Genomic DNA, 230686 nt, shown 5'->3' with positions numbered 1-230686 from the left:
CCCAATTGAGAAGCATTAATTTTGGCTTAAACCTATCATTTTAATTTCGACCCAAAATGAAAAATAACATCATATACCTATTCATCTCTTTACTAATCCTGACAGGGTGTAATGAGGAAGAATTCTTTGAATTGCAAAGACCCGTACAGCCGCCGTGGTTGACTTTGGAGGATTTTGAAAAAGCACCCATCGGAGCCTATTACGGTCTGTCCGGAAACGGAGGATTCCGGTCCATTTTCGCTGCAGGTCCTGTTGCGGGTGAAGCCTATGCTGACGGAATTAATCTGGCACCGATTACCGATGGTTTCAATACCAACGGGGATGTAGAAGACATGTACGCCAGGAGATCTGAGTTTCAGATAACTTTATTTGATAATTCCATCTTCAACAGCGGGTATTTCGCCATTGGAGCTGCTAACGGGGCTTTGGACTTTATCAATGAAAATGATGGAAATCCCTACCCCCTCGCAAACCGGCAGGATGAAGTAGACCGCATCAAAGGTGAACTGTTGTTTATCCGTGCATATGCCTATTTCTGGCTTGCAAGGGCATATATGCCTGCATACCCCAACGATGCTCCAAGAATACCTCTGAGGATTTCCCAGGCTAAAAATTTGGAAGAAGCCATGTCTTCACCATTGGCATCTACCAATGACCTGTATGCTTTAATGGAAAGTGATCTGCGGGAGGCGGTGAGCCTATTGCCGGAAGCTTATGATCCAAGTCTTCATCCTGTCTCTTATGCTGACGGCAGAGCTACCAAATTCTCGGCTGCTGCTTTATTGGCAAAAGTTCTTTTTCAAAAAGGGGCTTTTCAAGAGGCTCTTGAACCATTAAATTTGGTATTGGACCAAAATAACGGTTTGTTTGACTTGTCAGAAGACCCTATCGAGGCCTTTAACAAAACAGGGGTAGACAGGGGCAGTGAAGTGCTTTGGTATTATGCATTGTGGGCTGGAGATGGTTTGGGGGGACCAAGTAACTGGAAACATCCGGGTAGATTTGAGTGGTACAGTGCCAGCAACAGATTTGCGGGTGGCCCGGCGAATAATCAGGGTCGGTTCATGCGTGCCAGCGACAGTTTCTTAACTGAAGTGGGATGGATGGATGAAAATGGCAATTTGACGGATGAAGCCAAAGGGGACAAGCGTTTCAATCAATTGTTCGTTTGGCTTACTCCTGCAGGCAGTGGCATTACAGAAGGAGAAAACATCTATCCTGAGCCAAACAACAACTTCAGAACCACAAGAAGTTTTGTATGGGGAGATAAATACTATCGTGGCGGGGACAGAAGAACCAATGCCGTCATCCTAAGACTTGCTGACATGTATTTGTTACGAGCGATTATCAGAGCACAATCCGGGGATACCAATGGGGCTACAGCTGATCTGAATGTGGTGAGAAACAGAGCCGGTCTGGATGATTATGCTGGCGGAGCAGCCGGTTTGGAGGAGGCCATTCACCTGGAAAGATTCAAAGAAATGGCATTTGAAGGCGACAGACTTTATTACCTTCAGGGGCTAAGGATGGATATTCCCGCCGGTGACAGGCAAGGAGCTTCCGTTCCCTACAACAGTGACTTTTATTCAGAAATACCGGATTACGAGAAAAACATCAATTTGGGATACGATTAGTTTGAAAGTTTAATCATCTGAAAAAAGTGTCAGACTTTGATTAAGGGAAGTTACCCAAACATCAAGGTCTGGCCTTTTCCTTTTTTAATTTTATCTTGGCATGCCATGTAAAACGATCACCCCGCCCAAATGATTATTAGACCCCTTGACCAATCTCAAAATTGGATCAGAAAGATAAAATGGTTCTCGAAAAGGATATTCATGCTGTTGTTGCTTTTTTCGGGGATCCAAGGTTGTCAAAATGATGGGGATAAAGTATCGATGCCGGATTCGTCCGCCACTTTTCCAACAAAAGAAGCTCCTCCCCTCTTTGAAAAGAAAAACCCCCAACAGACCAAGGTGACTTTTAAAAATCAGCTGGATGAAACCGCCTATCGAAATATTTTGATGTACCAATACTATTACAATGGTGGAGGTGTTTCCGTGGGTGACATCAACAATGACGGTTTGGCGGATATTTTCCTGACAGGCAATACAGTCAAAAACAGATTGTATTTGAACAAAGGCAATTTTCAGTTTGAAGACATTACTGACCAAGCAAACATCACCCCACCCTCAGGGCCAAGCTGGTGTACCGGAACTACCATGGTGGATATCAACAATGATGGTTTACTGGACATCTATGTCAGCCGCTCAGGAAACCTCGAGCCGGATAACAGAAGAAACCTGCTCTATATCAACAACGGAGATGGTACATTTACGGAAAATGCCAAGGCCTTTGGAATAGATGATCCCGGGTATTCTACACAAGCCATTTTCTTCGACTATGATAAAGACGGTGATCTGGACATGTTTTTGATCAACCATGGTTTGGAATACGATGGTCAGGCTCCCAAACATGCCTCCAATGTCAGGGATCCATATGTTGGAGATAAATTATACCGCAATGACAATGGTTTTTTTGTGGATGTAAGCCAGGAAGCAGGCATCTTGGGAACCAAAGAAGGCTATGGACTAGGGGTCAGTGTCGGAGATCTAAACAACAATGGATGGGAGGATATCTATGTGAGTAATGATTTTTTTGAGCATGATTACCTTTACCTCAACAATGGGGATGGAACATTTACTGAATCCATCAAATCACTTACCAGGCAATTGTCCTTTTTTGGTATGGGGGTGGATATTGCGGATTTTAATAACGATGGATGGCAGGACATCATGGTTTTGGATATGGCCATCGAGGACCATATCAGACAGAAAACCAATCTTGCAGGCATTTCTCGGTCCCAGTTTTGGCAGTTTGTAGACAAAGGCTACCATTACCAATACATGTTCAACAGCCTGCAGCTCAACAATGGCCTGACCCCTGATGGCACACTTAATTTCAGCAATATTGCCCGTCTATCAGGGGTCTACCAGACAGATTGGAGTTGGGCGGTATTGTTTGCTGATTTTGATAACAATGGCTGGAAGGACCTGCTGATCACCAATGGACTCAGGAAAGATGTGATGAACAATGATTTCATCTCCGGCTTAAACCAAGGAGAAGCAGCCATGAGCCCAACATTTACGGGAAAGGTTTCGGATGATCCCAGAAAATTGCTTCAAAGTATCCCTTCTGAAAAAATCAGCAATTATGCCTTTCGAAATCAGGGAAACCTACTCTTTGAAAACGTGACCCAAGGCTGGGGTTTAGATGAACCGTCCTTTTCAAATGGTGCTGCCTATGCTGACTTAGACAATGACGGTGACTTAGATTTAATCATCAACAACATCGATGACTTCGTGTCCATTTATGAGAATAAATCTGATCAGTCCAAGCAACGTTTTTTGAGGGTAAAACTACAAGGTAATGCTGAAAATCGATTTGGGTTCGGTACAAAAGTGACGCTGTACAAAAACGACAGCATTCAGGTTCAGCAACTTAATCCTACCCGTGGATTTCAGTCGTCAGTGGAGCCGATACTGCATTTTGGCGTTGGCAATTGGGATAGCATAGACAGCATAAGGGTAGAATGGTATGACCACAGCGTATATGTACTTCAGCATGTTCCCACCAATATGCAGATCAATGTGGATTACAGGTCTGCCTTACCGCAAGCCACAAAAAATTTTGATAAAGTGACAGAAGCACCGAAGCTTTTCCGGGAGCTTTCCCGAAAAGAAATCAAAGAAACCCTAAATCTGGAATTTATACATCAGGAAAGTCAGTATGATGATTTTTCTTTGGAGGAGCTACTTCCCCGCAGGTATTCCACAGAGGGTCCGGTGATGATCAGCGCAGATGTCAACGGCAATGGGTTGGACGACCTTTTTTTTGGAGGGAGCAAAAACCAAGCTGCTGAATTGTGGATTCAAAATGAGCAAGGCAAGTTTGAAAAAGCCCCTGCACAGCCTTGGGCTGCAGACAAAACCTGTGAGGACGTACATGCCCTATTTTTTGATGCCGACGGAGATGGGGATTTGGACTTATATGTGGTGAGCGGTAGCAATGAATTCGGCAAATCATCTGAATGGCTCCAGGACAGACTATATCTGAATGACGGAAAGGGCTCATTTCTTAAGTCCCAAAATCAGCTGCCGGATTTTCCTTACAACACCAGTAAAGTAGTTGCCGGTGATTTTGATGGAGACGGGGACTTGGATCTCTTTGTTGGTGGCGGGGTTGAGCCAGGTGCTTATCCCAATTCCCAAAGAAGCTATCTTTTGGAAAACCAAAACGGGAAATTTGTGGATGTTACGGAATCAAAAGCACCACATTTGATGCAACCTGGTATTGTCAATGATGCTGTCTGGATTGATTATGACCAAGACGGCACTTTAGATCTGGTGGTCGTGGGAGATTGGATGCCCATCTCTTTTTTTAAAAACAATGATGGAAAACTGACCGTTGACGAGGATTTCAATATACTTAAGGAAGGGAAATTCCTACAATCGAATGAATTTACTGCTGGCTGGTGGAATGCGCTGCTTCCCATGCTAAACGAAGAAACCGGGCGGGTTGATTTTATTATTGGAAACATGGGTTTGAATTACCGTTACAAACCCACAATTGACCATCCGTTGGAAATCTTTTCCGGCGATTTCGAAAACAGCGGTGCCCATAACATGATTTTGGGCTATTACTTTGATGGAAAGCTGTATCCCACCCATGGAAGAGAAGACATTTCCAGATCGATGCCATCCATCAAAAGGAAATTTACTGACTATAAATCCTATTCAAGGGCCACGATACAAGACCTTACAAATAATTTCCCATCCCCCTCTCAAAACCACCTAAAGGCTTACGCATTTGAAAGTATCATGCTGAAAAATATGGGCGATGGGAAATTCGAATGGGTTGATTTACCTATTGAAGCCCAAATCGCTTCTGTCCAGAAAATCTTGGGTGTGGATTTGACAGGCAATGGAAAAAAAGAAATTCTGGTGGCTGGGAATTTCTTTGGCTTCGAAACCAAAACACCCAGAGATGATGCAGGTGTAGGGTTGTTATTGATCAAAGATGAAACCAATGAATACAGACCTGTTCCGATGATGAAAAGTGGATTCCATGCTCCCCACAATGTAAGGGATATGACCACGATCAAAACAAAAAACGGGAACTATATTCTTGTTGCAAATAATGATCAGTCCATACAAGTATTCAAAGTAGAAAACCAAGCCAGACCATAATATGACCCAAAAAAGAAGAGATTTTCTGAAATATGCAGGATTAGGATTTGCCGGTTCCATGATACCTGCGGTGCCCTCATGGGCCAGGGGTCATGCGAAAAGTAAGCCAGATAAAACCAGACTATTTACCATCCCAGAACCTAATAATACCCAACGCGAGTGGATGGATCTGGAATTTGGGATGTTTGTCCATTTTGGTATCAACACCTACTATGACACCGAATGGAGTGATGGTACCCTTGATCCCATCAAATTCAATCCAAGCGAATTGGATACCGATCAATGGTGTCAAGTGGCGGTTGCCGCTGGCATGAAGTACATTGTCCTGATCACCAAACACCATGATGGATTTTGTCTTTGGCCTTCCAAGTATACGGACTACTCCGTCAAGTCAAGCCCATACAAAGGTGATTTGGTCAAGGAATTGGTGAATTCTGCGAGGAAGTATGGTTTGAAAGTGGGTTTATATTATTCCTTGTGGGACCGCCATGAGACTTCCCATGATACGGATGATTGGGCTTATGTGGAATTTATGAAAAATCAGATTGCGGAGCTACTGACTGATTATGGTCCTATCGTAGAGCTTTGGTTTGATGGTTTTTGGAAAAAACAGAAAAGTGGATGGACAAGCAAAAATGAAATTGAAGGTGAAAAAGTGGAGGAAGGTGGAATAACCTCCCGGGCTGAGGATTTTATCCATGCCTGGAGAATGGAAGGGGCTTACCGTTGGCAGATGGATCATTTATATCAGTTTATCAAAAACCTCCAACCTGACTGTTTGATCATGAACAATGCCACGACTGCTTATCCCGGAGTTCCGCTTCACCCTGTAGATATCAGAAGTGGAGAAAAATATACAGAACCGGTGTCAGACCAAAAAATCTGGACCTGGCAAGGCAGGGATATTTATCTACCCATGCAGATCGAAACAACCATGTCCACAAAAGGCAACAAACAATTCCCCAGTGGCAACTGGTTTTGGCACGAATGGGACCATAGCGTAGCCTCCAAATCCCAGATTCATAAATGGCTGGACACATCCCGTAAGATGCAAGCCAACCTCCTACTCAATGTAGGTCCTATGGATACCGGAAAGTTAAGACCCGAAGATGTGGCAGTTTTGAGCAGCTTACAGAAAAGCTAATTACCTCTCTGTAGACAACAGACTGGGATTCGGTTGTCACTGATTAAAGGCTGGGAAGTCGGAGTTTGTGGTCTGTTTTCTTTTCATGGTAAACTTTACCAAAATAAAAATGTAATTAACGTTTATACTGACCATGAAATCCGACCTATGGTAGACCTTGAAGGCTTTAATGCTCTTATTATTTAGGCTTTACCTTGATCATTACGCCAAAAAACATTTGCACAGAATTTAAATGCTTTTTAATAAATATTCTTCAAAACTATTTTAATCAAATTTTAATGAAGGTAAAAGGAGATAAATGCTGACATATAATTCATTATTTCCGTTTGGATACATCATTTAAAAATTAAATTTCCGATTGATTTCAAAGTTGGTGAGAGGGTGTATTATTTCCTTTATCCCCAATTATTTTGCTATTTACCGTCCATGGAAGGTAAGGGGTGATAATGCAAAAAAAATACTATCATTGGTTGTTTTTTAGGTGGATTCTCCACCAAATGTTGTGCTTCTTTGTAAGGTAATCAGGGTTTGATACAAATTATCAATAGGTTAACCGTCGATGTTCTGGTTTCAAATTGCATAAAAAAACACCTGGAGGTATTTAAACTAAAAAACATGTTGATTGAAGCGATCTCAGAAGATTCAGTGTTGGTGATGTCCCTTAAAGGAGCCGATGAAGATGCCTTTACGGAGATTTATGAAAAGTACCATAAACAATTGTATTATATTGCCTTATCCTATTTGAAAGATCCCTGTGCTGCCGAAGACACTGTTCAGGAAATATTCATGAAGTTGTGGTTTTTTAAGGGAAATCTGAAGGAAACCCTTTCCCTTAAATGTTTTCTATACACCTCTCTCCGCAACCTGAGTCTTAATACAATCAGAAACAACAATACCAAAATAGCCAAGTACCAACAGCTCTCGACGCGGTCGGAGAAGAGCAGAAACCTTGTCGAGGAAGCAGTGGTGATCAGTGAATACCAGGACATCGTCGAAAAAGGAATTCGGAAACTTTCTCCGGCCAAGCAAAAAATCTTTAGATTAAGAAGTATAGAGGGAATGAACAATAAGGAGGTATCGGAACAGCTGGGCCTCTCTATCAATACCGTCAAATTCCAGTTTTCAAATGCCTCCAAGTTTCTCAGGGATTACCTAAAACAAAATGCTGATTTATCCAATTGACTTTTATGGTATCAACCGATGAAAGAGGAAACAGATGTCAGGAAAATCAAGCTTAAAGCTATACCAAACCCAAAATGAAGCAATTCCGCTTAAACAGATTATTCAACCCCAAGTCAAACAAGTGTTTTGATGTGGCAGTGGATCATGGTTTTTTTAATGAAGGTCCATTTTTAAAGGGAATAGAAGATATTGAAAAAGCAGTAAATGTTTTGGTTGATGCCGCTCCAGATGCCATCCAATTGACCATAGGCCAAGCACATTACCTGCAAAACAAAGCGGGGCGTTTTAAGCCTTCCCTTGTTCTGCGAACAGATGTTGCCAACGTATATGGCAACAAATTACCTGATCACTTGTATAGCCGAATGATTACCCAGCCTGTAGAGCAAGCGCTACGGCTGGATGCTGCCTGTGTGGTGGTCAATTTATTCAGAATCCCTGATGAGGCAGAAATAACGGATCAATGCATCCAAAACATTTTGTCCATAAAACCAATTTGCGAGCAGTATGGCATGCCTTTGATGATTGAGCCACTCGTATTCCAATCCAATGAAAAAGCCGGCGGTTACATGGTAGATGGGGATGTAAAAAAGATTTTGCCTTTGGTTCGCCAAGCAGTGGAGTTGGGTGCTGATATCATCAAAGCAGATCCTACCAAACAAGTGGAAGATTACCATCAGGTGGTTTCCATTGCCGGGTCCATTCCTGTATTGGTTCGAGGAGGAGGAAGAGCTTCTGATGAAGAAATTTTGTCTAGGACAGAAGCATTGATTGGCCAGGGAGTAGCAGGCATTGTATATGGAAGAAACATTATTCAGCATCCCAATCCTGCAGCCATGACAAAAGCCCTGATGGCCATCGTACACGACGGGGCACAGGCCGGTGTTGAATTAAGCCACCTTACTCAATCCCATTAAAATGAATCGGGTCAAGGTAGGAATCATAGGCGGCGGATTAATGGGCAAAGAAGCAGCTAGCGCGTTCGGCCGTTGGTTTACATTGGAAGATCATCCAGTCATCCCGGAATTGGTAGCCGTCTGTGACTTGAATCCAAAGGTGCTCGAATGGTACAAAAAAATACCAACCGTCAAACTTCTAACAACAGAGGTTGAGGAGTTGCTTGATGAGGAAAGCATCGAGGTAGTGTATGTGGCGGTGCCCCACCACCTGCACGAATCATTGTATTCAAAGGTTTTGCAGGCTGGGAAGGATCTTTTGGCTGAAAAACCATTTGGAATCGATTTGGCTGCGGCCCGCGCTATCCTGCACACAGCGGATCAGCTGGGCCGATTTGTGCGTTGCAGCTCGGAATTCCCATTTATGCCTGGTGCACAAAGGGCATTTAAAGCAGCAATGGCTGCGGATTTTGGACAGATTATTCAGATTCGTTCCGGTTTTTTGCATTCATCAGACATGGACCCGGACAAACCCATCAATTGGAAAAGGCAGGTCAAATACTGTGGAGAGACCGGTGTGATGGGCGACTTAGGCATGCATGCTTTACACCTGCCCCTACGCTTGGGATTTTATCCCAAAAAAGTGTTTGCACAACTGCAAAACATCTATCACCAAAGACCTGATGGCAAAGGGGGAATGGCCAATTGCGACACCTGGGACAATGCCATGCTTTATACCGAAGTGGAAGTAAGAGGAACCTCAGTGCCAATGAACTTGGAAATGAAACGCCTAGCCCCTGGGGAAACCAATACCTGGTACATAGAAATAGATGGCACGGACAATGGTGTGCGCTTCAGTACCAAATCACCAAAAACCCTTTGGACATTTCACAGGGAAAAAGAACAAAGCTGGAAGCGGACGGATTTGGGATTCAATTCGGTTTTTCCAACCATTACCGGAGGCATATTTGAACCTGGCTTTCCGGATATCTTTCAACAGATGTTGGCAGCCTTCTTTATGGAAAGAGCCGGATTGTTGGGTGAGGGGTTCGGTTGTGTCACGCCCCTTGAGGCGGTGATGAGCCAGGAAATATTTGCGGCAGCAGGTATTTCCCATCAGCTCGGGAAATCAGTAGCAATGGAAAATCAAAAAATAAATGAAAAGATCTGAAGTCAACCAAGCTGTAAAACAAGCATCCGATTTTTTCAACGCCAACGGCTGGACCCTCCCCCCTGACCCTATTTGGGATGTGACGGATTTTGGATTGGGAAATTTTAAGCAATATGGACTGATCCTGATCAATTTAGCCAGTGAGGCAGAGTACAGTGAAAAATTGATTTATGCCACAAGAAAACAGCAAACTCCCGCCCATTGTCATAGGAAGAAGAAAGAAGACATCGCCTGCAGATTAGGGATCTTGGTTCTGAGATTATGGCCTGAAATCCCTTATTTGACCAATCAAAACCTACCTTTTGAGGTTCAGATCAATAATAAAATGGAATTTGTCTTTCCTGGCCAGGAAATCATCCTTAAGGCTGGAGAGCGGATCACTTTGATCCCCGGCATGTACCATGAATTCTATCCCGATTCAAAAGCCTGCATCTTGAGTGAAGTATCCACAGCCAATGATGATCTCAACGATAACTTTTTTGCCAATCCAAAAGTCGGCCGCTTTTCAGAAATAGAAGAGGATGAGCCAGCATGTTTTCAATTGATCAATGATTGATGGAAAACAGTGAACGGCATGGGTTGATTGCAGGAGGCAACTGGATTATGGATCAGATCAAGATCATTGATCAATATCCCCATCAGGATGGTTTGGCCAATATCGTGGATCAATCTTTGGGCAATGGAGGATCCCCTTACAACATCCTCAAAAACCTCAGTAAACTTGAAGCGGGATTTCCTTTATATGGGGTTGGATTAATAGGAGATGATATTCATGGCCAAGCCATCTTAAAGGATTGCCTCCAGCATGGAATAGACACTACTGATCTCAAAATTACCCAAGAAGCCCCGACTGCTTTCAGTGATGTGATGTCTGTCAAAAAAACGGGGAGAAGAACCTTTTTCCATTTCAGAGGGGCTAATGCCTATTTAACTGACGAAGACTTTCCTTTAAAACAGTCTACTGCCAAAATCCTTCATCTGGGTTACCTGCTCTTGCTTGACAAGTTGGACATTTCTGATGCGCAAGGCCGAACAAAAGCCTCTCATCTTTTTGAAAAGGCGCAATCATTAGGATTCAAAACTTCCTTAGACATCGTCAGCGAAAGCAGCGAGCGGTTTACTCAAGTGGTTCCCTCTACTTTGCCTTACACCAATTATTTGTTTTTAAACGAGTTTGAAGCAGGCAAAATAGTCGAAATGGACCTGGATGTGGCTGCCAGCCTATCATCAAGCACAGTTAATTTGGACCTGTGCAGATTCAAGGAAGCAAGCGACAGACTTTTTGCCATGGGCGTATTGGAATGGGTTTTTATCCATTGTCCTCATGGGGTCATGGCCTTTCATGCCAATGGAGACCATTACCTGCAGGGTAGTTTAATGCTTCCGGATAACCTGATAGTGAGCACTTCAGGAGCAGGAGATGCCTTCACTGCTGGCGTATTGCTGTTTCTCCATGATCAAAAACCCATTCAAGAATGTCTGAAAATGGGTATTTATACAGCAGCTGCTTCTTTGCTTAAACCGGGCTGTTCTGAAGGGGTTTTACCCAAGGATCAAACCATTGCCTGGGCCAAACAGTGGGCTTTCAGAGAAATCAAAGAAACTGCAAAGCTCACGGATTTCTAATCAAACTCTTTTCAAATTTTTTCATGTAGGGATACCTTACTCACTCCCCAATAAGTGCCTTTCCAGAAACTCACAAGTGGCCTGATGCACCTTGATAAGGTTGGAAAACTTCATCCAATGATGGGTATCATCCGGAATGACCAAGGATTCATAAGGAATGCCCTTTTCATCCAGCCTCCGGGCAAAATCACTGCTCTGTCTAAAATCAACATTGCGATCATCTGTGGCATGAATCAAGAGGACAGGAGATGTCCAACCATCAAGATAGGCCACCGGAGAGGAAAACCAGGCTACCTTTCTGGCTTCTTCAATATCTGGGGCCTGTTCATAAGCCCCGTCCACGCCCAACCTACCATCGAGGTTGTGGACGCCGTGGATGTCAACGCCAACTTTAAACAAATCCGAATCCCTTGCCAGAGCCATGGCAGTCAGATAGCCTCCATAAGACCCACCATAAACCCCAATTTTATCCGGATCCACCTGAGGAAGATCTGCCAAATACGCTCCTGCTGCTTTTACATCCAAGTACTCCTCCCCTCCTTTGGTCCATGTCCGCTCTGCCTTGTGAAAATCATGACCGTATCCAATCCCTAAACGATAATTGACCGATAAGACAACAAAACCTCTGCCGGCTAGGTATTGGTTGATTGCATAGGTATTGGCATAGTAATCCATGTAGCTCCATCCCAGAAGCATCTGCCGCTGAGGCCCTCCATGTATAAACAGTACAGCTGGCTTATTTGACATTTCAATGTCTTTTTCAAACACTTGACCATACACAGTAGTCCCATCAGCCGCCTTGAACTGAACAGCTGTGGGTACCACCAATTCACTGGATGGAAAATCCTCCGGCACATTTTTTTGCCCAATCAAAGTTTTGTTTTTGGTCATTATATCCATTACTGTTGGCAAAAGTGGTCTGGTAGCGGTGGCACTCAAATAGGCCACATGTCTTCCATCAAGCATGGGTGCGGGGATGGCTTCGATGCCCTTTCCATCGGTAATCAATTCCATATTCCCATCAGCAATATTTACTGTTCCGATATGTCTTCTGTCAAGGTCGGAAGGATCTTCCCCTGCATTGGCAGAGAAGTAAAGCTTTAGTCCATCTGGGCTAAGCCTAACATGTTCTACCATAAATTCGCCGGGTGTCAGCAGTCTTGAAGCACTACCTGATGCCTTCATTGCATAGAGGTGGGGCCAACCATCTTCATAGGACAAGTAAATGAGCTCATCCTCTGCTGCCCAATGAAGATTGAATCCCCCATCAGTAGTTGGAACAGATCCTCTTACCGTTTCCGGGGCTTTCCAACGCCGATTCGCTTGGCCGGTTTCAAGATCCGCGATCCAAATTTCCCAAGGACTGTGCCTTTGTTCCAAAATGGGTTTCGCCTCTCCTGTTCCACCTGGCAGTCTGACAAACACCACCCTTTTTCCATCTGGAGACCACCTTGGGCTGGTGTCCTTATGAAAGGAGGGTGACAGCCATTGAATCGGGCTTTGGCCATCCCTGAAAACTCCAACAAAGGCATGGTCAGACCTGTTGGCAACAAAAAGAAGCATGCTGCCATCTGAAGACCATTGTAAGCCATTGACATTTCCTTTGACTTGAAAAAGCTGCTCTGATTTTGCTTCATAGAGGGTCGTTTGCCAGACTTGTCCGTTTTTCAGATAAGCCACCTTTCCGGAACTTGATACAATGGGATAATCACCCTCAGCCAATTCAATGGCCTTACCACCATGCATGGAAATCTTCATGATGGATACTTTGGGCATTTGGGGTAAGTTTTGCGGATTAACCGGGGTATGGGCATTTCTTCCACCATGCTCTCCCCCCCTCACAAAAACCAACCATTCCCCATCGGCAGAGAATTGAAGACTGCTGATTTCCTGCCCATCATCCTCATCGAAATCAGTAAGTTTAAAAGGAGAAAAACCAGGGGCAGAAGCCAAGTAAATATTCCTTCTCCCCTCCTCCTGAAAAACCCATGCTATTTCTTGCTGTGTGGGAGAACTGACCAACTCAGAAGGAAACGGGAAACGGGAAATTTGTTCAATCGTGAAGGTTTGTCCATAAGTACAGGTACACAAATGGATAAGCCCCAATAGGAAGGGAAAAGAAATTAGCTTTTGCATAATGGAATTGACTTTCCCCAATGTAAAAAAAATCAGACAAATGGACATTGCAAAAAGAAATGTTTGGCTTTGGAATGATAGGAATGGTTGATTTTTTTTTGGTTTTTCTACTTACTAGCCAAAAATATCATATCTACGTTTAAATCAGTAGCCTGCTTTTGGATGAAGTCAGCTTACCAATGAAATTAGCCTTTGTCAATTAACTTGTTGATTTGAAGGAAACCGCGTAGGTTTTGTACGATTTCTTTTTCGTGATAAGCCCCGCATCCACTTTTGTTTCTTTAAGATTTGCGCTAAGACCTGATTTGTCTTAGATTGAAGCAAACAAGATGACATGAAATTAAAATTTACGCTCACTATCCTAATGCTATCCCTTTTTGTTTCTTGTAAAGAAGCCCAAGAAAAAGCAGATATGATTTTAATGAATGGCACCCTCTACACGGTGGACGAAGCAACACCTCAGGCCCAGGCTGTGGCTGTCAAGGACGGGTTGATTTTAGCTGTTGGATCTGATAAAGAAATGGAAGCTTATCAAGGCAACGCCACCGAAATGATTGATTTGAGAGGAAAAACCCTGACACCAGGCTGGATCGAATCCCATGGCCACCTAATGGGTGTTGGCTACAACAAACTGGAACTGGATCTGATGTATGTCAAAACCTACGAGGAATTGGTGGAAAAAGTGGCGGAAGCAGTAGAGAATGCTGAACCAGGAAGCTGGATTACAGGGAGAGGATGGCATCAGGACAAATGGATCCAACAGCCGGAACGCATGGTCAAAGGATTCCAAACCCACGATGCCCTCAGTGCCGTATCACCGGACAATCCCGTTTTTCTCCGCCATGCCAGCGGACATGCCACCATGGCCAATGCCAAAGCCATGGAAATGGCAGGAATCAACTTACTCAGCCCGGAATCGCAAAAGCAAACCGTGGAAGGAGGAGAAATCATCAGGGATGATTTGGGGAACCCTACGGGGGTTTTCACAGAAAGAGCTTCCTATCTCATTGCAAGGTTAGTACCTGAAGAATCACCGGAAAGGGCCGAACAGGCTCTTGAGCTGGCCATTCAGGAATCACTTGAAAAAGGAATCACAAGCTTCCATGATGCAGGCAGTGAGCAGGATGTGATCGATTTGCTGATGAAATTCAAATCCGAAGGAAAACTGGGCATCAGGCTGTATGTGATGCTTACCGGACGGCAACCGGAATTGATCGAGGAATGGTATGAAAAAGGCCCCATGATTGATCCTGACCACTTTGTCACAGTCCGTTCCATCAAGCTGAATTGTGATGGGGCACTGGGACCGAGAGGCGCATGGCTGTTAGAGGAATACCTGGACAGGCCGGGACATTTTGGTCATGAAACCCTTCCCATGGCTGTTGTCACGGAGGTTTCGGAAAAGGCTTTGCAACTTGGTTTTCAGGTCTGTTCCCACGCCATCGGAGACCGGGCCAATCAGGAGATTTTGGACCGGTATGAAGCTGCCTTTGCCAAATTCCCAGAGGTCAAGGACCACCGCTTCCGCATCGAGCATGCCCAACACCTGCACCCTGATGATATCGGACGTTTCGGAGAATTGGGTGTGATAGCGGCCATACAGGCCATTCACCTGAGTTCCGACCGCCCTTGGGCCATTGACCGATTGGGAGAAAAGCGGATTGTAGAAGGTGCTTATGTTTGGCAAAAACTGCTGAAGACAGGGGCGGTAGTCAGCAATGGCAGTGATGCACCTGTGGAGCCCTTAGACCCTATCCCCTCTTTCTATGCTTCAGTTACCCGGAAAACTCTGGAAGGAACTCCAGCGGATGGATATGAGCCTGGAGAAAAGATGACCCGTGAAGAAGCCTTGCATTCCTACACCCTTGCCGGGGCCTATGCAGAATTTGAAGAAAACTTTAAAGGATCCATCTCGGTGGGTAAAGCGGCTGATTTTACGGTATTTGACCGGGACATCATGCAAGTGCCCGAAGATGAGATCCTGGAATCCAAGGTCGTCATGACCATCGTGGAAGGAAAAGTAAGGTATAGTCTGGATTAAATCTTTCTTTTTATGAATATGAAGTCAAAGACAAACCATCATTGGCCTTCAAACCATTCCCATAAAATTGCTGAAATACGTCTTTGGAGGACAAAAGCTTCATTGTCATCCTCCCAGCGTTGGTCTTCATTCTGTTTGGTGGCGATGTAAAATACATAATCCCCTTTTGGCGCATTGACCATGACCAATTCCGACCTGGAAGCATTGACCATCCCTTGCTTGGAGGCAGTTTGAATGTAAGGAGGGATGGCCGAAAGGCCATATTCATCGTAATATATATTTGATAGCAACCTGTACATCCGTTCCGAAGCCGAAGAACTGATGGCTTCCCCCTTTCTTATTTTAATTAACAGTTGGGCCATTTCCCTAGGAGTGGTCTGTCCCCATCCCAACTTTTCCCAGTCCTTTTCTCTGCCTTCTGTCCTGGAGTTTACTCTTGTGTTTTCCAAACCCAACTCCTCCATCAATTGATTGATGCGGGCTCCACCTCCAGCCAGGGCCTGACACCAGAGCGAGGTGGTGTTGTCGCTGTACGTGATCATCAGTGACATCAACACACTCAATTCGGTCTCGGTAGAATCCTTGAAATGCTGCATCAGTCCCGAACCGCCGTATTTGATAGAATCCCTGTAGACAAGTTTTTGGTGATAGTCTAATTCTCCTCTTTCAATTTTATCCATGATCCCCACCAAGATCGGAACTTTGACGATGCTGGCTGTTGGGAAAAGTGTATCTGCCTGAATGGCTACCTCTTCTCCGCTTTCCAAATGAAGCACATACAATCCAGCGTGGCCATTAAATCCATCCAGCTCTTTCTCCAGAAGGTTTTCCAAATTTTGACCAATAACTGAATTCGATAGACAAAAAACCAACACAATCCAAAAGAATCGATACATATTATAAATGATTAAATTTGAGTACATTAAGACAATCTAGATAAATGATTGATATAAGCATTAACGGTCAGCATAATTGAATGAAAACCCTATGGATAAGTAATACCGCAACCGGCCATCTGAGGAATTAGAACCCAATCCGACAGTGACCGGACCCAGGAGGGTTTTGAGGGTAATGTCTGCCCCATATCCCAAAATCCCATCTGAATCAAAAAGACTTTCCAAAAGAGAGGAATTGTTGCTCCCCAAAGGCACATGATCTGCATAACCTACAAAATTGGTCCCTGCTCTAAGATAGACATTGTTGTGGGGAACAAACTGCAATTCAAAGCCGGCCCTGACAAAATTGGGAACGAAGAGTTCTCTATAATTTAAACCATATACGCGGGTATCATTGAATCTGACCCGCTGATAACCCCCAACAATAAAGTTGTTGAAGATGTAATTTTCTCCCTGAGTGGAAAAGGTCAGCCCGGCGTTGACCAAAGGGGCAATTTGAAACCGGTGGGCAAGGGTGAAGAATTTCGTGTATTTTAGATAAATCGAGAGATAGCCATTAGGTGTCACCCCGTCTATAAATCCCGGGATTTCTGACTCAGGTATGGTGATCAACTGTCCCTCATTTTCCCAAAATAAGGTATCTACATTGTTGTTGAGCCTTATCCCATAAGTATTGCCGAAATGATAAATAGGTTCAATGATGGATTCAGCTCCTTCAGTGGCATAATTTCTATCATTCAAAGAGTTGCGGTAGTATAGAAATCTAAAGGCATAAAAGTTCCGGTTGGCCCTTCGGATATCTTCCGGGAAATTGATTCCGAATTTTGACCTTGACCGATTGGTTTCATGAAACATTCCAAACACAAAGGTTTCCTTCAAGGACCGAATGGACATCAACTGAGCACTTAGCCTGCTCTCTCTGTTGAGAAATACATCATCTGGCCGACCTTCGGTAAAGGTAGGGGTACGCTGATTCAGGTAATTGTACCTGAGGTTCAGTGCAAATCTTTTTTCTCTGCCAAGGTATTTGTAGTGATCCACCCTGAATTTTGGATTTTGGGAGATATCAGTAATAAAAACAGTTCTTGAAGACCTACCTATCAAATCCCTGGCTGTCAGGTTTAAAAGGATCCCGGCAGAAAATAAGTCGTCATAGTGAAATGAGGCAAAAAGCAGATTCTTAGGTTTCTCATGCATGCTCAGTTGCAATCCGTAGGTTTGATCCTCGTTTAGTGCCAAGGAATAACCTACCCTATTAAATCCATTGATCCCAAAAACCCTGGAAATCCCTTCCTGCAGTTCTTCACGGGTAATGGTATCCCCTGCTGAAATTCCTAATTTTGACATGATTAAGTCATCGGAAAACAATTCGTTTCCTCTCAACTCAATTGCACTTAAGGTAAGTGGAGCAACCACCAGACCTATTCCTGGAGTGGCCTCATAAATCTGAAGGCTATCTGCCAAAGTCTGAAATTGCCAGGCATGCTGTTTACCTGCTTCATCTCCCAAATTCAAAATCTCATTAAACCTGCCAAAACTTGCTGTAGAATTGTTTTTTAGATCCGGTTTGATGTAAATGTCGCAATCAGCAATGTTTTGAATGAGTTTGCTGTAGGACTGCGTCATGGCAATCTGCATCAGAATCCCTGAAAAAGAACTGAGGTCTCTGGGATCCAAAAAATCCTCATCACCCACATTGACCCCAATGACAATTTCGGCACCCATTTCCTTCACCACATCCACCGGAAAATTGTTGACCACTCCCCCATCCACCACCCAGGTGGAATCCATGTCAAAGGGGGTAAAAAAAGTCGGAATCGCAATACTTGCCCTCATGGCGTCGTGCAGATAGCCCTCTTTGATGACAATCCCTTCACCATTTCTGATGTCTGTGGTAATGCAGCGAAAAGGAATGGGCAATTCATCAAAATTCCGGATGTTATTGGCAGGCCAGGTGTAAAAATGAAGCGTTTCTGATAGTTTTTGGCCTTCTATCAAACCAGAAGGAATACCGACTTTCCAGTTAACTACCGGCAGTTCTATCAGGTACCGGTTATAATATTCTTTTTCCTCAAATGAAATGTCATCAAAACCCACCCTGTTGGAAACAATGATTTCCCAGTCTATGCTGCGCACAATGGCCTCCAATTCGTCGGCACTATATCCCAATGCATAGAGTCCACCCACTACCGCCCCCATACTCGTTCCTACGATATAGTCAGGTCTTATGCCGGCTTTTTCCATGTAACGAAGGATGCCGATATGAGCCATACCCTTGGCCCCTCCTCCGCTTAGCACCAATCCTATTTTTGGCTTTTCAGAAGATTTTGGTTGTTGGGAAAAGGACTGGAATACAGGCAAAACACCACATATAACCCACAAAATTATCTTTAAAAAAAACCGCATTTTTTTAAATTTGACATCAAAACATGATTATGAATCAATTGTTTTTTATACTAAAAGATCCTTCTGCAAAATAGAATATTTTTAAAATAAATGAGGGAATTCCGGATATTAATTCTATTTGAGGTAAAATGGATTGCTATAGATAATTCCAATAATATATTTCCCTTATTTTACCAACTCATTATGGATAGGCTATTTTATAAAGAACTTTGCATGGGTTTTTTGGGTGCCTTGACATTCTAAACAAATAAAAATTGCTATGGAAAGGATTAAAGAGTTCAAAATCATCGGAATAAAAACTGAAACAACAAATGAAAATGGTAGATCTGCCGCAGATTTAGGCAGACTTTGGGAGCAATTCTATTCCGAAAACATTGCAAGTCAAATTCCAAACCTTGTAAGCCGGGACATCTACTCCATTTACACGGACTACGAAACTGATTATACAGGGAAATACACGACAATAATTGGAATGAAAGTTAATTCTCTTGAAGAAATTCCCGACGGTCTTATAGGACGTGAATTTCAGGGAGAAAACTATCGAAAATTTGTAGCAAAAGGACAGATGCCCAATGCAGTGGTGGATACTTGGAAAGAAATCTGGTCAGCAGACAAGGATTTAAATAGAAAATATACCGCAGATTTTGAAGTATATGGACAAAAATCCCAAAATGGAACAAACTCCGAAGTTGATATCTTCATAGCGGTTGAATAAAAAAATCGCTGCAAATCACCTTGCTACCTTGAAAAATCTTCATAGAAGGAATTCCAAAACTGAATCGAAATCTTAAAATTGCTTTTTTATCCTTTTTTCAAGGTTTCAATTGCATGGTTAGCAGCCCTTGCGGTTAAGGCCATATAGGTCAGGGATGGATTCTGTGTGGCGGTAGAAGTCATGCAAGCCCCATCTGTCACATACACGTTTTGGCAGGCATGCAATTGATTCCATTGGTTCAGAAGGGAAGTTTTGGGGTCATGGCCCATCCTTACTCCACCCATTTCATGGATATCTGAGCCCGGAGGTGATTGGGAATCTCTTGCAACAATGTGCGTAAATCCAGCTTTTTCAAACATCTCCGTCATCTGTTCCATGTAGTCCAAGACCATCTTGTCGTCGTTTTCTGTCCAATCACAGGACAATACCAATTGAGGCATGCCATACTTGTCCTTCAGTTCCGGATGTAACCGGACATGGTTGGATTCAATCGGGATGACTTCTCCCTGCATCCAGCCACTGACCCACCAAGGTCCCAAAGTTCTGTTCATCAGATTGGCTTTCAATTCTTCCCCAATACCCGTACGGCTAAACTGTATCATCCGATCAGCGGAACCAAAGCCTACGGCATAGCCTCTGAGAAAATCGGTTTCCTGTTTGTAAAGGTTTCGGAATCTCGGTATGTAACTGTGACTTGGATTTTTCCCTTTGCTCATCACGTCCGGAAAATCCTCACTCCTGCCCGATATTTGTCCCCGGTAATTGTGCCAGCTAATGAATTTACCCAAAACACCGCTGTCATTCCCCAATCCATTCGGAAAGCGCGAGGAAATGGAATTTAGTAGAATCAAGTTGGAGTTTAGGGCCGAGGCATTGACGAATATGATCTTGGCAAAGTATTCATAGACCTGTCGGTCCTCAGCATCAATGATACGTACTCCCGACGCTTTGTTAGTTTCTTCATCATAAATGATTGAATGGACCACAGAATGGGGCCTGAGGGTCATGTTTCCGGTTTTGGCAGCCCAAGGTAAGGTAGAGGCATTGGAACTAAAGTAGCCACCCAACGGGCAACCCCTGTTACACAGGCTTCGGTGCATGCACTTTTGACGACCTTGTTCGCGATGAATGTCTTGCTGCTCGGTAATATGGGCACATCTGCCGTGGACCAAATGCCTATCGGTATAATTATCCGCCAATACCTTTTTGAAATGCCTTTCTACACAACTTAAGTCAAAAGGCTTCAAAAACTCTCCGTCGGGCAACTGAGGTAACCCGTCCCTGTTGCCTGCCATACCGATAAATTTTTCTACATGGCTGTACCAAGGGGCGATGTCTTTGTACCTGATCGGCCAATCCACGGCATAGCCATCCCTCAGTGGCCCTTCGAAATCCAGGTCAGACCAGCGTTGGCTTTGCCGCGCCCATAGCAGGGATTTGCCTCCGACATGATAGCCACGGGTCCATTGAAAAGGCTTTTCCTGTACCGTTTCCTGTTCTCCTTCTTTCATCCAAAAATGGGCAGTGGATTCATGTATCCTTGCTCCTCTTCTACCGAAATCCTTTTGCTTATCAAGCGGTATCTTTCCCCCAAGCTCAAATTCCCAGGGGTTTTTGGTGGCAGTGGGGTAATCTTCGATGTGTTTGACATCCCGTCCTCTTTCCAATACCAAGGTTTTCAATCCTCCTTCACAAAGTGATTTGGCTGCCCATCCACCGGAAATTCCGGATCCTATGACAATGGCATCATAAGTCATGCTTTCTTTGGAAGAGATATTCAAGTTGGCCATGGGTTAAATTTTGAAAGGTTCAGTGGGAACAGGTACACAGCCGTCAAATCCGCCTGGCACCATTTGATAATTGGTGAAATTGGTCAAAAAGTATTCTGAATTGGTATATCCCAAGATGACCAATTCCTTGGAAAGGTCATAAAATGCCTTTTCGGTTTCTATTTCCTCATCATCCATTTGGGTCAAAATGGAGGCTCTCTCCGGGGCGGCCAATTGAAAAAAGGATGTTTGGTGATTTTCTATTGCCCTTGATTCCAGCAACATCAAACCAGCCACAAAACCCTCCTGCACCGATTCATCATAGCAATTGGCTAAAATCCTATCAAGGAATTGGGGCAACTGTAAATCCAAAGCTCCCAAGGTATCTGTTTTGGGGATAAAGGTATCGGTTAAGGATTCCAGGTTTTGTTTTTGAGTATTGGTCAAGGACAGCCTTTTGTAGCGTGATTCGATCTTTGCCTCCTCCTCCGGACTGCAACCGGGCAGGAGGACCATTCCCCATACTGATATGGCTATTGATTTAAGGGCAGTTCTTCTATCCATAAAGAAAACAAATAAATATTTTAGGCATATACCAACAATTTAGGATGGATGGTCAATTAATTGGATGGGTTTTCCGAAACTCTTTTATTTCACACTAAACATTGATCTGTAAGCTGCTATACCATTCAACCGAAAGTGAAATCGATTCAGAATTTTGAGTTTGAATCTTTGGGAAATGCAGACAGCTTAAGCCCAACCCACCTTTTGATCCATTCATTCGGGTCTCAGTTTGACTTGTAATCCTTTTAGGAAATTCCTCAAAATCTGATCCTTCAAAGGTCGGTACTGACTTTGTGTAGGCTTGCGGAAGAAAGCACTCAATTCATGTTTACTGATCTGTCTGTCCACGCTTTCCAGTACCTCCAACATGTCCTCATCTTTCATGTTCATGGCAATTTTAAGCTTTCTTAGAACGATGTTGTTGCTCATTGATTTTTCCGGTTTAGGCACTTCACCGTCCTTTTTTCCTCTTTTGTGAATGATGAGCCCATTGAGGAATGTAGCCAAATCTTTGTCATAGATGGGTTTAAAGTCAGGATCATCTTCCTGCTTGAGCCATTCGCTCACTTCAGCCCGGCTGACTGTTTGGCCCCCATGTGCAAACAGCTTGATCATCTGATCGTCGCCAAAATCAAAAGTATACCTTAAGCTTCGCAGGACATCATTGTTGGACATGGTGAAACGGGAGTTGTTGAATAAGTAAAGATGCCTGAAAGGTGCTTCTTTTCCAAACACTTCGTGGTCGGGATTGTTGAGAACGTCCATGAAATTCATTGACCCTGGAAGGGTCAAACATCTCAATAAGCGCGGGTCAAACCCAGGGATGAAAAAAATCCATATACTCCTTGACCCTGAAAGGGTCGAACTCACCACCATTGCCCCCCGAACCTTAAATGCCTATCCCTAAAATCAAGAATTCCAACAAAAATTGACTTTGAATCCATTTTTACCGAAATTACATTTTCACTTTTAAACCTCACTTTTATGAGTCCCTACACCCAGTTCATTTACCACATCACCTATTCGACAAAACATCGGGAACCAACAATTCTACACCATGAAAAAAAGAGGCTCTTCGCTTATATCCATAATTTACTTACAAACAAAAATTGCCATTTGTATCGAATAAATGGAGTAGAAGATCATATCCATATTTTGACTCATATCCACCCAACCATATCTGTTTCAAAATTAATCAAGGACATCAAATTAGCTTCTAGCGATTTTATTTCGCGAGAAGGAATTTTTCCTAAATTCAAGGGATGGCAGGATGGTTACGGTGCTTTTACAGAAACCATCAAAGCTAAAAATAGACTGATCAAATACATCAAAAACCAGGAAGAGCACCATAAAAAGGTGACATTTTTAGAGGAGTATAAAGCTTTGCTCGAAGAATATGAAATCAAATTTGATCCTAAATTTCTATTGTAAGTTCAACCCTGCCTTTTCCGGCAGGCAGGCCTTTCAGGGTTGATGCTGCCTATCATCATTCACTTTTATCCTAGGTTTCACCTAGGGCTAATGAAAAGTTTGACCCTTTCAGGGTCATTACGTCTGAATCTCATTTTTTGATCCCAGACCCTGGAAGGGTCAAACATCTCAATAGCCATGGGTGCAACCCAGGGATTAAAAAAAATCCATATGCTCCTTGACCCTGAAAGGGTCGAACTCACCTACCTTTGCCCCCCGAACCTGAAATGCCTGTCCCTAAAATGGAATTAATATGGATGATATTTCCTTTACCAATAGCATGAAAAATCAAGATATAGCATATTCTATTTTAGAATTGGCACTTGTTCCGCAAAGTGCTACGATCAAGCAGACCCTGAATAATTCTCTGGCATTGGCTAAAGAGGCTGAGGCCTTAAACTACAAGCGGTTTTGGTTTGCGGAGCATCATAACGCAGAACATATTGGCAGCAGTGCAACATCCATCCTCATTGGGTATGTGGCTGAAAACACCAAAACCATTAGGGTAGGGTCAGGTGGCGTGATGCTTCCCAATCACTCCCCTTTAATTGTCGCCGAACAGTTTGGGACTTTAGCGCATTTATATCCCAACAGAATAGATTTAGGGCTAGGAAGAGCTCCGGGTACAGATCAGCAAACCGCTCAGGCCATTAGGTCTGATTTTATGCAGGCCGCTCACGCGTTTCTTCAGGAATTAGATAAGATTCAGAAATACTTTTCTACAGAAAATAAGCATTCCAAAGTAAGGGCTACCATAGCAGAGGGCACAGGTGTACCACTTTATATTTTAGGTTCCAGTACGGATAGTGCGCATCTAGCGGCAAAAAAAGGTTTGCCTTATGCTTTTGCAAGTCATTTTGCGGCAACACATTTATTCCATGCATTAAAAATTTATCACGATGAATTTCAGCCTTCTGAATTTCTGAAAGAACCCTATACCCTTGCAGGGATAAATGTTTTTGTAGCGGATACCGATGAAGAAGCTGAAAAATTGTTCACCACCTTGATCAAGATGTTTTTTGGTGTTCTGACAGGAGAAAAGAAACCGCTACAGCCCCCGACAGAAATGAATCAGGAATTGAAGGAAATCATGAACCATCCTTCAATGCAACCATTCCTGAAATATTCTTTTGTGGGAAGCAAGCAAACGGTAAAAAAGCAAATAATGGAATTTGTTGCAAAAACCGGGGTGAATGAGCTAATCGCAGTATCTACCATGTATGCCCTCGAAGACCGAATTAAATCCACAAAATTATTTGCGGAAGTAATGATGGAAATAAATGAACAGGTCAGGGAAACCATTCGATAACATTTGAAGCAAAATCATTGATGCTGAATTCTCCCTTGGTGCTTAGCTCCAATTTGCTTTAAGGACAGTGTTACAGGTGAAAAAAAATAAATCAGAAACTTTGATCAAATTCCCTTGCGTGACCCCATCGATGCCATAAAGGTAAGGATGGAAGATTTGGGATTGAAAGCCAAAGACCATATCCCCACAATTGGAGATAAAGGAACCGTGTCAAAAGTATTCAAACAAAAAAATTCCACTTTCTTTGAAAATGATCCGAAACTTGTGCCAAATGCTTGGTATTCCAGCTGAAGTACTTTTTCAGGAAATTCAATGTGAAGTCGCCTATCTAAATCTAATGGTTCCGAAAGCAATATATTTAATATGACTTTGATTTTATTATGATCAAGTATGATTGACATGAACTTTCAGGTGCTCTGCAAATCCGGATGCTGACCTTAGTTCGATTTTGGCAAGGATGTTAATTTATAGAGCAGAGACAAGATTTTTTAATTCTAATTCAATCTTTTGTATTTTAGTTGAGCAGTATTGCCCCAATTCCCATTTGGAACCCAATCTGTGAAAGTTGTCCAGATCTTTGTCAAATATCCGTAAGCCTTAAGAAAATGCCCAACACCAAAATCTGCAAGAATTGTGGCCAAAAAAACGAAGGCAACTTTTGTCGCCATTGCGGACAAGTGGCGGACACCAGAAGATTGACGATGCGGCACATTTGGATTGATTTACAAAATGGGATTGTCAACTTTGATAAAGGAATATTTTATACCATTAAGCAACTCCTTACAAGACCTGGCCATAGCATCCGAGAGTATATAGAAGGAAAAAGGGTGCACCATTTTAAACCACTGTCCTTTGTGGTTGTTTTGGCGACCATTTATGGATTGCTTTACCATTTTTTAATCCCCACCTCATTCGATGTAAATACTGTCAACAGTTCAGACAATTTATTGGGTGTATATGAAAAAGTGATCAATTGGAGTGTAGACCATTTTGCCTATGCCACATTGATCTTGATCATAAGTAGTTCTGTTTCCTCTTTTCTGGTCTTTAGGAAACAAGGCTATAATTTGGCAGAGCATTTGGTGCTGAACACATATTACAGGGGTTTGGTAATGATGATTTCGCTACTTATTTTCCCGGTGCTATATGCATTGCACAGCGCGGGTAATGACAGTTTCAAAACATTTGTACCTGTTTTTCAGCTAATTGATTTTGTATTGTTGTATTGGTGCTATTCTCAATTCTTCGATAAACTCACTAAGATTCGATCCTTCTTGCTGACATTGTTATCTTTTGTATTGTTAAATGTTTTTAACATGATTCTAGCTTTAATTGCTGGGCTAGTTGCGAATTCGGTTTTTTAGGATCCTATCCATTCATTTTATACAGAATTAATTATTCCAACTTATTGCCTCAACTCAAATTCTAAATCCATCACAACAAAGAGTGGTTGAACAAAGGGACGCTCATTTTTAAAGATGAAGTAAACTTTATGAAAACCTGTAGAAAAATAATTTAAAAATGAGGTGATATTACTGTATCCCTAAAAGATTGATTCTAAATGTAATTTTAAAGCCGCAAAATCAACATTATTTGACTGATTGAAACTATAAATCAATTGCCTTGATCACTTTAGCCGGGATGCCACCCACTACGGTATTGTCAGGCACATCCCTGTTTACGACCGCTCCTGCTGCGACGATGGCATTTTCACCTACAGTCACTCCGGGCAGAATGGTGGCTCCTGCACCGATCCAGGCATTGCGCTTGATATGGACTTGTCCCAATATCAAGTGCCTTCTGATTTTGGGGTCTACAGGATGGTTTTCGCTGGTGATTTTCACCTGTGGACCTATCATCACATTGTCTTCGATGGTAATCCCGCCTAAGTCCAAAAAAGAACATCCATGGTTGATAAAAACGCATTTACCGATCCAGATAAACTTTCCAAAGTTGGTATGGAAAGGCGGAAACACGGTTGTGTAGGCATGCAAAGGCTCAGGCAGCACTTCGTTTAAAATTTCCCTGATTTTATTCAGGTCACCCGATTGATTGAGTTGGGTAATTTGAAAGATGGTTTTGGCTACTTGCTCATTGAATTTGGCATATTGAGGCTCATTGAGATTGATAGGGATGCCTGAAGGGAGGATTTTATAAGTAGAGTTATTTAGCAGAGTGGATTTCTTTTCCATAGTTGAATGAGTAAATATTTTAAAAGTTTAATAGCTTACAGATGTAGTTCTATCACTTTAGATGTCTTTTAATTTCCATTCTCTCATGAAGAATCCTTACAATTTCTATAACATCATCTTCTGCTCTTCGGTAAAAAATAAGGTGGGATTTAACTTTTACAACTCGATAATCTTTTCTTATCGTTTCCAAAGATTTTCCAATGAAATAATGTGCAGCTACAAATTCGATTTCCTGAATCAATTGGGAATAGTACCTGTCCGCTTGTTTTAGTGACCAGTTTTTTAGGGTGTACAACCAAATTTTATCCAAATCTTCAATAGCTTCTTTACTGATTCGAAAACCCGGACCGTTCATAGGTGCTTGTCATGAAGTCTTTTAAGGTGTTCTTTAGGTTCGAAATTTTCATCAAAGCCACTTGATTCCCCTGCTTCCAGGGCTTTGATCAATTCACTTTCTTTTCTTTCCTCTTGTTCCAGAAGCCTTAGTGCAGACCGGATTACCTCACTGGTTGAACTGTATCTTCCTGATTTTACCTCTTCATTGATGAAGGCTTCAAAATAAGGACCTAAAGAAATTGAAGTGTTTTTACCCATGATCTTTTACGTTTCCCCTAAGTTACCAAGAATTGGTAATGAGACAAAAAGACCTTTACAATTTTTACCCGTTATTAAATCCAAAAGGTAATCGGTTTTACTAAATTTAAACGGAGTATATACGGAGTTAATACCGACTATATACGGAGTTAATAGTATATTAATAGCTATCAATTTGTTATATTGCTTATCTTAAACATAAAAAAAAGTAGTTATGGCTAGGCAAGCGGGTGGATTACAATTGGAAGGGACCATTGGCAATATGATCTTCTACAAAATGAATGGCAAATACTATGTGCGCAGTAAAGGAGCACCAAGTAAAGCTAAGCTAAAAAAAGGGAAGGCCTTTGAGAACTCAAGAAGGGTCAGTGCTGAGTTTGGACATGCCTCAAAAATGGCGTCTAAAGTGGTGCATGCTGCAAAGCCATTGATGAATCCGGGAAATCACACTGGTTTGCACGGGAAGTTAACGGAGCAACTTCAACGGGTGTTACAAACAGACAGGCAAAGTGCATACGGCGATAGGAAAATCAGTTTAGGTGACTTATCCCTTTTGGAGGGGTTTGATTTTGAACAAACCAAACTTAAAAGTCATCTCATTGCCCTTCCAAAAATAAAATCATCTCAGCGAGATATAAAGGTAGATTTTTCAGGTATGAAGATTTTGGATCCTCGTTCGGTTCCGGAAGGTGCCAGTCATTTCCGATTGGATATGGTCTCAGTCATTTTTGACGAGCAAAAAATGTCCGGCCAAACTATGGACCTGAAGGGTCAGAACCAATTGCTTTCTGTCCCATTATCTGCATTGGGAACCATTGTTCTACCAAAGCCACATGCTGAAACTGATGACTCCGTCTTTTTGATTTTACTTGGGTTGGTTTTTTTACAGGAAGTCAACGGAGAAATGCACGAACTATCGGGTAAACGCAGTGTGGGTGTTATAGCTGCTTTCAGGCTATAAGCAGATGAGTTAGCTAAAAAATCCGCTGTTGTATCATTCCGTATATTCAAAGAAAAAAAATAGCTAATCCTGCTTCAATAAGCCTCTTTCAACATCTCCAATAACTTCTCCGTATCCAAAGGCGCAGGATTGCTATAGTGCATGTCCATCAAATAAGAAACAGCTTCTTCAAGGCTATCCTCCTTCATTCCCAAATCCCTTAATTTAAAATCCACTCCCATCTGCTGCTGCAAGTTCAAAATGGATGCATAAGGCTGCTCGTCCTGGAAGAGCAACTGAAAAGCAGACCGGATACTGGAATCCAGGTATGGCCACTGGTATTTGAGGACATAGGGCAGGATCAAGGTGTGGGTTTTGGCATGGTCCAAACCAAAATTCCCTCCCAAAACATGGGCGGTTTTGTGGTGGAGCCCCATACTGACTTCGCTGAGCACCTTCCCTCCTACATAAGCCCCAAACAACAATTTTCGATTGGTGGCCTCGTCCAACTTCCCTCTGGTTGAAAGTGCTTTCAACCCTTCAAGCAATTCCTTGATGCCCATTTCGGTCATCGATTCGATAAGGGGATTTTTCTCCACACTGTACAGCGCCTCGAGCAGATGGGCCAGGGCATTGAAAGCGCTGGGTACTGCCAAACCAAGGGGCAAACCCATTGAGAGCTCTGGGTCATAAAAAATCCTGTGTGGATGGACCCGGTCATCTCTTTTCACCACTTTTTTGCCCTGGTAGGAGATCCCATAGATATTGGTCATTTCTGATCCCGAATAGGTGGTGGGAACCGCCCAGAATTCCATTTTCCGCTCCAAAACCAAAGCCTTGGCCAAGCCAATGGCAGATCCTCCACCTACGGCAAGGATGAGGTCCGGCTTGTCCTTTTCAAAAAAATCCAAAGCCTCCTTTACCAAAGCATCAGGTACATGTTGGGCTACCTGATCAAAATGCACCAAAGTATCTACCTCTTGAAAGTTGCTGATTTCCTCAAGAATTGGGGCATTCCGCTTGCTGGCAATGACCCCAATGTTTCTAGATTTCCCTCCTTTCAGTTCTTCCTTCAAAGATGGGATCAAAGGCTTTCCGAAAATGACTTTCGCCCCGATACTTTTGTAGGTAAATGCTTCCATAATTTCTGCTCAAACTCTTTCCAAAACCACCGCATACCCCTGTCCTACCCCTACACACAGGGTTGCCAAGGCATAACGTCTATTTTTCAACTGTAATTCCAAAGCGGCTGTTTGAATAATCCGGGTACCTGACATGCCCAGCGGGTGCCCCAGGGCAATGGCCCCTCCATTGGGATTGATGCGCGGGTCCTCGTCATCCAAGCCCCAAGCCCTGATACAGGCCAGTGCCTGGGCAGCAAAAGCTTCATTTAGCTCAATTACATCCAATTGATCCCAACCAATGCCTGCTTTGGCCAGTGCCTGATTGGCTGCCTCCACCGGTCCTATGCCCATCAGCCGCGGCTCTACACCCACGACAGCTGTACTCAGGATTTTGGCCGAAGGTGTTAAGCCAAACTTTTTAACCGCATTTTCAGAAGCGACAAGCATCGCCGCAGCACCGTCATTCAAACCGGATGAATTCCCGGCCGTCACCGAGCCTCCCTTTTTAAAAGCGGGATTCAGAGCTGACAGTTTTTCGATAGTGGTGTCCTCTCTGATAAATTCATCTTCAGCAAATACAATGGCTTCACTTCGTTTCGATGGAATAATAATGGGTATGATTTCTTTGGCAAATCTTCCATTTTCTCTTGCCTTGGCTGCCTTCAACTGAGAGGCCAAGGCAAACTTATCCTGGTCCTCCCTACTTATCCCGAACTTTTCAACCAGGTTTTCGGCGGTAATTCCCATGGGATCTACGCCGTAGCTCTCCTCCATTTTGGAATTGACAAATCGCCATCCGAAACTGGAATCATACATGGTGGCATCATTTCCGAAAGCTGTGCTTGGCTTGGCCAATACATATGGCCCACGGGTCATGTGTTCAACACCTCCTGCGATAAAAAGATCTCCATCCCCTGCCTGTATGGCCCGCTTGGCATGTACCACCGCCGACATGCCGGAGGCACACAACCGGTTGATGGTTTCCCCGGGTACCGAGACAGGTAAGCCTGCCAACAAAGCAGCCATCCGGGCCACGTTTCGGTTGTCCTCTCCTGCCTGATTGTGACATCCCAAAATGACATCATCAATGGCCTCTTTCGGCAATTCCGGAAATTTATCCGTCAGTGCCTTGATCACGAAAGCCGCAAGGTCATCTGCCCGGACTAAAGAAAGGCCCCCCTTAAACTTCGCAATCGGGGTACGAACCCCTTCTATGACATAGGCTGTTTTCATGGCATGGTTTGGCTATGGGCCAGCTCGGTCCGGTTTTGAAGGCCTCGCAGGGCCTCAAGGTAAGCTTTGGGTGGGGCTTTGGTCGTTTTCAAATCCGGTGAGATCTTGAGATTCCATTGTGTATTGTCCCGGATTTCCTCCAAGGTCACCCCGGGATGGATGGAAGTCAGCATAAATTCTTTACTGATGGCGTGAGGTTCCAATATACCTAAATCCGTGATGATAACTTGAGGTCCTTCTCCTGAAATTCCGGATTTTCTCCTTTCATCCCCTCCTCTGAGGTACCCCACCGAGGTAATGAAATCCACCTGGTCTACAAAGGCCCTTTTGGTTTGTCTCATGATGACATAGGTCTTCTTGGCATTGGCAGCAATTTCTGGAGCCCCACCCGCACCGGGCAGACGTACTTTTGGATTTTTATAGGAGCCGATCACAGTCGAATTGATATTGCCATATTTGTCAATTTGGGCGCCACCCAAAAAACCAATGTCAACTTTTCCCGCCTGCAGCCAGTAACTGAAAATTTCAGGCACTGAAACCACAGAGGATGCCGTGGCTGCCAAGATATCGTCTCCGATGGAAAGTGGCAACACCTCTGGTTTGGTATCAATGGTTCCGGATTCATAAATTAAAACAATATCCGGCGCATGGGTAATCCTGGCCAAGTTACAGGCAGTGCTTGGCAATCCAATGCCCACAAAACACACCTCCCCATTGCCCAACATTTGAGAAGCCGTGATGATCATCATTTCGTCTTTGGTATAGTCCATAAGTTATGCATCCTGTGTTTTATTCATCACTTGGGTTTCGATCCATTCCTGAAACCTTGACATGTCTTTGGAAATGCCGTCCCATGATTTGTAGAACTGGTTGTTTCTTTGGGAATAACCCATGGCGTAAGATGGGTGCGCCCCGCCAGGAACTTTGGTAATACCCGCTACCAACCAATGCGGTATATAAATGCCCTGATACGTTTTGTCCAGTTCATCCACCACCTCTTCCACAGTCACCAAAACTTTTTTGGCTGCATAGGCAGCTTCTTTCTGAACTCCAGTAATACCCCAGATTTTGACATTTCCCTTTTTGTCGGCTTGTTGGGCATGGATGATGGTCACATCCGGGTTGATGGCTTTGATAGCAGCTAATTTTTCCCCTGTGAAGGGACAGTCCACCCATTTGATGTAGGCAGGATTTTCTTTGGCGAGGTCCGTTCCAGTATATCCTCTCAGGATGCCAAACGGAAGGCCAGATGCTCCTGCCTGATACGCACAGGCCATGGCTGCATGACTGTGTTCCTCCCACTCAAGAGGCTGGGGAATGCCTTTTTCTATGGCATCTCTCAAGCGATAAAGTGAACCAACGCCTGGATTCCCTCCCCATGAGAATACGATTTTTTTGACCAGCCCCACACCGATCAATTGATCATAGATCAAATCCGGCGTCATCCTGATCAAAGTCAGGTTTTGGATTCCCTGTCGGATGATTTCATGGCCTGCTGCAAAAGGAATCAAGTGAGTGAATCCTTCTAAAGCAAGGGTTTGGCCTTCATGGATATGACCGGCAATTAATTCCTGCAAGGATACGATTTTGGTCATTTTCTATTTTTGAGGTAACTGGGCAAGGAAATCTTTTCCAAAGGTGCGGTGATCTCGGCACGTCGGTGTTCAAACATAGGAGGAAGTAATAGTTGGTGCCCCAAAAGATCGGAGGGCTCATCTATGGCAAATCCTATGTCAGAGGTAGCAAATTCAAAAAGTGCACCTGATGGCGTTCTGTTGTAGATGGAATGAAAGTAATTTCGGTCTTTAAGCTCCGTCACATCCGTATACCCAAATCCTTCTATGTAGGCTTTAAGTTCGAGGTTATACTCATCCTTTTCAGTAGCAAAAGCAATGTGGTGAGGAATCCCTACACCAAATGTCCAAGAGCCCTGTTCCATATTGGGCACATGGTGAAGTTCAATGGTTTTTTGTGCACCTCCTCCTTTGATGTGGTAACGGTGAAAATCGCCATCTTGGCCAACCTTTTCGAAACGCAGGACCTCTGTCAGGTAAGCATTCATCTCAATGATGTCTCTGGATCGAATGGTTGCCCCAAAAATTCCCTTTACACCATTTGCTTTGGAAATTTCGTCGGTTTGCCAGGCATTTCTTTGGTCTTGGTCATCACCGACTACAGCCATACCTATACCGCTTCTGTCCTCAAAAGTGATCATTCTTTGGCCAAACCTTTCAATAATGCCGGAATTTTCCACTCCATGATTTTTAAGGTGCTTTGCCCAAAAATCCAGGGCATCATTGGCTACAGAAAATGAGGAGGTTTCGATCTGACCCGAGCCTTTTCTTCCGTAAACGCCAGCTTTCTTAAATGGAAAAGTGGTCCAAACCGAACCAACTTCCGCATCTGCATTGGCATAATACAAATGATAAATACTGGCTGCACCATCAAACAATACCGTTTGTTTGATCATACGCATGCCCAATACCTGGGTCACAAAATCTACGTCTTCTTGGGCTGAACCTACACTGACAGTCAGGTGATGGATGCCGTGGATGTATTCAGAAGGATGTTGCATGATTATTTTGGGTTTAAGGTTTCAAACTTATCTTTCTCAAATTAACCCCAGCTTTTTGTCCAATGTTGTCATTGTGCCAATTAAAAATCAACCCTCATCCATTTTATTAAACTACTTTAACGATATGCTACCTGCCAGCCAGTTTCCTTCGGATCATGCTGAGAAATTCCGGTGTGATACCCAAGTAAGAGGCGATGTATTTTTGAGGAAGGATAAGTTCGAGCTTTCCAAAATTTTGGGTGAAAGTCAGGTACTTTTCTTCAGCTGTGAAAGAGATGTTCCTGATGATCCGCTTTTGATGGCTGACCAGAGAATTTTGAAACAAGATTCTGAAGTACTTTTCGAAGTTGGGGAATTTAGCACACAGGCTCTCAAATTCCTTTTTCCCCAAAATATAAACTTCAGTATTAGCCATGGCCTTGATGGAATAAATGGATGCTTCTTCTTGCATAAAACTGTTGAGGTCTCCAGTCCACCAATTTTCAATCCCAAACTGTATGACATGGATGAAATCCTTTTCCCCTGTAAAATAGGTCATCAAGCAGCCGGATTTGATTAATATAAAGGGGCAACTTCCAGGTCCGCTCTCAAAAAGCATTTCATTTTTTTTAAATTTCTGATAATGTGCCAAATCAAAAAATGCATCCAATTCCTTTTGTTGAAAATCAACATAAGATCTAAAATTTTTGATGATGGAATCACTGTACATAAAGGAAATTAGGGCTTGGTTTCAAAAATACACATTTCAAAATTGAATACAGGATTAAGCGAAAGCAGGTCTTTTAGGCTAGCCGCTCAACTTGCAGTATTTGGGTCTATTCAGGCTTTTTCCTAAAGAGCTTTTTTTGGCAATGCGCTTTCTTGGCTTCCAGTCTTTTTTTGACCGCTGCTTTGCTTGGTTTGGTTGCTTTCCGGACTTTCCTAGGTTTAAAAGCCCGGGTCAGTTCCTCATAAAATTTCTTTATGGCCAATTCCTTGTTTTGTACTTGGGACCTATTCTGTTGGGCATGGATGTTAAGCACACCTGAGGAGGTGAGTTTCACCTTCCATTTTCTCAGCAACAAAGTCTTTTCAGCATCATCCAAAACCTGGGAGTTCGGAACATCAAAAGTCAAGGTAACTCTGGAATTGACCTTGTTGACATGCTGACCTCCCGGGCCACTGCTCTTGCTTGCTTTGAATTCCAGTTCAGGGTCAAACAAACGCATTTGTATTTTTTCTTGGATCATTCTTTCAATCAGAGTCATTATATTCAAATTAATGTTTTTGAACTAGGTTCAATAAATTTTGACGACTTACAAAAAACAGGGTACAAAGTAAACAAAACTTTTTATGAAAATTAATCTCGCTTTTTTTAATCAATTTCTCCTTAATTTTAGCCTAAGTAATGTGGCATTTATTCAATAATTCTCTTTCTTTACGGTATATTTTTTTCTAAATTTTAAAAAATGAATCACTGTGTTTAGCAATTTTAAACACCAAAACCAATACAATTATCATTGATGATGAAGAATTTCAAGCTCATTACCCTCCTAGCCTGTTTGCTGTTTTCCCTGCATGCTTTCGCTCAAGAGGAAGAAAGCATAGAAAGTCCGGGTTCTTTAAATGAAGGAACCATAGAAAGCCAATTTGATTATCTCAACAGGATCTCCAACAATTACCAGGACTACAAAGTGATCAAGCGGGTGAATATCGACAAGATCCGAAAAAACATCTCCGATTCCTTGAATGTTTTCCGGAATGAGATAATAGCCAAAAACACCCAAATCAAAGATCAAAAGGCTCAATTGGATCAGTTGAATGCCAACATTGACAACTTGGAACAAAACCTTCAGGAGACCATTGAGATCAAAGATAGCTTTTCCTTTATGGGGATGCACATCCACAAGTCCACCTATTCCAAATTGATGTGGATTCTGGTTTTCATCCTATTGGGTACCCTGCTGTTTTTCCTTTACCTTTATAACCGCAGCCATTCTGTGACTGCAGAGATCAAGAGGACCTTGGATGAAACCAAAGAGGAATTTGAACAACACCGGAAAAACACGCTGGAAAGAGAAAGAAAACTCAATCGGCAATTGGTAGATGAAATGAACAAAAGACTGGAACAAGGTTAATCTTTGCCAAATATGCTCAGGGAGGCACATGATTAAAATCATGTGCCTTTCTTTTTTTTAGTCCCAAAATAATCGGAGATTTAGGGTATATTTAATTCATGATAATCGAAAACAAACGCCTAAAAATGAGCCCTAACTATGCTTCTAAATTGGGTATTTAGACAAAGATTATTGTCTACTTTTCTTGCCTTGATCATCTTCTCCTGCGGCTCCAGCCAAGAAAAAACTTTTCCGACCAGGGAAACCATCACGGAATCCGTCTATGCCTCCGGCATCATCAAAAGTCGCGGTCAATACCAGGTCTTTGCCAACACCAGTGGCTTGATCGCCGAGGTATTTGTCATGGAAGGGGATACAGTATCTCCGGGGAGTCCGCTGATGGCTATCTTGAATGAACCTGCCCGAGTAAGCAGGGAGAGATCCCAACTTTCGGCAGCTTTTTCTCTTTTGCAAGCCAATAAAGAAAAATTGAGAGAGTTAGAAATCAATGTAGAATTGGCTGAAGCCAAAATGAGGAATGACTCCTTGCTTTATGAAAGACAGAAGAGGCTGCGGGAACAAGAAATTGGCTCTCAGCTGGAATTGGAACAAAGAGAACTCAATTTTAAAACCTCTAAAACCAACTTGGAGGCCGCTAAGATTCGATATGGTGAAACGCTACGAGAACTGAGGTTCAATGAGGCAAATGCCAAAAAAACGCTGGAATTAGATCAAAGTCTCGAATCTGACAACATCGTAAAAAGTAAGATCAAAGGCGTAGTCTATGCCTTACTGAAGGAAAAAGGAGAAATGGTGTCCACCCAAAACCCCATAGCCACCTTAGGCAGTGGATCAGATTTCTTCATGGAGCTTCAGGTGGATGAATTTGACATCACCCAGATCAAACAAGGCCAAAAGGTTTATATCAGTATGGACAGCTTTAAAGGGCTAGGTTTTGAAGGTATTGTTAGCAGAATCAATCCAATCATGGATGAAGGCAGTCGCTCTTTTTTGGTTGAAGCTGTTTTTGAAAAATCCCCTCCCATCTTGTATCCCAACCTTACCTTGGAGGCCAATATCCTCTTGGCAAGTAGAGATAGTACCCTTACCTTACCCCGCTCCTATTTGTGGAAAGAAAATCTGGTCATCTTGGCATCCGGGGACACCGTGCAGGTGGAAACAGGACTGAAAAACTATCAAAAAATTGAAATCCTTCAAGGATTAAAAGAGGACGATCAAGTCGTCAAACCAGGCGCATGAAATTCCAACTGATTTTCGATATTGCCAAAGCCCTTTTGATTGCCAGATGGAAGCAGACTTTGGTCGCCGCAGTCGGTGTCACCTTCAGCATCACCATGTTTGTAGCACTTTTGGGCTTTATGAATGGATTGAACAACCTGCTGGATGGCCTAATTCTCAACCGCAGTCCCCATGTGCGCTTTTTCAATGAGATTAAACCTAACCCTGACCAGCCCATCGAGGGATTTTATGGAGAAGGCATGAACATCATCCGTTCGATTAAGCCAAGTGGCGGACTTTTGAAAATCCACAATGGCGGTGCCATCCTGGAAAACCTGAAAAATGATCCACGGGTATTGGGCGTCGCTCCCAAAATTTCCCTACAGGTCTTTTACAATGTAGGCAACATAGACATCACGGGAGTCATCAATGGCATCGATGTACAGGCAGAAAGATCGCTCTTTGCCTTTGAGGATTATGTCACAGAAGGTAATGCCGAAGATCTGGAGAACATCTCCAACAGCATCATTTTGGGGAAAGGGGCGGCAGACCGCATGTTGGCCAATATTGGAGATGTCATTCAAGCCACCACTGCTTCAGGGGACAGATTTCGCCTAAGAGTGGTGGGCTATTACCAGTCCGGTCTCCAGGATTTGGACAATGTTCAGAGTTATGCTTCCATATCAACTGCCCAAAAAATGCTGGGAGAGCCTTCCAACTACATGACAGACATTCAGGTGAAATTAAATGACTTTGATCAGTCACCGGCATTTGCAAGGGAAATGGGGCCCATTTTCGGCACCCAAGCGGAAGACATTCAGATGGCCAATGCCCAGTTTGAAACGGGATCCGATATCCGGAATATGATCAGCTATGCGGTAGGCATTACCCTCTTGATCGTTTCAGGTTTTGGGATTTACAATATCCTGAACATGATGATCTATGAAAAAATGGACACCATAGCCATTTTGAAAGCCATTGGATTTTCAGGGCTAGATGTAAAGGGCATTTTTATGACAATCGCCATTGGCATTGGGATTTTTGGTGGCGGCATCGGTTTGTTTTTGGGTTATTTATTGTCCATGGGCATAGATCAGGTGCCTTTCGAAACCGAAGCCCTTCCTACTGTAAAAACCTTCCCCGTAAGCTATGATCCCAAATACTACATCATTGGTGGGGTATTCAGTTTGCTGACTACTTTTCTGGCAGGCTACCTTCCTGCAAGAAAAGCCAGTAGCATAGATCCGGTAGAAATCATCAGAGGAAAGTAACATGGAGAAAAAAACCGTTCTAGAGGCCAAATCCATCCATAAATACTTCTATAACCCAACCAAAGCTGAGGTTTTAAAAGGGCTGAGTTTTTCGATAAAAGCCGGTGAGTTTGTATCTGTGGTAGGCAAATCGGGTTGCGGCAAATCCACCCTGCTCTACATTTTATCCACCATGGATACAGATTACAAAGGAGAGCTTTGGATTGATGGGGAACCGATGCGCAAAAGCAGTCCTACTTACCTTTCCCGGATCAGAAATGAAAAAATCGGTTTTGTTTTTCAATTCCATTACCTGCTCAATGAATTTACAGCCTTGGAAAATGTCATGATCCCAGGTCTGAAATTAGGAAAGTATTCCAAGCAGGAACTGGAACACAAGGCCATGGAAAAACTACGGATTTTTGACATGGCAGACCATGCCACCAAAAAAGCCAACCAACTCTCAGGGGGACAAAAACAGAGGGTAGCTATCGCCCGGGCATTGATCAATGACCCCTTGATCATCATGGGAGATGAACCCTCTGGAAACCTGGACAAAAAAAACAGTGATATCGTATTTGGCATTTTCCAGGAACTGGCCAAAGAGTTCCATCAGACCCTTCTAATTGTAACACACGACCCGGATTTTGCTGCCGGTACCGACCGGACCATCACCATGGAAGATGGGAAGATTCTGGATGAATAAGTTTTTCCGTAATGGCTGATGTAAAAACAAAAACTCATTAAAGCAACTTGGTCTCCACCACAATCTCCTCATGCAGGGTCCGGTGAACCGGACAGCGGTTGGCAATTTCCACCAAGCGTTTCAACTGTTCATCATCCAGCTTTCCTTCTATTTTCAGCGCTCTGCTGAACCTGCTGACTTTGGCTTCTGGCTTTTCCACATCCTCACTGTCTTTTTTGTGAACTTTATCATGATCCAGGTATACGGTGACCTCTTTCAGGTCCCATTTTTTCCTTTCGGCATACATCTTCAAAGTCATGACCGTACAGGCTCCCAAAGCTGCCATCAACAGATCATAAGGTGTGGGTCCAAGGTTTTTACCTCCCAAATCAGTCGGCTCATCGGCCACCAAATGATGGTCAGGGGTTTTGATTTCTGAGGTATAATGTTTTCCTGAAAGTCTGACTTTGACCTGATGGCCTTTGGTATCATGGGATTCGGATGCTTTGGTCAGGTACCGGTCTGACCAGGAAGAGATCATTTGGCCCACATACTGACTGTCACTGACATCGTTCAGTAAATGATCCGCCTGATCCAGGGAAATAAAACTTTTGGGATGATAGGCTGCCTGATAAAGTTCTGCTGCATTGGAAATGTCCACGATTTCATCTTGGGGAGAGTGGAAAATCAAAATGGACTTGCGCATATCCTTCAACACCTGAAGCAGTTTCTGCTGCTCCAGGTCTTCCACAAATTCTTTTTTCAGATAAAAACTCTTACCTCCGATGTTGACCTTGGCACTCCCCTTTTCTTTGATGGTGTCCACCTGATCCTTAAAAAGTTTTGTGGCATGATCCGCCTTTGCAGGTGAACCAATGGTCACCACACCCAAAACACTTTCAATCTGATCAGCCGCCAATATTGAAGCAGCACCGCCCAAGGAGTGCCCTACCAACAATTCCGGAGCCTCAAAATGCTCCTCCAGGTATTTGGCGGCATCAATCAGGTCCTGAACATTGGAGGAAAAGTCAGTGTCTTCAAAATCCCCCTCACTGTTGCCCAGACCGGTAAAGTCAAAACTCAGTACTGCGATGCCTTCCCTGCACAGGGCATCACTGATGTTGGAAACCGCAGAAAAGTTTTTGGAGCAGGTAAAGCAGTGGGCAAAAATGGCATAAAACCTGGGGATTTCATCCAAGGGATGGTACAGTCGGGCAGACAATTGAAACCCATTTTTGTTTTCAAATGAGACTTTTTCTATTTTCATGATTGGTCAGTCTGGAGATTTTCTGTTCAAGTTAAAGCAAAAGCATTTCAGGATTTTGTCACCTAGGGGACATAGAGCCATTAAGTTGTGTGTTCAGCCACTGCCTTCTTTTTCTTTGGGGGAAATGTATCACCCAATAAGTATCCATAGGCCTTCCACTTTACACTTTTGTCCAAGGTGATTTTAAGGACACCTACCATAGGAATGAATAAAACCATCCCCGAAATCCCCCAAATCCCTCCTCCAATCAGGATGGCCAAAATGACCGCCAACATATTGATATTTACTTTTCCTCCTACAATTAAGGGGGTAATCAGGTTGTTTTCGATGAGTTGTATGCCCCAAAGTACCAAAAGGGTAACGATAGGGTAGATGATGCCATCAAAAGTAAGAAAGACATACAAAATCACGAGTAGGGAACTGATCAGAACACCGATGTAGGGAATCAGATTCATGACAGCAATAAAAATGGCAAAAAGAAGAAAATATTTGATTCCAAAAAAGTAAAAGAATAATCCGGCCATAAGAGCTACAATTCCGGTTACTTTGATCATGCCAATCAAATAAGCCTGAATCACCCCACCTGCATCCTTTACCCAGTCCATTACCGGATTGTCGCGTTTTCCGAATTTCCTGTAAAGAAATTCAGTGAAAAAGTCCCGGTAATACATGAAAAGAAAAGTAAACAAGGGAATAATTCCGGCGATGGTCAGCCATTTGGCAGTAGACAAAAAGGTGCGGTTAAGATTCTCGGAAGAAAAAAGTTCGGATGCTCCCCAGCCCTGTTCATTGGAACCCATATCAATCCCAAACTTCTTAGTCATGAATTCTGTGAGCTCATCCAAGGATTGGGCTAGTTTTGCGCTGATAAAGGGCACATCGGCAAGCAACCCGATCATTTGATTCAATAAAACATACAGCACCAAGACTGCGAAAAGAGAGACCAAAAAAATACTCAAAGCTATGGCCATGGGCCTCGGGATATTTTTGGTTTCAAGCCATTTGTTCATGGGCATAAGGGCAAAAGCTATGAAAACGGCCCAAGCAACAGGAATCAGAATAAAATCGGCAAACTTGAGGATGACCACTGACAATACCAGAATCAACATGATCAAGGCTGTTTTTTGAACAGGGTGCAAGGTGGGATGGTCCATGGCATAATAAATTCACTTTAAATTAAACATTTTTTATAAGAATCCATCTCCCAACCAAACCATCTGAAAACCTCTAAAAGATAAAAACCCTTCTTCAAAAAGATAAATCAATGTCTGATCAGCTAATAATGATAATTTTTAATTTGTAACATTTAATAAGTCATGATGGTATCAATTTTGTACCTTTACACAGACTTTCCTAAAAAAGAATGTTGAATGAAAGATTAGGAGTGCTTATCTCCTGGATTCGAACCAAGTATCACCATTCAAGTTTTCTATCCTTAATTGGATGAATACGGGGAAAATTACCACCATAAAGACAATCAACGAAAAAGAAAAACAGCATGGCCGTAATCGGAGAAATCATCAAAAAAGCGGTAGAAACTGCCGATAAAATATTTACCAATCCTGATCCTCAGAAAGCCCAAGAGGATGTTTTAAAAGATTTGTTGAAAAAGGCGGAAGACACTGCCTTTGGAAAATATTACCAATTTTCCAATTTGCTGAAAGCTGAGGACATGCGTTCCGCCTTTGCAAATAAAATCCCTTACCACAGTTATGATCAGTTGAGAACAGAATGGTGGCAACAGGTCATCGACGGCGGTGAAGATGTGACATGGCCTGGCAAGGTAGAGTTTTTTGCTGTGTCAAGCGGTACCACCAGTAAAAAGAAGCACATTCCTGTAACTGCTGAGATGCTCAAATCCATACGAAGGGCCGGCCTTCAACAAATCAAAGGGATTGCGGATTTTGATTTGCCTGCAGATTTTTTTGAAAAGGAAATTCTGATGTTTGGCAGCAGTACCAACCTGAAAGAGGTCAATGGCCATTTGGAAGGCGAAATCAGTGGAATAAGCGCCAGTCAGATCCCATTTTGGTTTGAGGGGTTTTATCGACCCGGGGCGGAAATCTCTTCCATAGATGACTGGGACGAAAGAGTAGAAGCCTTGGCCAAAGAAGCCCCAAACTGGGACATAGGTGGAATTTCCGGCATACCTTCTTGGATCGAACTGATGATCAAAAAGGTGATTGAATACCATAAAGTAAAGCACATCCATGAAATCTGGCCCAACTTCCAGGTGTATACCTCTGGAGGTGTGGCTTTTGAGCCTTATCGAAAAAGTTTTGAACGCATCACCGGTAAACCGATCACAGTCATCGATACTTATCTGGCTTCCGAAGGATATTTGGCCACTCAGCTTAGGAAGGACACGGATGCGATGGCACTGATCACAGACAACGGCATTTACTTTGAATTTGTACCCTTCCTACCTGAGAATATGGATGAAGACGGAAGCGTCAACCAAGAAGCAAAAGCGCTTAAAATAGAAGAAGTGGAAGAAGGAGTAGATTATGTCCTTATCATTTCGACCGTATCCGGAGCGTGGCGATACATGATCGGGGATACCATTGCTTTTACGGACAAAGAAAAGGCTGAGATCAAAATCACAGGAAGAACCAAACATTTTCTCAATGTGGTAGGTTCTCAGCTTTCTGTCATTCAGATGAATGAAGCCATGGAAATATTGGGTGAGAAATATGACTTTGGAGTCAAGGAATTTACCGTGGCAGCTATAGAAGAAGAAGGTGAATACCTGCACCGTTGGTACTTAGGATTAGACAAAGAGAGCGAATTGAATGAATCAGAAGTAACTGAATCTTTGGATCAGATTCTACAAGAAAACAACAAGAATTACAAAGTAGCCAGAAGCAAAGCCCTCAAGTCTGTACAAACCAAATTGATACCCGCCAGCCTCTTCCAACAATGGACGGAAGACACCAAGCAAAAAGGGGGGCAGGTAAAGGTGCCGAGGGTGATGAAGGCTGAGGCATTTAAAGAATGGGAAGATTACCTTGCTCAACATAGTTCTGAAAGATCCAGCGAATAATTGCTGGGTCTATTCCGACAACCGATTTTCCATCATTTCCATAATTTCTTCAGGCGGCAGGTAAAGCTTGCTCATCCTCTGTATGTAACTTTCCGGCATGCCGGCCTGATGCAATATGAAGTCTTTGGTATCCAAGATGTAGTCTCCCAATCCATGATTTACAGCATAGGTGTCTGCTGCCCTTTCTGCCGAGATGATAAATTGCTTGGAAGTCAAATACCCAATTCCAAATAAAATCAAAGACCAGGAGTTCATATTGAGGTAATCCATCACATGGCCCAGTTCATGACCAATCCATCCCACCAATACAGTTTCTGGCAATTCATGAATCACCATTTTTTTGCCTTTCAGAGAAAAACACCTGCTGATATTGATGATATAGCTCCTATTTTTTCTGGAACCTAACAGGCTGGTGAACCTGGGTTGGGCCTGCATGACCGATCTTCGGATGTTTTCCTTAAACACAAAATCGATTTGGACATCATGTAGCTGTGGATAAAATGACAGGGCTTTCAGGGTAACCTGTCTTATTTCGTCCGGAATGTTTTTATTCGGTATGTTCTCGTTAAACTGTTGCATGCCATATTTTAAAATGAACTAAAAGTAAAGAATTACGACTCAAATCAAGTCTTCGATCGTAACCTGTTGATTTCTAAAATTGACCCCCTCACCCTCTCCAAGACCCCAAAGGGCTTGGATCAAAGGCGAATTCTGTGAAACAAGCTGGTAATCCACCCCATCAAGATTAAGTTTGCCTACCGGTACCGAGACCCAAATCTTACCCATAGGCAATTTGAGCAAAACCCCTTCTTGAACTTTTTTCATGGCCTGCATGGGAACGGCATTGAGTTGCCTGAGCATCAGCTGATTATTGGCCTTTCTTTTCTCGAGGATATCCCGGCTTTGGTGGAGCATTTCCAATTGGGTCTCATACTTATCTCCGGCAGAACTTTTTTCTTCCCCTTCCACAGCCACTTCAATGGCATCCAATTCCTCTTCAATGGTTTGGTTTTGTTGGTGTAAAATTTCCTTCGCCTTGGCAAGCAAGGCTACTTTGGTCTGGGCTGTTAACGGTATCATAATGCAAAGAAAGGGGATTTTCGTCTCATATTCTTTATTTTAGAATGGATTGTTTTTTGGTCATTAATGACCATTCGAAGAGTTGCTACTTTTTTGAAATAAAGAAACTGAAAAATAATCCCTGGCATCCAAATGGTGACTTACAAAACTGAATCCTGCCTGCCGACCCAATCCTTCTATTTCCTTCAAACTGTATTTTTTAGAAACCTCCGTATGGATCAGCTCATTTTTTTTGAAAGGAATTTGGGTACCACTCTCAAAATGAACAGTCTGGTTTTTAAGACTTACCAGATAGCTAAAGGTAGTACCTGAGACAGGATCATAAAAAGGATAATGATCAAAACTGTCGAGATCAAAATCAGCTCCAAGCTCTCTATTGATTCTTTTTAGCAGGTTAAGATTAAAGGCCTTGGTGACTCCTTTAGAATCATTGTAAGCAGCAAGGATGGTTTTGGGGTTTTTACGAAGATCTACGCCCATCATAAAATAATCCCCAAAATGAAGGTTTTCATAAATAAGTCGCAAAAATTCAATCGCCGCCGCTTCTTTATAATTACCAATATTGGAACCCATAAACATCACCAGTTTGGTGTTGAGTTGATCCCCCATCACCTTCATGGTCTGAAAATAATCGCCAGTGTGGGGTTCGATTTCCATCTCAGGCAACCTTTCGGCCATATTTTGTTTGTTTATCCTAAGGATATTTTCTGAAATGTCCAAAGGCACATATTTGACTTCTTTACCCAATCGGATCAGGTTTTCAAGAAAAAAAACACTCTTACTACCATCTCCTGCCCCAAGCTCTAGGATATCTAGACTTTTACAAGAAAGGTCTTCAGCAATTGCAGCGGCTTTTTCCTTCAATATTTCCAACTCAGCCTCCGGAAGGTAATACTCCTTCAACTTCATGATTTCCTGAAACAACCTATCTCCCTCTTCATCATAAAAATATTTGGAAGATAGTTTTTTCTGAGGAGCCATTAGGCCTTCAGTGATTTCCTTTTCAAAAGGACTTATTTTGAGCTCTTTCATGATTTTTATTTTGCTAAACGTATGCCTGAAAAAAGCCACCTTGAAGGGGCCGCGAAAAAATTCCTGTAGGTTTTTCTGCTGTGCCCGAGAGGAGTGGCTTTGGATGCACCCCTCAGTACATTTTGATTGATCATAAACTTGCCGTTGTATTCCCCAAGTGCTCCAGGCGCCTTAGAGAAGTTGGGATAAGGTTGGTAGGCACTGTAGGTCCACTCCCATAACTGACCCCAATCAATATGATCCGCAGCCACCTCCCACTCAAACTCCGTGGGCAAGCGCATGCCTTTCCATTCAGCATAAGCCAGGGCTTCATAAAAACTCACGTGTTGCACAGGCAATTCAGGGGATACCTTTTCAAAACCTTTGAGTGTGTAGTTAAACCATTCTCCATCTTTCTGATGCCAATAAAGGGGTGCTTTTATGTCTTGCTCATTGATGAAATCCCATCCTTCCGACAGCCAGAGATTGAAATCCTCATAACCTCCATGCTGCATGAATTCTAGGTACTCGCCATTGGTCACCAACCTTTTGGCAATCTGATAGGCCGGTAAGAAAACAGTATGTCTGCCCAATTCATTGTCGAAATGGAAATCGTCCCCTGTCGCACCGATTTGGTAGTTGCCTTCCATGACTGGTTGAAATTCCAGCGATATGTCCTCTTTAAGGGTTTGGAATCCATCTCCGTAAATCGGGAAAGTAGGCTGGTTGCCTAAAATATATTTGATGTCATACACCAAGAGTTCTTGATGCTGCTGTTCATGGTTGATGCCCAGCTCAACCAATTTCAGAACTTCTTCACTTGGACCTGTTTTCAATAGCAAATGAAGCTGTTCTGTGACGTAGTGTCTGTATTCGTAGACTTCTTTGACAGGAGGGCGGCTCATCAGTCCCCTATTGGGCCTTAAAACCCTGTCTCCAGCATTGTTGTAGTAGCTGTTGAATAGATATGAAAAGTCATCATGGAAGTTAAGGTAGTTTTCTTTATGTGGACTTAGGATAAACTGCTCAAAAAACCAGGTGGTGTGGCCAAGGTGCCATTTCGGTGGTGATACGTCCACGATTGGCTGAGGTACATAATCCTCAGTTTCCAGTGGAGAGCAGATCTGTTCGGTTTGCGCTCTTGTCTCCAAAAATCTCGTAATAAGTTGGTTTCGATTGGTCATGTTTTAAGCGGATTTTGATACAATTTGAACATAAAAAAGCCCATCATTCCCAGAAAGAGAAAACTGAAAGGCAAAGCAATCAGAATCAGAAGCTGACTGACTGCTTCCAAGAGTACATCTTGTCCTATGAAAACAACAGACAAAGTAAAAAGGGTCAAAGTAAAACCCCAAAAAAGGCGGTAATTGCGGCCTGGTTCTTCATTACCCTGGTCACTGAACATCCCCAAAACAAAAATGGCTGAATCCACAGAGGTGATCAGAAAAGTAAAAATCAAGATCAAGGACATCACATTCAACCATCCACCAAAAGGCAATTGGGAAAAAAAGACAAACAATGATTGGTAAATGGAATCAAACTGCCCTTGGTAAGCATCTGTCTCCCCTATCAAGCCAAACGCATGGCTGCCAAAAACCGAAAACCAAAGAAAGGTACCCATAGCTGGAATGATCAGGGTAGCCAGAATAAATTCTCTTATGGTCCGTCCCTTTGAAATTCTTGCAATAAAAACCCCAGTAAATGGTGCCCATGCCAGCCAAAACGCCCAATAGAAATAGGTCCACTCCGTCAAAAATGTTTTAGAAACTTCCTGATTTCCTAAATTCAAACTCATTGAAACAAGGTACCTTAGGTAATTTCCAAAAGCCAAAAAGAAATTGAAGAAGGTTTCGTAGAAGTCGGAGATCAACAACACAAAAAGCATGAGCAATAAGGCAAGCCCGATATTGAAGTTAGATAGATTTCTGATCCCTTTGGTTACCCCTAAATAGGCGGAAAAAGTGGCTATGGAACAAATGACGATGACAATAGCAAGTGTATGATTGACGTTCAATTCCAATTGATCAAACAAAATTCCCAAGCCACCTGAAAGCTGTCTACTCCCTAAACCCACAGCGGCAACCACTCCGAATAGCGTGCTGATTAATATCAAGGTATCGATGGGAAGTTTATACTTGGTTTTTTGAAAACGCGGTTCCAATATGGCTGAACCAAGGATGGTTCGCTTATGAATATACAGGTTGTAGGCAATGATCAAACCGAAAAGTCCATAAAAGGCCCATGGAGTAAATCCCCAGTGAAAAAAAGTGTACTGCAAAGCATAAATGATATTGGAATGGCTTACTTGACTGGGAGGATTGATCAGGAAATAAACCGGTTCCTGAACTGCTCGCAACATTAATCCAGCTCCCATCCCGGTACTGTATAACATGGCCACCCAGGAAAACCATTTATATTCAGGGTCACTATTTCCCAGGCGCACTTTACCGGTTTTGGATACCGCCAAAACCAGCATCATCATGATCACCAAAAACCCAAAATAGAGGTAATATTGGCCAAAATAGCCAAGCGTGAATTCAGTCCATGCGCCAAGCTTTTCTCTGAAGAGTGCCGGAAAAGCAAAGGAAACAATCAAAAAAAGAAATCCAAACGTCCCGGAAAGATAAAGTAAAGGTTGATTGGTTTCCTTCAACTTGGTCAGCATCATTTATACAATTAGAGGTTTATTGCTGCGGTATGCCCATAAGAAAAACATGATGTTCATGGTCCTTCAATCTATCACCTTTTATTTTTCGACATTAACCCCTTTCCAAAAAGCCACATAGCCCTCTATGGCTTTGGCGGCGTCTTTCGTGTTTGGATAAAACCATGCTGCATCCTTATTGACCTCCCCTTCTACTTCCAGATTGTAATAAGAAGCTACACCCTTCCAAGAGCAGGTGGTATGGGTATCGGAAGGTTTGAAAAATTCATCTTTGATGCTTTCTTTTGGGAAATAATGGTTGCCCTCTATTTGTATGGTCTGGTTACTTTCTGCAATAATCTGATTGTTCCAAATGGCTTTCATAATGATAGAATAAAACGTGGAGAATTTAATTTGATGAATAAATATAAATCGAATTCAAGGGGGTTTGGTTTAAAATTCTTCTTTCAAATCTTTTGGTAGCTTCAATTCTGCCAGTAGGGTGGGGATCAGTTCAGACACCGTCGGATGAGGAAAAACACCATCTCTTATGGTCGTGTAGGGTACATCAGCATACATGATATTCAATAGGCTACTGATGATTTCGTCCCCTCCTACTCCCAAAACTGTAGCACCCAGGATTTTGTTGGTATTCTCATCAATGATGACCTGCATAAACCCCGCTGTTTCCCCTTTTTCCTTAGCTCTGGAAACCTTGTTCATCTCGATCTCTCCCACTTTGACTTTGAGCTGCTTGGTTTTAGCCTGCTTCAAATCGATTCCAGCCCTTCCCAAGGGTGGGTCAATATATAGGCAATAATTAGGAATACGTTCCGACACCTTACGCTTCCCTCCTTCAAATAAGTTGGCAGATACAATTTCAAAGTCATGGTAAGCAGTGTGGGTAAATGCCCCTTTCCCGTTGCAGTCCCCTAAAGCAAAGATCCCGGGTACGTTAGTTTCTAATTGGTCATTGACAATAATATAGCCTTTATCATCGGTCCTGATGCCCGCCTTTTCCAGTTGAAGGGTGTCTGTATTTGGCACCCGTCCTACGGCCAAAAGTAAATGCGAGCCATTTAATTCTGGTGGCCCTTCATCACAGGATATTTGAACGGTCACTTGATTTTCACTTGCTTTTTTACCCTTGATGCACTCCGCATTCAAAATAAATTCAATCCCTTCTTTTTCAAGTATTTTTTGAATGGTTTTAGAAACCTTGACATCTTCTTTTGAAATGATCTGCTCAGCTTTTTCAACAATGGTGACTTTGCTGCCAAAGCGCCTGAACATCTGACCAAATTCCAAGCCTATGTAACTTCCTCCCACAATGATCAAATGCTCCGGAATTTCTTCCAATTCCAGCATCTCTTTGTTTGTTAAGGCTCCAGATTCTCCAAAACTCTCCGGAATCAATGCACTAGCTCCCACATTGATGAAAATTAAGTCTGCCTTTAAGGTTTCCTTACCGACCTGAATGGATTTTTCAGTTAAAAATTGGGCTTCTCCGTGATATAATGTGATGTATGCATTGTCAGAAATACCATCAGAGATGCCGGATCTGGAACTTTGCACGATGTCATCTTTTCTTTTCTTGATTTTTTTTAGATCCGCTCGGATTCCTTCAGGAACAGAAATGCCCAATTCTTCTGCATGCTGCGTCACATGGATGCAACGTGCACTTGCCACATAGGTTTTGGTTGGAGTACAGCCTACATTGACACAGGTGCCTCCAAGCTGGCTTTTTTCTATTAAGGCAACCTTTTTTTTCAAACCGGCCATTTTAAAGGCCATGGGATTACCGGCCTGCCCTGAACCTATGATGATGGCATCAAATTTTTTCACTTCCAAATTTTGGATAAAATTTTAAAAAAACCAATATATTTTATTATTTTATCAATCTAACAATATTCAAAATTGATATTTATTAGATTATTTTATATTAATAAATTTACCTCCAGGGAATGAGATTATTTTGTAAAAAATTCCCTCATGATCCTTTCTGCTGCTTTGTTTTGGGGAGTAAAATCCGGTTCTCTTTCCCGAGGATCAGGATACCACTTCCAGAAATAAACTCCGGCCAACCAAGGCTTCGGCCATACACTTTCAAAAAATGCCCGGTAACACAAGGCTTGAATTTCTTCTGAAATTTCGGCGGTTTTCCTTTCATTGGGCCAAATCCAGGGTTCTTGGGCAGCATCTGATGTATTGCAATAGCCAATTTCAGTGAAAATGACAGGCTTCTGAAAACGCTGTTGGATTTTTTCTATGGAAGGAAGTTGCTTATTCCAGCCTTTTTTTAAATCAGACAAATTCGGTTTGTTCTTCTCAGAAAGCGGGAAATATGCTTGAATGCCAATAAAATCCAATTGATCCCAAAACCGGATATGCTCAAATTCGGTAAAGTTGGCGGCATAGACCAATTGCCCATCATATACTTCTCTCACTTTTTCAATAATCTTTCTCCAATTCTGCTCTCTATGGCTACTTTTCTCCAATTCGGTACCGATACATAGAACAGGTATTTCATTTTCTTGAGCGAATTGAGCATAATAAAGAATAAAGGACTCATAATTGGCAAACCAAGCATCCCATGATGCTTCCTCATTCATTTCTATTTCACCTGGCCAGGCCCCTCTAACCCATAAATGTGGTTTTAAAATGGATTCTATTCCTAAATCCCTCGCGGCTTGGGTAGTCTCTTCCAAGCCCAGTAAGCGCTCCCCCCACCACATTCTGTCACTGTGGACCTCCCATTTTATTTCAGGACTGTTTTTTTCAGTTTGCCATCCAAAAGGGGTTTGAGAAATAAAATTGGTTCCGGTTTCAGCCAATTTTTCCAACTCACCGCCTTGCAGAGGCTGGGGACTTCCAACCCAACAAACCCCTTTCTGCTTGGGGCCTCCTAACCAGGTCTCAGTTTGACCTCCGGTTGATGACCATGAAACGAAGCCAGCCCAAGACACCATACCCAATCCCAACAAGGTTAGCAAAGTAATTTGGAAGGGGCGTTTGATGTTAATCATCTGAATGGGAAAAAGGTCGTACGTACAATTTATCAAAAAATAATTGAAAAAGAGGTGATAAGCTGTTTTCAGTATAAGTCCTAATCAATTCTTTAAGACGCTTTAAAGCGTTCAATTTCAACCGAATTTCTAAATCCTCATCAGGAATAATTCAAAAATCCGGAAATTTTTACATTTACTTAAGCCATTTATGATCAAATACTTATGAATTAATTAAACAAAAACATTGAATCATGCTACTTTTTTATGCCAACCTAATATAATCTTCCCCGTAATTTCAAGTATTCTTCAATCAATCTTTTAACATTTACACCAAATTTATGAAAAAGCAGATTTTAGTATTGTTCAGTTTAAGTTTATTGCCTTTTTGCCTTATGGCTCAAGATAATGAAAGTGAAACTGTTTTTGATTATTCCAAAACCAAGCATGAATTTGCGGTGGACATGGTTCCGGTTTTTGGAGGTGACGTTCCTACTTCCATTTTTTACAGGAAAAACTATCAAAACCAAAATGGAAAGAACAGGGGGTTCAGGATGAACCTGATTTTCGGAAACAATACTACCGATTTGGGGGAATTGACCTTTGAAGAAGGACTTTACGATCGTGTGTCCAATCATGCTTATGGAATTACCTTAGGAAGAGAAACCCAAAAAGCCATCGGTTCCAATTTTGTGGCTTATGGGGGAACAGACGCGGGCTTTACTTATACCAGCAGAAGGTTCAGAAGGGCCGTTGATGTGGGGCCTGTGGTTCCGGCAGTGCTGAATTTCCATACCTTTTCGTACAATCTTACTCCATTCATGGGAATCAAATACCATTTCAATGACAGACTTTCTGTTTTTGCGGAATCCGGGTTTGAGTTTTTCTACAACCGATTTAGGGAGGTGGAGGTCTTGAGCAGTACCTCAGGAATTAAAAACGCAGAAATTGCAGATAACTTTGGCACCAGATTAATTCCTTTAAGGGCTTTAAGCATCGCTTATCATTTCTGATTGATAAAGCCCCGACATCACTGCCGGGGCTTTTGCTTAAACCCTAGAAAACGGTATATTAAATCATAACCTGATTTAGATCGAGGTTCGGTTAAATTGGTTTTAAAAGGATAAAAAAGCTTTTCCAGTCTCCTTACCCAAATACCACCTGGGCCAGCTTCATGGCCTCCGAAAATTCATTTTTATCCAAGTTTAGTTCATGACCCTTATTTTCCAGAACTGCAATGAGATGCTCGGTGGCCAGGTTGCCCACAAGATCATCTTTGGCCATGGGACAACCGCCGAATCCCTTGATGGCTCCATCAAAGCGCCTGCATCCTCCTTCTAAACCCGCCAATACTTTTTCCTTCATTGATTCTGGTGTGCTGTGGAAATGTGCTCCAAATTCGATTTCCGGAAAGCTTTCTATGTTGGTTTTAAAAATCGAACGGATACTTTCAGGTTCTGCTACGCCTATGGTATCTGAAAGTGAGATGATCTTAATGTCTAAATCTGATAGACGGCTTACAAAGGACGCCAAAATTTCCGGAGAAAAGTCCTCACCATAGGGATTGCCAAAACCCATACTAAGGTAAGTCACCAAGGTTTTTCCCTTAGTTTCACAAAGGTTCTGTATTTCCTCCACGGTTATCAAAGCCTCCGAAATGGATTTATTTGTATTTCTCTGTTGAAAGTTCTCAGAGACAGATAGTGGAAACCCAAGGTAATCAATCTGATCAAACTGAAGCGCATCTTCTGCACCTCGAGTGTTGGCTACAATGGCCAGGAGTTTGGATTTGGAATTGAATAGGTCCAGCAGGTCCAGCACTTCGGCGGTATCACGCATCTGCGGAATGGCCTTGGGGCTGACAAAGCTTCCAAAATCCACCGTATCAAACCCCACCTGCAGCAATTGGTTGATATAGGCCGCTTTGATGGCTGTATCAATAAATCCGGGCAAGCCCTGCATGGCATCTCTTGGGCATTCAATCAATTTGATCATTTGAATAATTGGATAGGACTGGAAAATTAAGAAAACTTTTGGAATAAAGGGAAAGCCCCAAATTCTACACCACTTTTCAAATAAGATCTCCTGTCTGGTGATTTGCTTTTACAAATACCTAATGATTCTAAATGAATATTTAATTAAATGGTTATCCGCTTCTTTGCCATTAACCCAATATTCTTCTTCAAACGGGTCGGAATTCCCTCGCTTTAGTCGGGCAGGCCCGCCGGAAGTCGGGCAGGCCCGCCGGAAGTCGGGCAGGGATGTATGGGAAATTGCAGTTTGGTGGCGAGAATTGTATTGAATTAACATTTTACTGGCATCAATGCGTACCTACATGCTAAATTATATTGCCTTTAAATTAACTCCTGTTCATTTTCCAAAAAATAACAATGAGCATGGTGCTGCATACCGATTTTGGGATAATAGTCCACGGCCTGGGGGGCTGAAATCAGAACCAACTTGGCCAAACCAGTAGCCAATTTGGTCTGTCGGATCAATTCTTTTCCTATACCCAGCCTTTGGTAAGCATCATGGACCGCCAAATCCGAAAGATAAGTGCAGTAAGTAAAATCAGATAAAGCCCTGGCAACTCCCACCAATTGTTCACCGTTCCTGGCAGTAATTATTAAGTCCGCCTGCTTGAGCATTTGTTCCAGCCTATCCGGTTCCCTGATCGGTCTCCTTGTTCCCAAAGAACAGGACATTAGGATATCCCGGAATGCATCTACACTTAAATTGGGTTCCTCTTGGTAAGTGATGTTCATAATGAATGGGCATTCAAAGGTTTAGCATACACAAGATAGCTTTTCCCAAAATTTTTCGAGACCAAATACTTACAATTTTTGAAAAGGAAGGCATTTATTTTCACCCTCAATCCTTTAAGGTACTTTTAGGCGAAGTCAATTAATGGTGATATTTTAATTATTTTTACCAAATGAAGGAATCAATCCTATCCCTAAGTCCTAGCCACTGGAAAGATTATGAACTGATCGATACCGGTGAATTTGAAAAACTGGAACGCTTTGGGCCATATATCATCAGCAGACCTGAACCACAGGCGATTTGGGATAAAAAATTGTCGGAAGGAGAATGGAAGTCGATGGCTCATGCTCATTTTGCCAAACAAAAAAACAATCCAGAAAAAGGAGAATGGCATGAATTGAAAAAAATGCCGCACAACTGGCAGATCAGTTACCAAAATCCCTTTGGACTGGAAATGAAACTGAATCTCGCCCTTACTTCCTTCAAACACATCGGGCTCTTCCCTGAGCAGGCGGTCAATTGGGATTACCTGAGTCAGACCATCCCGAAATTGCCCATTAAAGCACCCAAAGTACTCAATCTTTTTGCCTATACAGGAGCCGCTAGTGTAGCTGCTAGGGCTTCCGGTGCTGAAGTCACTCACTTGGATTCCGTCAAGCAAGTGGTCACATGGTCAAGACACAATATGGAGGCTTCCGGACTTGAGGGAATAAGATGGGTGGTGGATGATGCCATGAAATTTATCAAAAGGGAACAAAGAAGGGGAAATATTTATCAGGGAATCATTTTGGATCCACCTGCTTATGGACGTGGGCCAGACGGAGAAAAATGGGTGCTTGAGGAACAGATCAACGAAATGTTGAAAGTTTGCGCTTCTATACTTGATCCAGATAATCATTTTCTCATACTCAATCTTTATTCTCTCAGCTTCAGTTCCATCATTGCAGCGAATTTGATCCATTCCAATTTCGAGAAAGTCGAGCATGCGGAGCATGGAGAATTGTATTTATCCGATCAGTCAGAAACAAAACTTCCTTTAGGAATCTTCTTTAGATTCAGAAGCCATTGATTACCAACTCATGCAGTATGAATAACCGCCAACTTTTTCTTTCCTACCTTGCCCAAACCACCGATTTTCCTTTGATGATTGAAATAGAAAGGGCGGAAGGCATTTACCTCTATGGCCCAGAAGGAAAAAAATACATCGACTTGATTTCCGGCATCGGAGTGAGCAATGTGGGTCATAGGCATCCCAAAGTATTGGAGGCCATTCAAAAGCAGCTGGACAAGTACCTGCATCTGATGGTCTATGGAGAATATGTCCAATCACCCCAAACCTTGTTGGCGGAGGCCTTGGTCTCCTCCCTACCCCAAGGCCTGGACAATGTCTACCTGGTCAACAGTGGCAGCGAGGCAGTGGAAGGGGCTTTAAAGTTGGCGAAGCGTTTTACCAACCGAAGGGAGATCATTTCCTGCGTCAATGCCTACCATGGCAGTTCCCACGGGGCACTTTCTGTAGGAGGCAATGAGATATTCAAAAGAGCTTACCGACCCTTATTGCCTGGCATCAGTCATGTGGTGTATGGTAGTTTCCAACAACTGGAACAAATCACCGAAGATACGGCTGCGGTCATTGTAGAAACCATCCAAGGAGAGGCTGGGATCATGGTGGCTTGTCGGGAGTATTTTCAGGCACTAAGACAAAAGTGCGATCAAACCGGCACTTTGTTGATCTTAGATGAAATTCAGGCTGGTTTTGGCCGAACGGGAAAGTTTTGGGCCTTTGAGCATTTTGATATTCAGCCTGACATCCTGGTCTGTGCCAAGGGAATGGGAGGAGGAATGCCCATCGGGGCTTTTATTGCCTCCAAAGAGGTCATGGGAGTCTTTAAAGACAACCCACTATTGGGACATATTACCACTTTTGGTGGACATCCTGTCAGTGCCGCTGCCTCTTTGGCCACGCTAAATATCATCAAGGATCCTCAATTCCTGGAAATGGTTGAGGAAAAAGCCAATTTGTTTAAAACGCTTCTGGTTCATCCCAAAATCAAAGGAATCCGAAACAAAGGTTTAATGATGGCAGTACAATTTGATTCCTTTGAAGTATTGAAACCGGTAATCGATCAGGCTATCCACTTGGGGGTCGTAACGGATTGGTTTTTATTCTGTGATGATGCCATGCGGATAGCGCCTCCTTTGATCATTTCGGACACTGAAATTCGAGAAGCTTGCGCCATCATTTTGAAGGCATGTGATATATAGAAAAATATGAATGAAACTACTTCAATAACATCCAAAAGCAGGAACCGGATAGGGCAAATTTCGCTCATCTTTGCGGTGGTTGGGATGGTATTGTTGGAAATGCTGATCCATTTCGATGTTTTGGTAGGTCCTGGATGGAGGATTTTGGCTACTGGTTTTGAGGCGGCTACGATCGGGGGTATCGCAGATTGGTTTGCTGTAACTGCCCTGTACCGGGAAATCCCCATTCCCATCATCCGAAGGCATACGAACATCATTGTCAAAAACCGGGAGAAATTGACCGAAGGAATCGTGGATCTGGTCACGCAGAAATGGCTTTCTCCGGAAGTGATCCAAGAAAAGCTTGCCGATGTCCCCATTGCCGAAGGGTTTCTCAAAGTATTGAAAGAACCAAAAAACGAGGAAAAAGCACTGGAATTTATCCGGAGCCTACTTTTCCGGTTTGCCGACAATCTGGACAATCCACAATTTGCTGTTTTTCTTCAAAAAGTGATCAAAGGTCAGCTGGCAGATCTTGACATGGCCACACCGCTAGGTGAATGGATAGAGAAAACTGTAAAAGAAAAAGACCACCACCGGATTTTGGACATTTTTTTGGAGGAGGCAGAAAAACTGATCGATGAACCCAAAACTAAAAAAATACTGGTCTCCAAGCTTAGTGAGGCATTGGAAAATTACCAGAAACAGGGGGTTGCAAAGAAATTCACCATTTGGTTGGGCAAGGGAATTGGGGGAATAGACCTGCATAAGCTTTCAGAACAATTGCTTGACACCGCAAGGGTCATTGCCTTGGAGGCCAAAGAAATGCCTGACCACCCCATCAGGATTAAATTTGACCAGGCATTACTGGACTTCTCCCAGAATCTGAAGGAAGGCAAGGCTGATACCTTGGAGCTGGTAGAAAATCTTAAAAACAACTTTATCGAAAACCAGCAAAGCCAGCAGCTCATCAGCAGCATTTTGGGCAGGTTTAAAAACACTGTGGCAGAACAGCTTTCCGGAATAGACACTGCCTTTATGTCTATGGTGGCCAAGAATTTTAGAAAATTCCTTCATGACTTCGAAAATGACAAGGAAAACCAACAGAAAGTAGATCAATGGATGCGGGAAACCATCACGGAGATGATCCATAAATACCACCATGAAATTGGAAACATGGTGAGGACTAGTTTGGCCAAACTGGACAATGAAGGATTGGTAGGACAAATCAAAGACAAAGTCGGAGATGATCTGCAATACATCAGACTGAACGGTGCCGTTGTGGGTGGCTTGGTGGGGATTGGTATCGCCTTGCTTAAACTGCTTTTTCTATAAGGATTTATTTGTTTATTTCAATAAATTGAAATAACTTTTGTTTATAATCATTTTTTTAAGTAGAAAGTATTAGTAACCACCAATAAACTACTGGAATGATGAAAACAAATACAAGAATTTTATGCCTCGCTTTGTTGGTTTTAATCGTTTGGGGCTGCAAAACCAATAATCCAGCAGTACCGGGTTACACTGGAGACAACAGTGAAACTTCACTGGATTGGGATGGGTCTTACAGCGGGGTTTTGCCCTGTGCCGACTGTGAAGGCATTCAGACCATGCTCACATTGAATCAGGATAAGACCTATGAAATGAGTACCGAATACCTTGGGAAAAGTGATGAGAAATTCATCAATACCGGGAATTTTCAATGGGATGAATCAGGTAATATCATCGAACTGAGTGAAATGGATGAAGGTCCCAAATACTTTCAGGTAGGCGAAACCAACCTGTTTATGCTGGATCAGGATAAAAATAGGATGACCGGTGAATTATCAAGTCAATACAACTTAAAAAAACTGGATATGGAAGCGAAGAAGGCACTTACCGGAAAGAAATGGAAGCTTATGGAATTGATGGGAAAACCGATCGAACAAGCCGCAGATGAGAAAAATATGATTTTTTTGGCCTTTGACGAACAGGAAAACAGGGTTCATGGTTTCGCGGGATGCAATAATTTTTTTGGTGGATTTGAATGGAAGGGGGATACCCGAATCAAGTTTTCCAGATTGGCCAGCTCTCAAAAGTACTGTGAAGCTACTATGGAGATAGAGGATCAAATCATGAAATTATTGCCGACAGTGGACAACTACACCTTAAATGAAAACACCTTAAGTCTCAATAGGGCTAGAATGGCACCTTTGGCCAGATTTGAAGCGATGGAAGAAGGGGAAGAAGAGCAATAAGGTAAAAAATTTCAAGGTCGGTCTGGATTTTTGAAAAAGGTAAAAGGAGGTTCACCAAAATCGGTGAACCTCCTTTTTGATGTATTTCTCATACACCTCCATGACTTTTTTCATTTTGACAGGGTCTATGGCTGGTAAATTCGCAGCGCTTACGTTGGAAACCACCTGTTCGGTTCCGGATGCCCCGGGAATCACCGTACTGACCTCTGGAAACATCAATATCCACCTCAGCGCCAAAGCTGCAAGCGGCCCATTTCCTTTGAATACTTCCTTTAATTCTTCCACAGCCAAAATTCCAATTTCATATGGAACTCCGGAGAAAGTCTCCCCCTTATCGAAGGCGGCACCATCCCGGTTAAATGACCGGTGGTCTTTGGGATCGAATTGACTTTGTGCAGTCAATTTCCCAGTCAACAAACCACTTGCCAAAGGTACTCTTACAATGATCCCCACCTCGTTGGTATTTGCCATTTCAAAAAATGTCTCTGACGGCTTGGGTCTAAACATGTTGAAAATGATCTGCACTGATGCCACTTGTTCATAATTCATGGCCAAAATGGCTTCATCCACCTTTTCTACACTCACGCCCAGATGTTGGATTTTACCTTCATCCTTCAATCTGTCAAATAGCTCAAATATCTCATCTCTGGAATATACCTCTGTTGGAGGACAGTGCAATTGAATCAAATCCAGTCTTTCCAGTCCCATATTTTTCAGACTGGCCTCCACAAAACCCCTCAGTACCTCTGGTTTGTATCCTTCATTGATATGGGGATTGATTTGGCGGCCACATTTGGTAGCCACTTTGATATCTTCTTTTCTTTCTTTGATCACTTTGCCTACTGCTCTTTCACTCCTACCTGCATCGTAAACATCTGCGGTATCTATGAAATTGATCCCCTGATCCAAGGCCTCATGAATGATCTTATGGGCGGCATTCTCATCAAAGTCACCTCCCCATCCCCCTCCTACCTGCCAAGTCCCCAGTCCGATTTCGGAAATTTGAAATCCTGTCTTACCTAATTTTCTGTAGTTCATTTTGCTTCTTTATACCTAAATCGCAATATAATTTTTTATCTTTAAAACTTTGAAGCCTATTTAATAAAACCTATTTCTTATGAGCAACCGCAGAAAATTCATTCAAAACTTAACCGCCATCAGTGCCATGGCAATCATGCCCCAAATCACCAAAGCCGAAAACCAAAAAAACACCAAGATGATCCATCAAGTATATTTTTGGCTCAATGAGCCAGAGAAAAACACTGCTCCTTTTTTAAAGGCTGTAAAGACATTGGCCAAAATCAAAACCATCAAAAGTTCCTATATTGGCACACCCGCCCCAACAGAAAGAAGACCAGTGGTGGATCACAGTTTTCAGGTGGCATGTACCTTTTTCTTTGACAGCCTGGAGGACCAATTGGATTACCAATCGGATCCGGACCACTTGAAATTCATTGAAGAAAATTCAGACAAGTGGAACAAAGTGCAGGTCTATGATTTCACCATATAAAATCCTTCTTTGGCATTGATAAGGAAAGTCCATGATAGTTGATATTATGGATTTTTTTTATTTTATAGTTTACCTTGTACTTGTTCAAAATCCACAACAACTGAAGTCAATATTTATCTCATTTAACCCAAATGACCATGAAACCTTTTGAACGAAGAAACTTTCTAAAAAAAACAGCTGCACTTTCAGCCGGTGGGATGTTGGTAAACCCTCTGGCAGAAGCCTTAACCCTTTGGGAAAATGCAGACCGAAAAATGAAAATTGCTTTGGTAGGAACCGGTATCAGGGGGGTCAATATGTTTGGCAGGTCTGTGGCAAAAGAGTATCAGGACCATGTCGAGTTTGTCGGACTGAGTGATATCAATCCAGGTAGACTGACTTTTGCCAAAGGATATATAGGTGTCGATTGTCCTACATTTGTGGATTTTGACCAGATGATGGCGGAAACCAAACCGGACCTATTGATAGTGACCACCATGGACAGTACCCACCACCTATTTATCATCAAAGGACTGGAGGCCGGGGCCCATGTCATTTCCGAAAAGCCCATGACTACCGACGAAGTAAAATGTCAGGCCATCTTGGATGCGGAGAAAAAATCAGGTAAAAAAGTCATTGTCACGTTCAATTACAGGTATTCGCCTCATCGGCAAAAAATTTATGAGTTGCTGAGAGAGGATTCAATTGGGGAGATAACTTCCGTAGATTTCCATTGGTACCTCAACACTTCCCATGGGGCAGATTATTTCAGAAGATGGCATGGCTACAAAGAATTCGGCGGGACACTTTTGGTTCACAAATCTACCCATCATTTTGATTTGCTCAATTGGTGGCTGGACTCTGACCCTGAGGAAGTTTTTGCCTTTGGGGAATTGGAGTTCTATGGGAAAAACGGGAAATTACGGCATACCCATTGCCGACCCTGCCCACACAAAGGAACCTGTGATTTCTATTGGGATATAGAAAAGAGCAGCCATTTGGTGGATTTATATGTGAAAAATGAAAAACATGACGGATACCTCAGGGATGGTTGCGTGTTCAGGGAAGACATAGACATCTATGATAAAATGGCGGTCCAAATTAAATATGCCAATAAGGCGCAGGTCAGTTACTCTTTGACTACTTATTCACCCTATGAGGGATACCGGATTGCTTTCAATGGAACAAAAGGAAGGCTTGAAGCTTGGATCAAAGAGCAACAGCCCTGGCAGGAAGTCAATTATGATGAAATACGCTTGACCAAGAATTTCGGAAAGTCAGAAATCATTCAGGTTCCCCATGGTGGAGGAGGACATGGGGGTGGAGATGTAAGATTGAAAGACAAGCTTTTTAAAGATCCCGATATGGGTGATCCGTATCACCAATCTGCGGGAACGAGAGATGGGGCCATGTCTATACTGGTGGGAATCGCTGCCCGGAAGAGCATAGAAAACAATACACCTATAAGGATCGCAGATCTGACGGATTTGATCCCGCAAGAAATAAGGATAAAAGCATAAAAATGGACACAGTTTGCATGGGCTAAAGCAAACTGGGCCCGTTATTTTTTAGCTTGAAACTTTTTCTACCACCAGATTATGGTTGGTATATATGCAAACATCCGCTGCAATACCCAAGCTTTCCCTCACCATTTCCTCGGCAGATAGTTGTGGTGCAAATTTCTTTAAGGCACGCGCTGCAGATTGGGCAAACATGCTTCCTGAGCCAATGGTAGCTATTTCCATATCTGGCTCTATCACATCACCTGTACCTGAAATGATCAGAATGTCACTGGCATCCGCCACGATCATCATGGCCTCCAATTTGCTCAGCATCCGGTCGGTACGCCATTCCTTGGCCAATTCCACGGCTGCCCGCTTCATGTTGTTGCCATAAGCGCCCAGCTTTTCTTCAAATTTATCCAAAAGTGTAAAGGCATCCGCCGTTGACCCGGCAAATCCTGTCACAATTTTTCCACCTTGCAGTTTTCTGATTTTATTGACAGAGCTTTTTGCCACCGTATTTCCTAAAGTAGCCTGACCGTCAGCACCGATCACCACTTGACCTTGGTGCTTGATGGCGACTACGGTAGTTGATTTAATTTTTTTCATATTTTTAATTTCTTTAGACCTTACAAAAGCCGTACAAAACAAAAAGTCCTATTGAAACAGGACTTTTTGGCAGTATAATTAATGAATAAGTAATTTAACTGAAAATAGTTTCAGATAAAGAGTTAAATCAAAATCCTGACAGGGTCTTCCAAAAGACTCTTGAAAGTCAGTAAGAATGCAGAGCCTACCGCTCCGTCCACTACCCTGTGGTCACAGGATAAGGTAACCTTCATCAGGTTTCCAACCACCATTTGACCTTCTTTAACAATGACCGTCTCCTTGATTCCACCCACTGCCATGATACAGGCATCAGGCGGATTGATGATGGCAGTAAATTCATCTATTCCAAACATTCCCAAGTTGGAAATGGTAAAGGTATTTCCTTCCCAGTCTTTGGGCTGAAGTTCTTTGTTTTTGGCTTTACCTCCCAAGGACTTGGCTTCATTGGAAATCTGTGAAAGAGATTTGCTGTCAGCAAATCTGATCACAGGAACCAGAAGCCCTTCGTCTACGGCCACAGCCATACCAATATGTATGTGGTCGTTGTACCTTATTTTATCCCCTAACCAAGAACAGTTTACTTTTGGATGCTGCCTCAGCGCTGCGGCTGCGGCTTTGATAACCATGTCATTGAAGGATATCTTGACCGGCGCAATTTCATTCATGCTTTTTCTCGCTTCGATGGCCTTGTCCATGTTGATTTCCATGGTGAGGTAGAAATGAGGCGCATTGAATTTGCTTTCTGCAAGACGTTTCGCGATGGTTTTCCTCATTTGAGAAACCTTCTCCTCTTTGAAAGATTCCTGTCCAACAGCTACACTACTTGTTGCAGCAGCTGTGGTTTCTGCTTTTGGAGCCGCTTTGGATGGATCAAAATTCTCAATGTCTCTTTTGATGATCCTTCCCCCCTCACCGGAACCTTTGACCAACTGAATGTCTATTCCTTTGTCTTCCGCTAGTTTTTTCGCTAAAGGTGATGCTTTTAGTCTTCCATTATCACTGGAAGATACAGATTCAGTATTTGCTTTTTCAGGCGCTTTGGTATCTTGCTTTTCTGCTTTTGGTTCCTCTTTCGGTGTTTCCTTTTCCGAAGATTGCTCATCTCCTTTTCCGGAACCTTTACTTTTATGCGCTTCTATTAATTTTTTATAATCTGCATCTTTTTCTCCGATTACCGCAATTACCCCATCTATTTCCACAGAATCCCCTTCTTCTACTCCAATGTACAAAATGGTCCCGTCTTCATATGATTCAAGTTCCATGGTGGCCTTATCGGTTTCGACCTCTGCAAGGATATCCCCTGATTTCACCTCATCGCCCACTTTCTTCAACCAGGCAGAAATGGTGCCTTCCTGCATGGTATCACTCATTTTGGGCATGGTGATCAAGGTGGCTGCAATATCGGATGTATCTATTTTTTCAGATGTCTTTTCAGATTTTTCAGACTTGCTTTCTTCTTTTTCAGCTTTTTCTTCTGATTTGGCATTTGAAGGTTCCTTTTTCTCTTCTTTGGCATCATCTCCTCCGTTGCCGCTACTGATTTCTTTCAATAATTCCTCGATGTTTTCGTCCTTTTCTCCTATGATAGCAATGACGCCATTGACAGGCACTGAGTCTTTTTCTTCTACACCGATGTGAAGTAAAATGCCTTCTTCATAAGCTTCCAATTCCATGGTTGCTTTATCGGTTTCCACTTCGGCCAAGATATCGCCGGGCTTCACTTCATCTCCTATTTTTTTGATCCAAGAAGCGATGACTCCCTCTTCCATGGTATCGCTCATTTTGGGCATTCTTATTATTTCGGCCATATGTTTGTTCTTCCTCTACGATTTTTAAGCATTTCAAAAATAGTTCTTAAAAAATGTTTATTCAAATTTAATAATAGTATTTTGAGGAATAGAAATCTGAAAACGTTTACGCCTTTTCTAAAATGCCGTTAATTTCAAGCAGCAATTACTTAAGACCTGCCCATTTGTTCAATGGTCATCTACAGACCATCATCCCCGGAATCTTCAGAAAACCCATTCCATTACCCTTTGAAAGAGAAAGGATTAACACTCCTGATGGGGATTTTTTGGATCTGGACTGGTTGAGAAGTAACCAACCAAGGCTGGTCATCATCAGCCACGGTTTGGAAGGCAACAGCCAAAGGCCTTACATGACGGGAATGGCTGAGCAGTTTTTTCGAAACGGCTACGATGTATTGACTTGGAATTTTAGAGGATGTGGTGAAGAAATGAACCATACTGCCATCTTTTATCATTCAGGTGCCACTTATGATTTGCATCGGGTAGTCCAACACGCCGAAAGGTCTTATCAGGAAATCTTCTTGATCGGATTCAGCTTAGGGGGTAATCTAACACTGAAATACCTGGGAGAGGAAAGAAAAAGGTCGTTTAAAATCAAAAAAGCGGTTACAATTTCAGTCCCTTTACACCTTCATAGCTCATCCATCCAAATTTCCAAAGGAGAAAATATTCTCTACGCCATACGTTTTTTGTTAAGCTTAAAGGAAAAAATCCAAAAAAAAGCGAAGATTTTCCCGGAGGTGGTCCAACTTGAAAAACTGAAGAAAATCAAAACGCTGGAAGATTTTGATGAACACTATACTGGTCCACTTCATGGCTTTGATGGGGCCAAAGATTATTATGAAAAATGTTCTTCTTTGTATTTCCTACACGGGATACAGGTCCCTAGTCTCATTTTAAATGCACAGAATGACCCTTTTCTAAGTGAACAATGCTTCCCTACAGACTTGGCCCAAGAACTGAAGCAGGTTTATATGGAATTCCCTCATTATGGTGGCCATGTGGGTTTCAGTCCCAGAAATAAAAATGAAATCTATTGGTCAGAAAAAAGAGCATTTGAATTTGTGGAAAGGGATATTTAACTTACGCACACGGCTCCAATAAAAAATACTAAAATGTGCGGAAGATATTCACTCGCCAAAAGCAAGATCGAACTGGAAGAAAGATTTCAAGCTGAACACTTGGAAGATTTTAAACCCAGGTACAACATAGCCCCTACTCAATTGCTACCAGTCATCACTTCGGACAGTCCCAAGGGATTCTCTCATTTCTATTGGGGCATAACGCCGGAATTTGCCAGGAATAAGCCCGTTTCTTACAAATTCATCAATGCTAGAGCCGAAACAGTGGCAGAGAAAGCTTCTTTTAAATCGGCGTTTCGAAGTAGACGCTGTCTTGTTCCGGCGGACGGTTTTTTTGAATGGAAACAGTTGGGTAAAAAAACCAAAAGTCCCAACCGCTTTACGCTGATTGATGGTGGCCTATTTGCATTTGCCGGAATCTGGGAGGAATTTGAAAACCAAGAAGGCAAAATCAATCATACCTTTCTTATCCTAACCACCAGTCCAAATGCTTTGGTGGCTGAGGTGCATGACAGGATGCCTGTGATCTTGGCCAAGGAAGACGAAAAAAAATGGTTGGACAGATATACTTCTGAAACTGAGTTGCTGAACATGATGCAGACCTTTCCATCCGAATTGATGAATAGTTACCCTGTTTCTCCCTTGGTAAATCAAGTGGCCAATGACCACCCATCCGTAATAAGAAAAACCTCTCCCATGGATCAGTTTGGCAACTATACCCTATTTGGTTGACATGTCTGTTTTTACCCTTGATTTACATTTTCAAAATACATTAGGAGCAATTGCCAGCTATTTGGTGGAAACTGATATTGGGCCCGTACTGATTGAGTCAGGACCGGAAAGTACCTATCCCCAATTGGAAAGGGGGTTGAGAGAGAAAGGGTATTTTCCCGAGGACATCCAATATGTATTTTTGACCCATATCCATTTTGATCATGCCGGGGCTGCCTGGAAATTGGCAGAAAAGGGAGCCAAAATAGTGGTGCATCCATTGGGAGCCCCTCATTTGATGTCTCCTGAAAAACTCTGGAATTCTGCCGCTCAGATTTATGGAGATGAAATGGAAAACCTTTGGGGCAAAATGGAAGCCATTCCAAAAGCCAGTATCCAAATTCCTGAAGATGGAGAAATTGTAAATGTAGGCAACCATGCTTTTCAGGCCATTTTCACCCCAGGTCATGCCGCTCATCATATAGCTTGGAAATATAAATCAATCCTTTTTACAGGCGATGTTGCAGGTGTGAAAATCGGAAAGGGGCCAGTGGTTCCTCCTTGCCCTCCCCCCGATATCCATGTTGAAAATTGGGTTGAATCCATAGAAAAAATAAGAAAAATCAACCCTCAACGCCTCTATTTGACCCATTTCGGTATAGTGGATGACGTAGAAAACCATCTTTCTGAACTTGAACAAATGCTAATGGATTGGGCAGCCTGGATACGGATCCCATTCGAAGCAGATGAGGATCAAGCAACAGTGATTCCCCGATTTAAGGCTTATGCCAAGCAACAATTGATCGACAAAGCATGTGATGCAGACCAATTGAAGGTTTATGAATATGCGAATCCAAGTTGGATATCTGTTGCAGGTCTTTATCGATATTGGAAGCTAAAAAGTCAGCATAGGATATAAAAAAACCGGGATCTCTCCCGGTTTTTAGTTTAAAAATCAAATAGCTTTTTATCTTACGAACATGTCGTTGGTGATTACAAAAACATCTTCAACCACTATCGTAAGGTCAGAATCGATGCACAAGACATACCTGTACTGCTCATTTCTGTTGAAGTTTTCGGTCAGAGTTCTTTGATCCCCCCTCACATCGGTAATCATCAGATCTTCTGTATTTCCTGCATCACTCAAACTGTAGATAAGGAACCAATCCCCAACATTAGATAAAGCATTTCCTTCTAAAGTTGGTACAGTAGAGATACTCAATTGATTCGTTATGCCTACCATCACTGCACTATAAGGATTCAAAACTGTTACAGTAGCACTTGAAGTATTACTGAAATCTACAATGCTGGTTCCCAACATGAACAGTTGATCTGTGTATTGAGGTAAATTCTGATAATCCGAGAAATTAGTTACATAAATTGTGTATGATTGCAAAGGCAATTCATAAGTATCGGTTCCCTCTCCCACATTTTCAAACTTAAATTCTTTGCCATCCGCTCCGATGAAGTAAACATCAAAACTTGACGGCACATCATGCTGGTAATCATCAGGGAATTCACAGAGCGGTTCTTCACAATTCTGTACTTCATTATTGAGGGACTTGGTATTCGAACCTGTGCTTCCATCTGAATTGGTCCATGAAGTTATTGCCGTTCCTTTTTCAGACAAAATAACCCAAAGTGCCGTTTCTGCCGGGATATATAATCCTGTCAAAAGCGTAGCTCCTCCAGCCAAACGTACAGAAACATTTGTTATGGCTTGCTGAGTAGGGTTCATGATTCTCAGTCTATGTCCCTTTCCTGGGATGTCATGAATGGAAGTGGTGTTCACATTTGATCCGCTGGTGTAGGGCGTCGCAAAAATGTCAAGTGTAGAACAAAAAGGATTAAAATCCTCGTCTGTACAGGATTGCACTTCATTGTTAAGCGCCCTGTTCAACTGGCCGGTGGTGCCATCAGGGTTGGTCCATTTGGTAATGGTAGTTCCTTTTTGAGGCAGAATAATCCAAAGTTGGGATTCTGCAGGTACACTCAAGCCTGAAAATAAAACAGGTCCACCAGCTAAACTGATTTCCACATCCAACATAGGCGCTAGTGTCGGGTTTCTTACTCTAAATCGGTGACCCAAGCCAGGGATGTCTGCCTGAGAGGTCACTCCGATATTACCTCCCCCTGACAATTCTGTATAAAACAAGGGTAAGGTGGAACATGATGGATTGAATTCTTCATCAGAAGCCACTCTAGCCCCAATAGGAGTACCAGTGGACTGTCTTAAAGAATTTACCAAATTGAGGGATACCATACCCTCTTCCAAATTGTTGGTCAATGGATTGACCTCTGCCTCTTCCTGACATGAGAAAAGAAAAAGCGCAGCGCTAAAATAAATGAGCAGCGAAAAGAGATTTTTTTTCATTTGTATAAAATGTTTAGTTAAAAGATTGCTAAACATAAAAAACATTTTTTATTATACAAAACGCTTTATTTGTGTTATAAAAAAATTAATATGGCTTTATATCAAGAAATTTTATAACGTTAAAATGAATTGAAAACTATTTCTACACAGTAAACAACTGAAAGTCAACATCATGTACCTATTTTTTTAGCTAATGTATTTTTATGTATTTGAACTACATTTTTTTTTATTTATTTATATTTTTAATAATTTCATAACATTGAATTGTCATTTAATGCAGAAATTCCTTTTGATTTAGGTAAACCAAAACAAAACCCCTTAATTTTACTTTAAGAAATATGAACCCAAATAAACCATACATATGAAAAGATCCCGAATAGTTGGAACCGGACATTTTGTCCCAGAACAGGTAGTCACCAATGATGACCTGGCCAAAATTATAGACACCAACAATGAATGGATCGTAGAGAGGACCGGAATCAGGGAAAGACGATGGTTCACTCCCGGAAAGGACACTGTGACCAGCATGTCTGTTGAAGCTTCAAAAATGGCCTTGAAAAGAGCTGGACTGTCCCATAAAGAAATAGATTTAATCGTTTTTGCCACCATTACTCCTGATTATTTCGTGCCAGGAAACGGGGTCCTTTTGCAAAGAGAGCTTGGGATGCAAGGCATTGGGGCCATTGATATCCGAAATGCCTGTTCAGGGTTTATATATAGCTTATCGGTGGCGGATCAATTTATCAAAACCTGCATGTATAAAAATATTTTGGTGGTTGGGGCAGAAATCCAGTCTTCCGCACTGGACAAGAGTGATGAAGGAAGGTCCAGTGCCGTCATATTTGCTGATGGGGCCGGCGCAGTAGTTTTAAGTGCAGTAGAATCCGAACAGCCTGGGATATTGTCTACCCATTTGCATGCAGATGGGGACTATGCGGAGGAGCTTTATCTCAAAGATCCGGGAAGCAGTAGGGAAATCAGGTTATCGCCGGAGATCATTGACCAACCAAGCTTTAAAATGTTTATGAACGGAAATACCGTTTTTAAACATGCTGTGGTCAGGTTTAGAGAAGTAATCCTTGAAGCGCTAGAATTCAATCAATTAAAGGCAGATGACATAGATCTTCTCATCCCTCACCAAGCCAACCTGAGGATCAGCAATTTTATTCAAGAAAAAATGGGACTGCCTGACCATAAAGTGTTCAACAACATCATGTACTATGGAAACACCACCGCCGCTACCATTCCCATAGCTTTAAGTGAAGCCTGGGAACAAGGCCGCATCAAAGAGGGGGACTTGATTTGCTTGGCTGCTTTTGGTAGTGGATTTACTTGGGCATCAGCACTTTTGAGATGGTAAATTCGGATTTATCATTCCAACCAGGCGGTAATCTTGACCTCGAACTTCTCGGAGATCGGAATCTTTTTGAAAATATCTCCCGACAAAAATCACAAATGGTAACTTTATTTTCAAATGTAGCAAATAAGCTATCTCTGGAAGACTTAATCAAGATACATCCCCAATCCAAAGGCATTAAAATCAGCAAAGGCAACGAACTCAAATCCTGCCCTTACCAGGTCTTGGATGTCTTTAGAGATTTCGATCTTTTAGAAGGCAGAAATATCAGAATCCTTCACTGGTGGGGATACGGAATGTTTGTTTTGGATTTTTTCGGACAAGATAAAGCTATTCATGAAGTCGTAAATGCTAGATTTAAGGAAGGATACTTTTTGAGCGTTTCATCAGATCCATTTGACTATCCAAAAATCATTGATAGTCAAAGTGCAATCCATTCAGTTACCGAGGAAGCTTTTGAAAAACTGAAGATGGATCAACCATTTGTTTTGTTGGTGAAAAAAATCACTTTGCAACGATCCATGGATCAGTTGGAGCATCTACTTTCTAGAGAGTTGAGGCTTTTATTGGACATTGGGAATTAAATATTATCTTTATTTTGTAATTTCAGGGAATTTTAAACCTGTATTTCATAGATAACGTAAGCATTCAATAAAGTCTCCAACCATATGAAATATTATTTTGCTTTTTTTCTTCTGATTTCCATCCCCATGCTGACTTTCTCCCAAAGTCAAACCCTTCAAATATACAATTCAGACTCTACCATTCTAGGCGTTGGGGTTTCAAAAGACGGAACCTTGGATGGGCTTTGGAAATTTTATGATGCTAGGGACAACCGAATGATTGAGCAGGGTTACTTCAATACAGGAGATCGGGATGGACCTTGGGTGACATACCACCGCAACAATCAGAAACATATCGAGCTCGAGTACAAGGAAAATAAGTTGAATGGTGTTTTCCGTAGATATGATATGGCGGGCGCGTTGAAAGAAGAGGCAATTTATCAAGACAGTGTATTGGTAGGCCCCTACAAGGAATATTATGGCAGGTTTGGTTTGCCTGACTACGTCAATCCAAGGCAGATCAAGACGGAAGGCACTTTTGTGGATGGCAAAAAAACAGGTGAATGGCTGACTTATTACGACAATGGACAGCTCGCCTTGAAGCAGAACTTTGATAACGGCAATATGGAGGGGGCGTATCTTGAATATTCACCATATGGGCAGTTGATTGTGGAAACCACCTACAAAAACGGAAGACTCAATGGCCCTTTTAAGCGTTATTCGGAAAACAACATCATTGAGGAGCAGGGGGAATATAAAAATGGAAACAGAGTTGGAGAATGGAAAACTTTTTTTCCCAATTCAAGAACTTTGGAATCCACTACATCATTTGATGACCAAGGAAACAAAACCGGCACTTGGACTTTTTTTTATGAAAACAAAAGAGAGGCAAGAATAGAAAAATATGAGAATGACATACCCGTTGGTGAATGGGTGGAATATTTTCCCAATAGAAATGTCTCCAAAAAGAAAAGTTATGAATTGGGTATGCCCAAAGGTGAGTATATCGAAAATCACGTCAATGGAAATCCTTCCGTACGGGGACAATATAAAAATGGAGTAAAGGACGGCCTATGGAAGAGTTATTATCCTGATGGTGAACTTTATTCCATCGGAGAATACAAAAATGATGTAAAAACTGGTCTATGGAAGTATTTCAATAAAATAGGTATTCTTGTAGCTGAAGGAGAATACCAACTCGGGTCTGAGCATGGACAATGGTTTTATTATTATGATGGCGGTCAACTCAAATCAGTTGGCAGTTATTTCTACGGATTTGAAAACGGGATATGGGGGCTGTTTTATGATAACAAACAGCTAACACAGGAGGAAACTTGGGAAAATGGCCGTTTGATGAATATCAGTGAATATAAAAGCTATGATGGACAAAAAACATTCGATCCGGGCACACTCAAGGATGGTAGCGGGACCAGAATCACTTACTATATAGACGGGGAAAAAGAATCAGAAGGTAATTTTGCTTTTGGTAAAGCCGAAGGTGAGTGGAAGTATTACCATGAAAATGGTCGCTTGGCTTCAAGAGGGCAAATGGTCGATGGGAAAAAAGAAGGCCAATGGAGGTATTACAACACAAGCGGTCGCCTTGAAGAAATCATTAATTTTCAGGATGATGAAATCGTCCCTCAAAATGAGAATTTATTGGAAATCCCTTTCCAGCAATTTGACTAGTTAAACTTTTTGGAAGAGATAGGGTTGAATAGATAAACCTCAGGAAACATGTTTGGTCTATTCAAAAAGAAATCAGAAAAAGAAAAGCTTCAGCAAACCTATAAAGAAGTTATGGAAAAAGCCTACAAGCTTTCCCATACCAATAGGACCGCTTCGGATAAATTAATGGCTGAAGCGGAAGAAATAGCTCAGCGAATAGAAAAAATGAAATGAATTCAAAAGACCTTGAAGAAGGTCTTATTTTTTAAGTTAAATAATTTTTTTTGTTTTTCATACTATTTTTTTTGCACTTTAAATTATTTAATCTATATTTGAATCATAATCTTTAATTGATAGGCAATGCAGTAAAAGTACGTTTGAAGTGGTTAACTCATTTTTTTGTAACTGGTTGGTTTAAGTTAATATCGTTAATTCTGATAATCCACGACAAGAGTCACTGTAAAGTCTTTTTAAATGGCCCGAAATGTTTTTCGGGCCTTTTTTTATACTTTTTCTAAGCTATCGGACTCAACAAATCTTTTGGCATGATTATTTCTTATACAATCCTTGTGTCTTTTCTATAAAAAATAATAAAATATACCTATTTTTGATTTTTTTGAAATTTTTTATATGAATTAATTCGAAATAAGCAACTATTTTTTAATAAATGCCGTAAAACCAAATAAACATTTAAAGGTTACGGTCATGAAAACGCTAAGATTATTACTCGTATTTCTAGTTTTGGTAGGGGTATCACTTACTTTACCAAGCCATAAAGCTACAGCAAATTTCAATGGAGTTTCCTTCCAGGTATTTTATGATGGTTTGATGCCATATGGAAACTGGGTAATGGATCAAAGACATGGATATGTATGGATACCAAATGTAGGTCATGACTTTCATCCCTATGGAACCAACGGTCACTGGGTAATGACTACCTATGGCAACACTTGGGTTTCTCACTATGACTGGGGATGGGCTCCATTTCATTATGGCCGCTGGTTTTTTGACGATTTCTATGGATGGGCTTGGGTACCTGGGTATGAATGGGGACCAGCTTGGGTATCTTGGAGAACAGGAGGAGGATATTATGGTTGGGCACCTATGGGCCCAGGGATCGCTATCAATGTAGGATTTCACACCATTCCCAACAGGTGGTACGTTTTTGTTCCTCAAAGAAGATTCTTCGGAAGAAATCTTTATAGATATTATGCTCCAAGAGCGCGTGTTGTCAACATTTACAACCAAACGACCATCATCAACAATACCTACGTCAGCAATAACCGGGTATACGTGTCTGGTCCAGATAGAAGAGACATAGAAAGAGCGACCAGAAGCAGAGTGCCTGTATATCATGTTGGGGAATCCAATCGACCTGGTAGAGCTTCAGTAGCCAATAACCAAGTTAACCTGTACAGGCCTGAAATAGATAGTCGAGCCAATAGAAACAGCCAAGCGAGACCTGCAAGGGTGTCCACAGCTCAGGATGTTAGTAGAGGTAGAAATTTGGGCAACAATGCTTCCGTCAATCCCAACAATTCAAATCGGGTAAATACTGCCAACAGCAACCGAGTAGGTACAACAAGTAACCGAATTGAGGGAACTATAAACAATAGGGGCAATGCCACAAACCGAACTGAAACCCTTCAGAACAACAGGCAAAACACCAATAGAAATTCCACGCCTAGTGTGACCCCTACTCAAAGAGGAAATACCAATCAAAGGGTAGGTACAACCAATAGGTCCGCAGTAAGAAGCAATCCTCAGGTCAGACAGAGTAGCCCTGCCGGAAATACCTCCAGACCACAGAGTAGGGTGAGTGGTTCTAGTAGCAACCAAAGAAATACCAAAGCTCAACCTGCCAGGAGCCAGCAAAACCAGAGGAATACTGCCCCAAGGGTAAACAGCGGAAGTTCAAGCCGAAGCAGTCAGCCAGCAGTAAGAAGTTCAGGAAATACCAGCAGGTCAACCGGTACGACCAGATCATCCAATAGAAGCAACAATACAAGAAGAGCCGGTAATTAAATCAAAAAGGTCCCAAATTGGGGCCTTTTTTATGTTCTCTGGAAATCGTCTTCCACCCGAACAATGTCGGATTCATCAGAAGGATGATCAGGATCCGTGTGCATCCAAATTTCAGCCACTATCCCCCACCCTGTCAAGCCCACAAGGCGATGCCTCTCACCTTGGGATAATCTAATTACTTTACCCAACTCTAATTTTTTTAAATCATTTAAACGATCATCAGGACTAACCACAATTCCCGCGTTTCCGGCTATTAGTTTCCAGATTTCGGCTCTTCGATGGTGATATTGCCAAGATAGGCGCTTATCTGGCCCAACCAATAAAATCTTGGGACTTAATTTTTGTTGCATTTGATGCTCATCTAAAAAAACATCATCGAAAAAAATAGACTTGAAGCGTTTAATTTGATCTTCTTGAATTACAAAAAAACCGCCCCAAGGCCTTTCCATGTCTTTCGAGGCAATTCCCAATCCCAATTCGTTGAGGAAAGCCTCTACAGATTGAAATACTTCTGATTTATCAGCGTCTTGAGAAATGTTTAAATTCCAACTGTTATTTGCCATTTTATGTAAAGTTTTCTAATTAAAAAGAACGATAAAGTTACTTGATTTACCTTATTGCACAAGTTTTCAAATCGGTAAAATATATACATTGCTTTCTTAGTAATGTGATATTTGGTCAAGGATCATGTTTAGAAATATGCACATCAGGCTTGCTATTTCGAATAATGGAAAAAATGGCAAGATTTTAAATACAATTTTCGCTGGAAAATCAATTAATATCAACTTGGCCTTATTTTTAGTTTTACGCCCTTTCATTTTATAAGAAAAATTAAGCTGTAATCACAAAAACTGTTCAAAAGTGCTTAAAATCAAAATTATTAGACTTAACTCAGTAAACTTTTTCAATATTTTTCTTTAAGTGCTTTTATAACCCATCAAATTTTACTTTATTGAAAGGCTAATTTGACTATGATGAACCTGATCAACCCCCAAAAGTCACTCGATAAAAAAGAAGGCGTTGTTGAAATCAAGAACTACCTCAATAAAATAAAAATCATTAAAAATCTTTACACCAATGGCAGCAATACAGCAGGAGAAATCTGCAATCAGGTGGGCATCAGTTTACCAACTGTAAATTCACTCCTGACCGATTTGATACAGTCGGGAGAAGTGATCAAACAAGGTAGAGCAGAATCACAAGGAGGCAGAAAACCAGATCTGTATCGTCTCGCTAAGAATGCCTTTTATGTTTTGTCTTTGGATATTAGTAAATTCAAAGTAAGAATTGCCATCTATGACAGCGACAACAAAGCGGTTACTGAAATAGAAAACCATAAGTTGGTCTTGAACAATGAAAAAGAAACTTATGAGAAGCTTGTCATGCTGATGGAAAATCACATGCTCAACTCCGGATTGGAGAATGAAAAAATCATTGCGATAGGTATATCCATGCCCGGATTGATTGATGCCATGAGTGGTGTCAATTACACTTACTTAAATTTCGGAAAAAAAAGTTTAAGGGAATCTTTGGAGACAAAATTCCAAAAGAAAATATTTATTGAAAATGATGCAAGGGCCATGACCTTGGCTGAGTTTAAATTTGGTCAAAACAAACCTTTCAACAATGTTTTGGGCATTTTCATTGGTTGGGGAATTGGGCTTGGGATTATTATAGACGGAAAGCTATATCAAGGCTCTTCGGGTTTCGCGGGAGAATTCAGCCACTCCCCCCTATTCGAGTCGAGAGACATTTCCTGTACCTGTGGCAAAAAAGGGTGTTTGGAAGCAGTGGCATCCGGTACAGCCATCGTAAAGATGGCCGAAGAAGCTGTTCTGAAAGACAGTGACTCGATCATGAGTAGAATGGCCAGAGAAAAACAGGATGGTTTGGAACCCAATATCGTGGTAGAAGCCGCATTGGCAGGTGACCAAAGGGCCATCACCATACTTTCCGATGCTGGATTAGATCTAGGAAGGGGCATCTCTATTCTCATCCAGATTTTGAATCCAGACCTGATCATTATCGGTGGATCAGTGGCCGAGGCCAAACAATATCTGATTACTCCGATTCAACAGGCCTTGAATATCTACAGCATGGCCAAATCAAGGGAAAAAACAGAGCTTGCCCTCTATCAGTTGGGAAAAGAAGTTGGATTGTTGGGTGGAATTGCTGTTGTCATTGAGAATATCTTTGAAGATATCATCAATTAAACCCCGAAAAAGAAAATGATCATGAAGGCATTGCTGACTGCATACAAGTCATCAGGTAATCTCTTTTCCAAGAGGAAATATAATTCTTGGGTCATACCGTTGATTATTTTTTCATGGATTTCACCATTGCACATGGTGTTTGCTTTTCAAAAAGAAAAACCCTTGTTTGAGGCTTTGAGCCCAAAAAAAACGGGGGTCAATTTTAAAAATCAGTTGAAGGAAGATGCAAAAAACAACATTTTAACCTATGAGTATTTTTACAATGGCGGTGGTGTAGCTGTAGCGGATTTTAACAATGATGGATTGGAGGATTTGTTTTTTACAGGAAATATGTCACCTAATAAACTCTACCAAAACCTGGGTGATTTTAAGTTTAAGGATATTTCCAAAGCTGCCGGAATAGAAGGTAAAAACGCATGGACTACCGGAGTAACCGTAGTGGACTTAAATGGAGATGGTTTTCTGGATATTTATGTCTGTTACTCAGGCAATGGGGATCAGGCATCAAAAAGAAACCAACTTTTTATCAACCAAGGGGATATGACTTTCCGTGAAGAAGCCAATAAGTTTGGCTTAGATGACCCTTCCAACAGTACTCAAGCGGTTTTTTTTGATTTTGATGGAGATGGGGACTTAGACATGTTTTTACTCAATCACAACATAACTGTCATCAATGAAATTGAGTTTGATGAAGCCAGGAAACAAAGGCATCCTACAGCTGGAGATAAGTTGTTTCGCAATGACAACGGCAAATTTGTGGATGTAAGTGAGGAAGCGGGGATTTTGGGCAATGCCATGGGTTTTGGTTTGGCAGTCATCGTATCTGACCTCAATCAGGATGGCTTTCCTGATCTTTTGGTCACCAATGATTACATCGAACCAGATTACCTTTATATCAACAATGGAGACGGCACCTTTACAGATAAGATGACCGAGCATTTTCAGCACATTTCCCATTTTAGCATGGGGGCAGATATAGGTGACATCAACAACGATGGCTTGATGGACATATTCACTTTGGATATGCTACCCGAAGACAACAGGCGGCAAAAGCTATTGTATGGACCTGAAAACTATGAACAATATGCCCTTATGGTCATGAAAGGCTTCTATCACCAAAATATGCGGAACATGCTGCACCTTAATCATGGAAATGGAGACTTTTCTGAAATAGGTCAATTGGCTGGCATTTCAAACACGGACTGGAGTTGGTCAGCTCTGTTTTTTGATGCAAACAACAATGGATGGAAAGACCTTTTGGTCACCAATGGCTATTACAGGGATTATACAAACAGAGATTTCCTCAAATACAAGGGTGATTATTTCTTTAAAAAAGCCGTGGCCGGAGAGCGGGCAGATACCTTGCATTTGGTAACTACGATGACTTCCACACCGGTATCCAATTATATTTTTGAAAACAATCAAGACCTTACTTTTACAGACCAATCCAAAAATTGGGGTATTTCCAAACCTAATTTTTCTAGTGGGGCTGTGTATGCAGATCTTGACAATGACGGATTCCTGGATTTGGTCATCAGCAACTTGAATGAAACTGCGGGGATTTACCGCAATACGGGAGCCAATAAAAAAGCGCAAGACTCGAAATTTCTCAAGGTAAACTTAAAAGGGAAACCTTCCAATACCTTTGGGATTGGCAGCAAAATCACTTTGTATGCCGGTCAGTCTATTCAGATTAGGGAGCAATATCCAGTCAGAGGCTTTCAATCCACCTTAAGTCATACCCTTCATTTTGGGCTCGGAGATATCGATTATATAGATTCTCTCATTGTAATTTGGCCAAACGGGTCCAAGAGTACATTGAAAGACCAGGGTTCCAATCAAATGGTTACCATCAATCAAGAGGAGGCGGTAGACCCGAATACAATACCAGTTTCCATACAGCCAAGGTTTAGCGCTCAAGGTAAATTACTTCCTCATACTCCTCAGGAGGATGGTTTTAATGATTTTAAACGTCAGCCTCTCTTGATCAATATGCCATCTTATGTCGGTCCAGTCATGGCCTCAGCTGATATCAATGGGGACGGGCTTACTGAGATTTTTGTAGGGGGGACAAAGAATTCACCTGGAGCGCTTTATCATTGGAACAAGGAGGAATGGAAAAAATTGAATTCATTTTATAGTTCAGATGAATTCACAGATGCAGCTGCCTTATTCTTCGATGCCAATGGAAATGGGTATCAGGATCTATACCTAGCCAGCGGAGGTTATCATGACTATTTATCAACTGACGATGCCTTACAGGACCGGCTTTACCTTAATGATGGAAAAGGAAATTTAAAATTATCCAAGGATGCTTTGCCAAAAATGCTTACAAGCAGTTCGACGGTTGTCAGTGCAGACATCAATGGAGACGGCTTTCCGGATTTGTTTGTTGGAAGCAGGATTGTGCCTGGAAGATATCCTTTAATTCCTTCCAGCCATATTCTGATCAATCAGGGAGATGGTACTTTTCGGGAAGAAACCAATGCCTACTTGCCTGATGGGGGTAAATTAGGGATGGTAACTGCCGCAGCCTGGACTGATCTAAATCAAGATGGCAAGATGGATTTGATAGTTGTGGGAGAGTTTATGCCCATAAGGGTGTTGATCAATGAAAACGGGGTAAAACTGGTGGATAAATCGGAACAATGGTTAGGTAAAAATTTGACTGGATGGTGGTCGTCTTTGGCCATTGCCGATTTTGATGGAGATGGCAGGCCGGATATCGTGGTGGGTAATTATGGATTGAACAGTCAATTAGGTGCCTCGGTCGAAGAACCATTAACCCTATATGCTGCTGATTTTGATGAAAATGGCTCCATTGATCCGATTTTGGTTCATTACATCCAAGGTAAACCTTACCCTTTTGCCAGTAGGGACGAACTCCTTGACCAAATGTATGGCATGAGAAGTAAATTTACCGATTATGGATCCTATTCAAATGCCGTACTTGAGGATATCTTTAGTGCTGAGCAACTCAAAAATGCGATTAAATTGGAAGCTGAGGAACTCAGAAGTGTATGGCTACATCATCAGGGTGACCGATTCGAGGTAAAGCCCCTTCCCAATGAAGCGCAATTTGCACCGGTAACCGCAATCCATCCTTTTGATCACAACGGAGATGGTCATTACGACGTATTGTTAGCAGGAAATCAGACCTATATTCGGATCAGAATGGGAGTGATAGATGCTAACTTTGGCGTATTGTTTGAGGGGGATGGTAATGGCAATTTTACTTACATCCCTCAAAGAAAAAGTGGATTTAGGATAAAAGGAGACGTGAAATCCATCCTTGAAATTGATCACCTTGGAGAGAATTTGCTGCTTTTTGGCATCAATAACTTTGGGGTGGAAAGTTATGTCAACAATCGAAAAGAGAGAGATCAAAGTCATGCAAACCGATAGTGTGCTTTCGAAGTCATTTTCTTTACTCCTGATTACATTCCTATTTGGACATCAGACCCTTTTTGGGCAAAACCGCATGGATGACAGCGAGGCCTTTGTCAATCAGCTGTTCGCCATTACTGAAATTATGGTAACAGATGTGGCCTCCCCTCCTGCCGCTGCCAGGTTTTATGCTTATTCCACCTTAGGTGCCCAGATCATCATGGAAGATCTTGGACTGCTTCCGGAAGAAAAACACCTGAGTCAAAAGATTTTAAGAGAAATAGATTATCCTGTAGATCAGGGTAAATCCCAGTTGGACCCAGCTTTTGCAAGTATTTACAGCATGCTTCAAATCGGAAAAAGCATCATGCCCTCTGGTAAGTCTCTCCTCCCAAAGATTGAGAAATGGACCAAAGAGCAATCCAAGCAAAGAAAGTGGAATAAAAAAGTACTTGCCAAAAACATTGAATATGCTGATCAGGTAGCTTCATTGGTATTGGATTTGGCCAAGAATGACGGATACCTACAACTCAGTACCTTGACCCGGTATTCCCCAAAAACCGGTGAGGGTCGCTGGTATCCAACCCCGCCGGCTTACATGGCTGCTGTGGAACCGGAATGGAGAACGATAAAGCCTTTTTTTCTGAAAGATATCAAAGCATACAAACCAAAACCGCCTGCGGTATTCTCCCTGGAAGAAGGAAGTGATTTTAAAAAACAACTTTTGGAGGTCTTTTCAATCACCCAAAATTTGGACGAGGAAAAAGAACTGATTGCCAATTTCTGGGATTGCAATCCCTTTATGGTAAGTTACTCCGGTCATATGGCCATTGGACTCAAAAAGATCTCCCCAGGGGGTCATTGGATGGGAATAACCGGAATTGCTACATTACAAGCTAAACTACCCTTAGAAGAAACCGTGTATGTGCATGCGCTTTTGGCCATGACCCTACACGATGCATTCATTTCCTGTTGGGAAGAAAAATATGATTCAGACAGGATAAGACCAGAAACAGCCATCAATAAATACATTGACCAAAAATGGAGACCTTTGCTCCAAACCCCTCCATTTCCCGAATATACCAGTGGCCATAGCGTCATCAGTCGGGCCAGTGCGGTGGTGCTCACTGCTTATTTTGGGGATGATTTTGCCTATTTGGACACGTCTGAGGAATATTTTGGATTGCCAGCCAGACATTTTGATTCATTTCTTCAGGCCGCAGATGAAGCGGCTATTTCGAGGCTGTACGGTGGTATTCATTTTAGGGATGCCATTGATGTGGGCGTACAACAAGGTGACAAAATTGGCCGCTATATTTTGAACCAACTGGATCCCACCTATCAGACTTTACGGGATTAATTGTTTTTTTACTGATTCTATGTAGCAATCCCATTTGAAAATTCACCAAAGAATTGAAAAACCCTTCAGAAATTCCTCGATTGGGTTAACCCCATAGTCGCATAGTTTACATAAGTTTTTCTCCTCAACAACCAGATTTCCTAATATTACAATAAAAAATGCATGTTTTGATTAGGCAATTCAACGCCAACATTGCGTCCTACCGTAAATAAAAATTAAAAAACTATGTGGTCTTTGTGCCCTATATGGTAAACTTATTTTGAAACTTAAGAATTGAAAATCCCTCCAGAAATTTCCCGGTTGGGTTAACCACATAGTAGCATAGTTCCCATAAGTTTTTAGGCAAGGTAGCACACAAACCTATAAATAAAAAAAGAGGTGTCTTACTAGACACCTCTTCTCAATTACATGCTAAATGGAATCAATTACCTCCATCCCACCACATCCGGGTCATCAGCAGGTCCCCACCGATTCTACCTATGGCATTGCTATAATTTTCAGGATTGGCTCCGATTTCAGTCTCCCAATACCTTAATCTTCTAGGGATTTCATTGGCCTCAAATCTACCTGGATCTTGAGTTGGGGTCAATTCGGGATAACCTGTTCTTCTCCAGTTGCTCCATGATTCAATGTCATTTAACCAAGTGGCTGCCCAGTATTCTTCTCCGATCAGCCTCAACTTGTCCTCATCGGAGGCAGCTGTGAAACCACGGCCTTGTATATAGGCATCAATTTCAGCATTGGACCGGGCAAAAGAAGCATCAAAGTCTGTCCAGACTTCAATAGCTGCCCTGACTCCATTTGCAAAATGAGTCTCTGCATTAGAACCGATCCATCCTTTCAAGGCGGCTTCGGCTCGCATCAATTCTACCTCTGCATAAGTTTGCAACAAATAAGGATCAGACCAATCCAAATATTTAAGGTTGATCATGGAGAACATGCGTTGGCCTGCCGGCTGATTAGCCTCAAAATCTGCCAGTTCACTTGCAGACAACACATTTCTGATTGTACTGACATTGTATCCATTTGGCATTCCTCTTTGCGCAGCAGGGTCTGTATTCCAGGTAGAAGGTACTTCAGGATCACCCAATCCTCCTGAAACAATCATCAGACGAGGATCATTATTGGCTTTCATCCAATCAATAAAGGTCTTGCTGATTTTGGCATCTCTAGAGTATTTATAAGTATTCCAATATCCATCGTTCAAACCATTTCGGTTAATCCCAATTGGACCTTCGGCATAAATGATGTAGGCATTATCAGCATTTGATTCGAATGGACCATTATTACTAGCCTCTACAAATACCTCTCTTGCCCTTGCAGGATCCACATTGCTCATTCTCATGGCGATTCTCATCAAAAGTGAATTGGCGAACTTTTTCCATTGGTCCATATCACCTCTGAAGACAAAATCCTGAGCAGCTATTGATCTGGCAGATGGCGTAATTCTGTCTCTGGCAGCTACGATATCCTGAATCAAGGCAGTGTATACTTCCTCTTGCGTATCGTATTTTGGAAACCAGTACTCGTCACCATTCAATCCTCTAGCTGCTTCAGTATACGGAATATCTCCATACAAGTCCGTCATTCTATGGATATCAAAAGCCATAATGATCGTAGCCGCGGCATTAAGATTTGCTTCTTCCGGGATGCCTTCGGTATTTTCTTTGACATGCTGCAACAATCTGAAAACATCTGTGTAATGCCTCTCCATGTAAGCTCCAGAATACTGTGCATTGTAGAAATACTTATCTCCACTGAAATATCCGGCCAATGAAGCCGTATGCTGAATCATCGTAGCGGAATAAAGCATGTTGGCACGGGTATTTTCATATTCTCCACCGATCCTCAAGGTTCCTGTGGAGAACAAAAAGGCCATATCCATATCCGTAGCAGCATTTTGGTCTATGTTCAAATCCAATAGAGCCGTTTCGCTACAGGAACTAAATCCCACAACCGCTGCTAAGAATAGGCTCTTTAATTTGTTGTTTATTTTCATTTTTTTCTCTTTTTAAATTAAGGATACCTCATTAGAAACTAGCCGTCAAATTGAACCCAAAGCTTCGGGTAGTTGGCATTGCAAAGAATTCCAAACCCTGAGAGTTACCATCTACTGCATAGGCAGATTCCGGATCAATATTGGGAACACTGGACCAAAGCAAAAGCAGGTTTCTTCCCACCAAAGACAGGTTCAAAGCCTCAAAGGGTGTTTTGGATAACATCGTACTTGGGAAAGAATAACCAAGGCTAAACTCCCTTAACTTGGCAAAAGAAGCATCATAAACGATGTTCTCAGTGACCATTGCCCAACGGGTATAATAGTCGTTAAGAAGGAATTGGTCAGGGTCACCAGTTACAGCTGGTATCGTAAAGTTGGTAGGGGTTCCCTCTTGGTTGACTCCTGAGAAAGAAAGGCCACCTTCCCTGCCAACCAGCGTGTTTTGGTGTAATCCAAGGGTATGAGCTGAATAGTTGGTACCAGACACTAAACTACCTCCTTGCCTCATGTCGATCAAAAAGCTCAATCTCCAGTTTTTGTAGCTCATGTTGTTGAATAATCCAGCAGAAATCGGATGTCTTCCTTCTGCTAAAGTTTCCAATCCTGGGGTGGTGACAGGATAACCTTCATCAGTATATACTCTCTGACCATTTTCCTCCAAGTGTCTAAATCCAGCTATCATCCCCAAAGGCTGGCCTACCACATGGCGGATTTGTTCCCTCATTAATCTGGATTGACCCAAATTGATAAATTCAATGGGATCTCCCGCTGCATTAGTACCCAAACTCACCACATTACTGATGTTGCTGGCGAAATTCAAAGAAAGGTCCCAATTGAAGTTGGCTGATCTGACAGGATTAACAGATAACAACAACTCTACACCTCTATTGGTAAGCTCACCAATGTTGACTGTAGTACTCCCGAAACCTGATGTGGAGGAAATTCCAGTTGCCAAAATGTCATCTGTAGTCCTTCTGCTATAATAGGCAACATCCAGTCCCAAACGATTGCTGAAGAACCTCAAGTCTGCACCGATTTCAAATTCGTTGGAAGAAAAAGGTTGCAAAGTGTTATTGGGAATACTTCCATTATTGATCTGCCCTAAACTTGACCCAAGATGGCCCTGTCCGACAAGTCCATAAGTCAGCAATAATGCATAAGGGCCTGGAGCCCCACCTCCTGAACCTGCATAAGATGCCCTAATTTTACCAAAAGTAACAAAAGAGGGCATTTCAAAAGCCTCGCTGAAAACAAAACTGGTACCTACAGAGGGGTAGAACAATTTAAAACTATCCGGTGATAAAGTAGAAAATTGATCTTCACGTGCAGTTACGTTCAAGAAAACAAAGTTTTTATACCCCACATTGGCAGAGGCAAAAATAGAGTTGATTCCAAGCTCGCTGAAATTATAATTGACTGAGGGAGCCGCTACATTTCTTAAGGTATGTAGGAATGGTACGACGAGATCATTCCCTCCAGCTTGAAGGGATTCTCTTGTCTGCCTCATTCTATTTCCACCTACCATGGCATCAATGGAAAAGTCACCAAAAGTCTTATCTACACCAATAAAAAAGTCGGCGTTATCTTCTCTGATATTTCGTTGAATTTGATTAAAATCACCCAATGGCTTATAAGCTGTACCGTAAGGCTCATAGGTATCGTCTACCCTGGAACTAAAATCAGTACCAACTCTACCTTGGACATATAGCCAATCCGTAATGTTATAAGTTAAGGAGGCATTACCCATAAATCTGTCTGTCTGATCCTGTCTGCTAAACTGATATGCGGCCCAATAAGGATTGGTTTGGAAAACATTTGGTTGATAACGTAGTTCTGTACCGTCTTCCATCGCTCCTAATTTGTTGGGATCTCCCTGAATAGCACTCAGGGGAAGATTACCAGGGAAAGTCATCATCGAGAAGTTGGCATTGCCGGGAGAGTCAGACAGCCTTGGTCTATTTTGACCATTCTCCTTGGAATACTGACCGGTTACTGCGACAGTAAATTTATTCAATTTACTGTTAACACTAACGTTTGCTACTCTTCTTTTAAATCCGGCGTTAGGCATAATATCCTTATTGTCCAAATCGGAAAAAGAGAATCGGTAAGTTCCGGTTTCATTGCCCCCACTAAACGCGATGGAATTGTTTAATGTGTAAGCATTTTGATAGAAGGAATTTAACCCCTGCCCCAAATGGGAGTAGGGTCTGGAAACCCCATCAAACTGAGGCGTACTGGCTCCATCATATCGCTCTCCCCAGTGAGTTTGTCCTATATCAAAAGCATCACCAGAGGAAGACGGTCTTAATCCATCTCTACCGGGACCGTAAACATTTTGGAAGTCTGTCATGTCCCATACCCTGTCCATGGTGGTATTGGAATTAAAAGTCACCCCAATTCCCTTTCTGGATTTACCCGTTTTAGTCGTGATCATCACTACTCCATTGGATGCCCTTACTCCATAGAGAGCAGCAGCAGTACTTCCTTTCAAAACTGAAATACTTTCAATATCATCTGGGTTGATTGCTGACAATCCATCACCTGAATCATTTCCACCCCACATACCTGCACTTCCCAAATTGGAATTGTTGATTGGAATACCATTGACAACGTAAAGTGGTTGGTCATTTCCAGTCAAGGAAGACCCCCCTCTGATCACCACCCTTGTAGAACCTGCAGCACCGGTAGCCGGTGGGCTGACATTCACTCCGGCAATTTTACCCGAAAGCGCATTTCCTAAGTTAACGGTCCTAGATTCAGTAAACCTATCACCCTCAAGCTGGGTGACTGAATAACCAAGAGATTTTTTGTCCCTTTCCATACCGAATGAAGTCACGACCACCTCTGAAAGTTCAGATAAATCCTCAGCCATTTCAATATCTAGCGTACTTCTGTTTCCTACCAGAACTTCCTGCGTTGCATAACCTATAAAGGAGATGACCAATGTGGTCGCATTGGTAACAGAAATCGAATAGTTACCCTCCAAATCAGTGACGGTACCCGTATTGTTCGCTTTGTCTATGACGTTTACCCCGGGAATGGGGAACCCATCGGCGCCACTTACCACTTTACCGGTAAGTACCCGCGTTTGACTCTGGGCTTCCAACACGATACTCAGCGTCAGTACCAAAGACAACATGGTCAGTAAAATTTTTCTCATAATAATAATCGTAGGTTTTAAATTGATTGAATAAACTTTGCTGTGCTAAATGCTGAAAACACAACTTTTTCTAAGGTTTTAGATAATTTACAGTGGATTAATTCTACATAAGCACATCACTATTTAGTTTGAAAGAATAAAATTTCTAGAGAATCGTTTCCGTACCTAATATTCGACGGTTCAGGACCATAACAGCATCTTTCTATTTGGTGTTAAATTTAGGAATTTGAGATTATAATCAAAATTTATTCATTAATTTTTTTTTATAAAAAGTCTTACTTATGAAATTAATTTCATTTTTATATAAAAAGATAATTGATTTTTTTTAATAACTATGAAGGTCAAAAAAAATAATTTACTGACTATTTTGGTTTTTAAAGTCATCAATCTTTCAATTTTTTCAAAAAGGGTTAATTCTTCCTATATAAAAAAAGCACCCTTCGAGAAGGGTGCTTTTGCTGTTCTGGAAAATGGTTGTATTACTTGAGAAACAACATTTCCCTGTATTTTACCAATGGCCAGTATTCATCATCGACCAAGAGCTCCAATTTGTCCACAGCATACCTGATTTGATCAAAATAGGCTTCTTTGACATCTGAACTATAGCCTTTGGCCCTTTTGGTGATGTCTTCCACTTTATTCAGGCTTCTTCTTGCGTCAATCATTTTACCGATATTGGTTTTGAGTGACTCAATGTGGGTACTTATTTCCTTAATCGTAGTGATGGCCGCCGAATTGTCCAGCCCAAGCCCTTTTAAGCCATTGGCATTATCAATCAACTTGTTTTGGTAGGTTATGGCAGTTGGAATGATATGATTCAAAGCAAGGTCGCCCATCACCCTGGATTCGATCTGAACTTTCATGATATAATTCTCTAAAAGAATTTCATGCCTGGCATGCAGCTCCACATCAGTCAAAACCTTGTGCTTTTGGAACAATTCTGCCACTTTCTTGTCACGAAGGATATCCAAGGCAAAAGGGGTTCTTTTTAAGTTGGCCAAGCCTCTTTTTTCCGCTTCCTTTTCCCAAGCCTCTGAATATCCATCTCCTTCAAACCTGACTTTTTTAGAATCCTTGATGTATTTTCTCAGCACATTTACGATGGCGATTTTCTTCTCTTTACCTGCTGTCATTTCTTTTTCTACCTCCTTGAGCAGGTCCTTCAGAACTTCAGCAACTATGACATTCAATACCGTCATAGGTCCAGCTACATTGGCGCTGGATCCAACGGCTCTGAATTCAAACTTATTCCCTGTAAATGCAAAAGGAGATGTCCTGTTCCTGTCCGTATTATCAAGGATGATTTCAGGAATCTTACTTATCCCCAGTTTCATGTACATGTTATCTCCTTTCTCAATTTTCAGATTCCCATTCTTCTCCAGTTCATCAAGAACAGAAGTCAAGGTTGAACCTAAGAAAACAGAAATAATGGCCGGAGGGGCTTCGTTGGCACCAAGCCTGAAGTCATTGCCTGCAGAAGCAATACTGGCTCTCAGCAAATCAGCGTGATCATATACTGCTTTGATGGTAGCCACCAAGAAACAGAGGAACTGTAGATTTTCTCTCGCAGAGTTGCTGGGCTGAAAGAGGTTAACGCCAGTATCAGTAATCAAAGACCAGTTGTTGTGCTTGCCGCTACCATTCAAACCAGCGAATGGTTTTTCATGGAAAAGCACCTTTAAATTATGCTTCTCCCCTATTTTATCCATCAGATCCATCAGGAGCTGATTGTGGTCTGTAGCTTTATTGATTTCCTCAAACAATGGAGCCACTTCAAATTGCCCTGGAGCCACCTCATTGTGTCTAGTGGAAACAGGAATGCCCAATTTCAAGGCTTCGATTTCAAAGTCTTTCATGAAATCCCTTACTCGGGTAGGTATGGAACCAAAGTAATGGTCATCTAACTGCTGACCTCTTGCTGGATTGTGGCCATACACACTTCTGCCCGCCATGACCAAGTCAGGTCTAGTGGCATACAGAGCACGGTCAATCACGAAATATTCCTGTTCAACACCCAAAGATGGGGTCACTTTTTTTACATTTCTGTCAAACAGTTGGCAGACAGCCACAGCAGCGTTGTTGACTGCTTCTACAGATTTCATCAAAGGCGCTTTGTAGTCCAATGCTTCTCCGGTATAGGAAACAAAAATCGTAGGAATACATAAAGTTTTATCAAAAATAAAGATGGGCGAACTTGGATCCCACGCAGTATATCCGCGCGCCTCAAAAGTGGTTCTAATGCCCCCACTTGGAAATGAGGAGGCATCAGGCTCCTGTTGCACCAAGGCAGTACCTTTGAATTTCTCTATCCCACTTTGGGCATCAAAAAAAGTGTCATGCTTTTCGGCAGTTGCTCCAGTGAGGGGCTGAAACCAGTGGGTGTAGTGGGTCACACCCTTTCCAAGTGCCCAGGATTTAACCGCGGAGGCTACTTCATCAGCGGTGGTACTATCGATCTTTTCACCTTTTTGAATAGCGCTGCTGACTTTTTTGTAAACAGCGGGTGACAAAGAGGCCTTCATTTCTTTACTTCCAAAAACATTGGATTCGAAGTAATCTGAAATTCTTAAAGAAGGTGATTCCACGCGAATTCTTTCCCTGGATTGCACCATCATGAGTGCATTGTGTCTTAATGTTGCCATTTTTTGATCTTAGTGGTTTAAAATTTGATTACAAAAATAGAAATTAATCATTAATAAAAAGAAAAATGGTGTTTTTTGGAGCCACTTTGGTGAATATTTACAGTTTTTTCAAAAAATTCAACCGCAATTACGGATAAAAGGCGATTTTTTTTTTGAAAAACACCTGAGATTTACCGAAAATTGAAAACTTTGAGATTTAGCTGTAACTTTGCGGTTCATTATCCGACATCATTTTGAAAAAAGTAGCATTTTATACCTTGGGCTGCAAGCTCAACTTCTCAGAAACCTCCACCATCAGTAGGATGTTTGAGCAAAAAGGGTATCAAAAAGTTGATTTTGATCAAACCCCTGACATATTCATTATCAATACCTGTTCCGTTACAGAAAATGCTGATAAAAAATGTAAAAAAATTGTAAAAGAAGCCAAAAAAATTTCCCCCAACGCTTATATCACCATCATTGGTTGTTATGCCCAACTCAAACCCAAAGAAATTGCTGAGATTGAAGGGGTGGATGCCGTATTGGGTGCTGCAGAAAAATTCAGAATCATAGAATTGTTGGATGGTTTTGCCAAAGAACAGGAAACTAAGGTGTTGGCCTCCGAGATCAAAGAGGCGGTCCAGTTTAACCATGCCTTTTCCATCCACGACAGAACCAGAACCTTTTTAAAGGTACAGGATGGATGCAATTATGGCTGCGCTTTTTGTACCATTCCTTTAGCCAGAGGAAAAAGTAGAAGTGACAGCATCAGTCAAATTGTAGCCGCTGCCAATGAAATCGCCCACACCGAAGTCAAAGAAATTGTCCTTACCGGGGTGAACATTGGGGATTTTGGGATTCAGGATGGAAGAAGAAAAGAGTCCTTTGCAAATTTGGTCCAGGCTTTAGATCAGGTGGAAGGGATAGACAGATTCAGAATTTCTTCGATAGAACCCAACTTGCTCACCAATGAGATCATCACCTTTGTTTCAAAGTCAAAAAGATTTGTGCCCCACTTCCATATCCCTCTACAATCCGGTAGCAACGCCATTTTAAGGGCTATGGGAAGAAGGTATCTTAGAGAACTATATGTCGATCGGGTAAGCAAAATCAAAGCCCTGATGCCGCATTGTTGTATAGGAGTGGATGTAATCGTAGGATTTCCCGGAGAAACCGACGCACTTTTTCAGGAAACCTATCAGTTTTTAAACGAACTGCCTGTCTCTTACCTTCATGTATTTTCCTATTCAGAAAGAGCCAATACCAGAGCGGCTGAAATGGAGGAGGTTATCCCAATTAAGGTTCGGAACGAGCGGTCTAAAATGTTGCGGATTCTTTCTGAGAAAAAAAGAAGAAATTTTTACGAAGAAAATCTCGGACTAACCTATAAGGTGCTTTTTGAAGAAGATGTGGTGGATGGAAAAATGCACGGTTTTACGGAAAATTACATCCGCGTTGCTGCAAAGTATGACCCTCTATTAATCAATGAAGTAAAAAAGGTAACCCTTTCTGAGATCAATGATCATGGCACCGTGGAAGTCAGGGAGCCGGAACTGCAATATGAGCAGCATTAAATAGGTGAATCAACAGATAGTTATTAGGAATATTATCCGCTTTAAGCCAATGGATGTTGAGTTTACATGGTCTCGAAAAGTCTGTTATCTCAAAGCCAACTTCAGCGTTCCAAATCAAAGAAAGTTTGGTTGCGGACAGATTTATTGTTGTATTTAATGATGATGTACCCCTTATTGGTGAAAAGCAGAATTATTTAGTTTTGGAATAATAAAATCAAATTCTCTCTTTTTATCACTTTTTCAATAACTGATATAATATTTTTTAATCGTATTGGTTTCATAATTTCACCTATTTTCCTTACCTTAAGGAAACAAAAAATGGTTCAAACGATTATTTAACTAAACCACTCAACTAAAAATGAAAAATATTTTTGATCCTACCAGCCGTATTTCTCGAAGGAAGTACCTTGTGTATTTTATTGTTTTTTATTTTATCAATCTGCTCAGCCTGATGAAAATGTACGAATCATTCGAAAATGAGTCTTGGGTGCCATTTGTGATTTTTGGTATTATTTTAATCACAACTATTATTTTGCTTTTGATTCAGGCTGTCAAACGTCTACACGACATAGGCATGGATTGGAAATATGTCTTTTTTCTTCTTATCCCACCTCCGATTAATTTCATTGGCTTTATTTGGCTTGCTGTCAAAGAAGGTCAAAAAGGAGACAATGAATATGGAGCAGACCCTCTCAAAACTGATGTTGTTTAATTATAAATTGCCCTTTTTCATTTCCTTGACCGCATAATCCACCGCTCTTGCAGTAAAAGCCATAAAAGTTAGTGAAGGGTTTTGTACACCGGTGGAAGTCATGCAAGCCCCATCAGTGACAAAAACATTGGGAGCAAAGTGCATCTGATTCCATTTATTGAGTAGGGAAGTTTTAGGGTCTCGCCCCATTCTTACTCCGCCCATTTCATGGATGTCCAAGCCAGGTGCTTGTTTGCTGTCCTGGATTCGAATGTCTTTGCACCCCGCATTTTCCAGCATTTCAGCACCCTGTTCCCAGAAATCTTTCAGCATCAATTCATCATTCTGATCATAATCCACTGAGATTGACAAAAGTGGCATTTCCCAAGAGTCCTTTTCATCTTTACTTAATTTGACATGATTTTGCACTTTGGGTATGGTTTCCCCCTGCATCATCATGAAAACCCGCCAAGCACCCGGTACAGCATTGGCCTCCTTGAAATCAACACCGAAAGGTACATCGGACGCATGACCCCAATTGGGTCTAGCTGCCGTATAAAAGCTCATGTATCCCCTCATGAAATTCATTTCCTGCCTTTTGACATTTCTGAAATTAGGCATCATAATGGCCGTAGGTCTTCTCCCATAATAATGCATGTCTTCATAGCCTTCCATGCTTGCATTGATGGTACCTCTGTAATTGTGAAAGGCAATGTATTTTCCCAATAAACCGGAATCATTTCCTAGTCCCTCAGGAAATCGCTTGGATGTGGAGTTCAATAGAATGAGGTTGGTATTCAAGGCAGCGGCATTGACAAAGATGACTTTTGCAAAATACTCAGTGGCTTCCTTGGTATTGGCGTCAATGACACGAACCCCTGTGACCTTTCCCTTTTCATCATCGTAAATTATGGAATGTACCACAGCATCCGTTTTTAGGGTCATGTTTCCTGTTGACATGGCCACTGGTAAGGTGGACGCATTGGAACTGAAATAAGCGCCAAACGGACAGCCTCGCTGACACAGACTTCTCGCCATGCATTGTCCTCTGCCTTGCTTTAAGTGCACCTCACTTGGCTTGGTTAGGTGGGCACATCTTCCGATGATCACATTTCTGTCTCCATACTGCTCCATGATCCTTTCCTGTATGACTTTCTCTACAGCATTCATTTCCCAAGGGGGCAAAAATTCTCCATCGGGAAGCGTATCGAGCCCGTCCTTGTTGCCACTGACGCCTATAAAACGCTCTACATAGCTGTACCAGGGAGCAATGTCCTCATATCGGACAGGCCAATCGACCGCAAAACCATCTCTCCCAGGCCCTTCAAAATCATACTTACTCCATCTTTGAACCTGTCTGGCCCAAGTAAGGGATTTACCTCCTACCTGATAGCCCCTTATCCAATCAAATGGCTTCTCCTGAAGGTAGGGATGCTCCTTGTCCTTGACAAAAAAATGGGTTGCATCTTCCTTGAAGGCATAACATCGGGAAGCCACTGGATTTTCTTTTTTCATTTCCAACGAAAGGGCTCCTCTTTGAGGCAATTCCCAGGGAGGGGTTCTTGCAGTGGGATAGTCTTTGACATGAGTGACTTGTCTTCCTCTTTCCAAAACCAAGGTTTTTAAACCTTTTTCACAAAATTCCTTGGCGGCCCAGCCCCCACTGATTCCGGAACCTATTACAATGGCATCAAACTGATGGTCTTTCATTGGTAGATGGGGTTATTGGGTGGAAGCAAATACGGATTTGACTTAAATTATTGATTAATACAATAGATACGACTGGTTTATCGATGAAACCGAAGGTTAATATTAATTAAATTTTAATAAAAGTTAAATATCTTTTATGATTTTTTTAAAAAATATCCCATCGGCATCTATTCATATCTCAAAGATTCAATGGGATCGAGCTTACTGGCTTTGTAGGCCGGGAAATACCCGGAAACCAAGCCTACGAAGACACAAATCCCAAAAGCCACGAAAATCCAGAGCCATGGAACCAAGAAGCCTCCCGGTCCTACAAAATTGGCGACCACATTCCCGATACTAATTCCTAAAAAAACACCTAAAATTCCACCAAGAATGCAGATTACAATGGCTTCTATCAAAAACTGCTGTCTTATTCTCAAGGGAGTTGCTCCCAGTGCCTTCCGTATGCCAATTTCTCTTGTTCTCTCAGTTACAGTAACCAACATGATATTCATAAGACCTATGGCTGCCCCCAACAAGGTAATGAATCCTATCCCGAACCCACCGATCCTAAGGTAACCTGCCACTTCTTCCAAACTTTCCGCAACCGATTGGCTTTTTACGATTTCAAAGGAATCCTCTTCTCCCAACCGATCCTGCCTGATTTTACGCATGAGTCCTGTGGCATGACCCATTTCATAGTCCATCTTGACAGGATCACTTACTGACACAGTGGTCGTATACCTAAAAGTTCCATTTCTGTCCTTCCGACGGGCATTCTCAACCGGTATGATAATCGTGCGGTCAGCCCCTGTATCTCCTCCTACTCCACCCTGCTTTTCCAATACCCCGATTACATTGTATCGGTCTCCGTAAAAAGATACATATTGATTGATAGGATCTTCATTTTTTTCAAAGAGTATGTTTACGATTTCATCGCCAATCACACACACATTGTTTCCATATTGTATTTCAAAAGCAGAAAAATTCCTGCCTTTCTCCAGCTTCTGACCTTTTATCATAAAATACTGATCATCAGCGCCTGTAATTCTTACATTTGGATTGGATTTTTTGGATCCTTTTTTTACTTCAGCAGAACCGGAAAAATTTGAGAAAACTGTTGACAATCCCCTTTCACTGTATTCTTTCTTAAATTCCTGTGCCTGCCGGTAAGAAAAAGGTGGGTAGGTTTTTTCTGATACGCCACGTTGCGTAACCCTTCTACCAGAAAATCCCTTTGATCTGATGTCAAAATTATTGGCTCCAAGCCCTGAAAAACTTTCTTGAATCTGTGCTTTCATGCCGTCTATTGCTGTCAGCATACCGACCAAAGAAGTGATTCCTATAGCAATGATCAATCCCGTGAGAATGGTTCTCAGGAGATTGGTTTTCACCGACCTGATGGCTTCTTTTATGTTTTCGATCAGATTCATAGAATGTTCAGATTTGTACAATAAAAAGGATTTTTCATAAAATCCTCGCTAATAATAATTACTTTTTGTCGGAATTTCAGCATTTTCATGCAAATTTTAACCTATTATGCTTGCAGCCCTGATGCCGATTGAGCCCATTAAGTGTCAGTGAATTCTGCCTGGTCTGGAGGCCAGGGATAACATCACTTCGGATTCATGTTCCAGCCATTCCTTCCAACGGATTTCCACCTTTTTGGGATCATAATAGTATTTGGCCAATTCCAGAAAATTCACAAAATGGCCTGCTTCAGAAACCATCAACTCGTAGTAGAATTTTTGAAGCGAAGCATCCTTGAGGTTTTTGGACAGTAATTTAAACCTTTCGCAACTCCTTGCTTCAATCAAGGCATTCATAAGGAGTTGCTCACTCAGCTGTTGCATACGGCTACCCCCTTTTTTTACAAAACTGAGCAATGCGACAACATATTCATCTTTTCTAGGCCAACCGAATTTAAAGCTTCTCTTTCGGATTTCTTCCATTACCCTTTCAAAATGGGCCCACTCTTCAGCCACAACGGGGGTAAGCATGTCTACCAATTTATCAAGATCAGGATACTTTAAAATTAGTGAAATACAGGAAGAAGCAGCCTTCTGTTCACAATAGGCGTGGTCTACCAAAATATCCTCCAGATTCATTTCAGCTACATCTACCCATCTTGGATCCGTAGGAAGCTTCAAATGAAGCATTTTTTGTTTTGTACTTGTTTCCCAGTCCATGGTTTAATCAAAGAAATACCAAGAAATACCCAAATCCAACATGCCCGGCAAGCCTGTAAAACCTGGCGTGACAAAATAGCCAGGTCTTGCCTGATTGAGATTGGCATTTAAGTGATTGTAACGGAACAATACACGTGTTCGGTTGATCCTCACATTTACGAATGCATCAAAGACTGTGTAGGCAAATACATTGAAGTTGTTCTGCAAATAAAACTGCTGCGTCATCGGCAGGTAGGCTTCAGCAAAGTTGTCACTCCTGTGCCGTGCCTCAAATCCAATTTGGATAAAGAGATTGTCATTGAACATGTTGTCCTCAAAATAAACCCTTGAATTGATTAACCATTCAGGAATTCTGAACTTATCCGAGGCTCCACCTGACAACAAGGTATAAATCACTTCACTCTGCACAAAATACTTTTTTCCAAAATTTAAGTTGGCTTCCACAGCAGGAATGACCATAAAAGCATCCTGGTTGATTTGATCCGCCACAAATTCTTCATTGAAAAAAACGTAATTATTGACTCTGTTAAGGGTGAGATTTGGCCTGATTCTAAAATTTTTGAAATCTGCTTTTAAAACCCCTTTGATCTGATCTACCCCTATATTGGAAAAGTCGTTGTTCCAGTCGAAGTGATTTCCGCTATATTGCAATTGCATCAGGGTAGGTTTGTACAAAGCTTTGGTATAGGTAAGATCCAAATAAGGTGAACGAAATGCGCCTTTGACCCTGAACCCATCAGGGATCAGGTATTCTCCATCCGCCTCAAAATACCAGTTTTCATTGATTTCACCCCGAAGTGCACCCCCAATAGATAATTCAGTAAAGTTGTTGTTGCTTTCGAAAAATGGATTGGCCATTCTGCCTGTCCTGAATTTTACGAAGGCATTATAGAAAACAGGTCCAAAATCTCCTTTAAAGCCGACTTCATTTCTCCATTCAGAAAAATTGTTGAAGTTGGTTGTCGTATCTTGATTTTGAAGTCGTTCAAGTTCTAAAAAATTAAAATAAGTGGAGTCGCCCGAATTTAAATTCGCTTTAAAGGTCACTTCCTGTTTTCTTTTGTCAAACACATGATATACCTGCCATCCTTTTAAGATTTCATATTGATGAAAGACATGGTAATCTTGCCGGAGATCACTGACCGTGGAATTTCTCAGCCACATTTTGGCATCTTCATAGGCAAAATACAAGGAAGTGGAATCCACTTCAGGGGGGATAATTCCCCCCTGTTCGTTGACAAAATGCCTCATCCGGGAAAAGTTGGCCAAAAGAATATACTTCCCATTTTCCGATCTGTAATTGGTATGAAAAGAATAGGAGGTCTGTTCCACCATGTTGTCATCCCTTGCATTGGGGTTCAATACTTTTCTGGCTCTGATCGTATTGAAATTCAAACCCACATTCCAATTTGGAGTGACATTTCTAGCAAAATTTACATTGAGCATATTCCTGTTTCCTCCTCCAAAAAAACTTTCCAAATTGGTAAAAGGGGACTTGGTATCATAATACACCATACTGTCCGGAGAGTTGTAATGTAAATCATACACATGAAAACCTGAACTCCGTCCGACCAATTCAGGAACTTCGTAAAAAACCGGCTTGGCCGCACTTCCAATATTTCCCAAGTCCTGATACTTGTACCAAGAGTCCGCTACGGGCTCAAAATTATGAAACCCAACCAAACTGGTATCCAACTCACTTTTTTCCAACCTATTGTACCTAAGTTGTTTCTCCCTAAAAATAAGGGTCGTGTTCGGTCCATACACCATCTGGGTAGAATCATCAATAAGACCGCGCCGACCACCGGTTTCTTCTGCATCTGGATCTACCTCCCCTTGCTGCGTTCTTACTTGCCCCGCCCGCTCCATCCGCTGTTGACCCTGCGTTTGGGCATTTGCCGGTAAAACCCCAAACAAAAGAAAAACCATCAGTATGGATAGAAAATACTTAATCTTCACTGTTGTTTCTTTTGTCTTTTATTACTTGTTTGATCTGGGTGATCAACAAATCTCTTTCGGCCTCCGCCATGCTGATTTCCATTGGTATGGCAAAAATCGCAAATTCTCTTAGATATTCATGGATTTTAAGATCTTTTAGCTTTACTGCATCCTTTTCAGTAGTCAAAACGACTGGCTTTTGATCACGGTATGCATCAAATACTTTTTTTAGCTTTTCCATATCCTTTAGTGAATACCTGTGATGGTCCGGAAAAATCAAGTTATCCAAGAGGATAAAATGCGCAGCCACATGCTTTTCCAAAGTTACAGGATTAGCAATTCCTGTCATTAAAATGACACTTTTACCTATTTCTGTCGAGGACCCCAAAACGAGATAGGGTTCCCCATATTGGATTTTAGAAAACAGCACAGGAATGGGCCATCCGGCAATATGCTGTGTTTTTCGAATCATCTCCTGCTTAATTCCCTCCGATACCTCTTCAGGACATTTGGTGACCACAAGCAGATCAGCTCGATTCACCCCTTTGGGATGCTCCCTCAAAGTACCCAATGGCAGAACCTGATCATCATAAAAAGGGCTTTGGTAAGTGGTAAGGACCACATTATAATCCCTCCGCACATAGCGGTGCTGGAAAGCATCATCCAAAAGGATCAATTCGGTTTCAGGTTTTTCGGCGATTAAAAGTGGGATAGCTTCTACCCTGTTTTCACCAACAGCCACTGCAACTTCATGGTGAAACTTTGAAAAAATCTGATAAGGTTCATCGCCGATTTGGTGCGGACCTGTCTGCCTGTTGGCCAATAGAAACCCCGAAGTTTGCCTACCATATCCCCTACTTAAGGTAGCAATTTTATAACTTGACTTCAATTGGTTGATGAGAAATTCTACCATGGGCGTTTTTCCAGTTCCCCCCATGGAAAGATTGCCAATGGAAACTATTGGAATAGAAAACTGAATGCTTTTTTTGACATTTTTATCAAACAGGTGATTTCTGAATCTGGTAAGTCCATCATATAGCCACGAAAAAGGATAGAGTAAGGGATCGTAAGGCCGCATTGGGTAAATTTTACTAATTTTGAAACAAAAGCAAATATATGGTTTATTTGATTCAGGATATCATAGGATTCCTTGAAAGCTACGCCCCAAAGCATTATCAGGAAAGTTATGACAATTCCGGTTTGATCACCGGGAATGCAAAGGATGAAGTAAAGGGGGTAATCTGTGCGTTGGACATGACTGAAGAAGTGGTAGAAGAGGCCATTCAAATGGGCTGTAACCTGGTCATAGCCCATCATCCCATCGTGTTTAAAGGAATCAAACAGCTGACCGGTAAAAACTATGTGGAAAGGACTGTGATCAAAGCCATAAAAAATGACATCGCACTCTACGCCATACATACGAATTTGGATAATGTGCAAATGGGGGTTAACCATAAAATCGCCAGGCAACTAAAGTTGCAGCAGCCCAAAATCCTCGCTCCTAAAAAACAGCTGCTATTCAAATTGGAAACATTTATTCCTTTCAATCAAAGCGAAGAGGTATTGGAAGCTCTTTTTGAAGCAGGAGCCGGAAAAATAGGAGAATATTCGGGATGTAGTTTTTTGACTAAGGGCAATGGTACTTTTATCCCTTCAGAAAAGGCAAATCCAACATTGGGACAAAAGGGAAAAGCAGAAAAGGTCAGTGAAGAAAAAATTGAGGTAATGTTTCCATCCTATCTAAAAAATAAAATCTTACAAACCCTGAAAAAAGTGCATCCCTATGAGGAGGTGGCTTACTACCTTTTCCAACTGGAAAATGAAAATCAGGAGGTAGGCTCTGGCATGGTGGGGGATTTGGAAAAAGGGATGAAAGGGAAGGAGTTTTTGGCCTATCTCAAAAAGGCCATGAACCTGCAAGTGGTCAAACATACCGCCCTTTTGGAAAAACCCATCAAAAGAGTGGCTGTATGCGGTGGAGCGGGAATTTTTCTTTTGCAATCCGCCAAAAATTCTGGGGCGGATGTATTCATCACCGCAGATATCAAATACCATGAATTCTTTGATGCTGATAATCAAATAGTTATTTGTGACATTGGACATTACGAAAGTGAAATTTACACAAAAGAATTATTGGTGGAGATATTGTCACAAAATTTTACTAATATTGCACTCTATTTGACAAAAATAGTTACGAATCCCATAACTTACATATAGTACATGGAAGGTACAGTTGCACAGAAACTTGAAGCTATCCACAGTCTTCAACAAATTGATTCCCGTTTAGATGCCATTTTTAAAATTCGAGGAGCCTTACCTGAGGAAGTTCAGGATTTAGAGGATGAGATTGTAGGTTATGAAACCAGACTGGATAAATTCAAATTCGATATGGACGCGCTTGAAGATGATATCAAGCGGCAAAAAGAAGCGATCAAAGACGCTGAAAAGTTGATCCAAAAATACCAGGAGCAACAGATGAACGTCAGAAACAACAGAGAGTATGATGCCATTACCAAGGAACTGGAACTACAGGACTTGGAAATTCAAGTTTCGAAAAAGAAAATTGGAGAAGCTCAGATTCAGATCGAAAACAAAAACAAGGATGTCGAAGAACTGAAAGAAATACTGAAGGATAGGCAGAAAGACCTTGATACCAAAAAAGAGGAGCTTGACACCATTGTTGCTGAAAGTGAAGCGGAAGAGAATAAACTGTTAACCGAAAGAGAAAAAGCATCCAAAAAAATTGAAGACCGGTTAATAAAATCCTACGCTAAAATCAGAGCCAATGCGAAAAACGGTTTGGCTGTAGTAATGGTCAAAAGAGGTGCCTGCGGAGGTTGCTTCAACATCGTGCCTCCACAGCGCCAAGCAGACATTCGCGAAAAGAAAAAGTTGATTGTCTGTGAACATTGTGGGAGGATTTTCTCAGGAGTGGAGGATGAAATAGAAGAGGATCCCACTGCCAAGAAAAAAAGAAGTAGAGCATAGCATAAAGCATACATAAAAAGCCCAATTTTTGGGCTTTTTTTCTTTAAATGACTATTTGACCATAGAAAAAACAATTCTTGTTTGCTTCTGTTATTTTTTATATATTTCCATTATGAAGTTTGTGTTTTCAATTCTACTAACATGTTGCCTTATTCTTTCCGGATTCGCCAATGATCCGGAAACAAAAACTTTTTTGGTGATTTTTGATAAAACAGAATTGAAACAGTTCAATTCCAGTGCCCAAATCATTGAAATGACTTTCAATGACCTTTTTGAAACAAAAAGTTATACCGGTAATTCTGAGGCAGCTATTCTCATTCAAATACCCGGTGGAACCTTTGATGAATGTCAGTTGGGTCAAGTGCTGGTCAAAATCAATAATACCAAATGGACACAACTTCAGGATATCGCGTTTAGAATCATTGACTTGGGGGATACCAAATCAAATTTTTCGGAGGTTTTGGCTATTTATGAGGGTAAATTTTACAACAATAAAAAACAGACCATCAAAGTGAATGCAAAGCTTTGAGGTGATCCGTATTGTTAAATACATCCAACCTGTAACTTCCATCTGACATCAAACTCAATTCATAACAGCCCAAATTCTCATGGATAAAGTTGTCCATATATTTTAAATTATAGTTGAGTAAAACACTCAATAAAATTCTCATGGCTCTGCCATGCATGCAAATTAAGATTGTTTTTTCCTCACCTGCCAATACTTTTTCCATGCCCCTTTTCAACCTGTCTGCTACCATCACTGGAGACTCCCCTCCTTCTATCGCATAGTTGAGTTCTCCTGCCGACCATCTTTTTAGCATGTGCTGATAGTAAGCATTCTCTTCATCGGTCATGGGAACCCCTTCATAGATCCCCCAAGAAATTTCATTGAATTCAGGCACCGCCTCAAAGGGCAATCCTTTCTCCTCTATAAATCTTATAATGGATTGTCTGGTTCTTTGCAATCCTGTAAAAAAAACTTTTTCAATCTGAATATCTTGGTAAGCCTCAAAAAATGCATTGGCCTGTTGCTTTCCTAGTTCATTGATAGGGGCGTCTATCCCACTGCCCTGCACGACGCCCATTTTATTGTAATCTGTTTGGCCATGCCTTACCACGTAAATTTTTTTCCTGATCAAGATTAATTATTTTTGTTTTCGTTTCAAATAAAAGGCTTTTATCGCAAAATACATGCTATTTCCTGAAAACATCACCCTTGAATTTTTGAATGGCTTGGGGAAAAATAACATGACCGAGTATTTGGGAATCCAATTTACAGAAATTGGAGTTGATTTTTTGACCGCCAGTATGCCGGTAGATCACAGAACCAAACAACCCCTTGGACTGTTACATGGAGGAGCAAATTTGGTATTGGCAGAAACCCTTGGAAGTGTGGCAGGGATGCTGACAGTGAAGGATAAGGGTCAATTTTGCGTAGGTTTGGAAATCAATGCCAACCACCTTAAATCGGTCCGATCTGGTCAGGTAAGTGGAGTGGCCAAACCCATTCATCTGGGTCAAAAAACCCAAGTATGGGAAATTAAAATTTACTCAGAAGAAAATGCACTTACTTGCATCAGTAGGATTACGTTGGCGATTTTGGATAAAAAATAAATATGGAAGACATTCTCAAAGAGAAACTCATAGACATCAAACCATTTTTAGACCACTGGTTGTATCATGCCTTTAGACATGGTTTTGGCTTGGCGATATGGAGAAAACCTCAATCTGATTTTTTGGAATTGGCGATTGATGAAAGTGCATTTCCGAAAAAAACCAAACTAAACCTAGAAGAATTACCTCCGGGTTTTATTGCTCATCCATTTGCTGACCAATCAGATAAAAAGGCCCATTTTGTAGAAGCAACCCGATATTTTAAACTGAATTTAGATGGGCAGAAAGTTGGATCGGATTTACCGGAAGATACTACCCATTTAGAATATAATTCACTCAAAACAGCTTTAAAGAATTGGTTTAAACAACCTGAAAACCATCCTGAAGTCCATGTGGAAAATTCCATGCAGGTTGGTTTTACCCAGCTGGTCGAAAAATGTATGGCCCATATTGAGGCAGGTAGTTTGAGTAAAATAGTCCCTGCCAAAATCAAAAAGATTCCTTTGAAAAAGGATTGGGAAATAAGCAGTACCCTTCTTGAATTGATAAAGGCATACCCCAATGCATTGGTGAATTTTTTCCACCTTCCAAAAGTTGGTACTTGGATGGGTGCTTCTCCGGAGGTATTGATCAGAACTAAGGGGGACTCATTTTATACCATGTCATTGGCCGGAACCCAAAAAGCCAAAGGGGACAATCCGCTAAAATCTGTGGCATGGACTCAGAAAGAAATCGAAGAACAGGCCTTGGTGAGTAGGTACATTGTAGATTGTTTCAAGAAAATCAGGTTGAGGGAATATGATGAACAAGGGCCCAAGACCATGGTTGCAGGAGACTTATTGCACTTACGATCAGATTTTAGAGTGGACATGAAGAAAACCAATTTTCCTCAATTGGGCTCGGTTATGCTGGATTTATTGCATCCCACATCAGCAGTATGTGGTACGCCCAGGGAAAGTGCACATCAATTCATCAGGGAAAACGAAAATTTTGACCGCTCATTTTTTGCCGGCTTCCTGGGGCCGGTAAACATAGAGCAGGAAACCCACCTATATGTCAACCTCAGGACTGCACAATTGATGCATGATTCGGCTATATTGTATGCAGGTGCAGGTGTCACTGAAGACAGCATTCCTGAAAAGGAGTGGGAAGAAACAGAAATGAAATGCGCCATCATAGGTAGATTTATAAACCCAGAAGTAGAATTTTGATCCTTCAACCTCTCCTTGACCTTGCAGCCACATGTGCCCAATACGGCATCAAGCATGCCATCTTATCACCAGGGTCACGATGTGCACCTATCACTTTGGCCTTCGTCAGACATCCGGAAATCCAGTGTAAAACCATTTCCGATGAAAGAAGCGCCGCCTTCATAGCCTTAGGCATGGCCCAGCAGTTGGAAAAACCCGTTGTTTTGGTTTGTACCAGCGGATCAGCTGCATTAAATTATGCACCGGCTGTTGCAGAAGCTTATTTTCAACAGATTCCCCTTTTGGTACTTACCGCAGACCGACCACCGGAATGGATTGACCAATGGGACGGTCAGACTATCAGGCAGCATAATTTGTATGGTACACATGTCAAAAACAGTTTCCAGTTTCCGGATGACTTTGGCCATCCAGACAAAGCATGGCATGCAAAACGGATTGTGAATGAAGCCATCCTATCGGCTACTGCATATCCACAAGGGCCTGTCCATATCAATATACCCTTGAGAGAGCCCTTTTACCCAGAGAAAGACCAAATCTTTCAGTATCCTAGCTTGACCTCCACGATGGATCATTTAGAGAAAGCGAGCTCCCTTACTTCTGAAACTTGGATCAAAATCAGAAGCGCCCTTAGCAAATACAACAAAATACTGATTGTTCCCGGTCAACAGCGCCCGAATGAAGCGATTCAAGAGCAATTGCAACAGTTGACGATCAAAAAGGCCGCTGTAGTGGTTACTGATGTCATCAGCAATTTGCAGGCTGAAGGCACCATTTCTTTTCATGATCATTTCCTACCCGTTGATGTGGTTGAAAAAAAAATGGCGCCAGACTTGATCATTTCCTTTGGAAAATCCGTCATTTCTAAAAATCTAAAGCTTTTTCTCAGGAAAAGCGATGCCATGCATTGGCATTTGCAACCGGAAGGATATGTACCAGATACTTTCAAGAGAGGTGTTCAAACCCTTGCTTGTGAGCCATTGATGTTTTTGGAATTTTTAAATAAAGAAGACAAAATTTCCAATGAAGAATTTGTTCAGGTCTGGTCAGTACGGGAAGAGCAGGTGAAATACAAACTGCCTTCTTTATTAAAAAATACTGACTTTGGAGAATATACTGCATTCTCGGCGTGCTTTGATCAAATACCCAGCGATGCCAAAGTTCATTTGGCCAACAGCATGGCAGTCCGTTATGCCAACCTACTTGGACCTCGAAAACAGGAAATCATTTGTAATAGAGGGACGAGTGGCATAGATGGAAGCAACAGTACCGCGGTTGGTTGTGCCTTTACCACCAAGGATCCAGTTGTGCTGATGACGGGAGACATGGCTTTCTTTTATGACCGCAATGCTTTTTGGCACAATTATGCCTTGCCCAATCTCAGGATCATTGTTTTCAATAACCATGGCGGTGGCATTTTCCGAATGATCAATGGGCCTGACAAACTGCCTGAACTAGAAGAGTATTTTGAAACCAAACAATTGCTAAATGCAGGGCATTTGGCCAAAGAATACGGTTTTGACTATCATTTGGTAGATGAAAAGACTGAACTAGACCAAGTATTGAGCCACTTTTTTCAAAAAACGTTGAAGCCAAAGATTTTGGAAATCAAGTCTGAAAGTCAAAAAAACGAGCAGTTCTTTAAAGAAATAAAATCCAAGATAAATAAGTTTTAGCCATTCAATTATGGCTGAAACATTTACCAGGTTAATCTTTGACTTGGTTTTATTGCTTTTGTGTACCTAAACAAAAAAACATCAAGTACTAGAACTTGATGTTTTTTTAATCTTTAATTCAATAAATTTTATTCAAACACCCTGATATAATCAATCTCCAGTTTTTGGGGGAATTGGGTGGTTTCGTCAGGAGCTCCCGGTGAATCACCTCCCACTGCAAGGCTTATGATCAGGTTCGAAGGATTTTTGATGGGGTCAAATTCTGGACCTGTTATATTCACGCGATGAAACTCAATGTCATTGATCAACCATCTGACTTCGGTTTCATTTTTTATAAGAGAAAAAACCACGAACTTATCATTGTAAATCCCGCTCCTAAGCCTGTTGGATTGGGCATCAAATTGAATTTCTCCTTCGTTATTTTCCCAAAATATATTGGCCACAATGGTGTTATCTCTTCCATCCTCATTCCCACCAATCAATTGAGCAATGACTACCTGGCCAGCCTCAGCCCATGTTACATCCAATATATTGGACCCCAATAACCACAGGCCCGGCCACATCCCTTGACCTTTGGGCATTTTTGCCCGTATATCGATTCTTCCTGTAGTGAATTCGAAGTTCCCCCTTGTATTTATCCTGCCTGAGGTGTATTCCTTACCACCAAAATCTTCCTTTTTGGCTGTAACCACCAAATTGCCGTTGATAACTTCTACATTTTGTTCTCGGTAATATTGTAGTTCATTGTTGCCCCAATCGCATACAGATGGACAACCGTCCCCTTCTTCCACAATCCAATTTTCAGAAGAAAGACTACTTTGAAACTCTTCTTGAAATACCAGTTGGAGACCTTCGTACTCAAGGGGACTGGTGCAAGGGTCGCAATCAATTACACTTGGATCAGTGTTTTCAGACATGCATGCTCCTAATAAAAGAGCCAATAAACCAATTTGAATTGGATAATAATTAAATCTAATCATACACTTCATGTTTTAAAAAGTTTTGAATCGGGTGATTACAAAAGCTTTATGTTAAAGAATTATACTTGCTAACAATAAAGATACCAAAAATGTTTTTAAATGATAAACTCAATAATAGATACCCAAAAAATTACAAAAAAAGATAAAAAAATTCTCAAAAATACAATTACAAAAGATGGGAAATAGAGTTACAAAAAATTGTTGAAGCTTAAATCTTTTAGATCATTGGAACACTTGCCCTTGGGAAACAAAGGTCAAATGGGTATCATTTGACGTTTTCTTATACTCCTGATAAAGCAAGACAATCAATGAAATCTCAAAAACGGTAAGAAATATAAGGCCTGGAATAGCGAAAATGACTGACATAAAACTGATACCTGTCAACATTCCCAAACTACCTGCAATTACATAAGCAGTTCCTTTTTGCTTAGAAAGATGAAGAAAACCTGTCGCGAATAAGACATAAACGACACCTGAAATCAAGGATCTTAGGAGAAGCCCAGAAACAAGTTCAACTCCCATCCAATAAGTCACAATGTCTTCCATAATAAAGACTGCTGTCAAAATCATCAGAAAAATGGACATGACCTTCAAAAGCAAATTTGAAAATACTTCACTCAACTTATAAAATGCACTTGTGAATAGGAAAAATAAGACCAAAACTGACATTTTGAGGAAGGTATATAAATATCCAAAACCAACAGAAAAGCTAGACTTTTCTAAAAAAAGCTGAACATCTATCACAGACTCGACCACAGCCAAAATCAAATAAATGATGCCTGCGATAAAGGAAAATCTTAGCCATGAATTAAGGTTACTTGGTACGGACACTTCTTCTTTCTCCAATTGAAGATTTTTCACTTCTTCTGGTTTGACTTCCAATACTTCCAATATGGCTTTTACGGTGTAAGATCTAGGGGTCACCTCCCCTGCTTCTATCCTTTGTATGGTGCGCACATTGATATTGCATCGCTCCACCAATTCTTCCTGGGTCAATCCTTTGGCCTTTCTCCATTCCTGGATTTTCTGGCCCAATTGCGGTTGTTTCATGTTGTATACATTTTGTTTGACCATGGCAAGTTGGTTTGATTATTACAAATATAGCCCGAAAAAAGGGAGGATTTCACCCGACATTTGGACGGCATTTGGTTGAGGGTCAAGATTAAAGGATATTTAAGCGAAATTGATTGACTCAGTCCGCTGATTTGAATACTTTAAGGTAATAAAGTGGAAATATATGGAAATAAGGCTGAAATATTTTTGAGCAAAGAAGGTTGACTTATTCAAGACTTAGACCTTCTCTTTTAAACCCTAAACAAAAAATCATATCCAATCACCCTTCTTATCTTTTCGTCCAAAGTCCAAAGTTGAAGTTGGTTTTTTCTCACGGAATGAATGATCACAGCATCAATGAGACCAACCCCATCATTGATTAAATTAAGTTCATTGGATAGGATACCGGCCTCAATTATCAAAAGTGGCTCATCGAGCAACGGAATATTCGACAAATAATCCATGATCAAATTCATTTCCTTTTTGCCTTTGGCTCCCTGAAATAACTCTGCAAAAATCAGCTCTAAGCTCCAAACTCTTCCGTTTTCCAAGAGTTCTTGACAAATTGAAAAGTACTCCGAATTCCCTCTTAAATATTCAATCCAGATCGTGGTATCAAAAACAACTCCTTTCATTTTCTATTCAGCTCACGCAGATTTTGGGCCGTATATTTAAATTCCAAAGGCTCAGTCAATATCACGTTACCCAACTCTTTTATTTTCTGGGTTCGGATGTATGCGTGCAAAGCAATTTTTAAGGTTTCGGTGATGGTTTCTGCTTTGGAAAGTTCCATCGCTTCGGCTATCAAATCATCAGGTATGATTGCTGTAACTTTCATGATTTCATTTTTTCATAAATATACGATAACATATCGTATAAAGATGGAATGTCTAAAAAAAACAAAATAAGCTAGAGTAAAAAGTACACCTCAAACCCCATCTTATCCTCCTGATTTTTGGGATTATCTGGATTATTCGTAGAGAGATAAAGTCCTTTCTTTCCTACAAAAGCATTCATGGGCAAGTACTTCCCACCTTCAAAATAAGTTTCCCCCAAGAGTTTCAGCTCCTTATCAAAAACCATTACCACAAATGGTCCGGGATTATTCCTCAAAGCCCTGACTTCTCCTTCCGTCTCAACTTCCAAGTCAGGATAAGCAAAGCGATAGTACACTTCCTGATAGCGGTCATAGAGTAAATTTTCATACCTTGATGAAGCAAAACTGTATTTCTGGGATTCCAATGCAGGGCCTCCTTTTGGAAATAGAGGCAAAGCTTCATTGAGGAAAGTACTTCGACCATCAATTGATTTCAAAGGGCCTTCTAAATTTTCAGCCCAATATAAATTGTGATCACCAAAAAAGGAATAAACAAGCTTTCCATCCTCCTTAACCATACTGAAATCAAAGCGTTTGGTTCCCTTTTCCAAATAATCCGCAGGATAAAATTGTGGCAGTAAGGTGGTTTTAAGGGAATCTAAATCCAACCTAAAAGTCAAATGGGATTTGGCCAGCATCTCATTGCTCATTTCGTTGTAATTGCTGACAATAGCTGGTCTGGTTTTTAGGATGATTTCATTCCCTTTGACAATTGGGGGACTTATATAACTGATATTGTGTACAAATCCCGGTGTATGGTTTTCAGGTGCTTCATACCCGAATCTTTTCTTGACTTTACCTGATGTGTCTGCCAAGCTAAAGTATGATGTACCGAACGGAAAAAGAAAAATACTATCCATCGTATGCACATGAAAAGCCATCAACTCCCCCACCCCCTGATCGCCCTCTCTCTCAAATTGAATGTTCTTGATCAATTCACCATTTTCCAAATCATACATCTGAAGTGAATTGGTTGTCCAGTTGATGTTAAAGACCATTTCCTGTCCAGACTCAAAATATTGCAAACCCATACTGAAATCCGGGGTGGTTTCATCGATCATCAAGCTTGTTTGTCCGATAGACTTCAACTGAATTTCGGCGATTTCTTCCCGGTTATTTGGTTTACAGGAAAAGCCAAGAAAAAGGAGGATAAAAGAGATGATAGTAAGAGGATATTTCATGTTGAAGTTGAAGGTGTTAAACCCAAACCTAATAATTTAATTGATAAAATTCAAATCCTACAAAAACAGAACTAAAATCAATATTTGAATAACTTTTGTTAAATTGAATTATCAAATAATAAACTCCCTAAATGGAAAAAGCAATTATTCTGAAAATCAATTTTGACGCTTTGAGGAAATCCATAATGGCTCTGAATTCAGGTGAAAAGAAGGAATTAATTTAATTGTTAGAAGGAGACCTTTTTGGTTCAGAATTAAAGGAACCAATGGAAGAATACATACTCTCGGAAAGAGCTTTAAAAAAAGATTGGTATAAAAAAGAGGAGGATGAGACATGGAAACTTTTGTAATCAAATAATTAACCTATAAAAGGAAAAAAAAATATTAGAAGAGAACTAATTTTTTCATAACAATTAGGATTAATTTTATATTTGTTGAAATTATTTCAAACCCTAAATTTTGATTTTATAAGAACAAAATTCACATGCATCAAGAGTGCATCTGTTAAAACAAGTTACAAGATCTGGACAATTTTCTTGTGCTGCCTGTGGTCTTGCCAAGTTTTTTCGCAGGAAAAAAAGTCTTTAACTATTGGCACTGGATTCGGTGTACCATTGTATTCCTGGAAAAGTTCCGGTGATCTAACCACATTAAGGTCCATTAATATGGGTATGTGGGGAATAAATGCCTATGCACAAAAAGAAATTAAGAATGATTGGTTTTTTGAATGGAATTTTGCCGTGCATCGGTTTAGTTCCCATCTTCAAATAGTTGACTCAAATAGAGGAAGTAAAGCTTCAACTGGGTACAAATATGTATTTGATCTGTACCAATTGAACAATATGGCTTTGAGGAAATTTCAAATTCCAAATACTAACTTTTCGATATTGATTGGTGCAGGTCTAGGCTTAAACTTATTGCCCCACAATTCTATCACTATGCCGGAAAATGGTTTCCATTATTTGCGGACCAAAGACAATTCAGGAAATAGCGTACCGGTTTACGACATTTCATTGATTGATTCTGAGGAAACCATAAACAATAAATACAGCGTAAACCTGCTCTCCAAGTTTGGATTAAATTACAAAATAAATGAAGTCTCTTCTTTGGTTTTGTTCAGCCATCATGGCTACAATTTAGCAGGGCCTATTATGGAGAAAAATCTAAGGGAAATAAGGTATGAAGATCAAAATTTCAGTGCTGTTCATAGGCTCAGTTCTTGGTTTTCTTTTATTTCAATTGGCTATGAGTTTTCAATTAAATAAAAAGTAAAAATGAATCCGCTGGTAAAAAATACCAACGGATTCATTTTTTAAAATATCTAGTGTATAGAACATGTAAATTGAGACTCTTAGATCAACCCCAAAACCTTAGCAACAGCCGGATTCCTATTCCCCTTTTTCCAAACCGCATACAATTCCGTTTTTTGTTTGATTTTATCCAGCTCAATTAACTTCACTTTCAGATCATACCCTTGTTGTAGGGATGTTGGCACAATGGCGACTCCCAATCCAGCCTCCACCAATTTGAATATGGTCAAAGCATGCACAGACTTATGGGTGATTTTAGGTGAAAAACCTCTATCCTCACAAATGGACATGATCTTATCATAGTATATGGAAGAGTAATCATGGGAAAAAAGGATAAAGTTTTCTTCTTTCAATTGGCCCACATGTTTAAATCCATGATCTGCCAATGGGTGGTCCAAAGGCAACACCACAGAAAAAGTGTCCTGATGCACCATTTTCATCTGAAGAACTTCAGGCACTCGCGCCAGCCTCACAAAACCCAAATCCAATTTGTCTTTTTCCAGCATCTCAACCTGCAAAGTGTTGCTGAGTTCTTCCATCGTAGTATGGATGCCAGGGAAGTGTTGGGATATTTTTACCAGCAGTTCGGGCAGGACAGTATGTGCAGCAGAACCCAGAAAGCCTATTCTTAACTCCCCTATGTTTCCTGTTGCAATTTCCTTGAGTTGGGATTTGGTAAGTTCTAAGTGATTAAAGATATAGTCCACTTCAGATTTAAGAAAATGTCCCGCAGCTGTCAATTCCACCCTTCGCTTGGTCCTTTCAAAAAGCTGTACCTCCAGGATTTCCTCCATCTGTTTGATCTGACGGCTGAGACCGGGTTGGGAGATAAACAAGCGCTCTGCTGCCCGGCCGAAGTTGAGTTCTTCAGCGACAGCACGGAAGTATTCGAGGTGTCTGAGTTCGATGGTCATTTTTTCTCGCAAAGGCGCCGAGACGCAAAGGCTTTTTTATGGAAATCCAAAAACTGGGACAATTACTACTTGATCTTCTTAATGATTTCCTTATCTGTTTAATTGGTGCGGGAATCTAATTTACCAGATGCGTTGCACTTGACTTATAGGTTATTCACAATTCTGGAAACCCCGTTTTTAATTAAATTTTCATTGAAATTGACCAATAAACCTAGTTTCAATCCAGTTAGCTTTAAATAAGTCAATACTTGTTTATGGTGCACCGGAGCAATTGTTTCAATTGATTTTATCTCAATCAAAACTTTGTTTTCGACAATCAAATCAGCCCTGAATCCCATTTCCATAGGGATACCTCTCCAATTAACTGGAACAGCTTGTTGCCTCTTGACAAATAATCCATTCTGAATCAACTCATAATTTAAAATCTCTTCATAAACGGACTCAAACAATCCTGGACCCAGTTCTACATGAATTTTATAACAGGAATCCACTATAATTTTTGAAAGCTCATTTTCAGTCATAATTCATTAACAAGGAAATCTAAGATCAAAATTTCTTCAATCAATAAATTTAATCATTTGTATTGATAACTTAAACTTATCAGCAACAAGCCTAAATGGTATTTATAATTATCACTAATATAGCCTAAATTTGAGCATGAATAATCTGCGGCTTTGCGACTTTGCGAGAAATCCATGACCAGTAACTTCCAATACGGCCAAGAACACCTTACCGCTTCCATAGCACTTGGAATTGCTAAGGGAAAAATAAAGGGTGTCCTCACTCCTGAAACACGAGAAAAAGTACGGGCCAGTGCTTCGGCAGTTGAGCAAATCGTCGCCAATGGCAAACCAGTCTATGGCATCAATACTGGATTTGGCCCATTGTGTACTACGATGATTTCTCCAGACCAAACCCGAAAGCTTCAGGAAAATATCCTCAAAAGCCATGCGGTCGGCTTGGGCGAACCCATTCCTGAAGAAATCGCAAAACTGATGCTGATACTCAAGTTGCATGCCTTGGCCAAGGGTCATTCGGGTATTCGGGAACAGACCTTGGATAGGATCATGTGGCATATTGAACAGGGTGTAATTCCGGTGGTACCCAAGCAAGGTTCTGTAGGTGCCTCAGGTGACCTTGCACCCCTCTCCCATTTGTTTATCCCTTTGATCGGTTTGGGAAAAGTGAATGACCAAGGAAAAACCCTTTCTACGGCTGAAGCATTGCAACGCTATCAGTTGGAAGCCATTCACCTAGGCCCAAAAGAAGGCCTAGCGCTGATCAACGGTACCCAATTTATTGCTGCTTTCGGGGTCAAGGTTTTGGATAGGTTTTACAATGTCCTTGCCCATGCGGATATTACCGGCGCCATGATGCTTGAGGGCTTGCTTGGCTCCATCAAGCCTTTCTCCCCGGATCTCCACCAACTCCGTCCCTATGCAGCCAATCAGCATGTAGCCCAGACCATTCTCAACCTGCTCCACGAATCAGAGATCGTCCATTCCCATGCCACCTGTGCGAGGGTGCAGGATCCTTATTCTCTGCGCTGTATGCCACAGGTGCATGGGGCTTCCAGAAATGCCTGGCTTCACCTGAAAGCCTGTCTGGAAACCGAGATCAATGCTGTAACTGACAACCCGGTCATTTTTGACGAAAACCACACCATCAGCGGAGGTAATTTCCATGGACAGCCATTGGCATTGCCTTTGGATTATGCCTGTTTGGCCGCTTCGGAGATCGGAAATATCTCTGACAGGAGGATTTACCTTTCTTTAGAGGGAGATACTCCCGGAGTGCCTAAGTTGCTTTTGAAAGAAACAGGACTAAACTCCGGATTTATGATCCCCCAATACACCACGGCAGCATTGGCCAGCGAAAACAAAGGACTTTGTTTCCCTGCTTCGGCAGACAGCATCCCAACTTCCCTAGGTCAGGAAGATCATGTCAGTATGGGTTCGATCGGGGCCAGAAAAGCCCTTCAGGTAATAGAAAATGTAGGAAAAATCCTAGGGGTCGAGCTCTTCTGCGCTGCACAGGCCGTGGACTTTCATGCCCCACTGAAATCCGGAAAGATCATGACAGCACTTTACGAACATGTGCGTACCAAAATCAAACATGTAACCGAAGATCAGATCATGAATGATGATATGGAGACCGCTATTGATATGATACGGAGTGGAGAATTGCTAAAATTAGCAAGAGAAGTAACTAAGAAAGAAGGGTTGCAGCTTGAGACGAAATGGTCTGAGGAGTTTGATAGGTTTTAGTTCAAGCCAGCCTGATGCAGGCAGGTCTTTAGTGAAGTGATGAATGGACTATCTTAGCCCCAGTCATCAGACTGCATACTGCCTATCAGCCTGAAGGTTGGTATTATTTTGGTCCAAGCCCGCCTGCTTCAGCTTCAGCTGGCTTGGACTGGAGTATTTACTGCGTGTAGGTGTTTTATGATCGTTTTTACTTATACCAATTTTATTTCCTACAAATAGATCCTTGAAAGGTTTAAATTCAAAGCATACTCATTTTTTATTTAACAACCGAAATTGATAGCGGATTGAATATTGGAGTGTGGAAACAAACCCGCTCTCCATCACATAGCGAATACCATCATCATTCCCCACCTGATCGAATGTTGGAGAAGGGACTGGAGTGGTGAAAGACAAAACAATTTGGAGGTTTTTCATCTGAAAGCCAAGCTCCGGCATCACAGAGAAATCAGATCTTTCAATTATCTCCACGTCGTTTACACGGATGTAACTTAGCATTCTCTTTTGGCCCAACCCTAAACCGACGAAAAAGAAATGATCTCTTTCTTTTTTGTTGAAGGCATAGCGTCCATTGACTGACAGGAACCGCGCCCTATTATGTGCAGGAGAAAACCTAACCTCTTGAGCGGTGCTGAATTCACCACCCATGACCGGATCTTGCGCGAGTCCGAAAAGTCCAATTGAGAATTGAGAATCAAAATGGTAGTAGAGACCGGCTTGCAGTGCAATTCCAATGCCGCCTTGGCTATTACTGCTTTGCGAGCCACCCGATGTTAAAATTCCGAACCCAAGCCCAATTCCGGGTTCAATGCTTACTTTTTGTGCGCTTAGTGTGACGCTGATGCCCAAAAAAATGACAAACAAAAGGACCTTTTTCATGCTATATATATTTTTGGTTCATGTTCATGATTTCAAATTCGTTCAAATAGGATCCGCTGAAAAGTTAAATCAACCCTTTTTTTAACCAGACCAGATTGCTCGCTGCATGGCGCACGCCCTTTGTTGGTCTTTCACATAATCCCTTGCACTCGTAGGGCGTTAAAATCAGAAAAATCTACTAAAACCCGAATGTTTTAGTGATTTTACGCTGTATCGGTAAACCCCATTTAAAGGTATGATTTAAAATCATTATTTTTGAATGGAATAGAATTGCCATAAAGACATCATGCATCATACAAAAATATATTAGTGCCTCATTGGCAAAAAAGAAAAAACTTTGGGCCTCCGCGCCCCTTCCGGCAAAGGCAGGTTTGATGCAAAAAAACTTCGTGACTTTGGAGCAAAAAAGTCTTTAAACTATATTCATTTGATTTGGACTACTTTTTCATTATCGAATAGAACCTAAGTTTGAAAAATTCAGCGATTGGAATAAAGTCCTTATCCAAATGAAAAAGAGCAGCGTCGGAACTGATGGCATACCAAGCGATCAAACAATCATAGCTCTTTCTAATCGTCACTCCTTTAGTCCTCAAAACCGAATATATCTGAGCTGCACCTTCAGCAGCCTCAAATGGATCAGCATTGATTTGTCGCAATGCGCTTAACCGGTCTTTCATCTTTAAAAATTCATTCGGGTATGGAATACCCTGCAAAATTTCCTGGTAAACAGGAGGACAGATTAATACTTGATCCTTATCAAGCAATTCTTTAACAGCCCCAATGATCTTTCGGTCTTTTCCTAAAAAAAACGCAATCCAAACACTGGTGTCTATGACTACATTGACCATGTCAATCCGTTCTCATAGCTGCTAAGTCTCCAGCCCAACTGACTTTTCCAGCCATCTCGGAAAGTTCTTTCAACTTGATCTTGCGGAGAAATTCCTTTAGTGCCAAATCGACCGCTTCACGTTTGGTTTTGATGTTTGTTTTTTCAAGAATTTCCTCAATCACTTTTTGGTCTATTTCTATATTGGTTCTCATGGCAGAATTATATATACACAAAAATACCAAAATAAATACACAAACTGTTTTATTGTTCTAAAAATTACTAGCATAGAAAGCTTTAAATTACTTTCAGTAATTAATCGTTGATACAAATGGTATTTATAATTAATTGAAATTAGGTAACTTTGAATTATGGCTTTAGGGACAAAAAACCATAAAATCTTTATGTCTCCATGGAATTAATAAAGGTATTTCTTGGCAACAATAAGATAAAAACTTAGAGTCTTAGTACCCTTTCTACTGACAGGTAGATTTGGCAAGAGAAAAACCAAATTGCCTTCAGGCCTTCGTGACCATAAATAAGAATATGTCCACCATAAAACCCACCTTTATCGGCCCTGTTCGCCAAGCGCTTACCATGGAAAACCTCCCCCTCAAAGGAGCCCTGAAAGATGAACAGCTGGAAATCATCCAGGAAGCCGGTATCCTGATCCAGAATGGGAAAATCCTTAAGATAGGCAGCTTTGAGGACCTGCTTCCTGAAGCCCAGTCCATCGGTGCGGAAATGGTCCAGCTGAATGAAGACTTTGTGGCACTTCCAGGATTTATTGACTGTCATACCCATATTTGCTTCGGTGGAAGCAGGGCCCAGGACTATGCCCTTCGCAATGCAGGCAAATCCTATCTGGAGATCGCCAGATCCGGTGGTGGTATCTGGAATACGGTGACAAAAACCAGACAAGCAACGCAAGAAGAATTGGCAAAATTAACGATTCATCGATCCAATCGGATGATTCAAGAGGGTATAACGACCGTTGAGATAAAAAGCGGGTATGGCCTATCGGTGGCCGAGGAACTCAAAATGCTTCGGGCCATCAAATTGGCCAATGAAAGTACTCAAGCCGATTTGATACCAACCTGTTTGGCTGCCCATATCCCTCCAAAAGACTTTCAAGGCAGCCAAAAGGATTATCTGAAAACGATTGTTGAGGAGGTTTTCCCAATCCTCAAAGAAGAAAGTCTTGCCAAGCGCATTGATGCCTTTATTGAGGATACGGCATTTTCTACCGAAGATATTCAGCTCTATTTCCAAAAAGCCAAAGCAATGGGCTTTGACATCACGGTGCATGCGGATCAGTTTCATACCGGAGGATCACAGGTGGCCGTAGAATTTGGAGCCATTTCAGCAGATCACCTGGAAGCCAGTGGAAATAAGGAAATAGAAATACTCGCAGCATCGGACACCATTGCTGTGGCTTTACCAGGTGCATCTATGGGACTTGGAGTCCCGTTTACTCCAGCCCGAAAGCTACTGGATGCAGGTGCATCATTGGCCATCGCCTCCGACTGGAATCCGGGTTCGGCCCCTATGGGTGACCTGCTGATGCAGGCTTCAGTCTTAGGGACATATGAAAAGCTCAGCAATGCAGAGGTTTTGGCTGGAATTACCTGTCGGGCTGCTGCAGCCTTAGATCTTCAAGACCGGGGACAACTTAAACCGGGAATGCTCGCTGATATCATCCTTTTCCCCTCAGCTGATTATCGTGAGATAACTTATCAGCAGGGGAGACTCAAACCTGCTATGGTTTTTAAAAGAGGCGTGGAAATTGAGTAGAAATATTGTTGATATATCGTTGAAATATGGTTGAAACAAATGGAAATAGGCCTCGCGAAACAGAAATCAGCTTGATGTATCGATTGTGTTTGCTATCCAAATTGGCTTCTCCTTGCCATTTCGACGTCAGGAGAAATCTATAAAGCTCAAATGGAAAATAGACTTCTCCTAACGTACCAATGACTTAAATTTAAAATACCCCTCGGCAAGTCCGGGGAGCGGAGTGTTTTAGTAATAATGGCTATTTCCACAATATTTCGACGTAGGCATATTTCAATTGTATTTTGCGAAGCATATTTCAAGCATTAATCCCTTAAATTCCAAAAGCCCAATAATCATGACCTTCCAAGACCGAATCATCCAAGGCATCCCCTACACCCTTCCTCCTAAAAAAGCATACGACACCAACGTTTCCCATGCCCCAAAGCGTAAGGATATTTTAAGTTTGGAAGAAAAAAGGTTGGCGGTGAGGAATGCTCTGCGGTACTTTCCCAAGGCTTGGCATGCGGAACTGGCAAAGGAGTTTTTTGATGAATTGCAGAAATATGGCAGGATTTATATGTATCGGTTTATACCGGATTATGAGATGTATGCCAGACCGATTTCGGAATATCCTGCCCAAACCCCACAGGCCGCAGCCATCATGCTCATGATCCAAAACAACTTGGATCCGGCTGTGGCACAACATCCACAGGAATTGATCACTTATGGAGGCAATGGGGCAGTTTTCCAAAACTGGGCGCAGTACCTGTTGACCATGCAGTACCTGGCTGAAATGACGGAGGAACAAACCCTGCACATGTATTCCGGCCACCCCATGGGACTTTTTCCATCTTCCAAAGATGCTCCAAGGGTGGTGGTCACCAACGGCATGATGATCCCCAACTATTCCAAGCCTGATGATTGGGAAAAATACAATACCCTGGGCGTGACCCAATATGGTCAGATGACCGCAGGTTCTTACATGTACATCGGCCCGCAGGGCATCGTTCATGGAACCACCATCACCGTAATGAATGCTTTTAGAAAAAAACTCGGTGCACAGGTTAATCCAAAAGGCAAGGTATTCCTGACGGCTGGACTGGGCGGCATGTCCGGCGCCCAACCAAAGGCCGGGAACATCGCAGGCTGTATCACCGTCTGCGCAGAAATCAACCCTAAAGCTGCTTACAAAAGACACCAACAAGGATGGGTGGATGAATTGATTGAAGATCTGGATAGATTGGTTAATCGGGTGAAAAGTGCCCAGGAAAATCAGGAAGTGGTTTCCATCGCTTATTTGGGCAATGTGGTGGATGTGTGGGAGAAGTTGGATGAAGAAAACATCACCATAGAACTCGGTTCCGATCAGACTTCCCTGCACAATCCTTGGGCAGGTGGATACTATCCTGCAGGTCTGGGTTTCGATGAAGCCAATGACATGATGGCCTCTGACCCGGAACAATTCAAAACCAAAGTACAGGAATCCTTACGCCGACAAGCTGCTGCGATCAATAGACATGTGGCTAAAGGAACCTACTTTTTCGATTATGGAAATGCCTTCCTGCTGGAAGCCTCCCGGGCTGGGGCGGAGGTGATGGCGGAAAATGGCATTGATTTCAGGTATCCCTCCTATGTGCAGGATATTTTGGGTCCCATGTGTTTTGATTATGGTTTCGGACCTTTTAGGTGGGTTTGCACCTCGGGCATGCCGGAAGACCTGAAAAAAACCGACCAAATAGCAGCCGAAGTACTTCGAGAAATCATGTCCTCCTCCCCTTCTGAAATCCAACAACAAATGCAGGATAACATCAAATGGATAGAAGAAGCAGGCGAAAACAACCTGGTGGTGGGTTCTCAAGCCAGGATATTATATGCCGATGCAGAAGGCAGGATCAAAATAGCCAAAGCCTTTAATGAAGCGGTGAAGTCCGGTAAACTATCCGCTCCCGTGGTCTTGGGCAGGGATCACCATGATGTCAGTGGTACCGACTCCCCCTTCCGGGAAACCAGCAATATTTATGATGGCAGCAAGTTTACCGCCGATATGGCCATCCACAATGTCATCGGTGACAGTTTCAGAGGTGCCACCTGGGTATCCATCCACAATGGTGGTGGTGTAGGCTGGGGAGAAGTCATCAATGGTGGTTTCGGAATGTTGCTGGATGGCACTTCAGAAGCAGACCGAAGGCTACAATCCATGCTTTTCTATGACGTCAACAATGGAATTGCGAGAAGGGCCTGGGCGAGAAATGACGAAGCAATATTTGGAATCAAAAGAGAAATGGAAAGGACACCGGGCCTGAAGGTAACAATTGCGGAGAAGGTGGATGAAAAGCTTTTGAAGTTTCAAGAATAAACCAGAAAGATTTGGCAACTTGGAATCTAATTCCAAATGTACCTATTTGGAAAACAGCTCAAGAAGATAGAATAGCTTAAGTATCGCTTGCCTCCAAAATTTTTTTATTAATGGTTATGCGACGAATCAATTCATTATCTTCCATTCCTCTAACATGGTTAATACTGAAGTAAAAATACCTTTTTCAAAAATCAATTTAAATTGCCGTGAAGGATTTATGTTGGATTGAGGGATTTAACATGCTGGTTTAAGCAAAATCCGGGACCGATAAAACTAATTTTTACCACAAAGTTTACGAAGGTTTATGCCCGGAGGCCACAAAGTTCAATTCCAACTATCAAAAAAAGAATCCCGGTACCTTCCGGGACCGGGATTGCATCACCCAAAAAATGATTGTATCAAGTTAAAAAGTATTCAAAATCTATGGAAATCAGTTTGTTTAGGGATTATTCAAAATGGAGAACGACCCTACACAATACCCGTTGACCAAAAGCAAAAAAAACCATGATTTGGGGAAGAAAATTGTACAAATGCGAACTGTTGCCAAAAAAAAATCAGGAGCGGAATTTGACTTTTTCAGAGATCATTTGGTCAATCCCAGCGTTTTGCTGCAGATATTCCTTCGGGGTCATGCCATTGTATTTGACAAAATCCCTGATAAAATAGGATTGATCGGTATAGTGGTATTGCTCCACCCAGTGCATAAAATCCTTATTGGGTTCAGCCACCATATTGCGCAAAAGTGACTGGAAACGAACCACTTTACAATATGCTTTGGGAGAGAGGCCTATTTGTATGTTAAACTGCTTTTCCAATCCCCTTACGGTCATGGAAGCTTTTTCAGCAAGGTCTGTAACGGTAACAAATCCATCCTTGGCGATGATTTCATGTAAGATGGGCGTCAAATCCAAATGGTTGGATTTGGGCTCGAAAGAGGCAAACAAGGGCAGCAAAAAAGCTTCTATCTCAGCAATGGCCTGTTCTGCGCTTTTTGTTTTCCAAAGATTTTCCTGCATGTCCACCCAGTGGGAGAGATGAGGGAATCTATCCAATAAAACCAGGCTGTTCTGATATTTTGAGGTGTTTTCCCTGATCAATGGAAACAACCCATTGGGTGTGAATACGACAAAAACCAAGTTGAGATGACCCTTGCTTTGGACCCAACCATGGATGGTCAATTGACCAAAAAGATAGGGCTGATTAAAAAATGGGCTGTCGATTTCATTGACCTTTAAGGTACTGGATATCTGAAATTCAAAGGGTTGTCCAAAGGGTATACCCAAAGATGCGGTTCCCTTGACAGTGGTCAATGAAGGTGTGGCCTCAGCCAGAAAACCTTGAAGCACAATGTACCCATTGATAAACGGTTTGAGCTTTTCATGGGCTTGGAAAAACCTGGTCTGCATAAAAAGTAATTTAAAACAAAATCGGTTTCAAATCCGCATTCCAGCCAAAAAAACTTTACCTTAAGACCAAGGTTATACCTGTAAGTCTAAAAAAAACAGCATGTCAAAAAATATATTCGGTGAAAGCCTGATGATCTGCAGCCTAGAACCCCGAACCGGCTATTTCAGAGACGGGTGCTGTCAGACGGATGATCAAGACAGGGGAACCCATACAGTATGTGCAGTAATGACAGAGGACTTTTTGCAGTTCAGCAAAAGTATGGGCAATGACCTGATCACTCCACTGCCTCATTATGATTTCCCGGGGCTAAAGGCAGGAGACAAATGGTGCCTGTGCGCAGGAAGGTGGATGGAAGCCTATCATGCAGGAGTTGCCCCGGCAATCATCCTGGAAGCTACCCATGAAAAAACGTTGGAATACCTGCCCTTGGCGGAATTGGTAAAGTTTGCCTATCGGGAAAATGTCGGGGACTAAAATTTCCATCCAAGCCGCACATCGATATTTTCAGCCACATGCCCATGGACCTTCATAGAAGCTCCAAAAGTTAAATTGGCTCCAATGCTGTAGGTCAAAAGATACCTCTGATAAAAAAGATTTTCAACATATCCGCTGGGTTTGTTGAGGTAGATCCCCATCCGCTGACTAAAATCAACCCTGCCAAATAAAAAATGATGTGCAACATAAGGTGCGGTCAACAATGCCTCTGTGGATTTGGATTCTACCTGTAGAGACCTGTCCCAACTGACTTCCAATCCAGCACCCAAAGCATTGATGGCCGTCAGAGATTTATAGGCACCCCCAACCAAACTGACCACCGCATTTCTGCCCTGTTGTGGATCTTGTTGATTTTCTCTTGTGGTGTAGGCCGTTTCCAAATACCATTGCCATTGTTGTGGAATTTCAGCCCGCTCATAGTTTGGCAAGGTCACTGGATTGAGAATATGGGCTACTCCAAAGCCTACCATGGGATAATTGATGCCTCGGTTGGGCTGCTTTTGGCCGCCATTGGAAATGTGGTTGTAATGAAAGCCTATATTGACCCGCCATTGGGGATCCAGCTCGTAGCTAAGCACCGGATTTACGAACAACAAAAAACTGATCGGGGCACTGAAAAAAGTATTGTCGGGATTTTCTATTTCATCATAAACGCGGTTCAGGTAACTTGCCCCTATCCCACTGCGAAGGCTGAATTCCCAATTTTTGTGTTTCCATAAAATGGGCTCAAATAACAAAGACAGACTTAATGCGCTACCCAAAACATCCGGGTTGTTGAAATTGTGGTAAGTCAAAATTGCGCCAAGGTAATGAAAACAGTTGCAGACCTCCCATTTTTTTCGGTCGGTATTCAGCCAGCTGTAATTCAGGCTGGCACCCCAGGGCTGGCTTTGGGACACAGGGATCAGGTCGGATGCATGGGCCAGGATCCAACCGGAATGACCTTCCAAGCCAACCCGTTGTTTGACCTGCCCATGGACAAGACTTGAACTCACCCAAAAAAGGCAAAGGAAGCAAAAAACAACTTGTTTGCGCATTGATTCTGTTTCTTTATCCCACAAATTCATCCTACGTTTGGTTCCATCAGGAAGTTTAAGCCATTGCCCAAAATCAAATAATTCCCGCCATATTTTTAGCTTTTAAGAAAAATTTCCGAAAGATTTTGCAATTTCCAAATTTCAGACTTTTATTTGTTACATCCTTTCGCTTTTTAAGTGTTGGGATTTATACAGAAGAGGTGAGAGACAGGCTCCTAGACCCTCTGGCAACCTGGAAAATCCAAGGTGCCAATTCCTGCCAAACAGAAACATTGATGTTTGGATATATAAATTCTTAACTAGATGATGTATAAAAAGGATTGCCTCACAAACAAAAGTTTCCACCAGGTCAATTTAACCTTATCTAAAAAGTTGATGTGCATGTGCTGTTGCATGTGTAACTAGGTTTTTTTGCCTGTAGCACATTTTGGTTCCTCATCATGGAACTGTCTCATCACTGTCTTCTTAACTTTATTAACCATTAAAAACCAAAAAAACCATGTCAGCAAACTACCGTTTCGAAACGCTCCAACTTCATGCAGGCCAAGAGCCTGACCCTACCACCAACTCCAGGGCAGTTCCCATTTATCAAACCACTTCCTATGTGTTCAATTCTTCAGAACACGGTGCCAACTTATTTGCACTTAAGGAATTCGGCAACATCTACACGAGGATCATGAATCCGACCACAGATGTATTTGAAAAAAGAATTGCCGCTCTTGAAGGCGGCGTGGCTGGTTTGGCTACCGCTTCAGGTCAAGCAGCCCAGTTTTTGGCCTTGAACAACATCCTTCAAACAGGTGATAACTTTGTCTCCACTTCTTTCCTTTACGGAGGAACTTACAACCAATTTAAGGTTGCATTCAAAAGAATCGGGATAGATGCCCGCTTTGCCAAAGGGGACAGACCCTCTGATTTTGAAAAACTCATTGACGACAAGACCAAAGCACTCTACCTGGAAACCATCGGCAATCCTGAATTCAACATCCCGGATTTTGAAGCCATTGCGGCTCTGGCCAAAAAACATGACATCCCTTTGGTGGTGGACAATACCTTTGGAGCGGGAGGGTATCTCTTCCAACCCATCGCCCACGGGGCCAATATAGTGACCTCATCAGCCACCAAGTGGATCGGTGGCCATGGGAATTCCATAGGCGGTGTGATCGTAGATGCCGGAAATTTCAACTGGGGTAACGGCAAGTTTCCTCAATTTACCGAACCTTCCGAAGGTTATCACGGCTTGGTTTTCTGGGATGTATTTGGTGAGAATAACCCTTTAGGTCTACCCAACATTGCTTTTGCCATCCGGGCAAGAGTAGAAGGCCTTCGTGATTTCGGGGCGGCATTGAGTCCTTTCAATTCATTCTTGTTACTACAAGGGATCGAGACACTTTCTCTTAGGGTACAACGTACCGTAGACAATGCCTTGGAGCTGGCAAAATGGCTGGAAGAGCATCCACAGGTAGTCAAGGTGAATTATCCCGGCTTGGAGTCTTCACCCTACCATTCCCTGGCCAAGAAATACCTTAAAAGAGGCTATGGCGGCGTCTTGAGTTTCGAGTTGAAAGCCGATAAGGATACTGCCTGTGATTTTGTCAACCAACTGGAACTCATATCCCACCTCGCCAATGTCGGGGATGCCAAAACCCTGATCATACAGCCCGCGGCCACTACCCATCAACAACTTTCTGATGAGGAACAAAAAGCAGCGGGTGTGACACCAAATCAGCTTAGGATTTCCTTGGGAATCGAACATATCGATGACATCAAGGCCGACCTGTCTCAAGCTTTCGAAAAAATAAAATCAAAGAATGAATCTGGAATCTCCGTATCTGATCACTGAAATGACGCATGAAATTTTTAGTTGTGATGATGAGTTGGCATTGGAATCCGGGGAAACCCTTCCCGGGTTCCAGCTTGCCTTCACCACACAAGGTCATCTGACTACCCAAAAAGACAACGTCATCTGGATCCTGCATGCCCTTACTGGTGATGCCAATGCCCACGAATGGTGGAATGGCCTGGTTGGTGAGGACAAGCTTTTTGATCCTACCAAACATTTTATCGTCTGTGCCAACCTGCTGGGTTCCTGCTACGGTTCTACGCAGCCTTTAAGCGAAAACCCGAAAACCGGAAACCCTTATTTTTACAATTTTCCCAATCTGACCACGAGGGACATGGCCTTGAGCCTTGAAAAACTCAGAGCACATTTGGGCATTGCCCAAATCCATACCCTTATTGGTGGCTCTCTCGGTGGACAAGTCGCCTTGGAATGGGCCCACATTTTGGGCCATAAAGTCCAGCACAGCGTGATCATTGCAGCCAATGCCAAAACCTCCGCATGGACCATAGGATTCAATGAGGCCCAAAGGATGGCCATTGAATCTGACTGTACCTGGGGTCAAAACAATCCCGAAGCGGGTAAGAAAGGATTGGAAACAGCACGTGCCATTGCCATGCTTACCTACCGCCACCCTGACAGTCTGGAACAAAACCAGGCAGACCAGCAGGAGAAAACAGACCATTATAAAGTCAGTTCCTACCTGCGTTACCAAGGGCTTAAGCTGGCCAACCGATTCAATGCCCTCTCCTACTGGGTGCTTTCCAAAGCCATGGATAGCCATGATATCGGACGTGGCCGCGGAGGGGTTGAGCAGGCTCTGAGTGAGATTTCTTCCAAAGTCCTTACCATAGGGGTGGATAGGGATCAGCTATTCCTGCCCTCCGAATCCCAGCTTATCGGAAGTAAAGTTCCCAAAGGAACCTACAGGGAAATCAGTTCTCCCTACGGCCATGATGCCTTTTTGATAGAGTATGAACAGTTGAATTATATCTTGAAATCTTTTTATCTGGAAAATAGGTAAGCAATTGGTTCTGTAAATGATAAAAATTGTAAAAAGTAAAAGGTCAATAGGGTAAAATCCCGGAGGGTCGAGTGCTGAAAAGGTTGCTTGCCCCGGGAGGCCACACCGGAAAATCGGGATGGCTTGGAGAAAAAACCCTGCAAGGGTTTGAGGATTTCACAGTGCCAATCCCCCGGCAAAAAGTAAACGTTCAAGCAAGGCTTACCCCTATTCCGACATCTTGATGTGAACCATGAGGGAAATCAGTGCTACTTCAGGGACTGCTCGTCTCAAATTTTACAGCCGTTCCGGAGATGGTACTACCGATATGGAGGGTATTGTACTGCACATTGACCAAGCCATCTGCCCCTTCACTTTTGGCTCTTTTGACCAGCGTGTTCATCAAACCCCTGGGCCCGGAAAACCAGCCTCCCTGTACTTGTATAAACTTGATTTCTTCAAAGTTTTTATCAGGAATCTTGGCAGTAAAAACCTCAATCCCTTCAAAACTCCCTTCCGCAGTCGGAATGGATGAGGTGGATGTGCAACTGCCCAAGGCAACAAAGATGATCATAGCGAAAAGAACAGGAAGAAGCTTTCTCATGGATTTAAAGGTTGTTATTCAACGATTTAACGGGCTTTTTTTGGGAAAGGTTGGTTCAAATCAGATGACGATGCCGAAAACTTCTATTTCATAAGACCTGTAGTGGATTCCCTGATTAAACGTTCGGAAAGCGTACAGGAATATCTAAATCATATAGCTATGATAACCTGAATAGGTGAAAAAAATCAGCTGTCACTATTGCTGAGCCAAATTTTCTGTTCTTGAGCTAATTTTAAATAATAAGCTGGTGGATCCGACGCAATATACTTTTCCATTGTTTGAATATTTTCCTAATTAGACTTATTCTTAAAACTCATATGAGCTTCACCAAACTTTCTTCCAAAATATAAAAGAAACTCTTGTCCTTCCACAATCTGTTCCTATAAGCTGATTTTACCAGGCTGATATCCCAATTCATCCATAGCATTGACCCATAGCTTTTAATATCGATTTAGATCTTCATCTGAGGGATCAAATGCTTTTACATACCAAGCCAATAAAGCAATAGGTGTTAACCTATGAAACCCCTCCTCGAATATATGCGGTTTAAACAATTCCTTTGCTTCACCAATTTTTTGGAGTTTTTCCAAGTCATTTAATGCATAAATTAATAAAATAGAAAATTAAAAGTAGGAGAGAAATTTTCGGTTAGGAATGATGTTAAGAGGGTAGTCCAAAGCTTTTTCCGGTTGATCAGCTGTAGAATAGATTATGGCTATATTGTAAGCAGCCTTGATTGCAAATTCCAGGTCATCATTGTAAATCGAATTAAGGCCTATGAATTTTTCTGCAAATGAATTTTCGAATCCGCTCCTTCAAGTTTCATTACGAAGCTCTTCAAATTCTTTTTCTCTGGCCAACATAGTCACAAAATGAAATTAAACAACCTTTCTCTCTCTGACATCAAACCAGTATATAAGCATAAAGCCAAAAACATAATAAACCAAATCCTTGAAATCAAAAGTCCCCACAAAACCCGGGAAAAAATAACAGTAAATTTCCTGAATTAAGTATACTGACAATACGATGATTGCATTTTTCTTAGCTTTCGCCTGGGGCCTACTTGGTGGGGTAAAAATTAAATAAACCGCCATCAGTGAAACCAATCCAACACCAGAGTCAGCAACACCTAAATCCTGAAAGCCTTGACTGTTTTGAATGGGTCTGTAATGACTTGCCAATAAATAGCCTATCAAATAAAGAGCAATTATTTTAAAAAAATGTAAAGTTAAAGGTTTAAATAATAATAGCTTATTCATTTTTTAAAATAACATTTTTTATTTTTTAATTAAAAAAGATTGATGTTAACCAATTTTCACAAAAGGTAACATCAATCTTTTAGTTTACATAAATTAACCTGTAGGTCTAGCATTAGGTCCCAACAAGGCTGATTCGTGAGCGGGAATACCGCTCCAATTCCTCGTACTTAACCAACCAACTGCATATCCTACTCCATATACAATTTTTTCAGTTAGCTCAGATAAGCCACCACCTTCAATAAGAAGTAACTCTTTCTCATTTAAATCTCGTAGATTTGTAAAATTAATTTCTTGCATCGTTAAAACCTTTAGTAAATACATCAATTGATTCTCTAGTATTCAAAGCAATATCGGTTAAAATTGCAAGGGCTAGAACCCCAGCGATTACTTGCCAATATCCCCCTTCAACCTCCTGCATCTCCTCAAAACTTAATTCTTTAAACTTTTCCATAATTTAAACAATTTTCATTTTTCTCCCAACCTTTGCCGGGCGGTTGGTTCTCCCAATCTCAGTCAGCCAAGATTCTTAGCTAGCATGATTTTCGGCAACTGATCATGGTTCTAATTTATCTTTGGTCAGTGCATAATAACAGCACTCAACATTTTAATTAAATTTTTTTTTAAGGATTGAAAAAGTAAACAGCAGGCAGTATAAATATTGCATTAAAAGCCCCATGAAAAAGAATTGACCATTTAATCCCAAAATTAAGCCGGATATAGCTTAAAATTAACCCTTCAAAAAACTGACTACCAACCAACAAAGGGATCCAAAAGATAAATTCACTGTAGTCTAACTCTTTGAAGTTAGCCATATGTACAATAGCAAAAAACGTGGCAGAACAATACACTATGAATTTCATACTAGGTGGATTTCCTTGACTAACTCGAACTTGTAAAAAAATGAGATAGCCCCAAAACAAAACAATTGGATACCAAAAATCACCTATTAGAAAAATTGACAAAGCCAGGCCCCACCAAATAGAAGCTTTTTTTAAATCCAAATGCAACCTAAATACCGGCTCTTCAATCATTGGGGCCAAAACAATAGCACCTATGGCTACCAACCACCTGTTTTTTTCTAACATTTCGATTAGTTTATGGTCAAGCTGATCCAACTCAGCCAGTTCTATGAGTAATGGAAAAGGAATCACAACCATGATAATTATCAATAACAAAAACAGGAATTCTTTCCCTTTTATGTTCCTATATTCCGATGCCTTATACGGATTTTTTAAAAAGTTTAACAGTTCATTTAAGGTCTGCATCTCATTTGAGTATTTTTTCTTCATTTACTAAATAAATGGTTCATTCAAATCAACTCTAAACAATTATGGACTTTCAATCCAAAGGATACTTAAAATAATTTTGATATCTGGTCATTTTAATTCTGATTCGATAAAGGTTTATTCGAACAATTTAGGCTACCATAGTCATCTGAAAGTCAAGAAAAAAAGAACCGTAGTCTCTATTCTGATATAATCCCAAACCACCTTGGACATTTCTACCTTCAATTGGATCCAAAATCTCAAATCTCCAATCTATTCTCAGTTGCTTGTTGCAGCTAAAAACAAAACTATTTATCCTTCTTGAGTATTGCACATCAATTCCCATGTCTTTCAGGTATTCTAGGTAAACATACAATTGTCTACGACTCACCCCCAACCTTGCAGCTAACTCCTCAGGGCTTCCTGTCCGCTGTTCCTTCACCAATTTGTTCAAAAGTTGAAACCTTTCTATTTGTCTTACAAATTCCATATTCATTAAAGTTTTTAGTTAAAGATTAATTTAAGACCAAAAGCTGTTTTCTTATCATTTCATAATACTTGCCTTCTAAAGCCAATAATTCGGAATGCCTACCTTCTTCAATTAACTTTCCTTTATCCAAAACATACAATCTGTCAAAATCTTGAACTGCTGCCAACCTGTGTGTAATAAAAATGACCGTTTTACCTTCTGTCGCAAGCAATCGAATTGTCTCTTGGACAAACTGCTCTGAATCAGGATCAAGAGAAGCTGTGGCTTCATCTAGGATCAGAATTTCCGGATCTCTGTATAAAGCCCTAGCAATAGCAATTCGCTGCTTCTGCCCCCCTGATAAGGAAGCTCCATTTTCTCCTAGGTAGGTCCCAAAGCCATTTGGCAAACTTTCAATAAAATCCATCATACCTAACTTATTGCAAATGTTCACTACCTTCTGCATATTCGGTTGATAATCTCCCAAAGCCACATTTTCCAAAACATTTCCTGCAAATAGATCAATTCGCTGAGGTACTACAGAAACTACACGTCTCAAACTGACATTATTAACAAATTTGATATTATGTTCACCAATGTAAATGTTGCCTGATTGTAGCGGGTAAAGGTTTTGGAGCAGGGACACCAAGGTGCTTTTCCCAGAACCGCTCTCCCCTACTACACCTGATACTTTACCTTTTGGAAAGGTTAGATTGAGATCATTAAATACATTTGACCTAGAACCGTAACGAAAGTTTACATTTTTAAAAACAATATCACCGACATCCTCCTTTTTGATAGGAAAAGTATCAGAAGAACTTTCAACCTCCAAATCCATAATTTCAAATAACCTATCAGCTGCAATCAAAGCATTTTGTATGGTCTTATTCATACCTATCAAGCTGGAAACTGGTCCTGTCAAATAGCCGGTTAGAGCATAAAATGACATCAATTCTCCAGGAGTGATCTCATTTTTCAAAACATAGCCTGCACCAACCCAGAGTAGGATGATGGTGAATAACCGGGATACAACCTCGGAGGAGGTGCCTGAAAATATGTTGTTCAACCCAGACTGATAAACAGTCCTCAGCAGAGAAACAAATCTGACTTCAGTTTTGATGTTGGCATGGTCTTCTGCCCCGAACCGTTTGATGGTGCCTGCTGAAGTTATGGATTCTACTAGTTGTGATTCCAATTCAGCAGATTCTTCCATCAACCTCCTTTCAATTTTTCGATTCAATCGGTTAGTCACCCAATAGATCACCGCATAAAGTGGTATGACCACTAACATGACTAAAGCCAGTTTCCAATAAAAAGTAAACATTAAAGTAAATGAGAAAAGTACGATAAATATATTCACCAAAAACCCGATTGAAACATCATTGATAAATGCGCGGATTTTCACAGCATCATTTACCCTTGAAATGATCTCCCCTACTCGCATCGTATCAAAAAATCGCTGGGGTAATGTCAACAAGTGCTTGTAATATCCTAAAATCAACCTCGCATCTATTCGCTGTCCGACTTTAACAATATATAAGGTTTTCAGCACGCCAATCACAATTTGTAACAACAAAAGAACGATCATGACTACCGATAACAAATTCAGCAAATTGGTATTTCTTCCTATAAAAACATGATCGATGATTTTTTGGACGTAAATAGAAGTTGATAATCCCAAAATGGTATAAATTATCGCACCAACAAGCGACTGAAACATCACGCCTCTATGTGGCCTGACTAAAAACCAGAACCTACTCCATGTGCTCACCTTTTGATTGATGGCCTTGAATTCATCATTTGGCATAAGCAGCACCAATACACCCGACCACATTTCTTTGAAAGATTCTGGACTTACTTTATGCATTTGCCCATCCGCAGGATCCATATAAGATACAATTCTATCTCCAACCTCATACAGTACCACGAAATGATGCAACACTTTTTTGACAATAACATGTGCGATTACCGGCATTGGGACTCCCTTCAAAGCATCATAATCTCCCCTAACCCCTTTGGCAGAAAAACCCATTTTAGTAGCAGCTTCAATCAGCCCCAAAATATTGGTCCCCTTTTGATCCGTAGACGCCATTTGTCGGATTTTTGCCACCGGCATTTCCAAATTATAATATGAGGCAACAGATGCCAAGCAAGCAGCCCCACAATCTGTAATATCTCTCTGTTTTACCTTTACTCCCATATCTGCAAAAAATTAAATTGGTTGATTTGATGGATTTATCCAATTGTCTACTTTATCATAGAGTAGTTGGAATAATGATCTTTTTGCAACTATAAAACGACCATTGAAAGTCATCCCCTTTTTTATGGTACCCTTCTGACCACTAGAGAGGGTCAAAACCGGTGAATTTAGACTACAGGTTACCAAAAATCCGGCTTCTTTTTCGCTAATTAAGGTCAAATCATCGGCTACATCAACAACTTTTCCTTCTGCTATGCCCCATTGATTATAATTGAAGGCATCCACTTGAAATGTGACTTTTTGACCTTTACTGATAAAGGCGATGTCTGCTGGAGATAGATAGGTAACCGCCAACATGGTGGTATCAGGTGAAATTTCAGCCAATTTTTGATTTGCATGGACAAAGTCACCTACGTTGAGGTTCATGACATTCATTAAGGTTCCATCCGTTCCTGCAATGATTTTATATTGATCTATTTGCTCTGTAAGCACTTCTAGTTGGTTGGAAAGCTTAATTTTTTCATTTTGGTAATTGATCAGTTCGTGTTCCCATTCGTTGAGTTTTTGCTTTTTAATCATATCCAGCTGTGAAACGGCTTGCTTGTATTGAACCTCTACATTGTCATACTCAGCAAATGGAATCGTATTGCTTGAATACAATATTTCAGCTCTTTTAAAATCTCTTTCAAGTTTTTGAACCGAAGCAGTTTGATTGAGCACTCTGGACTGAAATTCTAAAAGAGAGGCTTGATAAAATTTCGATCTGAGCTTAATCAATTCAACCTGATGACCATGAAAATCTAATTTCACCAATCTACCCAAGTCACCGATGAAATCGTTTAGAACATTTAACCTTTCATTTACTCCTTCCATTTCCAGGGATAAAACTTCTCCCCTAACTACAGCGATTAACTCCCCCTTACGAACCTTTTGATTTTCCACCATATTCCACAACTCTAATCTTCCGCCAACCGAGCTGGTAAGTTGATTCCTATGAAGAGCTGATTGAAAGGTTCCTCGTGATTGTACAGCCACATCTACATGGACTAAAGGAAGGGCAACTAAAAACCCTAGGAAAATACTGACCAAAATCGTATAGATCAATATGGACCTAACACTTATCTTCGAGTCATAAACCTCAACAGTGTTATTGACTATCGAAACCGGAAATATTTTGTTCTCCATAAAAAATGAGTTTATTCGAATAAAAACCATCCAAATTCTTAAAAAACATACCTGAAGAAATAAACAGGCATACCAAAACACATCTCTTTATCAAAAACGAAAATGTAAAAACTAATGAAAACCATTTCAAATAACTTGTATCCAACAGCCCATATACTAGGATTTCCAAGGTAAACTGACCGGCAATTTCATTGATCATCATGCCCTCCAAGTCCAAAAGGAAGTAACTTGAGGCAAACAAGGCGAAAGTATAAAAAACAAGTAAAAAGAATGTTTTCATAAAATAATTTTAAAAAAGGTAAAATAACAGTTAAAATAATACGAAAAAAGAACGCTACTATAAATTTCGATGTTTAACTTAATTATTAAAATACAAAAAAACAAATCCTTGATACGCCATCATTCTTAAAAGCTACGTTGATTTGTACTTTTCTAATTGTACAATTCAAAATAATATTCTAAAGAATTCGTTTAAAAAAGTTTATCGTTTAACTAAAATTACTTTATCAAGATCAAAAACCATAGAATCAATTTATTTTCAATTTTTCTGAAAAAAATTTAGTCCAATTTTGTACAGCTTAATATGGGTCTTTATTTTCTGAATGTCACATCCACCAAAAATCACAACATCAGCAAATTCCAAAGCAATATTTCCACCTACAAAAACCCTTCGTACCTTAGTGGCTAAAAAATCCATTACAAAAACCCTTGGTGCCTTAGTGCCTTAGTGGCTAAAAAATCCATCAAAAACTCTTTGTGCCTTCGTGCCTTAGTGGCTAAAAATCCATCACAAACCCTTTGTAAATTAGTAGCAAAAAAATCCTTACTTTCATAGACCAAAATAAATCTTAGCCCCCTATGACCAGCCATCACCTGCCTACTGACCCTGCCCTATGGACCGGAAGACCTTCGGAGGTTCCGGAATATTGGTACCAAAAGGTCAGCTGCCTGCCTCCCCAGTTACCTGTAAATCCATCAGAAGGGAAATCGGTGGCGTTACTGGGTTATGCCGGGGATGAAGGGGTAGGCAGAAACCGGGGGAGAACCGGGGCAGCCAAAGGTCCGGAGGCCATCCGGAAAATGCTTGCGCCGCTTGCCTATCACCTACCCGAGGACCTACAGATCGCAGATTATGGAGATATTATGACCCTAGACGAAGCGATGGAAGACAGCCACGCCGGAATTTCCGCTTGGGTTTACAAACTGCTAGATGTCGGCCATTTCCCGGTGTTGCTGGGGGGTGGGCATGACCTGGCCTTGGCACATGCACAGGGCATCCGAGAATACCTTGAACCCAAAAACAAAACCCTGGGCATCATCAATCTCGATGCGCATTTCGATTTGAGGAAACCGGTAGCGGGGAAAGGACATTCGGGTTCCCCTTTTTTCCAGTTGGCAGAAGCAGCCACCCCGAAATTCCCCTTCCATTACCTCTGCCTGGGCATCCAAAAGGCCTCCAACCCTCCATCGCTCTTTGCCACCGCCAAGGAAATGGGGGTACATTGGATGGAAATGGATCAGTTTCGGCTTTCCAATTGGGGAGAAATAAGCAGCCAATTGGATCAATTCTGCGGAAAAGTCGATCAGCTCTATTTGACCCTGGATATGGATGGCTTTGCGGCCCCTTATGCACTGGGTGTGAGCGCCCCATCTCCCATGGGTTTTACTCCGGAATTGGCTTTCAAGGTATTTGACCATCTAGCCCTAAGCGGCAAACTGATCAGCATGGATGTGGTGGAATTGAATCCCCGATTTGACAGCGACCACCTCACCGCCAAACTCGCCGCCCGCGCTATCGATGCGCTGCTGAATAAACTTTTTCAATAAATAAATGCCAATAGGGTAACGTCAAAATGATTTTCCCTTCTTTCAGCCTCGAGCTGTTTCCCCCTAAATCCTCCATTTGGGGGACTTCATTATCGTACTTTCTATTCATTTTAATTGGTAGAAAAGTAATGCGCGGATTTATTACTTCGGCGTTCTCCAATATAATGAAGTAACCCTCCTTTGGCGGGCAGGCTTCGCTACGCTCAGGGTGATGTTAGGCATGTCGTTTCGTAACTCCGGAATAACGAAGACTCCCTCCTTTCGCGGGCAGGCTTCGCTACGCTCAGAGTGACGGTAGTTTTGGCGTCATGCTGAGCTAAAAAGAATGATAAATTATGAATTGGGATTTACGGAGCTTTCACCTTTGAGCTTCGAGCCTTTTTCCCTTTTCTCTGATATCCTAATATCCTGTTCTCTGATATCCTAATATCCTGTTCTCTGATATCCTAATATCCTGTTCTCTGATATCCTAATATCCTGTTCTCTGTTTTCTACTACTTTCAGCTTTCACCTTTCAGCTTCCCGCTTCAAACTTTGCCCTGTTTTCCGTTCTCTGATATCCTAATATCCTGTTCTCTGTTTTCTACTACTTTCACCTTTCACCTTCCCGCTTCAAACTTTCCCCTGTTTTCCGTTCTCTGATATCCTGTTCTCTGATAACCTGATATCCTGTTCTCTGTTTTCTACTACTTTCAACTTTCACCTTTGAGCTTCGAGCTATAAACTTTCCCCTGTTTTCCGTTCTCTGATATCCTGTTCTCTGATCCCCTGTTCTCCGATATCCTTTTCTCCGATATCCTGTACTCTGATATCCTAATATCCTGTTCTCTGTTTTCTACTACTTTCAGCTTTCACCTTTGAGCTTCGAGCTATAAACTTTCCCCTGTTTTCCGTTCTCTGATATCCTGTTCTCTGATAACCTGATATCCTGTTCTCTGTTTTCTACTACTTTCACCTTTGAGCTTCGAGCTATAAACTTTCCCCTGTTTTCCATTCTCTGATATCCTGTTCTCTGATACCCTGATATCCAGTTCTCTGTTTTCTACTACTTTCAGCTTTCACCTTTGAGCTTTGAGCTTCGAGCCTTTTTCCCTTTTCTCTGATATCCTGCTCTCTGATATCCTAATATCCTGTTCTCTGTTTTCTACTACTTTCACCTTTCACCTTCCCGCTTCAAACTTTCCCCTGTTTTCCGTTCTCTGATATCCTGTTCTCTGATAACCTGATATCCTGTTCTCTGTTTTCTACTACTTTCAACTTTCACCTTTGAGCTTCGAGCTATAAACTTTCCCCTGTTTTCCGTTCTCTGATATCCTGTTCTCTGATCCCCTGTTCTCCGATATCCTTTTCTCCGATATCCTGTACTCTGATATCCTAATATCCTGTTCTCTGTTTTCTACTACTTTCAGCTTTCACCTTTGAGCTTCGAGCTATAAACTTTCCCCTGTTTTCCGTTCTCTGATATCCTGTTCTCTGATAACCTGATATCCTGTTCTCTGTTTTCTACTACTTTCACCTTTGAGCTTCGAGCTATAAACTTTCCCCTGTTTTCCATTCTCTGATATCCTGTTCTCTGATACCCTGATATCCAGTTCTCTGTTTTCTACTACTTTCAGCTTTCACCTTTGAGCTTTGAGCTTCGAGCCTTTTTCCCTTTTCTCTGATATCCTGCTCTCTGATATCCTAATATCCTGTTCTCTGTTTTCTACTACTTTCACCTTTCACCTTCCCGCTTCAAACTTTCCCCTGTTTTCCGTTCTCTGATATCCTGTTCTCTGATAACCTGATATCCTGTTCTCTGTTTTCTACTACTTTCAACTTTCACCTTTGAGCTTCGAGCTATAAACTTTCCCCTGTTTTCCGTTCTCTGATATCCTGTTCTCTGATCCCCTGTTCTCCGATATCCTTTTCTCCGATATCCTGTACTCTGATATCCTAATATCCTGTTCTCTGTTTTCTACTACTTTCAGCTTTCACCTTTGAGCTTCGAGCTATAAACTTTCCCCTGTTTTCCGTTCTCTGATATCCTGTTCTCTGATCTCCTGATATCCTGTTCTCTGTTTTCTACTACTTCCAGCTTTAACCTTTGAGCTTCGAGCTATAAACTTTCCCCTGTTTTCCGTTCTCTGATATCCTGTTCTCTGATACCCTGATATCCAGTTCTCTGTTTTCTACTACTTTCACCTTTGAGCTTTGAGCTTCGAGCTTCGAGCCTTTTTCCCTGTTCTCTGATATCCTGGTCTCCGATACCCTGATATCCAGTTCTCTGTTTTCAACTACTTTCAGCTTTCACCTTTGAGCTTCGAGCTATAAACTTTCCCCTGTTTTCCGTTCTCTGATCTCCTGTTCTCTGATCTCCTGATATCCTGTTCTCCGATCCCCTGATATCCTGCTTTCTGCTATTCAATTCTCAAACCAAAATCACAATTGGCCGTAAGGAATGCCAAAGGTATCTCCCTGATTAAGGTCTCCGGTGGTAAAGCCCTTTTTGAACCACCGCATCCTTTGGGCGGAGGTTCCGTGGGTGAAGGAATCTGGCACCACCCGACCTTGTGATTGTTTTTGGATCCGGTCGTCTCCGATAGCATTGGCTGCGTTCAATGCCTCATCAATATCTCCTTCCTCCAAAACATTTTTCATTTTTTGGGTATGGTGCGCCCATACGCCTGCCAAAAAATCCGCTTGAAGTTCCAGGCGCACGGAGAGTTCATTGTATTCCGTTTGGCTTATCCGGCCCCTCCTGGACTGGACTTCTCCGCTGATCCCCATTAGGTTTTGGATGTGGTGACCCACTTCATGGGCGATCACATAGGCTTGAGCAAAATCTCCCGGAGCCCCAAGCCTGTTCTTCAAGTCATTGTAAAAACTCAAATCGATATAAACCTGTTTGTCCCCAGGGCAATAAAAAGGTCCTGTGGCAGAGGATGCAGACCCGCAGGCAGAACTTACACTTCCGGAAAACAAGACCAGGGTAGGCTCCTGGTAATTTTCAATCAATTGGTTCCAGACATCTTCCGTATCGGCCAGCACCACAGCAGTAAATTCAGCCAGTTCTTCCTCCTCGGCAGTAGCCTCATAACTTCCTGATTGGGTAAAGCCGCTCCCCCCAACAAATTGTTGGATCAACGAAAGGGGGTTGATACCCATCAACCAGGTGATGAGAAAAAAGCCACCAATGATAAACAGACCTGCCTTTGAAAATAGGAGCTTGATTAAGGGACCGATCAAAAAAGGATTGAATCCCCTCCCACCCCCAAATGCGGGTTGGGATTGGCCTCTCCTATCATCGATGTTAGCACTTTTTCTTCTTCCTTGCCATTTCATATTCGCTTCATTTACAGTGGATCAACTCAGCTGAGTCATATGGTGATCTATAAATTCTGAAAGAATAAATATAAGAAAAATCACCTATTGTAGCAGAGGTGTCACATTGAAATGTTAGAAATAAATTTGGCTGGAAAGGTTAACCACGAAAATGAGTAGGAGAAAAAAATCAGGTGAGATTGTTGGGGGACATTACAATGACCGACAGTTGGTTTTCGAAGGCCAACTTGATGATTTTATCGTCAAAATCCGCATCTTCTGATGCAAGCAAGACAATATCCGACATCTCCATCAGATCATCCGGGGATTTGGTGATGATGTCTTTTTGTTGTTTGAACCGGTAGATGTCCACAAAATCCCTAACAAAAATGGCAGATACAAGCATGTTTTTTTGCCTGCTTACAATTTTGTAAAGGCCTCTCGCGATACCGGCCGAACCGATGATGCCGACTTTGATGTGTTTACTTATATTGGCGGTCATTAATCACATATTTATAAATACTTTGATGACAGGTTTACCACCCTGTTTCCCGAAGGAATAGGGGCTATTTATTTTTAATAATCAAATTGAAGAATATTGGGAACAAGCCTAATAGGCCTTCCCATTATTAAACAATAGACTTTTGATGGTCCAAAAAATGATTTTGAAGTCAAAAACCAAACTCCAGTTTTCAATATAAAAGAGATCATATTTGATTCTGGAATTTAGGTCAAAATGGTTAACGATTTCTCCACGGAAACCCTTGGACTGTGCAAGACCTGTAATGCCTGGCTTTACCAAATGCCTACACATAAAATGCTCTACCTTCTTGGCAAATTCACGGTTCATGGGAATCGCATGAGGCCTTGGCCCTACGACAGACATTTCTCCCCGAATCACATTGAATATTTGAGGAAACTCATCCAAACTTGTCTTTCTTAAGAATCTACCCAATTTGGTAATCCTAGGATCGTTTTTAGTGGCTTGCTTGGTGTCTGAATCCCCATTGATCACCATAGTTCTGAACTTGATGCAATAAAAAGGCTCATTGTTTTGGCCATGGCGCAGCTGCTTGAAGAACACCGGACCTTTCGAGTCCAGTTTGATCAGCAAGGCGATCAGAGGAAACATCCAACTCCCTATAAAAAAGAGAAATGCCATGCTGCTGATCAAGTCAAAAGCCCTTTTGGTGTAAATTTGCGAGGAATCCAATAGGTTCAGGGACAACCTATTGAGGATAAACTCCTTTTCGGTCCTGAAAAAACTGAGGTTTTCTTGCTTTAAAATTGTATTTGCCATTGTCTTAAATATTTAATAAAAAAACGATAATCATGGTGTAAAAACTAATAGTCTAAATTTGACACTGCAATTATTTATCTTCAATTTAAAATTGTATTCATTCAGTAATTTTAGGTTTTTGCCTTATTTAAAAAGCCTCAAATAAGATTATTTGATTAATTAAGCAATATTCTTAGAAACCGGGAAAAATATGACCCGATTCGAATTCAAATATAGGACAAGAAAAAATGGAAACAAAGATTTGTGTTACTTTTTTTTAAATATAAAATGCATTTATTTGCATTGGTAAGTTTATAATCTTCAAAAACAGGCACTGGAAGTACCGGAGACATGCCTGATTCTTTTTGCCAGGACATTAATTTATTTCGCCAATCAACTGATGTACTTTATTCTCCAAGTAATGGATAGATTTAATTGAACATGAATTTACTCCATGATTCCAGTAAAATGGTAATTCAATTTATTTCTCGCGAGCAAACCGAAATGTCCGGGACTTACGACTTCGTCCCAGTATCTATCGGGATCCGACCCGTTTGAAGAAGAATTTGGAGTTTATGGCAAAGAAGTGGATAACCTTTAAAAATATTTACATTCATCTAGCTATTATCCAATCATTTAATTAATTTTAGGGGCTTTATTTAGACTTTTACTTATTTAAAGGTATTCATGCAAAACTGAATATTTTTTTAATGGTGTTTTATAGAAATTGGACTGACAGAATTTTGAGGTCAGAATGAGCAACAGCTTAAGCTTAAGGAAACAAAAATCTTTTGAATTTAACTCCAAACAAAATACTGTCCAGCTATCCATACAGATCGATGGTCCTTAAGGTGGTTGTTGCAGGGGAAAGCGATCTGTGATAAGGTAAGTCAGCCATGCTTATGGTACTAACAAAACGTGTAACAAATTTCTACAACACAAAAATATAAGGTTCCTGTCCATGCATGCAGGAACAATAAAATGAAAACGCTTCATTAGAGCCTTTTTGATAAGTCACGGAAACGAAGCTTGCATTTATGGTGAAGCATTGGACATTTAGAAGATTAATTAAAAAAACATTTGATTTTATAAAAATCTCTTTTACATTTGAAAAAAAGTATTTTAAATACAAGTTTTTGTTTTATGTAGTCAGTATATTTAGACTCAGGGGATGGTTTGGTTGCGGATTTTTAATTCAACAGAATTCTTTCCCTAATTATTGTAAGTTCTGACTCAACCCCTGTTCAAAAAGGATCATTGCGCACAAAGTGGGATCCATCATGACAGATTTTTAAGTAAGCCAAAAAGAAAAAAATGTGGCTGACGGGGCGAAGCTGTATAAAATACGTCCTAGAATTTAGTCCTTTGCTTCCGAAATACTTTTCAAAAAATATTAAATAATTTAAACGTTTCCAAAATTTTTAGTTTTGAATAAATTAATCAAAAAAATAAGAAAGCATTTAGCAATAAATTTGGTGAAAAGAAATGTCAAAATTTCACCAATGCATAAAATAGTTTCATTTACTTTTGATGATGTTGATACCTCTGGATTAACCAATGGAAGGATGATCCTTGATAATTTTGGCTTTAAAGGTACATTTTATATTTCTTCAGTATTTTTTAAAGAAGTGGATAAAGATGGTATTTTTAATCAAATTGAATTTCAAAATTGCATAGACCAAGGTCACGAAATAGGCTGCCACACTTTTAGCCATTTACATTTTCATGACATCTATAAGAAATATTTAATTGAAAAGGATTTGGAAAGAAACAACAGAGAACTTAAATCAAAAGGTCTAGGCAAGCCATTGAATAACTTTTCGTATCCTTTCGGGGAACAAACCGTTTTGGCAAAAAAAATCATTTCAAAAAAGTTTAGATCTGGAAGAGGTACATTTCCTGGAATAAATAGAAATAAGGTCGATTTGTATAGTTTGAAAGCGATTAAATTGTACGAAAGCATAAATTCACTTCAAATGATCAAAGCATCATTGTATGACCTCAAAAAAAATGGAGGATGGTTGATTTTTTATACACATGATGTTCAGGTCAATCCCTCAAAGTACGGCTGTACCCCTGAATATTTTAGTTCTGTGGTAGAAATGGCCAATGAAAAAGCATTTGAAGTATTGACAGTTGATGAGAGTTTAAATAGGTTTTCATTTTAAAGTTAGGCATAAATTATGTTTGAAAGTGAAATTTATATCAAAGCTGTAAAGGAAACTTTGCCATCTGAAATTGTTAAAAAATTCACTGATACCATGCTTTCAATTGAAAAGCGTTCGGTATTGCATTGGACTGAACACTGCACGGAATGTGCCATGCCGGCATGTTTTAAAACCTGTGACCTCTATTCACCAAGAATAGATGGCAAATGCCAAAGATTTGTTCAAGGGATAGAGTATATCCCCATTGAATCTATAGGTAAAATTAATATTCTAAAAATCTATTTTAAGCAGTGGGGTGTCTTGGAAAGTCAAGGGAACCATTTTCTTCAAGACATGGAAAAAGTCATGCGCATTGAAGAAAAAGACATAAAATTGTCTTCTTTTGTTCACCTTCCTTGGCCAAATGCGGTAAAAAAGAAACTGGCAAAAAAAAGGTATGGCGTAAAGAAAAAACAGGTAATTGAACAACAACAGCTACCTGGTCCAATGCCTGATGGATTTTTGGTTGAAATTTATAATCCTTCAGAAAAAAAGATTTTGGTCAATCTCACTCTTCGTAATGAGGATGAAAAATATAGAAAAATTCCTTTCCAATATCTATTGAAACTAGAACCAGGCTACAATAAAGAATTAATTCCATTTGATGAAATTGACAAAAGAATTAAAACTGACCTCAAATTCAGAATAAGCCTGACGCCTGATAACCTATCTCCCGATGTCCCACTCTACTTTGGGTTATTGGAATTTGTCCAGTTGAAAAACAAAGAAAACGCTTCCAATAAAAGCAAAAAAGTGAAATGTGTGGTGTGGGATTTGGACCATACCCTTTGGAAAGGTGTGCTGATGGAATCCAAGCCTGAGCATTTAATATTGAAACCTGATATCAAAACAATTATTGAAGAAATTGAGCAAAGGGGTATCATCAACTCTATAGCCAGTAAAAATTACCACGAACAAGCCATTGAGGCGCTCAAATTTTTTGACTTAGAAAGCTATTTCATTTATCCTAAAATATCTTGGGGTCCAAAATCTCAGGCCATCAAGCAAATCGCCAAAGACTTAAACATCGGTCTTGATACGCTTCTATTCATTGATGATTCACCTTTTGAAAGAAAGGAAGTTAATGAAAATCTTCCCCAGGTCAAAGTCATGGATGCCCTAGATTATTCTTTGCTACTTGAATTGGAGGAAATGAATGTTCCAGTTACTGAGGAAGCAAAATCCAGAAAAAAGATGTATCTGGAGGAATCTCAAAGAAAAAGTATTTCAGACCAATTTGATGGTGAATATTTTGATTTTTTAAAATCCTGTAACATTACCTTAGAACTTTTGGATTTTAGGACGGAATTTGAAGACCGAGTTTATGAACTCACACAGCGTACCAATCAAATGAACTTCTCGGGAAACCGATATGAAAAGGAAGATATCAAAAGAATCGCACAAGATAGAAATCTAGATGTTTACGTCCTCAAAGCAACAGATATTTTTGGCGATTATGGAATTATTGGACTTGGAATCATACAAAAAGATGAAAACAGATTGATAGACCTGATGTTCAGTTGTAGAATCCAAAGCAAGCGTGTAGAGCATGCATTTATAACTTTTTGTTTGGAAAAATATGGCAAAAACATGGATTTCTTTGTTACTTACAAGCGAACAGATAAGAATAAATTTTCTGCACAGGTATTTATGGACTTTGGATTTCTACAAGCCAGTGAAGAAAACGGCATTCAAAACCTCACTTTTCCGAAAGACAAGGAGATATTGAATGATGGAATTATCAAAATAAAAATGGATATACTTCATGAAAATTAATTATAGAGAAAATGAAAAAATTACTTTAGGATAACTTAAAGATTTTTAAATCAACCCCACTAATACCTGTACATAATGAAATATTTTCCCCTTATAGCAATATTTTGTTTGCTTGCTTCCTGTTCCAAGAGAAATTTAGTATATTTCAGTGACATTGAATCCAATTCAGATTTCTCTATACCAATCGACAATGTCATGGAGCCAAGAATCCAGGAAGATGACTTACTGAGCATTACAGTAACGAGCCTTAATCCGGAATCAAACCTATTGTTCAATGCCGGGGTGATGCAACCTTCGGGTCAGATGCAAAATACGGTGGTATCGACCCCGATCAATGAGAATTATCTGGTGGACCAAAATGGCAATGTGAATTATCCTGTGATCGGTCAGATCAATTTGAAAGGGCTGACCAAGCAGGAAGCGGTACAGAAAATGACCCAATTGGTCAGTGAGTATGTGAAAGATCCCATCATCAATATCCGCTTTATGAATTTTAAGGTAACGGTGATTGGTGAGGTAATGCAGCCAGCTACCTTTGTGGTCCCCACCGAAAAAATCACAGTTTTGGAGGCCTTGGGTTTGGCAGGGGATATGACGGCTTTTGGCCGACGGGAAAATGTGTTGGTGATTCGGGAAAAAGACGGGGTAAGAAGTGCCACAAGGCTCAATTTGAATGAAAAAGAGGTACTGTCTTCCTCCCTTTATTACTTGCAACAAAATGATGTGGTCTACGTGGAACCTTATAAAACCAAAGCCATCCAATCGGATACCAATCCAAGAACTTTTGCCCTGATTACCAGCTTAACGAGCTTAGCCGTTCTGTTGATATTCCAATTGAGATTTGTAAACCAAAACAGGTGATTTTTTAAAAAAAATTAAGAAAAAATGAAAATATCTGAATTACTGAAGGAAATGGAAGAGGAGGAATCCCAGGATTCCAAAAGTGAGGTAAACTATAAGATGATATTCTTTAAATACCTAAGCCAATGGCATTGGTTTGCCTTGGGTTTGTTAATCTGTTTGGCAAGCGCATTTGCTTATGGTTACATGACCACTCCTGAGTACTACATTTCCACTACCCTTTTGTTAAAAGATGAAAAAAAAGGAGCGGACTTCAGTTCAAACGCAGTGGTTTCTGATTTGATGGGATTCGGTTCATCATCTTCTGTGGAAAATGAAGCTGAATTTTTCAAATCCGAAAACCTGATGGTCAAGGTATTTGAGGAACTGCAATTGACGAATGCCTATTATGTTCCTAGGGGTTTTATGAGATGGCAAGAAGTGTATGGAGATGAAAGTCCTATTAAAGTTGTCGTACATAAAAGAAATGAATTCTATAATGTAGAAAACAGTAGCGTACTTATACGAATTATTGATGAGCATTCATTTGAATTGGAAACTCCTGCAGGGGAGCTAAGTCAATTCAATTTTGGACAAAAGTTGAGCAATTTTTTTGGGGTATTTTCAATTGTAAGAAATCCCCAATATCCCATTTGGACAGACGGTTCTCCTCAAGAGGTAACCGTTGTTTTCTATGACCCTGCTGGCGTGGGCAAGTGGTTCGCCAAAAAATTGAATGTAGAGATTGTCAATAAACTGGCAAGTGTCATTGAAATCTCACTTTTGGACGAGCATCCTGAAAAGGGAAAAGTCATTCTCAAAAAGCTGATTGAAGTTTATGAAAAAGAGGCCGAGGATGACAAAAACACCATCGCAAGAAACACCATTGCCTTTATTGACGAGCAATTGGTGGGGCTTACCCAAGACCTCTCTAAGGTGGAACAAGAGGCGGAAAGGTATAAACTCGATAATCAAATCACTGATGTGGGTGCAGAAGCACAGCTCTTCTTAAGCAGCACCACAAGTTCCAGACAACAACTCAGCGAATTTTCTATACAGATTGAAGTACTGGAATCCATAGAAAAATACATGACGCAGATGGGCAGTGATTATGAAATGGTGCCCAGTACGCTAAGCATTCAGGATCCTACACTTACTGGATTGATAGAAAACTTCAACCAATTGCAAAGGGAAAGGGAAAGGATGCTGCGCACCACCAACCCCAACAATCCCATTGTCATCAATTTGAACCAACAACTGACCAGCTTAAGGGCCAGCATTCTGGAAAACCTAAGGAACATCAAGGATGGTTTGGTCATTTCCAGAAACAGCCTGCAGGCTACTTCCAATCAATTTCAAAGCAGGGCCTCCAAGGTGCCTACTATCGAAAGGGAATTGTTGGACTTGACCAGACAACAAGGCATCAAGCAAGAGCATTATCTTTTCCTCACCCAAAAAAGAGAAGAGGCGCAATTGACCCTTGCGGCAACACCTGGAGGCAAATCAAAAATCATTGATCCCCCTACCCCTAGCGACAGACCGGTTAAACCCAATAAAAAACTAATTTATGCCTTTGGCCTTTTGATGGGACTAGCCGTGCCGTTTGGTTTCATTTATGTCAAAGACCTGTGGCAAGAAAAGATTCAGTTTAAATCAGATGTGGAAAAACTGACTTCCACTAAAATTTTGGGAGAGATTTCCCGCAACAAAAAGTATGAAGGGGTGGTGGCCATCTCTCCCAAAAAACGCAGCCTGATTGCCGAACAGTTTCGCTTTATCCGAAGCAATATGGTGTTTATGACCTACAAGCGGCCCAATCAGGTCATTATGGTCACCTCCGGTATCAGCGGAGAAGGGAAAACCTTCTTCAGCATCAACTTTGCCATCAGTTTGGGCTTAGCCAATAAAAAAGTGGTGTTGTTGGAGTTTGACCTTAGAAAACCCGCCATGTTGTCCGCTTTGGAGATGGAACCCCGATTGGGATTGTCAGAATACCTGAATGATACAGATGGAAAGTACTCTCTGGATGACATCATCATGGATTCCCCCATGTCGGAAAATGTAAAAATCATAGGCTGCGGAGAACTTCCGGAAAATCCCGCAGAATTGATGATGGGTGAAAAGTTGGTAGAAATGATTGATTCATTGAAAGGAAAATTTGACCACATCATCATTGATACCGCGCCCATAGGTTTGGTATCCGATGCCTTTATCATGTCAAATTTTGCAGATGTCACGGTATGCATGGTACGCTACAACCATTCTACCAAAGCCCAAGTCAAGACCATAGAAGATGTTAGGAAACACAAAAAATTCCAACACCTGATGATTGTGCTCAATGATGCTGCCTTGGAGATGACCTATGGTTATGGAGCTAAATATGGGGCATCCTATTATCAAAATTAACCTTTATTTGAACAAGCAACATTTTGAGTTTAAATAGCAATGAGGGTTTGGATCTGTAAATTTTTTAAAAATATTACATGTGTGTAAGCAATGATGCCCGTAAAATGGTAATTCAATATAATTCTAGACACAAAACTGAAATGTCCCTTACATTCCTGCCAGACGACAAGACTTCCGACTTTGGATTTCCGACCCTTTTGAAGAAGAACATTGGATTAGTGGCAAAGAAGCGCATAATCACAAAATACCTATCTTTTTTTTCTTAAAAAAGATTATTTTCAATTATTGTCATGAAAAAGAAGAGCGTAATATTTGTTTGTTCTGATGGAGGGCATTTGGCCCAAACACTTGAATTAAAAGAGCTTTTTGAGAGGTATAATTATTTACTGGTTACAGAAGATACACCAGCTACCCATCCCCTTTCCAATACCTATAAGGTCAGGTTTTTAAAACCGAGACCAGATGGAAAAAAGAGAACTTTCGCATTTTACAGATCAATCCTTTCCAATTTTATAAGATCTTTCAAAATAATTTTGGAACACAAACCTCATGTCATCATTACGACAGGAAGTCATACTGCGGTTCCACTGTGCATTTTGGGAAAATTGTTTGGAATAAAAATAGTTTGGATTTTGTCTTTTGCGAGGATCAATTCTAAAGCAGCCTCTGCTAATTTAATTTACCCTATTGCCAATGAGTTTATAGTTCAATGGCCTCAAATGAAATCGCATTATAAAAAAGCTACTTATTTGGGCTCAATTTATTGAAGTCCCTGACCTAAAATCTATATGATATTAGTTTTATTGGGTACTTTCCCCCTACCATTTCCGAGGCCTCTTAGAATAATTGAGAAATTGATTAAGGAAGGGTTTATCAAAGAAGACGTAATTGTTCAAAATGGACACACTACTTTTGATTCCCAGTATATGACACTAATTCCTTTTCTAACCTTGGATGAATTAATGGATTTGTACCAAAAAGCAGATTTGATTATCTCTCAAGCGGGCACAGGTTCTATCGTAAAAGGGCTTAAATTGAAGAAAAAGATTATTTCCATTGCAAGGCTTGAAAAGTACGGCGAGGTAATTGACAACCATCAATTGGAATTGGTAAAAGAATTTGGGAATTTAAATTACCTTATTCCATGGTATGAGCATGATGAACTCCAAGATTTAATCATTAAGTCAAGGACCTTTGAGCCGGTTCCTTTTCCAAGTAATAAAGGAGAAATTATCAATTACCTGTCAAACTACATAGATAATTTATAAAATTTAATTTGACCTTTTAAAGTTATGATTTCAACTGCTATTATTGGGCTCGGCAAAATGGGCATCTCCCATTGTGCCATTTTGGGAGCCCATCCGCAAATTCAATTGAATGCCGTCTGCGATGCATCTGCGTTGATCAGAGAAGCTTTTAAAAAATACAGCACTTACACGGTGTTTTCCGATTATCAGAAAATGATTCAAAACACGGACCTACAGGCTGTAGTGATTGCCTCTCCTACCAAATACCACTTTGAGATGGTGAATTTTGCCCTTGACCATGGTTTGCATGTGTTTTGTGAAAAACCCTTTTCGTTAAAAAGTGAAGATAGTATTTACCTTGCCAAAAAAGCCAAAGAAAAACAGTTGGTGAACCAAGTGGGTTACCACAACCGCTTTTTGGGGACCTTTATGTATCTTAAGCAACTTTTAGAACTGCAGGTATTGGGAGAACTTTACCATTTTCAAGGGGAATCCTACGGCCCTGTGGTCTTAAAAGAAAAAGGAAGTACCTGGAGATCTGAGAAAGGTCAGGGGGGTGGTTGCCTGTATGACTATGCCTCACATACCATTGATTTGATCCATTTTGTTTTGTCAGCACCCGTAAAGGTACAGGGAACCCTCCTGAAGAGCATTTATTCCAAAGGAGTAGAAGATGCTGTATATTCAAATCTGACCCTTGAGAACGGTCTAACTGGCACCTTGTCAGTAAATTGGAGCGATGAAACCCATCGGAAAATGAATACCCAGATTACGGTACAGGGGAAAAAAGGAAAAATTGTGGCGGATGCCACAGAAATAAAAATCTACCTCAAAGAAGCCAATCCTTTGATGGGCCTTGAAAAAGGTTGGAGTGTACAATACATTACTGACCTGACCGAAAAGGTGGATTTTTACCTGAGAGGAGAAGAATATTCAGCCCAAATCGATCATTTTGTAAATTGCATTACACAAAAAGCGCTTTCTAACAGAAGTCCATTTGAAAGTGCAGCAAAAACAGACCAAGTCATACAATTGCTTTTAGCAGATCATTAAAAAAACCAATCATGGAAAGAGTTTTATTTGGGGACAATCAGTTTTTTGGGGTCAACCACAGTTCCGATGAAAAGGCAAGGGCCCAAGCCATCCGTTTCAAAGACAACAAGGCCATTGTTCAGGTGCTTGATACCGCCATTGACGCAGGCATACACACTTTTATGTGTACCACCCATGACCGCATTGGAGAAATCTGTAACCACATCAGGCAACACCCTGTAAAGTACCAGGATTTTAAAATATTCCCTTGCATGCCCTATGCCCATAAATATGCCAACGCGGTGACAGAATTGGGCATCATGGGTTCCCTGCAACATTTTATACCGGGAAATGTCTTTAATACCTTTGCCAAAGGAGGACTTGCCTTGGCCAAAAAAGACATGGTGGCCCTGATGGAAATTTTGGTGGATGCTGAAATGAAAATGTTCAAAGGCATTCAAACCCCTGTCATCTGGCTGCAAAATGTGATAACCGACCTACTCTTGGGATTGGGTATGACCGATTTTCTGGTGGGATTTCACCGTTACGTCAAGGAAAAATACCATGCTGAGGCAGGCTTTATTACCATGAACCTACCCCTTCTATTGGATACTTTAGAAAGTAAAGGGATTGAAAATCCTACTGTCTGTGCGTCCATCAATAAAATTGGATTTAGAATGTCGGGTGGAAAATCAGTGTATGAGACTGTAATTGGCCAAAAAAGATGTAAATTAGTAGCCATGCAAGTATTTGCTGCCGGCGCGATTCCTCCAAAAGAGGCGCTGGAATATGTCTGTCATCTGGAAGGTGTAACTTCTATACTTTTTGGAGCTTCCTCAAAGGCAAATATTCAACAATCGAAATCTCTTATAGATTCCTACTCAAACGAATTCATCAACAAATCATTTTTATATAAAAATTAATTTTAATCTAAAATCAAAAATCATGAAAGCGGTAATTTTAGCGGGAGGATATGGCACCCGAATCAGCGAAGAAAGTGTGATTCGGCCTAAGCCAATGGTGGAAATTGGGGGTAAGCCCATTCTTTGGCATATCATGAAAATCTACTCCTACCACGGCATCAACGATTTTGTGATCTGCTGTGGATACAAAGGGTATATCATCAAAGAATACTTTTCCAATTATTTTTTACACATGTCAGATGTAACCTTCGATCTGAAAAACAATTCTATGGAAGTTCATCGAAAAAATTCTGAACCCTGGAAAGTAACCTTAGTGGACACTGGTGAAAATACGATGACCGGAGGTAGAATCAAACGGGTCGCTGAACATGTTCAGGATGAAACGTTTTGCCTGACCTATGGAGACGGTGTTGGAGATATCAATATCAGACAATCCATAGATTTCCACAACCAACAAGAGGCCTTGCTTACTTTGACTGCTGTGCAGCAGCCTGGAAGATTTGGGTCCTTCTCTTTGGCTCCAGAAGAATCAAAAATCAATAGCTTTAAGGAGAAGCCCACTGGTGATGGCAATGGCAATGCATGGATCAATGGAGGATTCTTTGTAGTGGACCCCAAAGCCCTCAATTACATAACCGGCGATGACACCACATGGGAAAAGGAACCATTGGAATTGCTGGCAAAAACCGGACAGCTCGCTGCTTACAAACACCGGGGTTTCTGGCAACCCATGGATACGCTCCGTGACAAAAATTTCCTTGAAGACTTATGGAGTTCAAAAAAAGCACCTTGGAAAGTTTGGGAGAGACAGGATTATTATGAGTTAAGTAGATAAACCATGCCAAAGGTATTGATCACTGGAGGCGGTGGATTTATCGGAAAAAATGTAATCCCCTATCTCCAAAGTATGAATGCAGAGCTGTTCTTTTTAGGGCAAAAGCCTTATAAGGAATATGATTTGCCCAATGCCAGGTACATTCCCTGTAACTTAATGGATGAAGTTCAGGTTTCAAAGGCTTTAGGTGAAATCCAGGGCTCCCATTTGGTTCATTTGGCATGGTCTGTAACCCCAAGTAGTTATAATTTACCTGAAAATTTGGAATGGGTCCAAGCCAGCATGCATTTGCTGGAAACCTTTCACAAAAACGGAGGCAAAAGGATATTGATGGCAGGATCCTGCTATGAGTATGAATGGGGTAACAGCTATTGCCATGAAGATAAAACCTCATTGGGCGGAGCAACCCTTTACGGCAGATCGAAAAATATCCTATGGCAGTATGCCAAAGACTATTGCCAAACGCATGGAATGGAATTGGCTTGGGCCAGGTTGTTTTTCCTTTACGGACCCCATGAAAAAGAAGTCAGATTGATCCCTCACGTAATCACCTCCTTATTGAAAGGCCAAACGGCCACCATCCGAAACGGGGAGGTGTATAGGGATTATCAAAATGCCAAAGAAGCCGGGAATTATTTATCAAAACTTGTATTTCATGAATTTACCGGCCCAATCAATGTTTGCACAGGAATCCCTACCAAATTGGCTGTTTTGGGCAAAATGGCTGCCGAAATCATCGGCTATCCGGAATTGTTGAAAATAGAAAGTCCAACCGAGGTGCCGGACAGAGTGTTGTTTGGCGACCCTGAAAAATTAAATCAGGTTCTGGGAAAAAATTCAAAAGAAAATTTAAAAGCAGGGTTGGAAGAAACCATAGAATGGTGGAAATTTCACCTGAAACAAAATGTATAGAACTCTTTAATTGTATTAAAAAACTAAAAAAATGAGTGAGATTGTAGTGTTAGGTGCGGGAATGGCCGGATATGGTGCAGCCCATAAATTGAAGTCGGCAGGGGTTGATCTGTCACTTTATGAAAAGAAAAACCACATTGGAGGACACTGTGCTTCTTATGTATTTGATGATCAGTGGGTATTTGATGATGGACCCCATATTTCATTTTCCAAAATCGAGCATGTCAAAAAAATATTTGCGGAAAATATCGACCACGATTACTTTGAATTCGAAGCCAATGTTGACAATTACTGGAAAGGCAAGTGGATCAAGCATCCCGCCCAAGTCAATTTGAAGGAATTGCCAGCTGCATTGAATACCCAAATCATGATGGAGATGATTGCAGCCCATCAGGAAAAAGATCCAGTCATCAACAATTATCAGGACTGGCTTTATGCCTCCTATGGCAAAACTTTTTCCGAAAATTTTCCCATGAAATACACCAGAAAATTTCACACTACGGATGCCATCAACCTGAGCACAGACTGGTTGGGTCCCAGGTTATACAAGCCGCAACTTTCAGAGGTGATTTATGGCATGCTTTCACAAAAAACAGAAGATGTACATTACATCAAGGCCTTCCGATACCCCAACAAAGGCGGCTTTGTTTCCTTGATGAACGGTATCCATGATGTGGCTGATATCCAATTTGAGCATGATGTAGTAAGTATCAATTTGCAAAAGAAAGAACTTACCTTTCAAAACAACAAAAAAGTAGATTATAAATATTGTTTTTCTTCTTTGCCGCTGAAAAAAATAATCAGCTTAATTGAGGATGCCCCACAGGAAATAAGGGAAGCTGCAGACAAATTGGCCTATACCCAGTGTGTATTGGTTAATATAGGGGTCAATCGAAGCAACTTGAGTCCTGCGCATTGGCGATATGTGTATGACGAAGACTTTTATACCACAAGAATCAGTTTTCCAAGCATGTTCGGTCCCGGCAATACCCCTCCTGGGGCGGGTAGCATTCAGGTTGAAATTTATTTTTCCGACAAATACAAACCTTTGGACAGGAAGCCTGAAGACTTTATCCCAATTGTAAAAGACGAATTGATCCATATGGGCATTTTAAATCCACTTGATAAAATTCTGATTGAAAAAGCTTGGGTTTCTCCTTTTGCCCAGATCATCTATGACCATGACAGAAAAGAGAACGTGGAACTTTTACATGCCTTCTTAAAAGAAAATGATATCTTTTTTGGAGGAAGATTTGCCGATTGGTCCTATTGTTGGTCTGATGAATCATTTCTGAGGGGTGAAGAAGCCGCAGAAGAAATCCTGAGCAAACTGGCGGTTACCATTTGATGATGCTTTTTATGGATAGATGCGCTTTGTATTTAAAATGGCATTATCTGAAATTTTCTTTTTCTAATATGTAATACAATTTCTATGTCAACATCTAGCAATTCCTTTTCAATTTTTGAAGGTAAAAAAGTTTTGGTAACCGGCCATACAGGATTTAAAGGTTCTTGGTTATCCCAATGGCTGATTCAAAAAGGTGCGGAACTTTCCGGTATTTCCAAAGATATTCCGACCCAACCTGCCCTTTTTGAATCTTTGAATCTTGACCAGCATATGGAACATATGATACTGGATATCAGGGATTTGGAGAACCTAAGAGAGACCATTAAAAGAATTAAACCGGACTTTATTTTCCATTTAGCTGCCCAACCCATCGTTTCAGTCTCTTATGACGATCCCCTTGGCACATTTAGTTCCAATGCCATGGGAACGGCTCATATTTTAGAATCCGTTCGAAGTTTGGACCATAAGTGCGTCTTGGTCATGATCACTTCTGACAAATGCTATGAAAATGTGGAATGGGTCTGGGGATACAAAGAAACCGACATGTTGGGAGGAAAAGACATTTACAGCGGTTCAAAAGCGGCAGCTGAAATCATCATCCACTCCTATTATCATTCATTTATCAAAAAAATGCCCAATATCCGATTGGCCTCTGTGAGGGCTGGAAACGTAATCGGTGGAGGAGATTGGGCGCTTAATCGCATTGTTCCAGATTGTATGCGCTCTTGGAGCAAAAAAGAGAAAGTGCTGATCAGGAGCCCACATGCCACAAGGCCTTGGCAGCACGTATTGGAGCCCCTGAGTGGTTACCTGAACATTGCGATGGATTTGTGGCAAAGAGATAAGTTCAACGGAGAAAGTTATAATTTTGGACCTCCTTCTGAAAATAGCATTACCGTTTTGGAACTGCTTTCAAAATTAAGTGTCAGGTGGGGTTATGATGATCCGGAAGCCGCTTTTAACATAGAAGGACCCTCCAAATTTCACGAAGCCGGTCTTTTAAAACTGAACTGTGACAAGGCACTTTTTGACCTCAATTGGCTACCTACCCTGAATCTGGAGGAACTCATCAATTTCACAGGTGATTGGTATTACATGTTTGACCAAAGCCCTGAGGATACGCAGTCCTTTACAGAACAACAAATAAGGGAATATGAACACAAAGCAGAACTTAAATCCATACCCTGGTCCATGTTAGACAAAAGTAAATCCCTGATATGATATTCCATAAAACGAAGATATCTGATTTGTTTACCATAGAGCTGGATAAGAAAGAAGATGATAGAGGTTTTTTTGCAAGAATCTTTTGTGAGGAAATTTTTGCCAATCATAACATTGACTTCAAAGTTGTGCAGTCCAACATGTCTTTCAGCAAGAAAAAAGGTACCATGCGGGGACTGCATTATCAAAAATCCCCTTATGAAGAGGCAAAGCTGGTCAAATGCATTCACGGTTCCATATTTGATGTAGTGATCGACCTTAGACCAGAATCACCGACTTATCTTCAATGGGTGGGAACAGAATTAACCGAACATAACCATAAGTTACTCTATATCCCTCCACTTTGTGCCCATGGTTTCTTGACCCTTGCACCCAACTCCAAGGTTACTTATATGGTAAGTGCGCCTTATGCACCAAACCATGAAGGAGCTATCAGGTACAATGACCCACTATTCAATATTAATTGGCCCACAGAAATCGAAAGTATCACTGAAAGAGATCAGAAAATCCCTGATTTTATTACTGTAAATAAAAAATAGTGACAAAAAGGATCCTATGGGAGCTTTTCTTAATAAATAATTTAAACCACCAATTTTTTTAGATTTGATACAGTAGAAAATTAAATCTAAACCCCTACACAAGTCATGAAATTTACTATAGGATTACCCATCACTAAAACCAAATATCTAAAAGATTCTTTGGATAGCATAGCAGCTCAAACAAATTCGGATTACGAACTGATTATCCGAAATAATGCGAAGACTGCTGAATTGAAAGCTGAAGTAAAAGAAATATGCAAAGAATGGTTGGAGAAACCTCATGTTAATTACCAGGAAAGTGATGAACAGCTCACCATTTCGGAAAACTTCAATAAAATCGTTGCCTCTGCAAAAGGAAAGTATTTCACTATTCTAAGTGATGATGACCTCCTTCATCCGGATTTTCTTAAGAAATTTGATGAATTGATATCAAAGTATCCGACCACGGATGTATTTCATTGTCGTGTTAAGCGAATATTGGAGGATGGCAGCCTCTATAACTTCTCGGAGAATGCACCGGAATGGGAAACCCAAATGGATCTAATATACCACCGCATTACAGGTAAAAGATCCATCATTCTATCCGATTTTGTAGTAAAGACGGATGCACTAAAAGCCAATGGAGGCTTCCCCTCAGAAACAAGCGGTTGGGGAATAGACGAAATCACTTGGTGTCGATTGGCTGAAAATGGTGTGGCATTTACTCAAGAAGTTCTATTGATTTATAGAAGGTTTCAAGGAAACCACAGTTTCAATCCACAAACCCTAAAAAATCGGTTCAATGACATTGAATTCATTGATAGAGAAATCAAAAAAATGATAATTAAGGGTTCGGCTAAAAAAGACGCCTTGTATCCCAGAGAATACCTCATGAACCTTCACATAAAAAGGATACAGAAGCAAAAGGACATGGTTTTGGAACATTTTGCCTATAACCACAACTATTTTAAGGTAGTATCTTTCTATTTAAGTAACAAAAAGGAAATTTCATTTCAGGGAGTGGTAAAAGCATTTGGTGCAAAAATTAAGAAAACCCAATAAAAATCAGGTTGAAGCTAATAAGGAATTAAGCCATGAACTGTAGAAACTGCAACAAGATTATTGAAAGATCATTTGTAGATCTGGGACATGCCCCTCCTTCCAATTCATACCTCAAAATAGAAGATTTAGCAAAACCTGAAAAGACATTTCCACTTAGGGTTATGGTATGTGAGCATTGTTGGATGGTGCAGACTGAGGACAATGAAAGCCGGGAAGAATTGTTCCATGCTGACTATGCCTATTTTTCTTCCACCTCAAGCGGTTGGTTAAAGCACGCCGAATGCTATGTCGACATGATTATGGAGAGACTCAAACTGGGTCCCTCGAGCTTGGTGATTGAGGTGGCTTCAAATGACGGGTATTTATTGAAAAATTTCGTGACCAAAAATATCCCATGTCTTGGAATTGAACCAACTTTGGAAACAGCAGAAGCCTCCAAAAAATATGGCATACCTGTAATTTCGGAATTTTTTGGTAATGCATTGGCAAAATCAATTTTGACAAAGTACAGAAAAGCCGATTTGATCGTGGGGAACAATGTCTATGCACATGTCCCTGATATCCATGATTTCACACAGGGAATGAAAACTGTTTTAAATGCTTCTGGAACAATTACCCTGGAATTTCCCCATTTCTATAATTTATTGAAGTTCAAGCAATTTGACACCATCTATCACGAACATTTTTCTTATTTGACGCTATCAGTAGTCTCTGATATCTTCCATGCCCATGGTTTGAAAATTTTTGATGTGGAAGAATTAAGCACCCACGGTGGAAGTTTAAGGGTTTATGGATGTCATGAAGAGGACCCAAGACCTATTTCATTAAATGTAGATCACATCTATGAAAAAGAGTTTGCATATGGGCTGCAATCCAACTTGGCATACGATGAATTCCAATCATCCGTCGATAAAATAAAAAATGATTTATTACTATTTTTAATAAAGGAAAAACAAAAAGGAAAATCCATTGCAGCCTATGGAGCAGCTGCAAAAGGCAACACTTTGTTGAATTATGCCGGACTAAAAACTGATTTGATTTCCTTTGTTTACGATGCAGCACCTTCAAAGCAGGGGAAACTCATGCCGGGAAGTCACATACCCATCTTACCTCCCACATTGATCCAAGAGCATCGGCCAGATTGGGTTTTGATTCTCCCTTGGAATATCGCAGAGGAGATTCAAACTCAATACTCGGGAATAAAAAATTGGGGAGGCAAATTTTTTGCAGCCATTCCGGAAATTAGGATTTTTGATTAACATTATTCGTTCGTTTGTTTACAAAAAAATAAATTTTATTTATTTTAATAAGTATTTGAAACCTAGAAATAAATGGGTAAATTTCTACTATTATGGAAGTAGAAAACACCCCGATTTTGGATCTGAAAATTATTCACTTGACTTCATTTCACGATTTAAGAGGAGTATCTGTGAAATATTTTTCTCATGATTTCTTTTTGGAAAATGATTTGGAGACCAATTTTAAAGAACTCACCTACTCCTTATCGAAAAAAAATGTTATCAGGGGCATGCATTTTCAAATGCCCCCCCACGAACAAATAAAATTGATCTCTTTAAGCCATGGTGAAATTGTAGATGTGATCTTGGATTACAGATTACATTCTCCATCATATGGTAAATTCTTTTCCATTCATTTAACAGATGCCCTACCTAAGGTAGTTTATGTTCCCAAGGGATGTGCGCATGGATTTTTGTCGTTAAAAAACAATACCATAGTCAATATTCAGCTATCCGAAACCTATATGCCAGATGCACAAGGTGGCATATTATATAATTCATTTGGAATGGATTGGAAAGTAATTAACCCAAATATTTCCAAAAAAGATTTGACTTATCGGTCTTTATACAAATTGAATGAGCCTTTACTAGATAATTAAATGTATTAATTAATAATTTTATAGATAAATTCAGTTTTATTCCGGGTGAACTAATGACTCCTTATTTTATTTAACAAAACTTGTTTTGATAAAAAAAATTATTCAAACCAAGGTTTTTAGAAATTTTTCCTATTTGACCATCGGAAGCATCATTTCCCAATTGCTGATGCTGGTTACTGTTTTAAAGATTACCAATGCATTTTCCACAGAGCAGTATGGTCTTTACTCCTTTATCATTGCTCAGGGCATGTTGGTATATACCCTTAGTGACCTTGGAGTTAAGGCCGTTACCATACGAGGCATTGCCAGAAACCCTTTACACACTAATGATTATGTGGTAAATGGTGCCAAAATAAGGCTGATTGCCTTATTTGCAGTTGTGCTTCTCTATTTAGTATACAATAATTTTTTGGGACAACTGAGTTTACTTCAGATCCTACTTTTGACAGCCTTAGGCCTTATCCATTCCACCTTTTATCTTTTTGAATACGTTTTTTTGGGGTATCAAAAGATGCTCGTTCCCTCTTTGATTAAAATAGGTCATAGTAGCCTGTGGTTTTTGATTGTTGTAATTTTGCCCAAGGAATATTTTACAGTTGAACTACTTTTGGTTTTATTTATTATAAGTAACCTGATTCAATCGGTCATTTTATTAGTTGTTTTAAAAAAAGATGGATTACTTCAAGGAAAAACCCTTAATTTTTTCAGTTCCTCTAAAGCGTTGCTTTCCGAAAGTTGGCCTTACATTGCTTTGATGTTGCTCACCCTACCCTATTCCTATTTTTCCAATAACCTGCTTGATATCAATTCCAATCGTGATGAGATTGCTTATTTTAATTTGGCCAAAAAACTGATGGGACCTGTACAGATCATCATCACTTTTTCCATTACAGCTATCTTCCCCAATATTTCGGCTATGTTTGAACAAAATTATGCAAAATTTAAAGGTCTGATTTCTGATGGAACTTATTTGTTTATTCTACTGATTGCCCTTTTTTCGTTCCTTTTTACCATGTTTTCCAAAGAAGCGGTAGAACTGCTTTTTGAAGAAAAGTATTATCCAGCTATTTTAGTTATCCAATTGCAGGTTTGGTTTGTGTTTTTTAATGGAATCAACCACCTTATTGCTACTATTCTTGGCGCAGCTAATTTGGAGAAATATATTTTCAAATTGGCAGTGGTCAATTTTGTGGTTTCGGTCCCCATGCTGTACTATGGCAGTAAATTTGGTGCCATGGGTATTTCTTATGCATATGTACTATCCTTTGCCCTTTATGAAATTTACCTGTGGATTCAATTTAAAAATTTAGTAAATATCAAAATCAAAAATGACATTTTGGTATGGATTCTTGCTTTAATCATGTTTTTTATTTCTTACTTTATTAGTCAAGAATTAAATCTTTTCGTCAAAAGTCTAATTTCGATTTTTATGGTTGGGATTCTTTATTTTCTATTTTTTAAAAAATCAACATTCAATTTTTTAAAAAGATGAAAAACATCAAGTTATATATAATTTTATTCGTGCTGACTTTAGTTTCTCTTAACTATTTTTACGCAAACTTTCTCCCAGGATTTTTTAAAACCGGAAGGTTCTTGATCCTATTGCTTTCTGCCGGCTTGGGACTGCTTTACTTTAACCATAAGAAAGGCCCCTTTACACTTCCCGTACAATTGATTTGTATTGCCATGATTCTGTCTGCGTTTATGGCTTATCTATCTTGGGGACAATCACCCTTTCTCGGTATTTTAGCCATTATTCCATTTTTTATATGGCCCATATATTTTGGTCTTTTAAAATTTGAACCACCTGTTAAAATATTGGAAAATGTCGTTTTAATGTTTGGAGCAATCTATATTCTGCTTTATTTTTATCAATTTTCCAATCCTTCAAATATTCTTTTTAATGTTGGCGTATCAGTCCGGGACGATGAATTTATTGAAAGCAGAGGGATAATCCGGGTATTGTTCCCCGGGGTAGGTATTTTTTGGCTGGCCACCTACATCGCTTTGACCAAATTAACCCGAAATGAACCCTACAAAGTCATTTGGGCAGTGATGGTGGTACTGGGTTTGATTATACCATTTATGCAGGCAACCAGAACTTTTATTTTACCTACACTTCTGGTTTTCCTTTATCACTTTTTAAAAAATATATCTTTGGGTAAAAAAATAGCCATAGGTGTTTTGATCGTAATCAGTGGCTTTTTTTTATTGGAATTGGCAAAACCTATATTAGAAGGACTTCAAGAAAGCCAAGAAAGGACGACCGCTGAAGGGACCAAAGACATTCGGTATATCGCTGCCATGTATTTTTTGACTGAGTTCCCTCAAAGTCCTGTCAATTATTTTTTCGGAAATGGAATGGGACATGAAAGAGGGCCCTATGGTCAATTTATTGCTCATTTGGCTGAGAAAGGATTTTTTATTTCAGATATTGGGATTTTTGGTATTTATACCTATTTCGGTCTGTTAGCTGTATTGGGATGGATCCTGATATTTTTTAAAGTTTTCACACTATCTGTTGCTCCACAATTTGTTTATGCCAAATACTATTTCTTTAATGTACTCTTTGGGGCCATTACAGGCTCAACTTTGTATCATCCAAATTATATGATTACTAGTGTTTTTGCTTTGTATATTTTTCAAATTACCATGCGTCCAAAGCATATTGAAGCATTGAAAAAAATTCTTAAGTTCAAATTGAAAGAAATTCAAGGCAAAACGAATACAGAATCAAAAGCTTTTAAACCTTCATAAATGATAATTTCCTGTTGCGTAAATACTTATAAAAGACCAGAGTTATTAAGGAAATTGCTTTTGAGTTTGGAAAATCAAAAACTTGAAGCGGATTGGGAATTGGAAGTCATCGTGGTAGACAATGACCCTCTTAAATTGGGATCATCCATTGTTAAAGAGTTTGAAAATAGTCTTTCCTTTAATATTTTTTATTATGAGCAACCGATCAAAAATATCAGCTTGACCCGAAATAAAGGGGTTGCGATGGCCAAAGGTGAACTGGTGTTTTTTATCGATGACGATGGATTTGCAATTGAAACGTGGATGATGGAAATGATCAACTGCATGAGGAAGTACAAAGCAGATGCCGTTTTTGGAACAGTTTTACCTTATTATGAAGAAGGTGTGCCGGAATGGATCAAAAAAGGGGAGTTTTTTGAAAGATTAATTCAGGAAACGGGAGAGAAATCAAAATTTACCAGGACAGGAAATTGCTTAGTGAAATCCATTCTATTGAAATCTTTAGAAGGACCTTTTGATCCTAAATTTGGACTTACGGGTGGAGAGGATGTCAATTTGTTTGAAAAATTATCAAGGAGTTATTTGTTCATTTTTTGTAAGGAAGGAATTGTTTTTGATTTCATTCCGAAGGAAAGGGCAACTTTTTTTTGGATCTTTAAGAGACACTTTAGAACAGGAAGTACTTTTACGAAAAACAAAATATTATCTTCAAAAAATAAAATAATGACTAGGATTTTCTATATTTTTAGGTCTATTCTAGGAATACTTTTTAGTATTTTTAAACTTTTTATATATGCATTTAGCCATTCTGAAATAATTAAAAACGTCTTTAGACTTTCAAGTTATATTGGTCATTTATCCGGGTCCATTAATTTAGTTTATAAAGAATATAAAAGATAAACCTAGATTCAAGGAATAAATGAATATTATTCACATTTCATTCGATTTTCCTGACCCAATAAATCCCAGGAAAACAAAAGCGGTAGCAAATTTAATTGAAGCTCAATCCAAGTATCAAAATGTGGTTTTTTCCTTAAATAGAAGTACCAACATATTTTCTGATTACTTATTCAAAAAAAAAGACAACATTTACTATGGTAGAATTTGGGGACTTCCATATGGGATTGGGTTAAGAATATCGATGTTTATTGCCTATAAGCGTATATTTCAAATATTGAAAAACGAAAATATTAAGGTTTCTTTAATTCACGCCCATAAATTAACGTTTGAAGGAATTGTTGCATATTTTTTAACTAAAAAATTAAACGTTCCGTTCATATTGACTTTCAGAGGTGACACTGATTTAAAACTATTATCGTATAAAATTGAATTAAGACACCTTTACAAAAAAATACTGAAAAAGTCAAAAAAAATAATTTTTTTAGCACCCTGGCCAATCAATTCTTTAAAAAATCATTATCAATCTTCTTTTTTCGAAAACAAATCTATAGTTTTACCAAATATTATTTCTATAAATGATTCAGAAAACAAAAATACCGAAAGTAAAAGGTCTAATTTTTTAACAGTTTTTCATTTAAACTCCTACAAAAGGAAAAATATTAAAAGATTAATCTTAGCATTTAGCAATTTTTGTGAATATAATGAGGATGTATTCCTTGATATTGTGGGAGGTGGTAGCAAATTATCCGTGAAAATAATTAACAAATTTATTGAGAATACAAAATTCCCGAATAGGATTAGACTTTTAGGTGAAAAATCTCACATAGAAGTTCTTAAGATTTATTCCTCATATTTAGGATTTGTTTTGCCTAGTTATCCAGAAACTTTTGGATTAGTTTTTATTGAAGCTTTGAATGCGGGAACTCCAATATTGTATTCAAAAAACAGCGGTATTGATGGTTTTTTTCAAAATAAAAAAATTGGTGAAAAAGTAACTTATACCTCAATCAAAGAAATTTCTGATTCTTTATTAAATATTTACACATCCAATGAAGAATACTTATGCGAAATTCGAAGTTTAAAAAAGACCAATTCATTCGAGAAATTTACTTTTAAGAGTGTCTCAAATACTTATGTAAACTCTGTAATTGAGGGGGTAAAAGATTAAATAAAAATTTTAATAAAAAATGCTATTTAACTCACTTGATTTTGCAATTTTTCTTCCAGTAGTTTTTGTTCTTTATTGGTTTGTATTTAACCGACATTTAAGATTACAAAACCTATTGATCGTTGTATCAAGTTATTTTTTTTATGCTTGGTGGGATTGGAGATTTCTTGGTTTGATAGTTTTTAGCACTTTGGTGGATTATGGTGTTGGGATTGGTCTTGACAAAGAAAATCGCCCCTTACTGAGAAAATCTTACCTATGGACAAGTATTCTGGTAAATCTAGGCTTTTTGGGCTTTTTTAAATATTACAACTTTTTTCTGGACAATTTTAGAGATGTATTTACATTCTTTGGTCAAGAAATAAACATCGGTTCCCTTCATATAATACTTCCGGTGGGGATAAGTTTTTATACCTTTCAGACACTCAGCTATACCATAGATGTTTACAATAAAAAACTAAAACCTACAAAAGACTTCATAGAATTTTCAGCTTATGTAAGTTTTTTTCCACAACTTGTCGCAGGTCCAATTGAAAGAGCCAATCAACTTTTACCTCAGTTTAAAACACAGAGGTTTTTTTCTTACGAAGAAGGCGTAAATGGATTAAGGCAGATTCTATGGGGCTTATTCAAAAAAGTAGTTATTGCTGACAATTGTGCTGAATTTGCCAATTTAATTTTTAACAATTCAGAGAACTATTCCGGAAGTACATTGGTGTTGGGTGCTTTATTTTTTACTTTTCAGATTTATGGAGATTTTTCAGGATATTCAGATATCGCAATTGGTACAGCTAGATTATTTGGTTTTAAACTAATGAGAAACTTTGCATATCCCTACTTTTCCAGAGATATCGCTGAATTTTGGAGAAGGTGGCACATATCCCTTTCAACCTGGTTTAGAGACTATTTATACATCCCCCTAGGTGGCAGTAAAGGTGGAATGGCAAAAAAAATAAGAAATACATTTATAATCTTTATAGTCAGCGGATTTTGGCATGGTGCAAACTGGACTTTTATTGTTTGGGGTGCTTTAAATGCCATTTATTTCCTACCTCTCTTACTGACAAGCAATAACCGAAGCAATTTAGAAATTATTGCCAAGGGAAAATATTTCCCAAATATTAGTGATCTTGGTAAAATGGGCTTCACTTTCATGTTGACAGTATTTGCTTGGATTTTTTTCCGAGCAGAAAATGTCGGCCACGCTGCCAGTATTATTACTGAAATTTTTTCTCCATCCTTATTATCTATTCCAGCATTTTTTGGCATGAGTAAAGCCTTAACGGTAATAATTTTTACGATTATATTTCTTTTGGTGGAATGGTTTGGAAGAGAAAATGAATTTGCCATTGAAAAACTTACAAATAAATATTTTGGTACATTAAAATGGGCTGCATATTTTATTATAGGAGTTTTGGTATTAATATCATCTGGAAAAGAACAAGAATTTATTTATTTCCAATTTTAGTTCAATGAAAAAATTTATTTTTAAGACTTTAATTTACGTACTTTTTGTATCCCTGTTTTTCGCATGGATAATTTATTCCAAGGCTGGTTATTTAGATCCATACTATGTGAGGTTTACTACTCCTATACAGGAAAATTTAATCCTTGGAACCTCTAGAGCTGCTCAAGGCCTACAACCTCAAGTTTTTGAATCCCATTTAAAAAGAACCTTTTTAAATTTTTCTTTTACAGAGGCACATAGCCCTTACGGCCCAACTTACCTAGAAAGCATTAAACGTAAACTTGACCCAAACACAACCGATGGAATATTTATTCTGACCATAGATCCATGGAGTATATCTAGCATTTTAGAAGATCCAAACGATTCATTGAATTTTAGAGAAGTGCCTTTATGTTTAGGTAATACAAAAAACATTAATTTAAAGCCAAATTTTGGATACCTCAAAGAAAATTTTGGAGGAAATAATTTATTAACCAACTTTATAGGTTCAATTTCCCCAGTTTCAACACTCATGTACCTTCATGATGATGGTTGGTTAGAAGTTACGATAAATATGGATTCAAGGTTGGTTGAGAATAGATTAAACAGAAAAGTGGATGAATACAGAAATAATCATTTGTTAAACTATAAATTCTCATCAACTCGTCTTAAATCCCTTCTCGAACTAGTTGTTTTTCTTAACCATTATGGGAAAGTATATTTAGTAAGACTACCCGTTCATGAAAATATTCTGGAGATAGAAAACGAACTAGCCCCGGAATTTAATTCTCTTCTCCTTGAGGTGATAAATAAATCATCTGGATTTTTGGATTTGACTAAAAAAGGCAATGATTTCCAATTTACAGATGGCAATCATTTAAGTAAAAAATCTGGAGCAGAGGTCAGTTTAATCATTTCAGAATGGGTATCTGATTACAACAAAAAATAAAATATTTTTAATTTTAGTTTTAATTAAAATTGCAAACCAATTTGGTGAAAATCATTATTTTAAATTAAATCATTTTTAATTTTTTATTTTGATTTCTTAACCTTCCACTATGAAAAATTGTACTTGGATTATATACTTCTTGACAGAATTATCGACTGCTATTTAGAATGTAAAATATAAAGAAAAAAGTAGATGGCTTTATTATTCAGCCTCTTTCATCATTTCCTATTTAAAAACAAGGTGGCAGGACTTATCTTATGTTGTCCTGATAGGATGGCTAAATAATTTAAAAGAAGCTCCTAATAGCTAAATTTATACAAGTAAAAAAGCCTTTAATTTAATCAATTAAAGGCTTTTTACTTTTTTAACCAAAATTGGTTAATTCTTAATAATCTTAGAATTGTAATTGAAGTTTTGGCTAGCCATCCGGATTACATAAGCCCCATTTTTAAGTCCACGTAAAGGAATAATCAATTCAGTTTCACTGGAGTTGAAATCAAATTCCAGCTCAACCTGCCCTTGCATGGAAATGATCCATATTTTCAATTCCTGGCCTTCAGGCATACCTTCGGTGAATACCGTAATTTGCTCCTTTGCCGGATTGGGACCGATTTTAATCTCAATGGTTTTTTCTTCCTCAACCAATAGAGCTTCTTCCTTCACGATTATGGTCACAGTTTCCGAGAATGTAGAAGTCCCGGCATCATCCCATGCCTGTGCTTTTAATTCATATTTACCTGTAGCAACATTTTTCCAATTTAAACCAAAAGGTACTGTTTCTGTGAGGCCCAATTCTTGATCATTGGCAAAATAAACTACTTTTACCACCTCCCCGTCCAAGTCATGGGTTTCCACCTCTAATGGTATATCTACCCCAAAATCAAATTCCGCCCCTTCTTCCGGTGAAATGATTTTAACAAAGGGTGCCAAGTTTTCCTCCTCTTCAATATCTTCCGGAGAAGGGGGTGGGGAAACCACAGAAATATTGACTACGGTAGAGGTACTGCTTAACCCCTGTTCATCAAAGGCTTTGGCAGTCAAAGAATGATTGCCCTGAGGCACTTGTTTCCAGAGATAATTAAAAGGGGCTTTATCGACAGTACCTAATAAAGTATTACCTCTGTAAAACTCCACTTTGACTACCTCTCCCTCTTCATCTTTGGCCTCTGCCTGGATCTCAATATCTCCTACCCCTTCGAATTTTGACAAATGGGCTGGAGAAGTGATTTTTACAGTGGGTGGTTGATTGGGGCTCTCCTGACTTTCAGCCATGACCACAATGTTAACCTTTGTTGATGTTCCTGAAAGTCCCTTGTCATTGGTGGCTTTGGCAGTCAGGGCGTGGTTGCCCACCGGCAAATTTTTCCACTCATAAACAAAAGGAGCATTTTTGATGGTAGCCAAACGGGTTGTTCCTTTAAAAAATTCCACTTGAACTACCGTTCCCTGCGGATCAGTAGCATTGGCCTGCAAAGTTAGATTTTCACCTTGCTGGTATTCACCCCCATCTTCAGGTGAGGTGAGCGTTACTTGGGGTGCTTGGGCTACAGGAGCTATTATCTTTATCGTGGCGGTAGCCGAAGTCTTGCTCAATCCCTGATCATTGGTAGCCTTGGCACTGAGGGCATGCTCTCCTTCTGGAAGATTTTTCCAGTTAAAGTTGTATGGCGCCTCTTTAATGGTAGCCAAAAGTGTGTTACCCCTAAAAAACTCCACTTGGGTGATGTTACCTTGAGCATCCGTGGCTGAGGCCTTTAATTCCAAATCAGTTCCCTTCAGGTATTCTGCACCGTTTTCCGGAGAGGTCAGTGTCACTTGTGGGGCTTGAGCAATAGGAGCCACCACTGTAATGATTGAGGAAGCAGAAGTTTTACTCAATCCCTGATCATTGGTGGCTTTGGCACTGAGGGTATGCTCTCCTTCTGGAAGATTTTTCCAGTTAAAGTTGTATGGCGCCTCTTTAATGGTAGCCAAAAGTGTGTTACCCCTAAAAAACTCCACTTGGGTGATGTTACCTTGAGCATCCGTGGCTGAGGCCTTCAATTCCAAATCAGTTCCCTTCGGGTATTCTGCACCGTTTTCCGGAGAGGTCAGTGTCACTTGTGGGGCTTGAGCCACAGGAGCCACCACAGTAATGGTTGCGGAGGCAGAAGTTTTACTCAATCCCTGATCATTGGTGGCTTTGGCACTTATGGTATGCTCTCCTTCTGGAAGATTTTTCCAATTAAAGCTGTATGGCGCCTCTTTAATGGTAGCCAAAAGTGTGTTACCCCTGAAAAACTCCACTTGGGTGATGTTACCCTGAGCATCTGCTGCTGAGGCTTTCAATACCAAGTCAGTTCCTTTAGGAAATTCTGCTCCGTTCTCTGGAGAAGTCAATGTCACTTGTGGGGCTTGAGCCACAGGAGCCACCACAGTAATGGTTGAGGAGGCAGAAGTTTTACTCAATCCCTGATCATTGGTGGCTTTAGCACTAATGGTATGCTCCCCTTCTGGAAGATCTTTCCAGTTATAGCTGTATGGCGCCTCTTTAATGGTGGCCAAAATTGAGTTACCCCTATAAAATTCCACTTGGGTGATTTTTCCCTGAGCATCGGTCGCAGAGGCTTTTATTTCCAAATCGATTCCTTTTTGGTATTCACTTCCGTTTTCTGGCGAGGTCAGACTAATTTCCGGAGCAAGTGGTTCGGGCGCAATCACTGTAACCTGAAGAACCTCCGTTTGTGCAGTTAACCCATTTTCATCCGTGATTTTAGCGGTCAATGCATGGTTACCGGCTTTGGCATCTTTCCAGACAAATTGATAGGGAGGAGCATCCACCTGACCAATTTTGGTATTGCCCCTGTAGAACTCCGCCATCACTACTTTCCCGTCGCCTTCTTCAAGGTTTACCTTCAAAACCACTTCCTGTCCCTCATCATAGGATTGGCCATCATCCGGACTGATCCATAAGATCTCAGGTCCCATCAATTCCCGAAATACAGCGGTTAATGTAAGGTCTTTCTCAGGCATTTCAAACTCATACATTAAGGATTCGGAGACTTTATCCCCTTCCTTTTCCCAAAATTCAAAGACATATCCTGCTTTGGCCTCTGCCACCACCTTTACTTTTTTCCCGGCTTCCACTTCGGTAGGCCCTGGATTGGTATTGACCGTGCCCGCATTAGTGGGACTCGCCTGTAAATCGACTTTATAAAGTACTACTGATTTTTGGTCTGGATCAAAATCAGGATAAGTGATTTTTTCTTGGATCAAAGTTTCTATCTCGGCTTTGCTCAACTCTCGGTTCCAAATCCCTATATTATCTAAAATACCTTCAAAGCGGCGATTGGTTGCTGCTGCTCCGTCACCTTCATTTGTATTTGACCCTATAGTCAACTCCTTTTTGGAGGAAACAATTTGGCCAGAAAAAACAGGAGAAGATTCCGGAGTGATATTGTCCATGTACAACCTATATCCTTTTCCGGATTTATAGGTGGCGATTACCCTGACCCATTTTCCTTTGGGAACGGTTACATTGGATACCCATTCCCTTAATTCCGGCAGATTGGTTCTTATCCTTATTTTATTCTGCGGGGTAATGCCAATGGAATAATCCTGGTTAAATCGATTTTCATGGGTCTTTCCAACAATAATACTGGTTCCTGACTGACCCTCCCCTTCCCTAAAAATATCAGCCATCAAGGTAAATTCTGAAACTAAAGCTAAAATAGGTTTATGCTCAACGGATGAAACAGCCTGAGATCCGTTGTAAAGATTTCCATTATTTATAAAACCTGGTAGTAACTCAATTTCAGTATTCATCCCATGGTTTTCTCCATGAGAATCAATTAGTAGATTTTCTTCATTACTATCCATTTCATAAAATGCCACTAAACCCTCCTTATATTTTACTGTTCCTGGATCAATTTCTTTTTCAAAATTGGCATTCAATTCCAGATTTTTATTTGGCATTGTAAAATCGTAAACAATATTTCTACTAACTTCTTTATCCTCTATAGTCCAACTGTGGAAGGTATAACCATTTGATGCCTTGGCTGTAGCACTAACTTTCTCTCCTTCTTTGTAGAAATTTTTAGCTAAGTCTACGCTACCTCCTTCAGTGGGATTTGTTGATGTTGAGATTGAATATTGTTCATCTGTATTTTGCAAGACATCAGACAGTGGGGTATACAAATTATGTGAGGCTCCATGTAGTTTTAATCCACTTGCCACACTTGGATTTTTACTTAAATAACTACTAGAATAATTCCAAATGTATACATTGTCCATCCACATGGATTGATCCCTTGAAGGGGCCCAACTTGGATCATTTCCTCCCATGAAGGTAGCCATTAGTAATTGACGAATATCCGAAGGACTGCCAGTGACTCTATATTTAACTTTATTGGAAGAAGCAACTAGTTTATCATCTATCCAAACTTGGACTATTCCATTCGAAACATTTACAGTATTCATTACAATCCGCATTGTAATAGTATGCCATTTACCGGTAGAAAATTGTCCCCAATTTGCTAAACCCATATTATCTCCACAAACCGTTTTCATATCATGATGATACATGTAAAGCCTAAGATTCCCACCTTTATTCCACATTAACCTTGCAGAATAACCAGTGTTAGAATCTAAATTAGGCCCTCTACAACCAGCTGCCGATGGTCCTGAAGATTTAAATCCTGGAAGTTTTGCTCCTAACCCCCAATCAAAACCATTTTCAAAATAAATTTGATAAGTTAAATACAATTCCTGATGAGACCCTCCAATATCACTTACCCAGTTGGCTCCTGTTGCAGTGCCAAAACTCCCTTTGGGATAAAAGTGTCTTAGAGTTTTTGACCCGCTAAATTCAGAAATAAAAAGATTTCTGTTATCTAAATTTTTTCCAGGAGCGTTCCAATCATTTCTCCACTCCTCAACTTTATACCTTCCAATCGAATTGTTTTGAAAATTATTAGACTGAGCAATATTGAAATCAGGGTTAGAATTATAAAAACGTTCAATTTTCCGACCATGGGATATTTCAACAATTTCATCATTAAAAAATGAATCTTCGGTCTCATTATTTACAGATTTTAAATCTATGTTAGAAAAACTGTAATTTGAAATAAAGAATATAATAAAAAAAACGAAAATAAATGTAAATCTTCCTCTCATATCCGCTTCAATTTAAATTCATCAAAATGCTGTATATCTTCAAATAAATTAAGTTGATGATTTAAAATTTAATTTATTGTATTTTACATACAGCAATAAGAAATTCTGTTTTTGGGTGATTATTTGATAATAAATACTAAAATACTTTTAAAAGCAAATAATATTTCTAAATTTTTATCATGATTCTTTAATAATGCAAATTCAGAAATTATTTGATTTTAGGTTCTTTGAATTTTCTGAAGAAAATGGTCAAGCAAATTGGGTGAGGACCAATTGCCTCAAATATTCTAGATGAGTTGCACATGCCAATCTTTATACCAAAAACCAATCAATACTTCCTTTCTTGATTTTCATCAAATTAATCGTAGATCCTTTATATTTTTATTAACAATTCTGATAAATCATTGACTTATCGTCAATTAGATAAAAGCGTTTTTGAGTTCAAATATTTTGATATCTTGATTGATGGATTTTGAATTGAGAAAAATGTATCCATCAATAATGATATCGAAAAGAGAAAATCCCTTTTTCCATTATTGTAGATATGCCAAAAAAATCCTTTAGTCAACAATATTTTTTCCAACTTGGGTATTTTTTACACAAATTGTTTTATGTAATCTGAGTATCCTCAATTCTACACATAGGAGAAATTAATTTGGTATAAAATCCCCTCGGCAGGCAAGCCTACAGCAGGTAGGCCTGTCTGACGAAGGCAGGCTCGGGGAACGGGATTTAAGTTTGGGGGAAGTAGGGAGAGGAAAGAAATGAAAATCTTTTATTTAAATACAAGTTTAGAACAAATAGTACTCCTTTCATTTATTCAATAGCCTCCTTGAAGCTGTAATCACATTACCCACCGAATCAGTGGCATAGACATATATTCTGGATTTATTTTTGGGTATTTTTACCTCTACATATTGCTGTGCTTCCAAAGCTGAAACAATGGGTTCACTCACTTTCCAGGTGTTTTCCTCATACACTTTCCAGGAATAGCTCAGCGTACCAGGGTAAGCATTGAAAGTGGCGGCAGAAAGCCAGATGCTTTCACCGGGTTCCATGGCTTGCCAATGGCCCATGATTTGGATGTCAGGAAAGGCCAAACTGTCCAAGTCCTGATTTTTCCAGGCTTGCTGCAAGGCGTAGTAGGCCGGCTTTAACCTCCCTTCATAGTCAGTCAGTCCAAACCAGGTGGCCGTGCCTTCAAAGCGGTCTTGCCAGCTAAATGCAAAGCCCCCAAGGTTACTGCCTTGATAGGTCTGTATATGGTCTTTCCATTGGTCTGCATACCAGTTTGCCTTGGCGAGAGAAGATACCTCCAGCAGGATGCTGTCCTGTCTGAAGTCACCGAGTTCTTTGCTCCAGTAGCCTTTGGGTCCGAATTCCGTGATGACATAGGGACGTCCAGTATCTATGGAAGTAAATGTTTCCTCCAATTGCTCAATATTTTCCTTATAGTAACTGTTTATGCCGATGGCATCCAATGAAGGGGCGTATTTTTTAAAGTCATGTAAAGTACCGATCAATCTGACGTGATCGTGTTCCTCTGAGGAAAAAACGGGACGACTGGGATCTATTTCCTGGATCTTTCGGGCAAGCCCCTCCAAAAACAACACATAATTTCTTCTTATGGAAGTCAGGTAAGGTTGGGCATGGTGTTTCTTCAGCAAGCCATAGGTCTCATTGCCGATATTCCAAGCCACAATGACCGGATTATCCCGGTGTTTTTTGACTTGATTCAGGACCCTTTCTTCATATCTTTTTAACTTTCTATCGTCTTTTACATAATCCACCTTGGGGTCAAACCAAAACCCGTACATGACCTTTAAGTCTTGTTCCTTGGCCTCATTCAGCATGTTGCGGTCATAAAAACTGGGTTCATAGCGTCTGATGGTATTGGCTCCCATGGCCTTGATCTTTATGAAATCTTTTTTGACCTGCTTCCGGGTCAAGGGTACAAATCCCTCTTCCCAATCGTGCCCTGAGTTGTAACAGACCCCTTTGATGTAAAAAGGATTCCCCTTATGCTGCCAGACAAAACCTTCCTCCTCCTTTTGAAAAAAATTGCGGGGCCTATCCGGCTGAGAAAGTGCTGCTGTACTAAAAGCGTGACCGGGTTTTCCAGTCCATGAATTCAGTTTGTTTTTGACCAAGGACAGGTCAAAAGTCCAATCAATAAAGCTCGTCTTCTCTTCCGGTCTCCAATCGGTGATCCAATTTCTGTCCAATTGACTGAAGAAAAAGACCACGGATTTGATCTCCGGAAAGGATTGTTGGATGGTGGCAAGGGATTGGTTGACCCATGAGGCGCCATTTGCCTCAAAAGAGGTGGAACCAAATTCTGCCAGCATGACCGGAAGCTCCAAGTCCAGTTCCTCAATTTTCTTTTGAAAGGGTTCATAGATACTTCTAAAATCGCTTTCGCTTTGATCTTTGGAAGCTTTGCCATAATTCAAAGCCGTCAAACTGATCCAATCCACATATTGGTCTACCGCATTGTCCTGCCCATAGGGAAAATAAGCTTCCATTCCCTCTACCGACCAAGGGCTCCATACCCAGCTCACATTTTGTGCTCCCATTTTTTCAAACCGGAAATGTATGTATTGCCAGGCCTCTTTAAATTCCTCAGCGGTATTTCCACCGGTTTCAGACCAGGGATACATGGGATTTTCCATCTCATGGGCAAATCGGAGAAAAACGGGGGAATCCAGTTCGCGGAGGGTTTCGGCCATGTGGTCGATATAGTCATCAAAGTACCCCGCTACAATATAGCGGAATATTTTTTTGTTCTGTTGCAGTTCCTCCACATCTTGGTATGCAGCAAATAGGTTTGACCAAGGTTCCCAGGTGATCATGGGGATGGCGCCATGATGGATGATTTTGTCCCAGAGCTTTACGGGCAATTTGCCGTCCCCCCAGGACAGGTAGGTAGACACAATCTGCCATTGGGTTTCTATTTCCCGTTCAGTGGCTACAACAGATGAAAATGAGCCTTCATCCACAGCCTCCGGATGATAAATCCCAAACAGAAAACCTCCTGAATTTTTCTCCGAAGCTGATTTTACCTTTGGGTTCAGGTAGTCATTGTTCCCAAAATCAAAAGCACTCAACACAAAATACAATGAAAACAAACCCACCAATACCACTACCAGGGGTATGGCGTTTCTGCTCAATTGCACATAGGTCAATTGAGCAGTCGGTGCCTTTCGGTACGTTTTGATGGATTTCCAGCTTTTTTTAATTTTAAGCACCCAATCGGTCTGACCGATCACAAAGGCCATGGTGAAAATAAGGGCATTGAGCGAGGCAAAACCCGCCATCAACAGGCTGTAGGGCTGCCAGTCCCAATGCAGCCCATATACCGCTGCAGCAATGGATACCAAGGCAATACACAAATTAGGAAGGCCCAAAATAAACTCCCCTTTCGAAGAATGTTCCTTAGGGGTAGGCAAATAGGGCACTTTGATGTTTAAAAGCGTATAAACAAAGCCCAAAATAAAAACCCACCAGGTTCCCACCCTCAATACCCCCCCCATCAAATGAAGACCCTTTTCTTTGGGATCATTGAGCCAGCCCTGTGCATAAAAGCGGTAAGCCAAACTCATGACAAACAAAGGAGTAAAATAAGCAAAGAACAGCATGGGGTCCAATAACCAGGGATATTCTCCCGTCAAGAGGGAATAGATGGGCACCAAAATGTCAATCAGACCAATCAAGCCAAATAAATAATATACCGGAATCAACCCATAATGCAGGCTTTGTCTCCAGGAGAATTTTGGGATCAATTTTGGAAAAAGATGGAACCAAAGGTCAAAGGTTCCCCTACTCCACTTCAATTGCTGCTTGTAATAAGCAGGAAGGCTTGAGGGTACCAATCCCAAAGAAAGAATTTTGGGTACATAAACAGATTGCCATCCCTTGGCATGCAACAGCATGGAGGTATGCATGTCTTCGGTAAGCCCAGGTGCATGGCCACCAATAGAATCCAAGGCAGACCTCCTGAAGGTACAATTGGCCCCAATGGCCTGAGCGGTTCCATACCCACTCATGGCCTGCATGTAGGGGCCATAAAAAGTGTAGGTTTGCTCCGCTGCGGCTTGGGCCACAAAGGTTTCTGATTGGTTTTTGTAGGCTTGTACCACCTGTACATAACCGATTTTGGGATCCTCGAAATGATGGAGCACATGATCGAGAAATTCAGGAAAGGGAGCATGATCCGGATCCAATATCACACAAATCTCTCCTGTAGCTTGTTGCAAGGCATGGTTGATGTTGCCGGCTTTGGCGTTTTCATGGGTTTCCCGCGTCACATGGATCACCCCTAAGGCTTTACACAAAGCTTTTAATTCCGGATCATTGCCCTCATCACACAAATAGTTCTGATGCGGATAAGTGACCGCCACCATTGCATGAAGGGTTTCGGAAATCATATCAAAAGGCTCACCCGGGCAAGCTGTGGTCAGCATATCGACCTGAAAATTCTTTTTAGGTGTAGGAGGAATCAGGCGGAGATCCTGATCAGGTAGACCGACATAGTGATACCATTCAAAAAGAATCTTCAAAAGTTTAAATACCAGAGACGTGGTCAATAAGGCATAAAGCATCTGTTGGCCTACGCCTACCTCACAAACAAAGCCCACCATAAAGACAAGCATAGACAACAAGGAAAGCCAAAACAATAGTCGTCCCTTCCAATGGTATTTTTTCATCATTTAAATACAGCTAAAAGTAAAATGCTAGGAATTTACACGAAATACATTAAATTTGAAATGAAATACAAATTTATGATTATAAAAAATTATTTAATTAGATTTTTGCTATTCTTTTTATGCTGATTTTCACCTTAAAAAATTACTATTTTAAATAAAAATGATAACTATTTGGCTCAAAGTAATAAACTATTTTAATAGAAAAAGAAATATCAATCTTGTATTTCTTTTTTGGTTCATGTGCATTTCTGCTTGCCAGAAGCCAGAACCTTTTCAAAGAGAGCGTACGGTCGAAGTCAGGTATATAGATGGTAAGGCCCAACTTTTCAGACATGGAGCCCCTTTTTTTATCAAAGGAGCAAGTGGGTACGAACATATGGACCGGATAGCGGCCTATGGAGGGAATTCCATTCGTACCTGGAGCCTTCATGATGCGCAGGAAATTTTGGACGAAGCCCATCAATACGGTTTAACCGTTACCCTCGGTCTGGAAATCGGCAGGCCTTATTGGGGAAAGGATTTCAATTACTGGAATATCTGGAAAATAAACGAACAGGTAGAAGCCCTTCGACCTGTTATAGAAAAATACAAGGATCATCCTGCCCTTTTGATGTGGGGGGTGGGCAATGAAGTGGAACTTCAGGGCGGGGGAAAAAGGCCATTGATATACCATGCCATCAACCGGGTTGCCAAAATGGTCAAAGAAATCGATCCCAATCACCCAGTGATGACCGCTGTAAACCCGCCTACTAATCCCAACCGATTCGCCTCTTTTAGCCATGTACTCACCCATGTGGACATCTTGGGTTACAATGCTTTTGATAAATTGCCCAATATCTATGAGGAAGGCAAGATCTATGGCAAAAAGGGATGGGGAAAGGCGTACATCCTTTCAGAATGGGGCCCTCCTGGGCATTGGGAATCCAAAGACACAGACTGGGGTGCTCCGTTGGAATTGGACAATAAATCCAAAACTGATAGAATGCGGGAGTATTGGAAAATGATGCACCAAGACAGCCTGCTTTTTTTGGGTAATTATGCTTTTTATTGGGGCCACAAGCAAGAAATCACCCATACCTGGTTCAGTATGTTTTCTGAAGAAGGATTTGAAACCGAATCTGTTAATTTCTTAAGGACCGCTTGGTCAGGGGAAGCACCTGGCAATTGGGCACCTAGGATTGAACAAATCGCTATTCAAGGTCAGCCTGAACTTGAAAACATGGTTCTTTTTGCTGATTCCATCTATACCGCCACCATTTTCGCTTCCGATCCTGAAGGGGATCAATTGACTTTTCGTTGGGAATTAAGACCTGAGGAGCAAAGCTTTTATGAAAAAGGAGCTTTTTCCTACAACATGAAATACCTAATGGAAACAATGGATGAAGCCACCTTGAATTTCAAAGCCCCTCAAGAAGAGGGGGATTACCGCTTGTTCGCTTTTGTTTTTGACGGCAATGGAAATGTCGCCTCACACAATATCCCATTTTATGTCGTCCCCAGGTGATATTGAGCGATATGAATTGGATATTCATGGATATGAGCTATCACATCTTTACAATTCTCTCAAAGGCGCAAAGTTTTTTTGGGGTTTAGTACCATAAAATAATCTCCATTTTAGATTAATCTGATTATTCGGAATGTTAAACGGATTAATTATTTTACCAAAGCAAGACTGTCTGATAATGGCAGACTGAACGAGGAGGTTTTACATCAAATAAATTCTTCTGCGTGTAAAATTGAGGATACTCATCAAAACCTCATTCAGCGTTGGGGAGAATGACGCCTGAGATGTTTGAAAAAAAATGGTTACATTCAAGAAGCCAAACAGAAGCGAAGATGACAGAGTCAATCGACGCAATTAAAACGGTGGGGCATCGAGCCCCATCATTTTAAAGCCAAACAAAAGCTTCAGAATCCAGATGTAATCTATGCAATATACAAAGTGCACAGTTACCAAAAATGGTCAGTGGATTTCAGGCATCGTCAATCTTCAACTTCCAACTTCGGACTTCCAACTCCCAACCCTTTTGAAGTAGCACATTGGGTTAGTGGCAAAGAAGCGGATAACCACTGTATTCAAACCAATACCACTTCTTTAGTCAAAACTTTCTCGAAATATTGGATGGTTTTTTCCAATCCTTGGTCCAGGTGGGTTTTGGGTTCCCAGTCCAATTCTCTTTTGGCTTGGGAAATGTCCGGCCTCCTTTGAAGTGGATCGTCCTGAGGCAATGGCAAAAAACGGAGCTTGCTCCTGCTGCCCGTCATCAAGATGATTTTTTCAGCCAACTCCAACATGGTCATTTCATTGGGATTCCCAATATTGACAGGCCCGGTTAAATGCTCATTGGAGTTCATCAACCGGTACATCCCGTCTATCAGGTCATCCACATAACAAAAGCTCCTGGATTGTGTCCCCTCTCCAAAAATAGTAAGGTCCTCTCCTTTCAGCGCCTGAAGAATAAAATTACTCACCACTCTCCCATCATTGGGCTGCATCCTTGGTCCATAGGTATTAAAAATCCTGATGACCTTAATTTTGACTTGGTGCTGCCTGTGGTAATCAAAAAACAAGGTCTCCGCCACCCTTTTGCCCTCGTCATAACATGCCCGGATGCCGATGGGGTTGACGCAACCTTTGTAGGATTCAGGTTGGGGGTTGATTTCCGGATCTCCATAGACTTCGGAAGTACTGGCCTGCAATACCTTTATTTTCAATCTTTTGGCCAGTCCCAACATGTTGATGGCCCCCATGACACTGGTTTTGGTGGTTTGTATGGGATCAAACTGATAATGAAGCGGACTTGCGGGACAGGCCAGATTATAGATTTCATCTACCTCCGCATACAAGGGGTGCGTGATATCATGTCTAAGAAATTCAAAGTTTTTGTGGGACAATAAATGATGGATGTTGGATTTTCTACCTGTAAACAGGTTATCTACACACAAGACTTCATTTCCTTCTTTCAGTAGTTTTTCGCAAAGGTGAGATCCCAAAAAACCTGAACCTCCACTGACTAAAATTCTTTTCATAATTAAAAATTAATAGATGATTGTAAAATTATATGGAAACACAAAATTAAAACTTGAAGTAAAAGTAGCATAAAGTTTAGATTTTCCAAATATTAATGATTTATTTTTTACATTGAAAAGCATTTTTATTTATATGTAATCCAATTTTTTATATTTATATGTTTATTTTTGTATTATTTATATAATTTTTTTAATTATTTATCTACTTTAAGAATGTTTTGATTTATCGCTTCTTCGCAAATTATATAGTGCAATTCAATTTGTCCACCTGAGAAAGGCTTGCCTATGCTTTTAGCAATGAATTTCAGCTACTGATTGATAATCATATATCCATAAAAAAATCATATGAAACACTATTGCTGTATTCAGTTGCAAATATTCAGTTGATGAGTACGACTGTTTGCAATTAAGTGCCTTGTAGCTTTTAAAAAAATGTGATGTACACGTAGAAAGCTGGATATTCCATTTGATTGAGCGGCAAAATCAAACAGCTTTAATAGTAATAGAAGCCGCCTTCACACCAAAAAAATTTGGCCGTAAAGCGAATAAAAAATGGATTTAGGAACTAAAAACACGTCACTTCCTTCTTATCCAAAATGCTCCTCTTTCTTCTGGCTTTTGTAGTTTCAATTTTGGAAACTTCTCATAAACCAACTCTTTGTGCTTGTGCATCAAATAATTTAGGGCACCTACTATTTCGAAGTCGCTATTAAAAGACAAAAAAGCTTCCAAAAGGTATTGTTCATTCCATAAGCGGTGTTCTTCTATAACCCATTTTTGCAAATAATCATTTGGCGAAAGGATATCATGTATATGTACAAATACACCGGAATTCAATGATGGAATAATTTCCAAAAATTCATACAACACATCCCCTTGTGGTCTGATGATATGGGATGAATCGATAAATAAAATATCATTCTCTTCCAATATTTTAAATTGCTCCGTAGGTATGTCCTCTACCCGTTTTCGAATAAGCTCAATGTCCAAGGTCGAAAGCCAAGGTTGTTCATAGGGCTCAATACAGATATGCTTACAGGTATAATTTGGATCTTCATGTTTGTTGGCTTTAATCGCGTTGATGGCCATCAAGGTAGAATGACCGCTTCCTATTTCAATGATTTTCCTAGGCTTGATGGTCCGAATTAAACTGTAGAAGTATTCGGCATCACCGGATTCATACATGCCATTGTTGTAATAATAACCAAAATCCTTTTGCTTTTCTAAAGGAAATTGATCCAATTCCACAGCTTGGTCAAAGCTATTTAACAATTCCAATTGAGCTTTTTCATTCCAATCAATTCCTGGTAAATTCCTGGCTTCATTCAAAGGGTTTTTCAAATGCTTTTTGGGATTCACCAGGGGTTGGTAATAATGATCCAAAACCGGCAATACACCAACTTTCATAAAAATCCTGTCATTGGGTGAAAAGGGTTTACCCTTTACAATAAACTTCATCCAGCTTGCAGATAAAAATGTGATGGGCAAGCCAAGTGTCATGATTACATTTTTGATCGTTTTTTTCATCCGAATTAATAGATTTTAATCTGAGTCTAAATAATACCTTTTACAAAGCACAAATGTTAAGTTACTTAAACAGTGACCATTGCATTTCAGTGACGATAGGCGCAGGGTATTCCGAAAAATTTTTAAATCAGATTAAATCCCTAACCATTTTACTGAAAATGAATATTTTACCCCAAATGAACCAAAAAAAAACCAAAATGTAAAATTAACTTTTAAGCTTTGGAAGGATTCCGTTAATTTATTTATTTTAAAAATGTTTGGAATTTATTTTTATTACGCATACATTTGAAAAAATGTTTTTTACATACATGTTTTTGTTTTATAGATAAAAAAAGAAGTTTTATATCATTTACAGATTTTTCTAAAGATGGGAAAGGGATTTGAGATAGGTGTTTGGAGATATTATGCCTTGTTTGGCTCAATTGCAATTCTTTTATTTATTGGTACTTTATGTTAAACCCAAAAGATATTTTTAAAACCAGTTTAAATAAATTATTCATTTACAGTGATTTACAAACCATAAATTATTGATTTAACTTTAAGCATATGAAAAGGGTATTACTTTATTTTGTACTTTTGTTGGTAATGGGTTCCTGCGCGAAAAGGAATCTGGTTTATTTGAGTGAACCGGAGGGTTCAGCTTTGGAGGGTTCAATGCCTATTAAAGGAGAAATGGATCCAAGGATACAACCTGGCGATGTTTTACAGGTATCCATTGTCAGCCTGCAGCCGGAAACAAGCAGTGTCACGCAGGGATTTGGGCCCGTGAATGCGCCCAATAAAAATCTTTTTTACAATGAAGAGGTGGAAGGATTTCTGGTTAACCGCCAAGGGCAGGTCAACATGCCTGTTTTGGGCAAAGTAGCCTTGGCTGGTCTTAACAAGGAAGAAGCCATAGAAAAAGTGACGGAAATGGCTGAGGAATTTATCAAAGATCCCATTGTGGATATTCGCTTTTTGAATTTTAAGGTTACAGTAATTGGGGAAGTGAACAACCCCAACACTTTTACGGTACCCACCGCTCAGATCAATATTTTTGAGGCATTGGGTATGGCTGGAGACATGACAGAATTTGGACAAAGGGAAAATGTCCTGTTGATCAGGGAGAGAGATGGCATCCGAACCAAAATCAGGTTGAACCTGAATGACAACGATGTACTGGGTTCCCCTTACTATTACCTGCAGCAAAATGACATGATCTATGTGGAACCCCACAGAATGAAAGCGGTAAAAGCCACCACCAATGAAAGAAATCTGACACTTTTGGCCTTGGCTGTATCTATCATCACCCCTTTAATTTGGAATTTTGCCAACATTTTTGGGAATTAAGACTTATCAATCATGAAAAATAACGGAAAAAATCAAAATCAGGAAAAACCATTGGCCTTCAATGACCTTTCCAAATACATTTCCAAAAACTGGAAAATTTTTGTAGCCGGTTTTGTGCTGGCTGTGTTAGCGGGCCTAGGCTATTTGTTTTTAGCTTCTCCTGAGTATACCATAGAAAGTACGATCTTGATCAAGGACAAAGAGAAAGGATCAGATTATGCCAGTAACGCCATTTATAGCGACTTGGAAAGCTTTAAGGGTACTGCCAATATTGAAGATGAAGTAGAAGTAATTGCTTCCAAAAAATTAATGAGAAAGGTATTGTCTAATCTTTCCCTGTTTACCTCAGTGTATCAAAAGGACGGGTTTAAGAAGAAAGAACTGTATGGCGCAGAATTGCCATTTACAGTCACTTTCGAAAACCTTGATTTGGAAAGTAGTGCTCGTGGCATAGAATACACTTTTAACGCCCTCAATGAAACTACTTTCACCCTAAAAGATAAAGAAGGGTCTAAAAATGAATTCAGTTATGGCCAAAAAATCGAGAATGAATTTGGTGTTTTCATGGTCAATAAAAAGGAGGACAAGGTCAGTAGCCTTGCTGATGTTCCCAAGGAGTTGACCATAATCTTCCATAATCCTCAAGTCCATACCGAAAATATGCTTAAGAAATTGGAGGTGGAAGTTTCAAGCAAAAAAGCGAGTACCGTATCGATGGCGTTTCTGGCTTCCAGTCCCAAAAAAGGCATGGACATCCTGAATGAAGTCATCAAGGCCTACAACCAAGAAGCCATTGAAGAGAAAAACGAGGTAGCGCTAAATACAATTTCCTTTATCGATGAGCGGCTAGGACTTGTCACCAAAGAATTGGAAGACACTGAAAAGTATGTAGAGGAATTCAAAAGGGCCAATAATGTCACGGACATCAACCTGGATGCGCAGCAGTATCTGGAAAACACCACAGATTATCGAAACAGAACTTCAGAACTTTCCAACCAAATTGAGGTCTTGTCTTCTATTGAAAGCTATCTGATTGCACAAGGCAACAACAATTACGATGTGGTCCCCAGTTCATTGATCATTCAGGACCCTACCCTATCTGCCTTGATTGATAGGTTCAATGAAACCCAAAGAGAGCGGGTAAGGCTGTTGAGAAATTACCAGCCGAGTAATCCGGTTATCCTCAACATGAACAGCCAATTGGATGCGCTCAAATCCAACATACTGGAAAACCTGAGGAACATCAAAGGCCAATTGGAAATTTCCCGTAGAAACCTGCAAGCCAGCAGCAATCAGGTCAGCAGTAGAATCCAAAGACTTCCCGGCATTGAAAGGGAATTGCTGGAAATCAACCGACAAAAAAGCATCAAGCAGGAGCATTATCTTTACTTACTTCAAAAAAAGGAGGAAGCCTCCCTTTCTCTGGCTACTACTACGGTAGCCAACAGTAAAGTGATAGACCCCCCTTCTTCATCCTTGAAGCCTACCAACCCAAATCCGATCAATACCATGTTGATTGCGATTTTAGCTGGTTTGTTTCTTCCGATAGGCTTTATTGTAGGCAAGGAGTCTCTCAATAAATACATCACGGAAAGAGAAGATGTGGAAGACATGACTTCCATACCCATTTTGGGAGAAATCAGCAGAAATGAAGACGGTAAGGTAGTAGCCATAGATAAAAGTAGCAAGACACCTACCGCTGAACAATTCCGCTTGATCCGTAACAACATCATGTACCTGACCAATGGCAAAAACAAAACCATCCTGGTCACCTCAGGCATGTCAGGTGAAGGCAAAACGTTCTTCAGCATCAATCTTGCGGTCAGTTTGGCTTTAACCGGTAGAAAGGTTGTCGTTTTGGACTTTGACCTCAGGAAACCAGCATTGGGTAAGGCGATAGGATTGAATGGGGCAGCCGGTATTACGGAATACCTTCAGAATCCCAACCTGACCATCCAATCCATCATCAAGTCCCCCCAAATTACAGAAAACCTCTATGCCATAGGACCTGGAACCATTCCGGAAAATCCATCGGATATCATGAGCAGTATCAGGGTGAAAGAACTTATTGAAGCTTTAGAGGCTGAATTTGATCATGTGATCATTGATACGGCCCCGGTGGGCCTTGTGGCAGACTGCTTGTCGTTGGCACCTTTTGCCCATACCTCGGCTTATGTGATACGGTATAACTATACCAAAAAGAACCAGTTGAACATCATCAATGACATTCAGCTTCAGGAAAAGCTGAATCAACCCTTGTTGGTTTTGAATGATTTAAAACTGGACAAAAAAGAAGGTTTTGGCTACGGATATTATTAAAAACCCTCAAAGTAGGAACAGCAGCTAACTGTTCCTACTTTTTAACCTATTGAGGAGCAACTTCAAGTTACCACGAATTTTTAGTCTGATTTCAAGCAAATGATCAAGACACAAATAAAAAAGCCCATGCCGAGTACATTGCAAAACCGCTTCAAAAAGGTTTTGGACTATTTCACCCGAGGAAATGAAAGGAATCAATCCATAAAAAAGAATATATTCCTTTCATTCTTTATCCGAGGCGGTAGTATCCTCACCTCCTTGCTGCTGGTGCCGGTGACCATACAATACGTGGGCAATGTACAATACGGCCTTTGGATTACCATCAGTTCAATCATCGCATGGATGAGCACCTTTGATTTAGGGATGGGCAATGGTTTGAGAAACAAACTCGCCCATGCGCTTGCCATGAATGACCACAGCAACAGCAGCAAATATGTAAGCACCACCTATGCCATACTTTTTATGATTGCGCTAGGTATTTTTGGATTGGTTTACACAGCGGGGATTTGGATAGACTGGGCCAGTATTATCAATGCACCGGAAGTATACCGTGATTTGGTGTGGCCAGCTGTTTTGATCATATTGATTTGTTTTTGTTTACAGTTTTTCCTTCAGACCATCAATACAGTATTGACAGCAACCCATCAACCCTATAAGACCAATTTGATTACATTATTGGGTCAGCTACTCTCCCTGATCTGTATTTATGTGCTTTCCCTTCAAGGACCGGGCAATCTGATTACAGCGGTATTGGTATTAGCGGGACTACCTGTTGTGGTTCTTTTCCTTGCCAATATGTATTATTTTGCCACTTTGCTGAAAAGCTTCGCTCCCAAAATCCAGCATGTTGAAATGGGACATGGAAAGGATTTGTTCAACCTTGGGGGCATCTTTTTCTTGATCCAAATAGGTGCCTTGGCACTTTACCAGACAGACAACATCATCATCACCAACATCCTTGGGCCTGAATATGTCACAGAATTTAATGTGGCTTATAAATACTATACCGCCGGCTTTACCATCTTTACCATTATCCTCACCCCTTACTGGAGTGCTTTCACTGATGCGTATGCGAAACAGGATTATGCTTGGATGAGGGCCACCATCAATATGTTGAGAAAAATGGGTTTGGGCTTTGTACTCCTGAGTGTGCTTTTATTGGCAGTATCTGGCAAAGTCTTTGAAATTTGGGTTGGGGATGCGGTTTCCGTAAGCTGGGCACTTTCTATCTCTTTTGCATGCTATTACATGGTGTATGTTTGGCATGTCATCCACATTGTGCTGATCAATGGGGTTGGGAAGTTACGGATGCAACTGATTACCATCGTGGTCAGTGCCGTCATTAATATCCCTCTTTCTATTTGTTTGGGCAAAATGTATGGATTACCAGGTGTAATCAGTGCCAATACAGCCATCTTTTTGGTCATGTCCATCCTTTTTGGGATACAGTCAGAAAAAATAATCAACCAAAGTGCAGTTGGCATTTGGAATAAATAAATTGCTATGAAGAAAATCTACTACATATACACGCTATTTTTTCTGTTGATCACAGCAAAATCAAATTTTTTGAATAATTATGATGTTGTTTGGGGTGTTTTTATCGCCAGTTTAATCCTGTTGGGCATATATAACCTGAGATTCTACAAAAGAGACCTGATTATCATCGGGACATTTTCTTTGATTTATTTAGGGTTTGTCTTTTCCAGACATCTCGTCATAAATAACTTTCCCAAAGAATTTCTTATCAGTGATATTTTCTTCTTATTCAAATATTTGATGCTCAGCTTTGTCTACTGTGCCTATATGAAAGAAGAACTGATGAATTATCTGATCAAGGTTTTTACTCATTTGGCCATTCTTTCCCTTGGGTTTTACGTCATTCAACTTGCTGGTGGAGCTGGTTTGTTAGCCAATATAGGCAGGACGGTACAAGGAATACTTCCTTATTATGAGCATCCGGCTGAATATACCAATTTTTTGCTTTATACTTTTGATTACCTGCACCAATACAGGAATTCAGGATTTGCCTGGGAACCTGGAGTTTTTGGGTCTTTTGCTGTCATTATCTTGATGCTGCATTTTTTCAAAAATGATTTTCAATATGACAGGACTGCATGGATCCTCACTTTTGCCATACTAACTACCATATCCACCACAGCCTATCTGGCATTTATGGTATTATTATTTATGTTTTACAGGGTAAGAGGAGGAAAAGTAAATGCAGCCTTTGTGCTCATTTTGATCCTGGCCATGACAGGTGCTGCTTATATTCCATTCATGTCAGAGAAAATAAAAGAGACCTATGAGCAAGACATGGCATTTTTGAAGGATCAGGATGAATTTGCCTTTGCAGTGGAATATTATGATGAGTATGATGACTACATGCGGCTCAACCGCTTTGCCAGCATGGCCTTTATCATCGATAATTTTGGAAATAAACTTTGGGTAGGAGTAAGCAATGGTTACTCCAAAATGACAAGTGAAAAATATGGTGTCGATCTGGAAAGGGTTTACCTTTCAAACGGTCTGATTGATTTTTGTGCCAAATTTGGTTTGGTGGGGCTTGTCTTTGTCTTTTTCCGCTATGCGAAAACCTTACGCATATACCTACCGACTTCTGAAACAGTTTTTTATGGGTTGATGGTGTTTTTCGTCGTCCATTTCGGAGAAACCATCATCGCCTTGCCTTTTTGTCTCATATTTATATTTACCGCTGATTATTTGGGTAAAGAAGAAACTAAAATTCTTGAAAATGCCGCTTAATATGAAAATCGCCGTACTCATCGCCTCTTTTAACAGAAAAAACAAGACCCTGAAATGTCTTGAAACATTGGTAGGACAGATTCTGCCAGAAAACGTTGAACTGGAAATATTCCTGACGGATGATCATTCTACGGATGGTACCGCAGAAGCAGTAAAATCCCAATTTCCACAAGTTCACCTCTTTGATGGAACAGGCAGCTTGTTTTGGGCCGGTGGAATGAGGAATACCTGGACCAAAGCTTTGGAATGTGATCCTGACTTTTTTCTTTTGGTCAATGACGATACATTTCTGTATCCCAATTCTGTGGAAAGGATCCTTAGGGACAATAAAAATCACCTGGATAAAACACAAATTGCCACCATAAGCGTCGGAGCCACGATTGACCCAAAAACAGGGCAGGTATCTTATGGTGGCCACAAGCTGCATAAAGAGGGTAAACCCCAATTTTACTTGATCCATGATGAAAAACACAATGTGGACTGTGATTTGGGCTGTGCCAATTTCATGCTGGTACCCAAGGAAATCGTAAGTAAAATCGGCATACTATCAGAAAAATTCACCCATATGTTGGCGGATTTTGATTATACCTTGAGGGCAAAAAAAGCCGGCTTTAATGTGGTTTCTTCACCAGGTATCCACGGCACTTGTACCAACGATCATGGAAACAATTGGAAATCACCTCAAACTTCATTGAAAGAAAGGCTGGCCTATTTAAACAACCCTAAGGGACTTGCCTACAAGGAATATTTGTATTATATCAAAACGCATTTTCCTAAAGACATCCCTTCATCCACCTTCAAGCTTTGGTTAAAAACCTTGGCCCCCACTGTTTACGATAAATTTAAAAAAGTTTAAAGTAGCAAAGATGACCATACCTCGAAACTTGGTTGTTAATGCGGATGACCTTGGGCAAAATAGTCGGGTAAATGAAGCTATTTTGAGTAGCTATGAAAAGGGATTCATTAACAGCGCCTCATTAATGGTAAATACTCCAGGTTTTCAAGAAGCGGTGGATCGTCTAAAAGAGATGAATTTTGATGAAATAGGACTTCATGTTGATTTAATGGATGGAAAGCCCATATCCAATTTCAACCATCAACCCTATCTCAAGGAGAATGGCTGTTGGAATTCAGAAAAATTCTGGAATGTAAAAACTTTTCAGACTGATATTCAAAAAGACATAGAAACCGAAATCTATGCCCAGTTAAACAAAATGCAACTCCATCTTTTTCAACCCAAACACATCAATGCACACCACCACCTACATACATGGCCAACACTGTTTCCAATATTCTTAAAAATCGCCAAAAGGGAAAAAATAAAATTGAGATTGGCACAAAGTTTCAACGAAGGCAACAGCTTAAAATTCGCTTACCGTCAATTCATTAATGGAGTAATGAAAAAAAACAAAGTTGCTTTTAGTGATTATTTTGAAACGATAAGTTCATGGATTGACAGAAAAGCAAAACTAGAGGAAAAAAGGGTAGAGATCATGGTTCACCCAGACCATGATGAAAAAGGAAACTTGATAGACGCTTGGGAAAAGTCAGATTTTATGCAAGATATGACCTTACTATCCCAATAAAAATAGCACCATATGTCAAATGGTTAAACTTGAAAACCCATCATACACCTAAAATAAATGAAAAAAGTAGTCTGGATGCATACTGATTTAAGAAGTTATTGGAGAGGACGCCTTTATTTTTTGAAGAAATATTTTGAAGACCAAGAGATTGATTTCCAGGTCATTGAAATATTTGGTAAAGGCTCCCCTTATGATTTTGATACTACTGTTATTCATGAAGAATGGTGGAATTGTCTTTTTCCAGAAGATGATCCTAAAATGCTTTCAAATGCAGTTATTCGAGCCAAGATATTTTCTACTTTGGACAAATTGCAACCTGAACTGCTTATCACAGGCCCAATAGTATTCAAATCAGGTGCCCTGGGCTTGCGGTGGGCAAAAAAACGCCAGAAAAAAATTGCTTTTTTTGATGATACCACTCATTCCTCAATCAAGCGCAATTTTTTGGTTTCTTTTGTTAAAAAAAGATTTATAGAGCAAGCAGATGCCTACTTGCTGCCAACCCCTTGGTATGATAAAGAATATACCTCACTGGGCATAGATCGCAATCGATTCTTCTATGGTTTTAATTGTGTGGACAATGATTTCTTCGTGAAAAAGTTGGAATGGGATGAAAAAGAAAATTGGCTAATTTGTGTAGCAAGGCAGGTTCCTGTAAAGAATTTGAGCAGACTACTGAAAGCATGGAAATTGATAGAATCTAAAAACTTAGGATATTCTCTTGTTTTGGTTGGTGACGGGTTTGAAAATGAAAGTCTTTTGGCTTTGGCGAAAGCCCTTCATTTGAAGGACATCCAATTCCTGGGGAAGAAAAACAGTGATGAAATAGCTGATTTACTTCATAAATCCAAAGCATTTATCTTACCAAGTCTATCTGAAAGTTGGGGATTGGTTATCAATGAAGCGATGGCAACTAGTTTGCCCATTTTAATAAGCAAAAAAGCCAATGCTGCTCACAATCTTGTAATATCAGGAGAAAATGGAATTCATTTTGATCCTTACCGGGTGGATGAAATAGCAAATGCAATTTCAGAATTTATAGCACTCAAGGACGTGCAAAAAATAGCCTGGGGCAAAAGATCCTTTGAACTTATTTCCGAGATGAATTACAACCATATGGGTAGTGAAGTGTCTAGATGCCTTCAAACGATCTCAAAACTTCCCAAAGTCCATACCAATCCTCTGGCAAAGTTGGCTCTTAGCTTTTGGAACGGAAAATATGAAACAAGGACTTGGGATTATATGACTTAAAGTTTAGATATCTTCATGGTAATCAATTAATTATTATTAATTTATATCGGAATAAAACAAACATTTTACCTAAATAGGGTTTTTTTAACCATAAACTTAAAAGAAATGAGCATAAAAGTACTGGCTATCAATGATTATCCATTGGAAAAATATTATGAGAATTGGGAAAAGGGATTGACACCTAGTCAACAACTTTGGGGTAAAATAGAATTGGAACGAACCGGTGAGTTCGAATACGTGTTTATCCCGTTTTCTAAATATAAATGGGTTGATAAAATTGGTGATTTTTTCAATATAAGTCGTTTGGACCTTCAGATTAGAGCGCTACAGCATATTAATAAAGTAGATATTGTGTATGGTCCCTATGGTGCAGCCACCACCAAGTTATTTTTACTATTAAAATACTTTAAGCTCATTTCAAAACCTGTAATTATAAGCATACATTATCCTTTGATCGGTAGCGATTCCAATAAGGGTTTGGTCAGGAAAATTGGAAAAAAACTTTTTCAATCATATGATGCCACTTTGTTTTTAAGCAAAAATATCATGAAGTCAGTATCAGATAACTTAAATCTGGACAAGGAATTTCTTGATAACAAAGCTGAGCATATCATATGGGGAGCAGATGTAGAATTTTATGAAAAATTCATCCCTGCTAAATCGCCGAAAGAAACTCAATTTTTTATCACCAATGGTCAAACTGCTCGGGATTTTGACACTTTGGTAGAAGCTTTCAGGCATATTGATTTTCCTTTGAAAATTTATTGTACCCCTAAAAACATTCCAACTGTAGAAATACCCAGCAATGTGACCGTGATTTCAGATGGGAATTTAACCAATGCTCAATTATTGGAGGAATACAATAATTCAAGGGCAATATTGGTATCCTATAAAATGGTTCAAGAAAGTACTGTAGGATTGACAAGCTTAGTAGAAGGTATGGCTATGGGGAAACCTGTTTTTATGACTGCCAACAAAAACATTGACATTGACCTTGAAAAAGAAGGGATTGGGAAATTTATCAAAGAAGGTGATGTTGAAGGGTGGGTGAAAGCTATTTCAAGCGTAGCAAATGACGAAGTAGCACTTAAAAAAATGGGGGCAAATGCATACAATTTATTCAGAGAAAAATACAACTCACAAAATTTTGCCAATCACTTGGGAGAGGTCATTAAAAGGCTACTCAAAAAAGAAAAACAGATTTCCCATTAAGCTCTTCATACAATATCTAGAAAAAATGGAGGTCTTGACAATGAAAGGCCTCCTTTTTTATTAATTTTTTTTGTTGTAAACAAAGAATTTAAAGTCGAGAATTTTATTGAATTACCATTTTACTGGCATCATTGCTTACATACATGTAAATTTAATCCCGCTTTTAAATTCCTTCACTTTTTCAAGTTAATTTTCGAGACTCAGAGAATTAAAATACTGTGAAGAATTCAAATCCTCCTAGTTCCAAACAATAGATCAGCAGCAGCCACCCATTGCTAATGGTCTGATACCTGTCCAAATCCTACCAAATGATAATTGGGTAATCATGAAGGATGTTGTTTGATCACCCTTTCCAGCCATTCTTCAAAAAATGATTTGGGATAACTTTGTTTTCGGAAATCCTTACCTTGGTTTTGTGTAAGGCTCAAAGAAATCAGAAGGCTCATTCTCTTTATAGTTAAGACTAATTGCTAGAAGAAACCTTCTTAAGGTTCAAATTTATATTTGGTAGGTAAAATTAATAGGGAGTATATACGGAGTTAATACCGACTATATACGGAGTTAAATTCCTATTAATAGCGATCAATTTGCTATATTGCTTATCTTAAACATAAAAAAACAAGCAGTTATGGCTAGGCAATCAGGAGGTTTACAATTGGAAGGGACCATTGGCAATATGATCTTCTACAAAATGAAAGGCAAATACTATGTTCGCAGTAAAGGAGCACCAAGTAAAGCTAAGCTAAAAAAAGGGAAGGCCTTTGAGAACTCAAGAAGAGTCAGTGCTGAGTTTGGACATGCCTCAAAAGTGGCGTCTCAAGTGGTGCATGCTGCAAAGGGATTGATGAATCCGGGAAAACACCACGGTTTGCACGGGAAGTTAACGGCACAACTACAACGTGTGTTACAGACAGACAGCCAAAGTGTCTATGGAGAAAGGAAAATCAGTGTAGGTGACTTATCCCTTTTGGAGGGATTTGATTTTGAGCCAACCAGGATAAAAAGTCAACTTAAGGCCTTTCCAAATATAAATTCATCTCATCAAGATGTGAACGTAGACTTTTCCGGGATGCAGTCTTTGAATCCTCGTTCGGTTCCGGAAGGTGCCAGTCATTTCCGATTGGATATGGTTTCAGTCATTTATGATGAACAAAAAATGTCTGGCCAAACCATGGATCTGAAGGGTCAGACCCAGTTACTATCTGTCCCATTATCTGCATTGGGAACCATTACTATACCAAGGCCATATGCTGAAACTGATGCTTCCGTCTTTTTGATTTTACTTGGCTTGGTTTTTTTTCAGGAAGTCAATGGAGAAATGCACGAACTTTCGGGTAAACGCAGTGTAGGTGTTTTAGCAGCTTTTTAATTATGGGCGTATGATTAAATGGTTTGCGATTTTCCGATACTTAGCCGGCAAATGTTCCATTTTACAATGTCCGTATTCAGAAAATGTAGATTGCCACATGATTCTTCATTTTTAAAGGGCAGTGTGAAAGGGGCGGCACGGCCTCTCCCCTTCACACCGCGCTACAAGTTTTAGCTACCGCTTTTTAATAAACTTCGTACTAAAATTAAAATCTCCCGATACCAACCGCAGTACATAAGCCCCGGGCTTTAGTCTTCGGATATCTATAGGCAACACCGTATCAGTCGTGTTGGCGTCAAAGCTGATTTCAATATTTCCCTGCAAGGAAATAACATAAACCTCCATTTCCTGATCCTCCGGCAATCCCTCGATAAACACTTTTAACTCATTCTCAGCCGGATTGGGTCCTATTTTTATTACAATGAGAGCTTCCTTTTCCAAACCATGAATAATCAACGCTTCAGATTTGGTTTCTGCTCCGTCATTGTCCGTTGCTATAGCGGTGACTGAATGGGTCCCTACCGGAATATCTTCCCAGACAAATTCGAAGGGAGCTATTCCATTACTTCCCAGGAATTGATCACCAAAGTAATAATCTACCTTTACCACTTCTCCATCGGGATCAAATGCCTCCACTTCTAAGGTAACATTGGTTCCGGCTTCAAACTCATCCTCATTGCCAGGTGCTGTAAACCAGATCAAGGGAGGCTCATTCTCAATCACCTGAGGTGTCTGAGGCACTGAAGGAGGAATAATTTCTTCAGCAGCCACCACAGTGATGTTGACGACAGTAGAACTTTTGCTCAAACCTTTGTCATCAGTGGCTTTGGCTGTCAAAGAATGGGAACCAACAGGTGCATCTTTCCAAACGAAGGTGAAGGGTTCGTTGGACGATGTGCCCAAAAGGGTGTTCCCCCTAAAAAACTCCACTTTACTCACTTTTCCATCTGAATCATTGGCCTCCACTTTTATTTCCACATCGGTAGGGGCTTGAAACTGCATGAGATTGGTGGGGGATATGATTTGAATTGAAGGTGCCACATTTGCAGCATTTACAACTATGTTTATTACAGTCGATGTTCTACTTAGCCCTTTATCATCAAAAGCTTTGGCTGACAATGAGTAATTGCCTGCCGGTACATTTTTCCATACAAAGGTAAAGGGCTTATTGCTGACAGTCCCAAGAAGTGTATTCCCTCTGTAAAATTCTACTTTAGCTACCTCCCCATCCGGATCAGAGGCGTCCACTTTGATTTCGATATCCGCGTTTTGAGCGAAACTGGCCAAGTTGGCCGGCGAAGTGATCTTGACCACGGGAGCCTGATTGGGTCCATTGACTTTGATCTGTACGGCTTCAGATATTTTACTCAGCCCTTTGTCATCAAAGGCCTTGGCTGTCAAAGCATGGTCACCTGTGGGTACGTTTTTCCAAACATAGGTGTAAGGCTTGCTGCTGACCGTTCCGAGGAGGGTATTGCCGCTATAAAATTCCACTTTGGTCACTTCCCCATCCGGATCAGAGGCATCCACTTTGATTTCGATATCCGCGTTTTGAGCGAAACTGGCCAAGTTGGCCGGCGAAGTGATCTTGACCGCGGGAGCCTGATTGGGTCCATTGACTTTGATCTGTACGGCTTCAGATATTTTTCTCAGCCCTTTGTCATCAAAAGCCTTGGCTGTCAAAGCATGGTCACCTGCGGGTACGTTTTTCCAAACATAAGTGTAAGGCTTGCTGCTGACCGTTCCGAGGAGGGTATTGCCGCTATAAAATTCCACTTTGGTCACTTCCCCATCCGGATCAGAGGCATCCACTTTGATTTCGATATCCGCGTTTTGAGCGAATCTGGCCAAGTTGGCCGGCGAAGTGATTTTGACCGCGGGAGCCTGATTGGGTCCATTGACTTTGATCTGTACGGCTTCAGATACTTTACTCAGCCCTTTGTCATCAAAAGCCTTGGCTGTCAAAGCATGGTCACCTGCGGGTACGTTTTTCCAAACATAGGTGTAAGGCTTGCTGCTGACCGTTCCGAGGAGGGTATTGCCTCGATAAAATTCCACTTGGGTCACTTCCCCATCCGGATCAGAAGCATCCACTTTGATCTCGATGTCAGCATTTTGTTCAAAATCCGAAAGATGGACAGGTGATGTGATGCTTACCTCCGGAGCTATATTGGTCCCGTTTATTTCTATTTCCACCTGATTGGATGTAGTAACCAATCCATCATCATCCATGGCTTTGGCTGTCAAAGCAAATTTACCATTTGGAGCATTTTTCCACTCAAAATCAAATGGACTATTATTGGATGAGCCTATTAAGGTATTGTCTCTGAAAAAATCCACTTTAGAAACTTTGCCATCTTCATCTTCTGCTATCACCTTGATGACGATCGGTGTTCCACTTTCAAACACCGCATTTTGGTCAGGGGAGGTGATTTGAATCGTTGGGGCAATCAATGGTCTGAAAACAGCCGTCAGCGAGATATCATTGCTCGGCATGGTAAACTCATAGATTTTCTGTTCACTCACTTTTGAACCATCTACCGTCCAATGTTCAAATGCATAACCGGGTTTGGAATCAGCGACAACTTTAACTTTTTGACCTGCTTCCACTTCAGTCGGGCCCGGATTGGTTGCTACAGTTCCCCCATCAGCAGGCAAAGCACTTAGGTTAACTTTAAACAACACAATATCAATAATCTCTTCCTGCACATAGATTTCCACAGGTTCAGATTCTACTGTTTTTCCTCCCTCTAAAGTCGCTTTTGCTATCAAAAAATGAACCCCGCTAGTGGCATTCTTCCATGTGAAATTATAAGGTTTGCTATTTACAGTACCAATCAGTTTCGCATCGGTGAAGTAATCTATTTTCTGTATTTTGCCATTATCATTTTTGATATCCACAGTAATATCAATAAGCTCAGCAAGATCAAAATCAGATTTGTTTTGGGGTGAGGTAATTTCCACCGAGGGTAAGGGCGCCTCGTCTTCGCCCGGTTCTTGTGAAGTTCTGATCAATAAAACGGATTGAAAAGGCTTGATGGTGACAGATCCTGAATAGGAATTGTTAAAAGCATCCACATACGCTCCATTCAAACCAACTGATTTATCCGAACCAGTTTTGTTGTACTCAAAGAGAAAATAGTCATCCGGATTCTTTAAAGCCGCATCTACCTCTCTCAATTCAATGTTGTCCATCCAATACGTAAGACCAGGGTCATTAGTCAAAAACACAATGCTCGCATTGGCTTCTGTATTGGGAAAGGAAAGAACAGTCTCGAGTTCTTGGCGTTTGGTATCCAGTTTAAGATTTGAAACAGGGGTTAAAGCAGCATAAGGCGCGTTACTTTGCCTGAGAAAAACCTGGATATTGGCGTTTTTATTAGACATGGCAGAAAGCTTCAAAACATAATGCTTTGATTTATTGACAGCACCTACCCCAATGATGACGTTGGTGGTGTTCGGACTCTCTACTTGAATCGCTCCTCCGTCCAGTTTACCGTTTAGCCAAGTAGTTTTACAATTATTCTGAGGGGAATAACAATAGGAGCCATTCAAATTTGCATTAAAGGTCCCATTGGCAAATTGATTGTTTCCTGTGATCTTCTTAATTTCATAGGGAGTAAGGATAACTGGGCTTCCTTTGGAATTCTGGTCTTTACCCGAGGCTTTTTTCCAACCTTCCAGGTCATAGGATTGGGTAACCCATGAACCGCCTGTATTTCGGGAATTTACGATGCTGACACCATCATCAAAAGGCCTAACATACCTATTTCGATCCAAGTTGCCCATCTGAAACATATCATCCTTATTGGTTCTTTTAAAAAGTAGGTTTTGGGACGCCAATTTCGCAAAAAACACATTATCCCTAACGGTTACATTTCGTATGGGATTGCCAAGATTATCATGGGCAAAGGCAACTTGGTAGTTGGCATTATAAAAAGTGTTGTCATAAATATCCAAATTCCGTGCGTTGTGAATGAAAATCCCATGATTGGCTACATTGGCAATGGAATTTCTGAAGATGTTGATTCCGGAGGAATTGTCGTCCAAATAAATCCCTTCTGCCTGACCTGGTCTTCCATTGAAATAATAAGGTGTGCCTGCTACTGCCCCCGGACCGTTTACAACAATATTGTAGGAGATTTCCCTATTGGTATAATTGGTGTTGCTGTTGCCGGTGTAGGTATAAATACCCGCTCCGTCATCTTTGACCAAGCAAAATCCGTCCACAAAATTGTTTCTTACTATGGTATTGTTGCCTCCAAAATAAATGGCCTGATAACCTGATTGGGTAAATTCATTGAATTCAATCAGGTGATTGTGTGAATCAGCATGGGCATAAATGGCATTTCCATTTAAATCTCCGCTCCTTCCCATGCCTTGGAACATGTAAGTCTGGTCAAACTTATTGCCTCTAATTCGGGTATTGACGTCGTTGTACTGAAGAAACAATCCACCATTATAAGAATGAGTGATCACATTGTTTTCAACTTGCATTTCGTTGCTGACAATTGAATGGATGGCATGCTGCCCTGAGAAATGAATGTCACAGTTTTTGATGGCGATTCTTGTTGTATTAGTCAGGTAAAAAGCATTTCTATTGGCTCCTCGAAACTCCAGATTTTCAAATACAACATTACTTACATTTCCGGTATTGCTCACAAGGTTTTCCAATGTACTGACCCTTACATCTGCGTTATTGGGAGTAGTACCACCAAAATGGACATTCATCCTTTTTCCGTTTGGGTTATAATACCACTCTCCCTGAATATCCAAGGTATTGAAGTGGTTTTGGACAAAAAACCCAAAGTTATTGGCAGGCTGGTAATTGCTGCCTCCTCCGCCATAATTGATGGTATTGCCTGCATGAGAAGTTATCTGGTGTCGGTCTATGACCCAATGGTTCTTTCGGATGACCACCTCACCGCCGGTGACATTGGGAGCTCCGGATAATTCATCACTGGTTACGGACGTATTCCCGTTTCTGGCTTTAATGGTTACGTAACCATTTTGACCAGTTTTAGCATTAGGGAATCTGCCCATTTCCTGGGGCTTTCCATTAAACACCAACACGGTCACATCATTTCCCAATCGGGGATCTGTACTTTCAAAAATATTATTGCCCATAGATTTCCAATCTCCCAGCTTGACAAGGGAAGTTATGATGGGTTTTGCCCCTGATCCATAAGCGGAGAAAACGATAGGCGCTCCATTGGTTCCGGATTTACTCATTCGGATCGAGCCATAAAAGGTCTCCCCTCTCTTAAACAATATTTGATCCCCTGGTTGAAGGCTATTGAAAATGGCATTCAATTTATCAATGGATTTCCAAGGGGTATCAGGGTTCTGGGCCTCGGCTGCAGATCTGGAATCATTACCTGATAGATCTGAAAAGTAATAGCTTGCTGCGAAAATGGTTTGATGAAGTACCAGACCTATCATCAAAAGCAGCAATTTTGGTACAAGTGTTTTCATGTAATCCTAATTTAAATATTTAAATCAAGCAACTATAAATTGAACGGCCCTATTCGAAAAAACAGTGTATCTAGGTGTAAGCATACAAAGTTCAAAATTCGACTCATCTGAAATCTGGTATTAAGGGGTGATCAAAAAACCACTTTTCCAGTTGAATCAACATTTGGCCTAATAAATTTGCAGTACGAATAGCAAAAGTTGCAATGGGTGAATTAAAATATTATTAATTGCTTTTCGTATTCAGCAAAATGTTTAATCAATTTATCGTGCTAAACATTTTAATATTAGAATTAAATTTTAAAAAAACAACAATTTTAATTATTTCGATTTCAATCACTTTTGAAATAGGGACGGTGAAAAAATAAGTTGGTCTCCTGTATTAAGTGATAAACAGACTGGTAACCTAGCTGTAACATCTTCATAAAACCTTAGGATTGAAATAAGTGAAGAATTCTAAATTTAAAAAAAACTACATGGGATAAATAGTGATGGCTAACTCCCTGAGCTAAAAGGCTTAATTCAGAATCCTATATTATATTAGATGTCTAAATTCTTTGAATATAAATATTTTTTTTTGTTTTCATTATATTTTTCATTACCTTTAAACTTCACGAATTAAGTTAAGGTAGAGAAAAAAAAGATTTTTAAATACATATTCTTGTATTTTAAAATAATTTTTATGTAATTTACAATCTAATAAGCCTTTTAACTGGAAGTAAATATTTTATAAGCTTAGTTTAACGCCCCAAATAACTGTTTTGAAGTATTTTTATCGAACAATTTATGAGTAATTTACAAACACTATTTACACAATACAGAATCTTTACTGGAAATCTCAAGCAACTACCGAGAAAAGAAAAATTGGTCATCAATACGATTAATCAATATTCTCATTGTCTGGCTGAGGAAGATTCTGAGTTCAAAAAAGCATTACAAAAATCTGATGTGCTTTTACCGGATGGCGTAGGCATTGTTTTGTCTACCAAAATTCTCACCGGACAATCCATTCAGAAGGTAGCTGGTGCAGATTTACACGAGCACTTTCTAAAAAGTCTCAACGAAAGTGGAGGCAAATGTTTCTATCTCGGATCTTCGGAGCCCACACTGCAAAAAATCAAAGAGCGGTTGAACAAAGAATATCCAAATATTCAGATGGAATCTTATTCTCCACCATTCAAGGATAAATTTAACGATTTGGAAAATGCCATCATGATCAATAAGGTCAACCTGTACAGGCCTGATGTGTTGTTTGTAGGCATGACCGCTCCGAAACAGGAGAAATGGGTAGCCAACTTCAAAGAACACCTTGATGCAAAAGTAATCTGTTCCATCGGAGCTGTGTTTGATTTTTATGCTGGTACCATTCAGAGACCCCACCCAATCTGGGTCAATTTGGGACTTGAATGGTTTGTCAGGTTGGTCAAAGAACCCAAAAGACTTTGGAGAAGGTATTTGGTCTTTGGCCCTGTATTTATATCAAGGATTGCATCCGAAAAAATTAAGTCCAGTAACCCTGCCCAAGAACTCCAGAAAAAAGAGGTCTTTCAGTAAGCACAATATATTTCCGCGACAAGAGTTGCCTTTTTAAATTGGTAGAATTTCCATTTCAGGATTAGAATCTAATCTTGAAATGGAATTTTTGGTTTAAATCCGTTTGATTCGGAAAATAAACCAGTCCCTTTCAATAGATTTCGAGGCCCAAAAGATCCATTTTGGTAGTTTTTTGATACGGATTGATGCTAAGGCTTGTTCTTTTTCAAAGAAATTTCTAAAAATATGTAATGCAAAAAAATAAATACGAAAAACATTTTTTATATATCAAGAAACATTTTTATATTTGAATCGTATAAATGATACATGATTAATAAAACCCGGATTTAGCTGTTTAACTTTTTAAACCCAAATGAGAACTTTTAGCTTTATGTTCAATAATGATTCAAGAAAGGTTTGCCAATCCATACCCTACCAAATATTTTGTTTGGTTTTGTTTTTATTTGGATTGTCCATTTCTGCCTCCGCCCAAGACCTGAATGACTTTGATTTTACCGTTGAGGTCAATGATGAAACTTGTCCGAACGGAGGATCATTGAACTTTGGAGTAGCCAATACCCAAAATGGTGCCACCATCACCTACCATATTTTCAAAGCACCTGATTTCAATTCACCAATTTCAATTCAGGAAGCCCAGACCATCACTGGACTCTCTGCAGGAGACTATAAAGTCACAGCTGTCCAAACGCTAAACGGTGAAAGCGGTACCCAATCAAAGGAATTTGACATTGTAAAAAGCTATGAACCCATTACTTTTTCCGTGATAGGTGAAAACATCTGCTCCGGCAATGACGGCAAAATATCCATCAATTTGATCACTGGCAAAGCAGCCTCTTTCGAAATCAGGGGTCCGGCTAACATCGGGCCTCAACAAAATCCGATTTTTGACGGGTTACCGGAGGGCAACTATACTGTGCTGGTTACCCATGAATGTGGGGAAAGGGTAACACAGTCTTTTCAACTGCAAAGCCCAAACATCGAAATTGATGCCTCTGAAGTCAGTTTTTCTCCAGTTTTAGAAAGTTGTGATGAGGTCAAGGTGACCCATGTCCTGAATAGCAAAGGCAGTGCCATTCAATACCCAGTGGCTGTGATTTTCACAGTGGTTAATCCCAACGGGGATGAAATTGAATTTAACATGATTCTACCTGAGGGAAATGCCACAGAAGAGACATTTGAATCCAAAATACCATTTTTCAATGCGACTCCTTACAGTTATTCAATCAAAACCATCGATGCTTGCGGCAATGAAACCATAAGTCCGACTTTTCCGGTAGAAATGGGTTTGGAGATTTCAGATGATCTGTTTTACAGCGCAGGTTGCGGGGAAAGGTACCTTTCCATCAATCCAAAATTCTTCTCTCCTCCTTATACCATAAATTTTCAGAGCTACCCTGACGGATTTGACCCCATCGCTTTTAATCAAAATTATCCAGGTCCATTTGAGGAAGAATTTGTGTATTTCGGAGGTCAAGGCCAGCCTATTCCTGAAGGAGAATATGTGGTCGAGATTTCGGATCAATGTGGTCGAAAGGCTCAAATTACAGGGTTCAATGAAGTTCAAATCCTGCCTCCCGTACCCACAGTATTAAGGGGATGTGGAATTGAACATGCCTCGCTCAGGTTGGCCGCCACGGATTATGACATGTCCATGGTCCAAATCACAGAAGCCCCTTCAAATTATCCCTTCACTTTGCCCCATGATGTCTCGGAACACATTTTTATAGGAAATCCATCAGAATTCTATCTGGCTGATTTACCTGTTGGCGATTACAGTTTTTTTGTAAATGAGAGTTGTGGAACAAGTCATCAGGTTACAATTAACCTGCCCGCTCAATCCATACAAGAAAATCAAGTGATTATAGAAGAAAACTGTGGGTCATTCAACATTCAATTGCAACACCAAAGCAATTTAAATGCTAGTCAAAATGAAAAAATAGGCCTTCAACTTTGGGAAGAGGCCTCAGGAAATTGGGTGCACCCCGCAACTGCTACACCCTATCAAGAAGGTGAAGAATTGAGTGCAGCCAATGCCCACATGTTGAAAAATGGAAGCACGAATTATAACCTGACTTTTTCAGGAAAATTCAGGGTTGTCAAATCTTATACCAATTGGAAAAACGGTGCTGATCTGCAAAATGGTGATAAGCCCTTAGGTTATTGTCTGGATATCCTGGAAGAATTTGAATTTGAGAAAGAATTGAAATTTTTTGACATCAACAGCTTTTCCTGTCCTGATGGTTTGTTTGATGTGGCCATATCTGCAAATGGCTATTTTCCGCTTACGTACAGCATAGTGGCCAAAGACGGAAAACCATTTGCCCTCAACAATGGCAATGACCCCTACTTTTCACGATTGGAAAAAGGAAATTATACCTTTAGGCTAGAGGACCAATGCGGCAATATCATCAACCAAAATTACAGGGTAAGCGAAAACAATTTCCCTCAAATCATGCCTAACAATCTCTGTGAAGGTCAAAATGGAAGTCTAAGCCTTTCCAATCTGGATTTTTTGACCTTTGAATGGTGGAAGGCCTCTGAACCGGAAACCATACTAAGTACTTCCTCAAGACTGGATTTTGAAAATTTCCAGGCTGCACTGAACCATGGTTTGTACCAAGTGCGATTGACACATCCCAATCCACTATCTTGTTTGAATGTGGTATTGGATTTTGAAATCCCGGATACTGATACTGGTGCAATGGCTGGAAATGGTTTGACGGCCTCTGTTTGCCAAGGCGATGTGCTGAATTTATTTGATTTCTTAGAAGGAGAATTTGCCAATTATGGGAATTGGCAGGTAGTCAAAGGTGATGCGAATTTGATTGGTAATATATGGAATACCGAGGACCTAGCTGCAGGGCAATACGAATTTGAATACACAGTTTTTGGGATTTGCACAGGCGAGGACCAAACCATTGTTTCACTCAATCTTCAGAACAGTCCTCCAACGCCTGTAGGAGAAGAAATCCAATTTTTCTGTGCCAATGATAATCCTACACTGGCCAATATCACCATCGAAGGGGATCAAATCAGCTGGTATGATGCACCTGAAGGCGGTATTTCCGTGGATCCAGAAACATTACTGACGGATGGCATGGAATACTTTGCTGCCTCATTTTTAGATGGCTGCATTTCTCTGAACAGATTAAAAGTAACGACCGTGGTCACTGCTGCAATCCAAAATAATCAAATCACCGGTGATCAGGTCATTTTTAAAAACGATGCCCCTACCCTCTTTGAAGGGACTCAGCCAACTGGAGGTGACGGACACTTTGAATACCAATGGCAAAAATCCCTGAACGGCAATGATTGGGAGGATTTTGTCGGAGCAGAATTAAAAGATTTTCAATCGGGCATCATCAGAGAGGATACTTATTTCAGAAGAATGGTTTCAAGCGGTGGTTGTGCGATGGTCAGCAGCAATGTAATATTTGTGCAAGTCGAACTGGCAGAAATTGAAGCCAATGGTGATAGTTTTGGTCCCTTTAAAGGTTATGAGGACAATTTGCTGATTGGAATCTTAGACAATGATACCTACAAGGGCGCTGTCATATCAGAGGGCAGCGTCACACCCTCCATCATTTCTGTCAGAGACAGCAGAAATCAGCTGGTATCCCTTCCCATTGCTTTTGATGACCATGCTAACATTTTATTAGGGGCAGACACCAAACCAGATACCTACACCATAACCTATAGCATTTGTGAAAACAAGGTCCCAGACAACTGCGCAACAGCAGAAATAAAAGTGGTCATCTTGCCTGTTGAATTGGTGATCCAGAAAACATTACAAGAAAAAACAATTCTTGAAGGAGAAACAGTAACCTACCAGATTTCCATTAAAAACAACAGTCAGTTTGAATTGAAAGACCTGGTGGTGGAAGATCTGCTTCCGGAAGGATTGCTCATTACATCATCCTCAATGGACTTGGAGGAGGACAACAAATGGAAGATCATTACCATGAGACCTCTGGATGAAATCCGTTTTACCATTGATGTCATGGCCATGCATGAGGGTACGTTTATAAATCAAATCCAGGCTCAGATCGGAAGTTTTGAACAAAAATTTGATGGGGATTTGCTTACTGTCAACCCTAGGGCAGTAGATCTACAGATCTATAAAACCTCTTTCAATACCAAAATTCATGAAGGTGATGAATTTACCTATGAAATAACCTTGACCAACAATGGTTTTATCCCGGCAAAGCTAGCGGTGATCAAAGAATACCTGCCGGATAATGTAAGTCCCCTCAGATTTGAGGTGCACCGATTCGGGGAAGTGTATAAAGGAAACGTGATGCACCAAACCGTAAGGTATCTTGCTTGGTCCAATCAGGATTTGGAGGTTGGGGAAACCGTAAAAATCTTCCTCACCGTCATTGCCAGTAAAGAAGGTCCCATTATCAACAGAGTAGTAGCAGAATCAGAAGAAAGAGACCTTGATCCCTCCAACAATGAAGGTATTGATCGAAATCAGATTTTACCACTATTCATTCCCAATGTGTTTAAACCTGATAATGACGGCAAAAATGAAACCTTTAGAATAAGGGCCATCGATCAATTCCAGAAAATCAAACTGATAGTCTTGAACCGATGGGGAGATCAGGTGTATGAGTCCTTGGATTATAAGAATGATTGGGACGCTGATGGGCTGAATGGTGGGACTTACTATTACATCCTGGAAACCGAAAGCGAATCCGGAGAATCACAAACCCACAAAGGTTGGGTTCAAGTCATCAAAAATTAAATGACATCGATCATGAAACAAGTTTTTCGTCTATTTTTCATTGCATTGTTTTGGAATGCCATTGCAGCTTCAAATCTACATAGCCAGCAATTGCCCCAATTCAGTCAATATGTGTTCAATACGCTCCATATCAATCCTGGATATGCTGGATACAAAGGGGACCTTTTTGTACAATCCTCGTTCAGAAGCCAGTATGTGAATTTTCCGGGTGCTTCAAAAACCTTTACCGTCAGCGCCGACATGGCCGATCTGGATGAAAAAATGGGCTATGGCATTTCGATGATGTCAGACCAAATAGGTGCTACCAGGATCAATCAAGCCATGGCAAATTATGCCTATAAGGTGCGGGTGGGACAAGAAGCCTACCTGAGTTTAGGCGTCAGTGCTGGAGCAACAGAATACGTTTTGGACGGCACCATGCTCAGTCCCGATGACATCACGGATGAAACCATCCCGAATTTCAGGATGAACATGTTTACCCCCAACATGAATTTGGGATTATTCTTTCACACGGAAACTTTTTTTGCTGGGTTAAGCGCATTCAATGTCATTGGAAAGAAAAGTATGGAAAGAGAGGATATCGCTGTTGGAGTCCATGATATCCACTATTATTTCCAAGTCGGAGGTTTTTTCCCCATTGCTCCACAAGTAAGTTTCAAACCCTCCATATTGGTGAGAGAAGTGGCCAACAATCCTACCAATTATGACATCAATGGGATGTTTTTGTTCTTAAACCAATTTTGGCTGGGAGCGGCATATCGGTCAAGTATCAATAACTCAGGGGAATCAGGATGGAATCCATTAGGAGATAGAAATGCTTTGGCCATGATATTTGAAGTATTTGCCAATAATAACCTCAGATTGGGATATGCCTATGATTATAATCTCAACGCACTCAGCAACTACAGAAACAATTCTCATGAAATCTCGGTAGGAATCTACTTTGGTTCCAGAGATGAAAAACCCAAAGCTCTTCAATGTTTTTGAGGTGGATTAAAAAATTATTTTTATATTCATGACCCAATATTTAAACAAGTCATGAATAATTGCCTAATAGCCCTAGTAAGCGCTTTCACACTTACTTTTATTTGCTTCAATATCCATGACGTATCTGCCCAGACCGGAGTATCCACCCCCCCTCCAGATGGAGCCACTGTGTTGTTTGATGGCTCAGAAGTCATGTTGCATGAAAAGTGGACCTATTGGGAAGGTCCACGTCTCCAAGCGAGCTTGCCCATAAAGTGGGAAATCATACCTGATCCTGTAGATGAAGGCACAGTGGTGAGCAGCAATGATCCAGCCGCTGCTGGCGGATTGTATGGAGCAGCAGATATCATCACAAAAGAGAAATTCAATGATTTTCATCTTCACGTTGAATTCCTTGTAGGAGCGGAAGGGGGAAATTCAGGAGTCTACCTCCAAAATCGATATGAAATACAGATCTTGGATGGTGATGAGGGCATCCACGGCATGGCAGCCATCATCAATGAACACCTACCCCAATCGAATCCTTATCATGGAATCGGAAAATGGAATGCTTATGACATCCGGTTTAGAGCAGCGAGATTTAAAGATGGGGAATTAAACGAAAAAGCAAGAGTCACCATTTATTTCAACGGAGAGAAAATCCACCAGGATAAAGAAATCCAACAAGTATGGGGTGGTCCCAATTCAGGACTTGATGGAGGAAATGATGAAGGAAAAGGCATCACCAATCAACCGGGACCAATCAAGTTGCAGGCAGAAGGCCATGATGTATTCTTCCGAAACATATGGATCAAACCCATTCGGCTGACCAAAGCCCACACAGATTTTTGACCGTCAAATTACCAGAAAAATAACTTAAGTAAGCCCATGAGTATCATCAATTCAATTTTACCCTTCCTTTCTCTATCCCTGCTGTTGGCAGATTCCTCCGCCACCACAAGTGGTTATGAAATTGGTTACAAAATCGGCCATTTTATCGGAGCCAATCTACACCTCCTATTGATCATTGGCATCCTTTTGACCGGATTAACCATTTTTATGGTCTTCAAAAAAGACAGGGAAAAATCAAAGACTATTTGAGATCGAGCAATCCTTGGGAGGCCCCGAAAAGATTGGCCATTCTGTAGAGCACACGTGCCCCCACATTGGCATCCCAATCCCCTACTCCATCTGTGGCTACTTCCACGAGGTCAAAACCAATAATTTTTTTGCCTGACTTTACAATTTGCTTTATCAGGTACATGATCTGCTCGAGTTCAAACCCACCTGGAACCGGCGTGCCGGTATTGGGACATAGCTTGGGGTCAAATCCATCTATATCAATGGTGATGTAGAGATCCTGGGGCAATTGCATCACGATTTCATCACAGGTGATTTTCCATGCTTTACCTTCATACTGTTGCTCCTTGATATCTTTGTCATAAAAAGTTACTACCCTATTGTTATCTCTGGCGAGAAAAGCTTCTTTTTCCCCCAAATCTCTAATGCCTACCTGTACCAGTTTGTTGATTTGGGGAAACTTCAATGCATTGTAGGCAATGGAGGCATGGGAGTATTCAAAATCTTCATACGCAATCCTAAGGTCCGCATGGGCATCGATCTGAAGTATCCCAAAGCTGTCAAATTTTTCTGAAATGGCTTTTATCAACCCCAGAGGAGTGCTGTGGTCCCCGCCCAACAAGGCAACCAATTTGCCCTTTTCCAGTAAGGATTTGGTGGTGTCATAAACCCAATCATTCATCTCTTGGCAGGCCTTGTTGATGATGGTAGGTACAGCTGCAAAACGCTCGGATTCATCCACTGGCTTTCCAGCCTCCAACCAATTGATATAATTTTTGGCCATGATCCTGTAGCTATCACTTCTACGGTGAACATCTTCTGGAATGGGAAACAAATAAATCCCCATTTTCCAAGCATCTCTTATGTCCTCCTGAAAGAGATCCACTTGGGTAGAGGCATCCAAAATAGCCTGTGGTCCTTCAGCCGTCCCTGGAGAATAGGAAACCGTAACCTCCCAGGGTACGGGTACGATAACCAACTCAGCTGTTTCTTCATCGAATGGCAAACCAAAAAGGCTACCTGATTCGCCTAAACTATTGGGATCAAATTGATCCATCTGTTCGTGTTTTTTACTCATGGGAATTAATTCTTTTCAAAAATTAAAGGTGCTCAAAATTAATTGCCTTTGCGGCTATTTGGGGAATTTTTACTCAAAAATTATAAAAATATCCACAAATACTTCATTGATGAAATTAGGAAAAGCATCAAAACAATCTAAAAGTGACAACCCTAGAGACTAAAAATTACTTTACTGCAACACTTCTTTTAAGGTTCCAGAACTATTGGTAACCAATGACCAATAAGGGACAAAAATATCCATAACGACCATCATTCCTGGTGTCATGACCAAATGATAGTCGTTGGTAAGGTATCCTACCAAAGCACTGATTCCTGGGTTATGTCCCACCAGCAATACCTTTTCATATTCTTTGGGAATGGCATTGATGATCTCCAAAAGTGACTTAGTTGACCCTCCATAAATCTGCTCATGCTCAATTTCTTCCCGAACAGGCACTGTTTCCAAGATTATTTCGGCAGTCTGTAAGGTTCTGATGGCCGGACTTTTGATCAGCAGGTCAAACACCAAATTTCTCTCCTTTAAAACCTGGGCAAGTTTTTCCAAACTGAATTTACCCGAAGTGGTCAGTTGTCGGCCGAAGTCTCCCATTCCATCATCTTGGAATCCAGCCTCTCCATGTCTCAAAATCATCAGTTGTTTCATTCCTTTGTGCTTATAAAGTGTGATTGTGGGTGAGTTTAACAAGGAAATAACCATGCCAATTTCAATGAGATTTTGGCTTAAATTTGGAGGAGAAATATATCGCTTCTATTTTTAGGTTTTTATGGGAAGGACAATTTTGTTTTTCTAAAACTCATTTTAAATATGTCAAAGAATTTAGTCATTGTAGAATCACCGGCAAAAGCCAAAACAATAGAGGGATATCTGGGCAAGGATTTTAAGGTTGCGTCCAGTTACGGGCATGTGCGGGATTTGCCTAAAGGTGACAAAGCAATAGATATACAGAACCGATTCAAACCTACTTATGAGGTAACTGCTGATAAAAAAGAGGTGATCAAAAATCTCAAAAATCTGGTCAAGAATGCAGAGACCATTTATCTGGCCAGTGATGATGACCGTGAGGGAGAAGCCATTTCCTGGCACCTTAAGGAGGTATTGAAGCTTAAAGATGAAAATACCAAAAGGATTGTATTCAGGGAGATTACCAAAAACGCCATCAACAAGGCCATCGAAAACCCCAGAATGATTGACATTGACCTTGTCAATGCCCAACAAGCCAGGAGAATTTTGGACAGGTTGGTAGGATTTGAACTTTCACCGGTGCTATGGAAAAAAGTTAAGGCGGGATTGTCAGCAGGAAGAGTTCAATCTGTTGCAGTACGTTTCATTGTAGACCGGGAAAGAGAAATTGAGAAATTCAACACCAAATCAGCTTATAGGGTTACAGCGCTATTCGATGTCAAAGGTAAAACCTTACATGCTGAATTGCCTAAGAAGTTTGAAAAACAGGAAGATGCTGAAGCATTTTTGAAATCTTGTTTGGAAGCGGAATATGCCATCCAAAACCTGGAAAAAAAACCTACCAAAAAGACTCCAGCTGCCCCATTTACCACCTCCACCCTTCAGCAGGAGGCAAGTAGGAAATTGAGTTTTTCTGTGGCGCAGACCATGTCTGTGGCCCAAAAGCTTTATGAGGCAGGTAAGATCACCTATATGAGGACCGATAGCGTCAATCTTTCAGATGATGCCATGGCATCCGCAAAACAAGAAATATCCCATGCCTTTGGAAATGAATTTCATAAAGCCCGAAAGTTCACTACCAAATCTGAAGGTGCTCAAGAGGCCCACGAGGCCATTCGGCCTACAGATTTTTCTCAAGCAGAGGCAGGAACCGACCGAAACGAACAAAGGCTTTACGAACTCATTTGGAAAAGGGCCATTGCCTCCCAAATGGCAGATGCCGAGCTGGAAAAAACCAGTGTGACCATCAGCATATCCAATTCAAGTGAAACTTTGGCTGCGTCTGGTGAAGTGATCAAGTTTGAGGGATTTCTAAAGGTTTACTTGGAAAGTACCGATGAAGACGAGGAAGACGAGGAAAATGGCAACAAAGGGTTATTGCCCCCGCTGACCATTGGACAGGCATTGGTTCTGAATGAAATGAAGGCCAAAGAAACCTTTACAAGACCTCCAGCCCGGTATACAGAAGCCTCCCTAGTGAAGAAACTGGAAGAAATGGGCATTGGTCGCCCTTCCACCTATGCACCAACCATTTCCACCATTCAGAAAAGGAATTATGTCATCAAGGAATCCAGAGATGGCACCCCGAGAAAATATGTCGAGATGCGCATCAAAGACCAAAGTTTCGAAAAGACGGAAAAAACAGAAAATGCGGGATCAGACAAAAACAAGCTTTTTCCCACCAACATTGCCATGGTTGTCAATGACTTCCTTGTTGAGCATTTCCCAACTGTAATTGATTTTAAATTCACCGCCAAAGTCGAAAAGGAGTTTGATGAAATTGCCCATGGTTCTCAAAATTGGGAGGACATGATTGACAATTTCTATGGTAAATTTCACACCCGGGTGGAGGAAACGGCAAATGTGGCCAGGGCTGATGTCAATTCCCAACGAGAACTGGGCAATGATCCGGCTACAGGAAAGCCTGTAATTACCCGTTTGGGAAAGTTCGGACCATTGGTTCAGATTGGTGACCAGGAAGATGAAAACAAACAGTTCGCAAGCTTAAAAAAAGGACAGTTTATAGAAAGCATCACTTTGGAAGATGCCTTAGAGCTCTTTAAACTCCCAAGAGAAGTGGGCGCCTTTGAAGATAAAAAAATCACGGCTGCAATTGGGAGATTTGGTCCTTACATTCGGCATGATGGTAATTTTGTCTCCTTAGGTAAGGAACATGATCCTTTGAGTATTACAGAACAAGAGGCCATCAAGCTCATTGAAGACAAAAGGGAAGCTGATGCCAAAAAGCACATCAAGACGTTTGATGAAAACCCTGAAATTCAAATACTAAACGGAAGATGGGGGCCTTACATTAAGTTTGGTAAAAACAATTTCAAAATTCCCAAGACGAAGGTCGCTGAGGAATTGTCCTATTCCGAAACCATAGAGCTGATAGAAAATCAACCTGAAAAGAAAAAAGGAAGGTTTTCAAAAAAGAAAAGTTGATCAAACCAGGAACTGTGCCTGGTTTTTTTCTTTCCGCTACATTTTTTTGGTACCGTTCAGACAAGTATTTTTTATAAATACCCCAAATCCTTGCACTTGTTGAACATTTTTAAAATATTGAGGGAAAGATAACCCATGAAAAAGCTAGTTGTATTAACTGGGGCAGGAATATCCCAAGAAAGTGGCATCGCTACTTTTCGGGATAGCAATGGACTTTGGGAAGGCCATGATGTAATGGAAGTGGCCTCCCCTCAGGGCTGGAAAAAAAACAAAGAAGTGGTTTTGGAATTTTATAACCAAAGGCGTAAGCAAGCACTTGAAGCCAAACCCAATCAAGCCCATCTTTTACTTGCTGCATTGGAAAAAGAATATGATGTAACCATAGTTACCCAAAATGTAGATAACCTCCATGAAAAAGCAGGGTCATCCAAGGTCATTCACTTACATGGGGAACTATTCAAGTCCCAAAGTACCGTAGACCCCAGTTTGGTTTATGACATGGAAGGTTGGGAATTAAAGTTGGGTGATAAATGTGAAAGGGGTAGTCAGCTGAGACCCTACATTGTTTGGTTTGGGGAAATGGTGCCCATGATGGAGCCAGCCATTGAGTGGAGTAGTCAGGCAGATGTATTTGCCGTGGTAGGAACCTCCCTTTTGGTGTATCCGGCTGCAAGTTTGGTTCAATATGCGCGACCAGAAATCCCTAAATATATCATTGATGTGAAAATACCTGCCCTTTTGCCACTAAACAATCTGATTGCCATTGAAAAGAAAGCTTCCTTAGGTGTCATCGATATGGTGGCAGAATTGAACAAAACACCCTGAATCACATTCAATAAACAAGAAATATTTCGATATTTTGAACAATTCCGTATTTTTTTGGTATATTTAAATAGATATCGGCAGGATATTTTTATATCCCATTATCCTTTAAAAGAAAGTTAAAGTTTTACCTTCTCCTCTAATAATCAATCATGAAATACATCTACTCATTAATTGTTTCTTGTTTCATTTGGTGTGCAAATGTCGAAGCTCAAATACAAACCGTGACTTTTGATGTCGTTCAAAACACGATCAATGCCGGGGTACCTTTACCTTCAGAAGAGCCCTTTTACATTAGAGGTTTACTTCCTGAGGGAATTGCAATGGTCAAAGTAAAAGTATTGCGCCAAGGCAAAAGTCCCAATTCTGCTAATGAATACACTTGGAAAACACCGTTTAACTATGAGGTGAACAATTACGAACTTTTTATCTCTGACCCATTGAGAAGTGGAGACAACTATAGTCTTGAGTTTTCATTTTATCAACGTGCGGATGAAGACCAAGTGCAGGCATTAAAAGATGCCTTAAGACAAAATTTAAGAGGGTACGTAAGATCAAACCTAGGGGTCACCCGAAGAGGAATCACAGTCCTTAGTTCCGATAAGGAAATGATAGAAAATCTTAATTTGATTGTTCGGGAAGGCACTTCCTATTATTTGCATTTCATCAACAAAGAATGGCCTGGATTCAGCGATATTGTAGTACAAAAGCTGAAACAAAAAAATGATTTGAAAATGAAAAATGCCCGATTCAACATCCTCGGGAAAAACAAAGATAATGTAGACGATGACAGAGCGGTCTATGGCGACCAATACATCAACGAGCTCACCCAGCTTATTGAAGCTGAGGTCGATCAGTTCCTCAGTTTCGACATGCTTTCTCTGGTAGATGTAAGAGAGATGGAAAACTACCCCACAGAGAAAAAACAACTCACTCTTCCCCTAAATGTAGGGTATGGCGGTATTGCTTTCAATACAGATTTCAACAACCTTGATTCAGATACTGGACCTTATGTGGGTCTATCCCTTCCCTTAGGAAACAGGACTTTTAGACGGTTTTTAGGAAATGCCTCCATTTCTACAGGAATCTTTTTGATCAATATGGAAAACAGTGCAGGTGATACGGTGTCAGGTCCAGTGGTAGGTAGGCCAATTTATGCCGGATTGGGGTATACGATTTTCAGGATAATCCGATTTAATGCAGGTGCGGCGCTTACTTCCACTTCTGGTGTCAACAGCAACGCCGACATTGCGATTCATCCTTTTGTGGGTTTTAGTCTGGAATTCAATCTCTGGTTGGGTTTTAACAATAAGAACCGATGAACATGAGGCAGATCATCATCCTTTTTCTCCTATTTATTCCCTTGATGGAAAGTCAAGCTCAGCTTTACCCATACAAATGGAGAATAGGCGGCAGTGCAGGCTTTACCAATTACCATGGAGACCTGAGTCCATATGGTTCCCATAATTGGAGAAGTTTCACCAAATCATTTAACTACAATGAAAATTACACCGATAGACTGTCTTATCAAGTCTACCTTGAAAGAAGATTAAATAAATCCATTGGATTGATGCTTTCCGTTGGGCAATATCAGTTTGCGATGAGTGACCGGTATGTTCAACCTAATGGCCAATTGATGGTTAATGCACCAAACTTTGACCGATCTCTGAATTTCAGAACAGAAGTGAGGGATATTGGGCTATCGCTGGTTTTTAAACCTGACAATAACAAAATCCTAAGTGCCACTTCATTTATTGCCCCTTATTTCACATTAGGTTTTGGATACCTAGATTTTGATGTAAATGGCGATTTGTTTGATGACGCAGGGCTTCCTTATGATTATTCCTTGCCTGGTATCATCAACAATGGCAATTATGAAACCAATCTTCCCCCTCTCCTTACAGAACGTGATGAAGGCTATGATCTTGAGTCTTTCTACACTTCATTTGGTTTAGGTATCCGGTTTAGGCTAAGTTCAAGATTTGAGCTTTTTGCTCAAAGTGATTTCAAATATGCCTTCACTGACTTCCTGGATGATGTCAGTGGAAACTACAGACAAAACTATGACAATGAATTGCAGGCCTACGCTTCCAAGCCGGGACCTAATGTGGTAGACCCATCCAATCCCATTCGGGGCGACGGAAGAAATAGGAATGATTGGTACATCTTCCATGGTTTTGGCATTCGGGTAAGTTTGGGAAAGGAAAAATTCCTTTTTCAGGCACCAAAGATCTTGCCTAACTACAGCATCAGTCAGACTTCCAAATCTGAAAAAATAAGTCCGCCCATTATATCAGATAGTTCTCAGGAAAATCAGGAATTAAAAGAAGAAACAATATCCGTCCCACCACAAAGGCCTGCCCAAACTATCCAAAACTATTATTTTACTTGGATAAATACCCAGGATCAATTTCCTCAGGATTCTTTAATGAAAAACATGGCCATTATAGGATTGGATCAAGAAATTCTCCACAATAGATACAAAAAAGGCTTGGTAAAGGAAGAACGAAACAAGATATATACGCAATTGGATTCAATCGATCAATTGGCATCTCAGTGGAGGCTTGATACCACTTTAACCAGAAATACTTTAAATCGAAGGCTGGACCAATACCAAAGCGATAGATTCGGCTACCAATTTTCCCTTGACAGCCTGAGGCAAGCCGATAGCCGATTGGATGATGATATCCTAAACCTAGAACAACAAAAGCGCTTAAGGCAAAGTCAATACATTGGCATCAAAAATTACTCAAAAAGGGACAGTGTTTATTACTGGAAACAGATGATGGCCATTCCAGATCAGCTGGACCAATCACTGAGCCAAATCCAAAGAACAGGATACGCTTATGCACCGATCACTGATGAAATGAGTGATAGGCAAACTGCTACCGGCATTCAGGAAAATTGGGAATCACCTTCCTATGAAAAAAGCTTTGACAACTTCCGTATGGAGATTCAGGAAGAACAAGCAAAAAGAGATTCCATGTTAATGAGGAGCTTTACCAACCAGGAAAGCTTAGAAGCATATCTTAGATCAATTGAGGAAAGACCGGCCACACAGTTTGTACCGGTGGAATCTCAATCCAGAAGAAGGCAGGATAGAGTTCAGACCAGCCAAAGGTCTAGAATAACTGTGGAAGATGAAAGGCAGGGAGAATCTGAAAGGCAAAACAGAGCGCTTAGAAATGCGGCATTGATCGGAGGTGGCGTAGTAGCAGGGGCAGCCTTAAGCGGCGGAGATAGTGATCAACAAAACCAACCTCAGTACCAACAGGGAGTTGGGGCTCCTGTAACTACGATTGATCAATCGGCATTGGCAGACAGTACACAAATCAACCAAGATACTACCCTTATGCTTAATGAGGATAGCACAACAATAATGCCTCCTATAGGTCTGACAGAAGCGGAAACCGGCTCAAATACCTATCAGGACAGTTTATCTCAGCCTCCTGCTTTAATGCCTGACCCAATCAATCCCAATTCTGAAATTTCAAAAATAGGTGATCAGCAAACCACAAATCAAATGCCTAGACAAATGGCGATGATGAGTCCAAGTGCTGTTGGGTTGCCTGTCACACGTACCAATGTGTATTTTGAAGTCAACCAATCCACCTTAAATGCCGCAGAAAAAGAGAAACTGGTTGATTTGGCTTACCTCTTGGATGCACAAGAGGACATGAAGATTGAATTGGTTGGATTTGCCGACAATACTGGAAATGTCAACTATAATTTAAATTTAATCGAGATCAGGATTGCTCATGTAAGGGAGGTTTTGATCAATGAAATGGGTGTACAGGAAGATAGAATTGTCACCAAATCTGGAGGGGTAGTTGTACGGGGTGCACAAAGGACCGGAAGTGAACAGGATAGAAGGGTGGAGGTGAGACTGACGACACCTAATTGATCAAAGGATATACAATCGGAATTACATGCTAAGCGTTTATAATCAGTTAAATTGTAATAACTTCTTGATTTGCTCTTTTAAGGCACCTAAAGTGTACTCATTTATCGCAATTTGGTAAGCACTCTCGATTTTGTCTGAAAAATCTTCTGGACTTTTCTGTACTTTAATAATTTCGGAAATCAGTTCTTCAAAGTCTGGTTTTTCCACAAAATGTTTGTCTCTAAGAAAATTTGATTTTGTAATCGCTCCAGAAATAGCGAAAATGGCCGTTTTTGAAATAGCTGCTTCAACCACTTTCAGTTTGAAGCCTCCACCAAGTCTTTCCGGAACAATGGCAATGCCACATTCTTCATAATATGGTTCCAAACTCGGTACTGCACCGGTCATAAAAACTCCTTGATATTTGTTGTTCACCCAATTGACAAACTTGGGATCCGCTTTTCCTGCTATCACTAGCTGTATACCATTGGCATCCAAATCTTTAAAATTGGAAGCATTTAAAAACATCAATAGATTTTCCTTCTTCGGTGGCCAATCAAAACTTCCTCCGATAATTAATTTATTGAATTTTTTCTTCGACATATCCAATACTTTACTCTTGGGTTTCACCACAGGTCTAAAAATTCCTACTTTTTCAATCCCATAAGCTTCTTCGAAGTACTGTGCATCATGTTCTGAAATGGCCGTAACCGCATCAAAATGAGCCAAATGTTTTCTCTCATACCATTTGGTTTTGATAGAATCCTGCCAGTATAAGGCTTTCTTCCAAATTGATTTGTTGTATTTGGCAAGATTAAAACTTAACAAATATTCTACATTATGCGATATGTAAATCAGTTTTGAAAAAGGTTTAGCATCCAAAAGCACCGAGAGTGTAAAAAGCATTTTTTGGTGGTTGACAAAAATAAAATCATACTTTTGATTCTTTATCATGTCACTCAATTGACCATTGAATTGTTTGGATATTCTATTGACTACCATCCCCGGATAGTGTGAAAAAATAAAGTGAATGGGATGCTTTTGTCTGAATTCTACCACCTCGGTTTTGTTGAATTTTTCAGCATCTATTGAATTGATAAGCTTTTCTTTTTCATTTGAATCATAATAAATGATATCAAGTTCAAACTCCAAGGATATCAATCCCTCCAAAATATTACAGGTGTATATGCTGTCTCCCGAATTTTTTGTGAAAGGATTTTCGTAAGTGACAAATAAAACCTTCTTGCTCATAAACTATATTGATTTGCTGAAAAATGACACAAAATGAACCAAAACAAAATCAAACATAAAATTCTGCACTTGATTCCGTAGAAACAACTCCCTAAATTAAAAACAAAATGACTTCATTATAACCAAAGAAATAAATTCAACCGCAATTTTATGAAAAAATCACAAGTAAACTCCAATTAAAATTAAAACAGTTAAAAATTCGTGTTGTTTTTAAATTTTAGGAGATGATAACGATTACCTAAGTTAAAGGAGCTTTAGAAAATTCATGTATAGTATAGGTTTGTTTAATTTGGCTATGGATCAGATGCTATTCAAATCAGAATATGCAATCATCCTTTAATTAGTGCAATACTGTATTTAAATTCAAATTTGAAATTTTTTCAGCGTAATTTTAAACCACCTTAAAATCACAAATTAACTTTTACCGATTATGAAAAAACACATGTTAAAATCCATTATGGCAGGATTGCTTTTGGTCATTTCTGTTTCACATACACATGCTCAAGAACAACATGCCTCTTCCCTACTATGGAAAATTACCGGAAATGGACTGGAATCACCTTCCTATCTATTCGGAACTATTCATGTAATCTGTAAGGATCAGTTTATCATGGATGAAAGGATTACAGAGGCTTTGGAATCATCAGAGAAACTTGCCATGGAGCTGGATATGAGTGATCCTAATCTGGTACAGGAGATGCAGATGGTATCTTTCAATCCTGACATGCAAAACATCCAAGAGGAATTTGAGCCGGAACATCGAGAAGCAGTCAACAAATTCCTCTCTGAATCTTACGGTGCAGGGCTAGATCAAATGGGTGTCTTAAAACCCTTTGTGCTATCGTCCATGATCCTTATGAAACAATTGCCATGTGCTGATCAAAGCAGCTATGAGATGTATTTTGTGGAAAAAGCAAAAAACATGGAAATGCCTGTGGTCGGATTGGAAACCATTCAATTTCAGGTGGGTATTTTTGATGAAATCCCCCAAAAACTACAAATTGATGAACTTGGCAAAATGGTCACCAACCAAGATTCCATGAAAGAATTCGAGAGAATGGTCACGAATTATACCTCAGAAAACCTGGATGAACTCTACCAAGTGATTGCTGAGAATGACCTTTTCAAAGAATATGGGGATCTATTGCTTACCAAAAGAAATGAAAACTGGATATCGAAAATCCAAACCCTCATCCATGATCAGCCTACTTTTATTGCAGTGGGTGCAGGTCACCTCCCAGCAGAAGATGGCGTAATCCAATTGCTGAGAACCGCAGGATACGCCGTTGAAGCAGTGCGATAAGATAAAAATCCTTTGAAAATTCCCGAAGGTGGTAAAGATGATAAGTTTTGTAATGTTGAAAAAATCCATCAAACAACTTCTCAAAGATGTTTGATGGACTTTTCTTTTATTCAATTGCCTCAATTCTATAAAGTCCCCCATCCGAATGGTCGGTGACCAGATAAAGGTGACCGTCAGGTCCCATCCTAACATCCCTGATCCTTCCGATTTCCTCTTTCAATAGAATTTCATCATGGACCACTTCCCCATTTTCTATGACCAGACGGTGAAGTTGTTCCTTGAGCAAGGATCCTGCAAATAAATTTCCTTCCCAAGCTGTAATTTCGCCCTGATGATAAAACGCCAAACCTGAAGGGGCCATGGATTCCTCCCAGACGTACTTGGGTTTTTCCACTCCAGGCGCTTCTTTACCTACTCCGATTTTTGCTTTGGTATCATACTCTACTCCATAGGCGACTTGAGGCCATCCATAATTTTTTCCTTTTTGAATCAAATGGACCAGATCTCCCCCAAAAGGGCCATGTTCCGTACTCCAGATATCTCCTGTATTGGGGTCAATCGCCAGCCCCTGATTGTTTCTATGGCCAAAAGAGAAAATTTCAGGCCTAAGGTTTCCGGGGGCCATTTCGACAAAAGGATTGTCCATGGGAACGCCTCCGGCCTCTTTCAACCGAATGATAGATCCCCCTGGATCAGTGAGGTCTTGAGAGGGATACCGGATCCCTCTGTCTCCTATTGAAAACAAAACATTTCCATCACCTGGAAATACAATTCTGGATCCGTAATGCCTGCCGGGTTCAGTTCTGGGAATCTGCGTATACAATACCTCCAAATCATCCAGCCCATCTCCTGCATCATTGATTTTGGCACGGGCTAAGGCTGTACCAGTAGCATATTCCTCATCTCCAAAATTGGAATCATCGTCACCGGGACTGGTATAGGTAAAATAGATCCAGCTGTTGGACCCATATTCAGGATGGGGTACCACATCCATTAAGCCACCCTGATTGCCACCTTGAGGTGCAGATTTCTCATCTTCTTCCACGTCACTTTCTGGAAGACCTTCCAATGAAGTTATCTTGTCTCCATCTATCAGCAGCAACCTGCCGGGTCTTTCGGTCAATATCATTTTTCCATCCTCCAGAAAATTGATTGCCCACGGATGTTCCAAGCCCTCCACCATTTTGATAACCCTGAATCTGGTGGTTTCACTCTCTACATCAGTGAGCACCGTCTCATTGACTATTTTTTGTGCATTTATTTGGGGACTTGATAAAAACAACAAGAGGCCCATGCCAAGGGAAAGTAGTTTTACTTTCCAACAGATTGAATTTTGGTATTTGTTCATGTTGATCTTTGGTTTAGTAGATTAAATGTATTGAATACATATTTTTTATAAAAAAGCAATAATTCAATATAAATAAATAATAATTACTAAAATTACATATTTTATTGATTTATTTCAAATTAAAGACAATTTTAATAATTTGGAAATAACTTTTTAAATCCAATTTTTAACGTGAACCATGATTTTGAAGACGGCTAAAACAAGTCATGAAAGTTTAAAAATGTCGCGTTTGCAATAGACAAAAAGGTAGAAATATAATAAGTTTAAGTTCCAATCCTACATTCAATCCTTTATGAAAAGTAAAACCAAAAAGTCCTCAAAATCCCTTTCAAAATCGAAGAAAACAGCCATACCTTATCACAGGAAACCGGATCACCTTAGTTTGGATGAATGGCAGATAGGATTGCGTCGACAATTTGCCGGCCTTCAGGAATTTAAAATCAGTAACCTTGGTCCAGACCCTGTTTTTTCAGACTACTCAGTTTACAATCCTCAGACCAACAACACCTATAAAGTGGCCATTAGAAGCAACTCTGAGGAAATAGCATCGGGTAAAAACTTCAATTTCTGTAACTGCTATGATTTCAAAACAAACGGGCTTGGTACTTGTAAACACATTGAAGCCGTTGTCAATCAAATTCTGAATAAAAAATCAACCCAATCTTTGTTTAGAAAGGGAAATTTCCAACCAACCTACAGTTCGGTTTACTTGGATTATGGGTCTATTGAAAGAAAAGTCAAACTTAGGATAGGAACTGAAGGAACCAGAAGACTAAAAACTCTTTCGAAAAAATACTTCTCAGAAGGTGGAACCATCAAGTCCACGGCATTTAACAAATTTGAGGAGTTCTTCATTGAAGCCAAAAACATACATCCCTCCTTCCGTTGCTACGAGGATGCCCTGACCTTTATATTTGAGGTGAGGGACAAAAACAAAAGAAAAGCATGGATCTGGAAAAATCAAAAAGGCCTGGACAACGGTCTTTTATCCAGTTACATAAAAGCAGAACTTCATCCCTATCAAAAGAAAGGAGTTGCTTTTGCAGTTCAGTCCGGTAGGGCTTTGATTGCAGATGAAATGGGTTTGGGCAAAACCCTTCAGGCCATTGCTGCTGCCGAAGTCCTAAAAAAAGAATTCGGTATCCAAAAAGTACTGATTGTATGCCCCACTTCTCTCAAATACCAGTGGAAATCTGAAATCGAAAAATTCACGGACAGTCCCGCACATGTCATAGAAGGATTAAAGCTGAAAAGGGAACCCCAATATGCCGATGATAATAATTTCTACAAAATTGTTGGGCACCATACTGTGGGCAATGACCTGGATGTCATCAATACCACCGGATTTGACCTGATCATCCTGGATGAAGCACAAAGGATCAAAAACTGGAAAGCAAAGATTTCACAAAACATCAAAAAACTGAAATCAGAATATGCGATAGTGCTTACAGGAACTCCATTGGAGAACAAATTGGAAGAACTGTATTCTGTGGTTCAATTCATCAATCCTTTCAGATTAGGGGCTTTATACAGGTTCCTGCACAACCATCAGATTACCGAAACGGAAACAAGCAAGGTTATCGGTTATAAAGACCTGAACAAAGTAGGGGACATACTTTCGGATATCCTGATCCGCCGGACCAAGAAAATGGTGCTCCGGCAATTACCGGACAGACAGGACAAAAACCTCTTTGTAACCATGACTGACAAGCAGAGAGAAGTTCACAATGAATGCTATGAGACTGTCTGCCGCCTCGTCAACAAATGGAGGAGGATGGGTTTCCTCCCTGAAAAAGACCGACAAAAACTTATGATCAACCTCAACATGATGAGGATGGTCTGCAACAGTACTTTTATTCTCGATCAACAGACTAGGCATGACACCAAAATAGCCGAACTGATGGGAATACTGGAAGAAATTTTTCAGATGGAAGGTGAAAAAGTGGTGATTTTCAGCCAATGGGAAAGGATGACCAGGTTGGTAGCCCGAGAACTTGATGAATTGGGCATCAAATATGAAAATCTCCATGGGGGTGTCCAATCCAAAGACAGAAAATCTCTTTTGGACAATTTTCTCAAAGATCCGGAATGCAAGGTTTTTCTGAGTACAGACGCCGGAGGCGTAGGTCTGAACCTGCAATCAGCCGCCTATTTGATCAACCTCGATATTCCCTGGAATCCAGCTGTTTTGGAACAAAGGATTGCGAGAATTTACAGGATGGGTCAAAAGAAAAAAGTCAATATCATCAATTTGGTTTCCATGGACAGTATAGAGCACCGGATGTTGGATGTGTTGAAGTTCAAATCTTCCATGGCCGAAGGGGTTTTGGATGCCGGGGATGACACTATTCTGATGCAGGAGGACAGGTTCAAGCAGTTCATGAACAGCATGGAAACCATGGTCGATGAAAAGCCAAATTTCACAGAAGCATCGGTACCCGAAACAGATTTTGAGGAAAGGAATGATGAACCCTATCAATCCCCTTCATCTTCTGATAAAAAAGAATTGGACCAAAACTTACAGCTGGGCCTTTTTGATACAGATATTCCAGAAAAACCAATTCCAAAATCTGAGCCCAAAGCCACTCAAAAAACTGAATCAACAGGCATGGAATGGGTCAGTCAGCTTGCGGAAGTTCTGGGAAATCCTGACCGAACCAAAGCAATGGTAAATACCCTGACGGAAAAAGATCCAAAAACCGGAAAGACTTTTCTCAAATTGCCAGTAGAAAACGAGCAAGTGGTAGAAGATGTGCTAAAAGGAATAGGACAGCTGTTTCAAGCCATTGATTGGGATAAGTTTGGGAAGAAAGATTAGAATTAAGCTGTTATAGGTAATCAATGTTAAAAGTGATTATGGAATCTGGATTGAATAACTCACAATAATTGATTATTTTTAATGACCTCCATGAAAACCTCAAACTGCCACATACTACTTGCATGCGTCCTTATTTTGATTTCAGCCTGCAACCTAACTGAAAATACGGACGACTTGGGTAATTTGGAAGAGTTTCAAATTGTTAGAAACGGTGAATTAATTTTGGATTTAACTGATATTGATTTTTATGATTTTTCTTCCCATATCCTATACCTGAATGAAAACAACAGGCTAAATGGTGATTTTGAAAAGCTGCATGGATCGGTGGTAGTGGTCGACGGGCAAGAAATATATCCATTGAAAATTCAGGATCTGACCAGCTCAAACATACAAACTGGACCTCAGATCTACAGGATGATGGATATGTTCGGTGATTTTGCATTTAGGATCCGTTTTATTTCATTTGAAGATGGAGCTACCCATGTACCCAATGACCCACGGAAAGATGTCAGGATAAGGAGTGTTTTCAAAAAACACCAAAAATTAAGGGAAGGGCTGTCTTTGGAAATTCTTTCGGTATCCAAAACAGGGACTGAAATCAACACGGTCCTTAGCCTTAAAAACCTAGATCCTTTTCCCTATTACCATTTAGATCCCAGTAAAATGGGAAAGGGTCTTTTTCATTATTTCACCAATGGACTCACATTTTATAATCCCCTGAGTCCTCAATATGTCTATGATAAAAATATAAGGGAAAGTCCTGAACCTTGGGATTATTGGACAAAAGACTGGCTGTCTGAAATTAAAGGGAATCAATCAAAGACACTTGAATTTACCTACAACCTTGGCCCTGTCCCATCCGGAAGTGAACTGAAGTTTACCTTTGATTTCCCTTCTCTTGAACGCAGTTTAAAGGTAAGAAGTGACCTTGACATGGGTAATGGAAAGATTTGGCTCGGAAACGTCACCGGAGAGAAAGAGCAGGTATTTTGATTTACGGGTTTACAGAAATTGTCCTTTCATTCAATATTCTGTAAATTGAAATCTCCAATAACTTCCCTACCCCATGGAAAATGTCAGAGAGCTTGAAGGTATTTCCTATTTAAAAATCACGGGCTTGATTTTAGTGGTTGCTGCTTCTTTTCCATTTTTTGTTCATTTGATTCCACCACATAATGGCTACCCTGTAGGGGCTTATCTCCTCCCCATGTTTTATATTCCATTCATTGCTCTTTTTATTTACAATTGGAAGGTTGCTCTACCTGTCGCCATCCTCGCCCCCATCCTCAATTTTATGTTAACAGGTAACCCGCAATGGGGATTTTTACTGGTACTGACCACTGAATTGGTCTTGTTTACGGGAATCGCTTTTATTCTGCTCAAGCATAATGTCTTAAAGTGGACAGCAGCTCCCCTAGGTTACATCGGTGCAAAGGTGATTTCAACAATGTTACTTTTTGTCTTCCCCCTTATGCTCGTTGCTCCTTTGGAATTTTTCTTCGGTTCCTTGGCAAGGGCATTGCCTGGCATCGGGATTTTGTTGTTGTTGAATTTCATGCTGCTAAAATATAGGCCTCCATACTGGATGTCCTCAAAATAGACCACAATCCAAAGACCCAAAGCATCATGTCAAGCAAGCAACCACTTTCCCTGAAAACCATCCAACAAAGACTGAACAGCTACCCGATTCCTGGAACTGATTTGGTCATTGGGATAGGAAGAGGAGGTACCATACCGGCAAAAATGGTAGCGGAAAAAATGGGTCGCAAGCTATATATCATTGATGTCAACTACCGCGACGATGAAAACATCCCCCAAAGGGAGTTGCCTGAAGTTTTGGTTAGTTTGGAAATTCCGATAGAAAAAGGTTCAAAAATCTTGTTGGTAGATGATGTATCGGTCACCGGGAAAACATTAGAAACTGTCAAAGAAAGGCTGGAGGATTATAAAGTAACGACATTTGTATTTAAAGGTAAAGCAGACCATGTCCTATTTCCTGAAATCAATACCTGTGTGGAATGGCCATGGAAGATGCAGAAAAATGCCATTCAGGAAGACCAAAAAGATAGAAGGTCTTTTTTAAAATCCCTGGCAAGCTTGACTGCTGGATTAATGCTCCCGATAACCGGAAAATCATTGACTGATGGTTTTGGTAACATTCTTTCTAACACCAACACAGTTGAAAAAGACCGATTGGGAAATCTTTTGCCTAAAAGGAAATTTGGAAATACAGGAACTTCGGTCACTATGTTGGGTATGGGTGGAGCGCATATTGCTAGAATGAGCGAAAAAGAAGCCCAAAAGACCATTGAAACAGCTTTGGAAGGCGGGGTTAGGTTTTTTGACAATGCCGAATCGTATGGGGGTGGATTGTCCGAAAAGCGGTACGGCATGTTCCTTACCCCCAAATACAGGGACATCGCATTTTTACAAAGCAAAACCACCGCTAGAGATGGTAAAACAGCAAGAGAACATCTTGAGGGCAGCTTAAAAAGAATGAACACCGATTACCTTGACCTTTGGTTTATCCATGCGGTCAGCAGTCCTTCAGATGTGGACAGCAGAATCAAAAACGGCGTGCTCGATGTGGTATTGGAGGCCCAGAAAAGCGGTAAGGTAAAATATGTTGGATTCTCCGGCCATTCGGATTACAAAGCCCACCTGAGGATGTTGGAAAGCACAGATGCTTTACAAGTCTGTCAGATGCCTATCAATGCTTTTGATCCGAATTACAAAAGTTTTATCACCAATGTATTGCCCAAACTTTCAGCAAAAGGGATGGCCCCCATCGCCATGAAGACTTTAGCCAATGGGGGATTTTTTGGAGGGACCTCCCATTTTAATCATGGTGACAAACCGAAAATTGTTCCCAATGCATTGACCGTAGAGGAAGCACTTTACTTTTCTTGGTCACTTCCGATCTCAGTACTTGTAACTGGCGCGGATCATGCAGAAATGCTACAGGAGAAAATTGATCTCGCCCTTAAATTCAAAGCTCTAGATGAAAAAAAGAGGATGGAATTGGTTGAAAAAGTAGCCGGGTTTGATGGAAGATTTGTAGAATATTATAAGGTTTAAGATCAAATAAACAGTCCCTTTTGCTTTGGGAACAATTCATTATTTTTTCTCCATACCTTAAAATTGGCCTTTAATAAATACTGGTCGCCATAGGCCATTCTTAAGATTTCCAAAGAAGCCTATAGTGGTTAAAAAACTGTTTTTCCTGTCTTTCAACCCGTACTTTTCTGCATAGGTGTATTTTCAAGGGGAAAATTTGTCTCCGATACTCAATTTAGGTCATCGAAAAAGAAAGAAAAGTAAAATGAGACAGCCCATATCCTAGACCTTGGCGATCAAAAAGTGTCCGCTATTATGACCGAATTCGGTCACTATTACAGTACGATCGGCCGAACTGTGCAGTCTGAAAGCATTTTGATTTTGGCATTATTATGGGCAAATTAAAAAATTGCATGAAGAATTTCACCTACCTAAATCATTAAATCCGATGAAATTATCCATTACCGACCTTAACAAACAATATGGCAACGGCGTCATTGCCCTCAATCAGGTGAGTCTGGAAATCGACAAGGGCATGTTTGGTCTTCTGGGCCCCAACGGTGCCGGTAAATCCTCCCTGATGCGTACTCTTGCCACGCTGCAGGAGGCCGATAGTGGCACTGCCTATTTGGGAGAAATCAATGTTCTACAGGACAAAGATGCCGTCCGCAAGGTTTTGGGCTACCTGCCTCAGGAATTTGGCGTTTACCCACGCACGTCAGCCACGGACTTGCTGCACCACCTTGCCATTCTTAAGGGATTTGACCAAACGAAAGAAAGAAAGGAAATGGTGGACTACCTTCTCCAAAAAGTCAACCTCTTCGAACACCGCAAGAAAGCGGTAAGCAGCTATTCGGGAGGTATGCGGCAGAGGTTTGGCATCGCACAATGCCTCATTGGAAGCCCCAAACTTGTCATTGTGGACGAACCAACCGCAGGCCTCGACCCGGGAGAAAGAAACCGCTTCTACAACATCCTTGCGGAAATCGGCGAACAGACCATCGTCATCTTATCCACCCACATTGTTCAGGATGTAAGAGAGCTCTGCACCAACATGGCCATCATGGACAAAGGTCAGGTACTTTATAAAGGCACCACGGATGAAGCGCTATATCAAATCAAAGGTAGAGTTTTTGAAAAGCGGGTCAATAAAGAGGACCTCCCCTACTACCAAAAGGAATTCCAGTTGATCAGCAATAAGTTGGTGGGAGGAAAACCGCAGATCCATGTGTTTTCAGAAGTCCCACTCAACAGTGGTTTTGTACAAGCGGAAGAAACCCTTGAAGATGTATTTTTCGCAAAATTGAATGCACTAGTCTAAAACCAAAAACCCTTAAAAAAATGTGGAAATTTATCAGACACGAATGGAATTATTGGTTGAAGGCACCCATGCTTTGGATCTTTTTGTTGATCATTACCCTACTGGTATTTGGTGCGGTTTCCTCTGATCAGGTACAGATTGGTGGAGGTGTGGGCAGTGTCTATAAAAATGCCCCTTCAGTCATCCAATCTTATTACGGTGTCATGTCCTTGATCGCTCTCCTGATGACCACCGCCTTTATGAATGCCACAGCCAACCGGGATTTCAGTACCGGCATGCATCAGTTTATTTTTACTTCGCCAATCAAAAAAAGAGATTATTTTTTCGGAAAATTCATCGGAGCATTTACCATTTCCATCATCCCTTTGTTGGGTGTTTCTCTTGGGGCTTTGATTGGCCCCTTGATGCCTTGGGTGCAGCCTGAGCGGTATGGGCCTGTCATTTGGGAAGGTCACCTTCAGGGCTTACTTTCTTTTGCCATTCCCAATACCCTGATTGCCGGAGTCATTTTATATTCGCTTGCGGTGGTTTTTAGAAGCAACATTGTATCCTTTGTTGGTGCCATGTTGATTCTGGTCTTTTATGTGGTCAGCCAGGGATTTACCGCTGACCTTGAAAAAGAATGGTTGGCCAACTTATTGGATCCATTTGGATTTCAGCCGCTCAGCACCCTATCCAAATACAAAACCATTGACGAAAAAAACCTGACGGCTACCGCGCTGGAGGGTCAGTTTCTGATGAACCGACTGGTATGGACAGGTTTGAGCCTTTTACTTTTATTGGTCATGTACACCCGATTTTCTTTCAATACCAAGAAAGAAAAGGTGAGCAAAAAACGCAGGAAGGTAGAAGAACTAGTAATACAGTCAATTCCAAAAGCAAAAAATTTCTCACTACCTGATAAGGTTGGATTTTCATGGGCTGCTTTTTGGCACATGATCGTTTTTGAAACCAAGGCCATCATCAAGAACCAAACCTTTATGATCATCGTCTTGATCGGTTTGATCAACCTGATCGCCAGCTTGACCAGCTTTACGGGCAACTACGGCACAGCCCGTTACCCTGTCACCTATGATGTGATTGATGCCATTAGAGGCTCATTTTATTTGTTTCTCATCGGTATCATCACCTTTTATTCAGGGGTCCTGGTGTGGAAAGAAAGGGATGCCAAAATCAATGAAATCCAGGATGCCACTCCGTCAAGAACAGGCATGCTTTTCACCTCCAAACTGATCGGGTTGCTGATCAGCTTGTTTGTGGTCTTGTGCTGTACCATTTTGGTGGGTATGATCGCCCAGACCTCTTATGGCTACACCCGCTATGAACTTCAGGTGTATGCCCAGTCTTTATTGGTATTGGATATGTTTCAGTTTGCTTACCTGGTGGTCATCGCTTTACTGTTTCACTACCTGATCAACAACCGCTATATTGCCTATTTTGCCTTTGTGGCCTTTATCATCCTGAATTCCTTCATTTGGTCTGTATTGGAACTCAACTCCAACATGCTGGAATTTGGAGGCACCCCTTTCGCCACTTATTCGGACATGAACGGATATGGGCCATTCATACCGGGTCTTGTATGGTTTAATCTTTACTGGACCTTCTTTTCTTTGATATTGTGTGTGGTTATCTACGCATTTTTTGTTCGTGGAAAAGAAACAGGCTTCAAAATAAGAAGCCGTTTTGCCCTTGACCGGATCAAACGGCAAAGTGGATTGTTGACTGTTTTTGGAGGTCTATTTATCCTTTGCGCAGGCTTTGTCTATTACAATACAGAAGTACTCAATACCTATTTGTCCCCCAAGGAGACTGAAAGGAGGCAAAAGGCCTATGAATTGGCTTACAAACAATATGAGGACATTGCTCAGCCGAGATGGATCAGCTTGGACTATGAAATAGACATCTTTCCATATGACAGGGATTTGATCACCCGAGTGAAAGGCGTGATAGTCAATAAATCGGGGGTCAGCATTCCGGCTTTTCATTTTACCCTGCCAACACTTCCGGATTCTTTGGAAATCAAAATCCCAGGAGCAAACTTAACCTTGGATGATGAAAAATTAAATTACCGCATCTACACCCTTGACAAGCCCATGCAAGCCGGGGACACGATGGCCATTGAAGTTACTTTCAGCAAAATCACCAAAGGATTTGAGAACAGTGTTTCATTTACCTCATTGACCCAGAACGGAACCTTTTTCAACAACTCCAACATTTTGCCGTCTTTTGGGTACAACAGAAATTACGAGATCTCAGACAAAAACAAAAGAGCCAAGATGGACCTTCCCAGAAGGGAAAGGCTTCCCAGACTGGATGAAAACAACCACAAAGCCCGCTCCAATACCTATATTTCAAACGATGCAGACTGGGTGGATGTCAACACCGTGATCAGTACGGCAAGTGACCAGATAGCGGTGGCCCCTGGTAGTCTGATTAGGGAATGGGAGGAAGATGGCCGTAGGTACTTTGAATACCAACTGGACAAAAGCTCCTTAAATTTCTACTCCTTTATTTCTGCCAGGTATGAGATAGCAAGAGAAAAATGGCAGGACATAGACCTAGAGGTTTATTACATCAAGGGGCATGAGTACAATGTTCCCAACATGCTCAGGAGTATGGAAAAATCCTTGGAATATTACACAGAAAATTTCGGACCCTACTACCACAAACAATGCCGCATTATTGAATTCCCAAGGTATTCATCATTTGCACAGGCCTTTCCAGGCACCATGCCCTACAGTGAAGGAATTGGATTTATTACAGACCTAAGGAACGTGACAGAAGATGACATTGACTTGGTATACTACGTGGTGGCACATGAAATGGGCCACCAATACTGGGCCCACCAATTGATCGGGGCTAGTATGCGCGGTACCGAAATGATGAGTGAAAGTTTCGCCCAGTACTCGGCCCTTATGGTCATGGAGAAAGAATATGGCCGTGACAAAATGAAAAAATTCCTCCGCTACGAAATGAACAGCTACCTGAATGGCAGAAGCGGGGAATTTGAAGCGGAAAGACCTATCATGGAAACCGAAAACCAAGGATACATCCATTATGCCAAGGGCTCTGTGGTGATGTATTACCTTAAAGAAATGATTGGCGAGGACCAAGTAAACCTTGCTTTACAAAAATTGATACAGGAACATGCCTATCAAGATCCCCTGTATCCTACTTCCATATCCGCGGTGGAGGCCTTCAGGGAAGTGACACCCGATAGTTTGCAATATCTGATCTCAGATCTTTTTGAAAACATCACCCTTTTTTCCAATCGGGTGATGGAAGCCACCTATGTTCAAAATGGGGAAACTTACGAAGTGACCTTGAAAACCTTCTCAGAGAAGTTCAGCGCAGATTCACTTGGCAAACAAAGTGAAATTCCCCTGAATGATTATGTAGACGTAGGCATATTTGCTCAAACTGATGCCAAGAAGGTATTGGGCAATCCTTTGGTTTACGAAAGAATCAAAATATCCCAGGCAGAAAATACCTTTACCTTCACTGTCAATGAAAAACCACATCAGGCGGGAATAGATCCATATAATTATTTGATTGACCGACTTCCTGAGGATAATGTAAAAAGGATATCAGAAGAATAATCATTCCGGTACCTTCAACCTGTATTGTGGTTTACCCACAGTACAGGTTGAAAGGTGCCTTTGGGTTTGCACAGCATACCAAGTAAAAAGCTTGACTTCTTTTTCTGTTAGAGAAAAAGAAAAATCATACTTAATAAGAGTAATTAGCACACTTTTTTAACCATGATTTTTACAAAAAATCATTACGACCCATTTTCTTATGGAAAAAATTTTAATCTATTAGCAAAATCCAATAAATAATTATTAATTTCATGGTTTAAAGCCTATTTGAACCCAATATGCAAACCATCGGCCTACTAAAAAATGCTGTATGGATCAAAACCACCTCTTTGGTACTGATTATAGCAGTATTGATTCCTTTTCTCATCCACCTTGCTCCTCCATATTTGGGAGTTCCTGTGGGTGCCTATTTACTGCCTTTATTTTATATTCCATTTATTGCCTTGTTATGGTACGGTTGGAGGGTGGCTCTTCCGGTAGCACTTCTGGCTCCATTGCTTAACTTTTTACTTACAGGCAATCCCGATTGGGGATGGATATCTATCCTCACGCTGGAATTGACCTTATTCGTGTGCATATCCTATTTGCTTATGACCCAAAAAGAAGTGAAATGGATGGCTGCACCTTTGGCTTATCTGGGATCGGTATACCTGTCCTCCATGCTGCTTTTTTTCTATCCCATTGTGGGAGGAAATCCCGTAGCTTTTTTCTTGGATACCGTAATGAACGGAATTCCTGGTATCTGTATCCTATTATTGCTTAATGTATTATTGATAAATATCCATCCCAAAAAGAAGTTCTTCCAATTGAATTGATACTTGTAATTTTTTTTTAACTCCATATCCTAAGAGTATCAAAAAAATTTCTCACAGATTCCACAGATAACCACAGAAAAACAAAAAAATCTGTGCAAATCCGTGGAATCTGTGAGCCATTTTTTTTCTCAATCAAAACCTAAAACCTTATTATTTTTCTCACAGATAACACAGATAGCCACAGATGATTTTTGAATTCGGAGAAAATCCGTGTAATCCGTGAGCCATTTTTTTTCTCAATCAAAACCTAAAACCTTATTATTTTTCTCACAGATAACACAGATAGCCACAGATGATTTTTGAATTCGGAGAAAATCCGTGGAACCTGTGAGCCATCCTTTCTTTCTCCATCAAATCCTAATACCTTACAATTTTTCTCACAGATAGCACAGATAAACACAGAAAAAAGAATCTGTGCAAATCCGTGTAATCTGTGAGCCATTTTTTTTCTCAATCAAAACCTAAAACCTTATTACTTTTCTCACAGATAACACAGATAATCACAGATGATTTTTGAATTCGGTGAAAATCCGTGGAACCTGTGAGCCATCCTTTCTTTCTCCATCAAATTCTAATCCCTTACAATTTTTCTCACAGATAGCACAGATAAACACAGAAAAAAGAATCTGTGCAAATCCGTGTAATCTGTGAGCCATTTTTTTTCTCAATCAAAACCTAAAACCTTATTATTTTTCTCACAGATAGCACAGATAACCACATAAAAAAGAAAATCCGTGGAATCCATGAGAAATCAATTCTATTGTTTGTGTATTCATTTTAACCTTCACATGCATATAAAACCCCGAGCACCGCCAAAATTAATACGCTGTATTCCATCCCTCCACTACCATGGCCTACCACAAACCAACCATTGGGAAGATGAACCATAAAAACCCCTGCAAGAATCACCAAAAAATGGAACATCACGGCCATTTTCACACGGTAGCGGACAAGTAAAAAAAAGCCACCTACCAATTCACCAATGGTAATGCCCCAAGCTACTAACCATCCAAATGGAATACCTTGGTTCCCCAAAAATCCACCAAAATCTGTAAGAGAAGCATAATAAAACCTGGCAAAGCCATGAGTAATGAATATCAATCCCATCACCATACGCATAGTTGAAACAGCATGCTGAAAAGGGATTTTAGGCAGTTTATCTTTGGTTTTAGTTTCGTTACCCATAGTTGCTGAAATTCTGGTAAAAGCAAAATCAATTTCAACTTTAATGAAATGAATGGTCAAATACAAGATATGAATAAAACACAGACTTTAGTATATTTATTCCATGAAGCGGATAAGCATATTGATTCCTGAAGGTGACATCAGCCTAAGCAATGTGGAAGGGGTCCACCACATTTTTACCGAAGCCAACAAATGGCTGGAAAGAAAAGGTAAGCCCAGTGGGTTTCAAATTCAGATGGTAGGCAAAGAAAAAAGTTCCACCATGAAGGAGGGCTATTTTAGTATTCAACCCAAACACCGGACTTTTGAAAACATGGTAAGCGATTTGGTGATCATACCGGCGTTGCATACTGATGTGCATAGAGGGCTTGAAAAAAACAGAGACCTGATCCCATGGATTCTTGACCAACATCGGAAAGGTGCTGAAATCATGAGCCTTTGTACAGGGGCATTCCTTTTGGCGGCTACTGGTTTACTGGATGGGAAGCAATGCACAACCCACTGGATTCACGCCCATGAATTACAAGAAGAATTTCCCAAGGTCCACATTATCCACGATGAAATCATCACCGATGAGTGTGGGATTTATACTTCCGGAGCTGCTTACTCCTATCTCAACTTAATCCTATATTACCTAGAGAAATTTCATGGACGTGAAATGGTGCTCTTCTTGGCTAAGGTATTTGCCATTGACATCAACCGGAGGAGTCAAGCTGATTTCATTATTTTTCATGGGTACAAAAATCACAGCGACACCCAAATCCTGCAAGTGCAGGATTATCTGGAGGCCAATTATGCCCAACCGGTTTCGGTTGACGTTTTGGCCACTAAAGTAGCCCTTGGGCGCCGGAATTTTGAAAGAAGATTTAAAAAAGCCACCAAAACCTCGATCATTTCATACCTACAAAGGGTAAGGGTCGAAGCCGCCAAAAAACAACTGGAAATTGGAAGTGAAAACATTTCAGAAGTCCAATACAAAGTAGGCTATTCCGACCCAAAGGCATTTAGAGACGTTTTCAAAAAAATCACCGGACTGACTCCCCTGGAATACAAAAACAAATTTCATATCATGGATCCCGTAAAAGCCTACAGTCATTCACTTCAGTGAGCCTTCAGAAATCCACTTTCTGGAAATCAAATCGAAATTTGATCCCTCTTGATACTACCGAGTCCAAATCTAGCTTTCATCCCCAATTAGGAAACTTCACCATTTTCCAACACTTTTTTTAAGTTGTTGGAATTGTAATCCATATCTTTTTGAAGCATGCTTTTGATGAAAGGATTCATGAGATTCATCGGAAAGGGATTTCTTGATTGGAAAACCGTCGTGACTTTGGACTGTTCCGGCCCCACAGCCACTACTTCCGTATAGGCCTGATTGACCGCTTTGAAAGGCTTCTCAAAACGCAACTCCACCTCATACCTTTTTCCCTCAATGATCTCTTTGATCTCCTGCTCCCCTACTCCAACGTTCTTGTCTTCACTGTGCCAGGCAGCCACAAATCCAACTGTTCCGTCTTGGCCCCGGTAATCCAATTTAACATTGGGATCCGCCATGACCCATTTGCTGTACTGCTCTTGGTTTTTAAGGTGGCTTACAAATTCAAACACTTCATTCTGAGGTTTATTGATCACTACTTCCGAAGTAATCACACATTCTTTTTTCATGATCAGCGCCGTCAAAAGCAAGACCAAAACAATGGCTCCTAAAGTAATCAAAATGGTTTTTAACATGATACTTGAATAAGGGTTATTACACTGACTTACAAAAAGGTGTATTTCATTAGGATTTGAGGTAATACGTACTCAAATTTAAACAATTTTAATCACAAACGACTCCATGGTTTTTACCAAATAATTTTTATCGCCATTTAGCTCATACATGTCACAAAAGGCATATTTTTTTCCATCTTTCATGAAGAGTGTGCCCGATACGGCTGCTTTTTTCCCATCCATCACATATTTCTGAATTTGGGTTTCCATGCCTTCTTCCATTTTCATTTCATGGAGGAAATCGACAAATTCCTTTTTTCCTTGCAAGATCCTATCCCCTACCATGTTCCATCTGATATCCTCTGAAGCATGCTGGATAATATAATCCAAATTACCTTTCGCATAGGCTTCATTCAATTCCACCCAAAATTCTTCCATTTCATTTTTCATATTTATATTATTTTGATATTTAGTTAGCCAATGCATTCTCCAACTCAATGATGTTTAATTTCTTCATAGGCATAAAGGCCGCTGTCAGTTTTTTGGCTTTTTTGGGGTCCGCCATTCCATCCGAAAGCATTTTGGGCACCACCCTGCCATGAGATGCCAAAATGGTCATAAAGCCAGCCACATTGAACCTCATCCCCTCCTCCTTCAGTAAGTTTTTCCCAGTAATGATCAATCTCTTCTTGGGTGTCACAATGGACTATAAATGAGATGGCCGGAGTAAAGCCGAATGTTTGGGAAATTGAACTTTCCATGATCGTGAAGGTAGATCCATTGAGGTAAAATTGGGCATGCTTGACCTTGTCAGGCCCCTCCCCTTCCTCTTCTGTAAATCTGGCAATGCCTTCCAAAGTAGCCTCTTTAAAGATGCCCATATAAAATTCTATGGCAGACTCCGCCTTCCCGAATTTATCTCCAACAAAGAGTAAAGAGGGCACGAATTTTTGTTTGACATCTGATATTTTTCCCAATGA

At 40.7% G+C, this 230686-nt stretch carries 185 protein-coding genes and 1 riboswitch (2 of these 186 only partly in view); of the genes, 106 read left to right on the top strand and 79 right to left on the bottom strand.

Features of this window, described 5'->3' with window-relative positions; translation table 11 throughout:
* The 9 genes from H1A14_RS03665 to H1A14_RS03625 all read left to right on the top strand — a co-directional run.
* A protein-coding gene (locus H1A14_RS03665; RefSeq protein ID WP_194774824.1) for a SusC/RagA family TonB-linked outer membrane protein crosses the window boundary here: on the top strand, nt 1-44 show its final stretch. It extends 3175 nt beyond the left edge of the window; only the last 44 of its 3219 coding nucleotides appear in the window; its start codon lies beyond the left edge, outside the window; the stop codon is at nt 42-44.
* A 12-nt stretch (nt 45-56) separates the two neighbouring features.
* Nucleotides 57-1634, top strand: coding sequence for a RagB/SusD family nutrient uptake outer membrane protein (locus H1A14_RS03660; protein ID WP_194774823.1), 1578 nt, complete (start codon nt 57-59; stop codon nt 1632-1634).
* Nucleotides 1635-1763: 129 nt separating this feature from the next.
* Nucleotides 1764-5246 (top strand): CRTAC1 family protein, encoded by a 3483-nt coding sequence (locus H1A14_RS03655; protein WP_194774822.1) that lies wholly within the window; start codon nt 1764-1766, stop codon nt 5244-5246.
* 1 nt (nt 5247) lies between these two features.
* Nucleotides 5248-6390 (top strand): alpha-L-fucosidase, encoded by a 1143-nt coding sequence (locus tag H1A14_RS03650; protein WP_194774821.1) that lies wholly within the window; start codon nt 5248-5250, stop codon nt 6388-6390.
* Between the two features lie 615 nt (nt 6391-7005).
* Nucleotides 7006-7572 carry an RNA polymerase sigma factor gene (locus H1A14_RS03645; RefSeq protein WP_194774820.1) on the top strand — a complete coding sequence of 189 codons (567 nt, stop codon included), beginning with the start codon at nt 7006-7008 and terminating at the stop codon, nt 7570-7572.
* 74 nt (nt 7573-7646) lie between these two features.
* On the top strand, nt 7647-8486 hold the full coding sequence (locus tag H1A14_RS03640) for a class I fructose-bisphosphate aldolase (protein WP_194774819.1): 840 nt from the start codon (nt 7647-7649) through the stop codon (nt 8484-8486).
* A 1-nt stretch (nt 8487) separates the two neighbouring features.
* On the top strand, nt 8488-9636 hold the full coding sequence (locus H1A14_RS03635; protein WP_194774818.1) for a Gfo/Idh/MocA family protein: 1149 nt from the start codon (nt 8488-8490) through the stop codon (nt 9634-9636).
* On the top strand, nt 9623-10192 hold the full coding sequence (locus H1A14_RS03630; protein WP_194774817.1) for a D-lyxose/D-mannose family sugar isomerase: 570 nt from the start codon (nt 9623-9625) through the stop codon (nt 10190-10192). Before H1A14_RS03635 ends, H1A14_RS03630 begins: the two co-directional genes overlap by 14 nt.
* Complete coding sequence (locus H1A14_RS03625) at nt 10192-11262, top strand: carbohydrate kinase family protein (RefSeq protein ID WP_194774816.1); 1071 nt, start codon at nt 10192-10194, stop codon at nt 11260-11262. The genes H1A14_RS03630 and H1A14_RS03625 overlap by 1 nt, the downstream gene beginning before the upstream one ends.
* Nucleotides 11263-11298: 36 nt before the next feature.
* On the opposite strand, the gene H1A14_RS03620 is transcribed toward H1A14_RS03625, so the two are convergent.
* Nucleotides 11299-13398, bottom strand: coding sequence for a S9 family peptidase (locus tag H1A14_RS03620; protein WP_194774815.1), 2100 nt, complete (start codon nt 13396-13398; stop codon nt 11299-11301).
* A 334-nt stretch (nt 13399-13732) separates the two neighbouring features.
* Between H1A14_RS03620 and H1A14_RS03615 the strand changes: the two genes are divergently transcribed.
* On the top strand, nt 13733-15439 hold the full coding sequence (locus H1A14_RS03615) for an amidohydrolase (protein ID WP_194774814.1): 1707 nt from the start codon (nt 13733-13735) through the stop codon (nt 15437-15439).
* A gap of 38 nt (nt 15440-15477) precedes the next feature.
* On the opposite strand, the gene H1A14_RS03610 is transcribed toward H1A14_RS03615, so the two are convergent.
* Complete coding sequence (locus tag H1A14_RS03610; RefSeq protein WP_228527540.1) at nt 15478-16272, bottom strand: serine hydrolase; 795 nt, start codon at nt 16270-16272, stop codon at nt 15478-15480.
* A gap of 123 nt (nt 16273-16395) precedes the next feature.
* Complete coding sequence (locus tag H1A14_RS03605) at nt 16396-18717, bottom strand: patatin-like phospholipase family protein (RefSeq protein ID WP_228527538.1); 2322 nt, start codon at nt 18715-18717, stop codon at nt 16396-16398.
* Nucleotides 18718-19000: 283 nt separating this feature from the next.
* Here H1A14_RS03605 and H1A14_RS03600 point away from each other — a divergent pair, with 283 nt between their 5' ends.
* Nucleotides 19001-19456 carry a GyrI-like domain-containing protein gene (locus H1A14_RS03600; RefSeq protein WP_194774811.1) on the top strand — a complete coding sequence of 152 codons (456 nt, stop codon included), beginning with the start codon at nt 19001-19003 and terminating at the stop codon, nt 19454-19456.
* Nucleotides 19457-19542: 86 nt separating this feature from the next.
* Here the strand turns inward: H1A14_RS03600 and H1A14_RS03595 are convergent, their stop codons facing one another.
* The 3 genes from H1A14_RS03595 to H1A14_RS03585 form a co-directional block, all read right to left on the bottom strand.
* Nucleotides 19543-21246, bottom strand: coding sequence for a GMC oxidoreductase (locus tag H1A14_RS03595; protein ID WP_194774810.1), 1704 nt, complete (start codon nt 21244-21246; stop codon nt 19543-19545).
* 3 nt (nt 21247-21249) lie between these two features.
* The gene (locus tag H1A14_RS03590) at nt 21250-21789 is read right to left on the bottom strand and encodes a gluconate 2-dehydrogenase subunit 3 family protein (protein WP_194774809.1); all 540 of its coding nucleotides are present in this window, start codon (nt 21787-21789) and stop codon (nt 21250-21252) included.
* Nucleotides 21790-22002: 213 nt separating this feature from the next.
* Nucleotides 22003-22464: a YehS family protein gene (locus tag H1A14_RS03585; RefSeq protein ID WP_194774884.1), complete on the bottom strand. Its 462-nt coding sequence runs from the start codon at nt 22462-22464 to the stop codon at nt 22003-22005.
* A gap of 88 nt (nt 22465-22552) precedes the next feature.
* Between H1A14_RS03585 and H1A14_RS03580 the strand changes: the two genes are divergently transcribed.
* The 5 genes from H1A14_RS03580 (at nt 22553) to H1A14_RS03560 (ending at nt 25932) form a co-directional block, all read left to right on the top strand.
* On the top strand, nt 22553-22696 hold the full coding sequence (locus H1A14_RS03580; protein ID WP_194774808.1) for a hypothetical protein: 144 nt from the start codon (nt 22553-22555) through the stop codon (nt 22694-22696).
* Nucleotides 22697-22773: 77 nt separating this feature from the next.
* Nucleotides 22774-23220, top strand: coding sequence for an IS200/IS605 family transposase (gene tnpA / locus H1A14_RS03575; RefSeq protein WP_194774807.1), 447 nt, complete (start codon nt 22774-22776; stop codon nt 23218-23220).
* A 292-nt stretch (nt 23221-23512) separates the two neighbouring features.
* Nucleotides 23513-24568, top strand: coding sequence for an LLM class flavin-dependent oxidoreductase (locus H1A14_RS03570; protein WP_228527537.1), 1056 nt, complete (start codon nt 23513-23515; stop codon nt 24566-24568).
* A gap of 114 nt (nt 24569-24682) precedes the next feature.
* Nucleotides 24683-24859 (top strand): hypothetical protein, encoded by a 177-nt coding sequence (locus H1A14_RS03565; RefSeq protein WP_194774806.1) that lies wholly within the window; start codon nt 24683-24685, stop codon nt 24857-24859.
* Nucleotides 24860-25173: 314 nt separating this feature from the next.
* Nucleotides 25174-25932, top strand: coding sequence for a DUF3667 domain-containing protein (locus H1A14_RS03560; RefSeq protein WP_194774805.1), 759 nt, complete (start codon nt 25174-25176; stop codon nt 25930-25932).
* 243 nt (nt 25933-26175) lie between these two features.
* On the opposite strand, the gene H1A14_RS03555 is transcribed toward H1A14_RS03560, so the two are convergent.
* The 3 genes from H1A14_RS03555 to H1A14_RS03545 are packed head-to-tail and all read right to left on the bottom strand — an operon-like array spanning nt 26176 to nt 27354.
* Nucleotides 26176-26760: a DapH/DapD/GlmU-related protein gene (locus H1A14_RS03555; RefSeq protein ID WP_194774804.1), complete on the bottom strand. Its 585-nt coding sequence runs from the start codon at nt 26758-26760 to the stop codon at nt 26176-26178.
* A 52-nt stretch (nt 26761-26812) separates the two neighbouring features.
* The gene (locus H1A14_RS23390; protein ID WP_194774803.1) at nt 26813-27115 is read right to left on the bottom strand and encodes a type II toxin-antitoxin system RelE/ParE family toxin; all 303 of its coding nucleotides are present in this window, start codon (nt 27113-27115) and stop codon (nt 26813-26815) included.
* Nucleotides 27112-27354, bottom strand: a complete 243-nt coding sequence (locus tag H1A14_RS03545; protein WP_194774802.1) for a type II toxin-antitoxin system ParD family antitoxin — start codon at nt 27352-27354, stop codon at nt 27112-27114. Before H1A14_RS03545 ends, H1A14_RS23390 begins: the two co-directional genes overlap by 4 nt.
* A gap of 214 nt (nt 27355-27568) precedes the next feature.
* Between H1A14_RS03545 and H1A14_RS03540 the strand changes: the two genes are divergently transcribed.
* On the top strand, nt 27569-28315 hold the full coding sequence (locus tag H1A14_RS03540; RefSeq protein WP_194774801.1) for a hypothetical protein: 747 nt from the start codon (nt 27569-27571) through the stop codon (nt 28313-28315).
* A gap of 74 nt (nt 28316-28389) precedes the next feature.
* Here H1A14_RS03540 and H1A14_RS03535 read toward each other — a convergent pair whose 3' ends face one another.
* The 7 genes from H1A14_RS03535 to arfB all read right to left on the bottom strand — a co-directional run bounded on the left by H1A14_RS03535 (nt 28390) and on the right by arfB (nt 34473).
* A complete protein-coding gene (locus H1A14_RS03535) occupies nt 28390-29436 on the bottom strand; it encodes a maleylacetate reductase (RefSeq protein ID WP_194774800.1) in 1047 nt (348 codons plus the stop codon).
* 9 nt (nt 29437-29445) lie between these two features.
* A complete protein-coding gene (locus H1A14_RS03530; RefSeq protein WP_194774799.1) occupies nt 29446-30651 on the bottom strand; it encodes an acetyl-CoA C-acyltransferase in 1206 nt (401 codons plus the stop codon).
* Nucleotides 30648-31421: a CoA-transferase subunit beta gene (locus tag H1A14_RS03525; protein ID WP_194774798.1), complete on the bottom strand. Its 774-nt coding sequence runs from the start codon at nt 31419-31421 to the stop codon at nt 30648-30650. Before H1A14_RS03525 ends, H1A14_RS03530 begins: the two co-directional genes overlap by 4 nt.
* A 3-nt stretch (nt 31422-31424) precedes the next feature.
* Nucleotides 31425-32246 (bottom strand): CoA transferase subunit A, encoded by an 822-nt coding sequence (locus H1A14_RS03520; RefSeq protein ID WP_194774797.1) that lies wholly within the window; start codon nt 32244-32246, stop codon nt 31425-31427.
* On the bottom strand, nt 32243-33226 hold the full coding sequence (locus H1A14_RS03515; RefSeq protein ID WP_194774796.1) for a VOC family protein: 984 nt from the start codon (nt 33224-33226) through the stop codon (nt 32243-32245). The genes H1A14_RS03520 and H1A14_RS03515 overlap by 4 nt, the downstream gene beginning before the upstream one ends.
* A 127-nt stretch (nt 33227-33353) precedes the next feature.
* Entirely contained in the window at nt 33354-33935 is a 582-nt protein-coding gene (locus tag H1A14_RS03510; protein ID WP_228527535.1) for a Crp/Fnr family transcriptional regulator, read from the bottom strand.
* Between the two features lie 106 nt (nt 33936-34041).
* The gene (gene arfB, locus H1A14_RS03505; RefSeq protein WP_228527533.1) at nt 34042-34473 is read right to left on the bottom strand and encodes an alternative ribosome rescue aminoacyl-tRNA hydrolase ArfB; all 432 of its coding nucleotides are present in this window, start codon (nt 34471-34473) and stop codon (nt 34042-34044) included.
* A gap of 255 nt (nt 34474-34728) precedes the next feature.
* On the opposite strand from arfB, the gene H1A14_RS03500 reads away from it, so the two are divergent.
* The 4 genes from H1A14_RS03500 to H1A14_RS03485 all read left to right on the top strand — a co-directional run bounded on the left by H1A14_RS03500 (nt 34729) and on the right by H1A14_RS03485 (nt 38517).
* Nucleotides 34729-35343 carry a hypothetical protein gene (locus tag H1A14_RS03500; RefSeq protein WP_228527532.1) on the top strand — a complete coding sequence of 205 codons (615 nt, stop codon included), beginning with the start codon at nt 34729-34731 and terminating at the stop codon, nt 35341-35343.
* Nucleotides 35344-35481: 138 nt separating this feature from the next.
* Nucleotides 35482-36582 (top strand): efflux RND transporter periplasmic adaptor subunit, encoded by a 1101-nt coding sequence (locus H1A14_RS03495; protein ID WP_194774794.1) that lies wholly within the window; start codon nt 35482-35484, stop codon nt 36580-36582.
* Nucleotides 36579-37832 carry an ABC transporter permease gene (locus H1A14_RS03490; RefSeq protein ID WP_194774793.1) on the top strand — a complete coding sequence of 418 codons (1254 nt, stop codon included), beginning with the start codon at nt 36579-36581 and terminating at the stop codon, nt 37830-37832. Before H1A14_RS03495 ends, H1A14_RS03490 begins: the two co-directional genes overlap by 4 nt.
* A gap of 1 nt (nt 37833) precedes the next feature.
* Nucleotides 37834-38517, top strand: coding sequence for an ABC transporter ATP-binding protein (locus tag H1A14_RS03485; protein ID WP_194774792.1), 684 nt, complete (start codon nt 37834-37836; stop codon nt 38515-38517).
* 37 nt (nt 38518-38554) lie between these two features.
* On the opposite strand, the gene H1A14_RS03480 is transcribed toward H1A14_RS03485, so the two are convergent.
* Both H1A14_RS03480 and H1A14_RS03475 read right to left on the bottom strand, forming a co-directional pair.
* On the bottom strand, nt 38555-39763 hold the full coding sequence (locus H1A14_RS03480) for a bifunctional alpha/beta hydrolase/OsmC family protein (RefSeq protein WP_194774791.1): 1209 nt from the start codon (nt 39761-39763) through the stop codon (nt 38555-38557).
* 80 nt (nt 39764-39843) lie between these two features.
* The gene (locus H1A14_RS03475; RefSeq protein WP_194774790.1) at nt 39844-40917 is read right to left on the bottom strand and encodes an AI-2E family transporter; all 1074 of its coding nucleotides are present in this window, start codon (nt 40915-40917) and stop codon (nt 39844-39846) included.
* Nucleotides 40918-41261: 344 nt separating this feature from the next.
* On the opposite strand from H1A14_RS03475, the gene H1A14_RS03470 reads away from it, so the two are divergent.
* Nucleotides 41262-42806 (top strand): GH3 family domain-containing protein, encoded by a 1545-nt coding sequence (locus H1A14_RS03470; protein WP_194774789.1) that lies wholly within the window; start codon nt 41262-41264, stop codon nt 42804-42806.
* A 9-nt stretch (nt 42807-42815) separates the two neighbouring features.
* On the opposite strand, the gene H1A14_RS03465 is transcribed toward H1A14_RS03470, so the two are convergent.
* The 8 genes from H1A14_RS03465 to H1A14_RS03430 form a co-directional block, all read right to left on the bottom strand.
* The gene (locus H1A14_RS03465; protein WP_194774788.1) at nt 42816-43385 is read right to left on the bottom strand and encodes a hypothetical protein; all 570 of its coding nucleotides are present in this window, start codon (nt 43383-43385) and stop codon (nt 42816-42818) included.
* 39 nt (nt 43386-43424) lie between these two features.
* A complete protein-coding gene (locus H1A14_RS03460) occupies nt 43425-43886 on the bottom strand; it encodes a hypothetical protein (protein WP_194774787.1) in 462 nt (153 codons plus the stop codon).
* Between the two features lie 63 nt (nt 43887-43949).
* Complete coding sequence (gene egtD, locus H1A14_RS03455; protein ID WP_194774786.1) at nt 43950-44918, bottom strand: L-histidine N(alpha)-methyltransferase; 969 nt, start codon at nt 44916-44918, stop codon at nt 43950-43952.
* A 5-nt stretch (nt 44919-44923) separates the two neighbouring features.
* On the bottom strand, nt 44924-46081 hold the full coding sequence (egtB, locus tag H1A14_RS03450; RefSeq protein WP_194774785.1) for an ergothioneine biosynthesis protein EgtB: 1158 nt from the start codon (nt 46079-46081) through the stop codon (nt 44924-44926).
* The gene (locus H1A14_RS03445) at nt 46078-47565 is read right to left on the bottom strand and encodes a BCCT family transporter (protein ID WP_194774784.1); all 1488 of its coding nucleotides are present in this window, start codon (nt 47563-47565) and stop codon (nt 46078-46080) included. Before H1A14_RS03445 ends, egtB begins: the two co-directional genes overlap by 4 nt.
* 78 nt (nt 47566-47643) lie before the next feature.
* A complete protein-coding gene (locus H1A14_RS03440; RefSeq protein WP_194774783.1) occupies nt 47644-47925 on the bottom strand; it encodes a DUF427 domain-containing protein in 282 nt (93 codons plus the stop codon).
* Nucleotides 47926-47994: 69 nt separating this feature from the next.
* Nucleotides 47995-49386 (bottom strand): FAD-containing oxidoreductase, encoded by a 1392-nt coding sequence (locus tag H1A14_RS03435; protein ID WP_194774880.1) that lies wholly within the window; start codon nt 49384-49386, stop codon nt 47995-47997.
* Nucleotides 49387-49511: 125 nt separating this feature from the next.
* Nucleotides 49512-50567, bottom strand: coding sequence for a glycoside hydrolase family 113 (locus H1A14_RS03430; RefSeq protein ID WP_194774782.1), 1056 nt, complete (start codon nt 50565-50567; stop codon nt 49512-49514).
* A 320-nt stretch (nt 50568-50887) separates the two neighbouring features.
* Here H1A14_RS03430 and H1A14_RS03425 point away from each other — a divergent pair, with 320 nt between their 5' ends.
* Nucleotides 50888-51559, top strand: coding sequence for a hypothetical protein (locus H1A14_RS03425; protein WP_194774781.1), 672 nt, complete (start codon nt 50888-50890; stop codon nt 51557-51559).
* Between the two features lie 133 nt (nt 51560-51692).
* Here H1A14_RS03425 and H1A14_RS03420 read toward each other — a convergent pair whose 3' ends face one another.
* Both H1A14_RS03420 and H1A14_RS03415 read right to left on the bottom strand, forming a co-directional pair.
* Complete coding sequence (locus H1A14_RS03420; protein ID WP_194774780.1) at nt 51693-52541, bottom strand: hydroxymethylglutaryl-CoA lyase; 849 nt, start codon at nt 52539-52541, stop codon at nt 51693-51695.
* Between the two features lie 359 nt (nt 52542-52900).
* Nucleotides 52901-53311 (bottom strand): GNAT family N-acetyltransferase, encoded by a 411-nt coding sequence (locus H1A14_RS03415; RefSeq protein WP_194774779.1) that lies wholly within the window; start codon nt 53309-53311, stop codon nt 52901-52903.
* A 170-nt stretch (nt 53312-53481) separates the two neighbouring features.
* On the opposite strand from H1A14_RS03415, the gene H1A14_RS03410 reads away from it, so the two are divergent.
* The 4 genes from H1A14_RS03410 (at nt 53482) to H1A14_RS03395 (ending at nt 57790) form a co-directional block, all read left to right on the top strand.
* Complete coding sequence (locus H1A14_RS03410; protein WP_194774778.1) at nt 53482-54378, top strand: class I SAM-dependent methyltransferase; 897 nt, start codon at nt 53482-53484, stop codon at nt 54376-54378.
* Nucleotides 54379-54395: 17 nt separating this feature from the next.
* On the top strand, nt 54396-55574 hold the full coding sequence (locus H1A14_RS03405) for an aspartate aminotransferase family protein (protein WP_194774777.1): 1179 nt from the start codon (nt 54396-54398) through the stop codon (nt 55572-55574).
* Between the two features lie 6 nt (nt 55575-55580).
* On the top strand, nt 55581-56888 hold the full coding sequence (locus H1A14_RS03400) for a DUF445 domain-containing protein (RefSeq protein WP_194774776.1): 1308 nt from the start codon (nt 55581-55583) through the stop codon (nt 56886-56888).
* A gap of 95 nt (nt 56889-56983) precedes the next feature.
* Nucleotides 56984-57790: a copper resistance protein NlpE N-terminal domain-containing protein gene (locus H1A14_RS03395; RefSeq protein WP_194774775.1), complete on the top strand. Its 807-nt coding sequence runs from the start codon at nt 56984-56986 to the stop codon at nt 57788-57790.
* A 51-nt stretch (nt 57791-57841) separates the two neighbouring features.
* Here H1A14_RS03395 and H1A14_RS03390 read toward each other — a convergent pair whose 3' ends face one another.
* Nucleotides 57842-58828: an aldo/keto reductase gene (locus H1A14_RS03390; protein WP_194774774.1), complete on the bottom strand. Its 987-nt coding sequence runs from the start codon at nt 58826-58828 to the stop codon at nt 57842-57844.
* Nucleotides 58829-58907: 79 nt separating this feature from the next.
* Here H1A14_RS03390 and H1A14_RS03385 point away from each other — a divergent pair, with 79 nt between their 5' ends.
* The gene (locus H1A14_RS03385; protein WP_194774773.1) at nt 58908-59300 is read left to right on the top strand and encodes a Dabb family protein; all 393 of its coding nucleotides are present in this window, start codon (nt 58908-58910) and stop codon (nt 59298-59300) included.
* A gap of 137 nt (nt 59301-59437) precedes the next feature.
* Nucleotides 59438-60799: a Gfo/Idh/MocA family protein gene (locus H1A14_RS03380; RefSeq protein ID WP_228527529.1), complete on the top strand. Its 1362-nt coding sequence runs from the start codon at nt 59438-59440 to the stop codon at nt 60797-60799.
* 48 nt (nt 60800-60847) lie between these two features.
* Here H1A14_RS03380 and hslV read toward each other — a convergent pair whose 3' ends face one another.
* Together hslV and H1A14_RS03370 are read right to left on the bottom strand one after the other, a co-directional pair.
* The gene (gene hslV / locus H1A14_RS03375) at nt 60848-61390 is read right to left on the bottom strand and encodes an ATP-dependent protease subunit HslV (protein WP_194774771.1); all 543 of its coding nucleotides are present in this window, start codon (nt 61388-61390) and stop codon (nt 60848-60850) included.
* A gap of 122 nt (nt 61391-61512) precedes the next feature.
* Complete coding sequence (locus tag H1A14_RS03370) at nt 61513-63198, bottom strand: pyruvate dehydrogenase complex dihydrolipoamide acetyltransferase (protein ID WP_194774770.1); 1686 nt, start codon at nt 63196-63198, stop codon at nt 61513-61515.
* A 122-nt stretch (nt 63199-63320) separates the two neighbouring features.
* On the opposite strand from H1A14_RS03370, the gene H1A14_RS03365 reads away from it, so the two are divergent.
* Genes H1A14_RS03365 through H1A14_RS03355 form a run of 3 tightly spaced genes read left to right on the top strand, consistent with a single transcriptional unit; the run spans nt 63321 to nt 65910 of the window.
* On the top strand, nt 63321-64280 hold the full coding sequence (locus tag H1A14_RS03365) for a YheT family hydrolase (RefSeq protein ID WP_194774769.1): 960 nt from the start codon (nt 63321-63323) through the stop codon (nt 64278-64280).
* A 33-nt stretch (nt 64281-64313) separates the two neighbouring features.
* Entirely contained in the window at nt 64314-65012 is a 699-nt protein-coding gene (locus tag H1A14_RS03360) for an SOS response-associated peptidase (protein WP_194774768.1), read from the top strand.
* 1 nt (nt 65013) lies between these two features.
* A complete protein-coding gene (locus H1A14_RS03355; RefSeq protein ID WP_194774767.1) occupies nt 65014-65910 on the top strand; it encodes an MBL fold metallo-hydrolase in 897 nt (298 codons plus the stop codon).
* A 48-nt stretch (nt 65911-65958) separates the two neighbouring features.
* Here H1A14_RS03355 and H1A14_RS03350 read toward each other — a convergent pair whose 3' ends face one another.
* Complete coding sequence (locus H1A14_RS03350; protein WP_194774766.1) at nt 65959-67365, bottom strand: hypothetical protein; 1407 nt, start codon at nt 67363-67365, stop codon at nt 65959-65961.
* A 361-nt stretch (nt 67366-67726) separates the two neighbouring features.
* Between H1A14_RS03350 and H1A14_RS03345 the strand changes: the two genes are divergently transcribed.
* The 5 genes from H1A14_RS03345 to H1A14_RS03325 all read left to right on the top strand — a co-directional run bounded on the left by H1A14_RS03345 (nt 67727) and on the right by H1A14_RS03325 (nt 72978).
* Nucleotides 67727-68725 (top strand): 3-oxoacyl-ACP synthase III family protein, encoded by a 999-nt coding sequence (locus H1A14_RS03345; protein ID WP_194774765.1) that lies wholly within the window; start codon nt 67727-67729, stop codon nt 68723-68725.
* Between the two features lie 95 nt (nt 68726-68820).
* Nucleotides 68821-69306, top strand: a complete 486-nt coding sequence (locus tag H1A14_RS03340) for a hypothetical protein (RefSeq protein ID WP_194774764.1) — start codon at nt 68821-68823, stop codon at nt 69304-69306.
* Between the two features lie 84 nt (nt 69307-69390).
* Nucleotides 69391-70974: a toxin-antitoxin system YwqK family antitoxin gene (locus H1A14_RS03335; protein ID WP_194774763.1), complete on the top strand. Its 1584-nt coding sequence runs from the start codon at nt 69391-69393 to the stop codon at nt 70972-70974.
* Nucleotides 70975-71022: 48 nt separating this feature from the next.
* Complete coding sequence (locus H1A14_RS03330; protein ID WP_194774762.1) at nt 71023-71187, top strand: Lacal_2735 family protein; 165 nt, start codon at nt 71023-71025, stop codon at nt 71185-71187.
* Nucleotides 71188-71658: 471 nt separating this feature from the next.
* Nucleotides 71659-72978: a DUF6600 domain-containing protein gene (locus H1A14_RS03325; RefSeq protein WP_194774761.1), complete on the top strand. Its 1320-nt coding sequence runs from the start codon at nt 71659-71661 to the stop codon at nt 72976-72978.
* Nucleotides 72979-73007: 29 nt separating this feature from the next.
* Here H1A14_RS03325 and H1A14_RS03320 read toward each other — a convergent pair whose 3' ends face one another.
* The gene (locus tag H1A14_RS03320) at nt 73008-73541 is read right to left on the bottom strand and encodes a cupin domain-containing protein (RefSeq protein ID WP_194774760.1); all 534 of its coding nucleotides are present in this window, start codon (nt 73539-73541) and stop codon (nt 73008-73010) included.
* Between the two features lie 411 nt (nt 73542-73952).
* On the opposite strand from H1A14_RS03320, the gene H1A14_RS03315 reads away from it, so the two are divergent.
* From H1A14_RS03315 to H1A14_RS03305, 3 genes are read left to right on the top strand one after another with little or no spacing between them, the layout of a single operon-like run.
* On the top strand, nt 73953-75191 hold the full coding sequence (locus H1A14_RS03315; RefSeq protein ID WP_194774879.1) for an ROK family transcriptional regulator: 1239 nt from the start codon (nt 73953-73955) through the stop codon (nt 75189-75191).
* Between the two features lie 15 nt (nt 75192-75206).
* Nucleotides 75207-78596 carry a VCBS repeat-containing protein gene (locus H1A14_RS03310; RefSeq protein WP_228527528.1) on the top strand — a complete coding sequence of 1130 codons (3390 nt, stop codon included), beginning with the start codon at nt 75207-75209 and terminating at the stop codon, nt 78594-78596.
* Nucleotides 78550-79938 carry a vanadium-dependent haloperoxidase gene (locus H1A14_RS03305; RefSeq protein WP_228527525.1) on the top strand — a complete coding sequence of 463 codons (1389 nt, stop codon included), beginning with the start codon at nt 78550-78552 and terminating at the stop codon, nt 79936-79938. Before H1A14_RS03310 ends, H1A14_RS03305 begins: the two co-directional genes overlap by 47 nt.
* A 421-nt stretch (nt 79939-80359) precedes the next feature.
* Here H1A14_RS03305 and H1A14_RS03300 read toward each other — a convergent pair whose 3' ends face one another.
* The 3 genes from H1A14_RS03300 to H1A14_RS03290 form a co-directional block, all read right to left on the bottom strand.
* Complete coding sequence (locus tag H1A14_RS03300; protein WP_194774759.1) at nt 80360-81937, bottom strand: SusD/RagB family nutrient-binding outer membrane lipoprotein; 1578 nt, start codon at nt 81935-81937, stop codon at nt 80360-80362.
* 31 nt (nt 81938-81968) lie between these two features.
* Nucleotides 81969-85097, bottom strand: coding sequence for a SusC/RagA family TonB-linked outer membrane protein (locus tag H1A14_RS03295; protein WP_194774758.1), 3129 nt, complete (start codon nt 85095-85097; stop codon nt 81969-81971).
* A gap of 479 nt (nt 85098-85576) precedes the next feature.
* Complete coding sequence (locus tag H1A14_RS03290) at nt 85577-87739, bottom strand: glutamine synthetase III family protein (RefSeq protein ID WP_194774757.1); 2163 nt, start codon at nt 87737-87739, stop codon at nt 85577-85579.
* Nucleotides 87740-87972: 233 nt separating this feature from the next.
* On the opposite strand from H1A14_RS03290, the gene mtaB reads away from it, so the two are divergent.
* On the top strand, nt 87973-89292 hold the full coding sequence (mtaB, locus tag H1A14_RS03285; RefSeq protein WP_194774756.1) for a tRNA (N(6)-L-threonylcarbamoyladenosine(37)-C(2))-methylthiotransferase MtaB: 1320 nt from the start codon (nt 87973-87975) through the stop codon (nt 89290-89292).
* A 358-nt stretch (nt 89293-89650) separates the two neighbouring features.
* A complete protein-coding gene (locus tag H1A14_RS03280; protein WP_194774755.1) occupies nt 89651-90004 on the top strand; it encodes a DUF805 domain-containing protein in 354 nt (117 codons plus the stop codon).
* Here the strand turns inward: H1A14_RS03280 and H1A14_RS03275 are convergent, their stop codons facing one another.
* The 5 genes from H1A14_RS03275 to lpxK all read right to left on the bottom strand — a co-directional run bounded on the left by H1A14_RS03275 (nt 90005) and on the right by lpxK (nt 96877).
* Entirely contained in the window at nt 90005-91693 is a 1689-nt protein-coding gene (locus H1A14_RS03275) for a GMC oxidoreductase (protein WP_194774754.1), read from the bottom strand.
* A 167-nt stretch (nt 91694-91860) separates the two neighbouring features.
* Entirely contained in the window at nt 91861-93105 is a 1245-nt protein-coding gene (locus H1A14_RS03270; protein WP_194774753.1) for an ABC transporter permease, read from the bottom strand.
* Nucleotides 93106-93249: 144 nt separating this feature from the next.
* Nucleotides 93250-93861 (bottom strand): tRNA-(ms[2]io[6]A)-hydroxylase, encoded by a 612-nt coding sequence (miaE, locus tag H1A14_RS03265; protein WP_194774752.1) that lies wholly within the window; start codon nt 93859-93861, stop codon nt 93250-93252.
* Between the two features lie 3 nt (nt 93862-93864).
* Entirely contained in the window at nt 93865-95820 is a 1956-nt protein-coding gene (locus H1A14_RS03260; protein ID WP_317174846.1) for a putative porin, read from the bottom strand.
* Complete coding sequence (gene lpxK, locus H1A14_RS03255; RefSeq protein WP_194774751.1) at nt 95810-96877, bottom strand: tetraacyldisaccharide 4'-kinase; 1068 nt, start codon at nt 96875-96877, stop codon at nt 95810-95812. Before lpxK ends, H1A14_RS03260 begins: the two co-directional genes overlap by 11 nt.
* A 38-nt stretch (nt 96878-96915) precedes the next feature.
* Between lpxK and H1A14_RS03250 the strand changes: the two genes are divergently transcribed.
* From H1A14_RS03250 to H1A14_RS03240, 3 genes are all read left to right on the top strand, one after another.
* Nucleotides 96916-98016 (top strand): Nif3-like dinuclear metal center hexameric protein, encoded by a 1101-nt coding sequence (locus H1A14_RS03250; RefSeq protein WP_194774750.1) that lies wholly within the window; start codon nt 96916-96918, stop codon nt 98014-98016.
* A 3-nt stretch (nt 98017-98019) separates the two neighbouring features.
* On the top strand, nt 98020-98787 hold the full coding sequence (locus H1A14_RS03245) for a zinc ribbon domain-containing protein (protein WP_194774749.1): 768 nt from the start codon (nt 98020-98022) through the stop codon (nt 98785-98787).
* Between the two features lie 196 nt (nt 98788-98983).
* Nucleotides 98984-99316, top strand: a complete 333-nt coding sequence (locus H1A14_RS03240; RefSeq protein WP_194774748.1) for a hypothetical protein — start codon at nt 98984-98986, stop codon at nt 99314-99316.
* On the opposite strand, the gene H1A14_RS03235 is transcribed toward H1A14_RS03240, so the two are convergent.
* Nucleotides 99294-99926: a histidine phosphatase family protein gene (locus H1A14_RS03235; protein WP_194774747.1), complete on the bottom strand. Its 633-nt coding sequence runs from the start codon at nt 99924-99926 to the stop codon at nt 99294-99296. The genes H1A14_RS03240 and H1A14_RS03235 overlap by 23 nt on opposite strands.
* A 52-nt stretch (nt 99927-99978) precedes the next feature.
* On the opposite strand from H1A14_RS03235, the gene H1A14_RS03230 reads away from it, so the two are divergent.
* Genes H1A14_RS03230 through menD form a run of 3 tightly spaced genes read left to right on the top strand, consistent with a single transcriptional unit; the run spans nt 99979 to nt 103285 of the window.
* Nucleotides 99979-100401 (top strand): hotdog fold thioesterase, encoded by a 423-nt coding sequence (locus H1A14_RS03230; RefSeq protein WP_194774746.1) that lies wholly within the window; start codon nt 99979-99981, stop codon nt 100399-100401.
* Between the two features lie 2 nt (nt 100402-100403).
* Nucleotides 100404-101612, top strand: a complete 1209-nt coding sequence (locus H1A14_RS03225) for a chorismate-binding protein (protein WP_194774745.1) — start codon at nt 100404-100406, stop codon at nt 101610-101612.
* Nucleotides 101609-103285 carry a 2-succinyl-5-enolpyruvyl-6-hydroxy-3-cyclohexene-1-carboxylic-acid synthase gene (menD, locus tag H1A14_RS03220; RefSeq protein ID WP_194774744.1) on the top strand — a complete coding sequence of 559 codons (1677 nt, stop codon included), beginning with the start codon at nt 101609-101611 and terminating at the stop codon, nt 103283-103285. The genes H1A14_RS03225 and menD overlap by 4 nt, the downstream gene beginning before the upstream one ends.
* A 128-nt stretch (nt 103286-103413) precedes the next feature.
* Here menD and H1A14_RS03215 read toward each other — a convergent pair whose 3' ends face one another.
* The 5 genes from H1A14_RS03215 to H1A14_RS03195 all read right to left on the bottom strand — a co-directional run bounded on the left by H1A14_RS03215 (nt 103414) and on the right by H1A14_RS03195 (nt 107376).
* On the bottom strand, nt 103414-104265 hold the full coding sequence (locus H1A14_RS03215; RefSeq protein ID WP_194774743.1) for a glycoside hydrolase family 16 protein: 852 nt from the start codon (nt 104263-104265) through the stop codon (nt 103414-103416).
* Nucleotides 104266-104487: 222 nt separating this feature from the next.
* The gene (locus tag H1A14_RS03210) at nt 104488-105339 is read right to left on the bottom strand and encodes a helix-turn-helix domain-containing protein (RefSeq protein ID WP_228527523.1); all 852 of its coding nucleotides are present in this window, start codon (nt 105337-105339) and stop codon (nt 104488-104490) included.
* Nucleotides 105340-105569: 230 nt separating this feature from the next.
* Nucleotides 105570-105953, bottom strand: a complete 384-nt coding sequence (locus H1A14_RS03205) for a PIN domain-containing protein (protein ID WP_194774742.1) — start codon at nt 105951-105953, stop codon at nt 105570-105572.
* The gene (locus tag H1A14_RS03200; RefSeq protein WP_194774741.1) at nt 105950-106156 is read right to left on the bottom strand and encodes a type II toxin-antitoxin system VapB family antitoxin; all 207 of its coding nucleotides are present in this window, start codon (nt 106154-106156) and stop codon (nt 105950-105952) included. The genes H1A14_RS03205 and H1A14_RS03200 overlap by 4 nt, the downstream gene beginning before the upstream one ends.
* Nucleotides 106157-106227: 71 nt before the next feature.
* On the bottom strand, nt 106228-107376 hold the full coding sequence (locus H1A14_RS03195) for a DUF4221 family protein (RefSeq protein ID WP_194774740.1): 1149 nt from the start codon (nt 107374-107376) through the stop codon (nt 106228-106230).
* Between the two features lie 671 nt (nt 107377-108047).
* On the opposite strand from H1A14_RS03195, the gene H1A14_RS03190 reads away from it, so the two are divergent.
* Entirely contained in the window at nt 108048-108641 is a 594-nt protein-coding gene (locus H1A14_RS03190) for a hypothetical protein (protein ID WP_194774739.1), read from the top strand.
* Between the two features lie 86 nt (nt 108642-108727).
* On the opposite strand, the gene H1A14_RS03185 is transcribed toward H1A14_RS03190, so the two are convergent.
* Both H1A14_RS03185 and H1A14_RS03180 read right to left on the bottom strand, forming a co-directional pair.
* Nucleotides 108728-109600: a LysR family transcriptional regulator gene (locus tag H1A14_RS03185; RefSeq protein ID WP_194774738.1), complete on the bottom strand. Its 873-nt coding sequence runs from the start codon at nt 109598-109600 to the stop codon at nt 108728-108730.
* Between the two features lie 143 nt (nt 109601-109743).
* Nucleotides 109744-110121, bottom strand: a complete 378-nt coding sequence (locus H1A14_RS03180) for a GxxExxY protein (protein ID WP_194774737.1) — start codon at nt 110119-110121, stop codon at nt 109744-109746.
* A gap of 174 nt (nt 110122-110295) precedes the next feature.
* On the opposite strand from H1A14_RS03180, the gene hutH reads away from it, so the two are divergent.
* Nucleotides 110296-111867 carry a histidine ammonia-lyase gene (gene hutH / locus H1A14_RS03175; RefSeq protein WP_194774736.1) on the top strand — a complete coding sequence of 524 codons (1572 nt, stop codon included), beginning with the start codon at nt 110296-110298 and terminating at the stop codon, nt 111865-111867.
* 249 nt (nt 111868-112116) lie between these two features.
* Here the strand turns inward: hutH and H1A14_RS03170 are convergent, their stop codons facing one another.
* From H1A14_RS03170 to H1A14_RS03160, 3 genes are all read right to left on the bottom strand, one after another.
* A complete protein-coding gene (locus H1A14_RS03170; protein WP_194774735.1) occupies nt 112117-112743 on the bottom strand; it encodes a hypothetical protein in 627 nt (208 codons plus the stop codon).
* A gap of 437 nt (nt 112744-113180) precedes the next feature.
* A complete protein-coding gene (gene vapC / locus H1A14_RS03165; protein WP_194774734.1) occupies nt 113181-113591 on the bottom strand; it encodes a type II toxin-antitoxin system VapC family toxin in 411 nt (136 codons plus the stop codon).
* A gap of 1 nt (nt 113592) precedes the next feature.
* Entirely contained in the window at nt 113593-113784 is a 192-nt protein-coding gene (locus tag H1A14_RS03160; protein ID WP_194774733.1) for a type II toxin-antitoxin system VapB family antitoxin, read from the bottom strand.
* A gap of 331 nt (nt 113785-114115) precedes the next feature.
* Here H1A14_RS03160 and hutI point away from each other — a divergent pair, with 331 nt between their 5' ends.
* On the top strand, nt 114116-115363 hold the full coding sequence (gene hutI / locus H1A14_RS03155; RefSeq protein WP_194774732.1) for an imidazolonepropionase: 1248 nt from the start codon (nt 114116-114118) through the stop codon (nt 115361-115363).
* 337 nt (nt 115364-115700) lie between these two features.
* A complete protein-coding gene (locus H1A14_RS03150; protein WP_194774731.1) occupies nt 115701-117701 on the top strand; it encodes a urocanate hydratase in 2001 nt (666 codons plus the stop codon).
* A gap of 554 nt (nt 117702-118255) precedes the next feature.
* Here H1A14_RS03150 and H1A14_RS03145 read toward each other — a convergent pair.
* The gene (locus tag H1A14_RS03145; protein ID WP_194774730.1) at nt 118256-119107 is read right to left on the bottom strand and encodes a helix-turn-helix domain-containing protein; all 852 of its coding nucleotides are present in this window, start codon (nt 119105-119107) and stop codon (nt 118256-118258) included.
* Between the two features lie 100 nt (nt 119108-119207).
* Between H1A14_RS03145 and H1A14_RS03140 the strand changes: the two genes are divergently transcribed.
* Nucleotides 119208-119582, top strand: a complete 375-nt coding sequence (locus H1A14_RS03140) for a DUF2237 family protein (RefSeq protein ID WP_194774729.1) — start codon at nt 119208-119210, stop codon at nt 119580-119582.
* On the opposite strand, the gene H1A14_RS03135 is transcribed toward H1A14_RS03140, so the two are convergent.
* Entirely contained in the window at nt 119579-120640 is a 1062-nt protein-coding gene (locus tag H1A14_RS03135; RefSeq protein ID WP_194774728.1) for an acyloxyacyl hydrolase, read from the bottom strand. The two genes, H1A14_RS03140 and H1A14_RS03135, sit on opposite strands and share 4 nt — an antisense overlap.
* A gap of 184 nt (nt 120641-120824) precedes the next feature.
* A riboswitch (SAM riboswitch) is annotated at nt 120825-120934 on the top strand.
* Between the two features lie 205 nt (nt 120935-121139).
* On the opposite strand from H1A14_RS03135, the gene H1A14_RS03130 reads away from it, so the two are divergent.
* Nucleotides 121140-122483, top strand: coding sequence for an O-acetylhomoserine aminocarboxypropyltransferase/cysteine synthase family protein (locus H1A14_RS03130; protein ID WP_194774727.1), 1344 nt, complete (start codon nt 121140-121142; stop codon nt 122481-122483).
* Entirely contained in the window at nt 122452-123504 is a 1053-nt protein-coding gene (locus H1A14_RS03125; protein ID WP_194774726.1) for a homoserine O-acetyltransferase family protein, read from the top strand. The genes H1A14_RS03130 and H1A14_RS03125 overlap by 32 nt, the downstream gene beginning before the upstream one ends.
* A gap of 253 nt (nt 123505-123757) precedes the next feature.
* Here the strand turns inward: H1A14_RS03125 and H1A14_RS03120 are convergent, their stop codons facing one another.
* From H1A14_RS03120 to H1A14_RS03080, 9 genes are all read right to left on the bottom strand, one after another.
* Nucleotides 123758-124087, bottom strand: a complete 330-nt coding sequence (locus H1A14_RS03120; protein WP_194774725.1) for a hypothetical protein — start codon at nt 124085-124087, stop codon at nt 123758-123760.
* Nucleotides 124088-124965: 878 nt separating this feature from the next.
* On the bottom strand, nt 124966-125346 hold the full coding sequence (locus H1A14_RS03115) for a hypothetical protein (RefSeq protein WP_194774724.1): 381 nt from the start codon (nt 125344-125346) through the stop codon (nt 124966-124968).
* 93 nt (nt 125347-125439) lie between these two features.
* Nucleotides 125440-125643: a hypothetical protein gene (locus H1A14_RS03110; protein ID WP_194774723.1), complete on the bottom strand. Its 204-nt coding sequence runs from the start codon at nt 125641-125643 to the stop codon at nt 125440-125442.
* Nucleotides 125630-125797, bottom strand: a complete 168-nt coding sequence (locus tag H1A14_RS03105; RefSeq protein WP_194774722.1) for a bacteriocin class II family protein — start codon at nt 125795-125797, stop codon at nt 125630-125632. Before H1A14_RS03105 ends, H1A14_RS03110 begins: the two co-directional genes overlap by 14 nt.
* 169 nt (nt 125798-125966) lie before the next feature.
* The gene (locus tag H1A14_RS03100) at nt 125967-126635 is read right to left on the bottom strand and encodes a CPBP family glutamic-type intramembrane protease (protein WP_228527522.1); all 669 of its coding nucleotides are present in this window, start codon (nt 126633-126635) and stop codon (nt 125967-125969) included.
* 127 nt (nt 126636-126762) lie between these two features.
* Nucleotides 126763-127101 carry an HTH domain-containing protein gene (locus H1A14_RS03095; protein WP_194774721.1) on the bottom strand — a complete coding sequence of 113 codons (339 nt, stop codon included), beginning with the start codon at nt 127099-127101 and terminating at the stop codon, nt 126763-126765.
* A gap of 25 nt (nt 127102-127126) precedes the next feature.
* Nucleotides 127127-129280, bottom strand: a complete 2154-nt coding sequence (locus H1A14_RS03090) for a peptidase domain-containing ABC transporter (RefSeq protein ID WP_194774720.1) — start codon at nt 129278-129280, stop codon at nt 127127-127129.
* 12 nt (nt 129281-129292) lie between these two features.
* Nucleotides 129293-130369 (bottom strand): HlyD family secretion protein, encoded by a 1077-nt coding sequence (locus H1A14_RS03085; RefSeq protein WP_228527521.1) that lies wholly within the window; start codon nt 130367-130369, stop codon nt 129293-129295.
* Between the two features lie 58 nt (nt 130370-130427).
* Nucleotides 130428-130745, bottom strand: a complete 318-nt coding sequence (locus H1A14_RS03080; RefSeq protein ID WP_194774887.1) for a hypothetical protein — start codon at nt 130743-130745, stop codon at nt 130428-130430.
* Between the two features lie 578 nt (nt 130746-131323).
* On the opposite strand from H1A14_RS03080, the gene hutG reads away from it, so the two are divergent.
* Nucleotides 131324-132292 (top strand): formimidoylglutamase, encoded by a 969-nt coding sequence (hutG, locus tag H1A14_RS03075; protein WP_194774719.1) that lies wholly within the window; start codon nt 131324-131326, stop codon nt 132290-132292.
* Nucleotides 132293-134713: 2421 nt separating this feature from the next.
* Here hutG and ypfJ read toward each other — a convergent pair.
* The 3 genes from ypfJ to H1A14_RS03060 form a co-directional block, all read right to left on the bottom strand.
* Nucleotides 134714-135616, bottom strand: coding sequence for a KPN_02809 family neutral zinc metallopeptidase (ypfJ, locus tag H1A14_RS03070; RefSeq protein WP_194774718.1), 903 nt, complete (start codon nt 135614-135616; stop codon nt 134714-134716).
* Between the two features lie 169 nt (nt 135617-135785).
* On the bottom strand, nt 135786-136097 hold the full coding sequence (locus tag H1A14_RS03065) for a hypothetical protein (RefSeq protein WP_194774717.1): 312 nt from the start codon (nt 136095-136097) through the stop codon (nt 135786-135788).
* 108 nt (nt 136098-136205) lie between these two features.
* The gene (locus tag H1A14_RS03060) at nt 136206-136895 is read right to left on the bottom strand and encodes a sugar transferase (protein ID WP_194774716.1); all 690 of its coding nucleotides are present in this window, start codon (nt 136893-136895) and stop codon (nt 136206-136208) included.
* 1406 nt (nt 136896-138301) lie between these two features.
* Here H1A14_RS03060 and H1A14_RS03055 point away from each other — a divergent pair.
* The 22 genes from H1A14_RS03055 to H1A14_RS02950 all read left to right on the top strand — a co-directional run bounded on the left by H1A14_RS03055 (nt 138302) and on the right by H1A14_RS02950 (nt 162319).
* Nucleotides 138302-139042, top strand: a complete 741-nt coding sequence (locus H1A14_RS03055; protein WP_194774715.1) for a polysaccharide deacetylase family protein — start codon at nt 138302-138304, stop codon at nt 139040-139042.
* Nucleotides 139043-139057: 15 nt separating this feature from the next.
* On the top strand, nt 139058-140857 hold the full coding sequence (locus H1A14_RS03050) for an HAD-IIIC family phosphatase (RefSeq protein WP_194774714.1): 1800 nt from the start codon (nt 139058-139060) through the stop codon (nt 140855-140857).
* Nucleotides 140858-141052: 195 nt separating this feature from the next.
* Nucleotides 141053-141718, top strand: a complete 666-nt coding sequence (locus tag H1A14_RS03045) for a polysaccharide biosynthesis/export family protein (RefSeq protein WP_228527519.1) — start codon at nt 141053-141055, stop codon at nt 141716-141718.
* Between the two features lie 24 nt (nt 141719-141742).
* A complete protein-coding gene (locus H1A14_RS03040) occupies nt 141743-144103 on the top strand; it encodes a GumC family protein (RefSeq protein WP_194774712.1) in 2361 nt (786 codons plus the stop codon).
* A 290-nt stretch (nt 144104-144393) separates the two neighbouring features.
* A complete protein-coding gene (gene pssD / locus H1A14_RS23385) occupies nt 144394-144870 on the top strand; it encodes a PssD/Cps14F family polysaccharide biosynthesis glycosyltransferase (RefSeq protein ID WP_194774711.1) in 477 nt (158 codons plus the stop codon).
* Nucleotides 144871-144891: 21 nt separating this feature from the next.
* The gene (locus H1A14_RS03030) at nt 144892-145371 is read left to right on the top strand and encodes a glycosyltransferase (protein ID WP_194774710.1); all 480 of its coding nucleotides are present in this window, start codon (nt 144892-144894) and stop codon (nt 145369-145371) included.
* 24 nt (nt 145372-145395) lie between these two features.
* Nucleotides 145396-146403 carry a Gfo/Idh/MocA family protein gene (locus H1A14_RS03025; RefSeq protein WP_194774709.1) on the top strand — a complete coding sequence of 336 codons (1008 nt, stop codon included), beginning with the start codon at nt 145396-145398 and terminating at the stop codon, nt 146401-146403.
* An 11-nt stretch (nt 146404-146414) separates the two neighbouring features.
* The gene (locus H1A14_RS03020; RefSeq protein WP_194774708.1) at nt 146415-147305 is read left to right on the top strand and encodes a hypothetical protein; all 891 of its coding nucleotides are present in this window, start codon (nt 146415-146417) and stop codon (nt 147303-147305) included.
* A 22-nt stretch (nt 147306-147327) separates the two neighbouring features.
* Complete coding sequence (gene rfbF, locus H1A14_RS03015; RefSeq protein WP_194774707.1) at nt 147328-148140, top strand: glucose-1-phosphate cytidylyltransferase; 813 nt, start codon at nt 147328-147330, stop codon at nt 148138-148140.
* A 3-nt stretch (nt 148141-148143) separates the two neighbouring features.
* Complete coding sequence (locus H1A14_RS03010; RefSeq protein WP_194774706.1) at nt 148144-149052, top strand: NAD-dependent epimerase/dehydratase family protein; 909 nt, start codon at nt 148144-148146, stop codon at nt 149050-149052.
* Between the two features lie 31 nt (nt 149053-149083).
* Nucleotides 149084-150400: a protoporphyrinogen/coproporphyrinogen oxidase gene (locus H1A14_RS03005; RefSeq protein WP_194774705.1), complete on the top strand. Its 1317-nt coding sequence runs from the start codon at nt 149084-149086 to the stop codon at nt 150398-150400.
* Between the two features lie 84 nt (nt 150401-150484).
* Nucleotides 150485-151621 (top strand): CDP-glucose 4,6-dehydratase, encoded by a 1137-nt coding sequence (gene rfbG, locus H1A14_RS03000; RefSeq protein ID WP_194774704.1) that lies wholly within the window; start codon nt 150485-150487, stop codon nt 151619-151621.
* A complete protein-coding gene (gene rfbC / locus H1A14_RS02995; protein ID WP_194774703.1) occupies nt 151618-152160 on the top strand; it encodes a dTDP-4-dehydrorhamnose 3,5-epimerase in 543 nt (180 codons plus the stop codon). The genes rfbG and rfbC overlap by 4 nt, the downstream gene beginning before the upstream one ends.
* 105 nt (nt 152161-152265) lie before the next feature.
* Nucleotides 152266-153201: a glycosyltransferase family 2 protein gene (locus H1A14_RS02990; RefSeq protein ID WP_194774702.1), complete on the top strand. Its 936-nt coding sequence runs from the start codon at nt 152266-152268 to the stop codon at nt 153199-153201.
* A gap of 32 nt (nt 153202-153233) precedes the next feature.
* Nucleotides 153234-154460 (top strand): class I SAM-dependent methyltransferase, encoded by a 1227-nt coding sequence (locus tag H1A14_RS02985; protein WP_194774701.1) that lies wholly within the window; start codon nt 153234-153236, stop codon nt 154458-154460.
* Nucleotides 154461-154552: 92 nt separating this feature from the next.
* On the top strand, nt 154553-155098 hold the full coding sequence (locus H1A14_RS02980) for a dTDP-4-dehydrorhamnose 3,5-epimerase family protein (RefSeq protein ID WP_194774700.1): 546 nt from the start codon (nt 154553-154555) through the stop codon (nt 155096-155098).
* Between the two features lie 85 nt (nt 155099-155183).
* Nucleotides 155184-156590, top strand: coding sequence for an oligosaccharide flippase family protein (locus H1A14_RS02975; RefSeq protein ID WP_194774699.1), 1407 nt, complete (start codon nt 155184-155186; stop codon nt 156588-156590).
* Between the two features lie 101 nt (nt 156591-156691).
* Nucleotides 156692-157855, top strand: coding sequence for a hypothetical protein (locus H1A14_RS02970; RefSeq protein ID WP_194774698.1), 1164 nt, complete (start codon nt 156692-156694; stop codon nt 157853-157855).
* Nucleotides 157856-158755, top strand: a complete 900-nt coding sequence (locus H1A14_RS02965; protein ID WP_194774697.1) for a glycosyltransferase family 2 protein — start codon at nt 157856-157858, stop codon at nt 158753-158755.
* 19 nt (nt 158756-158774) lie between these two features.
* The gene (locus H1A14_RS02960) at nt 158775-159923 is read left to right on the top strand and encodes a glycosyltransferase family 4 protein (RefSeq protein WP_194774696.1); all 1149 of its coding nucleotides are present in this window, start codon (nt 158775-158777) and stop codon (nt 159921-159923) included.
* Nucleotides 159924-159942: 19 nt separating this feature from the next.
* A complete protein-coding gene (locus H1A14_RS02955; protein ID WP_194774695.1) occupies nt 159943-161391 on the top strand; it encodes an MBOAT family O-acyltransferase in 1449 nt (482 codons plus the stop codon).
* 4 nt (nt 161392-161395) lie between these two features.
* Entirely contained in the window at nt 161396-162319 is a 924-nt protein-coding gene (locus tag H1A14_RS02950; RefSeq protein ID WP_194774694.1) for a hypothetical protein, read from the top strand.
* A gap of 378 nt (nt 162320-162697) precedes the next feature.
* On the opposite strand, the gene H1A14_RS02945 is transcribed toward H1A14_RS02950, so the two are convergent.
* Both H1A14_RS02945 and H1A14_RS02940 read right to left on the bottom strand, forming a co-directional pair.
* The gene (locus H1A14_RS02945) at nt 162698-167473 is read right to left on the bottom strand and encodes an Ig-like domain-containing protein (protein WP_394355320.1); all 4776 of its coding nucleotides are present in this window, start codon (nt 167471-167473) and stop codon (nt 162698-162700) included.
* An 812-nt stretch (nt 167474-168285) separates the two neighbouring features.
* Nucleotides 168286-172182, bottom strand: coding sequence for a glycosyltransferase (locus tag H1A14_RS02940; RefSeq protein ID WP_228527518.1), 3897 nt, complete (start codon nt 172180-172182; stop codon nt 168286-168288).
* Nucleotides 172183-172339: 157 nt separating this feature from the next.
* Here H1A14_RS02940 and H1A14_RS02935 point away from each other — a divergent pair, with 157 nt between their 5' ends.
* On the top strand, nt 172340-173683 hold the full coding sequence (locus H1A14_RS02935; RefSeq protein ID WP_194774692.1) for a DUF4434 domain-containing protein: 1344 nt from the start codon (nt 172340-172342) through the stop codon (nt 173681-173683).
* Nucleotides 173684-174255: 572 nt separating this feature from the next.
* Here H1A14_RS02935 and H1A14_RS02930 read toward each other — a convergent pair.
* Nucleotides 174256-175209 (bottom strand): UDP-glucuronic acid decarboxylase family protein, encoded by a 954-nt coding sequence (locus H1A14_RS02930; RefSeq protein ID WP_194774691.1) that lies wholly within the window; start codon nt 175207-175209, stop codon nt 174256-174258.
* Nucleotides 175210-175785: 576 nt separating this feature from the next.
* Nucleotides 175786-176736 carry a class I SAM-dependent methyltransferase gene (locus H1A14_RS02925; RefSeq protein ID WP_194774690.1) on the bottom strand — a complete coding sequence of 317 codons (951 nt, stop codon included), beginning with the start codon at nt 176734-176736 and terminating at the stop codon, nt 175786-175788.
* Between the two features lie 546 nt (nt 176737-177282).
* On the opposite strand from H1A14_RS02925, the gene H1A14_RS02920 reads away from it, so the two are divergent.
* The 9 genes from H1A14_RS02920 (at nt 177283) to H1A14_RS02880 (ending at nt 188565) form a co-directional block, all read left to right on the top strand.
* Complete coding sequence (locus tag H1A14_RS02920) at nt 177283-178065, top strand: polysaccharide biosynthesis/export family protein (protein ID WP_194774689.1); 783 nt, start codon at nt 177283-177285, stop codon at nt 178063-178065.
* A gap of 12 nt (nt 178066-178077) precedes the next feature.
* Nucleotides 178078-180384: a GumC family protein gene (locus H1A14_RS02915; RefSeq protein WP_194774688.1), complete on the top strand. Its 2307-nt coding sequence runs from the start codon at nt 178078-178080 to the stop codon at nt 180382-180384.
* A 126-nt stretch (nt 180385-180510) separates the two neighbouring features.
* Nucleotides 180511-181881, top strand: a complete 1371-nt coding sequence (locus tag H1A14_RS02910) for a lipopolysaccharide biosynthesis protein (RefSeq protein ID WP_194774687.1) — start codon at nt 180511-180513, stop codon at nt 181879-181881.
* A 6-nt stretch (nt 181882-181887) separates the two neighbouring features.
* Nucleotides 181888-183147, top strand: a complete 1260-nt coding sequence (locus H1A14_RS02905) for an O-antigen ligase family protein (RefSeq protein WP_194774686.1) — start codon at nt 181888-181890, stop codon at nt 183145-183147.
* Between the two features lies 1 nt (nt 183148).
* A complete protein-coding gene (locus H1A14_RS02900) occupies nt 183149-184003 on the top strand; it encodes a glycosyltransferase family 2 protein (protein WP_194774685.1) in 855 nt (284 codons plus the stop codon).
* Between the two features lie 10 nt (nt 184004-184013).
* The gene (locus H1A14_RS02895) at nt 184014-184733 is read left to right on the top strand and encodes a carbohydrate deacetylase (protein WP_194774684.1); all 720 of its coding nucleotides are present in this window, start codon (nt 184014-184016) and stop codon (nt 184731-184733) included.
* Between the two features lie 57 nt (nt 184734-184790).
* Nucleotides 184791-185984: a glycosyltransferase family 4 protein gene (locus H1A14_RS02890; protein ID WP_194774683.1), complete on the top strand. Its 1194-nt coding sequence runs from the start codon at nt 184791-184793 to the stop codon at nt 185982-185984.
* Nucleotides 185985-186221: 237 nt separating this feature from the next.
* Nucleotides 186222-187196 (top strand): glycosyltransferase family protein, encoded by a 975-nt coding sequence (locus tag H1A14_RS02885; RefSeq protein ID WP_194774682.1) that lies wholly within the window; start codon nt 186222-186224, stop codon nt 187194-187196.
* Between the two features lie 628 nt (nt 187197-187824).
* Nucleotides 187825-188565 (top strand): hypothetical protein, encoded by a 741-nt coding sequence (locus H1A14_RS02880; protein WP_194774681.1) that lies wholly within the window; start codon nt 187825-187827, stop codon nt 188563-188565.
* A 174-nt stretch (nt 188566-188739) separates the two neighbouring features.
* Here the strand turns inward: H1A14_RS02880 and H1A14_RS02875 are convergent, their stop codons facing one another.
* Nucleotides 188740-194040: an Ig-like domain-containing protein gene (locus tag H1A14_RS02875; RefSeq protein ID WP_194774680.1), complete on the bottom strand. Its 5301-nt coding sequence runs from the start codon at nt 194038-194040 to the stop codon at nt 188740-188742.
* A gap of 783 nt (nt 194041-194823) precedes the next feature.
* Here H1A14_RS02875 and H1A14_RS02870 point away from each other — a divergent pair.
* The 5 genes from H1A14_RS02870 (at nt 194824) to H1A14_RS02850 (ending at nt 202405) form a co-directional block, all read left to right on the top strand.
* Complete coding sequence (locus H1A14_RS02870) at nt 194824-195591, top strand: WecB/TagA/CpsF family glycosyltransferase (RefSeq protein WP_194774679.1); 768 nt, start codon at nt 194824-194826, stop codon at nt 195589-195591.
* Between the two features lie 352 nt (nt 195592-195943).
* Entirely contained in the window at nt 195944-200338 is a 4395-nt protein-coding gene (locus tag H1A14_RS02865) for a T9SS type B sorting domain-containing protein (RefSeq protein WP_194774678.1), read from the top strand.
* A 12-nt stretch (nt 200339-200350) separates the two neighbouring features.
* Complete coding sequence (locus tag H1A14_RS02860) at nt 200351-201325, top strand: PorP/SprF family type IX secretion system membrane protein (protein WP_194774677.1); 975 nt, start codon at nt 200351-200353, stop codon at nt 201323-201325.
* 51 nt (nt 201326-201376) lie between these two features.
* Nucleotides 201377-202156, top strand: coding sequence for a 3-keto-disaccharide hydrolase (locus H1A14_RS02855; RefSeq protein ID WP_194774676.1), 780 nt, complete (start codon nt 201377-201379; stop codon nt 202154-202156).
* A gap of 36 nt (nt 202157-202192) precedes the next feature.
* Complete coding sequence (locus H1A14_RS02850) at nt 202193-202405, top strand: hypothetical protein (RefSeq protein ID WP_194774675.1); 213 nt, start codon at nt 202193-202195, stop codon at nt 202403-202405.
* Here H1A14_RS02850 and H1A14_RS02845 read toward each other — a convergent pair.
* Nucleotides 202398-203462 carry an agmatinase family protein gene (locus H1A14_RS02845; RefSeq protein WP_194774674.1) on the bottom strand — a complete coding sequence of 355 codons (1065 nt, stop codon included), beginning with the start codon at nt 203460-203462 and terminating at the stop codon, nt 202398-202400. The two genes, H1A14_RS02850 and H1A14_RS02845, sit on opposite strands and share 8 nt — an antisense overlap.
* Nucleotides 203463-203633: 171 nt before the next feature.
* Nucleotides 203634-204107: a SixA phosphatase family protein gene (locus tag H1A14_RS02840; protein WP_194774673.1), complete on the bottom strand. Its 474-nt coding sequence runs from the start codon at nt 204105-204107 to the stop codon at nt 203634-203636.
* Between the two features lie 162 nt (nt 204108-204269).
* On the opposite strand from H1A14_RS02840, the gene topA reads away from it, so the two are divergent.
* From topA to H1A14_RS02820, 4 genes are all read left to right on the top strand, one after another.
* Nucleotides 204270-206591, top strand: a complete 2322-nt coding sequence (topA, locus tag H1A14_RS02835) for a type I DNA topoisomerase (protein ID WP_194774672.1) — start codon at nt 204270-204272, stop codon at nt 206589-206591.
* Between the two features lie 135 nt (nt 206592-206726).
* Nucleotides 206727-207416 carry an SIR2 family NAD-dependent protein deacylase gene (locus H1A14_RS02830; protein ID WP_194774671.1) on the top strand — a complete coding sequence of 230 codons (690 nt, stop codon included), beginning with the start codon at nt 206727-206729 and terminating at the stop codon, nt 207414-207416.
* 149 nt (nt 207417-207565) lie between these two features.
* Entirely contained in the window at nt 207566-208735 is a 1170-nt protein-coding gene (locus H1A14_RS02825; protein ID WP_194774670.1) for a hypothetical protein, read from the top strand.
* A gap of 2 nt (nt 208736-208737) precedes the next feature.
* A complete protein-coding gene (locus tag H1A14_RS02820) occupies nt 208738-211317 on the top strand; it encodes an OmpA family protein (RefSeq protein WP_194774669.1) in 2580 nt (859 codons plus the stop codon).
* A 42-nt stretch (nt 211318-211359) separates the two neighbouring features.
* Here the strand turns inward: H1A14_RS02820 and H1A14_RS02815 are convergent, their stop codons facing one another.
* Nucleotides 211360-212547: a glycosyltransferase gene (locus H1A14_RS02815; protein ID WP_194774668.1), complete on the bottom strand. Its 1188-nt coding sequence runs from the start codon at nt 212545-212547 to the stop codon at nt 211360-211362.
* 430 nt (nt 212548-212977) lie between these two features.
* Here H1A14_RS02815 and H1A14_RS02810 point away from each other — a divergent pair, with 430 nt between their 5' ends.
* Entirely contained in the window at nt 212978-213850 is an 873-nt protein-coding gene (locus tag H1A14_RS02810; protein ID WP_194774667.1) for a TraB/GumN family protein, read from the top strand.
* Between the two features lie 106 nt (nt 213851-213956).
* On the opposite strand, the gene H1A14_RS02805 is transcribed toward H1A14_RS02810, so the two are convergent.
* Complete coding sequence (locus H1A14_RS02805; RefSeq protein ID WP_194774666.1) at nt 213957-215198, bottom strand: PQQ-dependent sugar dehydrogenase; 1242 nt, start codon at nt 215196-215198, stop codon at nt 213957-213959.
* Nucleotides 215199-215490: 292 nt separating this feature from the next.
* Here H1A14_RS02805 and H1A14_RS02800 point away from each other — a divergent pair, with 292 nt between their 5' ends.
* The 7 genes from H1A14_RS02800 to H1A14_RS02770 all read left to right on the top strand — a co-directional run bounded on the left by H1A14_RS02800 (nt 215491) and on the right by H1A14_RS02770 (nt 226808).
* The gene (locus H1A14_RS02800) at nt 215491-218016 is read left to right on the top strand and encodes a DEAD/DEAH box helicase (protein ID WP_194774665.1); all 2526 of its coding nucleotides are present in this window, start codon (nt 215491-215493) and stop codon (nt 218014-218016) included.
* Between the two features lie 90 nt (nt 218017-218106).
* Complete coding sequence (locus H1A14_RS02795) at nt 218107-219009, top strand: hypothetical protein (protein ID WP_194774664.1); 903 nt, start codon at nt 218107-218109, stop codon at nt 219007-219009.
* A 73-nt stretch (nt 219010-219082) separates the two neighbouring features.
* Nucleotides 219083-219616: a hypothetical protein gene (locus H1A14_RS02790; RefSeq protein ID WP_194774663.1), complete on the top strand. Its 534-nt coding sequence runs from the start codon at nt 219083-219085 to the stop codon at nt 219614-219616.
* A gap of 26 nt (nt 219617-219642) precedes the next feature.
* Nucleotides 219643-221094: an aldo/keto reductase gene (locus H1A14_RS02785; protein ID WP_194774662.1), complete on the top strand. Its 1452-nt coding sequence runs from the start codon at nt 219643-219645 to the stop codon at nt 221092-221094.
* A 427-nt stretch (nt 221095-221521) separates the two neighbouring features.
* Nucleotides 221522-222394 carry an ABC transporter ATP-binding protein gene (locus H1A14_RS02780; protein WP_194774661.1) on the top strand — a complete coding sequence of 291 codons (873 nt, stop codon included), beginning with the start codon at nt 221522-221524 and terminating at the stop codon, nt 222392-222394.
* Nucleotides 222395-222414: 20 nt separating this feature from the next.
* Nucleotides 222415-225993, top strand: a complete 3579-nt coding sequence (locus H1A14_RS02775; protein WP_194774660.1) for an ABC transporter permease/M1 family aminopeptidase — start codon at nt 222415-222417, stop codon at nt 225991-225993.
* Between the two features lie 278 nt (nt 225994-226271).
* The gene (locus H1A14_RS02770) at nt 226272-226808 is read left to right on the top strand and encodes a hypothetical protein (RefSeq protein WP_194774659.1); all 537 of its coding nucleotides are present in this window, start codon (nt 226272-226274) and stop codon (nt 226806-226808) included.
* 777 nt (nt 226809-227585) lie between these two features.
* Here the strand turns inward: H1A14_RS02770 and H1A14_RS02765 are convergent.
* On the bottom strand, nt 227586-227993 hold the full coding sequence (locus tag H1A14_RS02765) for a DoxX family protein (RefSeq protein ID WP_194774658.1): 408 nt from the start codon (nt 227991-227993) through the stop codon (nt 227586-227588).
* 103 nt (nt 227994-228096) lie between these two features.
* On the opposite strand from H1A14_RS02765, the gene H1A14_RS02760 reads away from it, so the two are divergent.
* Nucleotides 228097-229101, top strand: coding sequence for a GlxA family transcriptional regulator (locus tag H1A14_RS02760; RefSeq protein WP_194774657.1), 1005 nt, complete (start codon nt 228097-228099; stop codon nt 229099-229101).
* A gap of 86 nt (nt 229102-229187) precedes the next feature.
* On the opposite strand, the gene H1A14_RS02755 is transcribed toward H1A14_RS02760, so the two are convergent.
* The 3 genes from H1A14_RS02755 to H1A14_RS02745 all read right to left on the bottom strand — a co-directional run.
* Nucleotides 229188-229727: an SRPBCC family protein gene (locus H1A14_RS02755; protein ID WP_194774656.1), complete on the bottom strand. Its 540-nt coding sequence runs from the start codon at nt 229725-229727 to the stop codon at nt 229188-229190.
* A 78-nt stretch (nt 229728-229805) separates the two neighbouring features.
* A complete protein-coding gene (locus H1A14_RS02750) occupies nt 229806-230156 on the bottom strand; it encodes a nuclear transport factor 2 family protein (RefSeq protein WP_194774655.1) in 351 nt (116 codons plus the stop codon).
* Between the two features lie 44 nt (nt 230157-230200).
* Nucleotides 230201-230686, bottom strand: partial view of a VOC family protein gene (locus H1A14_RS02745; RefSeq protein WP_228527516.1) — the 3' portion only. The gene runs 399 nt beyond the window's last position; 486 of the gene's 885 nt are visible here — the last part of the coding sequence; its start codon lies off the right edge, out of view; the stop codon is at nt 230201-230203.

This window comes from Pararhodonellum marinum (genome assembly GCF_015354735.1).
GTDB classification, from domain to species: Bacteria; Bacteroidota; Bacteroidia; order Cytophagales; family Cyclobacteriaceae; genus Pararhodonellum; species Pararhodonellum marinum.
Note: the sequence above shows the minus strand (reverse complement) of the source record. Positions and strands in the feature narration are given on the sequence as shown.

Bases quoted from the DNA above. Each gene is read 5' to 3' on its own strand.
- H1A14_RS03655 (WP_194774822.1), top strand. From the start codon at position 1,764: ATGATTATTAGACCCCTTGACCAATCTCAAAATTGGATCAGAAAGATA.
- H1A14_RS03465 (WP_194774788.1), bottom strand. From the start codon at position 43,385: ATGCAACAGTTTAACGAGAACATACCGAATAAAAACATTCCGGACGAA.
- H1A14_RS03440 (WP_194774783.1), bottom strand. From the start codon at position 47,925: ATGAAAGCCATTTGGAACAATCAGATTATTGCAGAAAGTAACCAGACC.
- H1A14_RS03530 (WP_194774799.1), bottom strand. From the start codon at position 30,651: ATGAAAACAGCCTATGTCATAGAAGGGGTTCGTACCCCGATTGCGAAG.
- topA (WP_194774672.1), top strand. From the start codon at position 204,270: ATGTCAAAGAATTTAGTCATTGTAGAATCACCGGCAAAAGCCAAAACA.
- H1A14_RS03160 (WP_194774733.1), bottom strand. From the start codon at position 113,784: ATGAGAACCAATATAGAAATAGACCAAAAAGTGATTGAGGAAATTCTT.
- H1A14_RS02875 (WP_194774680.1), bottom strand. From the start codon at position 194,040: ATGAAAACACTTGTACCAAAATTGCTGCTTTTGATGATAGGTCTGGTA.
- H1A14_RS03300 (WP_194774759.1), bottom strand. From the start codon at position 81,937: ATGAAAATAAACAACAAATTAAAGAGCCTATTCTTAGCAGCGGTTGTG.
- H1A14_RS03270 (WP_194774753.1), bottom strand. From the start codon at position 93,105: ATGAATCTGATCGAAAACATAAAAGAAGCCATCAGGTCGGTGAAAACC.
- rfbG (WP_194774704.1), top strand. From the start codon at position 150,485: ATGTCAACATCTAGCAATTCCTTTTCAATTTTTGAAGGTAAAAAAGTT.
- H1A14_RS02990 (WP_194774702.1), top strand. From the start codon at position 152,266: ATGAAATTTACTATAGGATTACCCATCACTAAAACCAAATATCTAAAA.
- H1A14_RS02895 (WP_194774684.1), top strand. From the start codon at position 184,014: ATGACCATACCTCGAAACTTGGTTGTTAATGCGGATGACCTTGGGCAA.
- H1A14_RS03080 (WP_194774887.1), bottom strand. From the start codon at position 130,745: ATGAAAACATTCTTTTTACTTGTTTTTTATACTTTCGCCTTGTTTGCC.
- H1A14_RS03615 (WP_194774814.1), top strand. From the start codon at position 13,733: ATGAAATTAAAATTTACGCTCACTATCCTAATGCTATCCCTTTTTGTT.
- H1A14_RS03140 (WP_194774729.1), top strand. From the start codon at position 119,208: ATGTCAAAAAATATATTCGGTGAAAGCCTGATGATCTGCAGCCTAGAA.
- H1A14_RS03405 (WP_194774777.1), top strand. From the start codon at position 54,396: ATGAATAACCGCCAACTTTTTCTTTCCTACCTTGCCCAAACCACCGAT.
- H1A14_RS03380 (WP_228527529.1), top strand. From the start codon at position 59,438: ATGAAACCTTTTGAACGAAGAAACTTTCTAAAAAAAACAGCTGCACTT.
- H1A14_RS03400 (WP_194774776.1), top strand. From the start codon at position 55,581: ATGAATGAAACTACTTCAATAACATCCAAAAGCAGGAACCGGATAGGG.
- H1A14_RS02765 (WP_194774658.1), bottom strand. From the start codon at position 227,993: ATGGGTAACGAAACTAAAACCAAAGATAAACTGCCTAAAATCCCTTTT.
- H1A14_RS03030 (WP_194774710.1), top strand. From the start codon at position 144,892: ATGATATTAGTTTTATTGGGTACTTTCCCCCTACCATTTCCGAGGCCT.
- H1A14_RS02985 (WP_194774701.1), top strand. From the start codon at position 153,234: ATGAACTGTAGAAACTGCAACAAGATTATTGAAAGATCATTTGTAGAT.
- H1A14_RS03385 (WP_194774773.1), top strand. From the start codon at position 58,908: ATGAGCAACCGCAGAAAATTCATTCAAAACTTAACCGCCATCAGTGCC.
- H1A14_RS02830 (WP_194774671.1), top strand. From the start codon at position 206,727: ATGAAAAAGCTAGTTGTATTAACTGGGGCAGGAATATCCCAAGAAAGT.
- H1A14_RS03350 (WP_194774766.1), bottom strand. From the start codon at position 67,365: ATGAAAAAAAATCTCTTTTCGCTGCTCATTTATTTTAGCGCTGCGCTT.
- H1A14_RS03325 (WP_194774761.1), top strand. From the start codon at position 71,659: ATGAAAACGCTAAGATTATTACTCGTATTTCTAGTTTTGGTAGGGGTA.
- H1A14_RS03500 (WP_228527532.1), top strand. From the start codon at position 34,729: ATGATGAAGAATTTCAAGCTCATTACCCTCCTAGCCTGTTTGCTGTTT.
- H1A14_RS02960 (WP_194774696.1), top strand. From the start codon at position 158,775: ATGAATATTATTCACATTTCATTCGATTTTCCTGACCCAATAAATCCC.
- H1A14_RS02980 (WP_194774700.1), top strand. From the start codon at position 154,553: ATGGAAGTAGAAAACACCCCGATTTTGGATCTGAAAATTATTCACTTG.
- rfbC (WP_194774703.1), top strand. From the start codon at position 151,618: ATGATATTCCATAAAACGAAGATATCTGATTTGTTTACCATAGAGCTG.
- H1A14_RS02865 (WP_194774678.1), top strand. From the start codon at position 195,944: ATGAGAACTTTTAGCTTTATGTTCAATAATGATTCAAGAAAGGTTTGC.
- egtD (WP_194774786.1), bottom strand. From the start codon at position 44,918: ATGAAAGAGCTCAAAATAAGTCCTTTTGAAAAGGAAATCACTGAAGGC.
- H1A14_RS02870 (WP_194774679.1), top strand. From the start codon at position 194,824: ATGAGTAATTTACAAACACTATTTACACAATACAGAATCTTTACTGGA.
- H1A14_RS03185 (WP_194774738.1), bottom strand. From the start codon at position 109,600: ATGACCATCGAACTCAGACACCTCGAATACTTCCGTGCTGTCGCTGAA.
- H1A14_RS03415 (WP_194774779.1), bottom strand. From the start codon at position 53,311: ATGAACATCACTTACCAAGAGGAACCCAATTTAAGTGTAGATGCATTC.
- H1A14_RS03480 (WP_194774791.1), bottom strand. From the start codon at position 39,763: ATGAAAATAGAAAAAGTCTCATTTGAAAACAAAAATGGGTTTCAATTG.
- H1A14_RS02800 (WP_194774665.1), top strand. From the start codon at position 215,491: ATGAAAAGTAAAACCAAAAAGTCCTCAAAATCCCTTTCAAAATCGAAG.
- miaE (WP_194774752.1), bottom strand. From the start codon at position 93,861: ATGGACTGGGAAACAAGTACAAAACAAAAAATGCTTCATTTGAAGCTT.
- H1A14_RS03280 (WP_194774755.1), top strand. From the start codon at position 89,651: ATGAAAAATATTTTTGATCCTACCAGCCGTATTTCTCGAAGGAAGTAC.
- H1A14_RS03115 (WP_194774724.1), bottom strand. From the start codon at position 125,346: ATGAATAAGCTATTATTATTTAAACCTTTAACTTTACATTTTTTTAAA.
- H1A14_RS03340 (WP_194774764.1), top strand. From the start codon at position 68,821: ATGGTAACTTTATTTTCAAATGTAGCAAATAAGCTATCTCTGGAAGAC.
- H1A14_RS03275 (WP_194774754.1), bottom strand. From the start codon at position 91,693: ATGAAAGACCATCAGTTTGATGCCATTGTAATAGGTTCCGGAATCAGT.
- H1A14_RS03600 (WP_194774811.1), top strand. From the start codon at position 19,001: ATGGAAAGGATTAAAGAGTTCAAAATCATCGGAATAAAAACTGAAACA.
- H1A14_RS03190 (WP_194774739.1), top strand. From the start codon at position 108,048: ATGTGGGGAATAAATGCCTATGCACAAAAAGAAATTAAGAATGATTGG.
- H1A14_RS03305 (WP_228527525.1), top strand. From the start codon at position 78,550: ATGTCAACAATCGAAAAGAGAGAGATCAAAGTCATGCAAACCGATAGT.
- H1A14_RS03315 (WP_194774879.1), top strand. From the start codon at position 73,953: ATGAACCTGATCAACCCCCAAAAGTCACTCGATAAAAAAGAAGGCGTT.
- H1A14_RS03145 (WP_194774730.1), bottom strand. From the start codon at position 119,107: ATGCAGACCAGGTTTTTCCAAGCCCATGAAAAGCTCAAACCGTTTATC.
- H1A14_RS02940 (WP_228527518.1), bottom strand. From the start codon at position 172,182: ATGATGAAAAAATACCATTGGAAGGGACGACTATTGTTTTGGCTTTCC.
- H1A14_RS03290 (WP_194774757.1), bottom strand. From the start codon at position 87,739: ATGGCAACATTAAGACACAATGCACTCATGATGGTGCAATCCAGGGAA.
- H1A14_RS02905 (WP_194774686.1), top strand. From the start codon at position 181,888: ATGAAGAAAATCTACTACATATACACGCTATTTTTTCTGTTGATCACA.
- H1A14_RS03660 (WP_194774823.1), top strand. From the start codon at position 57: ATGAAAAATAACATCATATACCTATTCATCTCTTTACTAATCCTGACA.
- H1A14_RS03495 (WP_194774794.1), top strand. From the start codon at position 35,482: ATGCTTCTAAATTGGGTATTTAGACAAAGATTATTGTCTACTTTTCTT.
- H1A14_RS02910 (WP_194774687.1), top strand. From the start codon at position 180,511: ATGCCGAGTACATTGCAAAACCGCTTCAAAAAGGTTTTGGACTATTTC.
- H1A14_RS02760 (WP_194774657.1), top strand. From the start codon at position 228,097: ATGAAGCGGATAAGCATATTGATTCCTGAAGGTGACATCAGCCTAAGC.
- H1A14_RS02855 (WP_194774676.1), top strand. From the start codon at position 201,377: ATGAATAATTGCCTAATAGCCCTAGTAAGCGCTTTCACACTTACTTTT.
- H1A14_RS03215 (WP_194774743.1), bottom strand. From the start codon at position 104,265: ATGATTAGATTTAATTATTATCCAATTCAAATTGGTTTATTGGCTCTT.
- H1A14_RS03110 (WP_194774723.1), bottom strand. From the start codon at position 125,643: ATGCAAGAAATTAATTTTACAAATCTACGAGATTTAAATGAGAAAGAG.
- H1A14_RS02820 (WP_194774669.1), top strand. From the start codon at position 208,738: ATGAGGCAGATCATCATCCTTTTTCTCCTATTTATTCCCTTGATGGAA.
- H1A14_RS03090 (WP_194774720.1), bottom strand. From the start codon at position 129,280: ATGGGAGTAAAGGTAAAACAGAGAGATATTACAGATTGTGGGGCTGCT.
- H1A14_RS03095 (WP_194774721.1), bottom strand. From the start codon at position 127,101: ATGGAATTTGTAAGACAAATAGAAAGGTTTCAACTTTTGAACAAATTG.
- H1A14_RS03010 (WP_194774706.1), top strand. From the start codon at position 148,144: ATGCCAAAGGTATTGATCACTGGAGGCGGTGGATTTATCGGAAAAAAT.
- H1A14_RS02915 (WP_194774688.1), top strand. From the start codon at position 178,078: ATGAAAAATAACGGAAAAAATCAAAATCAGGAAAAACCATTGGCCTTC.
- vapC (WP_194774734.1), bottom strand. From the start codon at position 113,591: ATGGTCAATGTAGTCATAGACACCAGTGTTTGGATTGCGTTTTTTTTA.
- H1A14_RS02815 (WP_194774668.1), bottom strand. From the start codon at position 212,547: ATGAGCAAGAAGGTTTTATTTGTCACTTACGAAAATCCTTTCACAAAA.
- H1A14_RS02860 (WP_194774677.1), top strand. From the start codon at position 200,351: ATGAAACAAGTTTTTCGTCTATTTTTCATTGCATTGTTTTGGAATGCC.
- H1A14_RS03580 (WP_194774808.1), top strand. From the start codon at position 22,553: ATGAAATTCATTGACCCTGGAAGGGTCAAACATCTCAATAAGCGCGGG.
- H1A14_RS03470 (WP_194774789.1), top strand. From the start codon at position 41,262: ATGGCCGTAATCGGAGAAATCATCAAAAAAGCGGTAGAAACTGCCGAT.
- H1A14_RS03620 (WP_194774815.1), bottom strand. From the start codon at position 13,398: ATGCAAAAGCTAATTTCTTTTCCCTTCCTATTGGGGCTTATCCATTTG.
- hutH (WP_194774736.1), top strand. From the start codon at position 110,296: ATGACCAGTAACTTCCAATACGGCCAAGAACACCTTACCGCTTCCATA.
- H1A14_RS02920 (WP_194774689.1), top strand. From the start codon at position 177,283: ATGAAAAGGGTATTACTTTATTTTGTACTTTTGTTGGTAATGGGTTCC.
- H1A14_RS02805 (WP_194774666.1), bottom strand. From the start codon at position 215,198: ATGAACAAATACCAAAATTCAATCTGTTGGAAAGTAAAACTACTTTCC.
- H1A14_RS03230 (WP_194774746.1), top strand. From the start codon at position 99,979: ATGCTATTTCCTGAAAACATCACCCTTGAATTTTTGAATGGCTTGGGG.
- H1A14_RS03120 (WP_194774725.1), bottom strand. From the start codon at position 124,087: ATGAGAAAGCTTCTTCCTGTTCTTTTCGCTATGATCATCTTTGTTGCC.
- H1A14_RS03560 (WP_194774805.1), top strand. From the start codon at position 25,174: ATGCCCAACACCAAAATCTGCAAGAATTGTGGCCAAAAAAACGAAGGC.
- H1A14_RS03345 (WP_194774765.1), top strand. From the start codon at position 67,727: ATGAAAAGATCCCGAATAGTTGGAACCGGACATTTTGTCCCAGAACAG.
- H1A14_RS03460 (WP_194774787.1), bottom strand. From the start codon at position 43,886: ATGATACCGTTAACAGCCCAGACCAAAGTAGCCTTGCTTGCCAAGGCG.
- H1A14_RS03170 (WP_194774735.1), bottom strand. From the start codon at position 112,743: ATGAAAAAGGTCCTTTTGTTTGTCATTTTTTTGGGCATCAGCGTCACA.
- H1A14_RS03540 (WP_194774801.1), top strand. From the start codon at position 27,569: ATGGCTAGGCAAGCGGGTGGATTACAATTGGAAGGGACCATTGGCAAT.
- H1A14_RS03360 (WP_194774768.1), top strand. From the start codon at position 64,314: ATGTGCGGAAGATATTCACTCGCCAAAAGCAAGATCGAACTGGAAGAA.
- H1A14_RS02965 (WP_194774697.1), top strand. From the start codon at position 157,856: ATGATAATTTCCTGTTGCGTAAATACTTATAAAAGACCAGAGTTATTA.
- H1A14_RS03105 (WP_194774722.1), bottom strand. From the start codon at position 125,797: ATGGAAAAGTTTAAAGAATTAAGTTTTGAGGAGATGCAGGAGGTTGAA.
- H1A14_RS03545 (WP_194774802.1), bottom strand. From the start codon at position 27,354: ATGGGTAAAAACACTTCAATTTCTTTAGGTCCTTATTTTGAAGCCTTC.
- H1A14_RS03130 (WP_194774727.1), top strand. From the start codon at position 121,140: ATGTCAGCAAACTACCGTTTCGAAACGCTCCAACTTCATGCAGGCCAA.
- H1A14_RS23390 (WP_194774803.1), bottom strand. From the start codon at position 27,115: ATGAACGGTCCGGGTTTTCGAATCAGTAAAGAAGCTATTGAAGATTTG.
- lpxK (WP_194774751.1), bottom strand. From the start codon at position 96,877: ATGCGGCCTTACGATCCCTTACTCTATCCTTTTTCGTGGCTATATGAT.
- H1A14_RS03330 (WP_194774762.1), top strand. From the start codon at position 71,023: ATGTTTGGTCTATTCAAAAAGAAATCAGAAAAAGAAAAGCTTCAGCAA.
- H1A14_RS03445 (WP_194774784.1), bottom strand. From the start codon at position 47,565: ATGATGCTGACCAAGTTGAAGGAAACCAATCAACCTTTACTTTATCTT.
- H1A14_RS02770 (WP_194774659.1), top strand. From the start codon at position 226,272: ATGCAAACCATCGGCCTACTAAAAAATGCTGTATGGATCAAAACCACC.
- H1A14_RS03320 (WP_194774760.1), bottom strand. From the start codon at position 73,541: ATGGCAAATAACAGTTGGAATTTAAACATTTCTCAAGACGCTGATAAA.
- H1A14_RS02900 (WP_194774685.1), top strand. From the start codon at position 183,149: ATGAAAATCGCCGTACTCATCGCCTCTTTTAACAGAAAAAACAAGACC.
- H1A14_RS03630 (WP_194774817.1), top strand. From the start codon at position 9,623: ATGAAAAGATCTGAAGTCAACCAAGCTGTAAAACAAGCATCCGATTTT.
- H1A14_RS03520 (WP_194774797.1), bottom strand. From the start codon at position 32,246: ATGACCAAAATCGTATCCTTGCAGGAATTAATTGCCGGTCATATCCAT.
- H1A14_RS03060 (WP_194774716.1), bottom strand. From the start codon at position 136,895: ATGGCAAATACAATTTTAAAGCAAGAAAACCTCAGTTTTTTCAGGACC.
- egtB (WP_194774785.1), bottom strand. From the start codon at position 46,081: ATGACCAATCGAAACCAACTTATTACGAGATTTTTGGAGACAAGAGCG.
- H1A14_RS02780 (WP_194774661.1), top strand. From the start codon at position 221,522: ATGAAATTATCCATTACCGACCTTAACAAACAATATGGCAACGGCGTC.
- H1A14_RS02925 (WP_194774690.1), bottom strand. From the start codon at position 176,736: ATGAAAAAAACGATCAAAAATGTAATCATGACACTTGGCTTGCCCATC.
- H1A14_RS03040 (WP_194774712.1), top strand. From the start codon at position 141,743: ATGAAAATATCTGAATTACTGAAGGAAATGGAAGAGGAGGAATCCCAG.
- H1A14_RS03205 (WP_194774742.1), bottom strand. From the start codon at position 105,953: ATGAAAGGAGTTGTTTTTGATACCACGATCTGGATTGAATATTTAAGA.
- H1A14_RS03430 (WP_194774782.1), bottom strand. From the start codon at position 50,567: ATGATTAACATCAAACGCCCCTTCCAAATTACTTTGCTAACCTTGTTG.
- H1A14_RS03590 (WP_194774809.1), bottom strand. From the start codon at position 21,789: ATGGATAGAAGAACTGCCCTTAAATCAATAGCCATATCAGTATGGGGA.
- H1A14_RS03020 (WP_194774708.1), top strand. From the start codon at position 146,415: ATGGAAAGAGTTTTATTTGGGGACAATCAGTTTTTTGGGGTCAACCAC.
- H1A14_RS03395 (WP_194774775.1), top strand. From the start codon at position 56,984: ATGATGAAAACAAATACAAGAATTTTATGCCTCGCTTTGTTGGTTTTA.
- H1A14_RS03365 (WP_194774769.1), top strand. From the start codon at position 63,321: ATGCCGTTAATTTCAAGCAGCAATTACTTAAGACCTGCCCATTTGTTC.
- H1A14_RS03310 (WP_228527528.1), top strand. From the start codon at position 75,207: ATGATCATGAAGGCATTGCTGACTGCATACAAGTCATCAGGTAATCTC.
- H1A14_RS02790 (WP_194774663.1), top strand. From the start codon at position 219,083: ATGGAAAATGTCAGAGAGCTTGAAGGTATTTCCTATTTAAAAATCACG.
- H1A14_RS03005 (WP_194774705.1), top strand. From the start codon at position 149,084: ATGAGTGAGATTGTAGTGTTAGGTGCGGGAATGGCCGGATATGGTGCA.
- H1A14_RS03100 (WP_228527522.1), bottom strand. From the start codon at position 126,635: ATGAAGAAAAAATACTCAAATGAGATGCAGACCTTAAATGAACTGTTA.
- pssD (WP_194774711.1), top strand. From the start codon at position 144,394: ATGAAAAAGAAGAGCGTAATATTTGTTTGTTCTGATGGAGGGCATTTG.
- H1A14_RS03225 (WP_194774745.1), top strand. From the start codon at position 100,404: ATGGAAGACATTCTCAAAGAGAAACTCATAGACATCAAACCATTTTTA.
- H1A14_RS03515 (WP_194774796.1), bottom strand. From the start codon at position 33,226: ATGCAACATCCTTCTGAATACATCCACGGCATCCATCACCTGACTGTC.
- H1A14_RS03150 (WP_194774731.1), top strand. From the start codon at position 115,701: ATGACCTTCCAAGACCGAATCATCCAAGGCATCCCCTACACCCTTCCT.
- H1A14_RS03050 (WP_194774714.1), top strand. From the start codon at position 139,058: ATGTTTGAAAGTGAAATTTATATCAAAGCTGTAAAGGAAACTTTGCCA.
- H1A14_RS03595 (WP_194774810.1), bottom strand. From the start codon at position 21,246: ATGGCCAACTTGAATATCTCTTCCAAAGAAAGCATGACTTATGATGCC.
- H1A14_RS03135 (WP_194774728.1), bottom strand. From the start codon at position 120,640: ATGCGCAAACAAGTTGTTTTTTGCTTCCTTTGCCTTTTTTGGGTGAGT.
- H1A14_RS03485 (WP_194774792.1), top strand. From the start codon at position 37,834: ATGGAGAAAAAAACCGTTCTAGAGGCCAAATCCATCCATAAATACTTC.
- H1A14_RS02950 (WP_194774694.1), top strand. From the start codon at position 161,396: ATGAAAAAATTTATTTTTAAGACTTTAATTTACGTACTTTTTGTATCC.
- tnpA (WP_194774807.1), top strand. From the start codon at position 22,774: ATGAGTCCCTACACCCAGTTCATTTACCACATCACCTATTCGACAAAA.
- H1A14_RS03245 (WP_194774749.1), top strand. From the start codon at position 98,020: ATGGAAGGTACAGTTGCACAGAAACTTGAAGCTATCCACAGTCTTCAA.
- ypfJ (WP_194774718.1), bottom strand. From the start codon at position 135,616: ATGAAATGGCAAGGAAGAAGAAAAAGTGCTAACATCGATGATAGGAGA.
- H1A14_RS03390 (WP_194774774.1), bottom strand. From the start codon at position 58,828: ATGAACTACAGAAAATTAGGTAAGACAGGATTTCAAATTTCCGAAATC.
- H1A14_RS02825 (WP_194774670.1), top strand. From the start codon at position 207,566: ATGAAATACATCTACTCATTAATTGTTTCTTGTTTCATTTGGTGTGCA.
- H1A14_RS02930 (WP_194774691.1), bottom strand. From the start codon at position 175,209: ATGAAAAGAATTTTAGTCAGTGGAGGTTCAGGTTTTTTGGGATCTCAC.
- H1A14_RS03025 (WP_194774709.1), top strand. From the start codon at position 145,396: ATGATTTCAACTGCTATTATTGGGCTCGGCAAAATGGGCATCTCCCAT.
- H1A14_RS03535 (WP_194774800.1), bottom strand. From the start codon at position 29,436: ATGGAAGCATTTACCTACAAAAGTATCGGGGCGAAAGTCATTTTCGGA.
- H1A14_RS02890 (WP_194774683.1), top strand. From the start codon at position 184,791: ATGAAAAAAGTAGTCTGGATGCATACTGATTTAAGAAGTTATTGGAGA.
- hutI (WP_194774732.1), top strand. From the start codon at position 114,116: ATGTCCACCATAAAACCCACCTTTATCGGCCCTGTTCGCCAAGCGCTT.
- H1A14_RS03640 (WP_194774819.1), top strand. From the start codon at position 7,647: ATGAAGCAATTCCGCTTAAACAGATTATTCAACCCCAAGTCAAACAAG.
- H1A14_RS02935 (WP_194774692.1), top strand. From the start codon at position 172,340: ATGATAACTATTTGGCTCAAAGTAATAAACTATTTTAATAGAAAAAGA.
- H1A14_RS02785 (WP_194774662.1), top strand. From the start codon at position 219,643: ATGTCAAGCAAGCAACCACTTTCCCTGAAAACCATCCAACAAAGACTG.
- H1A14_RS03410 (WP_194774778.1), top strand. From the start codon at position 53,482: ATGAAGGAATCAATCCTATCCCTAAGTCCTAGCCACTGGAAAGATTAT.
- H1A14_RS03645 (WP_194774820.1), top strand. From the start codon at position 7,006: ATGTTGATTGAAGCGATCTCAGAAGATTCAGTGTTGGTGATGTCCCTT.
- H1A14_RS03065 (WP_194774717.1), bottom strand. From the start codon at position 136,097: ATGACCGCCAATATAAGTAAACACATCAAAGTCGGCATCATCGGTTCG.
- H1A14_RS03570 (WP_228527537.1), top strand. From the start codon at position 23,513: ATGGATGATATTTCCTTTACCAATAGCATGAAAAATCAAGATATAGCA.
- H1A14_RS02955 (WP_194774695.1), top strand. From the start codon at position 159,943: ATGCTATTTAACTCACTTGATTTTGCAATTTTTCTTCCAGTAGTTTTT.
- H1A14_RS02845 (WP_194774674.1), bottom strand. From the start codon at position 203,462: ATGAGTAAAAAACACGAACAGATGGATCAATTTGATCCCAATAGTTTA.
- H1A14_RS03635 (WP_194774818.1), top strand. From the start codon at position 8,488: ATGAATCGGGTCAAGGTAGGAATCATAGGCGGCGGATTAATGGGCAAA.
- H1A14_RS03355 (WP_194774767.1), top strand. From the start codon at position 65,014: ATGTCTGTTTTTACCCTTGATTTACATTTTCAAAATACATTAGGAGCA.
- H1A14_RS02840 (WP_194774673.1), bottom strand. From the start codon at position 204,107: ATGAAACAACTGATGATTTTGAGACATGGAGAGGCTGGATTCCAAGAT.
- H1A14_RS03490 (WP_194774793.1), top strand. From the start codon at position 36,579: ATGAAATTCCAACTGATTTTCGATATTGCCAAAGCCCTTTTGATTGCC.
- H1A14_RS02810 (WP_194774667.1), top strand. From the start codon at position 212,978: ATGAAAAAACACATGTTAAAATCCATTATGGCAGGATTGCTTTTGGTC.
- H1A14_RS03200 (WP_194774741.1), bottom strand. From the start codon at position 106,156: ATGAAAGTTACAGCAATCATACCTGATGATTTGATAGCCGAAGCGATG.
- H1A14_RS03210 (WP_228527523.1), bottom strand. From the start codon at position 105,339: ATGGTCAAACAAAATGTATACAACATGAAACAACCGCAATTGGGCCAG.
- H1A14_RS03510 (WP_228527535.1), bottom strand. From the start codon at position 33,935: ATGTACAGTGATTCCATCATCAAAAATTTTAGATCTTATGTTGATTTT.
- H1A14_RS03625 (WP_194774816.1), top strand. From the start codon at position 10,192: ATGGAAAACAGTGAACGGCATGGGTTGATTGCAGGAGGCAACTGGATT.
- H1A14_RS03195 (WP_194774740.1), bottom strand. From the start codon at position 107,376: ATGAAATATCCTCTTACTATCATCTCTTTTATCCTCCTTTTTCTTGGC.
- H1A14_RS03555 (WP_194774804.1), bottom strand. From the start codon at position 26,760: ATGGAAAAGAAATCCACTCTGCTAAATAACTCTACTTATAAAATCCTC.
- H1A14_RS03250 (WP_194774750.1), top strand. From the start codon at position 96,916: ATGGTTTATTTGATTCAGGATATCATAGGATTCCTTGAAAGCTACGCC.
- H1A14_RS03295 (WP_194774758.1), bottom strand. From the start codon at position 85,097: ATGAGAAAAATTTTACTGACCATGTTGTCTTTGGTACTGACGCTGAGT.
- H1A14_RS02795 (WP_194774664.1), top strand. From the start codon at position 218,107: ATGAAAACCTCAAACTGCCACATACTACTTGCATGCGTCCTTATTTTG.
- H1A14_RS03420 (WP_194774780.1), bottom strand. From the start codon at position 52,541: ATGATCAAATTGATTGAATGCCCAAGAGATGCCATGCAGGGCTTGCCC.
- arfB (WP_228527533.1), bottom strand. From the start codon at position 34,473: ATGACTCTGATTGAAAGAATGATCCAAGAAAAAATACAAATGCGTTTG.
- hslV (WP_194774771.1), bottom strand. From the start codon at position 61,390: ATGAAAAAAATTAAATCAACTACCGTAGTCGCCATCAAGCACCAAGGT.
- rfbF (WP_194774707.1), top strand. From the start codon at position 147,328: ATGAAAGCGGTAATTTTAGCGGGAGGATATGGCACCCGAATCAGCGAA.
- H1A14_RS03045 (WP_228527519.1), top strand. From the start codon at position 141,053: ATGGAGCCAAGAATCCAGGAAGATGACTTACTGAGCATTACAGTAACG.
- H1A14_RS02750 (WP_194774655.1), bottom strand. From the start codon at position 230,156: ATGAAAAATGAAATGGAAGAATTTTGGGTGGAATTGAATGAAGCCTAT.
- H1A14_RS03525 (WP_194774798.1), bottom strand. From the start codon at position 31,421: ATGGACTATACCAAAGACGAAATGATGATCATCACGGCTTCTCAAATG.
- H1A14_RS03335 (WP_194774763.1), top strand. From the start codon at position 69,391: ATGAAATATTATTTTGCTTTTTTTCTTCTGATTTCCATCCCCATGCTG.
- H1A14_RS03180 (WP_194774737.1), bottom strand. From the start codon at position 110,121: ATGACTGAAAATGAGCTTTCAAAAATTATAGTGGATTCCTGTTATAAA.
- hutG (WP_194774719.1), top strand. From the start codon at position 131,324: ATGACCAGCCATCACCTGCCTACTGACCCTGCCCTATGGACCGGAAGA.
- H1A14_RS02775 (WP_194774660.1), top strand. From the start codon at position 222,415: ATGTGGAAATTTATCAGACACGAATGGAATTATTGGTTGAAGGCACCC.
- H1A14_RS03370 (WP_194774770.1), bottom strand. From the start codon at position 63,198: ATGGCCGAAATAATAAGAATGCCCAAAATGAGCGATACCATGGAAGAG.
- H1A14_RS03425 (WP_194774781.1), top strand. From the start codon at position 50,888: ATGAAAAAGCAGATTTTAGTATTGTTCAGTTTAAGTTTATTGCCTTTT.
- H1A14_RS02850 (WP_194774675.1), top strand. From the start codon at position 202,193: ATGAGTATCATCAATTCAATTTTACCCTTCCTTTCTCTATCCCTGCTG.
- H1A14_RS02945 (WP_394355320.1), bottom strand. From the start codon at position 167,473: ATGAGAGGAAGATTTACATTTATTTTCGTTTTTTTTATTATATTCTTT.
- H1A14_RS03475 (WP_194774790.1), bottom strand. From the start codon at position 40,917: ATGGACCATCCCACCTTGCACCCTGTTCAAAAAACAGCCTTGATCATG.
- H1A14_RS02755 (WP_194774656.1), bottom strand. From the start codon at position 229,727: ATGTTAAAAACCATTTTGATTACTTTAGGAGCCATTGTTTTGGTCTTG.
- H1A14_RS03125 (WP_194774726.1), top strand. From the start codon at position 122,452: ATGAATCTGGAATCTCCGTATCTGATCACTGAAATGACGCATGAAATT.
- H1A14_RS03585 (WP_194774884.1), bottom strand. From the start codon at position 22,464: ATGTCCAACAATGATGTCCTGCGAAGCTTAAGGTATACTTTTGATTTT.
- H1A14_RS02880 (WP_194774681.1), top strand. From the start codon at position 187,825: ATGGCTAGGCAATCAGGAGGTTTACAATTGGAAGGGACCATTGGCAAT.
- H1A14_RS03650 (WP_194774821.1), top strand. From the start codon at position 5,248: ATGACCCAAAAAAGAAGAGATTTTCTGAAATATGCAGGATTAGGATTT.